The organism is Microbacterium cucumeris (assembly GCF_058349845.2).
Window position 1 is genome coordinate 1 of sequence record NZ_JBYRIZ020000004.1, and the last position, 191,234, is coordinate 191,234.

The following is a 191,234-nucleotide window of genomic DNA, read 5'->3' on the forward strand; positions in this document are numbered from 1 at the left end:
ATGCCGTCGATGGTGCCGTATCCGGTGCCGGTGGTGAGGTCGTCGAGGTTGACGCGGACGATGACGGTGGCTCCGGCGAGGGCCGGAGCGTCATTGTCGCAACCGAGAGCGTGCGAACAGATCAGCGCGAGGCCCTCCGCGCGGATCTGCGCGATCGTGCGACGGTCGGCGTCGGGGGCATCCGGATCGATCGCGTTCGCACGGGAGGCGAACACGGCAGTGGTGTGCCCTTCCAGCGCCGCCTTGATCGTGGCGCCGGTCGGCAGGTCGAAGTCGGCCTCGAGATGGAGGCGTCCGCGTCGTTCGGAGAACACCAGTGAGTTCTGGGCGCGGGCATTCTCTTCCCGCGGTGCGATGCCGTCCGGATCCAGATGTGCTTCGGCGCGAGCGATCAATTTGCGGACCTCGTCCAGGGACAGCGCCGTGGCCTTGTCCACGAGCAGTCGTTCGGCATCCTGCAGGTCGTCTGCAGCGACACGGAACTGCACGCGATCGAGCAGCTCCACGATCAGCGCCGCTGCGGGCGCGCCGAGCGACCCGGTGTTCAGTGCCTCGCGCACCGCCGGATGCTTCGCCGGCAGTGGTGCGCCCAGCAGATCGCTGCGCGTCGCGGTGGCCTCGCCGACCGTGACCAGCCGGCTCGCGTCCGTGGAGGACGCTCCGGTGGTCGCGGCGATCAGCTTCGCCGCCGTACGGAACCCGTGCTGCTTCGCCAGGGACTCGGCACCCAGTTCTGTGCGCGACTCATGCGCGATCCCGGCCGCAACCTCCGCCTGAAGGCCGTCCGTCACGCGACGCAACCGCCCCAGGACCTCATTGGCCGCGATCAGCGCCGCCCGGTCGAGGTGCGCGGCGTCCTCGGCATCCGCCCACACAGCGTCGAGGCGGGAAACCGCCTCGTGCAGGGCATCCAGATGCGTCATCGTCATGCATCCAGATTAGCCGATCTGGGCCAAGAATGGAAGATAACTACGAAAGAAATGTTCGAAACCATCGACGGGAGCGCGAGCGCGATGCTGGCGTCGGCGGGCGATCCGACGGTCTGTCGACACGTCCAGTCTGAACGCCCTAGTCTGAACGCGTGACCACCACTGACGCCCCGGCGAGGATGAACACCCTGGCGCTGGTCGGGTTCATCGCAGCTTTCGTCAGCCCGCTGGCCGGGGCCATCCTTTCCGTGTTCGCGCGCCGCCAACTCGATGCCCCGGGGAACGTCGAGCAGGGCCGTGGACTCGCTCGATGGGCCATGGTGATCGGGATCCTCGGCACCCTCGGTCAGATCGCGTTCTTCGCGCTGTGGTTCTCGCTGTTCTTCCAGGCGATCAGTTGACGTGCGGCGGCACCTTGCTCTACGCAGTCGCAGAGTCTCAGCGCATCTCAGATGTCCGGAGGCACCTTCACGATCAGCAATCTCGGCATGTACGAGGTGGAGCAGTTCACGGCGATCATCAACCCGCCCGAGGGCGCGATCCTCGCGGTCGGCAGCGCGTCACCGGAGGCTGTCGTGCGCGACGGGGTCGTCGAGGCGCGGCATCGGATGCGACTGACGCTGTCCGCTGACCATCGCATCATCGACGGAGCCCTCGCCGCGCAGTTCCTGCGATCGCTCAGAGCCCTGATCGAGCAGCCGATGAACATCCTCGTCTGAGCGGAGCGATGATGAAGGGACGCGTGACGCGTGGCTACGGTCAGCCCTGGGTGGGGCGGAGTGCCGGCTCGTGTAGTAGCTCACCTCGCCGGTGGCATTCTCCACACCGTAGATCCATTTGCCCGATGGCGTGGCTCTCACGTCGATGATGCTGCCTCGTCCGCCGGGCGCGTCGACGTCATCGCCGAGCTTGGGATTGATGTCGGTCATGCCTTCGACGATACGAGAGACACCCGTCCACCGCGTCCCCCGTACGGCGGACCCCATCGCATCCGGCCATGCCGGATCGTGTCCAGTCCTGTCGCCGTCCGCGCGTCCATCACCGAAAGCGAACCCAGCGGACGGTGACTTCGCGGTGCGGATTACCGGATTACGCGGTAGCGCAGGTGAGTCTCGCTTGCGAAGGCTGATGTCTCGAGGCGTTCCAGCTCGATACGGTTCTCGAGGCCTGCGAACAGCGGGATGCCGTTGCCGAGGAGCACCGGCGCGATGTCGAGATGGAGTTCGTCGACGAGTCCGAGCTGGAGGCACTGGCGGGAGATGCTGCCGCCCAGCAGGCTCACCCATTTGTCTCCCGCTGCTCGTCGGGCAGACTCGACGGCGTCCGCGACGTCGTCGACGATGAAGGTGTATGTGACGCCGTCCCGCTCGATGGGGGCGTGAGGCGTGTGCGTCATGAGGTACACGGGCACCTTGATCATCCCACCGTAGGGGATCTCTCCTTCGTCGATGGTCTGCGTCTTGTTCGCTCCGCCGACGACGGCGCCGATCCGTTCGACGACCTTCATGACGACGTCGTCGTCCTCGGGCGCGGACGGTCGTCCGAACATCCAGTCGACTCCGCCCTCGGTGTCGGCGATGAATCCGTCGACCGTCATCGTCGCGTGCACGATTACTCGACTCATGAATCTCTCCCTCGTGATGGTGAGTCAGATGACTCACCATCAATCTAAGGGCCGATCAGACATGAGTCAAGCAACTCACCTCCGTGTCATACTGGGACCATGTCGCGCCCACTGTCCGCATATCACCGCGGTGTCGCGGCGACGAACCGTGAGAAGATCCTCGACGCCGCTGTTCGCCTGTTCCTCGATTCCGGATACGACCGCACGTCGTTGGCGCGAGTCGCCGAAGGGGCAGGTGTGTCGAAGGCGACCTTGTTCAAGCAGTTCCCCACGAAGGCCGCGCTGTTCGAGGCGACGGTGCTCGCGGCGGGTGGAAGCTCCGATTCGGAGCCGGTCGCCATGCCGACGGGGGACTTCCGTCGTGGCCTGGTCGCGCTCGGGCGTGCCTACGCGGAGCTACTGTCCCGTCCCCACATGGTCGCGCTGATGCGGATCGTGATCGCTGAGTCGCCGAGATTCCCCGAGCTGAGGGAGCGCACCTTCGATTTCGGTACGCTGCCTGTGCTTTCGTCCCTCCGCGGCTATCTGCAGGCGCAGCGCGCGGCGGGGAGCGTCGACATCGACGACCTGGACATCGCCTCCGCGCAGTTCCTGGGCATGATCGCGTCCGCGATCTTCTGGCCGCGTCTCGTGCACGGCACGTGGACGATCACGGATGAGGAACAACTCCGGGTGATCGACGAAGCCGCGCTCACCATGGCCAGGCGCTACGGCAAGCCAGTCGAGAACCGAACGCCGGCTCGCGACGGGTAGGGGCAAATGCGACAGGTGGTGGAGGGGCTGACGGGAATCGAACCCGCGCTGTCTGCTTGGGAAGCTGTCCAGACCACCCTCAAAGTGTTGCGTCATCTCGCGGAAATTCGTGATCAGGCGCGAAATCACCATAACATCCGTTTACCGCTGAGAACCGCGACTTACCGGGGTGGAGTCCACGCGAGTCCACGAGATTGGCCTCGTCGCTCCACCGGCTATGCCGGCGCGGTTGATAGTTCTATGACGTCCTCGTTCCCCAGGCGGAGTCTCCGCGCGGCGATCGGGATGTATTGACGGCCGGCGAGCTCAATAGTCGGAAGATCAGAATCGAGCGTCCGCGCAAAGCGAGGACCGTCTAAGAAATCGTCGCGCGCTGTCGTGCTCGCGTTAAGGCCGGACAGAGCAAGTTCGAGAACCGAGTTCCCCTCGGCGGCCTTGCTCCTCAAGAACTCCACGCCCTCGGGGCCCGATTCGGACATCCGTATCGCGAACGATCGCGGGCTCGAGTTCGATCCCTCAACATAGACGGAAGCCACGACGGCGGCGCCGGAAAGCTCACGGATAAGCGGTGAATCTTTGAGATCGGCTACGGCTGCCGCCAGACGGCAGGAAACGTATTCCTTCACCGCATGCTGGCCGTCATAGGTCGCCCCGACCTGAAGCCCCACAGCGTCCGCGCGTCCGATGGGACTGTCCGGGTCGGCGACAGATCCCGTGGCGTAGTTGACAATGTCAGCGATGGCACCGCTAGGCAGATTCCGGACAAGGTCGGCGGCAACGCGGTCTCCCTTGGGCATCGAGTATCCGACGATGGTGAGGCTGCGGGCTGAGACGACGGACTCGTATGCTTCCCGCCAAAGCATGTGAATGAGGTTTACGTTGTAATAGCTGTCCTTGGCAAGCACAGGTGGCACGAGGAATCGATCCAGGAAGCGAATGCCGCTGAATTCGGCCGCGCGATGATCCGGTTCTTCGCTGAACCCCTCTATGTACGGGGTGCGAACCAGCGTGTTGCCGTCGCCAACTGACCAGTACCAGTTCAGGGAACCATGCAACTTCAGCAGGCGGAATGAACCAGTGGTGGGGCCGTGCTGGTCGCGGAACGTGATCGTCGCAGCGGGTGGAGGCGCCGGAAATACAACGCGTGAGCCGTGCACGTAGTCCATCGAACGCCCTTCGATGGTGACTGGACGCAGGGTGGTGACTGCGTGCTCGACAAGGGTGTCGTAGTTGAAGGTAAGAACGGTGGCATTCTCCGCATGCCAAAGTGCGACCAGCTGTAGCAGCCAAAGGGGGGCTTTGTCGCTGGTTACAAGGGCGGCGCGATGCTCTAGCTCTTTTGCGAGTTGCGCGGTTATCCGTTCAGCTAGGGCGCGCCGGGCGGTGTTTTCGTAGCCTTCAAGGAACGGCAGTGCTGTTGACAGAACAGTCAGCTGCTCCTCAAAGGAAGAGCCGTCGTACCCACTTGGCCAGTCATGCCGCAGCTCGGCGCGGATCGCTTCACCAAGCTCGTCGGTGAGCGGCATCCTTTCATGGACTGCGCGCGAGAAGCCCGCTCCGAGGACGTAAACGGGGCGGCCGTCGCGCAGAGAGCTCATCGCAGAAGAATGCATGGATCGCATGGCTGTCTGCAACCTCGCGGGCGTGAGTGTCTGTCAGGTTCGCATCTCGAGGACCAGCATGTGGAGTGCGGCCAGCCAGTCGGAGCCCGTCGTGTCCGGATCCCCGTGTTCGGGTTGGGACTTTATGGGGATGACCGCCTCAAGAGTCATGTACAGGTAGCCACTAGTCAGTGTCGCCACGTAATTGAAGCTGAACTCCGAATCTTGCTCGACGGCCTCGTGCCAGCCCTCCGAGCTTGCATGAACGTGTCGGCTTCCCAGGCTGTTCGAACTCGCCAGATTGATTTCGACCAGCTCGGAGAGCTTGCCGAATGTCAGCTTGGTCCTCGGGGGAAGCAGGCATGCCGCCCAACCCCAAAGCGTCTTGTACTCCTTTCCATACGCAGCGACCAGCCTGTCCCGTTGTGTTTCGAGGCCGCGGAGGGTTTCTTCGTCAAGCGCGTGTCCTTGGCCAAGATTCCCGCTGGCCAGCATCTCTTCCGCGAGGCTTCGAGCAAAGACTTTGTGGTGCTCGCGGTACCGCTGAACTAGATCGGGGTGGTCGCCGTCCGGCTGGCCGTGAACGGCGAGGATTGCCGCAACCAGGAATATCTCTTCCAATGTTCGAAGCCGGCCCTTTGCGCCAGCGATGAGATCGTTGGTAAGGAGTTCGTATATCTCCGTGGCTGTCGTGAGTGCTCGGCGCGAGAGGACGAAGAGGGTCTCGTAGTACAGCGCGAACTGTTTGTCTTCGTCGTCGTCACCCAGCGAACCGTTGATGTGCCCGACCGTCCAATCGACGGCGTCCCCAGCAACGGCGAGTAGGAGAAGGAACGAGTCGAGTTGTCGACCGCGGCTCTCGCGGAATGATGCGACGTGGGCATCCCTTCGTGCTCGGACTTCGCGAATGATGGCGTCGCGTTCTCCACTGATTAGCCGCGCCGTCCCGAACGCCAGCGGGTCTTCGGGGGTCCATCCGATTTCGAAATCCAGGTCGAGGTTCACGGGGCTATTCTCTGGCGTGCAAGGGCGCGGGTGGAGTATTTCGGCTCGTGATCGGTGAGAATGCCGACTGGGGCGGGGTGGTCTGGGGGTGCCTCTCAGAAAAACGGCCCCTTGCGGGCGAGAGTGAGAGTGACTGCCACGCACGCCGCACCGCCACACCGAGACCGGAAATAATGTCTGACCTGGGATTTAGTGGCGATTGATGGCCGCCACACTGGCCGCCACACACCCGCCACACCGGATCGCCACACGACGATGCGCCCCGCATCGTCGCTGTCTGCCAGCGGATGCGGGGCGCATCATCTCGGATCTCGGCTCGGTCGGGCGGGTGTGCGGGGGAGAATGCTCACCTACCTGCGGTGATCTAACGCCTGTAGATACACCACCCCCCTGGCCCCCCTATAAGGCCCCCAAGGTCTGACGACCATAACACGCGATCTCACCACGGGACAAACTGCGCCCCGTGCAGTAGCTCGGTGAGCCTGTCGCCCTGCGCTCTCGACAGCTTGCGCCGCGCCTCATGGAACGGGAGTCCCTGCGCCTGCATGTCGGCCAGGCGATCGCGTAGACGTTGCTCGACGCGCTGCGCCCGCACCTGCTCTGCATCGTCCGGCTCAGCCAGCACGTCGGCCACCGCGTCGAGCGTGGCGAGCGAGTGAGCAAGCACCGCCCCTGCCAGGTGCCAGTCATCATCGATGAGCGCCGAGCGCCCTGCCATGTTCGCCAGGGCAATGGCGATGATCGCCCGATTCAGCAGCACGCGGCTATTGATCGGTTCCCGCTCGCCTCGGTGCGCCGCTCGCGTATCCGCCTCATGCGCCGCGTCCATCTCGGGCAGGGCGTCCACGTATTGCACCCGATCCCACTGCGCGAGGGGCACCTGCACGGGCGGATGCTCGACGGTCGGGCGAGGGGCATCCGCTGCCTCGGGATCCTCGGCCACCAGCCAGACGAACCGAGCCGACAGACCGCCCGCCACGGCACCGTCACTCAGCAGCGGGCCGGCCCGGCCCGGTTGTACGGCCACGGTCAGCACAGCGCGATAGCTGCCGCCCGGAATGGTCACGCCGTCACCCTTGGCGTTCTGCCCGCCGATGCTCTCGCCCGAGGTCACAGACTTGATCGATTCCATCACGGTCGAGCCGGTACGCGCGCCCTGCTCGCCGAGCTGGCCGACCTCATCCCAGTGCAGCCAGACGGCGTGATCCGGGCGCGCCCAGACCAGCTCGGGCGGCTCATCTTTCGCCGTGTGCATCCTGCCCAGCATCGTGGCGATGCCCTCACCGCTGCGCGCGGCGGCAGGGGAGGGCACGTCCTCCCCGGCGAACGTGACGGCGCAGGCTGCGCCCCGGATCGCCGTGGACTTGCCCGCCCCCGAGCGCCCGACCAGCGCCACGGCCAGATTCAGCGGAGTGCCCTCGGGGTGCAGTGCCGACCGATACCGGACGGCATACGGAATCGTGAGCAAGGATCTGATGATCGCCGCCCCGAGCACCGCCCACGGTGAGGCGATGCGGCGTCGCGCCTCATAACGAATCGCGGCCAGCTCGGGGCGGTCACACGCCCACACCGCCCCCGGCTCGGGCAGATCCCCGAACGCAGACCGTGCCTGCACCGTGCGCGGCGACGGCTCGACAGACACGGGCACGACCGGCACCGCCTCGCTCACGACGCCTGGCCCATCGTGCGGCGGGCGCTTGTGATCGTGCGGCGCGCCTCGGTCTCGCTCAGGCCTGCGACCATCGCCGCGCCCTCGAGCAGATCGAACGTCATAGCGTCGTGACCATCGCGGATCGCCTGGCAGGCGGCCCAGTAGAGCCGCCCGTTACGGGTGCCCTCCGGCGCATCCTGAACGAACTTAGCCAGGTGCGCGGCGCGCTCGCTCAGCCTGCTTGATCCGCTCGTGCGGGGCGCAGGGACGACGGGCGCGGGTCGAGCGACTGCGGGGCGCAGTAGCTCGCGCAGAGCAGTGGGCAGGTGCGCGGGCGGCGCAGATTCCCACCTGTACGGCTGCCCCGTGGCAGGGTGCAAGCTCGGCGGCATCACCAGATAGCCAGTCTCGGTTTTCACATCGATCCCCGCAGGCAAGCGAGTCGATGACAGCGGCCCGCCCGGATTCAGGAAGTACAAGTGTCGCCCGCCCGTACCCCGGCCAGAATGCACGGTCAGAGTGCGCGGCAGGTGCACGCCTGCGGCCTCGGTGAGCGCCGCGAGGCTCCCGCCGTTCTGCGGGTCGATATCGAGCACCACGAGCGAGCGGGGCACGCGCGCCCCGATGTTGTGTTGCGCTCGACCCGGCCACCAGCGCGTGATCTGCTCGGGATCGGTCGTGGCATCTTTCACCCCGTGTGCGGTCGTCGGGATCTTGCCCCGAAGCGGGATGATCGGCCAGCCAGCGGCGGCGAGCCGTAGCGCATCGTCACGAGTGGGCATCGGTTGCCACCCCCTGACGGCAACGGGTCGAGCACCCGTGCGAGCATGACGCGAGCGCAGTTGACCGGTCGCGCTTGCGCACGCGAGCGCTGCGCACGGTTCGGGCGCGGGCATCGGCGTGCTCGGCCTCGCGCTCAAGCTCGGCGCGCTGGGGATCCGATTGCAGGCAGAGCTGCGGCACGCGCTCGCAGGTGCTCGGCGCGCTGGCGGTGGGCATCTTGTGCGGCGCGGCTGACGCTCACGACAGCACCCCGCCTCGGCTCGCCTCGAGTTTCACCAGGTATGCGATTCCCTGGCCCCGCTCGCGGCGCGACAGACGCAAGGGCACCAGTGCGCGGGCGTCGATCTGATCGAACGCAATCCCCACGGCGCGCGAGTTGTGACCGGCGCGGATAGCGGCGCGGATCTCGGGGGTCACCGCGTAATAGACGCCGTGCACGAGTCGGGCGCTGAGCGGCGCAGACGCGGGCAGGGGCGGCGGTGTCTCGTGGTCGGCGGCGCGGAGCACGTACCAACGCTGCGGGGCGCTCATCGTGCCGCCTCCACCGTGTTGGCCGCGACGTAGGCGTCAAGGTCGGCGCGGTGCACGCGCACCAGTGCGCCGATCTTGACGACCGGCACGCGCCGATCGGACACGATGCGGCGAGCGGTGCGCGGCGCGACGTTCAGATAGTCGGCGATGCCCTGAACGTCGAGCAGTTCGAGCGTCGGGGCGGTGCTGGGAGTGTTGCGAATAGCCATGTTGGGCATTCCCTTTCGGGTCACATGACCGGCGCAGGGCGCAGGATGCGGGGATGCCTGTAGGCGTGAGCTGTGACAGCTCTAAGGGCGCGTACCGGCGCAGAGCGTCGGTCTAGATCGATAAGGGTGTGTTCGGTGCGCGCCTACGCCAGGCGGACTGGCGCTGGGGCGCGAGGGGCGCGAGTGACGCGCTGAATGACAGCGGCGCGCAGGGCGGCGATTGCGGCTCCCGTGTGCGCCTCGCGGAGCGCGAGGGGCACGGATGCCGTGATGAGTGCGGTCTGCTCGCGGGCGGCGTGCTCGCGCTCGGCGCGGAGCGAGGCGGCGCGCTCGCGCAGGGGCACGTACTCGAGCGGTACGCCCGTGCGAGCGGCGAGGGCGCGCACGGCGGCCCGGCGAGGGTGATCAGTCGGGAGTTGCTGCGCGGCCCACTCGATATCGGCGGCGCGGCGGCGGAGGCCCCGTGCGATCTCGGCGGCGTCGCGGTCGAGCGCCTGGCGTGCGCGATCGCGCAGGGCACGGCGGTGCAGCTCCCCGAGGTCGTCAGGGTGAGCATCATCCGCCCATGCCCATGCCAGGAAATCGCCCGCGTGTAGCTCGGCCATGCTGTTACCGGCTTGGGCGTCGGTATCGAATCGAGGGGCAGTGTCCGCGGGGTGTGCGGTGCGAGGCCAAAGGGCGCGCAGAACGGCGCTTATCGCGCCGCTCAGCTTGCCCATTTGTTTACCTCTCACGTTGTGTGTCGCCAGACAGTTACGCACATGCCGCCGACGTTCCCGAAATGAAGACACGCGCTATGTGAGGAGGTTTGTGTAGGTATGTGCGGTCAGAAATTCTGACGTTAGAGTTCAGATTGCTCGTAACCGCGGCATGCTCTCCGAGTCGCCGTAGAGAGCGTTCAAGCGCTCGGCCAGCACGCGGTCAGAGTCGTCGGCGGCGTGTGCGTAGATCTGCGCGGCGCGCATTGTCGTGTGCCCGAGGCGTGCCTGAACCTCGGGCAGGGATGCCCCGGCGCGGTAGGCGAGCATCGCGCCCGTGTGCCGCAGGTCGTGCCAGTGCAGATCCTCGCGCCCGATGACGGCGCGAGCCTGGCGGAATGCGAGCGAGATCCGCACGTTCGGCGTTGGGGATCCATCCGGCATCGGGAACAGCAGCGCATCGGCGTGCTCCGCCACGTGCTCAGCCATGTGCGCTGCGAGGGCGTCCACGACGAACGCGGGCAGGTGCACGACGCGGCGGCTCTTGTCGGTCTTGGTCTTGCCGAATCCGATCGGTTGGCCGGGCACTTGCTCGAGCGCGCGCTCGACGCGTACCGTGCCCGCGTCGAGATCGACATGACGGCGAGCGAGCGCGAACAGCTCGCCGTAGCGCAGGCCAGACCATGCGGCCAGCGTCACGGCGGCGGCATAGCGGGGCGGCATGAGTGCGGCGAGCTGCGCGACCTCGGCGGGCGAGGCGGTGCCCCGCTCGCGGTGGGCAACTTGCCCCGCACCCTTGATCTGGCACGGGTTAGCGGTCAGCAGTCCATCGGTCACGGCGGTTGTTAGGATCGCGCGCAGTACGCGATACGCCTGCGCGGCAGTCGTCGCCCCGGCCTGATCGAGCGGCACGACCGTGCGCAGGTTCGCGCGCTGCGGCTGCGGCTCCCCGGCCTCGCGCCACGCCTGCATCACGGCGGTGGGCATCTTCCCCGTGGCGGCGACCTGCATCCCCTGCGCCCGCGCCCAGACGCGAGCGGGATGCTCGGAGCGCTCCCGATCGCGTGCGAGCTGGCGCGCGGCGGCATCCCGCGCGGTCTTGATGATCGCCGCATACCAGGCACGTACGACAGCGGGCGTGATATCGCCGACGTGCATCGTGCCCAGCTCGACGCCTCGGGATCCGCTACCGGCCCCGATGCGCGGCGAGATCCATCGGCGCACGTTGCGCGCGTAGGTGTCGAGCGTGCGGGGTGCGAGATCCGGGCGCGAGGCGAGCCAGTCGGCGGTGTAGGCGTCGAGCGTGATCCGGCTCGCCTCGGGATCGCGCCAGGTGCCGCGCGTGCGGTCGGCGAACTCGGATGCCAGCCAGGCGGTGCCCTCCGCCCGCGTCGAGAACGTGTGCGGCGCGGCGAACTTGCGCCCATCGCGCCGGTAGAACGCGCGCCAGCGGCCCGAGGGCAATTGCTCGACCGTGCCGAGCTGGCCCGGCGTGCGGCGCGTCGGCGTCGCGGTGCGGCGGGTCACAGCGCGGCCCTCGCCACAGCGGTCACGCACGCGGAGTGTGCGTCTATTGAGTCGAGCAGGTGAGCAGAACCAGTAGCCATGTCGGCCCCTCATTTCGGCCCGTGAGTCCACGGGAGTCCACGAGAGGGTCTGAACTCGCTCCCAAATCCGACCACCAGCGAATCCTAGAAATCATTGATGACTAGGTGTTTCTCTAGTGGAGGGGCTGACGGGAATCGAACCCGCGCTGTCTGCTTGGGAAGCAGAAGTTCTGCCATTGAACTACAGCCCCGTACCGGCATCCGAAGAAGCAGGTAACGGAAAGCCTACCTGCACGCCGCCCGTAGGCCAAAGACGGGACCGGCGGGCCACCCTCGGAGTACTCTGCCGGAAGAGCCGTGCGCATCGAAGGAGAGCGACGAGATGAGACCACTGCGCTACGCGATCAACGTCACGCTCGACGGCTGCTGCCATCACGAGGCGGGACTCGCGCCCGACGAGGAGTCGATGCAGTACTGGACGACGGAGATGGCGCGCGCCGATGCGCTGCTCTTCGGCCGCGTGACCTACGAGATGATGGAGTCCGCCTGGCGGCGCCCGGCCGCGGGCGTCTGGCCGGACTGGATGAGCGGCTGGGAGGTCCCGTTCGCCGAGGCCATCGACCGGGCCGAGAAGCACGTCGTGTCGAGAACACTCCGGAGCGTCGACTGGAACGCGGAGCTCGTGCGCGGCGACCTGGAGCAGGAGGTCCGTCGTCTCAAGCAGGAGCCGGGGCAAGGCCTGTTCGTCGGGGGCGTGACGCTTCCGGCCACACTGGCAGATCTGGGGCTCATCGACGAGTACATCTTCCTCGTGCATCCCGTTCTCGCGGGGCACGGTCCGACGCTGCTGTCGGGGCTGCGCGAGCGCATCCGCCTCGATCTCGTGGATCGGCAGGAGCTCCGGTCGGGTGTCGTCGCTCAGCGCTACCGGCCGGCGCCGGTCACGACTGCGGTGTGAGGCTGCGCCCCGACTAGGCTGTTCCCGTGCTTCTCAGCGATCGCGACATCACCGCAGAACTCGCCTCCGGCCGGATCGGTCTCGCGCCGCACGATCCGGCGATGGTGCAGCCGTCCAGCGTCGACGTGCGGCTCGACCGCTACTTCCGGCTGTTCGACAACCACAAGTACCCGTTCATCGATCCGTCCGAGGATCAGCCCGAGCTCACGCGCCTCATCGAGGTCGCGCCGGACGAGCCGTTCATCCTGCACCCCGGCGAGTTCGCGCTCGGTGCGACCTTCGAACAGGTCACGCTGCCGGACGACGTCGCCGCGCGCCTGGAGGGGAAGTCCTCGCTCGGCCGCCTCGGCCTCATCACCCACTCCACGGCCGGCTTCATCGACCCCGGCTTCACCGGACACGTCACGCTCGAGCTCGCGAACGTCGCCACGCTGCCGATCAAGCTCTGGCCCGGCATGAAGATCGGCCAGCTCTGCTTCTTCCGTCTGACGTCTCCGGCCGAGAACCCGTACGGTTCCGGCCCGTACGGCAACCGCTACCAGGGGCAGCGCGGCCCGACGGCATCCCGGTCCTTCCAGAACTTCCACCGCACCGACGTCGGCGTCACGGACGTCGGCTCCCTGGGCGGCTGAGCACCGCGCGTCCGGCAGACTCAACCGATCGCGAGGTCGGCCGGCCTGTCGACCGTGTCCGCCGGGAGGCCGCCGGTGACCGCCTCGACCACGGCGTCCAGCACATCGTCGTCGGACAGGATGCGGTTATGACCGAGCCCGACCGGCCGCAACATCCGGGACCGGTCCGCGTGCGCACGGTGCAGGCGCAGCGAGTCCTCGTCCGGCAGCCCGCGATCATCGCGACCGTGGACGACGAGCAGGCTCGTGCCGTCCGGCAGCGGGTCGTCGGCCGCGTCGAAGAGCTCTCGGACGGATGCCGGCGACTCGCCGATCCTCGCTGCGAACCGGCGTTCCAGCTCCGCGCGTGCCCCGGGGCTCAGGCCGATCATCCCGGCGAACTGGTCGACCATCGCGATCGGACTCGCGGCGCCCGAGATCGTGACGACCATGGGTGTCGGGGCGAACGTGCGCGCCGCGGTCAGCGCGGCGACCGCCCCGACCGAGTGCCCGACGATCGCGGCGAACGGTCCGTGCCGGCGCTGCAGCTCGTCGATGGCGGCGAGCCAGTCGCGGATGTCCGTGCGACGTCCGGGTGAAGCGCCGTGCGCCGGAGCGTCGAACGACACGACGCTCCGTCCGCGCGCCCGCAGTTCGCGCACGAGCGGGGCGAACTGCGTCGCTCGTCCCTTCCAGCCGTGCACGACGAGCACGGGGCGGTCCTCGGTTCCCCACTGGTAGGCGACGACGGAGCGTCCGCGCACGCGCAGCTCCGCGCGTCGGGCCGCGAGGTCGGTGGCGGCGTCGCGGTCGCGCAACGGCATCCGCGGGCGCGTGCGGAAGAACAGCTGGTACGCGATCCCGCCGGCGAGGGCGGGAGAGATCGCATCGGCGAGGCGGATGCTGCGGACGACGGTTGACATGCTTCCTCGATTCGGCCAACAATACGAACGATCGTACGTAGACTATACGAACGATCGTTCGTACACTAGAGGCATGTCCGAAACGCCTGTCGTCGACGGCCGCCGAGCCCGCGGAGACGCCTCCCGGCGCAGCGTGCTGTCGCGGGCCACGCACCTTGCCTCGGTCGAGGGGCTCGACGGCCTCACCATCGGGCGGCTCGCCGAGACGTCGGGACACAGCAAGAGCAGCATCGCCACTCTCTTCGGCAGCAAGCAGTCGCTGCAGGTGGCCACGGTCGCCGCCGCGCGGGAGGTCTTCGTCGCGACGATCATCGAGCCGTCGCGCGCCGAGCCCCGGGGGCTGAGTCGCCTGGTCGCGCTGATGCGCCGCGCCCTCGACTACTCACGTGAGCGCACCTTCGAGGGCGGATGCTTCTTCGCGGCGACCTCGGCCGACATCGACTCCAAGCCCGGTCCTGTGCGCGACGCCCTGCGCGAAGCGCTCTCGGAGTGGTACGGATACGTCGCGGCCCAGATCCGATACGCGGCGGATGCCGGTGAGCTCGCGCTCGCCGCTTCGGATGCCGAGGCGCTCGCCTTCCACCTCATCGCGCTCGATCAGGAGGCGAACAACCGGTCCCTCCTCTTCGGGGACGATGCGCCCTACGCGCTCGCCGCTGCGGGGATGCACGAGCGCCTGCTCGCCGCGGGAGCGGATGCTCGGATGCTGTCGCCCCTCACGGCACCAGATGCCGGGAGTCGCTGAGCGGGTTCGACTCTGCTCCGCGGATACCCGGGACACCGCGGCATGCGCGACGTAGGATCGGAGCGTGAGCGGCGACGAGGAGGACCCGACCAGACCCGGCCACGAGCAGGCGCGCGACTTTCCGCCGCCGCCGCCATCGCCGTCCGTCGATGCCGAGGTGCCAGGAGCCGTGGTCTCGGACGCGTCGGGCGAGACGGAGGATGCTGCTCGGCACGCGTCGGATTCCGATCCGTCCGCCGTCGCCGTCCCGGAGGATGCCGCCCCCGCGGCTGTCGCGGAATCCGAGGTCGCCGACTTCGCCGTTCCCGCACCGCCGGCGATCCCGCCGCTGGACGAGGAGGCGCTGGGAATCGCGGACGACGCGGACCCGGACGGACCGCCGGTGAGCGACACGGCCGCGGCTCTCCTCGCGGAGACGGGCGCCGCCGTCCCGCCCGTGCCGCCGACCCGTGGCGCCCTGCGTGCTCAGGAAGCCGCGGGAGCGGATGTACCGGGTCCTCGTCCCGCCGCACCGGTGCGGGCCGCCGCGGCGGTTCCTCCGCCCGCGGCATCCGACCCGGTGCCCGGCGATGCGGCGTTCGCCGCTCCGGAGGGGCCGGCCGGTTCCGGATATCGCGCACTGCCGCTCATCGTGTTCGCCGCGCTGCTGGTGCTTCTCGTGGCGGCGATCGTCGCGGTCGTGGTGCTGATCAATGCCGCTCCGCCGCCGTGGCCGTCGTCGATGAGCGGAGAGGTTCCGGCGCTTCTCTCGGCGACCTGGCCGTAGACGCGGCGAGGCGTGCTCCGCCGTCGGATGCGCGATGATTCACGCATCCCGGAGAGAGCACGCCTCGGGATGGGGTCAGTACGCGCCGCGTCCGCGATGGAAGCCGGCGTCGAAGCCGCGCTCGTACGCGTGCTGCGCGAAGCGCGCGAACCGGCGGTGCGGGTGGTCGTGACCGCTGCTCGGGGCGAACTCGTCGTTCTCGACGCGCTCGCGGTGTACGAACTCGTGGCCGCGGCGACCGTGGCGCGGGAAGAACTCGCCGTCGCCGTGTCCGGGGTGGCCGTCGCGGTGCGGGCCGAACCCGCGGTGTCCGCGGCATCCGTGCTCGGAGCCGTTCCGGGGATCCGGCTCGAAGCCGTGCCCGGAGAAGCCGTGCGCACGGTGGGGGCCGAAGCCGCGTCCGCCGAAGCGATGGCGTCCGTGGTGGCCGTGGGCCCGGGGCTTGCGCGGGAGCGGGGTGTGCTCGTCCCAGCCGAGTGCGCGTGAGATCTGCTCGAGCGTCGCGATGGTGGTCGCGTAGTCCTCGGGGGCGACGGCGTCGCTGATCGTGGCGCGGATGCCGTCGACGACGGTGCCGAGGCGCTCCTTGGCGGCGCGTCCGTCCTCGGTGAGGGTCCAGCCCTCGTCCGAGGGAGCGATCCAGCCGAGCTCGATGAGGCGGCCGGGCTTGCGCTCGTCGAGAGCGCGCTGAGCAGGCGCGGAGCCGTCGACGACATTGAGCAGTCGCCATTCGCGGCGCGTGATGCCCTCGGCCTCGAAGGCGCGCGCGAACTCGGCGGCCAGGAGGCGGTCGGTGGCCTTGAGCCAGTATCCGATCGGGCGTTCGTGGTTCTGTTCGTTCTGCGTTTCCATGGGGAGAATCCTTTGCTTGTAACTGTGCATGTACATGTAGTGTGACATGCAAGCAAGAAGCATGTCAAGTCGCATGTAAAATCGAACCGTGAGCACACCGGATCCCGCCGACGACATCGCGGAGGCCCTCGCGCGCCTCCGCGGGCGCCGCCCGCACGGACGAGGCCACGGCGGACCGCACGGAGGGCACGGGCATCCGGGGCCGCCCTGGATGGCCGGTACCGGCGGGCGGTTCGGTGCGCCGGCCTGGATGCGGATGCTGGAGGCTCTGGCCGCGGCATCCGCGCCGCTGAGCGTCAGCGAACTCGGCGAGGTCGTCGGCGTCGATCAGCCGCGGGCGTCACGCCTCGTGCAGCAGGGGGTCGAGCGCGGCTTCGTACGTCGCGAGGCCGACCCCGAGGATGCTCGGCGCACGCGCATCGCGCTGACGGATGCCGGGTCCCGCATCGCCCGCGGGGCGAAAGGTGAACGGCGCGAGACGCTGTCCCGCGCGCTCGAATCCTTCACCGCCGACGAGCGGAACGAACTGGCGCGGCTGCTGAACAAGCTCGCGGATCACTGGCGGGTGTGAGTTCAGCTCCGGTCGCCCCGCTGACGCACGAGCCCGACGATGAGCGTGACCGCGAAGAGCGCGATGCCGATCACCGCCAGAACACGAGGAGTCCCGCGTTCGGGATCGGATATCGTGGTGAGATGTCCTGTCGCCCCCACGACGAGCCCGTGCATGGTTGAGGGAGTTCGGGAGCGCCCGAAGCGCTTCCTGCTCCTAGACGGTCTCCGGCTCAGCGCCGCCATGATGGTCGTCGCGTATCACTACATCGGACGCAATCACGATAGTTGGGGTAAGCCCCCGTCCGAAGTATTCTCTTTCGCCTCCGACTTCGCCGCCTACGGCGGGCTCGGAGTGCAGCTCTTCTTCATCATCAGCGGCTTCGTGATACTGATGTCCGTCGAGGGGCGTGGTCTCGGCGCGTTTGTCGCATCCCGGGTTTCTCGGCTCTTCCCAGCGTACTGGGTAGCGGTGCTCTCGACGGCGTTCATGATGTCTTGGCTCGCGAGGCCGGGGGAGTTCCGCGAGTTCTCCGTCTCGGAGATCTTGATCAACCTCACCATGACCCAAAGCGCGTTCGGCGTGCCCTCGATCGACGGTGTCTATTGGACACTGTGGGTTGAGTTGCTCTTCTACATCCTCGTCGCCATCATGATCTGGCGAGGTGTCACAGAACGCCGGATCCTGGTCGTGGCATTCCTCTGGCCACTCATCGGAGCTATTTCGATGAAGGACGACGGGTTCCTCGACGACGTGCTCGTGCCGAAGTACTCGCCGTTCTTCGCTGCCGGGATGGTCATCTATCTCATCTACCGGCATGGTCACAATCTTTTGCGATGGCTGGTGCTTGCTTTCGCTATCGCGGCTGGCACCACACAGGGCGTTCAACACTGGGTTCTCGCGAACATGTCCAAGGACACAGGGCGTGACCTCTCCCCGACGATCGGGGCACTCATCCTGCTGAGCTTCTTCGCCGTGGTGATCATAGTCACGCTCACACCGATCGCGCACAGGGGCCCGTCATGGCTCGTCTATGCCGGTGCGCTCACGTACCCCGTGTACCTCATCCATGAGAACTGGGGGTGGTGGCTTATCGACCGCTTGTACCCCTCGCTGGGAAAGTGGCCAACGGTGTTGTTGACGACGTTGCTCGTCCTCATCGCCGCAGCACTGATAGAGCGATTCGTAGAGCGTCCTCTTCGGCCGATACTGAGCCGCCGGATCGCCTCCACGTTGTCGGAGCCGGAGCGGAGCAGTGCGCGGTGAGCGCCCGACCTATGCGCGACGACGGCGTCGATATCAGCCTGGTCATACCGATCTACAACGTCGCTCCTTACCTACCTGACTTGCTCCGCTCGCTCAGCACCCAACGTCCAGCGCCCGTTCGCGTCGAAGTGATCTTCGTCGACGACGGCAGTAACGACGGTGGTCACGAGTTGATCGAAGAGTGGCTCGCGAATCGCCCGGATGGTCGGGACCGCCTCATTCGGCAGCAGAACCGCGGTGTCAGTGCGGCAAGAAACACCGGGATCAATGCGGCGCGAGGCCGCTGGATAAGCTTCCCGGACGGAGACGACGTCCTCGACGAGGCTTACATTGCAGAGGCTTGGCGGTTCCTCGACTCCGGTAGAGCCGACCGCGCGAGCATGGTCGCGTCACGGGTGCTGCGGCTCGACGACGCCACGAGTCGCGTGGTCGACGACCATCCGCTCAAGTTCCGGTTCGAGAACGGCGCTCGGGTGATCGACATGGAGCGTCACCCCGACTACTTCCAGCTGCACGCTGCCTCCACGTTCTTCCGGCTCGACAGCCTTCTCCGAAGCGGCGTGCGCTTCCCGGAAGGTGTGCACGCCTCTGAGGACGCGCTGTTCATCGCACGTCACCTGCTCGCTTTGCGTGATGCTGTTCTCGGCGTCAATCCCCGGGCCCGCTACCTCTATCGGCGGCGCTCCACCGGTGAGTCCGCCACCGACGGTTATGTGCAGAACCCGGAGTCTGCCTATTTGATCCGGTTCCGCGACCATTACGCAGAAGTCTTGCGCGACGCAACCGCACAGGGCGGTGTTCCGAGGTGGCTGCAGTCGATGCTGCTCTACGAGTTCCATTGGGCGCTCGGTCCATGGCAGCGCCGCGGGGCGCGACGGCCGGCTTGCGATGCCGCTTTGGGGCGACGCATCCTCGCCGGGTTCGCAGAGTGTGCGCGCCATCTCACCCCCGAACGGATCATGTCCTACGACGCGACGGCGCTGTCGGTTGAAGCCCGAATTGTTCTCCTGGCGCTTCGGGATCACGACATACCGGCCTGGGTGCCGGAGCACATCGACGCCGTGGATACTGCGTCGAACCGCACGCGGTGGCGGCGATGGACATTGGACCGGGCCGCCGCTTCCCTCGCGGCTTCGCCCAGTGGCGGCGAGAACTGGGCGCGCAACATCGCGTACTTTGGTCCGACGCCTCTCTGGGAGGTCTACGAATGGCGGGACGGCATCGTTGACCGCCCGCTTACCTCGCGCACCGCCGCGGCGGACAGGGCGCGGCGAGCGGCGTACGGTCAACGTGTGTTCGCGCTCTCCTCGCGCCTCAGTGACATTCGAGTCCGCCGCGTCCGCTGGGGAGGCACGGGGGTGCCACTGCTTGCGCTCGCGCACTGGATCAGGGAGGCACTGCGCCGCACGGTGCTGTCGCAGTCGATGCTCATGCGGACATTGTCGACCTTCGTCGCGCGCACCGGCCGCACCACAGTCGTCATCTCAGGCGGAGCCCACGCCGAGCGCAAAGGCGACGTGACGTCCGCCGTGGTGCGTGTGGGAGCGTCGAAAGGCCTGGACAACCCCAGATCCCCTCGATCGCTGGCCGCGGCAGTGGCAATCCGCCGGTCGATCGCGATCTTCGCGGACGATCCGGCTGCTGCGATGGAGCTGCTCGGGCGTGTTCGGCCGCGGGCCAGCCAGTGGCGGCTGACGCTGGTGTCTCACGCAATGCGCACATACGACGATGACCTCGCCGTCGCCGAGGCCTCCGTGTACTGGCTCGTAGAGGAGTAGCCGTGCTTAGAGGGCATCGATAGCGAGCATCGATTCGAAGACACGTTGGCAGCACCGGCCATCGCGGTATTCGAAGAAGGCCTCGGCGCGATCGCGGTACACGATCGTGTCGGGGCTTTCCGATAGAGCCGATCTTGTGGCCGACACGGCAGCTTCGACCGTCGTTGTGACCGGGCCGAATCCGTGCTCGACATAGGAGAAGTAGCCGGGGCGGTGCGGATGGCTGGAGAAGAACTCCTGCCGATCGAACTGGAAGTACACGCTAGTCGATCGGATGTATGCCGCGTCGAAGGCGATGGATGAATAGTCGGTTACCAGAACCGCCGCATCGGCGATGATCTCCTGCACATTCGAATCAGCGTAGAGGCGAACGTCGATAGATGGCGGCAGGGCCATGGCATCGATGTGAGGTTCGAGATTGGGGTGGGGTAGAAAGACGATTCTCTTGCCGAGCGCTCGGGCGGTGCTGTGCAACTCGGGCGACGAGAGGAAGTTGCGCCACGAAATGACGTACTCGGACTCGGAGAAACCCTGGGTCAGAGGCCTGAAGTTACCCTTGCCGTTGGTCGGGCCCAGCAGGTACTCGCGCCAGGTGGGCGCCACGAGAATCGACCCACGGTCCTTCGGAGAGGATCCCTGGGCGAGACGCAACAGCTCGTCGTGGCGTGGAAACCCCGTGAGAACACTCTCCCGGTCAGTGAAACCGTAGGAGGTTCCGTCAGCGACGAATCCGCTCTGCTCTGCCTGGCCCGTTGAGATGATCCGTCGGATCGGCTTCGGGTTGAGCCATCGCGAGATATCGTCCTTGGTCACGCCGTGCTGCAAGAACGTGTACCGCCAGGGCCGTTTGGGGAAACGCTTCGGGTGGAGTGGCTGGACGACGTAATGGTCGACGTGGGAAGACGCCAGGTGAACCGTGTTGAGGAGGAGCAACTTATGCTGCCACGACCCGTGGGCAACGAGCCGGAAGCCCTCGTTTCGCAGCCGCGGCCAGTCCGGCGAGCGTCGTGACAACACGAACCATGAATTTATCTCAGGGTGTTCTCTTGACACCCAGCGGTAGAGGTGCTCCGCATTGTCCTGCGCCTGGGCATCGCGGTCCATGAATACCCACGCGTTCGCGTACCGTCGGGTTGCTTTGGCCACCGCGGAGGTAAACCGGTCGAGAGGGCGCAGGAATCTAGGACTTCGCCCCTCGAGAATGCGGGTGATCTGAGCCGAACGGCTCGCCACTTGGCGGCTGATCCACCCGGTACTGCGGTTAGGTTCCGAGGGAATCCAGGATGACCTGGTTGGCGGTCCTGGTCGCCAGCCGGCGCGACGGGCGATTGACGGCGAGAGAGAAATACCCGGCTGACTGCCCGACGCGATATGGACGGTCCTATGCGCGCCATTGAGAGTGATGCGGAGATCGGGGACGTATGCGATCCAGACAATGCGTTCGTACAGGGGCGTCCTGCCGAAGTAAGTGACGGCGCGGTCCTTGGCATGACGGGGACGCACGTCGATCCCCCGTGCGCTGAACACCTCGGCAGGGCGCTCGCGAGTGAAGTAGTACTTCAGCTGGACAAGACCCTTGGTGTTGTCCGCTCGCCAAACGGTGACTGGTAGCCAATCGAGCTCGACGCCCTTGATTGCCAGGAGGAGCATGCGTATCTCGTACGACAGCTGCGTGATCTCGTAGTCGAGGACTACCTCCGCCGAGATGTAGGTCATCACTTCGGCCACGAGCTCCATGAATCGGGACTTCGTCGCGTCGTTGAGGCGCTTCGTCGGCGTATGGATTCGGCTGTCGTGTTTGAAGTACCAGCTCATGTCGTAGAGCACGATGTTCTGCGCCCACGTCGGGACGGAACCTAGCGACGACTCGAGATCTTTGAGCAGCCGCAACCAGCCGGTCTCGGGAAGCACGGTGTACTTGGCGGGGTTCGTCCAGCTCGAAGCCACGAGGGAGCTCGCGTCGGCGCGAGTGCGGTAGCGGTACTCGGCAGAGGGTACGGCTGCGATCGAGGGCTTGTCGAAACCCGCTAGATAGCGCGCGATGAGAGCTGTGTCCTCGAAGTTCGGGCGCACCTCGGAGTCGAACGCGAGACCCATTCTGTTGATCGCGTCCCTGCGGAGGAAGCTGGTGTTGGCGTGGATCTTGATCGCCGACGGATTCTGCTCGAGTCGGTAGATCCCCGCGCCGCGGGCGAAGAGACCAGACAGCGGATGGTCGTCGCGGATCTTCCCCGTTTCCTCAACGAAGGTGATCAGAGGTGCGGCCACCATGCTCACGGTTTCGTCAACGGACGCGATCATCCGACGGACGTCGGTGAGGTAGGTGTCTCCGAGGATGTCGTCTGGGTCGGGGAACGAGATCCAGGTGCCAGTCGCTCGCGCGAGCCCCGTGTTACGCGCGCCACTGAGGCCGCGGTTCTCCTGGCTGACGAGATGCGCATCCGCGTGGGGATGCCCCGTGATCCACGCGGCGATCACTGCTGCGGAATCGTCAGGGGAGCCGTCATCGACGAAGATGATCTCCGTGTCGTCCAGCGGTTGAGCGGAAAGGCTCTTCAGGAAGTCCGGTAGATACTTCTGCACGTTGTATGCGGGTACGACGAGACTTAGGAGAGCAGTAGATGGACGGGTCTCATTCATGGTCGGCACTCTTCGAATCGGCGGAGCCCGAGCGACGCCAGAGACGGCGCGGGATCCGGATGAGGCGGCTAAGACGATTTGCAATCCTCGCGGCCCGCCTGTTCCGGGCCGCGTGAAGCGAGCGTTCGAGCTCCGCGGCAGCTGCCTTCAGACGGCGGATCGAGTCCTCACCGTCTTGCTGCGCGGTCCGCGCCGCGTCGAGCTGGATCTCGGCTGCTTCTCGTCGCTCCTCGGCGTACGCAAGGGCGTTGCGGAGTTCGTCCATTACGGTCCTGTCGGCCTCGAGGGCAGCCGCGAACGCGGCACGGGCGGTCTCCTCCTGAACGCGTGAGGTCCAGAGCAAGCGGGATGCCGCGAGGCCGGTCGTCACGAGCTTGGTCCACAGGGGGCCGGCAACGTCGAGAGAGGGGAAGCTCGTCGCCCGCACGGGCGTGCCCGTCCGGATCGCGTCCACGATCGCATCCCAAACTTGCTCCTGTCCGCTGGAGCGTTGTCTCATGGCCTTGCGGAGGTCATCGGCCTGGAAGCCACCCTCGCGGATGAGGTCGCCGATCAGCTCCGCGATGGCGCCGTCGCGGAGAGCGAGCGCGGGAAGCACGTAGCCGGTGAGCCCCGCGTTTTCATACGCGCCTGCCATGCGTACGACGTCGTAGTCGCTGCGGGCGAGCGTTAACGACGGAATCCCCGCCATCATGCTGAACACCGCTTGGTGATATCGGGTTGACACCGAGGCCAGAGCTCCCTCGGTAAGTGCAAGGGCATCGCGCGCCGTGCAAGTGCCCACAGCGACGATCCGGGCTGATGACGACTCAGCCACGATCCGCTGGTTCAGCGCATCGTCGGCTTTGATCACGCCCTCCTCCAGTGACCCGACGTGTGGGAGCAGCACCACCGTCACGTCATTACGTACGGCAACGGCATCCAGTACCTGCGCGAGCGCCTGCGGGTAGGCGACCTTGCCAAGCTCCTGAGCAGGCTGCTCGTCGGCGAAACTAGCGACGACGTAGCGTGTGCCAGCGACGGGGAACGCCGCCGACGAGCGGCGGAGCAGGACAGCGTCGTCCATCGTGCGCCGGATGACGTTGGAGCCGGGCCGGAGGTCCGAGAGCAGTGCTGCCGTCGCGGCATCCCTGGCGCCGAAGAAAGCTGCACCGTCAAGGATCTCGCCGACGAGCTCTTCGTCCGCCGGCTCCAGCCAGGGGCCGACTGTCTGGCTCACCACGAACAGCGGGACCTCGAGGTGCCGCGCGATGCGCGCAAAGCTCCAGCGTTCGTAGAGGTGGTAGGCGTGGGCGGAGTTGAGGTTGCCCCCACCCGCAATCACAGCGGCGTCCGCGCCGCGGATCGCCGCGATCAGCGCACGCATCCGCTCCGACCCCATCGCACCGCCGGTCAGGGCGTGCTCCAGATCGGAGCGGACGGACTCCAGCCGTTCGCGGCTCCACGGCCGGTGATAGCCGATCCTCAGCTCGGCCGCGCAGTCGTACATCGCCGCAGCCACCTCGGTCTCTCCCGCAACCACGGTGAGATCGTTGAAGCCCCGGGCGCGGAGTTGATCCAGGGCCACCTCAGTCATCGCCTCGTCGCCGACGTGGTACTGGGAGCGCCAGCCGACATCGCCGAGGACGACGGCCTTCATCGACCTTCTCCAGCGGGGAGCGTTGCGTCTGTGCCTCGAGTCACGCCGAAACCCCTGCCTGTTCGACCCGCACGGTCACGACCTGGCCGGTCATGTTCGCATCCAGCACGCGCAGGCTCACGGTGGCGACGTCGCTCGCGTCCAGCAGCGTGCCCGACGGCTCGTCGCCGAACGCCGCCGTGCGCATGGGCGTCCTGGTGCGCTGCGGGTTGATGCAGTTGATGCGCACGCCCTGGTCGGCCCATTCCTCGGCCAGCGCCTGCGTGAGGTTCACGACGGCTGCCTTGCTCGCCGAGTACACGCCATAGTTCGCCCGGCCCCGCGTGTAGGAGCTCGAGGTGAACAGCAGAACCTGTCCACGCGACTCGCGCAGGTATCTGAACGCGGCGCGGGACACGATCACGGGCGCCAGGAAGTTCGTCTCGATGCTGTTCTCGATGTCACGGACCTTCGTCGTGGCCAGCGGCCCGACGCGCAGTACTCCGGCGGACATGACGACCGCGTCGATCACACCGGTCTTCTCGTAGACGGACTTCAGAGCCTTCTTCACCTTGGCGCGCGAGCGCACGTCCGTGCCCGTGCTGGTCCGGCTGAACTCGTGGACCTCCGCCCCGGCAGCCCGGGCCAGCTCGACGACGCTGGCACCGATGCCGTAGCTGCCGCCGAACACGACGATCGTCCTGCCCGACAGGTCGGGGATGTCCGCGGACGACGACAGGCTTTCGGACTGCAGCTGGAACAGCTTGTCGGCGATGTGCACGTCGATCGGCTCGGTCACCTTCATGTTCTCCGGCGTGCCGTCGACGACGTAGATCGGCACCTCGGGGAGATACGTGAAGACGACGCCGCAGTCATCGGTGGCGTGGAACGACTTGTCCTGAGCCGCGAGCTCGTAGGCGCGGCGGATCGTGCCCAGCCGGAACGCCTGGGGAGTCTGTCCGCGCCGCAGCTGCGAGCGGTCGGGGATCCTCGTGATGTGGGACGCGGCGTCCACCTGGATGATCGTGTCCGCCGAGGGGATCGCGGTGTCGACGGCGTCGTAGTGGTCCAGCGCCTCGACGCACTCGCCGAGGATGCGGTCGTCGACGAACGGCCGCACGGCGTCGTGGAACAGCACCTTGGTCTGCGGGTCGTCTCCGAGCGCGGCCAGCGCGGCGAGCGTCGAGTCGTTGCGCGTGTCGCCACCAGGGATGATCTGAGTGAGCTTGGGGAATCGCTGCGGGTCGCGCAGCGCATCCAGCTCGCTGAGCGAGCCGGCGTTCATCACGATGAGGATCTCGTCGATGTGCGCACTGGCGTTGAGGACCTCGAGGGTGTGCTCGACGATCGCCTTGCCGGCGATCTTGATGAGCTGCTTCGGGATGCCGAGCCCCACGCGGACGCCGATGCCGCCGGCGAGGATCACCGCGACCGTGCGGGAACGCTGATGCGTGATCATCGTCGAGCCCCTTCCTCGTCGTGCGCGGCCTGTGCGACGTCGCGCCCCAGCACGACTCGTGCGAGCCTATCGGCCGCGGAGCGGTCGTCCGTCGGCATCACCCATTCATCCCGCACACGGCGCGCGTCCTCCGCGGTCGCCGCGCCAGCCCGCACCTGCTCCTCGATCTCCTCGATCGAGCGCGCGAGCGGCAGCCCCAGATCCTCGGGATACTTCGCGTAGAAGTCGCGCCGCACCGAGTACTGGTCGAGGTCCGGAGCCAGCAGATACGAGGGCACTCCCGCGACCGCTGCCTCGAACACCGCCGACGAATAGTCGGTGATGAAGATGTCCGCGACGAGCAGCATCTCCTGGGTCGACATTCCCGGCGCGGTCAGCAGATCCGGATGCTGCGGGGTCGGCACGAGCGGATGGAGCTTGGTGACCGTGACGTACCCGGCATCCTTCAGCGCGGCCGTCAGCTCCACCGGATCGGTCGTCGGCAGCGCGCCCTCGGTGCGGAAGGTCGGCGCGAACAGCGCGATCCGGCGACCCGTCAGGTGCGGGTACAGGAAATCGAAAGCGGCCCGCGCCCTGGCCTTCTCTGCGGGATCGCGCAGGCGGTCGACCCGGGGCAGCGGAGCCACGACGACCTTCGAAACGTCGACTCCGAATGCTTCGGCGAACGGCGCCCGGCACCGCTCGGCGCTCGCGATCACGACGTCGTATCCGGCGTGCATGCGCATGGCCCTCGCGAGCCGCGGATCGCGCCCGCCCGCCTGACCCAGGATGCTGAGGCCGAACTTCTTCAGGGCACCGAGCGCATGCCACACCTGGACGATCCTGAGGCCGTCCGAGTGCCGGGTCGCCGACGCGATGATCGAGTAACCGTCGACGATGAGCACGCGGGACGTCTCCGCGTGGTACATCTCCGTGATCAGGTGCAGTGCGTATCCGAACTTGCGCAGGATGCCGGGCGGCACCATCCGAGCCACGAGCACGACCTCGGTCGACGGGTCCTCCCGGAGGATCGCCTGCTTGAGCAGCACGAAGTCGGACGGCGGACGCGCGCTCTGCCGCGTCAGCATCGTGACCTTGTTCCGGCGCGGGAGCGGCCACATCACGAGACTCACGAGGGTCAGGGCGAGGCGCGCGGCGTAGGCGGCGACGATGTCGAGTCGGAGCACCCGGACGAGGCGAGCGATCATGCCGCGACCTTCGCCGTGCCTGCCGTGCGAGCCGGAACATCGGCGAGCTGATCGGCGATGCGCGCACTGGAGCGGCCGTCGAGCGCGCCGCAGAACTCCGCGAGGAAGGCGTCCAGACGAGCCGGCGGGACCTCGGCGCCCGAGATCGCGTCCGCCAGGTCTGCGGCGTCGGTCACGACAGGACCGACGGCGTACTCCTCGAAGGGGCGGTAGAACGAGCGCGCGGCGGTGTACTCGGCGAGATCGGGCACGTAGAACACGATGGGCCGGCGCAGCAGCGCGTACTCGAAGATCGCGGAGGAGTAGTCGGTGACCAGGACGTCCGCAGCCATGAGCACGTCGTTCATGTCCGCGACGGCCGCGGCGTCCACGATCCCGGCCGGCAGGGCGCCCCGTGCCACGAACGGGTGCTGACGGACGCCGATCCGCCAACCTTCGCCCAGAGCGGCGGCGATGCCGGCCCAGTCGGCCTCGGGGGCGGCCTCGGCGCTGCGCTGCCCATTGCCGCGGAACGTCGGGGCGTACACGACGAAGCGCTCCCCGTCCGCGACACCCAGGGCCGCGCGCGTGCGCGCACGTGCGGCGCTGGCCGCGTCGTCGTCGAAGAACACGTCCGACCGCGGCATCCCCCAGGCATGGACCCGCTCACGAGGGATGCCGAACGCCTCGGCGTACTCGCCGATGATGCCCTCGCTGCTGACGATGGCGTCGGTGTAGTTGCGGTGGATCTCGCTGCCGGGCGTGGGACCGCCGGGGAGGCCCGCCCGGCTGTGCCCGACCTGCTTGAAAGCGCCGGCGGCATGCCAGATCTGCACGAGCCGCGCCCCGCGGCGGATCCGGAAGCGGTAGATCAGCGGATAGAAGTCGTCCAGCACGATGACGCTGCTCGTGGCGATCAGGTACGGCAGACGCACGGCATCCCGGATCGATCGTCGCGACGCCAGGCTCGGCTTGAAGACGCCGATGATCTCGGCATCCGGATGCCGGGACGCGAGCGCGTCCCGCAGGTACGCCATGTTGCCCGTGAAGCCGACGTGCGAATCGGACAGGAACAGGAAGCGGCCCGCCGTGATCGGCCGCAGGAGTCGCCAGATCGCGTAGGGGATCAGATAGGGAAGGAACCGGAGTGCGCGCAGCGTCCGGCTCCCTCGCAGCCGCTGTCGCACGAAGAATTCACCTGTTGTTCAACACGATCGGAGGTCGGATCGAGTATATGGCGTGCGAGTGGGAACCCGAGCCGCTCTCAGCCTGCGCGGGCGACCCGGCGCTCCTGCACCGGAAGCAGCAGCAGGAAGCCCAGCAGGAGGACGAGTACGATCCCGAGGATGCCGAACTTCGTCTGCGCGGTCAGGACGATCAGTCCGGTCCATGCCGCCGACGCCATCCAGCTCGCAGCGCGTCCGGTCGTGGCGTACAGGCCGAAGATCTCGCCCTCGCGCCCGGCGGGCGTCACGCGGGCGAGGAACGAACGCGACGCCGACTGCGCCGGACCCACGAACGCGCAGAGCACGAGGCCGCCGATCCAGAAGACGGTGGCACCGGCCTCCACGAGGAAGAAGACCGCGAGACCGGCGACGACCATCGCCCCCAGCGCGAACAGGATGATCCGCTTGGCGCCGAAGCGGTCGTCGAGGCGCCCGGCGAGGATCGTCGAGACGCCGGCGATGAGGTTCGCCGCGATGCCGAAGATCACGAGCTGCAGGAAATCGAACCCGAACACCTGGCCGGCGATCACGGCCCCGAACGCGAACACGCCGCCCAGCCCGTCGCGGAACACCGCGCTCGCCAGCAGGAACCAGAACGTCGGTCGCGTCTCGCTGCTGCGGTAGAGCCCCGCGACATCCTTCACGAGCAGGGCGTAGGAACGGAAGAACCCGACCTGGCGCTCGGGCCGCCCGAGCGACGGCTCCGGCACGTTCAGGAAGATCGGGATGCTGAAGACGATCGCCCACACCGCGCACCCGACAGCGATGATCCGGAACGGAAGACCGCCGTCCTCGGACAGCCCGAACCAGTCGGCCAGGAAGAAGACGACGACGAGCACGAGCGCCACGATCCCGCCGAGGTACCCGAATCCCCACCCGAGTCCCGAGATGCGCCCTATCGTCTTCGGGTTCGCGATGCCGATGAGCATCGCGTTGGAGTTCACCGCCGCGATCTCGCCGAATACGCTGCCCGCGGAGATCAGCGCGACCCCGAGCCAGAACAGCGTCGGCGTCGGCTCGACGAACCACAGGCCGAACATGCACGCGACGAGCGCACCGGTGCCGATCCCGAGCCACAGCTTCTGGCGTCCGGCCGCATCCGCGCGCTGGCCGAGCACGGGGGCGAGCAGGAGGATCGCGAGCCCGGCGATGGTCGACCCGAGCCCCAGCCCGCTGGCCAGCTCCGCCTCGGCGGCGAGCCTTACCGGATCCTCCTCCCCGAGCGCCGCGACGTCGGCCGGCAGGAACTGCTCGGTGGTCAGGTACAGCGCCGTGAAGATAAACGTCAGGATGACGGTGTTGAACGGCTGGGTCGCCCAGTCCCACAGCGCCCACGAGTACACCTGCTTCTTCGGCGCCGGGGTGTCGCCGCGCAGCTCCAACCCGATCACGCCGACCGCTCCGCTGTTCGCGGTGGGCGGCGGGGGCGGAGCGTCATCCGGCGTGGTCATGACTCGAAGTCTGGCCGTGTCCGGTGAACGAGAGGTAGCGACGCGCCGCGCATCATCCGCAGGTCGCCGCGACGAGATCGGCGAACAGCGCCTCGGCGTCGGCATCCACCCGATGCCGGGCGAACCAGCCGCACACGTTGACGCAGTCCCGGTGCAGCAGGTCGAAGCCCTGCGGATTCGCGATCACCTCCACGATCTGGGGCAGATCGATCACGCGCACGCGTCCGGAGTGGACGAGCAGGTTGTACGGCGAGAGGTCGCCGTGCGCGAAACCGGCCCCGGCGAACACGTGCATGAGGTCGACCACCTGGCGGAACAGGTCGGTGAGCTCGTCCCGATCGCCGCGGACCTGGGCAAGCCGGGGCGCAGCCGCACCGCCCGTGCCGATGAACTCCATGAGCAGTTCGGTGCCGCTGACCTGCACCGGATACGGGACGGGAGCGCCGAGCGTCCACATGCGGCAGAGCGCTTCGAACTCCGCGAACGACCACTGCGCCGCCGCCACCTCGCGACCGAAGCCGGTCTTCTTGGCGAGGGCACGGCCGTCGCGGGAGTTCCGGGTGCGCCGGCCTTCGGTGTAGATGCTCGATCGGTGGAAGCTGCTGTGCTCGCTTCCGCGGTACCGCTTGGCCGCCAGCAGCGTGCGTTGCGACGGGTCGTCCGGGACGGCCCGCTCGATGAGGAAGACATCCGCTTCCTTGCCGGTCTTGAGGATGCCGAGCTCGGTGTCGACGGCGCCGGCGCTCGTGACGACCCAGGACGGCCAGGGCTCGGGCCCGCGCTCGGACGGGGTGACGGCCGGCCAAGTGGTCCAGCGCTGGTTCTCGCCGGGCTCGACATCGGCGAAGGACAGGGATGCGTCGAAGGACGCGAAGGGATCGGTCACGGTGGTGCTCCGGGATGGGAGGCCACGCGCGGATCTAGGAGCGGGCGGCCTCGAGGGGAAGGTGGTCGGCGGCAGAGGGCGCGACAACGACGGCGTTCATGTCTCGCTCCTCTCGCTGAGTCCTCCCGGGGATGTCCCGGCGCGCGTCGAGCCTAGCCGCGCCCGCGCTCGCCGTCCACCCCCGGACGAACGGTCGGATGCCTCGGACGTCCGGTCGGGTGCGCGGATCGGCATCCTGCGACCGTAGAAGCATGACCACGACCGCCCCTGTGCCTGTGACCCGCGCCGCCACCCCGACCGTCGAGCGGATGCGCTACGGCGGTCCCGTCGTGCTCATGCTGATGAGCTTCCTGCTCGTCACCGCGGAGTTCTTGCCGAACGGGATGCTCACCGAGATGGCGACCGGCCTCGGCGTCACGCCCGGCCAGGCCGGTCAGACGGTCACGGTGACCGCGCTGGTCGGACTGCTCGTCGCGCCGACCGTCGGTCTGATCTTCCCGCGGCTGGACCGGCGGAGCCTGCTCGTCTGGATGGCCCTCGCCGCCGGCGTCTCGAACCTCGTCGTCGCGATCGCGCCCAACCTCGTGCTCGTGCTGCTCGCGCGCTTCCTGCTGGGAGCGGCGATCAGCGCCTTCTGGTCGATGTCCATCACGGTCGCGGCGCGCATCGCCGGGCCCGAGCGCATCGGTCGGGCGGTGATGTTCACGACGGCGGGGACGTCTCTCGCCACGGTCGCCGGCGTGCCGCTGGGCGTGATGCTGAGCGAGCTGCTGGACTGGCGCGCCGTGTTCGCGCTCGCCGGGATCGTCACGCTGGTTCTCGCGATCGGCCTCCGGACGCTCCTGCCTGCGGTCCCGGCGGCCCAGGCGTCCAGTCTCCGCATCCTCGTCGACACCGTTCGGCGCCCCGGCGTCGGCCTCGGCCTCGCCGGCCACGTGCTCGTCGTGCTCGGACACTTCCTCGCGTATACCTACATCCGTCTCGCTCTGGAGCGGATGCCCGAGGTGGATGCCGGCACCATCGTCCTGCTGCTCGCACTCTTCGGAGCCGGCGGTCTCGTCGGGAACCTCGTGATCGGGTTGGTCGTGGACCGGACCTTCGCCCTCTTCGCCGTGATAGGATCCATCGCGATCGCGGCATCGGTGCTCGGCACGATCCTGTTCCCCGGGTCGATCCTCGCCATCTCGGCCGCCGTGCTCGTGTGGGGCTTCTTCTTCGCCTCCTGGCTCATCGTCGTGAACACCTGGGTCGGGCACCGGATGCCGGATCGGCTGGAGGCCGGCGGCAGCCTGGTGGTCGTCGGCTTCCAGGCCGCGATCATGATCGCGGCCGGTGTCGGCGGCCTCCTCGTCGATGGACTCGGCGTCGAGCTCAACTATCTCGTCGGGGCGGCGCTCCTGGTACTCGGTGCCGTGCTGTTCGGCGCATCCAACCGCGTGCGCGGCTGAGCGGCGGCATCACGGAACCGGGCGGAGCACACGGACGAGCGCGCCGCCGTCCTCGCCGCCGAGCGCGACGACCCAGCCGTCGCCGACCCAGGCGGCCGCGTTCACACCGCAGAGGAACGACAGAGGCTGTCCGCGGAGGTCGGCCGTCGATTCCGTGAACAGCGGACTGTCCGTGAAGAACGGCTCCTGGCAGTGCTCGTGCCGTACGATGACCTCCCGCGCATCGCCCGACCCGGCGACGACGTCGGCCCGGGCGCCGCGCGGATCCTCTTCGGCGCCCCACCACAGCGCCGCGCCGTCCGGATCGGCGGCGACGTGCGGTCGTTCGGCATCCTGGCCCGTACGAGCGAGCTCTGCGCCGTCGGCGTCCAGGACGATGCGGTGGACCGGCGTGGCCAGGAAGATCCGGTCCGCGGTCACGTCGAGGGCGACCGGCGGCAACCCCGGGGCGCTCTCCGGAGAGTCGGCGAAGTGCAGCGGTTCGATGTGCACGACGGTCGTCCGCCCGTCCGCGGGATGGATGCGGAGGACCTCGGCCTCCAGATCCGCGGTCTCCGCAAGCCGGTAGCGCACCAGGTGGACGAGCCCCGCGCGGGCGGCCACGGCGCCGAACGCGAGCCGCACATCGTCGGGACCTGAGACGGTCTCGATCGGAACATCGGTCAGCGTGAGGTCACGGGTGTCGACGATCGACAGCGTCGGATCGCCCGTGCCGCCGCGCACGACGACGAGTCGATCCGCGGACAGCCCTGCCATCGCGGTGACGCCGAAGAGCGGTTCACCCGGATCGAAGGAGTGCTCGGCGACCGTCTCGCCCTCGGCGTCCACGTGCACCCAGGAAGACGCGTTGGCGCTCCAGAATCCGCCTTCGCCGTCGGCGGCCACCATCGTCGTCCCGACGACGATGTCGTCGGGATGCGGGGACCCGACCCCGATGGCCTCGAGCGACCAGCGGTCTTCGGCACTGGTGCAGCCGGAGAGCGCCAGCACGGCGGCGAACGCCAGCGCCACGGTCGCGGACCCGCGTCGACGTCGCACAGCGGAGGGCATGGTCCCAGTCTGTCGGCGACTCTCGTGCGGCGGAAGCCGTCGCCCCGATGGGCACCCCGGTGCCGACGGCGCCTGCGCGTCCGCACTCACCCGTCTCGTAGGCTGGGATCGACCCCCACCCGAGGAGACCCGTGTTCCGTGCGCCTGCCCGCCTCTTCCGCACTCTCGCGATCGCTGAGGCGATCACGTGGACGATCCTGATCGGCGCACTGATCGCCCGCGCGCTGGGCGCACCCGGGATCGTCGTCACGATCGGCGGCGGCATCCACGGCTTCGTGTTCCTCGCCTACGGGGCGACCGCGATCCTCGTCGCCCTCAATCAGCGCTGGCACGTCGGGGTGGCCGTCCTCGCCGTCGTGAGCGCCGTGATCCCCTACGCCACGATCCCCACCGAGATCTGGCTGCACCGGTCGGGACGCCTGCGCGGCGACTGGCGGCTCGAGGCCACGGAGGACCCGCGCGATCGACGCTGGTACGACCGTCTGATGCGCTGGTTCCTGCGCCGTCCGTGGGTGCTGGCGCTGCTGCTCGTGGCGGCGATCGTCGTCCTGTACGTGGTCCTGCTGCTCATCGGCCCGCCCGGAGGCCGTTGACCGGCCGCCGCACGTCAGGCCGGGATGGCCGAGCGCCGGCTCGCGCGCCACATCGACGGGGTCACCCCGGTGTGACGGCGGAACGCCCGGCTGAACCCCTCGTCCGATGAGTAGCCGAGCTCGCGCGAGGTCTCGGACACGCTGCGCCCGGCATCCAGCATCTGCTTCGCCTGACGCATCCGCACTTCCGTGACATAGCTGGCGGGCGACTGGCCGACGGCGGCGCGGAAGCGCTCGGCGAACACCGACCGCGACATCGCGCCCACGGTCGCGAGCAGGTCGACCGTCCAGTCGCGACCCGGCTCCGAGTGGATCGCCTCGACGACGCGATCCAGGAACGGATCCCCCGCCCGCGCTGGCCAGCCCTGCGGCGCGCACCCCGCCTGCGCCCACGCCCGGATGAGGCTCAGCAGCACCGTGGTGACCATCATGCGGCAGATCAACGGGTCGCCCGAGCGCAGTCCGTGCGCGTCCGGATCGACCGGACCCAGGTTCGCGGCGAGTGCCGCCGCGGCCGGCTCGAGCTCGGCGAAACCGGTCACGAAGACGAAGCCGGGGATCCCGTCCACAGCCGCCGAGTCGAGTTCGAGGTCAGCCGTCATCAGCCTCGCGCCGGAGGTCGACTGCAACGCGATCGCCCGGTGACCCATGCTGAGGAAGGCGTCCCCCGCAAGCAGCGTGCGCGGCCCCCGGGCAGGCCCCGCCGATCCGCCGGGGACATCGAGCGTGCATCCCCGGTCGAAGACGACGTCGCCGGTTATCTCGCCCTCGACGACGTACGCCAAGGTGACCTGACCCGCCGGCAACGGGAGGATCCCGTCCTGAGCGAGAGTCGTACGGCGGGCGAAGCCGAGCCGGACATCGAAGGAGGAGAGCACCTCCGCCAGGCGAGCAGGATCGACAGTCGTCATATCCCTCCCAACGACGGCTCGGGGTCCGCTATTCCGGTTCGGCACCGGATGGCCTCGGCCCCGATCCCGGCACCGAACCCGGATCAGGCCGCCGGCAGCCGCGGGATCGCCGAGACGAGCGTCTGCGCGTACTCGGTCCGCGGTGCGTCCAGGATGCCGCGGGTCGTGCCCTCTTCGACGATCCGACCGTCGCGCAGGACGACGGTTCTCTCGCACAGCGCGGCGACGGCGCTGAGGTCGTGCGACACCATGACGAGCGCCAGCCCCGTCTCGCGCCGCAGGCTCCGCAGCAGCTCGATCACCTGGATGCGCGTCGTGACGTCCAGCGCAGAGACCGGCTCGTCCGCCAGCAGCACGCGCGGCTTCGACACCACGGCGCGGGCGATCGCGATGCGCTGCCGCTGCCCGCCGGAGAACTCGTGCGGGTATCGGCCCAGCACATCCTCGTCCAACCCGACCGCGCGCACGGCGTCCGCCACCATCCCCGCGGCAGCCGTGCCGCGCGCGATCCCGAGGGAGCGCAGCGGCTCGCCCACGATCCGGTCGATGCGCTGGCGCGGATCCAGCGACGAGTACGGATCCTGGAACACGGTCTGCACGTCCGTGCGGAATCGGCGCAGGAGCGCTCGGTCCCGCCGGTTCAGCGGCTGCCCGTCGAACAGGACGGCGCCTTCGTCGGGCGCCGCCAGGCCGAGCAGAAGCGAGAAGATCGTCGACTTCCCGGCTCCGGATTCGCCCACGAGCCCCATGGCCTCGCCGGCGGAGACGCCGAAGGTCACGCCGTCGACGACCCGGCGCGCGCCGTAGGAGAATCCGGCGTCCTGCAGCTCGAGGATCATGGGGCCTCCCCTGCCGGAGCGTCGATCGCGGAGTCCAGGGCACGGGCGCTCGCGACCAGGTCCGCGGTGTACGGATGCTGCGGCGCTCCGATCACCTGTGCGACCGCCCCCTGCTCCACCGCCCGGCCCGAGCGCATCACGATCACGCGGTCGGTCATGCGGGCGACGACGGCCAGGTCGTGGCTGATGAACAGCAGCGCCATGTCGCGCTCGGCGACCAGTCGGTCCAGCAGCGTGAGGATCTCGTCCTGCACCGTCACGTCGAGTGCCGTGGTCGGCTCGTCCGCGATCAGCAGCTGGGGCCGCGCGGCCAGCGCGATCGCGGTGGCGACCCGCTGCCTCTGGCCGCCGGACAGCTCGTGCGGGAACGCGCGCGCGATGCGCTCGTCGGGCAGCGACACATCCGCGAGGGCGGTGCGCACGGCATCCTGCAGCGCCTCTCCGCGCAGGCCGAGGTGCCGGCGCATCGGCTCCGCGATCTGCCGGCCGACGCGCATGAGCGGGTCCAGCGCGGTCAGCGGTTCCTGGAACAGCAGCGCCGCGACCGGACCACGCAGCGGACGCAGGGCCCGATCGGCGGCGCCGACGACCTCCCGGCCGCCCAGCAGCACCGAACCGGAGGCCGCGAGAGACGGGCTGAGGAGACCCGTCGCGGCCAGCGACGTGACGGACTTCCCGGATCCGGACTCGCCGATGACGCCCACTCGTTCCCCCGCGGAGACGTCGAAGGACACGTCGTCGACGAGACGGCGGCCGCCGGCTGCGACGGTGAGACCCATCACCTCGAGCAGGCTCATCGCGACCTCCTGCGTGTCGGGTCGGCGAAGTCGCGCAGACCGTCGGCGACGAAGTTGACGCCGAGGACGAGCACGACGAGCGCGACGCCGGGGGCGATCGCGCCGACCGGAGCGGTCAGGACGGTCCCCTGCGCCTCCTGCAGCAGGCGGCCCCAGGACGCGTTGGGCGGCGGGGCGCCCAGGCCGAGGTACGACAGGCTCGCCTCGGCGAGCACGGCGGCGCCGAACTGCAGCGCCAGGTTCACGCTCAGGGTGGGCCAGATGTTCGGCAGCACGTGGAAGGCGATGATGCCGGGCCACCGCGTGCCGCTCGTGCGCGCGGCCGTGATGAACTGCTCGCGCAGGACGCGGTGCGCGAGGATGCGGGTGAGCCGTGCGACGACGGCCGACATCGCGAGCCCGATGGCGAGGATCGCCGACCACAGCGAGGCGCCCTGCACGGCCACGACGAGCATCGCCAGCAGCAGCACGGGGAACGCGATGATGACGTCCAGCGCCGCCGACATCGAGTCGTCCACCCATGGTCGCGCGAACGCCGCGATCAGTCCGATGGTCACGCCGATCACGGCCGCGAGGACGACGGAGCCGAGTCCCACGACGAGGGCGATGCGTGCACCGATCATGAGCTGCGTGAACAGATCGCGTCCGAGCTTGTCGGTGCCCAGCAGATGGGTGCCGCTCGGCCCCTCGAGCCGCCCGCCGCTCACGTCGCCCGGTGCGAACGGCAGCCAGAACAGCGACACCAGCGCGATGAGAACGATGGCGCCCGTGAAGCACAGGCCGATGACGAGGGTCGGGTGGCCGCCGCGACGGCGCTGCGGCGCGGCATCCTCGATCTGCTCCACGACTCCGGTCATCGCGCACCCGCCACTCGGCCGCGCAGCCGCGGGTCGATGATCCGCTGCACGATGTCGGCCAGGAAGCCGACGATCAGGACGAACAGGGTCGACACGACGAGCACGCCCTGGATGTTGGCGAAGTCGTGCTGCTCGATGCCGGTGAGCAGCATGCTGCCGAGCCCGGGCAGCGTGAACACGCTCTCGACGACGACCGCTCCCAGCAGCGTCGTCGACAGTTCGATGCCGAGCACCGCGATCACGGGGACGGCGCCGTTGCGCACGCCGTGACGCACGAGCGCCTCGGCGAGGCCGGAGCCGCCCGCCCGAGCGGTGCGCAGGTAGTCGCTGCCCAGCACGTCGAGCGTGGCGGCGCGGACGTAGCGCGCCAGCGATGCGCTCATGACGATCGCGACCGTGAGGACCGGCAGCGTCAGCGAGCGCAGCGCATCGCCCGGATCCTCCCAGTCGTCGCGCGGGAAGCCACCGGACGGCAGGACGCCGAGACCGAGCGCGAACACCCAGACCAGCAGCATCCCGACCCAGAACACGGGCACGGCGATCCCGAGCTGCGCGAATCCGGAGAGCACAGCGCCGTACCAGGTGTCCGTCTTCACCGCGGCCGTGATGCCGATCACCAGGGAGAGCACCAGCGCGAGAGCGAAGGCGAGCAGCGTCAGGGGGAGCGTGACCTGCAGGCGAGCGGCGATCTCCGGACCGACCGGGAGCGTGCTGATGTAGGACTCGCCCAGATCGAACCGCACCATCTGCCCCGCCCAGAGCAGGAACTGCTCGATGAGCGGGCGGTCCGAACCCACCTGGGCCCGCGCGGCGGCGATCTGCTCCGGTGTGGCGTCCACCGAAAGCAGCGCGTTCGCCGGGTCGCCCGGAAGCAGGCGCAGCAGCACGAAGATCACCATCATGGCGACGACGAGCGACACCACGAGGAACGCGGAGCGGCGGAGCAGATACGTGAGCATGGGGGACAGGAGGATCGCGGGGCGGATGCTCCAGCATCCCACCCCGCGATCCGAATGTTCAGGACTTGGTGATGTCGTACGCGAAGAACTGCGAGTTCAGGCCGTTGACCGGGTACCCGCTGAGATCGCTCGAGGCGACCACGATCTGCGGGTAGAGGTACAACCATACGCTCGCCGCGTCCTCGGCGATCTTCTCGTTCACCTGCGTGAGCAGTGCGGTCTGCTCCTCGGTCGTCGCGGCCTGCTCGGCCTCGGCCACCCACTGCTGCACCTGGGCGTCGTCGTAGCCCCAGTAGAAGTCGGGGTTGCCGTACCAGACGACGTCGCGGTCGTTGACGTGCTCCTGCAGCGTCGCCTCGAAGTCGCGCTCCTGGAAGACCTTCGTGTACCACTCGTCGGCGCTGATGGTGTTGATGTTCACCGTGATGCCGACCTCCGCGAGCTGCGACTGCAGGAACTCGGCCACGGCCGGGTGCGGGTCGTAGCTCGGGGTGTCGAGCGTGAACTCGAACCCGTCCGGGTAGCCCGCCTCGGCGAGCTGCTGCTTCGCGAGGTCCACGTCGTACGGGTTCACGTCGGTGAGGTCCTCATACCACGGATCGGTCGGAGGGACCATCGAGCCGATGAGGGTGCCGTAGTCGCCCCAGATCGAGGTGAGCAGCTTCTCGGTGTCGATCGCGGAGTAGATCGCCTTGCGCACCAGGGCGTCGTCGAACGGGGCGACGCGGTCGTTGAAGGCGAGCAGCTCCTTCGTCGTCGAGGTGCCCTCGCTGATCGTGTAGTCGTCGTTCGAGGCGAACTGCTCGAGGGCGTCCGGGCTCTGGATGCTCGTGATCACGTCGATCTCGCCGGTGAGCAGCGCGTTGTTCTGCGCCGTCGCATCCGTGAAGTACGTGAAGACGACCTCGGCGTTCGCGGCCGGCTCGCCCCAGTAGTCGTCCCAGCGGGTGAGGGTGAGGGTGCTGCCCTGCTTCCACTCGTCGAGCGTGTAGGGGCCGGTGCCGTCCTCGGTCGTGGTGAGGTCGGTGGCGTCGGCGTTCACGATCCAGATGTACGCGAGGTTGTAGAGGAACGAGATCGAGCGCTGCGAGAGGGTGAACACGACCGTGTGGTCGTCCGGGGTCTCGATGCCCGAGATCACGGAGAACGCCGACTTGCGGGCGGACTGCGAGTCCTCGGCCGTGACGGCTTCGACGCTGGCCTTGACGTCGGCCGACGTGAGCGCCTTGCCCGAGTGGAAGGTCACGTCGTCGCGCAGCGTGATCGTGTAGGTCAGGCCGTCCTCGCTGACCTCCTCGCTCTCGGCCAGCAGCGGCTCGACCTCGCCGTCGTCGGTGAGCCGGTACAGCCCCTCGTAGACGTTGCCGTTGAAGGCCTCGGTCACTCCCTGGCCGCCACCCTGGGTGTTGCTGAGGTTCTGCGGTTCGTACAGCGATCCGATGGCGATGGTGGCGTCGGCGGGGTCCTCCGAGGATGTGCTCGACGAGCAGCCGGCGAGGACGAGGGCCGTGGCGACGACGGTCGCCGCGAGCGCGAGGGGCTTTCTCACAGGGGGTCTCCTGCTTTCGGTTCGGGTGTTCGGGTGTTGGGATGCCGGGTCAGGCCGCGGTGTAGATGTCGAAGCCGCCCGTGAAGACGACGTTCTTCTCGCCGGCGCGCACAGGCTGGGTGAAGCGGTTCTGCGCGGGCGGCAGCGGGCAGTTGTACTGCGCCGAGAACCCGCAGGGCGGGACGAAGGCGCGGTTGAAGTCGAGGATCACGGATCCGGCATCGCCGAATCCGGCGCCGTCGTCGCGGCGCACGAACAGGAAGCGTCCGGAGCCGTAGGTCTCGGGGCCGTTGGTCGGATCGCCGAACACGAGCAGCAGCACGCCGCCGTCGTCGAAGGCGGCGAGGCGGTGCTCGGTGCCATCGAGGGTGAAGGTGATGTCACCGGGCACGACGAGATCACGCGTTCCACCGTTGTCGCGGATGTGCTCGAAGGGAACGGTGCGCCCGGCATCCACCGGGGTGAACCGGGCCTCGATGACCCAGGCCGGGTCGTAGTCGTAGGCGTCGATGCGGTCGTACGCGCGGATCGCCGGGGAATCGGCGTCCCAGAACCGCAGGCCGTATTCGGCCTCGCCCGTGGCGATGTCGGTGCGCTGGATCGGTGTCACCGTGACCGAGGCCGGGGCCGCCGCCTGAGCGGCCTCGAGGTCGGGACGCTCGGGACCGACCCAGCGGGTCTCGACGAGAGCGAGGTTGCCGGTGGGGCCGGCGACGGCGGCGTGGCGCTCGTTGCGCCAGCGGGCGTGGTCTTCTTCGGGTGCAGACATGACCGTTCCAGGGTAAGGAGTGCGCGGGAGAAGCGCCGCGATGCGGCGTCATCAGGAGCAACACACATCCACCCGAATGCATTCCGTGCGCCCTGAACGAGGAAAGCTGCTCAGTGAGCGGTCGCGACGCCGATCGCGTCGTGCACGATGACCGCGGCCACCCGCGCGCCTGCCCCGGCGGCGACGATGAGCTGCTGCGGGCCGGGAGCCGCGGCATCCCCGGCGGCGTACAGGCCCGCGACGTCCGTGCGACCCGACCGATCCGTCACGAGATGACCGGAGTCGTCGAGAGCAGGGGAGATCCCGTTGAGGAACGACAGCTCGGTCTCCCACTCCGGGCGGACGAATCCGCCGTCGACCGCTGTGCGGCTGCCGTCCGCGAGTACCACGGCCTCGAGACGTCCGCGCTCGCCGACGAGTTCGACGATCGGATGCCGGGCCACGCCGATCCCGACCGAGGCGAGCTCCGCCTCCTCGGTCGTGGAGACGACGTCCGCGCCGTTCGTGAAGACGGTGAGCCGGGGACTCCACCGGGCGATCAGTCGGGCGCGGTCGGCGAGGTCCTCGGACTCGCCGATGAGCGCCAGCGGGCGGCCCTGCAGATCCCATGCGTCGCAGGCGGCACAGCTGAACAGGCTCATGCCGTAGAAGCCGCGAAGGTTCGGGACCTCGGGCAGCGTCTCGCGCAGACCCGTCGCGAGCAGCACGGTGCGCGCCCTGACCGTCTCGGTCTCCTCGCGCCGGCCGATCCCCGCGACGAATTCCTCGCCGTCGTGGGACAGGCGGGCCACGCGCACACGCGAGCGCACCTCGACGTTCGGGTAGGCGGCCAGCTCCTCGCGGGCGAGGCGGCGCAGCTCGTGCGGCGGGATGCCGTCGCGGGTGAGGAATCCGTGCGAGTTCAGCGTCGCCGCGTTGCGCGGACGGTCGGCGTCGATCACGAGCACGCGCATGAGCGCCCGCCCGAGGTTCAGCGCCGCGGAGAGACCGGCCGGTCCGCCGCCGACCACCAGCACGTCGTACTCAGTCATGCCCGTCCCCCTGCGGCGGGAGCTCTGCCACCAGCGGATGGTCGAAGTCATAGGCGCCAGCCTTGGCGGCGCCGCCGGGGGAGCCGATCTCGTCGAAGAACTCGACGTTGGCCTTGTAGTAGTCCGCCCATTCCTCGGGCAGGTCGTCCTCGTAGTAGACCGCCTCCACCGGGCACACCGGCTCGCAGGCCCCGCAGTCCACGCACTCGTCCGGGTGGATGTACAGAGACCGCTCGCCCTCGTAGATGCAGTCCACCGGACACTCATCGATGCACGCCCGATCCTTCACATCCACGCACGGCAACGCGATCACATACGTCATCGGACCAGCGCTCCGTCGCGCGACACCGCCAGCTGCTCCTCGCGAGGGACGACCTTGACGCGCTCGCGGGTGTGCTCGTGCGTCTCGCCGAGGTGGCGCTCATGCGCGTCGAGGGCGAGCCAGCCGTCCCACGTCGTGTAGACGGTGCCGCGCTCTTCGAGGAGCTCGAGGACATCGGTCCCGGCATCCGCGGCCGACAGCAGTCCCGCTTCGGCATCCGACAGGAGGTGCGTGATCGTCTCGAGCGCGTCCGACTTCGTGTGGCCGATGAGACCCACGGGGCCGCGCTTGATCCAGCCGGTGGCGTACAGGCCCGGCTCCGCGTCCACGCGTCCGGCCTCGTTGGGGACGACCCCGCGAACCTCGTCGAACGGGGCGCCATTCACGCGCGTGCCGTAGTAGCCGACCGCGCGGTACACCGCCTGGACCGGGTACTCGCGGACCTCGTCGGTGATCACGAGAGCCCCGTCGGCATCCGTCCTGGTGCGGGCGAATCGGATGCTCTCGACGCGCCCGTCTCCCTCGATCGAGACCGGGGCATGCCAGAAGTGCAGGTGCAGACGCCGCGAGGCCGTGCCCGCCGGACGGTCGCGCCAGCTGTTGAGAGTGCGCAGCATGACCTTGAGCTGGTTGCTGGACGCCGAAGCCGGATCGACCCCGTCGAAGTCCTCGTCGTGCAGCACGATGTCGACGTCGCGCACCTCGCCGAGCTCGCGGAGCTCGATCGGGGTGAACTTGATGTCGGCGGGTCCGCGGCGGCCGAACACGTGGACGTCGGTGACGGCGGATGCCTCCAGGCCCGAGAGCACGGTGTCGGGCACCTCGGTGGAGCGCAGGTCCACGGCGTGCTTCGCGAGGACGCGGGCCACGTCGAGGGCGACGTTGCCGTTTCCGATCACCGCGACCTCGCGCGCGTCCAGCGGCCACGTGCGGGCGACGTCCGGATGCCCGTCGAACCAGGCCACGAAGTCGGCGGCGCCGTAGGAGCCGGCGAGGTCCACGCCGGGGATGTCGAGAGCGGCGTCCCGGATCGCTCCGGTCGCGAGGATGACCGCGTGGTAGCGCTCGCGCAGCTCGGCCAGCGCGATGTCGCGGCCCACCTCGACGTTGCCGAGGAAACGGATCGTGCGGCGCTCGGCCTCCCCGTCGTCGCCGGCGTCGGGGAACGCGTCGAGCATCTCGTGCAGCGAGTTCACGATGCCCTTGATCCGGGGGTGGTCGGGCGCGACGCCGTAGCGGATCAGGCCGTACGGCGCGGGCAGCGACTCGAACAGGTCGATCTCGACGCGTCCGCCGCGCTCGGCGACGGCATTCGCGAGCAGATTGCCGGCGTAGATCCCGGCGGGGCCGGCGCCGACGATCGCGACGCGCAGGGCGAGGGGAGAGGAGGACATGGGCATGGCCTTTCGGGTGCCGCTCCGCAGAGCGGGCGAACGGGTATCAGATCACGTAGTCGAGGGAGCGGTCGATGGCCCGGCTGAGCCCGGTGTCGACCGCGAGCCCGGCGTCGATCGCCTCGAACCAGCGGGCTCGTGGGGCCGGTTCCTGGACCGATCCGGATGCCGGGAGGGATGCCGCGTCGGGGCTCAGGCGCACGACATCGCCGACGACGATGACCGCCGGCGAGCGGACCTGTCGGGACGCCGCGAGATGCGCGATCGTGCCGAGCGTGCCGATCGTGACGCGCTGGTTCTCGCCGTAGCCGTCCTCGACGACCGCGACGGGGCAGTCGGCTCCGCGCACGCCGGAGGCGAGCACGTGCGCCGAGTGGCCGAGCGTGTTCACGCCCATCAGCAGCACGACCGTGTGCTCGGCGCCGCCGGGCAGCCGCTCGATCTGGTCGTGGGCGCTGACGACGGTGAACGAGGTCGACACCCCGCGGTGGGTGAGCGGGATCCCGGCGACGGCCGGGACCGAGACGGCGCTGGTCACGCCCGGCACGACCTCGACGGCGACGCCGGCCTGTTCGCAGTGCAGCTGCTCCTCGCGTCCGCGTCCGAACACGAACGGGTCGCCGCCCTTGAGGCGGACCACGCGGCGTCCTTCGGAGGCGAGCTGCACGAGCAGGGCGTTGATGCCGTCCTGCGGCACCTTGTGGTGGCCGGGGAGCTTCCCGACGTCCACGATCTCGGCCGTCAGCTCCCCCCCCTCGGCGGCCAGCTGATCCAGGACGGCGCGGGCGCCGAGCCGGTCGGCGACGATGACGTCGGCGTCCTGCAGCGCGCGCAGCCCGCGCAGCGTCAGGAGGCCGGCATCCCCGGGGCCCGCGCCCACGAGCGTGACGAGACCGGTCATCGGGAGCCTCCCTGGGCGAGTCCGCGGCTGCGCAGCAGGCGCCGCTCGAGCGGTCCGAAGATCACGAGCTCGATCAGGATGCCGATCGCGAGGATCAGCAGGATCGTGCCCAGGACGCCGGCGAGGTCGGCGAGTTCGCGGGACTGCTGCAGCATCGAGCCGAGTCCGAAGCCCATCGAGCCGCCGAACGCGATGATCTCGGCCGCCATCAGCGACCGCCACGAGAACGCCCAGCCCTGCTTGAGCCCCGCGACGTAGCCGGGGAGGGCGGCCGGCAGCACGACCGAGGTCGCCAGCTGCCAGCGGCTCGCGCCCAGAACGATGCCCGCACGGCGCAGCTGCGGCGGCACCTGGTCGATGCCGGAGAGCAGCCCGTTGACGATCGAGGGGATCGCGCCCATCAGGATCACGAAGTACACGGTGGCGTCGCTGAGGCCGAACCAGATGATCGCGGCGGGCACCCAGGCCACCGAGGGCAGCACCTGCAGCCCCGAGATGAGCGGGCCGGCAGCACGGCGGAGCGCCTTCCACTCCGCCAGCAGCATCCCGAGCGGGGTGCCGACGGCGATCGCGATGAGGAAGCCGAGGACGCCGCGTTCGAGACTCGTCGCGACCGCCTCCTGCAGGCGGCCGGACTCCCAGGCGTCGCCGAGGGCGGCCGCGACCTGCAGCGGGCCGGGGGAGAGATCCGGGCGGGGCTGGGCGATCACGACGTACAGCTGCCAGGCGGCGAGCAGCACGACGAGCAGGATGACGGGTGGCAGGACCTTGGCCAGCACCCCTCTGCCGCCTGACGAGCGCCGGCCCTCGTCGTTCTGCAGCCGGTCGAGGCCGGTGGAGAGGGTGCTCAGCTCGTCGAAGGTGTCGAGGGGGTTGGTCTTGGCGGTCTCAAGCGGCATTGCGGCGGATCTCCTCACGCAGCTCAGAGGTGATCTCGGCGGCCAGCGCCGACACCTCGGGAGGTTCGATGCGCCGCGCCGTGCTGCCGGAGATCCGCCACTCCCGCGAGATCCGGCCCGGCCGGCTGGAGAGCAGGATCACGCGCTGACCCAGCCGGGCGGCCTCGCGCACGTTGTGGGTGACGAAGACGATCGTGCGACCCGTCGCACGCCACACGCGCTCCAGCTCCTCGTGCAGCAGGTCGCGGGTGATGGCGTCGAGAGCGGCGAACGGCTCGTCCATGAGTAGGACCGGACGGTCCTGCGCCAGGGCGCGCGCCAGTGCCACGCGCTGACGCATGCCGCCGGAGAGCTCGTGCGGGCGCTTGTCCCCGGCATCCGCCAGGTTCACGGTCGCCAGCAGTCGTTGCGCCTCGTCCCTGCGCGCGGCGCGCGCCACCCCGCGCAGCCGCAGGGCGAGCTCGACGTTGCGCCGTGCCGTCAGCCACGGCATGAGGGCGGACTCCTGGAACATGACGGCGGTGCCGGCATCCGGCGTGGTGATCTCGCCCGAGGTGACCGGCTCGAGCCCGGCGACGAGGTTCAGGAGCGTCGACTTCCCGCAGCCCGAAGCGCCGAGCAGGCACACGAACTCCCCCGGCGCGATGTCGAGGGAGACGTCGTCGAGGACGACGGGGCCGGATCCGAACCGCTTGGTCACGTGCGAGATGCGCACGATCGGCTCCGCCGGAGCGGATGCCGGGGCCACCGGGGCGACTCCGTCGAAGCTGGGCGCCAGCGAGGAGGCGCCCGCACTCGCGCGCGCGATGTCGTCGGGCAGGGTCCTCCCCGCGGGCGCCGCCATCATTCCTCCCCGAGGCCGCCGGCGGAGACGGGCTCCTGGCCGTCCGCCTCGAGCAGCGCGTTCAGGGCGGTCAGATCGAACAGCCCGTCGATCGAGCCCTCCTTCTGGGTGCCGGCGGCGAGGCCGCTCTCGACGAGCGTCGTGAAGGTCTCCGCGTGCGGGTCGACCGTGAAGGTCACGTTCTCGAGCGCCCGGGCCAGCACCTCGTCGGAGAGGCCTTTGCCGGTGGCGTCCGTCAGCGCCGCGTTGATGACGTCGGGAGCCTCGGCGGCGTTCTCGTCCAGCCAGGCGACCGAGGCGATGTGTCCCTCGAGCAGCTGCTCGACGACGTCCGGGTGCTCCTCGGCGAACTCGGCGCGCACGAGCAGGACGGTCGTCGGGAAGGCGCCGTCCTCCCACAGCTCGGCTTCGTCGACGAGGACGTGCGCCCCGGCATCCACCACGAGGCGCGAGACCCACGGCTCGGGCAGCCACGCGCCGTCGAGCTCGCCCTTCTGGAACAGGGTGAGCGTCTGGGCGTTCTCGGTCGGGGTGATCGTGACGTCGCCGCCGCCGGAGGTCGAGGTCTCGAAGCCCTCGTCGGCCAGCCAGCTGCGCAGCGCGACGTCCTGCGTGTTGCCCAGCTGCGGGCTGGCGAGATTCGTGCCCTCGAGGTCGGCGACCGACTCGATGCCGTCGCGCACGACGAGAGCGGCCCCGCCGCTCGTCGCACCCGCGATGATGCGCGCCGACTGCCCGCCGGACTGGATGAAGGTGTTGATCGACGGGTTCGGCCCGATGTACGTGGCATCGATCGCCCCGGCGGACAATGCCTCGATCGCGGCCGGCCCGGCATTGAAGATCTCGGTCGACAGGTTCACGTCCTCGCCGAGGGCGTCCTCGAACAGGCCCTGCTCCACGCCCACGAGCGCCGGGGCGTGGGTCACGTTGGCGAAGTATCCGAGGCGGACCTCGTCGACGGATCCTTCCTGCGTGCCGGACCCTTCGGCGGCGGAGGCGCAGCCGGCGAGCATCATGGCACCGAGTCCTAGAGCGGTGAGTGTCGTGGTCCTGCGGGTGATCTTCACGGTTTCGCCTCCTTAGACGTGTTCGGGTGGTGCGGGTTCAGTCGACGACGGTCGCTGCGGCGAGCGTCGCTCCGTCGACGGGGTGGATGAGCAGCAGCGATCCGGCGGCGCGGTTCACGGCGTACGGTTCGAGCGGCAGCTCGGCGGCGAAGCGCAGCCGGACGCGGCCGATCTCGTTCACGGCGAGCCGGTCGGCGTCCTCGTGCGCGAGCGTCTCCAGGTCGCGACGGTCGATGATCTCCGCGATCAGCGCCTGCACGGTCGCGGTGCCGTGCTTGACGAGCACTTTGGCGCCCGGAGCGACGTCTCGAGGGTCCAGCTGGAACAGTTCGACGACCGCCTCGCGACGCGGGGTCGGGGCGGTGCCGGTCGCGACGATGACGGCGCCGCGTGCGGCATCCACCTCGTCGGCGAGCGTCACCGAGATCGACTGCGCGGCCGTGGCGGAGTCCGCTTCGCGGCCGGCGACGCGGAGGCCGGTGATGACGGTCTCGTGGCCGCCGGGGAGCACCTCGACGCGGTCGCCGACGCGGACCGAGCCCGAGGCCACGCGTCCGGCGAAGCCGCGGAAGTCGCGGTACCGCTCGGCCTCGTCCTCGGGGATGCGGGGGTCGAGCCCGCCCTGCGGGCGCAGCACGATCTGCACGGGGAGGCGGAAGGCGGCATCGGCGGACTCGGTCTCGTCCTGCGCGGGCAGCGTCTCGAGCAGCTGGATCAGCGTCGGGCCGGTGTACCAGGGCGTCTGCGGCGACCGGTCGACGACGTTGTCGCCCTCGAGGGCCGAGACGGGCAGCACATGGATGCCCGAAAGACCGAGCTGCTCGGCCACGCGCTCCGTCTCGAGCTCGATCTCGATGAAGCGGTCCTCGTCGTAACCGGTGAGGTCGATCTTGTTGACCGCGACGATCACGTGGGCGACCCGCAGGAGCGACACGACCGCGAGATGACGACGCGTCTGCTCCACGACGCCCTTGCGCGCGTCGACCAGTACGATCACGGCGTCCGCGGTGGCCGAGCCCGTGACCATGTTCCGGGTGTACTGCACGTGGCCGGGGCAGTCGGCCAGGACGAAGCTGCGCTGATCCGTGGCGAAGTAGCGGTAGGCCACGTCGATCGTGATGCCCTGCTCGCGCTCGGCCCTGAGGCCGTCGGTCAGAAGGGCGAAGTCGAACTCGCCGTGCGCGAAGCCGCGGGCGCGCGAGGTCGAGGCGACCTGCTCGAGCTGGTCGGCGAGGATCGCCTTGGCGTCGTGCAGCAGCCGGCCGACGAGGGTGGACTTGCCGTCGTCGACCGACCCCGCCGTCGCGAACCGGAACAGCGTCTGCTCCCCCGCCCCTTCGTTCGTCGGGCGGTCTTCCCCTTCGTTCGTCGGGCGGGCGTCCGTCCCCTCGTTCGTCGGGCGGCCGTCCTCCCCCTCGTTCGTTGAGCGAGCCGAAGGCGAGTCGAAACGCGGTGCCGAAACGCTCGTGATGTCGATGCTCATCAGAAGTACCCGTCCTTCTTGCGGTCCTCCATGGCGGCCTCGCTGATGCGATCGTCCGCCCGCGTGGCGCCGCGTTCGGTGAGCGTCGACCGCGCGACCTCGGCGACGACCGAGGCGGTGTCTGCGGCATCCGACTCCACGGCGCCCGTGCAGCTCATGTCGCCGACCGTCCGGTAGCGCACGACGCGCTTCTCGACTTGCTCGTCGGGACGCGGAGCGGAGAACTCGCCCACGGCCCACCACATGCCGTCCCGGCGGAAGACCTCGCGCTCGGCGGCGTAGTACAGCGGAGGGAGCGCGATGCCCTCGCGTTCGATGTAGCGCCAGACGTCGAGCTCGGTCCAGTTCGAGATCGGGAAGGCGCGCACGTGCTGCCCGGGCAGATGCCGCCCGTTGTACAGGCTCCACAGCTCGGGGCGCTGGTTGCGCGGGTCCCACTGGCCGAACTCGTCGCGGAGGGAGATGATGCGCTCCTTGGCGCGCGCCTTGTCCTCGTCGCGACGGGCGCCGCCGAAGACGGCGTCGTGCTTGCCCGCGGCGATCGCGTCCAGCAGCGGCTGGGTCTGCAGGGTGTTGCGCGTGCCATCGGGGCGCTCGGTCAGGCGGCCGTCGTCGAGGTAGTCCTGCACGCGGGCGACCTCGAGGGTCAGCCCGAGTTGCGCCACGGTCTCGTCGCGGAACGCGATGACCTCGGGGAAGTTGTGCCCGGTGTCGACGTGCAGCACGGGGAACGGCACGCGGCCGGGCGCGAACGCCTTGGTGGCCAGGTGCAGCACGAGCACCGAGTCCTTGCCGCCGGAGAAGAGCAGCACCGGTCGCTCGAACTCGGCGACGACCTCGCGGATGATGTGGATGGCCTCGGCCTCGAGCACGTCCAGGGCGCTCAGGCGGCCGGCCGCGATCGGGGCTTCCTCCTCGTTCGTTGAGCGAGCCTCCCTCTCCTCGTTCGTTGAGCGAGCCTCCCTCTCCTCGTTCGTTGAGCGAGCGGAGCGAGTCGAAACGCGCCCACTGTCGCGCGGCGGTGACTGCGTTTCGACTCGGTCGGCTGCGCCTTCCTCGCTCGACGAGCGGGGGGAGGGAGCTGGAGTGGTGTTCGTCATCATACGTGCAGCCCGCATTCTGTCTTCGCCTGCCCGGCCCAGCGGCCGGAGCGGGGGTCTTCGCCGGGAGCGACCGGCTTGGTGCACGGCTCGCACCCGATCGACGGATAGCCGAAGTCCACCAGCAGGTTCACCGGTGCGCGGTGGTCCGCGGCGTAGCTCAGGACGTCGTCGAAGCTCCAGGCGGCGACCGGGTTGACCTTGACCAGCCCGTTGCGCTCGTCCCACGTGACCAGCGGAGTGTTGGTCCGGGTGGGGGCCTCGTCGCGGCGCACCCCGGTGAACCACACCTCGTAGCCGCCGAGCGCATCCTGCAGGGGCGCGACCTTGCGGCGGGCGCAGCACAGCGCGGCATCCCGTTCGAACAGCTTCGCGCCGTACTCGGCATCCTGCTCGGCGACGGTCTGGTCCGGTGTGATGTCGACGATGCGGACGTCCAGCGCGCGGGCGACCTCGTCGCGCGTCGCGTAGGTCTCGGTGAAGTGGTATCCCGTGTCGAGGAACAGCACGTCCACGCCCGGCAGCTGCTCGGCGACGAGGTGCGGCAGAGCGGCGTCCGCCATCGAGCAGGCGACGGCCGCGGCATCCGCACCGAAGTGACGGGCGACCCAGGCGACGACCTCGGCGGCCGACGCCTCGTGGTCGGTCAGTCTGCCGAGCTCGATGTTGCCCTGCTCGGCGAGCGCCGCGAGCTCGTCGCGGCTGCGCTTGGTCCGGATGCGCGGGGCGAGGCTCACGGTCATTGCAGCGCCTCCTCGTCCGCGCGGTGCGCCCAGTGCGCGAACGTCTCGTCCTGCTCGCGATCCGTCAGGTAGCGGCGGATCACGCGTTCGGCGTAGTCGGCGATCCCGTCGGCGGGGACCTTCAGGCCGCGCACGGTCCGGCCCAGGCCGGCGTCCTCCCGGTCGGGGCCGGCCAGGCCTCCGCCGAGGTGCACCTGGTAGCCGGGCACCTGCTCGCCGTCGATCGAGACGAGCTGGCCCTTGAGTCCGATGTCGGCGGTCTGGATGCGTGCGCAGGAGTTAGGGCATCCGTTCACATGCAGGGTGATCGGGCGGCCGATCTCGGGCTCGAGCGCCCCCAGGCGCTCCTCGAGCTGCTGGATCGCGCGTGCGGCGTTCGCCTTGGTCTCGACGATCGCGAGCTTGCAGTACTCGATGCCCGTGCACGCGATGGTGCCGCGGCGGAACAGACTGGGCCGCGCCGACAGGCCGAGCGCGTCGAGACCCGCGACGAGACCGTCGACCTCCGATTCCGGCAAGTCGAGCACGAGGAGCTTCTGATACGGCGTGGTGCGCACGCGGTGCGAGCCGTGCACCTCGGCGAGGTCGGCGAGCGCCGTGAGAGTGCTCCCCGAGACCCTGCCGACGAGAGGCGCGGCACCGACGTAGAAGCGGCCGTCCTTCTGTGCGTGCACCCCGACGTGGTCACCGAGGCTCGTGGGCTTCGGCGCGGCCGGTCCGTCGGGCAGCGGGCTGTCGAGGTACTCGGTCTCGAGCACCTCGCGGAACTTCTCGGTTCCCCAGTCGGCGAGCAGGAACTTCAGACGTGCCTTGTTGCGCAGGCGCCGGTACCCGTAGTCGCGGAAGATCTGCGTGACACCGTGCCACACCTCGGCGACGCGGTCGGGGGAGACGAAGGCGCCGAGGCGCTCGCCGAGACGGGGGACGACGGAGAGGGCCCCACCGACCCAGAGGTCGTATCCGATGCCGAGCTCCGGATGCTCGACCGCGACGAAGGCGCAGTCGTTGATCTCGTGCACGACGTCCTGGCTGGGATGCCCCGTGATCGCCGTCTTGTACTTGCGGGGCAGGTTCGCGAGCGTCGGGTCCCCGATGAAGCGGGCAGCGATCTCCTCGATCTGCGGCGTCGGGTCGATGAGCTCGTCCGCGGCGATGCCCGCGACGGGGGAACCCAGGATGACGCGGGGCACGTCTCCGCAGGCCTCGGTGGTGCTCAGCCCCACCTCTTCGAGACGGCGCCAGATCTCCGGGACATCCTCGACGCGGATCCAGTGCAGCTGCACGTTCTGCCGGTCGGTGAGGTCGGCGGAGTCGCGGGCGAAGGTGGTGGAGATCTCGCCGATAACCCGCAGCTGGTGCGTCGTGAGCTGGCCGCCGTCGATGCGGACGCGCAGCATGAAGTACTCGTCCTCGAGTTCGTGCGGCTCGAGCTGGGCGGTGCGCCCGCCGTCGATCCCGGGCTTGCGCTGGGTGTACAGGCCCCACCAGCGGAAGCGGCCGTGGAGGTCCGTCGGATCGATGCTCTGGAAGCCTCCGGCCGCGTAGACGGTCTCGATGCGCTCACGGACGTTGAGGCCGTTGTCCGCCAGCTTGAACTCCTCGTTGCCGTTGAGCGGCTCGGTGCCGTCGACGAGCCACTGGCCGTGCGGTTTCGTCGGGGTGCGGCCGGTGCGGGTGCGTGCACCGCGGATCGGGGTCTGCTGAGGGGTGGTCATGACGATGCTCTCTCGGATTGGCGTTGGACCACTGTGACGAAACCGGGCTCTCGCGTCACGGGTCCGCGACACACGACGTCAGCAGACGAAACATGGCGTCATGTGGGTGACGGGGCGGGAGGAATGCGTTCTAATGCGGTCCCCTCGGATTCGAACGCTCTCGAAGAGAAATGCGAATGAAGCCTGAAGCTGTCTGCGGGATTCCGTTTCGATGTCCTGATTTCTCGTATCCAGATCGAAGAAATGTTCGACAAATGGTCCGATCGGGAGTACGATAGGGACATGGCCACCCACCTGAATCCGCTGCACGAGGCGCTCGCCGTGCTGGATCGAGTGTGGGGCGAGGCGGGGGATGCGACCGAGCTCTCGCGGGATCAGCTGGTCGCGGTGAACGACGCGCTCGGGGTGCTGGAGCGCCGGACGAGTGCCGTGCATGCGGAGGTCGCGGCCGGCATCTCGCACGAGTCGCGTGCCGAGCTGGGGCCGGACTCCCTGGCCAAGCAGCAGGGCTTCCGCACGCCGGCGAAGCTGATCGCCGCGTCGACCGGTGGTTCCACTGGAGACGCGACCCGGCTGGTCAGGGTCGGCGAGGCGACAGCGCCGCGGAGGAGCTTCGTCGGGGAGCGCTTGCCGTCGAGATGCCCGGCGGTCCAGGCGGCACTCGCGGAGGGGGTCATCGGCGACCAGGTCGCGGGGCTGATCATCTCGATTCTCGACAGAGTGCGCGTGACGGCGGGGGCGCAGCGCGTCGCCGAGGCGGAGCGACTGCTCGTGGCGCAGGTTCCCGGGCTCGCGATGGACGACGTGCGCCGGCTGATGACGCGTGTGCAGGCGTGGCTCGATCCCGATGGTGTCCAGCCTCGCGAGGAAGAGATCCGCGCCCGGCGCTCGCTGCGGATGTGGGAGCGCGACGGCGAGTTCCACGCCGAATACGTCACGGATGCCGCGTCCGCCGCCGCGGTGAAGGCCGCGCTGCGCGGGTATGTGTCCGCCGCGTTCGCGGCCCGCAGGGAGGCGCTCCACGCGGACTCGCCGGACGCCGATCGCCGCACGATCGAGCAGCTGCAGGCCGATGCGCTCACCATGATCTGCCAGCACGCCCTGGACTGCGATCGCAAGGACGTCCCGCTGGGCGGCGCGAAAGTCGTCGTCCGCGTCGCCCTCGAAGACTTGCAGTCCGGTACCGGGGTCGGACGCATCGACGGGACCGACCAGCCCGTCAGTATCGCCGCGGTCCGGCGGATGGCCGCCGACGGCGAGATCATCCCGTGGGTGCTCGGGGGCGACGGCGAGATCCTCGACTGGGGTCGTGGTCGACGGCTGTTCACGCGGGCGCAGAAGCTCGCGCTCGCCGAACGCGACGGCGGATGCGCGATGTGCGCGCTCCCGGTCGAGATGACGAAGGTGCACCACATCGACTGGTGGGAGCGGGATCGCGGCCGGACCGACCTCTCGAACGGCATCCTGCTCTGCGAGACCTGTCATCACCGCATCCATGACAACGGGTGGGAGATCCGCATCGACGGGATCGGCGTCGCCGCGCGCGTGTGGTTCATCCCGCCGCCATACGTCGATCCGGCCTGCACGCCCCGCCTGGGCGGCCGCGCCCGCTTCGACCTGCTCGCCGCGGCCTGATCCGGCCGGATGGCGTGCTCGGTAAAACTTGAGTGAACTCGTATCAAGTTTGTTTGACAGCGACCGATCCCCGATGTACAGTTGAGTCATCGCGACTCAGGTTTCCCTGATCGCCGCAGATTTCCCACCAGGCTTCAGCAACAGAAGGAGAAACACATGGCACGTGCTGTTGGAATCGACCTCGGTACGACGAACTCCGTCGTCAGCGTCCTCGAAGGTGGCGAGCCGAAGGTCATCGCCAACGCCGAGGGCTTCCGCACGACCCCCTCGGTCGTCGCGTTCACGAAGGACGGCGAGGTGCTCGTCGGCGAGACCGCCAAGCGCCAGGCCGTCACGAACGTCGACCGCACTGTCGCCTCCGTCAAGCGCCACGTCGGCACCGACTGGTCGTTCGACGTCGACGGCAAGAAGTGGACGCCGCAGGAGATCTCCGCGCGCATCCTCCAGAAGCTCAAGCGCGACGCCGAGTCGTACCTGGGCGACACGGTGACGGATGCCGTCATCACCGTCCCGGCGTACTTCAACGACGCCGAGCGCCAGGCCACCAAGGAGGCCGGCGAGATCTCGGGCCTCAACGTCCTGCGCATCATCAACGAGCCCACCGCCGCGGCCCTCGCGTACGGCCTCGACAAGGGCAAGGAGGATGAGCTGATCCTCGTCTTCGACCTCGGTGGCGGAACGTTCGACGTGTCGCTGCTCGAGGTGGGCAAGGACGACGACTTCTCCACCATCCAGGTGCGCGCCACCGCCGGTGACAACCGCCTCGGCGGCGACGACTGGGACCAGCGCCTGGTCGACCACCTGATCAAGCAGTTCAAGGACTCGACCGGCGTCGACGTCTCCGGCGACAAGATCGCCCTGCAGCGCCTCAAGGAGGCCGCGGAGCAGGCGAAGAAGGAGCTCAGCTCCTCGACGTCGACGAGCATCAACCTGCCGTACCTGTCGCTGACCGAGAACGGGCCGGTGTCGCTGAGCGAGACGATCACGCGTGCCAAGTTCGAGGACCTCACGAAGGACCTGCTCGACCGCACCAAGAAGCCGTTCGAGGACGTCATCCGCGAGGCCGGCATCAAGGTCGCCGACATCGACCACATCGTGCTGGTCGGTGGCTCGACCCGCATGCCCGCCGTCGCCGATCTCGTCAAGCGCGAGACCGGCAAGGACGCCAACAAGGGCGTGAACCCGGACGAGGTCGTCGCCGTCGGCGCCGCCCTGCAGGCCGGCGTCCTCAAGGGCGAGCGCAAGGACGTCCTGCTCATCGACGTCACCCCGCTGTCGCTGGGCATCGAGACCAAGGGCGGCCGGATGACCAAGCTCATCGACCGCAACACCGCGATCCCGACCAAGCGCAGCGAGACCTTCACGACGGCCGACGACAACCAGCCGTCCGTCGCGATCCAGGTCTTCCAGGGCGAGCGCGAGTTCACCCGCGACAACAAGCCGCTGGGCACGTTCGAGCTCACCGGCATCGCCCCGGCTCCTCGCGGCATCCCGCAGATCGAGGTCACGTTCGACATCGACGCGAACGGCATCGTGCACGTGTCCGCCAAGGACAAGGGCACGGGCAAGGAGCAGTCGATGACCATCACCGGCGGCTCGTCGCTGTCGAAGGAGGACATCGAGCGCATGGTGCGCGAGGCCGAGGAGAACGCGGCCGAGGACAAGCGCCGCGCCGAGGCCCTCGAGCAGCGCAACCAGGCCGAGACCCTCGCCTACTCGATCGAGAAGCTCATCAAGGAGAACGAGGACAAGCTCCCCGCCGACGTGAAGGACTCGGTCCAGGCCGACGTCGACGCCCTCAAGACGGCTCTCGCCGGCGAGGACGACGACGCCGTGAAGGCCGCGTTCGACAAGCTCAACGAGTCGCAGGGCAAGCTGGGCGAGGCGATCTACGCGCAGAACCAGGCGGATGCCGCGGCCGGCGCCGAGCAGCCCCAGGATGCCTCGGGTGACGCCTCCTCCGACGAGGACGTCATCGACGCCGAGGTCATCGACGAGGATGAAGAGAAGAAGTAACCATGACGGACAAGAACTTCGACGACAACGGCGAGGTTCGGCCTGAGGGCGAGGGGTCGGATGCTGCGGCATCCGGCCCCGCGCCGCAGGAGAACCCGGACTCCGCCGAGGCTGCGGCGGCCGAGGGCTCGGACGCGACCCCCGCGGACGACCTGACGGTCGAGGACATCCTCGGCGCTGAGCAGACCGGTGAGGCCGCGGCGGAGGATGCCGTGCTCGCCGATCTCGAGTCGGCGCTGCTGAACGACCTCAAGCGTCTGCAGGCGGAGTACGCCAACTACCGTCGGCGCACGGAGGAGCAGCGGCAGGTCGAGATCGATCGCGCCAAGGGCGAGGCGGCCAAGGGGCTGCTCCCCGTGCTCGATGACCTCGACCGCGCTCAGCAGCACGGCGACCTCGAGGAGGGCACGCCCTTCGCGGTGATCGCGGAGAAGATCCGCGCCGTCGTGGAGCGCCTGGGCGTCGTCGCGTACGGCGAGAAGGGCGAGGAGTTCGACCCGCAGCGCCACGAGGCGATCTTCCAGCAGCCGACTCCGGGCGCCGAGGCGACCACGGTGCTCGAGGTCGTCGAGGTGGGCTACCGCCTGGGCGATGTGGAGCTGCGACCGGCCAAGGTGGTCGTCGCGGTTCCCGCGGAGTAGGGGTCCGATGGCAAGCCAGGACTGGTTCGACAAGGACTTCTACAAGACGCTGGGCGTCTCGAAGGACGTCAGCGATGCGGAGCTGAAGAAGACGTACCGCAAGCTGGCGCGCAAGTATCACCCGGACTCCAACCCGGGGGATGCCGCGGCCGAGGCCACGTTCAAGGAGATCAGCGAGGCGTACTCGGTGCTCTCCGATGCGGAGCAGCGCAAGGAGTACGACGAGATCCGGGCCATGGGGTCCGGTGCGCGATTCACCGCGGGTGGCTCGGGCGCCGGCGGGTTCGAGGACGTCTTCAGCCGGTTCGGGCAGCGCGGTCAGTCGGCCGACTTCGACGACATCTTCGCGATGTTCAACCAGGGCGGCCAGGGCGGCTCGTTCGGCTCCGGGCGCTTCGGTCAGCCCTCCGGCGGGTTCCGGGGCTTCGGCGGTCCGCAACGGGGTGCCGATGTCACGGCTCGCACGACGCTCGACTTCATCACCGCTGCGCAGGGTGAGACGATCACGCTGCAGGGGGAGGACGGCAAGCCGTTCAAGGTGAAGATCCCGGCCGGGGTCGCGGACGGGCAGAAGATCCGTCTGCGCGGCCGAGGCCGGCCTTCGCCGGACGGCGGAGAGAACGGCGACATCGTCGTGAGCGTCGCGGTGCGGCCGCATCCCGTGTTCACGCGGGACGGGCTGAACCTGCGCGTCACCGTGCCGGTGACGTTCACCGAGGCGACGCTCGGGGCGACGATCGAGGTGCCGACCCTCGGGGGCGACCCCGTGAAGCTCCGCGTGGCCCCCGGCACTCCGTCCGGGCGCGTGCTGCGGGTCAAGGGCCGGGGCATCGCGAGCTCCAAGGGCACCGGCGACCTGCTCGCCGAGCTGCAAGTGGCCGTGCCCTCGCACCTCGACGACGCCGCGCGCGAAGCGCTGGAGGCGTTCGCCGCGGCCGAACCGAAGGAGAATCCGCGGGCCGACCTGATGGCCAAGGCCCGCGGCTGATGAGTCCCCTCTCGCTTCCTTCGCTCGCTGAGCAGGCTCCCCTCTCGCTCGCTGAGCGAGCCCCCCTCTCGCTCGTTGAGCGAGCGGAGCGAGTCGAAACGCAATAACCGACAGGACACACAGGAGGTGATGGCGATGGTTCCCGACGACGAGGACGCTCCGGTGTTCGCGATCGCCGTCGCCGCTGAGCTCGCGGGCATGCACCCGCAGACCCTCCGCCAGTACGACCGGATCGGCCTGGTGGTGCCCGGCCGCACCCGTGGCGGGTCGCGGCGGTACTCGGCGCGCGACGTGCAGCAGTTGCGCGAGGTCGCGCGGCTGTCGTCCGAGGGCATGAGCCTCCCGGCGATCGCGCGGCTCATCCATCTGGAGGATGAGGTGCGGATGCTGCGCCGGCGCGTCCTCGAACTCGAGGGTGCGCTGCGCGCCGAGCGGGAGAACCGTCCGGGCGGGCGCGTCTTCGCGGCGGGAGCGAGCGGCGTGATCCCGGTCGGGCAGGGCCGCCGCATCCGCCGCTCGACCGAGATCGTGCTGTGGCAGCCCGGTGGCCGCCGCGGGGAGGACTGAGCCCGGCAGTGCATCCCCACCCGTCGATCCGGCGCTTGTGTACGGCCGGGACGGCGTGTCGCGGGCGTTCGCGCCACATAGACCGGGAGTGAGCCGCAGCCGCCGGACAGCGCGGGGCGGTAAGGTGGCGACACGATGAGGATGACGCGCCGCACGCTGCTGATCGGCGCCGGTGTCGGCGCCGTGAGCGTGCTTCTCGCGTCCTGCACACCGGAACCCACGCCGTCGCCGACCCCGACCCGCACTCCGACCGGGACGCCGCTCCCGATCGACGGGCCGGTGCCCGCGCAGTGGCTACGCAGTGCCTGGACGACCGATCCGTTCTCCCGCGGAGCGGCGAGCTTCACCCCGGTCGGGGCGCAGCCGAGTCTGCGGGAGGCGCTCACGGAGCCCGTCGAGGGACGCGTGTTCTTCGCCGGCGAGACGACCGACACCGAGGCGCCCGGAACGCTGCGCGGTGCGCTCCGTTCCGGGGAACGGGTGGCGTTCGACCTGCGCGGTCGCGCCATCACGGGAGAGCGGATCGCCGTCGTCGGGGCCGGGCTGTCCGGTGCCGTCGCGGCCGGGCTGCTCGCCGAGGCCGGGGCGGAGGTCACCGTCTTCGAGGCCCGCGATCGGATCGGCGGACGTGTGGACTCCCGGGTCTCTGACGACTGGCCGGTCCCGGTGCAGCTCGGCGGCTGGCTGCTGAGCCCGGACGACGGCGACCTGCGAGAGCGCTTCGAGGGCATCGACACACGCCTGCTGGAGCTGACCGGGGCGCAGTGGCGCTCCTTGGAGGGCGATGTCGATCCGGTCGGCGACGACGTCCTGACCGCGGCGATCACGGCGGCCCAGGCGCAGCCGGCTGACCTCTCGATCGCCGAGGCCCTGACCGCGAACGGCGCGGACATCGAGGACCCCGCGCTCGCAAGCCTGCTGGCGGCGCTGGCCGCAGCATCCGGAGGGGATGCAGACGTCCTGTCGAGCTGGTTCCCTCCGTCCCTGCCTCAGGATGCCTATGCGGCCCCATCGGCCGATCTGTCCGCGTTCGTCGAATCGCTGCTGCAGGACGTCCGCGTCAGCCTGTCGTCCCCCGTCTCCCGGGTCGCCTACGACGACACCGGCGTGAGCCTGCGGATGGGCACGGGGGAATCGCTGTCCTTCGACCGCGTGGTGCTGACCCTTCCCCTGGGCGTGCTCCAGCACGGCGGAGTGGAATTCGCGCCCGCCCTGCCGTTCGCGCATCGCGGCGCCATCGCGGACCTCGGCGTCGGCGCGATCGAGACGATCTGGCTGCGCTTCGACGAACCATTCTGGGAGTCTGAGGCGGCGTTCTGGCACGTCGTCGGCGGGGACGGCGTCATCCGGACCTGGCTCAATCTGCTGCCGACGACGGGCGAGCCCGTTCTCGTCGGTCTGGTGGGCGGAACCGCCGCCGAGGAGTTCGCGACGCTAGGCGATCAGGAGGCGGTGGCCGCGGCGGTCGCCGCACTCGCCCCGTTCATCCCTGCGGACTCGACCGAGCAGTGACGGGCGCGACCCGCGCGCGACGAGCCAGCGGGCTCGGCATCCGGCTCACGCCGACGATCGCCGCCGCGACGAGGGCGAAGATCGCGAGGGCGATGCCGCTGGTGAGCAGGAACTCGGCGGGACCTGAGACCTGGCGCGGGTCCAGGAAGTAGTACGGGTACCAGCCGATCGAGGGACCCCGCCACAGCGTGAGAAGTCCCCACGCGATCGGGAAGGCGAGGGATGTCGGCACGACGCGCCACGGCACCCGGCGATGCCCCGGTGTCAGGCTCCATGCCAGCGCCGTGCACGCCGGCAGCCAGAAGTGCAGCAACTGGTCGGACCAGGGGACGTCGATGCGGATGCCGCGCAGTCCCGCCTGCCAGACGATGAGGGCGAACGCGAGACCCGCAGTTATCGTCCATGTGAGCACGAGGGCGAGCACGACGGTGAACCAGCGCGGATCCGCGTCGCGGCGGAAGGCGAGGACGCCGCCGATCGCCAGCACGGCGACGAGCGCGCAGTTGGACTGCACCGTGAGATAGGCGAAGAAGTTGTCGCCCGCGACCGTGTGGGAGCTCAGACCCCAGAACAGGCGATGGGTCAGCGCGGCCAGGCAGACGGCGGCGGTCAGCAGGCGCAGCACGCCGAAGATGGTCCGCCATCGCACGCTCGCATCGCCTCCTCTCCCGCGCGGTCACGTCATCTGGCGAGTCTACGGAGGCTCGGATGTGCGGCGGATCCGGGCAGGCGGAAGGGCAACGAGTTGACTTCTGAAATCGATTCCAGTTAACTGTCTTTCGTTAACGGTACACAAAGAGGTGAAGTCATGGTCACGATGAGGCCCACCCGAGCACCTGCGCTCGGAGACCAGCTCGCAGCGGTCCTGCGGGACCAGATCGTCCGTCGGCACCTGCAGCCGGGTACTCATCTCGTCGAGGATTCGCTCGCGGCGGAGTACGACGTGAGCCGAGGTCCGGTGCGCGATGCCCTGCGTCAGCTCGAGTCCCAGGGGCTGGTCGAGTCCCGGCGCCGGGGATTCTTCGTCGTGGGCCTCAGCCAGGAGGACATCAACGATCTGTACGAGCTGCGCGAGTCCATCGAGCTCGTCGCGGTCACCCGTGCGATCGGGCGCGTTTCCGACGACCAGCTGCGCATCGGGCGCGAGATCGTCCGGGAGATGGTCGCGTGCGCAGATCGCGCCGCTGCGGCCGATTTCGCCGATGCCGACATGCGCTTCCACGCACTGCTGTATCGCATCGGAGGCAACTCCCGCCTCATCGACGTCTGGGAGGCCTACGAACCGGTCTTCGCGAGCCTCATGCAGCTGACCGTGGAGGAGGATGTCGATCTGCACCCATCCGCGCACGATCACGGCCGCCTGCTCGATCTCCTTGAGGAGGGCGACGCCGACGAGATCAGGGCGGAGCTGCGCGAACACCTCGACGGCGCGCGTTCTCGCATGGCGCACGCGGTTCAGGCGCTCATCGAAGGTGCCGGAGAGGAGCGGGCCTCATGAGCGTGGTCGACATCGAGCGGCCCGTGGAGGCATCGACGGCACAAGGCGGCGCGCCGTCCGGCGTCGGCCGCCGCCGATTCGTCGGGGTAGGACAGTCGAGGGCGCTGCTGGTGCTGGCGATCCCGGCACTGATCTTCTACGGATTCGCGGTCGTGGTCCCGTCGATCCGCGGCGCCGTGCTGGCGTTCACGAACTGGGACGGCCTCTCTCAGAACTACGACTTCATCGGGTTCGACAACTTCGTCCGGATCTTCACGTCTCAGAGCTCGCTCGACGCCCTGAAGATGACCTTGATCTTCGCGCTCGCCGTCACGGTCCTGCAGAACGGCATCGGTCTGCTCCTCGCCCTCGGCGTGAACAGCGGTCTCAAGTCGCAGAACTTCCTTCGTGTGCTGTTCTTCGCTCCCGTCGTGATCACTCCCGTCGTCGTCGCGTACCTCTGGAAGTTCCTGCTCACGCCCGACGGAGCGGTCAACACCCTTCTCGCGGCCGTCGGTCTCGGCGACGTAGCGCCCAGCTGGCTCGGCGATCCGTTCTGGGCCGCGGCATCCGTCGTCATGATGATCGTCTGGCAGCACGCCGGGTACTCCATGGTGATCTACATCGCCGGCCTCCAGTCCATCCCGCATGAGCTCAACGAGGCCGCAGCGGTGGATGGAGCAGGTCCGTGGCGCCGGTTCTGGTCCGTTACGTGGCCGCTGCTCGCACCGGCCACGGCGATCAACGTCATGCTCACGATCATCGGCGGACTGAAGATGTTCACCGAGGTGTTCGTTCTGACCGCCGGCGGTCCCGGTGGCGCGACAGAGACGATGTCGACGCTGCTGTACAAGTCGGCGTTCCAGTTCAACGAGTTCGGCTACGGCATCGCGTTGGCGCTCGTGCTCGCCGTCGTCGTGGTGTTCTTCTCCGTCGCGCAGCAGCGCCTGAGCCGGAAGGGCGGCCACTGATGTTCCGCTACACCAAGGCGACCTTCGCCCGGGAGCTCGTCATGCTCCTGATCGCGCTGGCATTCATCTTCCCGGTCTACGTACTGGTCAACATGTCGTTGCGGCCGGCGAACGACGCCACCTCGGCGCTCGTCCCCTCTGCTCAGCCGACGTTCGACAACTTCATCCAGGCGTGGAACGAGGCGGGGCTCGCGCAGGCTCTGCTGAACAGCGCGATCGTGACCGTGACGAGCGTCGTCCTGATCGTCGCCATCTCGTCCATGGCCGCCTACCCGCTCGCGCGCGTCATGTCGAAGCTGTCGACGACCGTGTTCTGGATCGTGCTCGTCGGCATGATGATCCCGTTCCAGGTCGCGCTCATCCCGCTCTACCAGACCATGCGCGATCTGGGTCTGCTCGGATCCCTCGCCTCGCTCATCCTCTTCTACACGGGCAGCCAGGTTCCGTTCTCGGTGTTCCTCTACACCGGATTCCTGCGGACACTGGAGCGCGACTACGAAGAGGCGGCGGCGCTGGACGGTGCGGGCACGTTCCGCACGTTCACGAGCATCGTCTTCCCGCTGCTGCGCCCCATCACCGGAACCGTGATCATCCTCAACGCCATCACGGTGTGGAACGACTTCCTCGTGCCGCTGCTGTACCTCAGCGGCACTCCCCAGCAGACGGTCACCGTGGCGCTCTATGCGTTCGTCGGTCAGTTCGTCTCCGACTGGCCCGTGGTGTTCGCGGGCCTGGTCATCAGTGTGGTGCCGGTGCTGCTGGTGTACTTCCTCATGCAGAAGCAGATCATCAAGGGCTTCGCCGGAGGGCTGAAGGGATGAGCCTGGAGCCGTATGCGCTGCGCGTGGACGGGCAGCGCGAACCCCAGGGCGTCGTCACGGCGCCCGCGTTCTCCTGGCGACTGCGCTCCGCCGAACCGGGTGCGCGGCAGAGCGCGTACCGGATCACGGTGGCGCAGGTCCTTCCCGGTGGTGGGTCGGCACCGGTCTGGGATTCCGGGAACGTGCCGTCGGATCTGACCGTCGGCGCTCGCTACGCCGGCGCTCCGCTGGTTACCTCGGCGCGGTACCGCTGGGTGCTCTCCGTCGAGGATGCGAACGGTGCGATCGTGACCCGCACGGCGGAGTTCGCGACGGGGATCGTGCATCCGGACGAATGGCGCGCGGCCTGGATCGGGCGCAATCCGGTCTACCGTCACACGGCCCTTCCCCCGCAGGACACCGACATCAGCTTCACGGTGAACAAGCTCCAGCCGGTGCGCCGCTTCGTGCGGCACTTCGATCTCGATCGTGTTCCCGCGATCGCGCGCGTGCACGCATCCGCGAAGGGCGTCTACCGGTTGTACGTGAACGGTCGGAAGGTCGGCGCGGACGAGCTGGCTCCGGGGTGGACGGAGTACCGAGACCGCATCACGTACCAGTCCTGGGACATCGCGCCGCTCCTGCGACCCGGCCGCAACAGCGTCGCCGCGCTGCTCGGGGACGGGTGGTACGTCGGCTTCATCGGAACCGATCGCCGGCAGCAGGCGCAGCACTACGGCAAGGAGCCCGCGTTCCTGGCGCAGCTCGTGCTCGACGACGCCGACGGCGGTCGTCGGATCGTGGCCACGGACGGGGACTGGAAGGAGGACGCGTCCGACATCCTCTACGCCGACCTGCTCATGGGCCAGTACGAGGACTCCCGGCGCTCCGTGCCCGACTGGCACATGCCGGACCACGACATCGAGCACTGGTCGGATGCCGTCGTGAAGGACACCGCCGTCGACCTGCTGACGCCCGAGGTGGATCCGGGCGTGCGTGCGACCGTGCGTCTGCCCGCGGTGTCGGTGTCGTCTCGCGGAGAAGGCCGCTTCATCGTCGATTTCGGGCAGAACCTCGTCGGTCGTGTGCGCCTGACGCTGCGCGATCAGCCGTCTGATCGGCGCATCCAGCTGAATCATGCGGAGGTCCTCGACGCCGGCGAGTTGTACACGGCCAATCTCCGCACCGCCGAGCCGGTCGACGTGTTCTGGACGAACGGGGATGCGGAACAGGTCTTCGAGCCGCGGTTCACGCTGCACGGGTTCCGCTTCGCAGAAGTGCAGGGCCTGCAGGGAGAACTCTCACCGGACGACGTCGAGGCTGTCGTGCTGCACAACGACGCCGAGTTCGTCGGCGACTTCTCCTCGTCGGATCCCGCCCTCGACAGACTGTTCCAGAACATCCAATGGGGGCTGCGGGGCAACTTCGTCTCGATCCCGACCGACTGCCCGCAGCGGGACGAGCGACTCGGCTGGCTCGCCGATGCGCAGGTCTTCGCGCCGACCGCCCTGGCGCTCGCGGATCTCGGCCCGCTCCTGAAACGCTGGATGCGCGACGTGCGCAGCGCGCAGAACGGCGACGGCGCGTTCCCCGACATCGCACCGCACCTGATCCATCTGCGAGAGGGGGCACCGGCGTGGGGAGACGGTGGAGTGACCATCCCGTGGAACGTCTACCGCGCCACCGGTGATGTCGAAGTGCTCGCGGAGGCCGCCGACTCCATGATCGCCTGGGTGCGTCACATCGAGCGGCACAATCCGGACCTGATCTGGCGCACGCAGGTCGGCAACGACTACGGCGACTGGCTGCAGATCGGCGAGGAGACGCGCAAGGACGTCCTCGCGACGGCCTACTTCGCGCGCAGCGCCGACCTCACCGCGCGCGCCTTGCGGGAGATCGGTCGCGCCGAGGATGCCGAGGCGATCGAGCGGCTTCGCGAGCGGATCGGGGTGGCCTTCCGCGATCGGTTCCTGTCAGAGGACGGGACGGTCGCCGGTGACACGCAGGGCGGCTATCTCCTCACCCTCGCCTTCGACCTCTGCGCGGATGACGCACAGCGAGACCGCGTCGCGCAACGCCTGGTCGCAGCCGTCGAACGCAGGGATGTCTCGCTCACGACGGGTTTCGTCACCGTCGGGCTGCTGTGTCCGACGCTGGCGGAGATCGGACGCGAGGACCTCGCGTTCCGCCTGCTGCACAACGACCGCTACCCGTCGTGGCTCTTCTCGGTACGCAACGGGGCCACCACGATCTGGGAGCGGTGGGACGGGTGGACCCCCGAGCGCGGCTTCCAGTCTGCGCGGATGAACAGCTTCAACCACTACTCGCTGGGATCGGTCGGGGAATGGTTCCTCTCCGGCATCCTCGGCATCCGACAGGCGGAGGCATCGGCGGGATTCGCGGACATCGAGCTCGCACCTCGGTTCGACCCGCATCTGGATCACGCTGCCGGCTCTCTGGAGACGCCGCGAGGGCGCATCGAGAGCCGCTGGCGACGCGAGGGCGGACGCATCACGTGGAGCGTGATGGTTCCGCCCGGCCGCCCGTCGGTCGCCGTCCTCCCCGCCGCGCCCGAGGTCACGGAAGGAGGCGAGAACGCGACGCACTCGCACGGCGTCACCCTGATGGAACGAAGCCAGCGGGGCACTCGATGGCGGCTGGAACCCGGAACCTACGAATTCCGGTTCCCGGCCGAGTGAACCACTGAACCCGAACACCTGTACCCGGGGGCTCGCGCCCCCTTCCTGCATTGGAGTCTAGCCACCATGAAATCGCGTTACATCGCCGTCGTCGCCGGTGTCGCCGTCGCGGGCCTCAGCCTGTCGGCGTGCTCGTCGTCGGAGCCGACGTCGTCCACGGAACCCACGGATTCGCTCACGATCGCGACCACGTCGAACAACCAGGGCCCGATGGAGGCCGTCGTCGCAGCCTACGAGGAGAAGACCGGCCTCGACGTCAACCTGACCGTCGCCGACACCTCGCAGTTCCAGACGACCATCCGCACCCAGCTGTCGAGCGGCACCGGCCCCGACGTGTTCACGGTCTGGGCCGGCGGCGGGAATCCCGGCGCCATCGACGTCCTGCAGGGGGCGGGCTATCTCGCGGACCTCTCTGATCGGGAGTGGGTCGACACCGTGGATCCCGGTACCGCCGAGACCCTGCAGATCGACGGCAAGACCTATGGGCTGCCGTCGAAGCTCGACGCGGTCGGCACGATCTACAACACGGCCACGCTCAGCGAGCTGGGACTGGAGGTCCCGACGACCTACAGCGACCTGCTCGCGTACTGCGCGGATGTGAAGGACGCCGGAAAGGTCGCCTTCGCGCTCGGCATCCAGACCGACTGGGTCACGCAGCTCATCCCCTACGCGCTGGTCGCGTCCACCGTGTACGCGGACGACCCCGATTTCGATGCGCAGCTCGCCGACGGCTCGGCGACGTTCGAGGGCTCGGGCTGGGCCGACGCCTTCGACAAGTACCTCGAGATGAACGAGGCGGGGTGCTTCAACGACGATCCGCTCGGCACCGACGTCACCGCGTCCTACAACCTCGTGAACAGCGGCGAGGCGGTCGGTGTCGTCCAGGTCCTCGCGTCCTACCCGCAGATCGCCTCCACGGCGCCCGAGGGAACCGAGTTCGGGTTCTTCCCCCTGCCCGGCGACGATTCGGGTGAGACCTCGGTCCCGCGTGGCATCGGCGTGAGCTTCGCTGTCAACGAGAGCGCGAAGAACATGGTGAACGCGCTCGACTTCGTCGACTGGCTGGCCACGCCCGAGGCGACCGGCATCTGGTTCGAGGCCGCCCCGGGGATCCCGGCGCTCACGTCGGCGGAGGTCGAGCTCGACCCCGTGATGCAGACCGCGGCGGACGTCATCGCGGAAGGGCTGACCGCGCCCATGCCCGATCAGGGCTGGCCGAACGCGAAGGCGCAGTCCGCGCTGTTCGTCGGCGTGCAGCAGTTGTTCTCCGGCCAAGCGGGCGTCGATGACGTCCTGGCCTCGATGGACACGGCCTTCTCCGGCTGACCCATCCGGCTCCGGGATGCCGACGCTGGCGTCCCGGAGCCGCCCCTCCCGCACGACTTCCGGAAAGACCGCATACGCATGCCCACGCACGACATCATCACCGCCGTCCCGCTCGCCTTCGACGATCATGGAGCGCTCGACCTCGACGGATGCCGGGAGATTCTCGCCTACGTCGCCGCCTCCGGCGTCCAGGGTGCGCTGATCCTCGGCACCACGGGGGAGTTCCCCGCGCTGTCGATCGACGAGCGCAATGCCATCACGAGACTCTCCCTGGAAAGCCTCACCAGTATGCGGGTGATCGTGCACGTCGGGGCTGCGAGCCGGTTCGAGGTGTCGCAGCTGATCGCGGGCGCTCGGGGTGCCGGCGCGAAGGAGATCGCGATCCTCACGCCGTACTATCTCCCCGCACCTCCGGATGAGGTCTACGACTTCTTCCGGGAAGCGGTCGCGGAAGCCGCGGGATTCGATGTCTACGTGTACATGTTCGAGGCGCGGACGGGCATTCCCGTCGACGAGGAGCTCATCGTGCGGCTCGCGGGGCTGCCGGGAGTCGTCGGCGTGAAGGTGAGCGGCGAATCTCTCGATCTCATCTCCTCATTCCGCGCGCGCCTCCCCGAAGGCTTCCGGATCTACACCGGCTCGGACGGGGACTTCGCGAGGGCAGGGCTGGCGGGAGCGGACGGGGTCATCTCCGGCGTCGCGTCGGCGTTCGCGCGACCGTTCGTCGCGATGCGTCGAGCGCTGATCGACGCCGACGCCGGTCGCGTCGACGAACTGCAGAAGGACATCGACGAAGTCGTCGAGGCCGTGGACGGATCCCCCGCGCGGATGCGCGCCGTCCATCGCCTCGCCGGGCGTCCCGTCGGCGGTCGGCGCATGCCGATCCCCGAACCGGACGCAGCGGAACTCGCGCGACTCGAGCGCGCGGTCCCGCGTTTCCACTAGAAGCGGCATCCGATCGGATGCCGCGAGATGAAGGAGTAGCAATGTCGCCCTCACCCGTCTCGTTCCGCCGGCGGATCCTCGCCGGCGGGGCACTGCTCTCGGCCGCCGCGCTGACAGCCGCCCTCGCAGGGGGCCCGGCCGTCGCCGATGTCGAGAGCCCGCCCGTCGCCGTGGCCGACGGCCTCATCGACACGGCCGATCTCAACGCCCTGGGGCTGCCCCAGGCCGAGAACGCCGAGACCGTCACGATCTTCTCGCCCGGCGACGATGATCTGAAGTTCAACCACGGAACCGTTCTGACCTCGTTCCAAGGGCGGCTCTACGCGCAGTGGCAGAGTTCCGAACGCGACGAGGACGCGCCCGAGACGATCGTGCGCTACAGCGTGAGTGATGAGCACGGCGAGAACTGGTCCGATCCGATCGACCTGACCGCGCCGCGCACCGACGGCTACACGTCGAACGGAGGCTGGTGGACCGATGGCGAGACGCTCATCGCGTATCTCAACGTCTGGCCGTCCGCGCTGTCTCCCCGCGGCGGGTACACGTTGTACGTGTCCAGCACGGACGGCGTCACCTGGAGCGATCCTGCCCCCGTCACGGATACCCAGGGGCAGCCGGTGCTCGGCATCATCGAGCAGGACGTGAAGGCCCTCGACTCCGGGCGCATCCTCACGGCGTTCCACGTGCAGCCCGGCTTGCAGGTGAAGCCGTACTACACCGACGATCCGCTCGGCGTCAGCGGGTGGACGCAGGGTGAGTTCGAGAACCAGCCCTATCTGCCGGACGAGATGTCGCGAGAGCTCGAACCCAGCTGGTACACGCAGGAGGACGGCGACGTCGTGATGACGTTCCGCGATCAGGGCGGCAGCAGCATGTTCAAGTTGGCGGCCGTCAGCGAGGACGACGGCGAGACCTGGTCGGAGTCCGTGGTCACGAACATTCCCGATTCGCGCACGAAGCAGAGCGCCGGCAACCTCCCGGACGGCACCGCGTATCTCGCCGGCAGCCTCACGGGGACCAAGACCCGGCACCCGCTCGTGCTCGTGCTGAGCGCCGACGGCGAGACCTTCACCGAGGGCGTCGTGCTCAGGGACTCGGCGGATCTGCAGCCCCTGCGGTACACCGGCAAGTCCAAGAACCTCGGCTACAGCTATCAGAAGAGCTTCGTCTGGGGCGAGCACCTGTACGTGTCCTACGGCACCAACAAGGAGGACGTGGAGTACACCCGGGTGCCGTTGGGCGACATCTCGCTGCGCGAGGTCCCCGCGCAGATCGAGCGGCCCGATGCCACGGGCGGCGGGCGCGAGATCGCGGTGCAGTGGTCGTCACCGGGCGCCGGGGACTCCCTGATCACCCGTTACGTGGTCGAAGCCGAATCGCGGTCGGGTGTCATCGTCACGACCACCGTCTCCGGTGACGACGTCGACGCCGTCCTCACCGGATTGCGGCCCGGTCGCTACCGGGTCGCGGTGACCGCCGTGAACGCGTTCGGCGAGGGTGAGACCTCGCCCTGGTCGCCGTGGGTGACCGTCACCGGAAAGCGCGACTGAGGCAACGGGGGCCCGGCCCGGCGGCCGAGCCGGGCCGGGCCCCGCACCTCTCACCCGCCCAACCCCTCCACCCGGAACCGGTAGGCGGCGCCGGGTCGGAACGGTTCGAAGATCTCGAAGTTCTCGTAGGCGGGGCCGCCGGGAATCGGCGAGGAGCTGGCCCAGTACGACCAACGGGCGTTGACGAGGACCTCGAGATCGGGATGCGGGTCGTCCACGATCCATGTCTGCCGCGCCAGCTGCCCGACGAGATGCCAGTGCTCGGCGGTGTCCGGCGCGTACGTGACCGACCAGGGATCCTCTTCGTCGCCCACTGCGCTGACGACCGCGGCCGATCCGTCTCGTTGCAGTTCGGACAGCGGGAACCGCGCATGCGCGGCGAAGCCTGTTCCCGAGAAGCCCGGCCACAGGTCGGCGGTCGAGACGGACCGGTCGCCGAGCTCCAGCACCCGCAGCCTCGCCCAGTTGCCCATCGTGGCGGTGAGGACCAGGTGGCTGAGCGGCGCGGAGTCGGCCGTCGCGAATCCCGCCACCTCCACCTCGTGCGGCCGATCGGCCCGGAACCTCACGCGCACCTCCACCTCGGCGCCGTCGTCGAACCGCTCGACGCCGATCCAGACCGTGAGGGTCTCGATCCCGTCGATCTCCGCCACGACGCCCCGAGGCTCGCCAGCGTCCCTGTGTTCCCCGGCGCCCGGGGCATCCATCGCCCACAGCCGCTTGCCGCGCTCACCCGGGTCGAGCGAGCTCGGCTCGAGCTCCGAGTAGCCGCGCGTCGTCGATCCCGAGACGATCGGCTCGATCGCGATGAAGTTCACCAGTCGGTCCGGCGGGTGTCCGAGATACGGGGTGTACACGCGCAGCAGACCACGAGGGCCCGGAAGGGGCGGGAGCCCGATCTGCAGCCCGTCCCGGTGACCCCAGCGGGGGATCGAAGGACCGGTGTCGGCAGGGCGCAGCCATTGTGTTCGCATGTCCGACACCGTAGCTTTATGAAATCGATTTCGCTAGAGTGGCGCCTGATCGAGGAGGATCATGCGCCCCGCAAACCGCCGCATGCGCCGGGCCGCCGGCGTCTCAGCATCCGCCGTCCTGCTGCTCGCCATGACGGCCTGCACAGGCGACGGCGTCGTGACGGTCGACCCGGACCGGGACAAGCCGTTCCGGCTCGCCGGTGTCTCGGACGTGACCGAGATCGCTCAGCTGACCGGGCCCGATGCGATCAACGACACCGCCGCCGTGTCGGTCGCCGGAACGGACCTCGGGTCGATGGTCAACGTCGGCGACCGGACCCTGTTCCTGTTCGGCGACACGTTCGGTGAACGCGATCCGGAGTCGATCGGAGGGCAGGGTGGGTTCTGGAGATCGAACGTCGCGGCCTGGTCCACCGACGAGGACCCGACGGACGGGATCACGTTCGACGGCTGGGTCGAGGACGAGCTGGGTCTGGCCGCAGCGCTCGTCGAGGGTGACCACGACGCGAACGGCGCCGGCGGCGAGGTCACGAAGATCCCGACCCACGGCTTCGCGGTAGGCGACAGCATCTACGTCGCCTACATGTCCGTCAGGCACTGGGGAGAGCCCGGCGCCTGGGAGACCAATCACTCGGCGCTGATCGTCTCGCGGGACGGCGGCGTCTCCTGGTCTCCGGTGCCGGACGTGCAGTGGTCGGGGGACTCCGGCTTCATCCAGTTCTCGGCCGTCGCCGTGCGCGACGGAGGTCGGGACTATGTCTACATCTGGGCGATACCGGCGGGCCGGTTCGGAGGAGTGAGCCTGATGAGGGTTCCGGCGGTCGAGGCCGACGTCGAGGATCCCGGCGCCTACGAGTACTTCGCCGGACTAGACAGGCAGGCGCCGCGGTGGTCGTCCGAGCTCGCCGACGCGCAGCAGGTGGTCGAAGGGACGATCGGCGAGCACTCCGTGATGTGGTCGACGTATCTCGAGCGGTGGATCATGACCTACTCGGATGCCGGCTCGGCGTACATCCGCGAGGGTGCCACGCCCTGGGGGCCCTGGGGTGAGCCGATCGAGCTCGTCTCGCGGGACGACTATCCGGGGTTGTACTCGCCGTACCTGAATCCGAGATACGTCAGCGACGACGGTCGGACGATCCACTTCACGCTGTCGCTGTGGGGACCGTACAACGTGTTCTGGTTCTCCGCGGAGCTCGATCGCATGCCATGAAGGGTGTTGCGCTTGAAATCGATTTCGCTTACTCTGACGCTACCCGGTCGCCGCTGATCGATGTGTGCGCGGCCGTCACCCTCGGCTACCGCCGAACACAGCAAACGACTCGAGGACGAGTCGAGTTCCTGAGGAGGAACCCATGTTGAGAACGACACGCACTCGCCGGTTCGTCATCACCACTCTGGGGGCGGTGTCCGCCGTGGCGCTGCTGGCCGGTTGCGGCTCCAGCACGCCGGGCGAGTCCGCGGACGGGGGAGAGGAGGAGGGCGTCACGACGATCCAGTTCTGGCATCGCACCTTCACCCCCGTCGAGAACGAGTGGTACGAGAACATCGTCAAGCAGTTCAACGAGTCCCAGGACGAGGTGAAGGTCGTCGACACCGAGGTGCCGGCGGACGCCTGGGACCAGAAGATGAAGGCGGCCCAGGCTGCGGGCAAGGCTCCGGACATCTACACGCACCCCGGAAGCATCCAGGATGCCGTCAACGCCGGTCAGCTGCACGACCTGGATTCGGTGGTGTCGGAGGAGGCTCTCGGTGAGATCATCGACGCCGCGAAGCCGGTGTCCGAGATCGACGGCACCTTCTACGCGTATCCGCTGCTGCTCGAGCCCCAGGCCGTCCTGTTCTGGAACAAGGACATGCTGGATGCCGCGGGAGTCGACTCCGAGAAGGGTCCCGAGACGTGGGACGACCTGCTGGCGGCCTGCGAGAAGATCCAGCCGACGCTCGCCGACGGCCAGTACTGCATCTCGCCCGCCCAGGACGCCGCGACCTTCGCATGGTCGACCGTCGGCCAGCAGTACAACTTCGCCGGGCACACGGCGCTCACCGACGACTGGACCGCGCCGAACATCGACGATGACGGCTACCGCGAGCTGATGGCCAGCTACAAGAACCTCTGGGACGAGGGCTACATGCCCAAGCAGGCCCTCGCCGCGTACGTCGAGGGCAAGGACTTCGGCGAGGAGAAGGCGGCGTTCAAGGTGTCCGGCTCCTGGATGATGTCCGAACTCGGCTCCGACTTCCCCGACGTGCTCGCCAAGACCGGCATCGGGGCGTTCCCGGATGCCTCGGGCGGCGAGCGCACCGCGACCACGCTCGGCAACTTCAAGTGGGTCATCGACGCGAAGAGCTCGAAGGCCGAGGCCGCCGGCGCCTTCCTGGAGTGGGCGATCGCGGGAGACCCGGAGAACCTCGTGCCGTTCTTCGTCGACACGCAGTTCACCAAGGTGCCCGTGCGTCAGTCCGTGCAGGACGCCGTCGCCGAGAGCGACGAGGCCGCCGACGCACCGTGGTCGAGCATCATCGTCGACGAGATCGCGCCGGACGCCATCCCCGAGCCGACCTACCCGTGGGACGTCTCCCTCGCGGTCGGCACCGCCATGGAATCCGTCATGAAGGGCTCCGCCTCGGTGGACGACGCGATCGCGACCGCGCAGTCCGCGATCCAGACCGTCATCGAGCGCGACGGCCTTCCGGACAAGGCGCCCGCCAACTGAGGTCGCACCCGTGCGGAGACCGGCCGAGCGTCGGTCTCCGCACGGGTGAGCGCCCTCGGCCACGAGAGAACGGTTGGACATGGCCACAGCAGCAGTCGATCGCAGGGCGATCAAGAAGCGTCAGGACGCCTACAGGTACCGGGACGGGAAGGTCGCGTACCTCTTCCTGCTCCCCGTGATCGTCCTGCTCGGGATCTTCGTCATCTGGCCGGCGATCTACGCCGGATTCCTCTCCTTCCAGGACTGGAGCTTCTACAAGGAGCCGGAGTTCGTGGGATGGAAGAACTTCACGGACGTCCTGAGCGACCGCCTGTTCTGGGCGTCGGTCGGCCGCGGATTCGTGTTCGTCGCGATGACGGTCCCGCCGATGCTCGTGCTCGCGTTCCTCTTCGCGAGTCTCGTGGTCAGCGTCTCGCGGCGATTCGCCAGCATCCTGAAGGTGAGCATCTACGTCCCGACGATCATCTCCACGGTCATCACCTCGATCATCTTCGTCCTGATCTACGACTACTCCGGAGGCCTGCTCAACTGGCTGCTCGGCCGATTCGGGATCGATCCGATCGCGTGGATCGGCGACCCGGCCTGGGCTCTGCTGGCGATCGCGATCCCCGCCATCTGGTTGGGGATGGGGCTCACCTCGCTGATCATGGTCGCCGCCATGGTCGACATCCCGCAGGAGTTCTACGAGGCCGCCGCGATGGAGGGCGCGAACTGGTGGCAGAAGACGGCCTACATCACGCTGCCGCAGATGAAGAACATCCTCCTCTACCTGCTGATCACCGGCTTCGTGGCCGCCATCCAGCAGTTCGAGCTGCCGCTGGTGATGACGAGCGGCGGTCCGTTGGACTCCACCACCCTGCCGAACCTGTTCATCTTCAACCACTTCCGCAACGACATCAACGTCGGGTACTCGATCGCCGCCGCACTGGTGATGTTCGTCGTGCTGGGGACCGTGTCCGCCATCGTGTTCAAGTTCGTCAACTCCGAAAGGCTGGTGGACTGACATGGCCGTCATGCAGGAGACCACGCGCATCGTCCTCGAAGGACGCGAACCCCGACGCGACCGGATGCCGCGCACGCCGGGGTCCTGGCTCACACTGGTCGCCAAGCTCATCGCCGGAGCGGTGTTCATCGTGGCGGCGCTCTTCCCGCTCGCCTGGATGGTGATCGCCGGCTTCAAATCGAAGACCGAGGTCATCCAGACGCCGTTCCAGTTCTTCCCCGAAGTGTGGCTGTGGGAGAACTACGTCCAGATCCTCGCCGATCCCACGTTCACGCTGACGATGGGGTGGACGTTCCTCGGAGCGATCCTGTTCACGCTGCTGAGCCTGACGGTGAACTCGCTGGCCGCCTACGCGTTCGCCCGCCTCGACTTCCGGTTCAAGAGAACGCTGTGGGTCGCGGTCATCACGACCATGTTCATCCCCGGGATGACGATCCTGCTCACCAGCTTCATCGTCGTCACACGGCTGTCGATGCTCGACACGCTCGCCGTGCTCGTGATCCCCGGGGCCGCGAGCGCGGCCACCGTGTTCTTCATCCGCCAGTTCTATCTGAACATCCCGGCGAGCCTCGAGGAGGCCGCCATGCTCGACGGCTGCGGGCGGGTGCAGATCTTCTTCCGGATCTTCCTGCCGCTGTCCAAGCCGCCCTTCGTGGTGATGGGGATCACGGCGTTCCTGGCCTACTGGAACTCGTACGTGTGGCCGATCATGACGATCACGACACCCGAGCGCTTCGTCGTGCAGCAGTACCTGGCGACGTTCCGCTCGGAACGCAGCACCGAGCTGGGGCTCCTCATGGCCGGGTCCGTGCTCGCCGCGGCTCCGGTGATCATCCTGTTCCTGATCTTCCAGCGGCAGATCATCGGCAACATCAAGATGGCGGGGCTGAAGTAGGAGGTTCGGATGCTGCTGTCCGTGAGCGGCGCGAGCGGCGTGGGGAAGTCCACCGTGCTCGCCGCGCTGCGGGAACGCGACTTCGGCGCGCCGGTCGTGGCCGTCGAGTTCGATTCGATCGGCGTTCCGGCCGACGCGGACACGTCCTGGCGGCACGGTGCGGTCGAGCACTGGGTGCGGGTCGCGATCGATGCACAGGCCGAAGGGAAGCACGTGCTGCTGTGCGGTCAGGTGCCTCCGGGTGAGCTGCTGGCGGCGCCGTCCGCGCCGCTCCTCGACGGCATCGCCGTGTGCGTGCTCACCGCATCGGCGGAGACGCAGCGGTCGCGTCTGATCGCCCGAGGCGAGGATGCAGAAGGGCTCGTCCACCATCTGCGGTTCGGAGCGTGGTTCGCGGCGCACGCGGCGGATCCGGCCCACCTGCCGGAGGTCATCCGCGTGCCGAGCGCCGTGCCGATGGTGTGGGAGCGGTGGGAGGGATGGGAGGCCGGAGACGAGCGCTGGCCGGTGACGATCCTCGACACGGATGCGCTCGGCGCCGAAGAGGTCGCGAACCGAGTGGAGATCTGGGCACGCGACGCGCTCGTCGGTGCGGCTCGCGCGATCGATCGTCGCGGACGGGCTGGCCATCCTTCGTGAGCCGTGCTCAGACGGGGGGAGACCATCCTCGTCGTACGATCGCGCGATCGATCTCCTCGGGGGAGAGGACCTCGTCGATGACGCGGAGGGCGGCGCCGCGGGAGCCTGCGAGCGACCCGAGCGACGTCCCCACGAGCACGAGGTCCTGTGCGGACGCCGGGAGGGCATTGGCGTGCAGGCCTTCGCGGATCCCGGCGAACAGCACGGCACTCTCCGCCAGATACCCCCAGGCGGTGATCGCCGTCGGGTTGAGCAGGTTCACCACCGAAGCGAGCGTCTGACCGATGCGCATTCCTGCACTGCGCAGCGCATGAACCGCGTCAGGGTCGCCGTCGTCGGCCAGTCGGATCACGTCCCGCACATGTTCGACAGTTCGTCCGGCGGCCCGCAGATCGCGGACCAGCGCCTGGCCGCTCGCGACCGAATCCAGGCACCCGATACGACCGCAACTGCACGGCTGTACGGAGCCGTCGACCTTCATATGGCCGAGTTCCCCGGCAAGGCCCTTCGCGCCCCGCACGGGCTCACCGTTCACGACGATCGACGCGTTGATCAAGGTGCCGAGCTTCAGGCACACGAGCACTTCGGCATCGGGCCAGGAGAGTCGGTGCTCGGCGATCCCCAGCATGTTCACGTCCAGCTCGAGGAAGACCCGTACCCCGAATCGGCGCTGAAGGACCTCCTTCAGGTGCTCGGCATCCCACGGCTCTCTGGATTCGCGATCCGTCATTCCGGAGAGGTCGAGATCGCTCGGCATGCCGAGTCCGATCCCTGCCAGGTCGTCCGCCGAAGCTCCGTGGTCCTCGAGAAGAGCGAGGAACGACAGCATGAGCGCGTCCTGAACCCGCCGCGAGCCCAAAGCGACTCCGGTCTCGACGAACTGTTCGCGCAGAACGGTTCCGTCCAGCGATGTGAGCGCTGCACGGAACCCGGTCGCACCGATCTGTGCGGCGAGGACTACGCCGCCCGAGGGGTCGAAAGCGCTCGTCGCGGCGGGGCGGCCGCGCTGACCGGGCAGGGGCTCGATCCGCCGGATCAGACCCCACTGCTCCAGATACTCGAGCCTCTGAATGATGGTGGACCGAGCGACGTCCATGGCCTGCGCGAGTTGGGAGACGGTCTGCGTCCCCTGGCGGATCATCGACAGGACCTGGCCCGTGCCGTCGACTTGCGCAGCTGTGGCAGACGGGCGCACCGGTCGACCCTTCGTCATCGTTGTCCATCCCTTCGGTGTCCCGATCGTACTCACAGCACGAAGACGATGAGCTCCCAGCTTAACGAAGTTGCCCAACATAAATATGTTGACGATCAACATAATGTGACATAGCCTGATCGCGGGCGATCCGGCCCGACGTAACGGTCACATCCCGATGCAAGGGGGCATCATGTTTTCCTCACGCAGACTCACTCGAACCGTGGCAGTCGCCGCGATCGCCGGCCTGGCCGTCGTCGCCAGCGGTTGCGCGATCCAAGAGGGCGGCGGTGGCGGCGAGACCACGTTGACCTTCTGGAACTACTACAGCGGTACCCAGCTCGACTGGCTCAAGGAGCAGGCGGCCACTTTCGAAGATGAGCATCCCGGCGTGACCGTCAACCTCGTCCAGACCGTCGGCAGTCAGCACGATCAGAAGCTGCTCGCCAGCGTCGCCACCGGCTCGACGCCGGACCTGTTCATCAACAACATCGTCGTCGACTTCCCCACGCTCGTGGCAGGCGGCGTGATGCTCGACCTCACGGATTACTGGGACGACTTCGACGCGGCATCCGAGTTCCCGGACAACGCCGCCTGGCGCAGTGACGACAAGGTCTACAACCTCATGTCGTACACCAACCTGCTCGGGATGTACTACAACAAGGACATCCTCGACGAGTACGGGATCGCCGTCCCCGAGACGCTCGACGAACTCACCGCAGCAATGGAGACGGTGGCAGCAGGCGGCGAGTACCAGGGGGTGGCGCTCTCGGGTGCGGCATCGGTCGAAGGCGCGTGGCTGTTCGCTCCGCAGTTCCTCGGTCTCGGCGTGGACTACTGCAACCTTGCCGACAACGCCGACATCGTCGGCGGCGCCTTCGACCGCGTGGCCCAGTGGCGTGAGGAGGGCCTGCTTCCGCAGGCGGCGGCGACCTGGGACCAGAACGCCTCGTGGCAGCAGTTCATGACAGGCAAGTACGCGTTCGGGCTGAATGGCAACTGGCAGCTCGGCAACGTCAAGGATGCCGCGTTCGAGTACGGCACCACCCAGTTCCCGGCTCCCGAGGGCGGCGTCAGCCAGGTGTTTCCGGGCGGCGAGGGATTCGCCATCGGATCGAAGAGCAAGAATCCCGATCTGGCTTGGGAGTTCGTCGAGCAGATGATCATGTCGCAGCAGGGCGGCGAGAGCGTCTTCGAGTTCGCCGGCTCCATCCCGCTGAACTCGGGCGCTGCCGGGTCCGAGGCCGTCACCGCGGACCCGTTCGTGCAGCCGTTCGTCACCGCGGCGCAGGCGACCGCGAACTGGCCCAACAACCCCGAGACCTCCGCGATGCAGAAGGCGCTCGGTACGGCGGTCAGCTCGGTGATCTCGGGTCAGAGCACGGCCGCCGAGGCGACGGATGCCGCGATCGACGACATCTCGGCCGCGATGGAGAAGGGTGGTGGCACCTGCTCATGAGCGGTGACACGACTGCGGCGGTGGTCCTGGGTCAGCAGGGCCGCCGTGGCTACCACGGACGATCGCGTGGACGGTTCGGGGCGCTCGGGTTCGGGCTCCCCGCGGCCGTCCTGCTCGTCGCCCTCGCGCTCTACCCGATGGTCGTGCTGTTCCGGATGTCGTTCAGCGACGTCGGGCCCAGCAACATCATCGGGGAGTGGGACTGGGTGGGCGGCGCGAACTTCGCGGCAACGCTGCAGGACCCCTCCTTCTGGGACGCCCTGTGGCGCACCCTCCTGCTGAGCGCGATCCTTCTGGTCTCGAACCTGCTGCTCGGGTTCATCGCGGCGACGATCCTGGCCTCATCCGGTCGGCTGACCGCCATAACCCTCAGCATCATGGTCTTCGTCTGGGCGCTGCCCGCCCTGGTCAGCGGCAGCGTCTGGAAGTTCATGCTGGACGACTCCGGCTCCGTCAACGCGGTCCTGGGGGCGCTCGGGCTCGGCGCCGTGCCGTGGCTCAGCTCGCCGACGCTCGCCCTGTGGTCGGTCGCGGGGGTGATCGCCTGGTCCGCCCTGCCGTTCTCCGCGCTGATCCTGCGCGGCGGACTGCTCGCCATCTCGGCCGACGTCCTCGAAGCCGCCGCGATCGACGGCGCGGGCTTCTGGCGCACGCAGGCACGCATCGTCATGCCGTTGCTGCGCCCCACGATGTGGATCCTTGGGATCCTCACCCTGATCAACTCCTTCAAGACCTTCGACTTCTTCTACGTCATGACATCCGGCGGCCCGGGCACCGCCACCAACACCCTGCCGGTCATGGCCTACCTGCAGGCGTTCAGCGCCTTCGACATGAGCACGGGCGCGACCGTCGCCGTGCTGTCGATGATCATCGTTGTGGCCTTCGCCGTCCCCTACGTCCGCGGAATCCAAAAGGAGGAAGACGAATGATCATCAGCCGGACCCAGCGTGTGAGCTTCGCCATCCTCAAAGTCGTGCTCATCCTGCTCTACCTGATCCCTTTGCTCTGGATCGTCCTGACGTCCCTGAAGGACAACGCGGCCATCCTGCAGGACCCGAACGGGCTGCTGTTCATCCCGACGTTCGACGCGTACACGGAGCTGTTCTCGACGAGCCTGGGCGCCATCGTGACGTCCGTGCAGATCGCGGTCCTGGTCACGGCGGCCGTGGTCATCCTGGCCGTTCCCGCCGCGTACGCCCTCGCGAAGCGCGCGAACATCTGGGTGGCGCGCACGATCGCGATCGTCCTGGCCGTGCTGTTGATCCTGCAGATGATCCCGCAGCCGATGACGGTGATCCCGCTGTACAGCGTCCTGGCGAACTGGGGACTGCTGGGATCCCTCGGCGGACTCATCCTCGCCGACATCGCGATGATGCTGCCGTTCGCGATCATGATTCTGCGCCCGTTCGCGCAGTCCGTCCCGCGTGCCATCTACGAGGCGGCCGAGATCGACGGCGCCGGCACGTGGCGCACCTTCCGGTCGATCACGGTGCCGATGATGGGCAACGGCATCTTCACGCTGATGAGCGTGGTGTTCATCGGGGCATGGGGAGAGTTCGTCTACGCGATCAATTTCCTTCCGCAGGGCACTGTCCTGCCGGTGAGCGGTCTGCTCGCGTCGCAGAACACCACCTACGCCGCCAATTGGAACAGCCTGATGGCATTGGCCGTGATCACGTCCCTGCCGCTGCTGATCGTGTTCATCGTCTCGCAGAAGCAGTTGATCAACGGCCTGACGCTCGGGGCAGTGAAATGACCGCCCCCGCCGTCCACCTCGTCGGCGCGCTGGACACGAAGGGCGTCGAGTACGGTTTCCTGCGCGACCGCCTGCGAGCGGCAGGGCTGCCGGTCATCCTCGTGGACACTGGGGTGCTCGATCGCCCGCAGCTCGAGGCGGAGGTCGACAGAACCGCGGTCGCGGATGCCGGCGGGGAGCTGCTTGGCGACCTGCAGGATCGCCCGGATCGCAACCACGCCATGCAAGTGATGGCTGCCGGCGCCGCTCGGATCGTCTCCGATCGCCACGCGCGGGGCCTGGTCTCCGCGGTGCTCGCGATCGGCGGGTCGAACGCCGGCTTCGTGATGAGTCGCGTCGCCGGCGCCCTGCCGATCGGAGTGCCTAAGCTCCTGGTGTCGACGATCGTCGCCGGTGACACGCGTCCGTACGTCGGTACCTCGGATCTGATGATGATGTACCCCGTCGTCGACATCGCCGGTCTCAACTCCGTGAGCATCCCGGTCCTGGCACGTGCGGCGGACGCGCTCATCGGCATCCTGCAGGCAGTCCCCGTGCCGCCGCGCGACGGCCGAATCCCCGTGATCGGCGCCACGATGTTCGGCGTCACGACCGGCTGCGTCAACGCTGTGCAGGAGAAGCTCGAAGCGGACGGCGCCGAAGTGCAGGTGTTCCATGCCACCGGCACTGGCGGCCGCAGCTTCGAGGCGCTGATCCGCGCCGGGGCCTTCGACGCCGTCGCCGACCTCACCACCACCGAGCTCGCCGACGAGCTGCTCGGCGGCGTCTGCTCGGCGGGACCTGATCGGCTCACGGCAGCCGCGCTCGTCGGCATCCCGCAGATCGTGAGCCCCGGCGCCATGGACATGGCAAACTTCGGCGCGCGCGGCACAGTGCCGGCGTGGTTCGCTGATCGCCTGCTGCTCGAGCACAATCCATCCGTGACGCTGATGCGCACGAGCGCGGAGGAGAACGCCGTCCTCGGCAGGACCATGGCGGAGCGCCTGAACGCCGCCGCGGGGCCGGTCGAGGTGCACATCCCCGCCCTGGGCTTCTCGCAGATCGCCGTCGAGGGGGCGCCGTTTCATGACCCCGTGGCGGACGCTGCTTTCATCGACGGCCTGCGGGGCGCTCTCTCGCCCACCATCCCCGTGGTCATCCACGACCTCGACATCAACGCCCCGGCCTTCGCCGCAGCGGTGCATTCGGCACTGCAGGGCATCCGCACACCCCACAAGAAAGGCTGACGCCATGCCTGCACGTACACAGATCCTCGCCTCGATGCGCCAGAAGATCCAGGAGGGCCGCCCGATCATCGGCGGCGGGGCCGGAACAGGGCTCTCTGCGAAGTGCTCGCAGGAGGCGGGACTCGACTTCATCGTCGTCTACAACTCGGGCCGCTACCGGATGGCCGGGCGCAGCTCGATGGCGGGGCTGATGCCCTACGGCGACGCCAACGCGATCGTCATGGAAATGGGCGCCGAAGTCCTCCCCGTCGCGACTGAGATCCCCGTCGTCGCGGGCGTTTGCGGCACGGACCCGTTCCGCCTGATGCCGCAGTTCCTCGACCAGGTGAAGGCCGCCGGATTCTCCGGTGTTCAGAACTATCCGACGGTCTGCCTGTTCGACGGCATCATCCGTGCCAATCTCGAGGAGACCGGTCTCGGGTTCTACAAGGAGGTCGAGCTGATCCGCCTCGCGCACGAGCGTGAGCTCTTCACGGCCAGCTACGTGGCCAATCCCGAGGAGGCCGCGGCGATGGCGGCGGCCGGAGCGGACGTCGTCGTCCCCCACATGGGCCTGACGACGGCCGGAATGATCGGCGCGCAGACGGCGCTGACGATGGACGAGTGCAAGGAGAAGATCGCGATCCTGCGCGACGCCGCCAGGGCCGAGAACCCCGACGTCATCGTGGTCGCGCACGGCGGCCCGATCTACGGCCCGGACGAGGCCGCCGAGATCATCCGCACCGTTCCCGGCGTCCAGGGCTTCCTGGGGGCGTCCAGCATGGAGCGCATGCCCACCGAGGTCGCCATGGTCGATCACATGCGTTCGTACACCCGCATCCCGCTGTCGGCCTGACAAGCGGCCGAAAGGAGTCAGCACATGTACCGCATGACCATCGTCTACAGCCGCCCCGACGACGTCGCGGAGTTCCGTCGCTACTACGACGAGGTGCATATCCCCCTGGCGCGGAGGATGCAGGGACTCGCCGGCTGGAACCTGGTCTGGATCGACGATCCGGCCAGCGACGCCTGCCTGATCGCCGAGCTGTACACCGGGGACAAGGCCACCATGGACGCCATGCTCGCCTCGCCGGAGGGGCAGGCCGCGAACCAGGACCTGGAGAACTTCGTGACCGCCCCGGTCGCGTTCCTCACCGGATACGAAGAGCAGGTGGAGCTGTCATGACGACGCAGCTCACAGTCGCCGTGGTCGGTCTCGGGTTCGGTTCCGACTTCGTCCCGATCTATCTCAGCCACCCCGGAGTCGGCCGAGTCGTGCTGGTGGACTCGGCCGCGGACCGCCGCCGTTCCCTGGCGGCCGCCTACGGACTCGACGAGGGATACGACTCGCTCGACGAGGCGCTCCTCGATCCCGACGTGGACGCCGTGCATATCCTCACGCCGGTGTTCCTGCACACCGACATGGTCGTGGCCGCTCTGGGTGCCGGCAAGCATGTGGGCTGCGCCGTGCCGATGGCGACGAGCCTGGACGACCTGGAGCGCATCATCGCGGCGAAGGAGCGCTCTGGCCGCACCTACATGATGATGGAGACCACGGTCTTCGCCCGCGAGTACTTCGCCGTGCAGGGCATGATCGGGCGCGGCGAGTTCGGTGCGCTCACGCTCTATCGCGGATTCCACATCCAGAACCTCGACGGCTTCCCCTCCTACTGGCAGGGTTACCCGCCGATGCTCTACCTCACGCATGCGCTGGCGCCGATCCTCGCCCTCGAGCAGACCTCGGTCGCCTCGGTCTCCGCCCGCGGCGCCGGTACGCTCGCGGAGCATCGGCGCACCGGCGGGTTCGACAACCCGTTTCCCGCAGAGGTCGGCCTGTTCACGCTGCGCGACAGCGACGTCCTCGTGGACATCACGATGGCGTTCTTCCAGACGGCGCGCAGTTATGTCGAGGGGTTCAGCCTGTACGGCGAGCATCGCGGTGTGGAATGGCCCATCGACAACGAGGGCCCCCTGACGGTGTTCGACATGACGAGCCCTGACGAAGGCGGACGCGGCAATCGCGTCGCGGCGAGCGAGTTCGAGGCTCCCGAGGAGACGGAGCGGCTGCCCGTGCCGCTGCGCGGCTTCGTGCGGCCGAGTACGGTGCAGTTCGAGGGGATGCCCGAACCGGTCGCGGTGGGTGCGCATCACGGCGGCTCTCATCCCCATCTCGTGCACGAGTTCGTGACCAGCATCCTGGAGCAACGACCGCCGACCGTCGATGTGTACCGCGCCGCGGCATGGACCGCCCCCGGCATCTGCGCGCATGAGTCGGCTATGAACAGAGGGAAGCCGATCGACGTCCCCGATTACGAGTCGCGGCGAGGACGGTGACGGTCGTCACCAGACCGTGTACCCGCCGTCCGCGATCACGTCGGAACCCGTCATGAGGCTGGAGGCGTCGGAGGCGAGGAACAGGATCACCGACGCCACCTCGTCCGGCGTGCCCAGCCGCCCCATCGGCGTCCGCTCGCGCCAGATGACGCCGAGCTCGGGCTCGCGCTCGAGCAGCGCGGCGGTGAGATCCGTGGCGATGTATCCCGGCGACACGGAGTTCACGCGCACGCCGCGGTCGGCCCATTCCCCGGCGAGCGTCTTCGTCAGGTGCACGACACCGGCCTTGGCCGCGTTGTAGCTCACCTGCTTCTGCGGGAAGTTGCTCACGGTGCCGCTCATCGAGGCGATGTTCACGATGGCGCCGCGGCCGGCCTCCAGCATCCGCCGGCCGAAGGCCTGGCAGACGAAGAAGGTGCCCGACAGGTCGATGTCCACGACCTGCCGCCAGTCGGCGGCGGACATGTCCTCGGCGCTCGCCGAGCGCACGATCCCCGCCGCGTTGAGCACGACGTCGGGGGTGCCGAATCGGGCGGCGACATCGGATGCCGCGGACTCCACGGCCCCGGCATCCGTCACATCGACCCGGAGGAAGACGGCGTCGAGGTCGGTATCCGTCATATCCAGGTCGAGCACGACGACACGGCAGCCCTGCTCGAGGAAGCGGCGGGCCGTCGCCAGGCCGATTCCGCGTCCTCCGCCCGTGATGACGACGAGTTTGCCGGCAAGGTCGCGATAGTTGGCGGACGTCATGCGGGTCTCCTCACTCCTGCGGCGCACGCGGCGGCGTCGCGCCGATGTCCGGAACCGGGGCGGTCCCCAGGTGCACCTCCAGGTCGTCGGCGCTCGGCGTCTTCGGTCGCCGGGCTGTCGGCCGGTCGAGATAGAACATGGCTGTGGAGGCGATGTCGTCGCGCAGCGGCAGGTAGCGCCATCCGCTGCGCCACCCGAGTGCCTGGATGTCCACCTTCGGGATGCCGGTGGAGAAGTGGATCGGATCCAGCAGGTGCCAGCGGTACATCCCGAAACGCTGCTGCGACACGTACAACCCGTCAGGGCGGATCACCTGCGGCATCCCGAGGTAGGGCGTCGAATACGCGGTGTATCCCTGTCCGGGGATGTCGAAGTTCCAGGCGCCGCCGAAGTAGTCCTCGGTGCCCGTGCCGCAGATGGTGGGGTAGTCGGTGTCGTCGTCCAGATAGAACTTGATCTCGCCCTCGCCCCACCAGCCGTTCGCGTTCACGCCCCACGCGAGGTAGGTGCCGACGTACTGCCCCTGCCCCTCGATGCCCTCGAGGATGACGTGGGGTGTGCGATCCTCCAACGGGTTCGATCGCCGCCACTGCGCGTGGAAGTACGCCTGGTCCGAGTAGTCCCCGCCGATCTCGTAGGTCACTTGGTAGTACACCCGCACGTCGGCAACCGAGGTGTTCTCGAGCGTGAGGCGCGCCCCCTCTCGGAACGGCATCGGCCAGTACGAGTTGAACCCGCCGTGCGGGTTCGCCGCGATCGCCTGCGAGTCGACCTGGGCGAACACGCCCCAGCCGTTGCAGAAGAAGTCTCCGTACGGCACTTCGACGGCCGGCTCCTCGGCCCCGTCCCAGTATGCGCGCAGCAGCAGTGTCCGCCAGTTGTCGGTGTGCGTGGTGATCCAGATATGCGTGATCTTCCCGGCGCCCGGGATGTTCGCGAGCTCGAAGGTCTCGCCGGCCTTGACGTCCACGCTGGGCGAGATCTTCCACCCCGGTCCGAGATCGCGGGCGCAGGACGCTCCCGTCCCCTCGGTCGCGCGTCCGCCGCCACCCGGCGAGCCGTCGAAGTTCTCGGGGGAGATGGATCGCGTCTGCACGGTGCGCAGAGCCGAAACCGAGGAGAGGTCGCTGGCGTTGGCCATGGCTGATTCACGTCCTTGTGTGTCATGTCGAGGCGTTCCGATCAATGTAATCGATTTCAGAAACTCTCGCCACCGTGCCGGCATCGCGATAGTGTGTCCCTGCCGGTTCGGGGGAAGGTGCAGATGGCCACGATCTACGATGTCGCGCAGCTCGCGGGGGTGTCCCCGGCGACGGTGTCGCGCGTCTTCAACGGCACGAGCGTGTCCGCTCCCAAGGCCGACGCCGTGCGCAAGGCGGCGAGGCAGCTGAAGTTCACGCCGAACCGCACGGCGCGGACCCTGCGGCGGCAGAGCAGCGAGGTCATCGGTCTGATCATCCCCGACATCGAGAACCCGTACTTCACCGAGATGGCGAGGGGCGTCGAGGACGTCGCCTCGGAGGCCGGGTATTCGGTGGTCCTGTGCAACTCGGACGCCCAGCTCGACAAGGAATCCACCTATCTGCAGATCGCGATCGCCGAGCACATGTCCGGTGTCATCATCGCGACGGCCTCCGAGCAGAGCAGCCTCGACGAGATCCTCGGGACAGGGCGACCCGTCGTCGCGGTCGACCGCAGCACCTCCTATGACATCGACGGCGTCGTGATGGCCAACCGCGCGGCCGGTGCCTCGGCGACCGAGGCGCTGCTCTCGGCCGGATATCGTCGCATCGCCTACATCGGCGGCCCCGAGCACATCGACACGGCCGCGGAACGGGCGGCGGGATGGCGCGACGCGCTGTCGACGGCGCAGCCGGACGCTTCGATCGACGAGCTCCTGCGCTTCGCCACCTTCCGCGTCGACGGCGGGCGCGCGGCGATGGAGGAGCTCCTGGCGCTCCCCGAGCCCCCGGATGCGGTCGTAGCCGGCAACAACCTCATCGGCGTGGGCGCCATCCAGGTGCTCACCGAGCATGGTCTGACCCCGCCGAAGCTCGGCGTCGCGGTGATCGGCTCCCTTCCCTTCACGACCCTGTCCCCCACCGCGGTCACGGTCGTGCGGCTCCCGGCCAGGCACATGGGCGTGACCGCTGCCAAGATGCTGCTGGAGCGCATCCATGGCGACGAGCAGCCGGCGCGCACCGTGGTGCTGCGCAACGAGCTCCAGGCCGCCAGCGCCGTCCGCTGAGCGGTCACGGCGCACCCCTCAGCCGCATCGCTTGCGGCTTGAAATCGATTTCGCGTACAGTGGCGGGGTACCCGGGATCGAGGAGGAGTGGGCATGGCCAGACGGGCACGCGGCATCCCGCACACGTCCGAGAGCACGGCCTTCCCGCTGGGCGGGATCGGCACAGGCAACGTCTCGCTCGGCGCCCGTGGCGAACTCCGGGACTGGGAGTTCGAGAACCTCCCCGACAAGGGGCGCCACAACCCGTACTCCTTCTTCGCGATCCATGCGCGCCTCGAGGGCGGGACATCGGTCACCCGGGTGCTGGAGGCGCGCGCGACGGGCCGGCACGACGCGGATGCCGGATATCCCTTCGACCGCCTCGCCGGTCTTCCCCGGCTGGCCTCTGCGACGCTGCACGGGGAGTACCCGATCGTCGACATCGACTTCGCCGACGACGATCTGCCGGTCGACGTCTCGCTGCGGGCGTTCACCCCGCTCGTGCCGCTGGACCCCGACTCCTCCGGCATCCCCGCCGCGGTCCTGCGCTACCGCGTCACCAACACCCAGGACGTCCCCGTCGCCGTCACGGTGGTCGGGAGTGTCTCGCACACCGCCGGCCGCGGCGACGGCCCCTGGGGCATGCGCGCCATGCAGACCGTGCGAGAGCGCGAGGAGGGCGAGATCCGGGGCCTCGACTTCGGGATCGACCTGCCCGAAGACGACCCGGGCTACGGCACGCTGAGTCTCACGACCACGGATGCCTCGGTCACCGTCAAGCCGCAGTGGGTGACGAGCTACTGGCCGGACGGCGCGCGTCTGTTCTGGAACGATCTCGTGGACGACGGGCTGCTGAGCCCGGAACCGCGGCTGACCCTCGAGGACCGCCCGCGCGGGCTGTTCGCCGAACTCGATGGGGAGGGGCAGGGGACGCTGACCGAGGAGCAGATGCTCGAGAAGCTCCCGCGGGTGCGCACCGGCTCGCTCGGCATCGTGCACGCGCTCGAGCCCGGCGAGAGCCGCGACTTCGCCTTCGTGCTGTCCTGGAGCTTCCCGAACCGGGTGCGCGGCTGGAAGGGGCACATCGTCTTCCAGGATCCGCACGCCGACGAAGTCGTGAAGAACCACTACGCGACCCTTTGGCCGGATGCCTGGACGGCCGCCACGCACCTGCACCGCGAGCTGCCGCGTCTCGAAGCCGCGACGGATGCCTTCGTCGAGGCCCTCTACGGCGGCACCCTCGACCCGGTGCTCGCGGACGCGGTCGGAGCGAACATCGCCGCCGCCCGGTCGACGACGTGCTTCATCGCGGAGTCGCCGACGCCGGAACTCGGCGAGGGCCCCGTGTTCGCGGCCTGGGAGGGCTCCTTCGATCACGCGGGGTCGTGCGAGGGGACCTGCACCCACGTGTGGTCGTACGCGCAGACCGTCGCCTGGCTCTTCCCGTCACTTGAACGCAGCGCCCGGCGCGCGGAGTTCCTGCTCGAGACCGGTGAGGACGGGGCGCAGAAGTTCCGCGGGAACCGGATCTTCGGCGGCCCCGCCTGGTTCATGGGTCCCGCCGTCGACGGCCAGCTCGGAACCTTCCTGCGGCTGCATCGGGAATGGCGTTTCAGCGGGGACGACGCGTTCCTGCGCGAGCTGTGGCCGGCTGCGGCCCGATCGCTGGACTACGCCGCGCGGGTCTGGGATCGTGACGGCGACGGTCTCCTGGACGGTGAACTGCACAACACCTACGACATCGAGTTCCACGGCACCGAGCCCCTCGCCAACGGCATGCTCCTGGCCGCGCTGCGCGCGGGCGTGCGAATGGCCGAGCATCTCGGGGACCCCGATCGTGCGACGGCATGGTCCGCGCGAGCCGACCGCGTCGCCGCGGCCATGGATGCGAAGCTCTGGAACGGCGAGTACTACCGCCAGGTCATCGCCGACCCGGACGAGCATCGCTATCAGTACGGCGACGGCGTGCTCTCCGACCAGCTGCTCGGTCAGTTCCACGCCTTCGTCAACGGGCTGGGGCATCTGCTCCCGCCCGAGCGCGTCGGATCGGCGCTCGCCGCGATCGTCGCGCACAACCATCGCGCCGACCTCACCCGGCACGAGAGCACGCAGCGCGTCTACGCGCTGAACGACGAGGGCGGTCTGCTGCTCGCCTCCTGGCCGCACGGCGGGCGCCCCGCCATCCCCTTCGTCTATTCGGACGAGGTGTGGACGGGCGTCGAGCATCAGGTCGCGGCATCCCTGCTCTTCGCCGGACGCGAAGCCGACGCGCTGACGATCGAACGATCCCTGCGCGCGCGGTACGACGGTGCGCACCGCAGTCCCTGGAACGAGATCGAATGCGGCAATCACTACGCGCGATCACTGGCGTCCTGGGCGCTCCTGCTCGGCGCCTCCGGCGCGCAGTGGGATGCACCGTCGAAGGCCCTGGGCTTCGCTCCGGTCGGACCCGGCCCTTTCCGATCCCTGTTCACGACGGGCACCGGATGGGGAACGGTCGAGGTCGACGACCGCGAGATCACCCTGCGCGTGCTCGGCGGCGGACTCGACCTCGATCGCCTCGAGCTCCGCGGAGAGCCCGTCGCCCGCGGCATCCGCCTGGCGGCCGGCGATCCGCGCACCGCTTCACTGACCATCACCCACAACGGAGAACCATCATGAGCTATACCCTTCCGGCCCCGGCGACCCGCCCGGCATCCGCCCCGCAGACCGCCTACCTCATCACCTCGGGCGATCTGCGCGAGTCCGCGAACGTCGCCGGCTGGCCCGTGCAGGAGGCGACCGAGGCCGCCGTGACCCGCGCCTTCGAGGACCTGGGCTGGACCGTCATCCGCCCGTTCGGAGTCGACCCCGCCACCGGCCACGGCTACATCTCCAGCCAGCGGATGGGCATGGAGGTCTTCAAGAACATCCCCGTCGACGCACCGCTCGTCGTCGCCACCGCCAACTGGCAGTACTCGCACCACGTGCTCGCGGGCCTGCGCACGCACCAGGGCCCCATCCTCACGACGGCGAACTTCGCGCCGGACTGGCCGGGCCTCGTGGGGCTCCTCGGCCTCAACGCGGGCCTGACGAAGATGGGCAAGCCCTACTCGACGATCTGGTCGGTCGACTTCGCCGATGACTGGTTCACGCAGGGCCTGCGCGAATGGACCGAGACCGGCACCATCACGCATGACGCCTCCCACGTGCGCGCGTTGCCCGCGCTGCCCGACTCCCCGGAGAAGGAGCTCGGCGAGGCGCTGGCCGCCGAGCTCCTGGCCGACAAGGCGATCATCGGCGTGTTCGACGAAGGCTGCATGGGCATGTACAACGCGATCTTCGATGACGAGCTGCTCAACCGTACCGGCATCTACAAGGAGCGCCTGTCGCAGTCGGCGCTCTACGCCGAGATGCTGAACGTCACGGATGCCGAGGCCGACGCCGCCTACGACTGGCTCATCGACCGCGGCATGACCTTCCGATACGGGACGGACGCCGCGACCGAGCTCACCCGCGACCAGGTGCAATGGCAGCTGAAGATGTACATCGCGGCGCTGCGCATCGCGGACGACTTCGGCCTGGACGCCGTGGGCATCCAGTACCAGCAGGGGCTGAAGGACCTCGTCCCGGCATCCGACCTCGCCGAAGGCATCCTGAACTCGACCGAGCGTCCTCCGGTGACCTCGCGCGACGGCTCCCGCGTGCTGCACGACGGGCGCGCGTTTCCGCACTTCAACGAGGCGGACGAGGGCGTCGCGGTCGACGCACTGGTCACCGACCGGGTGTGGCGCGCCATGGGCCTCGTGCCGGACAACACGCTGCACGACGTGCGGTGGGGCGAGGAGTACGACGGGCGGTTCGTCTGGGTCTACGAGATCTCCGGCTCGGTGCCGGCCTCGCATCTCGGCGGATGGGACAAGGCCGAGGGATGGCGTCAGGGGCACGTGTTCTTCCCCGCCGGCGGAGCCACGATCAACGGGGTGTCGAAGCCGGGTGAGGTCGTGCTGTCGCGCGTCTTCATCGCCGACGGCGTGCTGCAGGCCGACGTGTTCCGCGGCTCGGTGATCGAGCTGCCGGAGGAGGAGACGCAGCGCCGCAAGGACGCCACGAACCCGGAGTGGCCCATCGCGCACGTCGTGCTGCACGGTCAGAGCCGCGATCAGTTCATGGCCCGCCACAAGGCCAACCACGCGCAGCTCGTCTACGCTCCGGATGCCGCCACCGCCGACAAGGCGCTCATCGCGAAGGCGGCGATGTTCGCCGGCATGGGGATCCGGGTCAACCTCGTGGGAGACGTCGCGATCTGACATCCGACGCGACCGGCAGCAGGCCGTCCACCAGGGCGTCGACGATGTCGTCCGTCGAGGTGCCCGGATCGATCGACGAGGTGAGGCGGTCGAGCAGCAGCCCGTCGATCGCGTAATGGAACAGGGCGATCTCGCGTGCACCGCCGGGAAGGCCGGCCGCCTCGTTGAACGCGACGTCGGCGGCGAAGCCCGTGCGCAGCCACGCCGACATGGTGTCGGCGAGCTCGGGGCGGCGCGCCGACTCCAGACGCAGTTCGAACAGAGCCAGCGTGACCTCGCGCTGCGTCGACAGGCGCCGCACGATGTCGCGGAGGTACTCGCCGAACAGCTCGCGGCCGGGCTCCTGCGCGGCCCGGAGCTCGAGGTCCTCCGGCGTCGGCGCGAGGCGGGAGCCGATGCGCTCGAACAGCCCGGCGATCAGCGCCTCGCGGCTTCGGAAGTAGTTGGACGCCGTCCCGATCGGCACACCCGCCCGCTCGTCGATCGCGCGATGCGTGAGCCCGCGCGATCCCTCGCTCGCCAGGACGGCGATGCCGGCATCCGCCAGCGCCGCGCGCCGTGCCTCGTTCTTCGCCATGACAGCACACTAGCGCAACCACTGCACCTGTTGTAGTCTCTAACCACTGCACCTGTTGTGATTGGAGATCTTATGCGCGAACTGACCTACTACGTGGCGGTGACCCTCGACGGCTTCATCGCCGGACCCGCCGGCGAGTTCGACTTCCTCCTCGCCGAAGGAGATCATCGGGACCTCATCAACGATCGGTTCCACCAGACGATCCCGACGTCGTTCAGCGAGGCCCTCGGCATCCCCACCGACGGCGACCTGTTCGACACCGTCCTGATGGGATGGAACACCTACGCCGTCGGCCTCCCGCAGATGCCGAGCCCGTACCGGCATCTGCGCCAGGTGGTCTTCACGAGCCGCGGGCCGGAGCCCGTGGACGGCGTCGAGTTCACCGACCGCGACCCCGTCGAGACGGTGCGCGAGCTCAAGGCCGAGGAGGGCGCCGCGATCTGGCTCTGCGGAGGCGGTGCGCTCGCCGCGACGCTGGCCGACGAGATCGACCGGCTCGTGCTGAAGATCAACCCGGTGCTGGTGGGCGACGGCATCCCCCTGTTCGGGAAGCGCGCCTACGCTCCGGCTGCGCTCGAGCGCACCGCGACGACCGCCTTCGAATCCGGAGTGGTGCTGGCCGAGTACGCGAGGCCCCGGACCGCGCGCTGAGCAGGCGCTCCGACGGACGCGAAGCGGGGCGGGAAGGCCGAAACCTCCCCGCCCCGCTTCTCGCGTCGACGGCCTACTCGCGGGCGAGCGCCGCCTGGGCCTCCAGCTCGAGGTCGAGGTACTGCTCTTCGCTCACGTCGATGCCGACGCCGAGCAGCTTCCCTCCCGTGAACGGGAAGCCATCGGAGTACTGTCCACTGACCGCGTCGCCGCTGTCATACCCGATGCACAGGCCGTCACCGGCCAGCGTGAACTTGCCGACCTGAGCGCGCATCGGCCCCTCCGCGACCACCTGATCGTCCACATAGAGCTTCGCGGTGCCCAGGGACTCGCCGTGCTCGCCGGCGCCGTCGCGGATGAACTCCACCCCGAGCGCGTGCTTGCCCGGTGTCAGCTCGCCCGAGGTGAACGTCTGCTCCGGCGGGATGCCGAGGAAGTTGTACACATAGGTCAGCCGGTTGTCCTTGATGAACAGCGAATGGCCGCCGAACCGCGATCCGTGCGCGAAGAGCACGCCTTCGGCGCCGTCCTCGATGTCGACGTCGGCGATGATCTTGTACGAGCGGCCGCGGACGTTGACGGCGATGCTCTCGGCGACAGCCGTCGTGTCCGGGTAATAGATGTACCTCGTGCGCGGAGCCTCGTCCTGCGGGCGATCGATCGTGAGCTGGTCCCGCGCCGAACGGTCGTCCAGGGGCAGAACGTGATTCTTCTCCGCCTCCTCGAACCAGGCGTCGATGAGCTCCTGCAGCTTCTCCGGATGCTCGGCCGCGAGATCCTTCGACTCCGAACGGTCGGTCTCGACGTGGTACAGCTCCCAGCGGTCCTCGTCGAAACGTCCATGTCCGGTCAACGGCGCGTGGATGGCGGCGGCCTTCCAGCCGTCCTTCCAGATGCCGCGGGTGCCGAGCATGGCGTAGTACTGCACGGTCTTGTGGGTGGGGCCGTCCGGCGCCGCGTCGAAGGAGTACTTCATCGACACGCCGTCGAGCGGTCGCTGCTCGACCCCGCGGAACGTCGACGGCATCTCGATGCCGATGACGTCGAGGATCGTCGCGACGATGTCCGTCGAGTGATGGTACTGGTGACGCACCTCGCCCTTGGCCGAGATCCCGGCCGGCCAATGGACGATCATCGGATCGCACGTACCGCCGGAGAACTGCGAGTAGCGCTTGAACATCTGGAACGGGGTCGAGAACGCCGCCGCCCATCCGGTGGGGTAGTGGTTGTACGTCTCCGGTCCGCCGAGGACCCCGATCTTGTCCAGGTTCTCCTTCAGATCGTCCGGGAAGCCGTTGAAGAACTTGTTCTCGTTGACGGACCCGTCCGGAGACCCTTCGCCGGAAGCGCCGTTGTCCGCGCAGTAGAAGATGAGCGTGTTCTCGAGCTGCCCGGTCTCCTCGAGGTAGTCGATGATCCGGCCGATCTGCGCGTCGGTGTACTCGCTGAACCCGGCGAACACCTCGGCCATCCGGCTGAACAGGCGCTTCTCGTCATCCGACAGCGAGTCCCATGGCTTGACGTAGTCGGCGTCATTGGCCTGGTCCTCGGGCATCGGATTGAACGGCGTGAGCGCCGTCCCTTCCGGGACGATGCCGCGCTCGATCATGCGCTCCAGCACCCAGGTGCGGTAGGCGTCGTAGCCGTCGTCGAACGCGCCCTTGTACTTGTCGATGTACTCCTTCGGCGCATGGTGCGGAGCGTGATTCGCCCCGGGGCAGAACCACGTGTACCAGGGCTTCGACGGGTTCGAGGCGTTCTGATCGCGCAGCATCCGGATGGTCTGGTCGGCGAGGTCCTTCGAGAGGTGGTAGCCGTCCTCCGGTGAGTACGGGGGCTCGATGAAGTGATTGTCCTCGACGAGGTCGGGGTACCAGTTGTTCGTCTCGCCACCGAGGAAGCCGTAGAAGCGGTCGAAGCCCTGCGAGAGAGGCCAGTACTGCTTGCTGCCGCCTGTGGAGATGTCCTGCTCGGGCACGTTGTGGTTCTTGCCGATCCAGAACGTCGAGTACCCGTTCTTCTGGAGGATCTGGCCGATCGTGGCGCATTCCTCGGGGATCTGACCGGAGAAGCCGGGGAACCCGTTGGTGCCCTCCATGATGTTCCCCATCCCGTTCGCGTGATGGTTACGGCCCGTGAGGAACGTCGAGCGCGTGGGCGAGCACAGGGCTGTCGTGTGCCATTGGGTGTAGGTGAGCCCGTTCTCGGCGAGCCGGTCGAGAGTCGGCATGTTGATGCGACCGCCGTAGGGCGACCACGATGCCATGCCCGTGTCGTCGTAGAGGATCACCAGGATGTTGGGCGCGCCCTCCGGCGCGTGCGGCGTCTCGTACGGCGCCCAGTCCGCGACCGAGTCGCGAACATCGAGTGCGATCCTTCCAGCGAATTCCTTGGCCATCAGCTGCCCTCCGATCTCCGGCGCGCAGAACCGCGCACGTGCGTCTCACGCTAACTGCGAGGCCTTCGAGGGCACCAGGGGTTCACCCGGATCGGGTTAGGGAGAAATCACTGCAGGGCCCCGGACCTGCGGCGAGGCTACGGTGGGACCGTGACGACACACGACCAGGTCCTGATCGACGGCGGCACGTTCCTCATGGGATCGGACGAGTTCTACCCGGACGAGCGCCCCGTGCACGAGCGTGAGGTCGCGCCGTTCCTCATCGATCGGTACGAGGTGACCAACGTGCAGTACGCCGCGTTCGTCGACGCCACCGGCTACGTCACGGTCGCCGAGCGCGAGCTCGACCCGGCGGCCTTCCCGGGGGCCGATGCCGCCGACCTCGTTCCCGGGTCGATGGTATTCACTCCGACGTCCGGCCCCGTCGATCTGCGCAACTGGCGCAACTGGTGGCGCTGGCAGCCCGGAGCGTCCTGGCGCCGGCCGTTCGGGCCGGACTCGTCCGTCGACGATCGCCTGCAGCATCCCGTCGTGCACATCGCCTTCGAAGACGCCGTGGCCTACGCCGAGTGGGCGGGACTGCGCCTGCCCACCGAGGCAGAGCACGAGTTCGCCGCCCGCGGTGGGCTGGAGGGGGCGAGGTTCGCCTGGGGCGACGAGCCCTATCCGAACGGCGTCGCCCAGGCCAACTCGTGGCTGGGGCGCTTCCCCTACGACAACCAGGGCGTGGGGGATGCCGCGCCCGTCGGTTCCTATCCGGCCAACGGATACGGACTGTACGACATGATCGGCAACGTCTGGGAGTGGACGAGCGACTACTACACGCCGCGGCACCTGCGTCTGTCGGACAAGCCCGTGGACGCCGGCAAGCGCGCGAACCTTCTCGCGGCGGCCAGTGCCCAGGAGGGGTTCCCGGCGATTCCTCGGCGCGTGCTCAAGGGTGGATCGCAGCTGTGCTCGCCGGACTACTGCCTGCGTTTCCGGCCTGCGGCGCGCTCGCCGCAGGCGGAGGACACCGGGATGAGCCACATCGGCTTCCGCTGCGCGCGCGACGCTCCCGTTCGTTGAGCGAGGACGGCGCAGCCGGCGCCCCCGTTCGTTGAGCGAGGACGGCGCAGCCGACCGAGTCGAAACGGGTGAGCGCCCGGGGTTCTTCGGTGAGACCGCGTTTCGACTCGCTGCGCCCGCTCAACGAGCGGGGGGGGTGTGCTGGACGAGCGGGTGGGGGGACTTTCCCTCGTTCGTTGAGCGAGGACGGCGCAGCCGACCGAGTCGAAACGGGTGAGGGGCTGAGGTTCTTCGGTGAGACCGCGTTTCGACTCGTTGCGCCCGCTCAACGAGCGGGGAGGGAGGTGCGCTGGACGAGCGGGGTGACATCTTCTCGTTCGTTGAGCGAGGACGGCGCAGCCGACCGAGTCGAAACGGGCTGAATGCTGAGGCTCGTCGGTGAGGGTGCGTTTCGACTCGCTTCGCTCGCTCAACGAGCGGGGGATGCGGGGGGAGCGGGGAACACCTGGGACCAGTCGTCGCGCACGCTGATGACCGTCAGCCCCTCGGCGGCCAGCGCCTGCTCGGCGCCCTTGTCGTAGGGGGCGTCGCCGCGTTCCGTGTCGTCGTCGTGGTGCACGAGCAGCGCCAGGCTCCGGGGGCTCCCCTGCGCGAACCGCAGCATCGGCAGATCGCCGTTCGAGTTCCCCGCGGCGAGGATCGGCCGCCGGCCGGTCCTCATCCAGATGCGCACCGGCTTCTCCGGCCCATCGTCGAAGTAGGCGAGCTTCGGGGCGTAGCGGATCACGTTCGCCTCCTCGTCGTAGGTGAGCCCGAGTCCCGTCCCGACGACCCGCTCGGCGGGGATGCCGTAGTTCGCGACCGTCATCGGGCGCATGAAGTCGCGCTCGCCGCCGGAGACGATGTACGTCGTGAAGCCGTTCTCCTCGAGGTAGCGGACGAGTTCCACCATCGGCTGGTAGACCGTCAGCGCATACGGGGTGCCGAGCGTGAGATGGCGGGCGTCGCGGAAGAACTCCTCGACCGACGCGGCGTACTCCTCGACGCTGAGTCCCGCCGAGCTGCCCGCGACGGCCGCGATGAGCACGCCCAGGTCGGCGTCGTCCCCCGCATAGTGCTTGTCCACTGCTTCCGCGAGCCACGCCAGGTCCCCGGACACCGCGGCCTGGTACGGCTGCTTGTCGGCGAGAGACGGATCCGCCTCCGCAGCCTTCTTCCACTGGCCGAGCAGATAGTGCAGCTGGGTGATCATCGGCTTCTCGGTCCACAGGGTCCCGTCGTTGTCGAAGACCGCGACGCGATCCTCGGGGACGACGTGGTCGGGGCCGGATTCGTCGGTCACGGCGGCCACGAAGTCGGTGATCGCGGTGCGCGTAGCGGTGTCGCGCCACGAGGGCAGGATCTCGGACATGTCTCTCCTTCGGCGCGGGCCATCGGACGCGCACAGACTAGCGGGAGAACCGATCCGTGACGATCCCTACCATTCCCGGGCGGTGAGCCCTAATGTCACTCCCAAGGGGGACCAAGGGCCGTGCGCGGCCCGAAAAGGAGGAGTGTGCAATGCCGCGAGAATTCCAGGGGAAGATCGAACTCGATGTCCGTGATTCGGTTGCGGACTGGGATGCGTTCCTGCCGAGCAAGCCGCCCGAGGGCGCGCCGAACGTGCTGGTCGTGCTGTACGACGACACGGGCATGGCGGCCTGGTCGCCCTACGGCGGGCGGATCAACATGCCGACCATGGACCGCCTCGCCGAGAACGGCTTGACCTATACGCAGTGGCACACCACCGCGCTGTGCTCGCCGACGCGCTCCACGTTCTTGACCGGTCGGAACCACCATCTCAACGGCTTCGCGACCATCTCGGAGTCCTCGACCGGCTTCCCCGGATACAACTCGCACATCCCGCCGTCGAACGCGACCATGGCCAACGTCCTGCGGGACGCCGGCTGGTCGACGTTCTGGGTCGGCAAGAACCACAACGTCCCCATCGACGAGTGGACGGCCGGCGCGAGCAAGAAGAACTGGCCGCTCGCGCAGGGCTATGACCGGTTCTACGGCTTCATCGGTGGCGAGACCAACAACTGGTATCCGTCTCTCGCCGTGGACAACCACTACATCGATCAGCCCTATCTGCCCGAGGACGGCTACCACCTGTCGAAGGATCTCGCCGACCAGGCGCTGAAGATGATCCGCGATGTCAAGCAGACCGAACCGGACAAGCCCTGGTACCTGTGGTTCTGCCCCGGCGCCAACCATGCTCCGCACCATGCGCCGCAGGAGTACATCGATCGGTACAAGGGGGCCTTCGACGACGGCTACGAGGCCTACCGCGAATGGGTGCTCGCGCGCATGATCGAGAAGGGCATCCTCCCCGAAGGCACGGAGCTCACCGCACTCAACCCGATGTCGGACGGCACTTACACACAGGCTGACGCCGTGCTGCCGTGGGACACGCTCTCGGACGAGCAGAAGGCGATGTTCTGTCGTATGGCCGAGGTGTACGCGGGCTTCAGCGAGTACACGGATGCGCAGGTCGGCCGTATCGTCGACTACCTGGAGGAGTCGGGCCAGCTCGACAACACGCTGATCATCTACTGCGCCGACAACGGCGCATCCGCCGAAGGCAGTCCGAACGGATCCGTCAACGAGGGCAAGGTCTTCGGCGGGTATCCGGACAGCCTCGAGGAGAACCTTCGTCTGGTCGACAGGCTCGGCACCGCCGACACCTACGGGCACTACCCGACCGGCTGGGCTGCGGCATTCTCGACGCCCTACAAGATGTTCAAGCGTTACACCTATCAGGGCGGGGTGTGCGATCCGCTCGTCATCCACTGGCCCGCGGGATTCACGGCCAAAGGCGAGATCCGGCACCAGTATCACCACTCGACCGACATCGTCCCGACGATCCTCGAGGCATGCGGGGTGACCTTTCCCGACGTCTACGACGGGGTCGAGCAGACACCGTTGTCCGGCGTGTCGATGGTGTACTCGTTCGACGCGGCCCCGGACGGGCCCACGGCGAAGACGACGCAGTACTACGAGATGCTCGGCAGCCGCGGGATCTGGCACAACGGCTGGAAAGCCGTGGCCGAGCACGGTCCGACGAGCGGCATGAGCGGATTCGACTCGGACGTGTGGCAACTGTTCCACACCGATGTCGATCGGTCCGAATCCCGCGATCTCGCCGCCGAACACCCGGAGAGAGTCGACGAGCTGAAGGCGCTGTGGATGGCGGAGGCGAAAGCCAACAAGGTCCTGCCGCTGAACGACCTGCAGATCATCGGCAGTCCCAAGGACTACGAGACTTTCATCCAGATGGAATTCCATCAGCCGGCGCCGCCTTCGGGACGCTTCGTCTACTATCCCGGGACGACCGAGATCCCGGAGCGATCGGCGGCGAACGTCCACGGCGGTTCGTACAAGATCGCAGCCGAGATCGAGTTCACACCCGAGACCGAGGGTGTCATCTTCGCCCACGGCTCCCGCTTCGGCGGTCACGCGCTCGTCGTCAAGGACGGTCAGGTGCACTACGTGTACAACTTCCTCGGCATCCCTCCGGAGGACCGGGTCTCGGCACCTGCTCCGACCGCGGGCCGGCACATCATCGGCGTCGAGTTCGTCAAGGAGGGCATGGGCGACTATCGCGAGCCGACGGGTCCGGTGAAGCTGTACATCGACGAGGAGCAGGTCGACGAGAAGCAGATCCGCACGGTGCTCGGACACTTCTCGCTGTGCGGTGAAGGGCTGACGATCGGCCGCGACAGCGCCGACCCCGTCTCATCGCTGTACGGCTATGGGTTCGACTTCACCGGCGGCGAGATCGCGAAGGTCGTGTTCGACATCGCGGACGACACCTACGTCGATCTCGAGGCGCATCTCGCGGCGGCGATGGCGCGCGACTGACTGGCGGGAGCGACGGGGCGACGGGTGTCACTCGGCATCCGTCGCCCCCGTCGTCTCAGGCGGAGGCCGAGGCCAGCGCCTCCTCGACCGAGTCGTGGGCGCGGCCGGTGGCTTCGAGGCCCGCGTACCAGGGCAGGCGCCGAGCGACCGCGGCGGCGCGCTCAGGCAGCCGCGCGAGGTGCAGCACGATGCCCAGTTGCGCCAGTTCGCGGTCGAGATCCTCGAGCGCATCCAGCACCGTGACCGTGACGATCTCCAGCCGCTCGACGTCCAGCACGACGGCCGACACAGGATCCTCCTGCGCCGTGGCCAGCGCGATGATCGCGCGCTCGTTCTCGAGGGCGTTCGCAGTGTAGAGGCCGCGTCCGAGGTGGATGCCCAGTGCGCTCCCGCGGCGACCGATGACGTCGAGCTTGGGGATGTTGATCTCGCGGAGCACGATGATCAGGGTCACCACGACGCCGACCGCGACCGCCGGAAGCAGGCCCGCGGACAATCCGATCAGTGCCACGACCAGCGCGATCCAGAAATCCTGCGGGCTCACCCGAGCCCAGCGGACCAGTTCCGGGACATTGATGAGTCCTGCGACGGCGACGAACACCATGGCTGCCAGCGTCGCTTGGGGCAGAAGACTCAGGACGGGACCGAGGAAGAGCGCGACCAGGATCGCGAGCGCGACCGTGACGATCGTCGAGACCTGCGTCTTGGCGCCGGCATTCTGATTCACTGCGCTCTGCGAGAATCCTCCCGCGGCCGGCATGGTCGTGAAGAACGAGCCGACGACGTTGGCCGCTCCGGTCGCGAAGAGCTCCTGGTTGCTGTCGACCTGCGGATCCGTCGCCTTCCGGATGCCGCGGGCCACGGCAGCGGATTCCAGAAACGCCATCACGGCGATCGCGAGCGCGCCCGGGACCAGGTCGACCACCTGAGAGAGGTCCGGAAGGCGGGGGACGGGGAAGCCGGAGGGAACCGGGTCGATGAGAGCGACTCCCGCGTTCGCGAGGCCCGTGAACGCGGACAGCAGGATGCCGCCGAGCACGACGATCAGCGTGGCGGGAACGCGCGGCGCGAACCTCTGCAACAGGATCAGGACGAGGATCGAACCGATCGACAGCGCGATGGTGGCGCCGTTCGCGCTCTCGAGTGCCTGACCGACCGCGAGGAGCGAGCGGAGGAAGCCATGGCCCGACACGTTCTCCGTCTCGCCCAGCAGCTTCGGCAACTGGCCGACGGCGACAGTCGCGCCGACACCGATCTTGAGCCCCAGCACGGTGGCGCCGGAGATGTTCTCGACGAGCGAGCCGAGCCGGAGAACCCGGGCCACCACGAGGACGATCCCGACGAGCAGCGTCAGCGTCACGAGGGAGCCGAGCGCGGCGTCCGGATCGTCCGCGCTCGCCGCGACACCGGCGGTGACCAGCGTCGTGGCCGTCAGCGTCGCGATCGTCGACGTCGTCGAGACGCTCATCGCCCGGCTTCCGCCGAGCAGGGCGTACACGAGCATCGGGACGATGCAGGTGTACAGGCCGACCTGCACGGGCAGGTTCGCTATCGTCGCGTACGCCATCGCCTGCGGAATGACGACGGCTCCGGCGGAGAGACCGCCGACGAGGTCCGCGCGGAGCCACGCGCGACGATACCCGGCGAGGCTCGGCAACAGCCAGGCGGGGCGGCGCGAGGCCGAGGTCGTCGAGGTCACATGCGCGAATCTACCGGCTGTGCCGCGGAATGCGGGAGACTGCACACGTGAACTCGCTTCTTCTCGCCAACCTGGGATGGGTGGCCAGCGCTCTCGTGGTGCTCGCGATCAACATCACCGCGCTCATCGTGATCCCGCGCGGCCGCAAGCCCACCGCCGCGATGGCCTGGCTGCTGCTGATCTTCCTGCTGCCGATCGTCGGGCTCGTGCTGTTCCTGCTGATCGGCAACGTCAAGCTGCCCAGGAAGCGGCGCGCGGAGCAGGCGCGCATCGACGGCATCATCCGCGATCGGGTGGCCGCGGGCGACTTCGCCGTCGACACGTCGGACTGGCCGACCTGGTTCACCCGCGTCACCGCCCAGAACGAGCGCCTCACCAGCTTCCCGGCCGTCGGGGGCAACACCGCCGAGCTGATCGACGACTACGAGGCATCCATCGCGGCCATGGCCGCCGCGATCGACGAAGCCGAGTCCTACGTGCACGTCGAGTTCTACATCGTCAGCCGGGACGAGACCACCGAGGTCTTCTTCACGGCCATGGAGAACGCCGTCGCCCGCGGTGTCGCCGTGCGACTGCTCGCCGACCACATCGCCTCGCGGAAGGTCGCGAACGCCGACCGGACCTTCGCCGAACTCGACCGCATCGGAGTGCTGTGGTCGTGGATGCTGCCCGTGCAGCCGCTGAAGGGCCGGTATCAGCGCCCCGACCTGCGCAATCACCGCAAGATCGTCGTGGTGGACGGTCGCGTCGCCTTCGTGGGGTCGCAGAACCTCATCGACCGCACCTACAACGCGCCGAAGAACATCAGCCGCGGCCTGAAATGGCAGGAGCTCGTCGCCCGGGTGGCGGGTCCGGCCGTCACCGAGATCGACGCAGTCTTCCTCTCCGACTGGCTGATCGAGACCGGAGAGCAGCTGGACGAGATCGTCCCGGCGTCCGAGGTCCCGGCAGACGAGGGCGCCGATGCACTGGTCTGCCAGCTCGTGCCCAGCGGGCCCGGCTACGAGACCGAGAACAACCTGCGGCTGTTCCTCTCGCTCATCCACGGCGCGACCGAGCGCGTCATCCTCACGAGTCCGTACTTCGTGCCGGACGAAGCGATGGTCTACGCCATCACCACCGCCCGGCAGCGCGGCCTCGAGGTTCAGCTGTTCGTGTCGGAGCTCGGGGACCAGGGCATGGTGTATCACGCGCAGCGGTCGTACTACGAGGCGCTGCTCGAGGCGGGAGTGCGGATCTTCCTGTACCCGGCGCCGTTCATCCTGCACTCGAAGCACTTCTCGATCGACGACGACATCGCGGTGATCGGCTCGAGCAACATGGACATCCGCTCGTTCACCCTGAACATGGAGATCTCGATGTTGGTCCGAGGGGCATCGTTCGTCGCGCAGATGCGCGAGGTCGAGCAGGCCTACCGGGATGCCGGACGCGAACTGACGCTCGAGGAGTGGCGACGCGAGCCGGCGACCTCGACCTTCCTGGACGGCGTGTTCCGGCTCACGTCCGCACTGAACTGACCGGCGTATCAGGCGGGCGGGAGGCGCAGGACATCGCCGGACTCGCCGGTCGTCAGGTCGTCGGAGATGCGGATGCTGCGGGCGAGGTCGTCCAGCGCCGGAAGCAGCGTTCCGAACCGCTCCCGGTCGCTGCACAGCACGTTCAACGTCACGAGATGACTTCCGGTGTCCCATGTGTACGTCGCGAAGGGCGGTGTCCCGGGCTGCGGCGGGATCGGCATCACGAGCTTCTCGCCGACGCCCAGTGCGGTCGGGAACGACTCGGTGTCGTCGTACTCCATCGGCATCATCGCCCGGGCGGTGCGCACCTGCGGGGTGAGCTCCTGGGTCGTCGCGAGGGCGACGACGAGTTCGGGATCGGCCTTCCACGTCCAGGCGAGCACCCGTCCGTCCGCCTTGCGCATCGCGAACGGCGCGGCCTGGCTCATCAGCCACGCACCGACCCGTGAGCCAGGGCGCTCCGCGGCGCCGACGGCCTGGTTCGCCTGCCCCAGCAGCATCCGCAGTGCGGCCTTGCGATGCCGACGGCCCTTCCAGCCGAGCGATTCGGTCACGGGGATCCACAGGTCAGGATCGGCGGATGCTGAAAGGCGCATGTCTCCACGCTAGGCGACTCCGCGCCGTGCCGGCGTCGTCCTGCACGGGTTCTGCGCCACTTCTCGGCGATGGCGCCAGGAAGGTTCTGCCGCAATTGCCGAAAGGTGTCGCACAACCCCCGGGGTTGCGGTGGATGCGGCGACGGAGAACCATGGGCGCCATGGCGACCGTGACGGATGTGCGGCGCATCGCGACGTCGCTTCCCGGCGTCCTGGAACGCATCGGCGGGCACACCGGCGAGCAGGAATGGCGCTTGCGCAGCGGCGCCATCCTGTGGGTGCGCGGGCCCACGCAGTCCGACCTGCGCGCGCTGGCGGAACTCGATCGCTCGTGGCCCGACGGCGTCGTGCTCGGACTGCGGGTCGCCGACCTGCAGGAGAAGGAGGCGCTGCTGGCGGCGGAGCCGGATGTCCTGTTCACCATCCCGCACTTCGACGGATATCCGGCACTGCTGCTGCGACTCGACGCGGTCGAGGCGGATCGGCTCGAGGAACTCGTCTGCGACGCCTGGCTCGTGCGAGCACCCGCACGGGAACGGAAGGCCTGGCTCGCCGAGCGCGGGCTGGAGTGAGAAGGCCGCTCGTCAGCCGTCCACGAGGAACGGCCGGGCCGCGTCGAGGAAGGCGCGCGGGTCATCAGCCCACAGGCGGACCTCGACGACGTCGTGCTCACCGCCGCGCGGCGCGATGCCAGGAAGGCGCACCGTGGTCGGACGCTCGAGCTCGATGAGGATGTTCGTCTCGTTCTGCATGCGCTCCGCGTACTCGCGGCCGGACGGGCCCTCCGTGACACGCGGGGTCTTCGGCTCGTCCACCCGCCGCGCGATCGCGACCGAGGCGATCGCGCTCCACGGGATCGCCACGTCGACCTCCAGCCCGTTGCGCACCCGGATGCCGCTCGGTCCGACCGCATGCGGGCGCAGCAGCATGGCGCACAGGAGTCCCAGCATCCAGGTCAGTCCCCAGATGCCCAGGACCAGCACTGCGATGCGCACGACCGGCCAGGGATGCACGATCAGGTCGAGGATCGGGATCTCGATCGCCGAGAGCACGATGAAGATGACGAGCACCGTCAGGACGGGGCGGTGGTACCCGATGCCCGTCCCGCCTGGCTCGACGGCCGGACGCCGCGCGATCGCGCGACCGATGCTGGAGTACACCCGCAGCTCGGCATGGAGGGCGCGCGCGAGCATCGAGAGCGCCCTCCTTCCGCGGGAGGGGGCCGGAGCGACGTCGATCGTCATGATCGGACTCCGGAGGTTCTCTCGTGCGCGGCCTCCGCTTCGGCGAGGAGCGCGGACAGCCGCTCGGCGACCCCGGTCAGGCCTCGATCGACGGCCTCCCTGTCCTCCGGCGCGATCGCGGCCAGGAGAGTGTCGTTCAGCTCGACGTGCTCGCGCTGCATCCGGCGCATCATCTCGTCGGCCTGTTCGGTCAGTTCGACGAGGACGGCTCTGCGGTCGGTGGGATGCGGCGTCCGGCGGACATGACCGGAGTGCTCGAGCCCGTCGACGAGGCCGGTGATGTTCCGCGCGCTCACGTCGCAGGCCCGGGCGAGCGCCTGCTGGGTCGACGGGCCCTCGTGCACGAGCACCCACAGCAGGTGGACGCGGGCCGGGGTGAGACCGCTGCCGTCGAAGGCGCGGGCCATGTCCTTCTGGAACAGGTCGGCGATCTGCAGCAGGCGGTCGATGAGGAGCGTGGTCATGATGATGATGCTACTACATAGTTACCTGCCTTCACGAATGTCGAAGGGCACCGCCTCCCGGGACGGCCCAGGGCCCTCCGGTAGAGTGACGTGCGCCCACAGGCCCCTATTCCTGGCCGCCCGACCGTAAGGCAGCATGTCCGTGACTGAACCCGACGATCCGATCGATCCGTCGAGCATCCCCGCCGATCGAGCCCCGATGAAGGTCCTGATCGGGTGCGACACCTTCGCTCCCGACATCAACGGCGCCGCCCGCTTCGCCGAGCGTCTCGCGGCAGGACTTGTCCAGCGCGGGCACGACGTGCACGTCGTCGCCCCCAACCAGGCGTACCGGCGCACCGAACCGCGCATCGAGGTCGTCGAGGGCGAGCCGATGATGCTGCACCGGTTGCCGTCGGTGCGCTGGCTGCCCCACGACTGGCTGCGATTCGTGTGGCCGTGGCGCGCCAAGCACTACGCCAGAAAGGTCCTCGACGAGGTCCGTCCCGACGTCGTGCACATCCAGTCGCACATCGTGATCGGTCGTGGTCTCGCGCGCATCGCGCGCCGGCGCGGCATCCCCGTGATCGCCACGAACCACGTCATGGCCGAGAACATCCTCGATCACACGACGCTTCCGGATGCGATCAACAAGCCGATCATCCGCCTGGCGTGGAAGGATGCCGAGAGCACGCTGAAGCTCGCCCGCGCGGTCACCACACCCACGCGCCGGGCGGCGGACTTCCTCGAGAACACGATCGATCTGAAGGAGGTCATCCCGGTCAGCTGCGGCATCGACCGCACGCAGTACACGCCAGTCGTCGGCCCGCGGGAGAAGAACCGCATCATCTTCGTCGGGCGCCTCACGGCCGAGAAGCAGATCGAGGTCGTGCTGCAGGCCATGACGAAGCTCGGTCCGGCGCTGGACGTGCACTTCGACATCGTCGGCGGCGGGGACCAGCGCAAGAGCCTCGAGCAGCTCGCGGCGCAGCTGGGCCTGGGCGAGCGCGTGACGTTCCACGGCCGGACCACCGACGCCGAGCTGCGTGCTCTGCTCTCGCGCGCCAGCCTGTTCGTGATCGCCTCGATCGCCGAACTGCAGTCGATCGCGACCATGGAGGCGATGGCCTCCGCACTGCCCGTCGTCGCCGCGGATGCCGTAGCGCTGCCGCACCTGGTCCACCACGGGGAGAACGGGTACCTGTTCGAGCCCGGTGACGCCGACGCGCTCGCCGCGCGCCTCGCCGACGTGCTCACGGCGGATCCTGCCGAGTACGAGCGCATGCAGCGCGCGTCGCTGGACGGCGTTCTCGTGCACGACATCAACCGGACGCTCGACACGTTCGAGGCGCTGTACCGCGACGAGCCCCTGCCCGAGTAGGCCCATGCACATCGTCCTGTTCGGGGATCAGCACCTGGCGTCCCTCGGCGGTGCGCAGGTGTCGATGCGGTTGCAGAAGCGGTTCCTGGAACGCGCAGGACACGCGGTCACGGTCGTCGCTCCGCGGATGCACGCCAGGGCCGTCTTCGGCGGCGACCCGTCGCTCCTGGACACCCCTTCGTTCCCGATCACGCTCGATCGGGAGTATTCGATGACGTGGCCGGGCGCCCGAGTGGATCGGTATCTGGATCGCGCGTTCGCGACGCTCCCGCCGGTGGACCTCGTGCACGTCCAGGCGGACTTCTGGGGGGCGTTCATCGGCCACCGGTTCGCACACCGCCATGGCATCCCGGTCGTGCACACCATGCACAACCGCGTCGACGTCGGCCTCGCGGCGGTGACGCCCCTGCATCGCCCGGTGCTGGCAGTGCTGAACGCGTGGCGCCGCGTCGCGATGCGGGGCATCGGCGACCGGGTTCCTGGTTCGGACGGGTGGGCATATCTGCGCGGGATCGCCCAGGAGTCCGGTGCGGTGACCGCTCCCTCGGGGCACTTCGCTCGACGTCTCGAGGAGAACGGCGTGTTCGAGACGGTCGACGTCGTCTGGAACGGCATCGACGACGACCTGCTCGACGCCGTGCTCGCCGCCCGCTCCGAGCGGGAACCGGGCCGGCCGCGCTTCGTGTGGCTCGGGAGGATGAGTCCGGAGAAGCGGCTGCTGCCCTTCCTCGAGGCGGTGGTGGCCTCGGGCGTGGATGCCGACATCGAGGTGATCGGCGGCGGCGCACAGATGCGCGCGGCGGAGCGCATCGCCGCAGGACACGACGGCGTGCGCTTCGCGGGACGGCTGCCGTACGCCGAGACCCTCGCGCGGATCGCGGCGGCCGACGCCGTCGTGCAGACCTCGATCGGGTTCGAGACGCAGGGCATGACGCCGTTCGAGGCTGCGGCGCTCGGCACTCCGACCATCGTGAGCGATCCGGACATCGGCGCCGAACTGCGCGGCGGGCAGTGGCTGGTGCCGGCATCCGACGCGGCCGAGCCCGAGCGCGTCGCGGCCCTCTCGCGGACGCTGCGGATCGCGGCATCCGACATCGCTGCGGGGACGGCTCCGGTGCCGGATGCCGAGGTCGCCGAGGCGTTCCGCCAGTCCTCCCGCACCGCCGCCATGATCGCCGTGTACGAGCGGGTTCTCGCCGCGGCGGGTGCGGGCCCGGGTACTCTGGCCGGGTGACCAGCCCCGCGCCGTCGTCCGACCGCCTCCTCTCTCCGAGCCTGCGTGTGCTGCTCGCGCTCGCGGCCGCCGTCGTCGTCATCGCGGGGCTGTCGTTCGCGCGCGAGATCGTCGGGCCCATCGCGCTGGCGATCGTCATCGTCGTCATCTGCGAGCCGCTGCGCCGGCCTCTGGAACGGCGCGGCTGGCCGCGGTGGGCGGGTTCCACGGCGGTCATCGCGGTGGCGTACATCGTGCTCGGCGTGATGGGCCTGCTGCTCTGGTTCGCCGGCACCCAGTTCGCCCGCCTCGTCGTCGACCTCGCGACCGACGGCGGCCTCGCCGACCGTCTCGACGAGACCGTCGCCTGGCTCGAGTCGCTGGGCCTCGGTCCGGAGGCGGCGGATGCGGCGGCATCCGCCCTGGACCCTGCCACGCTGCTCAGCGTCGCGTCCAGCATCGGCGGCACCGTGCTCGCGGTGGCCACGGCGCTGTTCTTCGTTTTCGCGTACATCATCTTCATGGCGATCGACGCCGCGCGGTACCGTCAGGCCGGCGTGGTCTTCGGGGCCACGCACGCCCCGGTGATCGCGCGGATCGCGCATCTGAACGCGGGCATCCGCCGGTACTACATCGTCAACGCGTCGTTCGGCGCGATCGTCGCGGTCATCGACGGACTCGCGCTGTGGGCGATGAACGTGCCCGGGGCCGTGGTGTGGGCGGTGCTGGCGTTCGTGACGAACTTCATCCCGAACATCGGCTTCGTGCTCGGCGTCATCCCGCCGGCGATCCTCGCGTTCTTCGTGGGCGACTGGCCGCTGCTGCTCGGCGTCATCGTGGTCTACAGCGTCGTCAACGTGGTCCTGCAGGTGCTCGTGCAGCCCAAGTTCGTCAGCGACGCGGTGGATCTCAGCCTGACGCTGAGCTTCTTCTCGGTGATCTTCTGGACCTTCGTGATCGGCCCGCTGGGTGCGATCCTGTCGATCCCACTGACGCTGCTGACGCGTGCGCTCGTACTCGACGGCAACCCTGACGCGCTGCTGCTGCGGTGGGCGTCCGGGGACCATACGGCGGTGCCGCCGGAGCCGGAACCCGAGCCGGCGCCGGCGCCCGTGCGGCGCCGGCGCCGGCGCTGGTGGCGCTGAGCGGCGGGAATCAGAAGAGGTCGTACACCAGCGGCGTGAGCACGTTGATGAAGAAGTTCACCACGATGCCGCAGGTCACCGCGAGCCCGATGCCGGTGGCGATACCGGCCATGCCGTGCGGGGCGCCCGGGCGGCGCAGACCGACGATCCCGAAGGTGAGCGCGAGGACGGCGGCGATCAGCGCGAGCGGAGTGCCCACCATGTACAGCATGTCGACGATGCGATAGTCGGACGAGAACAGCAGGATTCGGCTGATCACGTTGAACAGCAGCTCCCCGCCGACCGCGATGAGACCCATGATGAGTCCGATGCGCGCGGGCGCATTGCCGGCGCTCGGGCGCGGTGCGGGATAGCCGGGTGCTCCCGGTGCCGAATAGTCCGCTGCCGGGTGGCCCGCCTGCGGCGTGTGGCCGTTCAGGACGTAGCCCTGCGGCTGGGCCGGCTGGGTCCCGTAGCCCGGCTGACCGGCCGGCGGCACCGGCTGCGACGGATACGGCTGGGGTGAGCTCGCGTACGGCGGGACCTGAGGCTGCTGGGGGTCGCTCATGCCGCAGAGCCTAGCCGTGCCGGGCGAATCAGCGATAGGCGACGGAGGATTCGGCCCGCTGGATCGCGTCGTCGCGTCCGGCGACGCGCGACCAGTCCGTGGGGCGCTGACCGTATCCGTCGCGGCGCACGTCGATCACCGACCACACGATGCCCCAGACGGACAGGGCCACGAGAACGATGACGAGGAACATGGCAGAAACGCTACGCTCGCGCATTTAGCGTCACGAGTGGCAGAATGGACATGATCCGCGTGAAAACTGCCAACGCGGCATCCGGAGAGGAACCCCATGAAGACCGTGGCCTGCATCATCCAGGACGGGTTCGCGCCGTTCGAGTTCGGCGTGGCCTGCGAGGCGTTCGGGCTGGACCGGTCGGACGACGGCGTGCCGAACTTCGACTTCCGCGTCGTCGCGCCGCGGCCCGGGGCGGTGATGTCCAAACTCGGCTTCTCGGTCAACGTGGAGGACGACCTCTCCTTCGCCTACGAGGCGGATCTCGTCGTCGTCTGCCCGCTGCCGCGAGACCGCTGGGGCGACGTGGACCCGCTCATCCTCGACGCCGTCCGTGCCGCGCATGACCGCGGTGCGTGGGTGCTGAGCGTGTGCAGCGGGTCGTTCATCCTCGCGGCATCCGGGATCCTGGACGGCAGGCGCGCAACGACGCACTGGATGTACGCCGACGTGATGGCCGAGATGTATCCGCGGATCGAAGTCGACCCGGATGTGCTGTTCGTGCAGGACGGGAGGATCATCACGAGCGCGGGAACCGCCGCCGGACTCGACGCCTGCCTGCACCTGCTCCGCCAGGAGATCGGTGCCGAGCTGACGAACCGCGTCGCCCGGCGCATGGTCGTGCCGCCCCAGCGCGACGGCGGCCAGGCGCAGTTCATCGACCGTCCGCTGCCTCTCGTGCAGAGCGATTCCCTCGCCCTCGTCACGGATTGGGCGATGGAGAACCTGCGCGAGGAGCTCTCCGTCGAGCAGCTCGCGCAGCGCGCGCACATGTCCCCGCGGACCTTCGCGCGCCGATTCAAGGCCGAGCACGGTGCGACGCCCGCGGCCTGGCTGGCGCGGCAGCGGATCATCCAGGCGCAGCGGATGCTGGAGCGCACCGATCTCGGTCTGGACCGCATCGCCGCGGAGTGCGGGTTCGGATCGGCGGCCGTGCTGCGGCAGAACTTCGCGCGCGTGCTGGGGACGACGCCGACCGCCTACCGCGCGACGTTCTCGTGCACGCGGGACGAGTCCGCCGCCTGATCCCGCACGGTCTCCCTGGGCGCCAGGGTCGCTGGGTGCTGGGGTCGCGAAATCTGACGCACCCGGGATCAGGTCCAGTGGCCGGGGCGGGGCAGCGCCTCGTCGTGCACCTGCACCCCGGCCTCCGACACCGAGGCCGTGCAGTAGAGCAGCGACTGGGTCGGATAGCCGTGCGGGCGGTTGTCGCGGATGATCGCCCGGTCGTCCTCCGCCGGGAGGGCGGCCGTCTCGGCGAGCAGGTCCACCCAGGCATCCGGTACCGTCGTGCGGAACCGCGGCAGCCAGGCCGCGATGCGCGGGGTCGACGGATCGTCGAGGTCGTCGTGGGCGATCATGTGCACACCGGAGGCGATGGGCGTCTCGCGCAGCTCGACGCCGTCCCAGGAGATGACGCGCGCCGCCTCCGGCGTCGCCTCGAGCAGGTTGAACCCGTGCATGCGCGGAAAGCCGACCGGAGAACGTCCGACGACCGACTCCAGAGCGAGCGACCCGCGCGACGCCGCGTCGGGCAGATCGAGGACGTCGGCGCGATTGAGCAGGACAGCCAGCCGGTGCTCCACCGTGTTCACCGCGAGCCAGGCGCCGCCGGCGCGCCGATCGCGGATCCCGATCACGCCGGGATACGCCTCGGGCCACCAGGCGCCGACGTGATCCCACTCCCGCTGAGGGTCCTCGTCGCGCACCGCGAGCAGGCGCGAGCTGCCGGCATCCGCCACATCGATCACGACCGTGCACACGTGTGCCAGCCTACGGGGCAGAATCGAGGCATGAACATCGTCGTCGGGGTCACGGGCGGCATCGCCGCCTACAAGTCGGTCCAGCTCGTCCGGCTCCTCATCAAGGCCGGCCATGACGTGACCGTCGTGCCCACCGAGGACGCCCTGCGCTTCGTGGGGCTTCCGACGTGGGAGGCCATCAGCCGTCACCCGGTCACGACCAGCGTCCACGAGGACGTCGCCCGCGTGCGTCATGTGGCACTCGGGCAGTCCGCTGAGCTGGTCATCGTCGCGCCGGCCACGGCCAACACGATCGCGAAGATGGCGGCGGGCCTCGCCGACGACCTGCTCGGAACGACCCTTCTCGCGACCACGGCCCCGGTCGCGATCGCCCCGGCGATGCACACGGAGATGTGGCGGCATCCGTCCACCCGGGCGAACATCGCCACCCTCCGCGAACGCGGCGTGCAGATCATCGGCCCCGGCGACGGAGAGCTGACCGGCGGCGACTCGGGCCCTGGTCGGATGCTCGAGCCCGAGGAGATCCTGGATGCCGTCCTCACCCGGGCTCAGGATCTGGCAGGGATCCGCGTCGTCGTCTCGACGGGCGGGACCCGTGAGCCCCTCGACCCGGTCCGCTACCTCGGCAACCGCTCCAGCGGACGGCAGGGGGCGGCCCTCGCCCTCGCCGCGGCGGAGCGCGGAGCAGACGTCGAGCTCGTGGCCGCGCACGTCGACGAGGGCGTGCTGCCGCGGCATCCGCGCGTGCACGTCCGGCGGGCCGGGACGGCCGCCGAGCTGGGCGAGGCGATGCGCGCCGCCGCGGACAGCGCGGACGTCGTCGTGATGGCCGCGGCCGTCGCCGACTACCGTCCCGCCGAGACCGCCGAGCGCAAGCTCACCAAGGAGGCGGGTGTCCTCACCCGGATCGACCTCGTGGAGAACGAGGACATCGTCGCGGGCCTCGCCGCGCGGCGCCGAGCAGGTCAGACGATCGTCGCGTTCGCGGCCGAGACGCCCGAGAGCGAGAGCGAGCTCCTCGACCGAGCGCGACGCAAGCGCGAACGCAAGGGCGTCGATCTGCTCGTGGTGAACGAGGTCGGGTGGGAGCGCGGATTCGAATCCGGTGAGAACGCGGTGCAGATCGTCGGCGAGGCGGGAGTGGTCGGCGCGGCATCCGGTACGAAGCGGCAGGTCGCGGACGCGATCTGGGACGCGGTCGCCGGTTTCCGCTGACGCGGCCCGCGGCCGCGCACGGGAAAGTCGTGCCGCGGTCTTCTGCGCACCGTCCCGTTCCGGCAGAATCACAGGCATGCGGGCGGACGAGACGAAGAAGAGGCGGGACGTCTTCGACGTCATCGCCGTGTTCGTGCTGTCGATCACGGCGGTCCTGACCGCCTGGTGCGGCTTCGAGGCGTCGAAGTGGGGCGGCGACATGTCCATCGCGTTCAGCGAGGCGTCCGGGGCGCGCATCCAGGCCGGCGTGGCCGACGGCACGGCGCGCGACGCCCGGCAGTACGACCTGACGATCTGGACCGAGTGGGTGCTGGCCGACCGGGCCCAGGATGCCGCACTGACGGCGTTCATCGAAGAGCGTTTCAGTCCCGAGTTCGCGGTCGCCTTCGAGGCCTGGGATGCCGGGGGCCGCACCGAGCGCGGTCCGTTCGTCATGCCCGAGTACGTTCCGCCCGGCACAGAGGAGGCCGAGGAGCTGTCCGAGCGCGCGGAGACGCGTTTCGCGGACGCGCTGGAGAGCAACCAGCGCGGCGACAACTACACGCTGCTGACCGTCCTGTTCGCGCTCGTGCTGTTCCTCACCGCGATGTCGCAGCGCGACCTCACGCGCTGGGTGCGGTGGACGCTGCTCGTCCTCGCCATCGCCGTCGGCCTGACCGGCGCGATCATCATGCTGACGTTCCCGATCCTCATCTGAGGGTCGCCGGCTCCGGCATCCGACCTGCTAAACTTGAGTCACCACCACTCAACTTTGTGAAGGAGTCCTCAGGAGGAACGATGACCAACCCCGCCCAGGAAGACCAGCAGCAGTCCGCGCTCGAGCAGTTCGGGATCAACCTCACCGACCGCGCGCGTCAGGGAAAGCTCGATCCCGTGATCGGTCGGGACAGCGAGATCCGCCGCGTCAGCCAGGTGCTCACGCGACGCACCAAGAACAATCCGGTCCTCATCGGCGAGCCCGGCGTCGGCAAGACCGCCGTCGTCGAGGGCCTCGCGCAGCGCATCGTGGCGGGCGACGTCGCGGAGTCGCTCAAGGACAAGGAACTGGTCACGCTCGACATCTCCGCCCTCGTGGCCGGCGCCATGTACCGGGGACAGTTCGAGGAGCGCCTGAAGCAGGTCCTCAAGGAGATCACCGAGTCCGAGGGTCAGGTCATCACCTTCATCGACGAGCTGCACGTGCTGATGGGCGCGGGCGGCGGTGAAGGGTCGGTCGCGGCCTCCAACATGCTCAAGCCCATGCTCGCCCGGGGCGAGCTGCGCCTGATCGGTGCGACCACGCTCAATGAGTACCGCGAGTTCATCGAGAAGGATGCTGCGCTGGAGCGCCGTTTCCAGCAGGTGTACGTCGGGGAGCCCAGCGTCGAGGACACCGTGGCGATCCTGCGCGGGCTCAAGGGCCGGTACGAGGCGCACCACGGGGTGACGATCTCGGACAGCGCGCTGGTCGCGGCGGCGGCCCTGTCGAACCGGTATCTCCCGGCCCGCCAGCTGCCGGACAAGGCGATCGACCTCGTCGACGAGTCGATGTCGCGCCTGAAGATGGAGATCGACTCGTCCCCGGTCGAGATCGACCAGCTCAAGCGGCAGGTCGATCGGCTGAAGCTCGAGGAGCTCGCCCTGAAGAAGGAGAAGGATGCCGCGTCGAAGGAGCGCCTGAGCACACTGCGCGAGCACCTCGTCGAGATGGAGCGCGAGCTCGCAGGTCTCGAGGAGCGCTGGGCCCGCGAGCGCCAGGGGCTCAACCGCGTCGGCGACCTGAAGAAGCAGCTGGACGACGCGATCACGCAGCGCGACCTCGCGATGCGCCAGGCCGACTACACGAAGGCCTCGAAGCTCGAGTACGAGACGATCAAGCGGCTCGAGCGCGACATCGCCGAGGCGGAGTCCGCCGAGGCCGCGGTCTCCGACGAGGGCCGCATGGTCAACGAACAGGTGACCGAGGAGGACATCGCCGCCGTGATCGCGGCGTGGACCGGCATCCCGGTCGGCAAGCTGCTGCAGGGCGAGAGCGAGAAGCTGCTGCACCTGGAGTCCGAGCTCGGCAAGCGCCTGATCGGGCAGAAGGATGCCGTGAAGGCCGTGTCCGACGCGGTGCGGCGCTCCCGCGCCGGAATCAGCGACCCCGGCCGACCCACGGGTTCGTTCCTGTTCCTCGGCCCCACCGGCGTCGGCAAGACCGAGCTGGCCAAGGCGCTCGCCGAGTTCCTGTTCGACGACGAACGCGCCATGGTGCGCATCGACATGTCCGAGTACGGCGAGAAGCACTCGGTGTCCCGGCTCGTCGGCGCCCCTCCCGGGTATGTCGGGTACGAGCAGGGCGGACAGCTCACCGAGTCCGTCCGTCGGCGTCCCTACAGCGTCGTGCTGCTCGACGAGGTCGAGAAGGCGCACCCCGAGGTGTTCGACGTGCTGCTGCAGGTGCTCGACGACGGCCGGCTCACGGACGGTCAGGGACGCACGGTCGACTTCTCGAACGTCATCCTGATCCTGACGAGCAACCTCGGCTCGCCCATCCTCATCGACCCGACGCTGTCGACCGAGGTCAAGCGCGAGCAGGTCATGGCGCTGGTGCGTCAGGCGTTCCGACCCGAGTTCCTCAACCGTCTCGACGACATCGTGATGTTCCAGGCGCTCAGCGAGGACGACCTCGCCCAGATCGTGGAGCTCTCGGTCGACCAGCTGCAGGCGCGACTGCACGAGCGGCGGCTGAGCCTCGCCGTGACGCCGGACGCCCGGTCGTGGCTCGCCGAGCGCGGCTACGACCCGCTGTTCGGTGCGCGTCCGCTGCGCCGGCTCATCCAGACCGAGGTGCAGAACAAGCTGGCCACGGCGCTGCTGTCGGGCGGCGTCCGGGACGGCGACACGGTGCGCGTGGATGTCGCGGCGGACGGCTCGGGACTCGTGCTCACGTCCGCGAGCTGATGCTGCGCTGACTCGTTCCCTTCCTCGTCCGTTGAGCGGGTTCCTCTCCTCGTTCGTTGAGCGGGTTCCTCTCCTCGTTCGTTGAGCGGGTTCCTTTCCTCGTTCGTTGGGCGAACTCCCCTCCTCGTTCGTTGAGCGAGCGGAGCGAGTCGAAACGCGTCTTGCCCGGGGACCGCGTTTCGACTCGGTCGGCTGCGCCGTCCTCGCTCAACGAGCGGGGGAGTCGGCTGCGCCGCCCTCGCTCAACGAGCGGCGGGGGCGGGGTGGGTCACCGCCCCTCGAACCGAGGCTTCCGCTTCTGCTGGAAGGCGGCGAAGCCCTCGCGGTAGTCGGCGGTGTCGCACAGTTCGGCCTGGGCCATGTTCTCCAGAGCCACGCTCTGCCACAGCGACAGACGCTCGTCGCGGATGCGGCCGATCAGGCGCTTCGACGCGAGGAACGCGGCGGTGGCGCCCGACGCGGCGGTGGCCGCGGCATCCGTCGTCGCCTGTTGCACCTCGTCGGCGGGCAGGACCTGGGAGAAGAGCCCCGACTGCACCGCCTCCGTGCCCGACATGAGCCGCCCGGTGTAGATGAGATCCAGCGTCTTGTGTGCGCCGAGGCGCTCCAGGAAGAGGGCGTGCCCGCCGGAGTCCAGCGTCGCGCCGAGCGCCGCGAACGGCGAGCCGATCTTCGCCGTGTCGGCGACGTACACGACATCGGTCGCGATGAGCAGCCCGAGCCCGACGCCGAGGCACGCGCCGTGCGCGGCCGCGAAGGTCGGAGCGGGGAACGCGCTCATCCTCTGCAGCAGCGGCGTCACGAGGCCCGAGAGATAGCCGATCACGTCGTCCTCGCGCGGGTCGACGCCCGAGATGTCCCGCCCGGCGCAGAACCCGGGGCCCTCGCCCCGCAGCACGAGAGCGCGGACCCCGGCATCCTCCGCGCGGTCGTACGCGTCGCCGAGGGCGAGCAGCGCCTGTTCGTCGAGCGCGTTGCGCCGGTCGGGTGCGTTCAGCACCACGTGGGCGACGCCCGCCTCGATGGTCAGCTCGATCATGGATGCTCCTCACACGTCGTAGTCGACGACCACGCGGGGCGTCGTCGGGTGGGATTGGCAGGTCAGTACGTAGCCGCGTTCGAGCTCGTCGGGTTCGAGCGCGAAGTTCTGCGTCATGCGCACTTCGCCCTCGACGAGCCGTGCGCGGCACGTCCCGCACACGCCGCCGGCGCATGCGAACGGCACGTCGCCGCGTACGCGCAGCGCGGCGTCTAGCAGCGGCTCGTCCGCGGCGACCGGGGAATCTACCGTGGACGACAGTCCGTCGAGGGTGAACTCCAGACGATAGGTCTCGTCCTCCTCGCGGACGGCGATCGGTCGGCCCCGGTCGGCGCGCGGCTCGTCGGCGTCGTTCGTGAACAGCTCGAACCGGATGCGGTCCGCGGGGATGCCGCGGGCGGCGAGTCGGTCCCGGCACAGCACCACCAGGTCGAACGGCCCGCACAGGAACCACTCGGTCACGCTGTCGGGCTCCACGAGGCCGTCGAGGATCGCGTCGAGCTTCGCGGCGTCGATGCGTCCGGACAGCAACGGGGCCGCACGCTGCTCGCGCGAGAGGACGTGGTGCAGCGCCAGACGGGCCGGATGGCGGTCCTTGAGGTCGGCGAGATCCTCGAGGAACATCACGTCGCGCGTCGCGCGGTTCGTGTAGATCAGGGAGAAGCGCGCGGTCGGGGACGAGGAGAGCACCGAAGAGGCGAGCGCCATCATCGGCGTGATCCCCGACCCGGCTGCGATTCCGACGAGGTGCGCGCCGGCGAGGTCCGGCAGGCCGGTGGTGAAGCGTCCTTCGGGGCTCATGACCTCGATCCGGATGCCGGGACGCAGATGCTCGTGCGCCCAGACCGAGAACAGCCCGCCACGATCGCGCTTGATCCCGACCGAGATGCCGCCGGGCTTCGGGGCACGGCAGATCGAGTAGCTGCGCCGCACCTCGCGGCCGTCGATGCGCGCGCGCAGGGCGACGTACTGCCCGGGGAGGTAGTCGTACTCGCCGAGCAGCTCTGGCGGGACGCTGAACGTGACCTCGATGCTGTCGGCGGTGAGCGGACGCACCTCGGCCACCTCGAGCTCGTGGAAGCGCGCGCGTCTGCGCGTGACGGCGCTCATAGCGGCTTGAAGTGGTCGAACGGCTCGAGGCAGGCTCGGCACTCGTACAGCGCCTTGCACGCCGTGGATCCGAACCGGGTGATCTCGCGGGTGTCGAGCGATCCGCATCGCGGGCATCGGATGCTCAGACGCACGGCGACGGGGCCCGCCGCGCGCCGCCCGGTCGGTGGGGCGATGCCGAAGTCGAGGAGCTTCCGCTTTCCGGCGTCCGTGATCCAGTCCGTCGTCCAGGCGGGGGCGAGCGTCGTGCGCACGACGACCTCCGCGAAGCCGGCGGCCGTGAGGGCGAGGACCAGGTCATCGCGGATCGCGTCGACGGCGGGGCATCCGCTGTAGGTCGGGGTGATGGTCGCCGTCACGCGGTCGCCGTCGACCTCGACGGAGCGCAGGATTCCGAGATCGGCGATCGTCAGCACCGGGATCTCCGGATCGGCGACGGCCGCCGCGACCGAGTGCGCCCGCTTCTCTCGTTCCGTGACCGAGGGCGCCGCAGGCGACTTCCCCCCTCGTTCGTTGAGCGAGGGCGCTGCACGCGACTTCCCCCCTCGTTCGTTGAGCGAGGGCGCCGCAGGCGACCGAGTCGAAACGCGTGATGTGACGGGACTGCGTTTCGACTCGCTTCGCTCGCTCAACGAGCGATGGGGGGTGGTGTCGCTCAACGTTCGGGTGGGGGTGGGTTTCTCTCCGCGCTCGGGTTCCTCTTTTCGTTCGTTGAGCGAGGGCGCCGCAGGCGACTTCCCCCCTCGTTCGTTGAGCGAGGGCGCCGCAGGCGACCGAGTCGAAACGTGTGATGTGACGGGACTGCGTTTCGACTCGCATCGCTCGCTCAACGAGCGATGGGGGGCAGGGATCACCATGTCGCCCCCCGATGCTGTCGGGCGAGCACCTGCATCTCGGCGAGGATGCGGCCGAGCTCGGGGAAGTGACTCCCGCGGCGTCCACCGCCCGCCGCAGCGGGACCGGCCGGCCGCTCCAGGCCGGCGGCTGTGAGCACTCCGTCGAGGCGGGCGTCGAACGGCGTGCGCAGGCTCGATGGCCGGACGGCGATCCCGTCCAGCTCGTCCATCAGCGGCTCGTCGCGGAACAGCTCCTCGACATAGGGCCACACGTCGCCGAGGCCGCGGATCATGCGACGCCGCGACTCCTCCGTCCCTCCGGCGAGCCGCAGCGTCCACTGCTCGGCGTGGTCGCGGTGATACTCGACCTCCTTGACCGCCTTGGCGGCCACCGCCGAGAGGGTGGGATCCGCCGAACCGCGCAGCTGCGTGTACAGCTCGAACAGGTACGTCGAGGCGAGCAGCTGCCGCGCGATCGTGCGGGCGAAGTCGCCGTTGGGTTGCTCGAACAGCCAGGCCGAGCGGAACTGCGCCTCGTCGCGGAAGTAGGCGAGCTCGTCCTCCGTGCGCCCGTCGGCCGTTCCCGCGTAGTGCAGCAGGGAACGGGCATGGCCCAGCAGATCGAGCGCGATGTTGGCGAGGGCGACATCCTCCTCGAGCTCGGGGGCGTGCGCGATCCAGCCTCCCAGCTGCTGCGACAGGATGAGGGCGTCGTCGCCCAGCCAGAGCGCGTACTCGGTCGCAGCGGGGGTGGCCGCGGCATCCGACCCGGCGAGCTCGGCGGCGAGCTCGAGCTCGTCGACCGTGACCGTGCCGTGCGGCAGGGGCCGCGCCCCGTCGTGCGTTCCGGCGTTCACAGGTGAGGCACCCCCTCGGATGCCGTGTAGTACACGGCGTGACGGTAGTTCTTGCCCGCGGGGCTCTCGAAATAGGCCCCCTTGGCGTCGGGATCGCTCGCGGTGATGGCCTCCGCCGGCACCACCCAGATCGACACGCCCTCGCCGCGACGCGTGTACAGGTCGCGGGCGTTGCGCACGGCGAGGTCGGCGTCCGGGGCGAGGAGCGAGCCCACGTGCACGTGGCTGAGGCCGCGGTTCGCGCGGACGAACACCTCCCACAGCGGCCAGGTCTGCTCGGTCATGCCGCCCCCTCGTACGCGGGCGCGGACTGCTTGCGGGCGTACGCCGCGGCGGCCTCGCGCACCCACGCGCCCTCCTCGTGCGCTTCGCGCCGGGCACGGATCCGCTCGGCGTTCATCGGGCCGTTGCCGGCGAGGACCGCGGCGAACTCGTCCCAGTCGATCTCCCCCATCTCGTATTCGCCGGTCTCCTCGTCCAGGCGCAGGTCCGGGTCCGGCAGCGTGACACCCAGGATCTCGGCCTGCGGCACGAGCATCCCGACGAAGCGGCGGCGCAGTTCGTCGTTCGAGAAGCGCTTGATGTTCCAGGCCATCGACTGCGCCGAGTTCGGCGATTCGTCGTCGGGCGGCCCGAACATCGCCAGGCTCGGCCAGTACCAGCGGTTCACGGCGTCCTGCGCCATCTCGCGCTGCGCGTCCGAGCCCTGCATGAGGGTCAGGAGGATCTCGAACCCCTGGCGCTGGTGGAAGGACTCCTCCTTGCAGATGCGCACCATCGCCCGTGCGTACGGGCCATAGGAGGCACGGCACAGCGGCACCTGGTTGCAGATCGCGGCGCCGTCGACCAGCCAGCCGATCGCTCCCATGTCCGCCCAGGTGGGGGTCGGGTAGTTGAAGATCGACGAGTAGCGTGCGCGGCCGTCGATGAGCTGATCGGTCATCTCGTCGCGACTGATGCCGAGGGTCTGCGCGGCCGAGTACAGGTACAGTCCGTGCCCGGCCTCGTCCTGCACCTTCGCCATGAGGATCGCCTTGCGCTTGAGGCTCGGAGCGCGGGTGATCCAATTGCCCTCCGGCTGCATGCCGATGATCTCCGAGTGGGCGTGCTGGCTGATCTGGCGGATGAGCGTGCGGCGGTACGCGTCCGGCATCCAGTCCCGCGGCTCGACCCGGGAGTCGGCCGCGATGATCTCGTCGAACCGCCGCTGCTCGGCGGACCGCTCCTCCATGTCGACTCCTTCGTCGCGCTTTACTGACCGATCGTTCATTTATTCTCGCACGAGGATGCCGGGGGCGGCAACGCCCGGGGAGGGAGCTACTGCTTGGCGACGAGGGTGAGGACGTCGTACGTGGCGACGGTCTCCTCGTTCTGGTTGCGGATCACGGCGTCCCAGCGCACCTCGCCGTAGTCGTCCGTCTCGCGCGGCGTGATCTGCTTGGCCGTCAGCTCGACGCGGATGCTGTCGCCCGGTGAGGCCGGAGTGAGGAAGCGGAGGTCCTCGAGCCCGTAGTTCGCCAGCACCGGACCCGGACCGGGATCGACGAACAGGCCGGCCGCCCAGGACACGAGCAGATAGCCGTGCGCGACCCGACCGGGAAAGAACGGGTTCGCAGCCGCCGCCTCCTCGTCCATGTGCGCGTAGAACGTGTCGCCCGTGAAGTGCGCGAAGGTCTCGATGTCCGCCAGCGTCACCTCACGGGATTCCGAGGCGATCCGGTCGCCGATCCGGAGCTCGGCCAGCGACTTGCGGAACGGGTGGATGCCGCCGGCCTGCGCCGACGCGCCCGCGTGCCAGACGCCGGTGATCGCGGTGAGCATGTCGGGCGAGCCCTGGATCGCGGTCCGCTGCATGTGGTGCAGCACGGCGCGGATGCCGCCGAGCTCCTCGCCGCCGCCGGCTCGGCCAGGACCGCCGTGCACGAGCCCGGGGAGCGGGGATCCGTGTCCCGTCGACGATCGCGCGTCGTCGCGGTCGAGGATCAGGATGCGGCCGTTGTGGGCGGACGCCGCCGCTGCGAAGTCGGCCGCGAAGGACGGATCGTGGGTCGCGACGCTGGTCACGAGCGATCCGCCGCCCCGGGCGACGAGCGCTGCGGCCTCGGAGACCGTGCCGTACGTGATCAGCGACGACACCGGCCCGAAGGCCTCCACCGTGTGCACCGCGTCCGCCTCGGCGTCGTCGAAGCGCACGAGGATCGGGTTCAGGAAAGCGCCCTCGGGAGAGGGAGATGCGCTGCCGTCGCCGCCCACCACGTCGGGAGCGTCGAGAGAGCCGAGCACGATCCGCCCGCCGCCGTCGAGGAGTCTCCGCACCTGTCGCACGACCTCGTCGCGCTGCTCGAGCGAGGCAAGCGGTCCCATCGTGACGCCTTCGGCACGGGGATCCCCGAGGACCGTCTTGGCGGCGAGCCGGTCACGCACGGCCTCGATCACGGCATCCGCCGCCCCGGCAGGCACGACGGCGCGTCGGATGGCGGTGCACTTCTGACCGGCCTTGGCCGTCATCTCGGTGACGAGCTGCCGCACATACGCATCGAACTCGGCGGAACCCGGTGCAGCGTCCGGGCCGAGGACCGATGCGTTGATCGAGTCGGTCTCGGCGGTGAAGCGCACACCGCCGGTCTGCACCACGGGATGCGACCGCAGCTTCTCGGCGGTCGTGGCGCTGCCCGTGAACGCGACGAGATCGCCCAGGCGCAGCTGCTCGAACAGATCCGGGACGCCGCCGCTGACCAGTTGGAGAGCACCGTCCGGGAGCAGACCCGATTCGACGAGGATCCGCACCATCGCCTCTGTGAGGTAGGCGGTGGGGGTGGCGGGCTTGATGACTGTCGGCATCCCGGCGAGAAAGGCGGGAGCGAACTTCTCCAGAGGTCCCCAGACCGGGAAGTTGAACGCGTTGATCTGCACGGCGACACCGGTGAGGCGCGTGCAGATGTGCCGGCCGAGGAAGGACCCGTCCTTCGACAGCTGCTCCACGGGGCCGTCGAGGTACGTGTGCGCGTTCGGAAGCTCCCGGCGTCCCTTCCCGGAGTAGGAGAACAGCACGCCGATGCCCCCGTCCACGTCCACCCACGAGTCGGTCTGCGTCGCCCCGGTGCGAGCCGACAGTGCGTACAGCTCCTCCTTCCGGGCGGTGAGGGCGAGTGCGAACTGCTTGAGCAGCAGGGCGCGCTGATGGAAGGTCAGGGCGCCGAGGCTGCGCTGGCCGACGGTGCGGGCGTGCGCGAGGGCGCCGCCGAGGTCGAGGCCGCTCGTGCTGACGCGGGTGATCTCCTCTCCGGTCGACGCATCGCGTACGACGGTCGCGTGCTCGGCGGCGTCGGGGGCGGGTGTCCACCACGCGTCCCGGATGAAGCTCGGCAGGATGCCGGTCATGGTGCGTCCCATCTGTAGAAGCCTTCTCCGCTCTTCCGGCCGAGCCGCCCCTCCTCGACCATGCGGCGCAGGAGGGCAGGGGGTGCGAAGCGGTCGCCGAGGGCGGCATGCAGCTCCTCGGCGATCCCGAGGCGCACATCGAGGCCGACGATGTCGGTGGTCCGCAGCGGTCCCGTCGGATGCCGGTACCCGAGCTCCATCGCCCGATCGATGTCGGCGGCATCCGCGACGCCCTCCTCGAGCATCCGGATCGCCTCGAGGCCGAGCAGCACGCCGAGCCGGCTCGAGGCGAAACCCGGCGAGTCGCGCACCAGGATCGGCGTCTTGCCGATCTTCTCGACGCACTCCCGTGCCCGCGCGATCGCGGACGGCGACGAGTCGGATCCGCCGACGATCTCCACCAGCGAGGAGGCCGGAACGGGGTTGAAGAAGTGCAGTCCGAGGAAGCGCTCGGGCCGTGACAGCGCGACGGCCAGCGCATCGATCGAGATCGAGGACGTGTTCGTGGCCAGGACGGCTTCCGGGCCCAGGACCGCCTCGACCCGCTTCAGCGCGTCGGTCTTGAGGTCGCGGTCCTCGGGGACGGCCTCGACGACGAGTTCGCAGTCCCGGAAGACGGTGAGGTCGGTGGCCGTTCTCAGCGCGGCGGACGCAGGTGCCGGTGCTCCGCGGCTCGCAGAGCGGGCGAGGGCGTCTGCGACCCGTGCGGCCGCGGCATCCGCGCTCGGCGCGTCGCGCTCGACGACCGTGACATCGCAGCCCGCCATCAGGAAGGCATGGGCGATCCCGGCGCCCATCCGGCCCCCGCCCAGCACCCCGATCCGGGCGGTCATCGTGCCCGCCTCTCGAGGAACGCCGTCATCCGGCGCGTCTTCTCGGGGCTCTCGAACAGTTCGGCCTGCAGTTCGCCGTCGATGCGCGGATGCTCCGACCGCGGCGCGCGCAGCGCGCGTTTGGTGTGCTGCGTGGCCAGCGCGTCGTTCGCCGCGATCTTGTCGGCCAGCGCGTGCGCGGCGTGCAGGAGCTCGTCGGCGGGATGGATCGCGGAGATCAGCCCGGCGTGCAGCGCCTCCTCGGCGGTCAGCCGTCGACCGGTGAAGAGCATCTCGGCGGCCAGCGCCTCGCCCACGATCTCCGGCAGACGCCAGGTCGCTCCGGCCGCGGCGAGGATCCCGAGTCCGGTCTCGGGGTTGCCGATCCGCAGCGCCGGGGTGGCGATCCGGAGGTCGGCGGCGTACGCGAGCTCCGCGCCACCGCCCAGAGCGTAGCCGTCCATCGCGGCGATCACGGGCATCGGCAGCTCGCGGATGCGGACGAACACCGTCGCGTTGATGTTCCGGAGGGCATCCTCGGCGCGCCGTTCGCGGAGCTCGGCGATGTCCGCGCCGGCCGCGAACACGCCCCCCGAACCGGTGAGGATCAGCGTCCGCGGGTGCTCTTCGAGCTCGTCGCACAGCGCGTGCAGAGCCTGAATCGTCGCCAGATCGATCGCGTTGCGCTTGTCGGGGCGGTGCAGGGATGCGACGACGCAGTCGTCGCGTTCCTCGACGAGCAGTGGTCCGTCCATCACACCCGCTCCAGGATCATGGCCGTGCCCTGCCCGACGCCGACGCACATGGTCGCCAGTCCTCGTGACGCGCGCTCCCGCTCCATGCGGCCGAGCAGCGTCACGACGATGCGGCATCCGCTCGCGCCGAGCGGATGCCCCAGCGCGATGGCTCCTCCGTCGGCGTTGACCCGATCGTCCTCGATGCCGAGGTGCCGCATCACCGCGATGGCCTGCGCCGCGAACGCCTCGTTGAGCTCGATCGTCTCGATGTCGTCGAGGGCGAGCCCGGCGCGCGTCAGCGCCTTCCGCGTCGCCGGAACCGGACCGAGCCCCATGACCTCGGGAGCCACACCGGCCGAGGACGCCGCGAGCACGCGGGCGCGCGGCGTGAGCCCGTGGCGGCGGATCGCGTCCTCGCTCGCGACGAGGACGGCGGACGCCCCGTCGTTCAGCCCGCTCGCGTTGCCCGCAGTGACGACCGAGCCTCCGGCGACGACCGGATGCAGCCCGGCCAGCGCGTCGGCGGTGGTGTCGCGGCGCGGTCCCTCGTCGATCCGGACGGGAGCGCGCTCCGTCGCGACCTCGACGATCTCGTCGTCGTACCGGCCGCCGTCGATCGCGGCGATCGCGCGACGGTGGCTGCGCAGCGCGAAGGCGTCGGCCTCCTCACGGGTGATGCCGTCCCGGCGTGCGACCTCCTCCGCCGTCTCGGGCATCGTGAACGTGGCCTTGTCGCGGGCCGCGAGCCGCGGGTTCGTGAACCGCCAGCCGATCGACGTGTCGAAGCTCTCCCCGGGCTTCGCCCAGGCGCGGGCAGGCTTGGCCTGCACCCACGGGGCCCGGGTCATCGATTCGACGCCGCCCGCGACGATGAGGTCGGCGTCGCCCGCGCGGATCGCCTGCGCGGCCATCGCGATCGCCGACATGCCCGAGGCGCACAGGCGGTTGACGGTGACGGCGGGCACGGCATCCGGCAGTCCCGCCAGCAGCACCGCCATGCGGGCGACGTTGCGGTTGTCCTCGCCCGCCTGGTTCGCGGCGCCCAGGATGACCTCGTCGATTTCGGATGCCGGGGCGCCGGCGCGTTCGACGGCTGCTCGGACGACCAGAGCGGCGAGGTCGTCGGGGCGGATCGCGGAGAGCGCACCGCCGTAGCGGCCGATGGGCGTGCGCACACCGCCGACGAGGTAGGCCTCGGCCATCTGCGCTCCTTGACGTCGTCGTCGCGGGTAATTACCAACCGATCGGTCGGTAATTCAGTATGGCAGGCGGAGCGAGGGTCGGCAATCGGGTGCAAGACTGGGAGCTGTGTCCGACACTCCAGCGCGCCGAGGCCGACCCGGTTACGACCAGGGGCAGGTCCTCGACGTCGCGGTGCAGGTGTTCATCGAGCACGGCTATGACGCGACCTCGGTCTCCTCGCTGGCCCAGCGCCTCGGTCTGTCGAAGTCCGCGCTGTACCACCACTACGCGTCGAAGGAGCAGCTGCTCGAGGTCGCTCTCGAGGAGGCGCTCGGCGGACTGGAGGGCGTGCTGCGCTCGGCCGGGTCGTCGACGGACGACGCCGGCGCCCGGCTCGAACGCGTGCTGCGCGGCGCGGTCGCCGTGCTCGTGGACAAGCTGCCCTACGTGACGCTGCTGCTGCGGGTGCGCGGCAACAGCGAGGTCGAGCGGGCGGCGCTCGAACGTCGTCGCCGTTTCGACCGCGACGTGACGGCTCTGGTCCGCGCCGCACAGGAGGAGGGGACGGTCCGCGCCGACGTCGACGCCGGACTCGCCACCCGCCTGCTGTTCGGGATGGTCAACTCGATCGTGGAGTGGTACCGCCCCACCGGCGCCGAGGGGGCCGCCGAGCTCGCCGACGACGTGCTGCGCGTCGCGCTCGACGGGCTCCGCACGGCGCGATAGCCTGCCGCGCTCAGCCGTCGACGCGCCTCACGCGCTGGCGAGGACCGTGTCGGCGAGGTTGCGACGAACGCGCGGGGCGACCTCGCGCTCCTGCAGGACCTCGGGCAGGGAATCGACGTCGCCGAACTGGCCGAGCGCGATCACGGTCGTCGGCGCGAAGCGCGGCTCGACGCCCGGCAACTGCTCGAGTGCCGCGCGCTCGAATCCGCTCATCTGGTGCACCACCAGGCCGTCGGCGTGCGCCTGGACCGAGAGGTGCGCGACGGCCTGGCCGAGGTCGTACTGCGCGTGGCTGAGCGGGGCGCCGTCGGCCGTCGTCTCCTCGGCGAGGGCCACGATGAGGACGGCGGCATTGCCGGCCCAGGCCTGGTTGAAGCCGAGCAGGCCGTCGAGGATGCGGGCGTGCAGGTCGGAGCCGCGGCGGGCGACGATGAAGCGCCACGGCTGCGTGTTGTTCGCGGACGGCGCCCAGCGCGCGGCCTCGAGGGCCGCGGCGAGCTTCGCCTCATCGATCGGGGTCGTGCTGTCGAAGGCGCGCGGGCTCCAGCGCTCGGCCAGGATGTCGAGAACCGGGACGGTGGTGTTCGCGGCGCGATCGAGGACAGGAGTGGACATGGTGGACCTTTCGAAGTCGGGTTCTGCTGCCGACTCCGTCGTCCGCTCTTCCATCCATTCTGAACCATTCCATGCACACGCATATTCCTGAGGGGGATCGCTAGCTCGACATCGACGCCAGCCGGGCCTCCCGGCGGCGTCGCTGGACGTCGGGGTCGGGGACCGGTGCCGCGTCCAGGAGTCGCCGGGTGTACTCGTGGTCCGGGCGCTGGAGCACCTGCTCCCGCGGGCCGGACTCGATCACCTTGCCGCCGCGAAGGACGATGACGCGATCGCACAGCTCGTCGATGACAGCCAGGTCGTGGCTGATGAACAGGCATGCGAAGGACAAGCGCTGCTGCAGCTCGCGGAAGACGTCCAGCACCTGCGACTGGACCGACACGTCGAGTGCGCTCGTGGGCTCGTCGGCGATGAGGAGCGCGGGGTCCAATGCGACGGCTCGCGCGATCGCGACACGCTGCTTCTGGCCCCCCGAGAGCTCATGCGGGTAGCGGTCCGCCTGCTCCGCCAGCCCGACCGATTCCAGGATCTCCTCGACACGATCGGTCAGCGCGCGCCCGCGCCGGCCGAGGATGCTGTGCAGCGGCTCGGCGATGCTCTGTCTCGCTGTGTATCGCGGATTCAAGGACATCGCAGGGTTCTGGAACACCACGCCGACGCGTCGGAGTGCGAGCCGGCGCTCCGACCGATTGGCGGTGCGCATGTCGACTCCTTCCACGGTGATGCCGCCGCCGGAGATCGGGGCAGCGCCGATGACGGCTCTGCCGATCGTCGACTTGCCGCTGCCCGATTCGCCGACCAGTCCGACGATCTCGCCGCGCCGCACGTGCAGGCTCACGCCGTCGACGGCCTGGAAGACGCCGCGAAGGCGGTTCCCGTATGTCACCTCCAGGTCGGCGACGTCCAAGACGAGGGCGGCGGCGTCCACCGGCGGCGTCGCGCCGCGGCGACCGATGCGCGGCACCGATTCCAGGAGCCGGCGGGTGTATCCCGCCGCGGGAGCGAGAAGCACCGTCCGCGCGTCGCCGTGTTCGACGACCGCGCCGTCGCGCATCACGACCACGCGGTCGGCGAGCTCGGCGACGACTCCCATGTCGTGCGTGATGAACAGGACGGCTCGTCCGTCGCGGCGCCCCACCCGGGCGAGGACATCCAGGACCTCGGCCTGCACCGTCACATCCAGCGCCGTGGTCGGTTCGTCGGCGATGAGCAGCTGCGGGTCGGAAGCCAATGCCATCGCGATGCCGACGCGCTGACACTGCCCACCGGACAGCTCGTGCGGATACTGCTTCATCCGACGCGCAGGATCGGGGATGTCCACCAGTTCGAGGAGCTGGAGCGCTCGGGAGTGCGCAGCTCGTCGTCCGAGCGTGCGGTCGTGCGCACGGACGGCCTCGACGACCTGGAAACCGATCGTGAAGACCGGATTGAGCGACGCGACCGGATCCTGCGAGACGAGGGCGATCCTGGCACCTCGGATGCGGCGCATCGCGGAGGCCGGGAGACCGATCAGCTCCTCCCCGTCAAGCATCACCGATCCGGTCGCGTCGGCGCCTTCCGGGAGCAGCCCGATGACGGACATGGCGGTCACGGTCTTGCCGGAGCCGGATTCGCCGACGACGGCGACCACTTCGCCGGGCGCGACGTCGAGGTCGATGCCGTGCACGACCTCGACCGGTGCGCGCGTGCCGAAGCGGACGCGCAGGTCGCGGATGCTCAGGACTGCTTCGGGCCGGGTCATGTGTCAGCCTCACGTTCGCGCTCGTCACGCGCGCGCTTGTGCTCTTCCCAGTCGCCCAGCATCTTGTGGTGGTAGTCCTGCACCCATTCCAGGTAGTCGCGGCCGTTGCGCAACCGGACCCTGGCATCCTTCTCGGCGGGATCCAGCCACCGCAGGGCGGTGTCGATCGATCGGATATGGCGGTCGAAGTAGCGGCGCTCGTTGGCGAGGAACGAGCCCCACGGATCCTCCTCGGCCTTGAAGTAGTGGCTCCGGTCGCCGGGAACCGAGTGACGGCGGATGTAATTGGTGTCGATCAACCGCCGTGTCGCCATGGACACGGCACCCGTGCTGGCGCTGAGCGCCTTGGCCAGGTCCGCGGAGGAGATGTACGGCCGGTCCATGATCATGAGATAGCCGAGCACGCGCCCGTCCATACGAGATGTTCCGGTCATCTCCCAGATGAGGCTGATCTCCTCGGCGAACTCGCGTCGGTACTGCTCGCGCTCGTCCACGGTGTCGGACTGATCGGTGTCGTCGCTCATGCGTCCATCCCTTCGGGCCTGCTCATGATCAGCATCCCACCCTGGTCGTCGCTCCCGCGGGTCCTCATCGTCGCTCCCGGGGGTCGAAGACGCTGCGCAGTTCCTCGCCGAGGGCGACGATCGCCAGCACCGTGAGCGCCAGCAGGACGCTGGGAAGCACCAGGACATGCGGGGAGGTCTGGAAGACGCGAGACCCTGCCGCGATCTGCAGTCCCCAGGAGATCGCCGGGGATGACAGCCCGATGCCGAGATAGGTCAGGGTGCTCTCGGCCACGATCACTCCGCCGACGGTGAGGGTGGCCATGAGGAGCACCGGCTGAACCGCATTCGGGAGCACATAGCGAGTGATCACCCGCGTGGGCCCGAGGCCCATCGTCCGTGCGGCGAGGACGTGGTCGGCGCGGGCCACGGAGCGCACGGAACCGCGCATGAGCCGCGCCATCATCGGCCAGCCGAAGATCCCCAGAACGATGCCGACCGTCAGCACGTTGCGCGTGCCGAGCATGTTCAGCACGACGATCGCCGCGAGGAGGAAGGGAAAGCCGAGGAAGACCTCTGTGAGCCGGGACACCGTCCAGTCGGCGATCGACCCTCCCATGCCGGCGACCGTTCCCAACGCCAGAGCGATCGCCAGGGAGATCGCCGTGGCGAGGAATCCGACGGCGATCGAGCTCTGCGCACCGTAGACCGCGCCGGCCCAGATGTCGCATCCCTGGAGGTCGAAGCCGAACGGGTGGCCTGGCGCCCACGCCACCGCGCTGTCCGCGAGATCGCAGGCGCGAGGATCGCCGTTGCCGAAGATCGCCGCGAACGGAGCAGGTGCGAGCGCAAAGGCCAGCACGATCAGCAGGATCGGCGCGGCGAGCCAGAAGAGTGGTCGGCGCAGCAGCGTCCGCCACGGCGACTCGCGGGTCGGGGGCACCGCGATCCTCGCGGTCTTCGGGGCGGGGATCTTCGCGGTCTGGGGGCGGATGCTCTCAGGCACGGCGGATCCTCGGGTCGAGTGCCGCGTGGAGGCCGTCCACGAGGAGCGAGGTGATCAGGAAGATCAGAATGAGTGCCGTGGAGATGCCGACCACCATCGCCGCCTCATGGTCGCGGATGGCGGTGAAGAGGAGGTTTCCCACGCCGGGAAGGTTGAAGATGCCCTCGATCACCACGGTTCCTCCGAGCAGGAATCCCAGATCGGTGGCTAAGAACGTCGCCGTCGGAATGAGCGAATTGCGCATCACGTGCAACCCGACCACCCTTCCCTCGCCGATCCCCTTGGCTCGGGCGGTGCGCACGTAGTCGGCCTCGAGATTCTCGATCATCGAACCCCGGACGAGGCGCGACACCGATGCGAGCCCGATCGCGGCGATGACGAGTGAGGGCAGCAGGTACGACAGCGGCCAGCCGTCGCGGATGCCGGCGACGGGCAGCCATCCCAGGCGCACACCGAACAGCAGCTGAGCGGTGATCCCGAGGACGAAGACCGGAATGCAGCTGAGCCCGATCGTCAGCACCAGAAGACCCTTGTCGATCACCGTTCCGCGCTTGAGCGCGGAAGTCATGCCGACCGCGAGACCGAGGATCACCTGAAGGGTCCACGCGGTCAGGGCGAGCGTGATGGTGACGGGCCATCGCGCCGCGAGCTTGTCCGACACGGCACGCCCGGTCAGGTCCAGGCCGAGGTCACCGGTGAGCAGGTTGCCGAGATAATTGGTGTACTGGGTCCACAGCGGCTGGTCGAGCAGATACTTGGCGTTGATGGCGTCGATCACGGACTGCGGGAGCTGCCGATCGCCGGCCAGCGCGCGGATCGGGTCGCCGGGAAGACTGAAGACGGCGAAGTAGATGATGAACGTGACACCGAGGAAGACGATCACGAAGCCGACCAGTCGCTGCGCGATCCCCCAGACGAGTCTCATCAGCGGTGCTCCAGCTGAGCATGGGCGGCCAGGATCGCGCCGTACTGGACCCCGACGATGCGACCGAGCGGCAAGGTCCGCCCGTCCAGGCGCGCCTGCGCCTCGCGGAGCCATTCGTCGAAGAGGACCCGCAGTTCGTCCGCGGTGCGTCGCACCTCGAGTGCGGCGACGCCCGCGTCGACCTCGGCCTGGAGAGCGCGCAGCAGCATGCCTCCCCACCGCAGGCGGTGCAGATCGACGCCGCCGTCGAGGCTGGAGAGTTCGGCGACTGTGGCTGGCCGATCGGGTTCGACCTCCGCACGGGCGAGGTCGCTCTGGCCGCTCGAGAGCGCCATCGGGGCGAAAGCGCGGGCGGCTCGCAGGAGCGGGGAGTCGATGCGCAGATGCGGCTCGACCCGCTCGATCAGCGAGACCAGAGTGCTTCCGGCGTGGACCAGCCGCTCGCCGCACAGGCGCAGTGCGTCGCGGTGGGATGTGCCGGTGGGCTGGGTGTCATCGGCCCGAGGATCACTGAACTGGGGCAGTTCGGCGATGAGGGAGAGCGTGCCGTAGCGACGGGCGTAGGACGTCGACGCATCTCCGGCCGAACCGGGCGGATAGGGGTCGAGCCCGTGCTCCTCCGTCCAGTCGTAGGCGTCCTGGAGCGTCCCCATCTCGTAGATCGCGACGTCGAGCGCGGTGAAATGCGGACCCTCGGCCTCGCCCGTGTGCAGCGGCACGCCCTGCGACGCGGTGACCTCGTGCAACAGGGGGTACAGCTGCGGAAGAGGTCGCGACAGGTAGAAGTACGCGCCGCCGCCTTCCGAGTTGTGCAGCGGCACATACAGGTCGGGCCGGGTCTCGTCTATCGCGCGTGCCAGGGCCTGGGTCTCCGGCATCATCGCGTCGAAGTACGCGGCTTTGTATGCGAACGGGAAGGTCCACTCGACCTGCTCGTCCGGTGCCGGACGGAAGAACTCCCTGGCGTATCGCTCGCGGTCGTGCGGCTGAGCGAACCAGCCCTCGTTGAGCCGCATCCCGTCCGGATCCGCACAGGGCACGATGTGCCAGCGCGTGTCGGAGCCCACCCGGAACGCCTGATCGGAGATCAGCTCGTCCATCAGGTGCAGGATCGTGAGCGAACCGATCGGCTCGTTCGGGTGGACGCCGCCGACGATCAGCGCGGAGCGGCTGCCCTCGCCCACGTGGTACATCGGGATCGGCTCGCCGAGGCGGGTCGTGCCGATGCGTTCGACGGCGATGAGGTCGGGGTGTGCGCGGCGCAGGTCTTCGAGGCGGTGGTTCAGCTCATCGACGGACGGGATGCGTTCGAAGCGGGGGACCGCACCGGCACGGCGGAGGATGTCCTCCACCGTGCCGAGGGCGGGTGCGGGGTCGAGCACGGGGCGTTCTCCGATCAGGACGTGACGACGATCTCGGCGACGTTCACGGCGCCGGCATTGGTGTGCAGCTCCGCGATGCGGTCCGAGGTCACGTAGATGTAGCGGTTGCCGAACAGCGGAACGGTCGGGAAGTCCTCGAGGATGCGCTCCTGCACGGCCGCGTAACCCGCGTAGGAGTCCTCGAGCGTCTCCGCCGCGTTGGCCGCACGGAGCAGCTCGTCGACGTCGGGACTGCTGTAGCCGCCCGCTCCGAAGTTGCCCTCACCCGTCGCGGTGAACACGGCAGTCAGCGTGTTCTGCTGGCTCGGATACAGTGCCCCCCACCGTGCGCGGAACGGACCCGCAGCCTGACCGTTCGCGACCATGTCGGTGAAGGCGGCGAAATCGGCGGACGGCGTGGCGACGACGCTCTCGATCCCGAGGTTCTGACGCAACTGGTTCGCGATCGCCTCGAACAGGTCCTCCTGGCCCCAGTTGGCGATGAAGTGCACCTGCAGTTCGCCGTCGAGACCGCCCGCTTCGGCGAGCAGTTCCTGTGCGGCCTCCGGATCGAATTCGCAGTAGTCGCCGCAGACACCGGCGGGGTCGCCGGGCATCGTGGGCGACGTGAGCGAGGTCGCGGGGATCTGTGAGCCGCCGAACACGGCGTCGTTGATGGCCTCCCGGTCGATCGCCATCGAGATCGCCTGGCGCACGCGGATGTCGGAGAAGCGCGGGTCCGTCAGGTCGAAGCCGAGGAAATCGACGCCCGGAGCGTCGAGTTCGTGGACGTGATCGCCGAAGTCGTTGCGCGCCTGAACCACCTGCGAACCGGCGATGGCGACGATGTCGATCTCGCCGGCCAGGGCATCGGTGTAGGCCGTCGCGGTGTCGAGGTACGGCACGAACGTGACCGCGTCGATGGTCGGATCCGCCCCGGCGTAGTCGTCGTACGCCACCGCTTCGATGGGTTCTGTCTCCGACCAGCCGTCGACGAGGCGGAACGGACCGTTGCCCACGGGGTCGGCCTCCCATGCTTCGAGATTCGCCAACGCGTCCGCGGGGAGGGGATAGAGGCCGGTCTGCCCGATCGTGAGCTGGAGCGGGTACTGGCGGTCGGGGGCGACGAGCTGGACCGTGAACGTGAGCTCATCGACCACCGTGAGACCGCTCATCTCGGTCGCCGTCGGTTCGCCGTCTGCGGGATTGAGGTCGCTGTAGCCGACGACATTCGCCAACTGGGCGCCGTTCACCCACGCATTGGGGCCGTAAGCGGCGTGGTTCCAAGTGTCGACGTAGTCCTGCGCGGTCACCGGCTCGCCGTCGTGGAAGGTCCAGCCGTCGCGGAGCGTGATGGTCCAGGTCTTCGCGTCCGCGGACTCCACGGACTCCGCAGCGACGTAGGAGATCTCACCGTCGTCGTCGATCGCCGTCAGGGGCGCGAACAGCGCCTCGAGGATCGCGTAGGAGCCGAACTGGTTGCCGGGGACCATCGAATCAGGTTCCTCGACCGCGAAGCGGATCGGGTCCTCCTCGGTCGTGTCGGGTGTCGTCGCTGCGCATCCCGTGAGTGTCAGAGCGGCCACCGCTGTCACGGCGGCCAGTCGAGCCTTGCTGTGCATAACTCCTCCTTGAGCCACACCAGAGGGAGATCCCTGAGCGTGCGGCGGCGGTGGGACCACGGGGTTCGCGGTCTTGTTCCCAGAACGCTAGGAGGATTCCGATTCAGGCGTCAATGAACTTTCAGTAATCACTGAAAGTTGTAATAGGAGTGAAACAGCGACGATTCGCGGACGCAACACCCGGGAGCCGCTGTTACACAACCGTGACGAAAGGGCGGATGCCCTGCCGACCGGCACGACATCCGCCCTTTCGCTGGCGTTGACGTCTCAGACGCGCAGCGCCTCGCCCAGCTTGACCCTGGCGCCCATCTTCAGCAGCGAGTTCTCGTAGATCTTCGCCGACAGCAGGGTGACGACCGCGCACGTGGCGACGAGCAGGGCGAGCGCGACGAGCGGCTCCCACCAGGCGGCCTCGCCGAAGAAGAGGCGGATCGGCATCGCCACGGGCGCCGAGAACGGCACGTACGACAGGATCGTCATCACTGTCTGGTTCTCGCCCAGGAACAGCACGAGGTAGAACGGCGCCATCACCAGCAGCATCATGGGCGTGTAGACCGAGCCCACGTCCTCCTGCCGCGACACGAGGGATCCCGCCGCCGCGAACATCGTCGCGATCAGCACGAAGCCGAACAGGAAGAACACCGCGAACCAGATCAGCGGCGCGCCGAAGCCCTGCAGCAGCTCGGTCTGCCCTGTCACGATCAGCCCCACCGCGGCCGCCACGACCAGCAGCAGGATCTGCGTGATCGCGAGCAGCGTGTTGCCGATGACCTTCCCCGCCAGCAGCACCCGTGCCGGGATCGCCGACAGCAGGATCTCGATGATGCGGGTCTGCTTCTCCTCCACGACGCTGGTCGCGATGGGCGAGCCGAAGCTCAGCGCGGCCATCATGAACACGATCCCGAAGATCATCCCCAGGGCGTAGCGCATGCCGAAGCTGGGCGCGTCCGGGTCCAGCAGCTCGACGGTCGGCGCGAGCGAGAACGCGGCCACGAGGGCGTCCGGCGGCGACTGGTTCGCGATGATCACCACGCCGGTCGGCGCACTCGAGTCCGCGATGACGGCGGCATCCACCTCGCCGTCCTCGACGAGTGCTGTCGCGGCCTCGCGTCCGCCGACCTCCGTGACCTCGAACGCGTGGCCGTCGGGGAGCATCGCCGCCGCCTCGCTCGTCGCGGCGATGGGGGTCGAGCTCGTCGAGTTCGACGCGATCCCCATCCAGATCACCCCGGCGAGGGCGACCAGGAGCAGGATGCCCGTGGAGATGAGGAACGCCTTGCTGCGCAGGCGCGTGGACAGCTCGCGCTCCGCGACGAGCCAGATGCCCTGCGCGGGCGACAGGGAGGGGTGTCCGTCCGTCGAACGGCGGATGTCGGTGGTGGTCATCGGACGGCCTCCTCGAGCTCGTCGGCGGCAGGCGCCGGCTGGATGACTTCCTTGAAGATCTGCGCGAGCGTGGGCTGCTGGGGCGCGAAGCGGTGGACGGCGCCGCCGTCGAGCGCACGCCGCAGCACGCGCTGAGCCGTCTCCGGAGCATCGACGTCGAACACCGCGCTGCCGCCGTCGAAGTCGATGACCGTCACGCCCGGCTCGCCCCGCAGCCATCCGGCGTCCCCGGAGGTCTCCAGTTCCCATCGTGGCGCGGAATGCTGACGGCGCAGCTCGTCGCGCGCACCCGACGCGCGGATCACGCCTCCGGCGATGATGACGAGGTCGTCGCAGAGGCGCTCGACGACGTCGAGCTGGTGAGAGGAGAACAGCACCGAGACGCCGCGCGCGGCGCGCTCGTGCAGCACGCCGGCCACCGTGTCGACCGCCAGCGGGTCCAGCCCCGAGAAGGGCTCGTCGAGGATGAGCACGTCCGGGTCGTGCACGAGGGATGCCGCGATCTGCGCCCGCTGCTGGTTGCCGAGCGACAGCGCCTCGATGTTGTCGCCCAGGCGCTCGCCGAGCCCGAGCTCCTCCAGCAGCGCGGTGGAGCGGTCCACGGCATCCGTCTTGGAGAAGCCGTGCAGACGCGCGAAGTACGCGACCTGCTCGAGCACCTTCATCTTCGGGTAGAGCCCGCGTTCCTCGGGCATGTAGCCGAAGTTGCGACGGATCTCGGGAGTCAGCTCGGCCCCGCCGAGTGTGACCGAGCCGCCGTCCGAGGCGAGCAGGCCCAGGATGATCCGCATCGTGGTGGTCTTGCCGGCGCCGTTTCCTCCCACGAAACCGGTGAGATGTCCGCCGGCCACGGGGAAGGTGATGTCGTCGAGCACGCGGCGGGTGCCGTAGCTCTTGGTGATGCCTGTCAGCTGCAGGGTTCCGGTTCGCATGCGACCACGTTACGAACCGTCGGGATGCCACGGCATCCCCCCTGCGGCGGACCCCGGTCCGCTGCGCGGCGGAATCCCGGCTCAGGCCGAGGTGCGACGGCGGTACGTGAGCACGAGGCGCACCACGAGGCCGGCGATCAGCGCCCAGAACGCCGCGCTGATCCCGGCGAGCGACAGTCCGGACGCGGCGATGAGGAACGTCACCACCGCGGGCATCCGCTCCGCCGGCTCGGCGACCGCCTGCTGCACGGCCGAGCCGAACGCGGCGAACAGCGCGAGCCCGGCCACCGCGGGGATCACGGCCGCCGGGGCCAGCAGCACCAGCGCGGCGAAGGCGGCCGAGCACGCGCCCAGGACGAGGTAGGCGCCGCCCGTCGAGACTCCCGCGACCCAGCGTCGGCGAGGGTCAGGATCGGCTTCCGGAGCTGCGGCCAGAGCCGCGCTGATCGCCGCGAGGTTGATGGCATGGCCGCCGGCGGGAGCACCGAGCGCGGTGCCGATGCCGGTGACGAACATCGCCGGTCGCCAGGGGACCTCGTAGCCGTAGCTGCGCATGATCGCGACGCCGGGCACGTTCTGCGACGCCATCGTCACGACGAACAGCGGAAGCGCGACCCCGATCAGTCCGCCGACCGTGAAGGTCGGGGCGGTGAGCTCGAGACTCGGGATCAGCAGCGCCGGAGCGACCGACGCGCCGGTGCGGAACAGGTCGACCGCGACGACGATCGCCGCCGCCGCGAAGGCCAGCGGCACGGCCCAGCGCGAAGCGAACCGCGCGCACACGAGCCAGGTCAGCACGACGGGCAGGACGCCCCACGGATTCTCGGCGATCCCCGTGATCGGCGCCAGGCACAGGGGCAGCAGGACGCCGGCCAGCATCGCCTGGGCGATGGATGACGGGATCCGTGCGATCAGCCGCCCGAATCCCGGCCAGAGCCCCGCGACGAGGATGAGGACCGCGACGACGAGGAAGGCGCCGACCGCGGTCGGCCAGCCTCCTTCGACGGCGCCCGTGGCGGCCAGCAGCGCGGCACCCGGGGTCGACCAGGCGGAGGTGATCGGCATCCGATACCGCCATGCCAGGACGATGCAGGCCAGTCCCATCGTGATGTTCAGCGCCAGCAATCCGCTCGCCGCCTGGGCGGTGGAGGCGCCGACGGCCGAGAGGCCGGTGAGCACGACCGCGAACGAACTCGTGAAGCCGACGAGAGCCGTCACGATCCCGGCCGTGATCGGACGCGAGATCGGCGCGGCGGGATCGGTCATGGATGCGAGGCTATCGCGGGCGTCCATCGTGCGTGCGCTCTACGCCAGCCCTCCGCGCAGCGCCAGCACGACGGCCTGCACGCGGTCGCGCGCGCCGAGCTTCTGCAGGATGCGCGACACGTGCGTCTTCACCGTCGCCTCGCCGATGTACAGGCGCGCGCCGATCTCGGCATTGCTCAGGGCATCGGCCATGAGCGCGAGCACCTCGGCCTCGCGGTCGGTGAACGGTTCGGCCGGCGTGATGCCCGCGACCGGAGGCGCGGCATCCGTGCGCTCGGCGGCGAATCGCGCCAGCACGCGGCGGGTGACCTCCGGGGCGAGCATCCCGTCGCCGGCGGCGAGGGCGCGTACGGCCGCGACGAGATCCTCGGGACCCGCGTTCTTCAGAAGGAACCCGCCGGCTCCGGCATCCAGTGCGGCGAAGAGGTAGTCGTCGCGATCGAACGTCGTGACGATCGCGATGGCGGCCTGCACGCCCGGGTCGGCCACGATGAGGCGCGTCGCCTCGATGCCGTCCATGTCCGGCATCTGCACGTCCATGCAGATCACGTCCGGACGCAGGGCGGATGCCGCGGCCACCGCCTCCGTGCCGGTCGCCGCTTCGCCCACGACCGTGATGTCGGGCTGCGCGTCCAGGATGGTCCGGAAGCCGGCGCGCAGCAGGGCGTGATCGTCGACGAGGAGGACGCGGATCGAGGCGCTCATACGACCGCTCCGGCCGCCGCCGGAACGAGCGGAACGGTGACCCGGACCCGCCATCCGCCGCGCTCCCGCGGCCCGGACTCGATGGTCCCTCCCGATGCGGCCGCGCGTTCGCGCATCCCGAGCTGCCCGAGACCGCCGCGCGTCGTCAGCACGCGATGACCGGTGTTGACGACCTCCAGCTCGACCGCGGTGTCCTCGTACCGCAGCCGCACGTCGGCGCGCGCGCCGGGGCCGGCGTGGCGCCGCACGTTCGTCAGCGACTCCTGAGCGATGCGGTAGAGGTTGACCGCCACGACGGACGGCACCGGCCGCGGATCCCCGACGACCTCGTAGACGGCGGGCACGCCGGCGTCCGTCGTGGCCGCGACGAGGTCGGCGATGTCAGACAGCTCCACGGTGGAGGCGGTGTCCGCGGCGTCCTCGTCCGAGGAGCGCAGCGTCTCGAGCAGGTTGCGCAGCTCGCTGATCGCTTCGCGCGCCGATTCCTCGATGCCGGCGAGCATCAGCTTCGCCTGTACGGGGTCGGCATCGATCACGGTGCGCGCCGCTCCCGCCTGCACACCCATGACGGAGACGTGGTGGGCGACGACGTCGTGCAGCTCGCGCGCGATGCGCACCCGGTCGAGCGCGACGGCCTGCGCCGCGGTCACCTCTCGCTCGCGTTCGAGGTCGGCCGTACGCTGCTCGAGCGTCGCGCGCTGCCTGGCCGCGTTCCATGCGCGCTCCCCGAAGTAGTACGCGCCGGCGAAGTAGAGCACGTTCAGGAGGATCTGCAGCATCATGAACGCGACGTACGGCGACATGGCGCCGGCGATGACCTCCTCCTCGCGTGCCGTGTCGATCGCGTCGCGGTACATCGTGATGAGGAGCCAGAGGAACATGCCGGCGATGATCGCCGCACGTACGACGAGCGCCGCTCGGCGGTTCGCCATCCAGGCGCCGACCGTGTAGAGCGCGATGAACATCGCGACGTTCCCGGCGTACAGCTCGGGGATGCGGAACGTGACGGCGAAGAAGTAGGCGATCGACACGATGACGGCGACGGGCGCGGGCCAGACGCGGCGGACGGCCAGGGGCGCGGCGATCACGAAGAGGTACAGGACCGCGTAGCCGAGCGGCGCCTGGTCGTCGCCGTAGATCTCGGAGATCGACGACAGCACGGCGCTGATGATGCCGGCGACGAAGACGACCCCGGCCATGACGAGGTCGGACCTGCGCTGCTGCAAGGTCAGAGGACGGGTGGGGGCGGGCATGCCTCCACGGTACGCAAGGGCGGATGCCGCGGCATCCGCCCTGGGGCGGACCGCCCGCGTGCTTGCTATTGACAAGCACAGTTGTTATTTGCAAGTATCGGTCTCGTCCGCATCGGACGACCTCATCAGACAAGGGAGTCAGCATGTCCACGAAGATCTTCGTCAACCTGCCCACCACCGACCTCGAGCGCAGCAAGGCGTTCTACACGGCCCTCGGATGCGACATCAATCCGCTGTTCACCGACGAGAACGCCGCCTGCATCGTGTGGAGCGACGACGTGTACTTCATGGTGCTCACGCGCGAGTACTTCGGCACGTTCACCGACAAGCAGGTCGTCGATCCGAAGAGTGCCGCTCAGGCGCTCGTCGCACTCAGCCGCGACTCCCGCGAGGCCGTCGACGGAGTGCTCACCGCCGGTCTCGCTGCCGGGGGGACCGAGCCGCGCGAGGCCCAGGACTACGGCTTCATGTACTCGCGCGATCTCGAGGACCCGGACGGCAACATCCTCGAGTTCCTGTACATGAGCGAAGAGGCCGCCGAGCAGGGGCCCGAGGCGTACATGGCGGAACAGGGCGCCGAGCCGGCCTGACATGGCGGCACGAAGCTACGGCCAGTACTGCGGTGTGACGACGGCCGTCGAGCTGATCGGGGAGAGGTGGGCTCTGCTCATCGTCCGCGATCTGCTCGTCGGCCCCCGTCGGTACACCGATCTCAAGCAGGGCCTGCCGCGCATCCCGACCAACATCCTCTCCACGCGGCTCAAAGAGCTGCAGGAGGGCGGCGTCGTGCGGCGCGTGCCGCTGATGAACTGCGGACTCGTCTACGAGCTGACGGCCTACGGGCGCTCGCTCGAGCCGATCCTGCTCGCCCTCGGGCGCTGGGGGTTCCAGGCCATGGGAGACCCCGATCCCGGTGACGTCGTCACGGGGGATTCGCTGACGATGGCGCTGCGCACGTCGTTCCAGCCGGAGACCGCCGTCGACACCGATTTCGAGCTGCACGTCGGCGACGTCGCCCTGCGGGTCGTCGTCACCGGCGGCGCGCTGTCCGTGAGCCGTCTGGCCCCGCCTGCCCCTCCCGTCGGCGGGCGCCTTCCGGAGGGAGATCCGGAGGCCGTCATCGTGGCCGGGCCGAGCATCCGCCGGCTGATCGCCGGAGACGTGACCCCGGCTGAAGCCCTCGCGCAGGATCTCGTCGCCGTGGTGCGCGGCGACGAGAGCGCCCTGGACGCGTTCGCCGCGACCTTCCACATCGCACCGCTCGTCATGTCCGATTCGCAGAGGAGCGCATCATGACCGGACGCATCATCATCGATCTGTTCACCACCCTGGACGGCGTCGCCCAGGCACCCGGCGGGCCGGAGGAGGACCCCTCCGACGGTTTCCCGTTCGGCGGCTGGCAGGCGCCGCTGCCGAGCGAAGCCGTCGGGCGCGGCGTCGAGGAGGGCATGCGCACGCTCGACGCGCTGCTGCTCGGTCGGCGCACCTACGACATCTTCGCCGGCTACTGGCCGCAACACACCACCGGCGAGGAGGGATGGATCGGGCAGCTCTTCGACCGGGTGCCGAAGTACGTCGCGTCGCGGGATGCCGGAATCCGGCTGGACTGGCCCGGGAGCACACGCATCGGGGACGACCTCGCCGCCGAGATCGCGGAGCTGCGCGAGCGGCATCGGGACGTGCACGTGATCGGCAGTGTCGACCTCGTGCAGACCCTGCTCGCCGAGAGGCTGTACGACGAACTGCAGCTGTGGGTGTACCCGGTGGTGCTCGGTCAGGGCAAGAAGGTGTTCCCCGACGGAGCAGCGCCGGCGAATCTGAGACTGCTGCACGCCGAGTCCGGCGACGGCGGGACGCTGCTGCTGCGCTACGCGCCGGTGCCGGGCGAGGTGCGCACCGGGACGATGGGGGAATAGTCCGAGATCTGCCTCTTTCCACGGCCGGCTGCTCGCCGCTACATTCAGATCACACGTTGCCGCGTGATCGGCACAGTGAGTCTGTCGGTCGGAATGCGGTGGCCGGAGAAGGACCGGATGCCGACACCATCGACCTCGCCGCCGGCGAGGTCGTCGAAGGGGTGGACATCCCGCTCGCGACGGACTGCGAACCGCCGGCTGTCACGCCGCGCCTCCAGGTGTCCGTCACCTCGGCGCGCCCAGGCGAGGTCATCGACGTGACCGGCGAGAACTTCCAGCCCGGCGAGACCGTGCGGCTGGAGTTGCACTCGACCCCGATGCCGCTCGGTCAGCTCACTGCGGACGCCGCGGGACGCATCGCCGGCTCTGTCACCATCCCGACGAACGTCCCTGCGGGAGCGCATCACGTCGTCGCGATCGGCGCCTCGTCCGCGTTCGAGGCGAGCGTAGCGCTGACCGTGATTCCCCTCCAGGGCGGCGCGGCACCGAACGGTGAGAGCGGCGACGCCGAGGCCGGCGCGGCGCTCGCGGCGACCGGCGCAGCGGCACCGACGATTCTGGTCGCGGTCGCTCTGGGTCTTCTGGTCCTCGGCGGATTCCTCACCCGACGGAGCGTGTTCTCCCGGCGCTGAGCACGCGCGCGGTGAGGCTCAGGCGAGCAGCCGGTCGATCACCTGCGCGACGCCGTCGGCGTCGTTGGATGCCGGGGCGACCTCGTCCGCGGCATCCCGGACCGCGGGCTCGGCGTGAGGCATCGCGACACCGCGGCCCGCCCAGCGCAGGAGCTCCAGGTCGTTGAGCGCGTCGCCGAAGGCGATCACCTCCGAGCTGTCGATGTCCAGGCGGGCGCACAGCTGAGCGACACCCGTCGCCTTCGTCACGCCCTCGGCCATGACCTCGACGAACGGAGCACCCGACAGAGTCGCCTCGAACCCGGTCAGCCCGAGGGCCTGCAGTGCCGCGAAGATCTCCGGGATGGGGACGGACGGATGCCGGATCACGAGCTTCAGGCTGGGAGCCGCGAGCACATCGGCCAACGGGACGCCGCCCATCGTGGCCGGATCGCGCTTGTGGTCGCTGAGCTGCGCGAGCGCGGCGTAGCCGTCCTGCGCGATGAAACCCTCCCCGCCGTCGCGCACGCTCGCGAACACGAGGTCGGGGATGACCGCGCCCAGGGCCTCGGCCAGCTCCTGCTGCACGGCAGCGGGGATCTCCTGCGCGAACAACTGCTCACCGGTCGTGAGATGCACGCCGTAGGCGCCGTTGCCGCACAGCGCCCAGTCGTCGAAACCCGCCCCGGCCGCGATCTGGCGCAACCCGATCGGCTGGCGCGCCGTCACAGGGACGGTCCGGATGCCGGCAGCGCGCGCGGTATCGAGAGCGGCGCGCGTCCGGGCCGAGACGGCGCCGTCCCCGGTCAGCAGCGTGCCGTCGAGATCGGTCGCGATGAGCCGGATCGCCACGTCGCTCACGCGAAGATCATCGGCAGATCGTCGTCCTCCGCGCCCGACCCGAAATCGAGGTCGACCACGACGGGAACGTGGTCACTGGGCTGCTCGCCCTTGCGCTCGTTGCGGTGGATCGACGCTCCGGTCACGGCGTCGGCCAGCGCGGGAGAACCGAGGACGAAGTCGATGCGGATGCCCTCGTTGCGCGGGAACTTCAGGCGCTGGTAGTCCCAGTAGGTGTACCCCTCGGGGATGAGGGGGCGCACGACGTCGGTCACGCCAGCCTCGGCCAGGGCGAAGAACGCCTGACGCTCCGGGGGAGACACGTGCGTCGAGACGCCCTCGACGATCGCGGGGTCACCGTTGTCGGCATCGAAGGGGATGATGTTGAAATCTCCGACGAGGGCGAGCGGGAGGCCCGGGTTCGCGGAGAGCTCTGCGGCGGTGGCGTTCTTGAGCTGCTCCAGCCAGTGCAACTTGTACAGGTAGTGGGGGTCGTTCAGACTGCGACCGTTCGGCACGTACAGACTCCACACCCGCACACCGTCGACCATCACGCCCAGCGCGCGAGCCTCCAGCGGGGCATCCGGTCCCTCGTGCCCCTTCGCGAATCCGGGCTGACCGGCGAACGACGTGCGCACATCGGACATCGGAAGACGGCTCGCGATCGCGACGCCGTTCCACTGATTGAAGCCGTGAACCTCGACCTGGTAGCCCGCCTCCTCGAACGGCGCGTACGGGAACTGCTCGGGCTTGCACTTGATCTCCTGCAGGGCGAGGACGTCGATGTCCTCCCGGACGGCGAACTCGACGGCGCGGGTGATTCGCGTGCGAATGGAGTTGATGTTCCATGTGGCCAAGCGCATGGGTCAAGCCTACGGGGCGGGTCGGACAGCGGGGGTGCTGGGGGCGGGGCGAGGGGCGGGGTCGAGGGTCGAGAGTCGAGGGCCGAGGGGCTCGTCTGCGGCATCGCGGGGTGGTGGCGGGCTGCGGGATGCTCGGGTCGTTCGCGGAGGGTCCCTCCCGGCTTCGCCGGGGCCCTCCCGATGCTCTCGACCCGAGCATCCCTCCGCCCTCCCGAGGAGGGAAGGCCACCTGCAACAACGAGGGAAGAGAGGGAGGAGAGGCAGCGTCGGCTACGCCGACGACTGCACCGGGGGAGGAGACGGGGTGTGGGCAGCGTCGGCTACGCCGACGACTGCGCTGGGGAAGGAGGCGCGGGGTGGGCAGCGTCGGCTACGCCGACGACTGCGGCGGGAAGGGGGAAGACATGGGGAAGGAAGGGAGGGGCAGCTTGGGCTACGGTGACGACTGCGCGGGGTCGGGGACGGGAGTGCGGGTCAGGGGACGGCGTTCCAGCGGGGGCGGGGAGGGGAGGCGTCGAACTCGACGAGGAGGGCTGCGGGGTCGGTGACGGGGAACATCGTGATGAGGCGTCGGCCGTCCGCGGGATGCTCCAGCGCGTAGGCCAGCGCGGAGGGCATCGGATGCCGATCCGCGATCGCGACGACCGCCACCGCGTCGCCGAGCGGCTGACTCCGCACGGGTGACTGCGTGAACAGCGTCTCGGCCGCGTCGGTCACCCGCGCGAGCAGCGTGCGGTCATCGGCCCAGGGGACGAACGCGTCCGGAGCCAGTCCGCAGGCCCGCGCGAGCGCGCCGTCGAGCCAGCGCTCGCGCTTCAGTCCGTACGGCGTGGGCGTGGTGGAGAGCAGATAGCCGTAGACATGCAGCACGCCGGCGTTGCCGACCGGCCAGCGCGCGTCCTGTCGCGCACGCTCGTGCAGCGCCTCGAAGAACGCGCGCGGCAGGACGGGTGCGCCGACGTTCTCGTCCACGACGGTCGAGCGTCCCCAGCGCGAGAAGCGTCCCGCCGCGGCATCCGCATCGATCGCGGGACCCAGCCAGTCGAACATCGAGAGCACGGCGGGAGCATCGTGCGCGGCGGCTGCGGCATCCAGGCGGTCGATCACGTCGACGAGCGTAGCGGCAGCCCGCGGCGCTCAGCACACGGCGCCGGACGGAGCGGCGATGCCGGAGTTCACGCGATGTTCACGCAGGATGGTCGTATCGTCCACAAACCGATGCAAGTATGGACGCATCGTCCGCAGCGGCGATGCGATCAGATCAGGAGACCCGTGACTGCCACCCTCATCCTCGACTTCGACGGAACCATCGCGCTGGGCGCCGGTCCGCTCGAGGCCTTCGCCCGCGCCGTGGCGAGCGCCGCCGACGATGACGCCTTCGCGGACCACGCGATGCTCGCGCTGGCCGCCTTCGAGCGGGGCGAGGGCGACGCCCGCGACGGATACGACGTGATCAGCTCGCTCGCCGGCGCCCAGGGCGTCACGGCGGAGACCCTCGAGTCGGCCTATCAGTCCTCGCGCGCCCTGCTCGGCTCCGAGCACGCGGCGATAGCGCCTCCGGCCGGGCTCGCCGACTTCCTGGCCCGCGTCCACCGTCATGCCCGCATCGTCCTGGCGACGAACGCGCCCGGTGCCGGCATCCGACCGGTGCTCGAAGGCTGGGGCGTTGCCGACCTCTTCGACGACCTGCACTTCACGGTCGGCAAGCCCGCAGGCCTCACCCCCATCCTCCGCGCGGCGATCGCCGACGGGCCGGTCCTGTCGGTCGGCGACATCTTCGAGTTCGATCTCGCTCCGGCCGCCGCGCTCGGTGCCGAGACGGCTCTCGTCGGCGCGACCGCCGAACGCTCCCCCGCCGCCGTCACGTTCCGCGCGCGCACTCTCGCCGACCTCTACAGCGACATCGAAGCCTGGGCCGCTCACGCGGCATCCGCCACCCCCGCACGCACCACCCACACCGAAAGGCACGACCCCCATGCGTAAGTCCCTGCTCACGACGGGCATCGCCGCAGTCGCCGTTCTCACTCTCGCCGGCTGCAGCAGCAGCTCGGCCGACGGCACGGCGGACGAGGCGGCCGAGTGGCCGTCGTCCATCACCCTGTCGCTGGTCCCGTCGGTCGAGGGTGAAGACCTCGCCCAGGCGCTGGACCCGCTCACCACGTATCTGTCCGACAACCTCGGCATCGAGGTCAAGGGCGTCGTCGCCTCCGACTACGCGGCGACGGTCGAGGCGCTGGGCACCGACCAGGCGCAGGTGATCATCACCGACGCCGGATCCCTCTACAACGCGACCGAGCGCTACGACGCCGAGCTGATCCTGCGCGACGTCCGCTTCGGCGCGACCTCTTACGCCTCCGTGGCCTACACGAACAACCCCGACAAGTACTGCGAGGACGAGCCCGTCCTGTCGACGTACGCCGCCAGCGGCATCGAACTGTCCTACTGCAACGGCATCGAGGAGGCCGCAGCGGACGCGACCGGATCCGGACCCGCCGGCATCGAGGCGCTCGCGGAGATCTCGGACGGCACGAAGGTGGCCCTCCAGGCCGCCACGTCCCCGGCCGGCTACCAGTATCCGGTCGTCGCGATGCGCGATCAGGGCGTCGACACGGATGCCGGCATCACGCAGGTCCCCGTCGAGGGGAACAACAACGCGGTCCTCGCCGTCTACAACGGTGACGCCGAGGTCAGCTTCGCGTACTGGGACGCCCGCACGACGGTGACCGAAGAGGCCCCCGACATCGCGGACAAGGTCGTCGCCTTCGCCTACACAGAGATGATCCCCAACGGCGGTGTCGCGGTCACCTCGACGCTTCCCGACGACCTCGTCGCCGAGCTCACCGAGCTCCTGGACGGCTACGCCGAGTCCTCGGATGCCGCGGCATCCGTCATGTTCGACCTCGTGGGCCTCTCCGACTGGACGAGCGAGACCGCCGAGGACGAGATCACCCGCTACGGCGAGATCCTCGCCGAATTCTCCAACTGACCCTTCTCACCTGAGAGATCCGGTGCATGCACACTGATCCGCAGCGCGCGGAGGCCGGGGCCCTGCTCCCGGCCTCCGCGTCGTGGTCGGTCCGTCTCGACGACGTCTCGGTCACCTATCCCAACGGCACCCGCGCCCTCAGCGGGGTCTCCCTCGACATCCCCGCAGGCGAGATGGTCTCGATCGTCGGGCTGTCCGGCTCGGGCAAGTCGACGCTCATCCGGACGATCAACGGCCTCGTGCCGGCGACCACGGGCACCGTGACCGTCGGCCCGCACACCGTCACGGGCATGCGCGGCCGGACCCTGCGCGAGATGCGCGGTCACATCGGCATGATCTTCCAGGGGTTCAACCTGGCCGATCGCGCGAACGTGTACCGCAACGTCCTCGTCGGGCGGTTCGCGCACACCCCGACCTGGCGGACGCTGCTCGGGCTGACCACGATCCAGGACCGTGAGCTCGCGCTGCGCGCCCTCGACTCGGTCGGCATGCTCGAGAAGGTCTGGAACCGCGCCGGGCAGCTCTCCGGCGGGCAGAAGCAGCGCGTGGCGATCGCGCGCGCCCTCACCCAGCAGCCCAGCGTCATGCTCGCCGACGAGCCGGTCGCGAGCCTCGACCCGCCGACGGCCCATGCGGTCATGCACGATCTCCGGCGCGTCAACGTCGAGGAGCATCTCACGGTGCTCGTCAACATCCACCTGATGGATCTCGCGCGGCAGTACACGACCCGCATGATCGGGCTGCGCGCCGGCGAGGTCGTCTACGACGGTCCGGCCGCGGCCGCCACGGACCACGACTTCGAGCAGATCTACGGCCGCCCCATCCAGCCGCGGGACGTGCTCGGCGCATGACGAACGCATCGCGGCCGCTCGCCGTTCCCCCGAAACCCACCTCCCGGCTGCGGACGACGCTCGTCGCCCTGGCTTTCGCGGCGTTCACGGTCGCCACCTGCATCCCGGCGATCGGCGGGATCGACCTGGACCTCGGCGCGCTCATCCGCAATTGGAGCAACGGCTCGGGGCTGCTGGCGCAGTTCCTCCAGCCGGACTTCTCGTTCCTGCCGCGCACGATCGGGCCCATGCTCGAGACGCTGCAGATGGCCGTGGTCGGGGCCGCCCTGGCCGCGGTGATCTCGGTTCCGCTGACGCTGTGGGCGGCCTCGCCGACGAACCCGAACACTCCGACGCGTGTGCTGGTGCGCACGATCATCAACGTGGTGCGCTCCGTTCCGGATCTCGTGTACGCCACGGTGCTCGTCGCGATGGTCGGCGTCGGCGCCCTCCCGGGTCTCATCACCCTGTTCCTGTTCGACCTCGGCATCATCGTCAAACTCGTCTCCGAGGCGATCGATTCGACGGACCTGCCCGTCATCGAGGCCGGGCGGGCCGCCGGCGGCTCTCAGACGCAGATCAATCGCAGAGGCGTGCTGCCGCAGACCTGGCCGCTCTTCGCCAACCAGTGGCTGTACACGCTCGAGCTCAACGTGCGCATCTCGGCGATCCTCGGCATCGTCGGCGCCGGTGGCATCGGTCGCCTTCTCGACGAACGGCGGGCCTTCTACGCCTATGACGACGTCGCCGTGATCGTCCTGGAGATCCTCGTCGTCGTCGTGCTCATCGAGATCTTCTCCAACTTCCTGCGGAGGCGGCTGGTATGACCATCGCGACCACGGCGCGCAGCATCGGACTCGATCTCCCGCGCCATCCCTCCCGCCTCGTCCCCACGGTCGTCGCCGTCCTCGTCGGAGCCGTCGTGCTGGTGGCGGCCGCCGGCCTCCCGATCCCGTGGGGAGATCTGGGGGCGCTCCCGGGACAGATCTGGCACTACCTCGTGCTCATGTTCGCCGACCCGAACTGGGACATGCTTCCGCAGGCGCTGTTCGAGACCTGGCGCTCGATCTCCATGGCGTGGATCGGGGCGATCGGATGCGTGATCGTGTCCATTCCGCTCGGCATGCTCGCGGCGCGCAACGTCGGGCCGGTCTGGCTGCGCCTGCCGCTGCGCGGGGTCTTCGCGGTGATCCGCGCGGTTCCCGAGGTGATCATCGCCCTGCTGCTGCTCACCGTCACCGGGCTCACGCCGTTCACCGGTGCGCTGGCGCTCGCGATCGCGGGAATCGGCACCCAGGCCAAGTGGGTGTACGAGACGGTGGAGTCGGTCCAGGAAGGGGCGTCCGAGGCCGTCCGCGCCGCGGGCGGCAGCACCGCCGAGGTGACCCGTTGGGCGCTCTGGCCCGCGGCCGCGCCCAGCCTGCTGTCGTTCGCCCTGTACCGCTTCGAGATCAACATCCGCACCTCGGCCGTCCTCGGCCTCGTGGGTGCGGGCGGCATCGGCAGCATGCTCGCGAACTACACGAACTTCCGGGAGTGGGATACGGTCGGGATGCTGCTCATCGTGGTGGTTCTCGCGACGATGCTCATGGATGCGGTCTCGGGCGCGATCCGCCGACGCATCATGCGCGGCCCCCGAGCGAGGGCGACCGCGACGAGACAGGAGCGCATCCATGTGGCCGGGACCCGCTGACGCACCCCCGACGACGCGCATCGCGATGCTCGCACCGTCGATGCAGCCCAGTGAGCGGCGCGTCGCGGAGGCGATCGCCACGGATGTCGACCTCGCGGTCGAGCGGACCGCCCAGGAGATCGCGGACGCGGTCGGGGTGGGACGCGCCACCGTGATCCGGACGGCGCAGACGCTCGGCTACGACGGATACCCGCAGCTGCGCGTCGCGCTTGCCAGGGAGCGGGCGACCGTCGCGCCGGCGCCGGACGACACAGCGGACGCCACGATGCTCGGGGCGCTGCGGGGAGCCGTGGACCGGTTCTCGGCGCGGCTCGCGCAGACCGTGTCCGCGATCACCGAGGAGGACCTGACGGCGTTCGTGGACGAGCTGGACGCGTCGACGCGGCTGCTCGTCGCGGCGAACGGGCTGTCGGCTCCGGTGGGCGCGGATCTCGCGATGCGCCTGACATCGGCGGGTCGGCCGGCCGAATATGTCGCGGACACGCTCGGACAGCAGATCACCGCTTCCCTGCTGGGGCCCGGCTCGGCCTGCCTCGTCGTGTCGGGATCGGGCGTGAACCGCGCCTCGATCGACGTCATGACGGCCGCACGGGAGAGCGGGGCTCGTGTCCTCGCCATCACGTCGTTCCCCCGTTCGCCGGTCGCCGAGATCGCGGACGTCGCCCTCGTCGTCGCGCCGATCAACGACTCGTTCCGCGACGAGCTGCTGCACACCTCCCGGGCCGCGCTGATGCTCGTCACGGAGTCGGTCGTCGGCCTCCTCGTCCGCAGGCGCGGAGACAGCGCCACCGCCGCGCAGGCCGCGACGCTCTCGGTGCTCGGGCACTCCCTGTCGGAGTAGCCCTCAGCGCTCGGCGGGGTCGGCGGTGCCGATCAGGATGCCGCGGGCGAGGGTGTGGAAGTGGCGGTTGAAGCCGAGGACCGCCGGTGTCGATCCGTCGGCGATGTCGAGTGTCGGCACATCCAGGGCGTCCACGACGAAGAAGTAGCGGTGCACGCCCGTTCCGGGCGGCGGTGCCGCACCGATGTAGCGCTCGCTGCGCTGCTCGTTGGGCAGGACGCGCGCCGTGCCGGGGAGGGAGGCGGCGGTGCCGTCCCCCGCAGGGAGCGACGTCGTGTCCGCAGGCAGGTCGAACGCCGCCCAGTGCCAGAAGCCCGAGCCGGTCGGGGCATCCGGATCGAAGCAACTGATCGCGATGCTGCGCGCGCCGGCCGGCGGCTGCGACCACTCCAGCGCGGGAGCGCGGTCCTCGCCGCCGCGGGCCGCGGACCACGCGAACAGCGGCAGGGGGCCGCCGGCGGTGAAATCGGGGCTGGTCAGCTCCAGCGGCGCGACCGGGCGCAGCTCGGCCAGTTCGGCATAGGGATCGAACGAGAACATGGGGCCTCCGGCATCCTTCGCTTCCTCCGTCACGATAGGCGACCAGGGCGGTCACGGCCAGGGGCCGCGCCCTACACTGGATGCCGTGACCCTCGATGCAGACCGCCAGTCCCTGCTCGCCCTCATCACGGATGAGGCGGTGTTCCACGGCGACTTCACCCTCTCCAGCGGCAAGAAGGCGACGTACTACGTCGACATGCGCAAGCTGACCCTCGATCACCGCGCCGCTCCCGCCATCGGACGCATCATGCTGGACCTCATCGCGGACCTCGACGTGACGGCCGTGGGCGGACTGACGCTCGGCGCCGACCCGATCGCGAACTCCGTCATGCACGCGTCCGTAGCGACGGACCGCCCCCTGGACGCCTTCGTCGTGCGCAAGGAGCCCAAGGACCACGGCCGCGGTCGTCAGATCGAGGGCGCGGATGTCTCGGGCAAGCGCGTCGTCGTCCTGGAGGACACCTCCACCACCGGACAGTCCGCGCTCAAGGCTGTGGAGGCGCTGCGCCGGGAGGGCGCGGAGGTCGTCGCCGTCGCCGTGATCGTCGACCGCAAGACCGGTGCGCAGGCCGCGATCGAGGAGGCGGGCCTCGAGTGGCGCGCCGCGTTCGATCTCGACGACCTCGGACTCGACCCGCAGTGACCCGGTACGCGCTGGCCGTCGACGTCGGCGGCACGAAGATGGAGGCCGCGCTCGTCGCCGACGACGGCGCCCTCGTGCGGGGAAGCCGCAGCCGCCGCGCGACGGGCCGCGATGCGACGCCCGCGTCGCTCGACGACGCGATCGCAACGGTGATCGCCCACGCGATCTCCCGCCTCCCCGACGGCGCGGAGCTCGTCGGAGCCGGCATCGGCAGCGCCGGCCCGATCGACCGCAACGCCGGGCAGATCCTCCCCGTGAACATGCCGCAGGTGCGCGGCTACGGTCTCGCCGCGGCCGTGAAGAACACGGCATCCCGCCTCCTGGGACGCGACGTTTCCACGGTGTTCGGTCACGACGGCGGGGCGCTGGCGCTCGCCGAATCCTGGCTCGGAGCGACCCGCGACGCGCGGGCGTCGCTCTCGATCGTCGTGTCGACAGGGGTCGGCGGAGGGTTCGTCGTGAACGGCGCGTACATCCCCGGTGCCACGGGCAACGCCGGACACCTCGGGCAGGTCCGCCGCGAGGGCGGGCTCACGCTGGAGGAGATCGCCTCCGGGCCGGCCAGTGCGGCGTGGGCGCAGACCCAGGGCTGGACTGGAGCGACGGGAGAGGACCTCGCCCGCGACGCCGCAGCCGGAGACGCCACCGCACGGGCCGCGATCGAGCGGTCGGCGACGGCGGTCGGCCAGGCGCTCGCGGATGCCGCGACGCTCGTCGACCTCGACATCGTCGCGATCGGCGGCGGGTTCTCCCGCGTCTCCGACGACTACATCGACCTCGTCCAGGCCGCCCTCACCGGCAGCGCCGCGCACGAGTACTCCCGCCGTACGCGCGTCGTGCGCTCGGGGCTCGGCGACGAGGGGCCGCTCATCGGCGCCGCCGCATTCGTGCTGCGTTAGTCAGCGCGCGGGAGCGTAGGAACGGCGCTGTGCAGAGCGTCTCAGCCGCCGACCGGGGTCCAGGCGCTTCCGGCCGCGGAACTGCGCTCCACGGCATCCAGAACGCGCTGCACGTGCAGCGCGTCGGCGAACGACGGCCGGGGCTGGGTCCCGTCGGAGACGGCCTGGACGAAGTCGACCACCTGGTGACTGAAGCCGTGCTCATAGCCGAGCATGTGGCCGGTCGGCCACCAGGACCCGGTGTACGGGTGCTCGTGCTCGGTGACGAGGATGCGCCGGAATCCCTGTTCGAGTTCCGGTGACGTGGCGTCGTAGAACTCGAGCTCGTTCATGCGCTCCATGTCGAAGGACAGTGCGCCGAGGGAACCGGAGATCTCGAACCGGAAAGCGTTCTTGCGGCCGGTGCGGAAGCGCGTCGCCTCGAACGATCCGAGCGCGCCGTTCTCGAAGCGGCCGTGGAACAGGGCGACGTCGTCCACCGTGACCGGGCCGCGTTCGGCCGAAGCCGTCCCGCTGAGCCCGACTCCCTCGCCGAGCAGCGGGCGCTCGGGGACGATCGTCTCGAGCACGCCCGACACGCTCGAGAGCCGGATGCCTGTGACGTACTCGACCATGTCGATCGCGTGCGCGCCGATGTCGCCGAGCGAGCCCGATCCGGCACGCTCCTTCTGCAGGCGCCAGGTCAGCGGAGCCTCGGCGTCCGTCAGCCAGTCCTGCAGGTACTCGGCCCTGATCTGGCGGATCTCGCCCAGGCGCCCGTCGGCGACCAGCCGGCGAGCGAACACGGCGGCCGGGACGCGGCGGTACGTGAAGCCGACCATCGACCGGATGCCGCTTGCGGCCGCGTCCTCGGCGGCGGCGGTCATCTCCTCGGCCTCGGCGACGCTGTTGGCGAGCGGCTTCTCGCAGATCACGTGCTTGCCGGCGCGCAGCGCCGCCAGGGCGATCTCGGCGTGCGTGTCACCCGGGGTGACGATGTCGACGACGTCCACGTCCTCGCGCTGCACGGCGTCCTGCCAGTCGGTCGACGTCTGCGACCAGCCCCATTGCGCCGCGGCGGCTTCGGTCTTCGCGGCATCCCTGCCCACGAGCAGATGCATCTCGGGGCGGAGAGGCAGATCGAAGAATCGCGGAGCCGTCCGCCATCCCTGAGAATGGGCTGCTCCCATGAATCCGTGACCGATCATCGCGACGCGCATGACTCATTGTCTCCTTCGACGGGTTCCCCTTAAAAGTTGTTTCTGGCAACATATATCGTGGACGACGCGATGTCCAGATCGGCGTCGATCGGCAGAAGGAGAACTGTGAGCAGCACGCGTTCAGCCCTCATCGTGCGCGGAGGATGGGACGGGCATCATCCCGTCGAGGCGACGGACCTGTTCGTCCCGTTCCTGAAGGACAGCGGATACGACGTCAGGATCGAGGACGGCCCGGCCGTGTACGCGGATGCCGGGGTGATGGCGGGCGTGGACCTCATCGTGCAGAGCAACACCATGAGCACGATCGAGCACGACCAGCTGGTCGGCCTGCGCTCCGCGATCGAGGCCGGCACCGGTATGGCGGGATGGCACGGCGGCATCGCCGACTCGTACCGCAGCAGCTCGGACTACCTGCAGCTCATCGGCGGCCAGTTCGCGACGCATCCGGGACGGCATCCCGACGAGCGCCCCGGGGGCGAGCGCGACAACTACCTGCGCTACACCGTGGAGGTGACCGACCTCGGCCGATCCCACGAGATCATGGCCGGCATCGAGGACTTCGAACTGGAGACCGAGCAGTACTGGGTGCTGCACGACGACCTCATCGACGTTCTGGCCACGACGACGCACCCCGTGCAGCCGTACCATCCGTGGCACCGTCCGATCGTCTCGCCGGCCGTGTGGACGCGGCTGTGGGGCGAGGGGCGCATCTTCGTCGCGACCCCCGGGCACTCGGTCGACATCCTGCAGGACCCGAACGTCCGGACGATCATCGAGCGGGGGATGCTGTGGGCGAGCCGGTGACGTCGCTGAAGGTCGGGATCATCGGATGCGGAAACATCGCCGCTCAGTACCTCGACACCTTCTCCCGGCTGAGCAGCGTCGAGCTCGTCGCGGTCGCTGACCTCGTTCCCGAGCGCGCCGCCGAGGTCGCGGCGCGCGTGCCCGGCGTGCGTGCGCTCGGTATCGACGAACTGCTCGCGGATCCCGACGTCCAGCTCGTCGTGAACCTGACGATCCCCGCCGCGCACGCGGAGGTCGCCCAGCGCGTGATCGCGGCCGGCAAGGACGTCTACACCGAGAAGCCGCTGACCGCGGACATCCCGTCGGCCGTCGCCCTGCTCGACGCGGCCGCCGCCGCGGGGGTCTGGGTCGGGAGCGCGCCGGACACGGTTCTCGGCACCGGCGTCCAGACCGCGCGCAAGGCGATCGACGACGGGCTCGTGGGCCGGCCGATCTCCGCGACCGCCACCATGATGACGCCGGGTCATGAGCGCTGGCATCCCCATCCGGACTTCTACTACCTGCCCGGCGGAGGGCCGCTGCTGGACATGGGACCGTACTACGTGTCGGCGCTGATCCAGCTGCTGGGGCCGGTCGTGAGCGTGCTCGGGGCGGCGAGCCGTACGCGGAACACGCGCATGATCGGTTCGGGGGCGCGATCCGGTGAGAGCATCCCCGTCGAGGTCGCGACGCACGTCACCGGGGTGCTCACGCATGCCTCCGGCGCCCTGTCGACGCTGGTGATGTCGTTCGACGCCGTCGCCACGAAGGCCTCGAGCATCGAGGTGCACGGCGAGCAGGGGTCGCTCGTCGTCCCCGACCCGAACAACTTCGCCGGAGACGTGCAGCTGAAGGCGCTGGGTGATGAGGGGTGGACGACGCTCCCGGTCTCGGCCGGCTACGCGGACGCCGGTCGCGGCGTCGGAATCCACGACCGCGCCGTGACGGGGGCGGACGGAGCGCGCGCGTCGGGCGCGGTGGGATTCCACTCGCTGGAGGTCATGCTGTCGGTGCTGCGCTCGGCGGAGGAAGGCCGGTCGGTGGCCATCGAGAGCACGTGCGACCGGCCGGCTCCCGTGCCGCTGTCGGAGATCTGACGCGGGCGGCGGAGATCCTGTCCGGGCGGCGTCAGTCGCCCGGACGAACCCGCACCAGCGTCGCCCCCGGCTGCATCTCGCAGGCGAGCAGGACGGCCGGCGGCTCAGCGCCCGCGTTCTCGATGCGCTCGATGATCGCGTCGACTCCCAGTCTCCCGAGCTCTTCGCCCGGGGTGCGCATGAAGCTCAGCGGCGGGTCCGCCATCCCGGCCATGTTGGCCGACGAGCCGATCGAGATGATCGACACGTCGTCGGGGACGCGGCGGCCGGCATCCCGCAGGCCCATCACGATGCCCGGAGCGGCATGCTCGTTCATGACGACGAGCGCCGTCAGCTCCGGGTGCTCGGTGATCAGCGTCCGCCCGAGTCGTCGTCCGTCCAGCGAGTTCTCCGCGCACGGCACGATCAGGGGCTTTCTGACACCGCGCCGGGCCATCTCGGTGCGGAAGCAGGCGCGTGAGCGCTCGGCCGCACCGTGGTCCTCGAGGTGCAGGTCTCCCCAGTTGCCGGTGACGAAGGCGATCCGCCGGTGTCCGAGCCCGTCGAGCGCTGCGACCGCCTCCGACATGGAGGCCTCGAAATCGACGTCGACGAACGTGAGTCCTGCGGTGTCCCTGGTGCGGCCGATGAGGGCGAACGGCGTGGTCCCCGGCCGCAGCGCCTCGACGCGGGCGTCCTCCAGTTGGACCTCCATGAGCAGCACGCCGTCGACGAGACCCGTGTTCGCCAGTGCGGCGGCCTCGCCCGCGTCATTGCTGATCGGCCACAGCACGAGGTTGCGCCCCAGCTCCTGGGCGCGGGCGGCCGCGCTGGTGAAGAAGCCCATCACGGAGCCCGTCGCCGGCCGCTGCAGCGCCGGATACAGCAGCGCGATGATGTTCGTCCGCCCGCGTGCGAGCGCGGCGCCCACCGGATTTCGCCGGTAGCCGAGCTCTCGCATGGCGGTCTCGACGCGCTCGCGGGTGGCCGCCGAGATGGGCTTCGCGCCGCTCAGCACGAAGGACACCGTCGCGATCGAGACGCCCGCGCGCTTCGCGACGTCGTTCATGGTGACCATCGGGCTCCCCTTCGGCCGAACTTGTTGACAACAACAACTTATCGATCCATACTCGTTCCCACCGAGAGTTTAAACGCTTTAACGATGGCCGTCCGAGGGCGCACCGAAGCCCCGCACGGTTCCATCCGCTGTACCCGCATCTCATACGAAGGAGTCAATGATGCGCACTCGACGCAAGCTGCTCACGGCCGCCGCCGCTCTCACCGTCGTCCCGCTCGCCCTCGCCGGCTGCAGCGGCAGCGGCGCGGGAGGATCGTCAGGTGGGGACCCGAAGACCATCACGATCCTCGACTACTACAACAACGAACCCGACAAGGGACTGGTCCAGGAGCTCCTCGACCAGTGCGCCGCCGACCTCGGTCTCACCATCGAACGAGAGTCGGTGCCGGGCAAGGACCTCATCCAGAAGGTTCTGCAGCGTGCGTCCTCCAAGACGCTGCCCGACGTGCTCATGCTCGACAACCCCGACGTCCAGGAGATCGCGGCCAGCGGGGCCCTCGCACCGCTGAGCGACTTCGACGTGGACACGTCCGGGTACATCGACGGCATCATCGAGGCGGCGACCTACGAGGGCGAGGTGTACGGCCTCGCGCCGGCCGTGAACACGCTGGGTCTGTTCTACAACGTCGACATCCTCGAGGCTGCGGGCATCGAGCCGCCGACGACGTGGGCGGAGCTGAAGGAGGCCGCGGCCGCCCTGACCGTCGGAGACCAGTACGGGATGGCCTTCTCCGCCATCGCGACCTACGAGGGGACCTGGCAGTTCCTGCCGTTCATGTGGACGAACGGCGGGGAGGAGACCGACCTGCAGACTCCTGAGAACGCCGAAGCCCTGCAGCTGTGGGTCGACCTCGTGAACGACGGCTCCGCGTCTCAGAGCGTCGTCAACTGGAGCCAGGGCGACGTCAAGGACCAGTTCGCCGCAGGCAAGGCGGCGATGATGATCAACGGCCCGTGGAACATTCCCGCCCTCAACGAGACCGACGTGAACTGGGCGACCGTGCAGGTGCCCGTGAACGAGGAAGGCCAGACGCCCGTCGCGCCGCTGGGAGGCGAGGTGTGGACGGTTCCCCAGACGGGGGATGCCGAGAAGCAGGCGAACGCGGCGGAGTTCGTGCAGTGCATGGGCAGCGACGAGATCGCCCTCCAGGCGGCGGAGACGCGCTTCACGGTCCCGACCCGCGCCGACGTGATCCCGGAGTTCACGGAGAAGGTGCCGACGATGGCGGCGTTCGCCGAACAGGTCGTCAATGCGCGCTCGCGCACGGGCCAGCTCGGCGAGGAATGGCCGACGCAGGCGACCGTCATCTACAACGCCATCCAGCTCGCGCTGACCGGCAAGGCGACGCCCGACGAGGCGTTCGAGCAGGCCGCCGAGGGCTGAGCCCGAATCCGACGCCCCGCGGCGGCGCTCCTGCGTCGCCGCGGGCATCCGGAAGGGAGATCGAGATGACGACCACAGCCACCGCGGAACCCCGAGCCGCCACCGCCGCACCGCCGTCGACGCCGCGTCGGCGCCGCATCCGCCGCGAGAGCCTCGTCAAGGCGCTGTTCGTGGTGCCCGCCGCCCTCTACATCGTGCTGTTCTTCGGCTACCCGGTCGTGAAGAACCTCACGATGAGCTTCCAGGAGTACACGACCAGGACCTTCTTCACCGGCGAGGCCCCGTGGGTGGGCCTGCAGAACTACATCACGGTCGTCAGCAGCAACCTGTTCTGGCCCGCGATGACGAACACGGCGCTGTTCACGATCGGCTCGATCGCCGGGCAGTTCGTGATCGGGCTCGCGCTCGCAGTCTTCTTCCACCGTCGCTTCCCGCTCAGCGGGTTCCTTCGGGCGATGCTGCTGCTGCCCTGGCTGCTCCCCCTGATCGTCGCCAGCGCCACATGGCGTTCGATCCTGGATCAGGACAGCGGGATCCTGAACGCGTTCCTCGCCCAACTGGGCATCGGCGCCGTTCCCTGGCTGACCAGCCCGGATGTCGCGCTGCTGAGCGTCATCCTGGTGAACATCTGGATCGGCATACCGTTCAACGTGACCATCCTGTACGGCGGCCTGCAGGACATCCCCGAAGAGCTGTACGAGGCGGCGTCCCTGGACGGGGCGACCGGCTGGAAGGCGTTCTGGCACATCACGCTGCCCAACCTGCGTCCGGTCATCAACGTCGTGCTCGTGCTCGGGGTCGTCTACACCCTGAAGGTCATCGACATCATCCTCGGCCTCACCGGCGGCGGTCCGGCCAACGCGACCCAGACCGTCGCCATCCGGTCGTACCAGACCTCGTTCATCGACTTCGAGTTCGGGGTCGGGGCCGCCTTCAGCAACATCCTGATCCTGATCTCCCTGGTCTTCGCCGTGGTGTATCTCCGCGGCAACCGCAAGGCCGTGGACGAGTAGAAGGGAATCGCACATGACCACCATGGCCATCGTCACCGGCGACGCCGCTGCCGCGCGTCGTGCGCAGCGCCGCTCCGGGAAGAACCTCGTCTACACGGTGCTGGGGATCGTCTTCCTCGCGATCATGCTCTTCCCCGTCTACTGGATGATCAACGCGTCCCTGCAGCCGTCGGGGAACACGCTCACCGCGACGCTCTTCCCGCTGAATCCCAGCTTCGCCGGGTACGAGAAGGCGATCGCGGATCAGGGCGCCAATCTGATCACGAGCCTGATCATCTCGATCGGCACGGTCATCCTGAGCCTCGCGATCGCGGCGCCCGCCGCATACGCTCTCGCGCAGTTCCGGTACCGCTGGATCAACGTCGCGCTGCTCGCCGTGCTGATCGCGCAGATGATCCCCGGCATCGTGATCGCGAACGCCCTGTACGCCGCGTACAACGACCTCGGCATCCTCAACACCATCCCCGGGCTCATCCTCGCCGACGCCACCTCGGCGATCCCGTTCTCGATCATGATCCTGCGCGCCTTCATGATGAGCGTGCCCGCATCGATCATCGAGGCGGCCCGCGTGGACGGCGCAGGCCACTTCCGGGCCTTCTGGTCGATCGTGCTGCCGGTCGCCAGGAACTCCCTCATCACGGCCGGTCTGTTCGCGTTCCTGTTCTCCTGGAGCGACTTCCTGTTCGCTCTCACCCTCACCACCACTGAGGACATCACTCCCGTGACGCTCGGCATCTACCAATACCTCGGCACGCAGGTGGCCAACTGGAGCGCCGTCATGGCCACCGCGGTGCTGTCGTCGATCCCGGCGATCCTGCTGCTCGTGCTCGCGCAGCGTTACATCGCGGCCGGAGCGACCGGAGGCGCCGTCAAATGACAGAAGAAACCACAGCAAGGAGCATCCATGACTGAGACAGCCACCCCCATCCGCGTCGTCGTGTGGGGCGAGAACCGCCACGAGCAGGTCGAGCAGAAGGTGCGCGACATCTACCCCGACGGCATGCACGCCACGATCAAGGAGGGCATCGAGGAGAACCTCGGCGCGCGGGCCGTCGTCACCACAGTGACGCTCGACGACCCCGAGCACGGTCTCACCGAGGAGCTGCTCGCGGGCACCGACGTGCTGGTCTGGTGGGGGCATGCCGCGCACTCCGAGGTCGCAGACGAGATCGTCGAGCGCGTGCACCGGCACGTGCTCGAGGGCATGGGACTGCTCGTCCTGCATTCCGGACACTGGTCGAAGATCTTCGGCAAGCTCATGGGCACCACCTGCACGCTGCGCTGGCGGTCCAAGGACGACCGCGAGATCGTGTGGACGGTGGATCCGACGCATCCGATCGCGCAGGGCATCCCGCACCCGTTCATCATCCCGGCGCAGGAGATGTACGGCGAGTTCTTCGACGTGCCCGCACCTGATGAGCTCGTGTTCCTGTCGACCTTCACGGGGGGCGAGGTGTTCCGCAGCGGCATGACGTACCGCCGCGGATTCGGCAGGATCTTCTACTTCAGCCCGGGGGACCAGGACTATCCCGTCTACCACCAGGCCGAGGTGCGCAAGGTCATCTCCAACGGCGTGGAGTGGGCCAGGACGCTGCGACCGGAGCGCACGATCCCCGTGCTCCTGCGCTACGAGCGCGAGGACTTCTACAACGGCCAGGGATATCAGGGGGCGATGCAGCGATGAGCTTCCGTGCCGTCGGCGGCGATCGGCCGCTGCGCCTCGTGCAGGTCGGCGCCGGAGGCATGGGCAGAGCATGGCTGCGCACGATCGCCGCCGACCCGGATGTCGAGCTGGTCGGCCTCGTGGACCTCGATCTGGACGCCGCCCGCGCGGCGCTCGACGATGCGCGCCTCTCCGGTGTCGAGATCGGACGCAGCACGGCGGAGGTCGCGAGGGCCGCGGCGGCGGACGCCGTCGTGAACGTCACGGTGCCGGAGGCGCATCTGGTGGTGAACACCGAGGCGCTGGATGCCGGGTTGCCCGTGCTGTGCGAGAAACCGGCCGCACCCACGGTCGCCACGGCCATGGTGCAGGCCGCGATCGCCGAGGCATCCGGAGAACTCCTCATGATCAGCCAGTCGCGACGCTATTTCCCCGCTCTTCACGCACTGCGCAGGGAGGTGAAGGGGCTCGGGGCGATCGGCACCGTGCGCACGGACTTCTTCAAGGCTCCGCACTTCGGCGGCTTCCGCGAGCGGATGCCGCACGTGCTGCTGGTGGACATGGCGATCCACGCGTTCGACGCCGCCCGCTTCCTCATCGACGCGGAGCCGGTGTCGGTGTACTGCGAGGAGTTCAATCCGGAGTGGAGCTGGTACGAGGGCGCGGCGAACGCGGCGGCGGTGTTCGAGTTCGACGGCGGCATCCGCTACGTGTACAACGGCAGCTGGTGCGCACCGGGGCTCGAGACGTCCTGGAACGGGTCATGGCGCGTCAGCGCAGCCCACGGGTCGGCGGAATGGGACGGCGACGGGCCGCCGGTCGTCCACCGGCCCGAGGCTGGGGGAGCCGTGCCGGTTCCGCTGGAGACGGGAGCCCAGGAGATCGCGGGGTCGCTCGCGGCCTTCGTCGCCGCACTGCGCACGGGCCGGCGTCCCGACGGTGCGGCGTCCGAGAACCTGCGCAGCCTCGCCATGGTGCAGGCGGCCGTGCAGTCGGCCGAGACCGGGCAGCGGGTGCGGATCGACGGCGTGATCGAGAAGGCGCGGCAGGAAGCGCTCGAGGCGACCGACCGCGACGATGTGCGGTCGGCGCTGCGCGCACGGGGCTGAAGGCTCGGAACGCGCCCGTCCGGCCCTCGGGCCGGGCGCCCGTTCTGTCAGGGGTCCTGACAAATCCGTCGTACGCTCGTAGGAGACGACGGAAGGACGGCGGATGCGCGTACTCGGACTGCTCTCGGGAACCTCGCACGATGGGATCGACGTCGCCGTGGTCGACTTCGCGGAGTCCGGGGGACGCCTTCAGGGCCGCGTGCTGCACGAGGACAGCATTCCCTACGCGCCGGAGCTGCGTGCGCGGCTGGTCGCGGCCCTCCCGCCCGCGCCGACCACGCTCGCTGAGGTCTGCGAACTGGACACCTTGATCGGTCAGGCCTTCGCCGAGGTCGCCGCGTCCGCCGCCGCGGCCGTCGGAGGAGTGGACGCGATCTGCAGCCACGGACAGACCGTGTTCCACTGGGTCGACGGCGACCACGCGCGCGGGACGCTGCAGATCGGCCAGCCGGCGTGGATCGCCGAGCGCGTCGGGGCCCCGGTCGTCTCGGACGTGCGCATCCGCGACATCACAGCGGGAGGACACGGTGCACCGCTGGTCTCGTTCCTCGACGAACTGCTGCTGAGGGGGCGGTCGGGTGTCTCGGCGGCGCTGAACCTCGGCGGGATCGCCAACATCACGGTCGTCGGAGACGGCGCGGTGTCGGCCTATGACATCGGCCCCGCGAACGCGCTGGTGGACGCCGTCGTGACGGCCGAGAGACTGAACGATCTCGGCTACGACGAGAACGCCGCCATCGCCCGGTCCGGCCGCGTCGATCGGGCGCTGCTCGATGCGCTGCTGGCCGACCCGTACTACGCGCTCGCCGCGCCCAAGAGCACAGGCAAGGAGCACTTCCACCTCGCCTACGTGCGTGAGGCCGTCGACGGTCAGGGGCGCGACATCCCGGTCGAGGACGTGGTGCGCACGCTCACGGAGCTGACGGTGCGCACCGTCGCTCAGGACGTTCGGCGAGCCGGCATCGGCTTCCTCGCCGTCTCGGGAGGCGGATGCCGGAACCCGCTCATCCTTGAGGGGCTGCGCGAGGCGCTCCCGGAGGTCGAGGTCGTCCTCGCGGATGAGCTGGGCGCGTCCGCCGACGCCAAGGAGGCGATCCTGTTCGCGCTCATCGGCTGGTGCACGATGCACGGCGTCCCCGCCGTCGTCCCCGGCGGGACGGGAGCGCGGGAGCCGCGCATCCTCGGGACCATCACGCCGGGCAGCGGGCCGCTGCGCATGCCGGAGCCGGTCGCGACGCTTCGCGGCCTGACCCTGGCCTGAGCCGCTCAGTCATCCGCCCTGTGGACGCGCGGTCGCCTCAGCGTCGGGGCTTGTCGTCGTCGTCCCAGGGGCCCTCGTACCACTCTCCGCGATCGTCGCGCTTGGGTCGGCGCAGCAGCTGCACCGCCAGGAGCGCGAGCGACGAGATCCCGATGAGGATCAGCACGAGGAAGAGCATGTCGCTCTGGTTCACGGCCGTCTCCCTTCCGCGGCATCCGCCACGATCTTCGCGATGCGGGCCGAGCGGGTCTCCGGCCGCTTCGCCATCGCGATGTGCGTCAGCCCGAGCTTCTTCACCGACTTCGGGAACGCGTCCCAGTGCTCGCGCGCGGCGGGGACGGCATCCAGTGCGGCCGCGAGCTCATCCGGCTCGATCCCGGCCTCCGGTCCGTCCAGCACGGTCCACGCGCCGTTCGCCTTCGCGACCTCGATCGCCCGGATGCCGGCGGGTGCCAGCATCCCCGCCTCATCGAGCTCGGCGATGCGGGCCTTGTTGGTCGCGGCCCAGCCGCTCGACGGCCGCCGTGGCGAGAACCACTGGCCGACCGTGTCGTCGTCGAAGGTGCGCACCGGGCCGTCGATCCAGCCGAAGCACAGCGCCTGCCGAACGGCGTCCTCGTAGCCGACGCCGTCGGTGCGCGTGCCCCGGACGCTCAGCAGCCACACGCCGTCCGGGCGGCCATGATGCTCCTCGAGCCAGGAGCGCCAGGCCGCGGCATCCGAAGCGCGGATGCGTTCCCCGTCGTCGAGGGCGCCCACGTCAGCCCTCGGGGAGCAGGTCCGCGACCGAGTTCACGACCTCGTCCGGGCGGAACGGGTACTTCTCGATCTCGGCCGTGTCGCTGATACCGGTGAGCACGAGGACGGTGTGCAGGCCCGCCTCGATGCCGGCGACGACGTCGGTGTCCATCCGGTCGCCGATCATGCCGGTGCGCTTGGAGTGGGCGCCGATCTTGTTCAGCGCCGAACGGAACATCATCGGGTTGGGCTTGCCGACGACGTAGGGCTCCTTGCCCGTCGCTTTCGTGATGAGGGCCGCGATCGCGCCGGTCGCCGGCAGCGGGCCGTCGGCGCTCGGCCCGGTCGCGTCGGGGTTCGTGACGATGAACCGCGCCCCGCCGTTGATGAGACGGATGGCCTTCGTGATGGCCTCGAACGAGTAGTTGCGGGTCTCGCCGACGACGACGAAATCCGGGGAGGTCTCGGTCATGACGAATCCGGCCTCGTGCAGGGCCGTGAGGATGCCGGCCTCGCCGATGACGAAGGCCGAGCCGCCGGGGACCTGCTGCTGGAGGAAGGATGCCGTGGCCAGCGCCGAGGTCCAGATGCGGTCCTCGGGCACGGTCAGACCGCTCGCGCGCAGGCGCGCGGAGAGGTCGCGGGCCGTGAAGATCGAGTTGTTGGTCAGCACGAGGTACGGGGTGCCGGAGGCCTCCCAGCCTGCGAGCAGCTCAGCGGCGCCCGGGATGGCGTCGTTCTCGTGGACGAGCACGCCGTCCATGTCGGTGAGCCAGCATTCGATCTCGGAGCGTTCTGCCATGAGGCCAGCCTAGACGTGCGAGCCGGCGCGAACGTCCGGGGAACGGGCCGCCGCCCGCCCCGGGTGACCCGGGGACGAGCGGCGGTCCTGCGGGCTATGTCAACCGCGCGGTGCCTTGCACACGTTGCCGTTGCCGTGCCCGTGTCCTGCGCCGTTGCCCTTGTCGTGTCCCTTGGCCTTCCCGTTCCCGCCACCGGGGTGGGTCGACGGCTCGGCCGCTTCCACGGCGTCGCTCTGCACGGATGCCGCGTCGAGCGCGGTGACGACCCAGGTCGCATCCGGGTCGGCATCCGCCGGGATCGTGTACTCGAACCTGCTCTCGCCTCCCGCCCAGATGCGGTCGACGAGCGTACCCGGCGCCGCCACGACCTCTTCCGCGGAGCCCGTTCCCGAGTACACCGCGAAGAAGCGCGCCTCGCCGCACTGGGCCCACGAAAGCGTGGAGCCGTCCGCGATGACGCTGCCCGGCGCCGCGACGTCGCCGTCCGACAGCCAGGGCTTGGCGGGTGTCAGCGTCGGGTACGAGAACGCCTCGTCCTTGAGCAGCTCGATCGCCTCGTTCTTGGCCTGGTGGCGCGGCTGGAGTGCCGGTGCGACCGTCGACAGGTCCGTCGGGCGCATGTCGTTGTAGCTGAACAGGACGCTGCCGTCGATGCCGTCGAGCTTCTGGTTGAAGCGGATCTGGTTCGGCACCTCCTGCGGGTTCATCCACGCCGCCTCGAACCCGCCGTTGTTCACGTGCTTGTAGAGGGCGTGGCCGGTGTAGATCTGCGTACGGCTGTCGGCGGTCGTGCCGCTCCACCACTCGGCGAGCTCGCCGTAGGGGGCGGCTCCCTGATCGAAGCTCCAGTAGATCTGCGGCGTCAGATAGTCGACCAGCTCGTCCTGGACCCATCCTCGGGTATCGGCGAAGATCGAGGAGCTGTAGCTCTGCGAGGACGTGATCGGCGTGTGCGATCCGGCCGGGTCGAGCTCGATGTGCTCCCAGATCCCGAACGGGCTCACTCCGAACTGGACCGCGGTGTCCGCGGCCTCGTTGTGCGCCGTGATCGCGTCGCCGACCTCGGTGATCAGGCCGGTCACGTTGTCGCGACGCCACTGCTCGATGCCGGCCTTCGAGTCCTCGTATCCCGCGGAGAGGCCGTACTGCTCGAACGTGGCGCGGTCCTCGCCGGCCTCGCCGAAGAAGACGTTCACGCCGTTGACGCTGATCCGGTACGGGTAGAAGTAGTCGTCGAAGTGGATCGCGTCGACGTCGTAGTTCTCGACGATCTCAGCTACGGATGCCGCGACGTAGTCCCGCACCTCCGGACGGCCGGGGTCGAGGAACAGCTTCTCGTCGAACGACAGCACCAGTTCCGGATGCTGCACGGCGAAGTTCTCGTCGGCGAGGATGCCCGCGGTGTTGAGCGCCGCGATGTACTCCGGCGTGCTCAGCGCCCGCACCTGGTCGGCGGTCATTCCCAGCGCCGAGAGGATCGTGGATGCCGTCATCTTGGTGTTGGTCACGCGGTACGGGTTGAGCCAGGCGTGGTACTCCATGCCGCGTTCGTGCGTCGCCTCCACCATGTGCGCGAGCGGGTCGTATCCGGGGTCGGTGCCCTGCGGACCGCCGAGGAACTCCGACCACGGATTGATCTCCGAGGGGTAGTACGCGTCGAGCAGCGGGCGCACCTGGAAGATCACGGAGTTCATGTTCCACATCTCGAAGTCGTCGAGCACCGCGTCGTACTTCGCGGCGAAGTCGGCCTCGCCGGTCGGCTTCCCGAAGTTCAGGTTGCCGATCGTCGCCACCCACGCGCTGGAGAATCGACGGGGCTGTTCGACGAGGTCGCTGGGGATCGAGACCTGCGTTCCCGAACCAGGGTAGGTCTCGACCGGGGTCGTGCCGTAGCCGTACGTGCCATCGGCGTTCTTGACGTACTTGTAGAGCGGATCCTCCGTCGCATCGGCCGTCGCGGCGGCAGCCGTCGGTGCGGCGATCATCAGCAGGGCGGCTGCGGCCGCAGCCAGGGGGCGTCTCTTCATCGAGTCCTCACTCCATCGATTGTGACAAGGATTTTCACAGTCTTGCACATCGGTGGAAACGATTGTCGGGCACGCCGACGCGTGTGTCGCGCAGTCGCTGCGTGTTGACTATCGGCTGAGCCAGATGGCGTGCGCTGCGTCGTCGAGTTCGAGTTCCGTGGTGCCGACCGTCAGGCTCGCGTCGCCGACCCGGACCTCCGCCCCGACATCGAGGCCGGCGGCTTCCAGCGATCGCAGCAGCTCGGGATCGCGATCGTCGACGCGGAGCACCCGACCGACATGTCCGACCGGTGCATCCGCCAGCAGGACGAAGGGCACCCGCTCGACGACGCCCTCGGCATCCGGGATCGCATCGCCGTGCGGGTCGAATCGCGGCCGGCCGAGCCGCTCGTCGATGCCCTCCAGCAGGCGATCGCTGATGGTGTGCTCGAGCACCTCGGCCTCGTCGTGCACTTCGTCCCACGCGTAGCCGAACTCCTGCACGAGCCAGGTCTCGATCAGCCGGTGGCGGCGCACCATCGACAGGGCGCGGGCGAGTCCCGCATCCGTCAGACGCACGGCGCCGTAGGGCACGTGCGAGACGAGGCCGGCTGCTGCGAGCTTCTTGACCATCTCGGTCACGCTCGAGGGCGCGATGCCCAGCTTCGCCGCCAGCTGCGACGGGGTGATCGGGGCGTCCTGCCACTCGGTGTGCGCGTACACCGTCTTCAGGTAATCGTCTGCCGCGGGGGATGCCACGCCTCCAGACTACGCTGGCGGGGTGAGCGAGACCCCCGAGCGCAGCACCCATGGCGTCGGCCCCTGGAAGGGCGAGTGGCCCGACTCGGACCAATACGACCCGGAGCTGCTCGAGCACGGAGACACGCGCAACGTCATCGACCGGTATCGCTACTGGCGCATGGAGGCGATCGTCGCCGACCTCGACACGAAGCGGCACTCGTTCCACGTGGCGATCGAGAACTGGCAGCACGACATGAACATCGGCTCCATCGTCCGCAGCGCCAACGCGTTCCTCGCCGACACCGTGCACATCATCGGGCGCAGGCGCTGGAACAAGCGCGGCGCCATGGTCACCGACCGCTACCAGCACGTCGTGCATCATGAGGACGTCGCCTCGTTCGCGGCCTGGGCCACGGATGCCGGGCTGCCGATCATCGCGGTGGACAACGTCGGCGAGGCGGTCCCGGTGGATCGCGCCGACCTGCCGGAGCGGTGCGTGTTCCTGTTCGGTCAGGAGGGGCCGGGGCTCACCGACGAGGCGCTCGCTGCGGCATCCGCGCATATCGAGATCACCCAGTACGGCTCGACCCGATCGATCAACGCGTCGGCCGCAGGCGCCGTGGTCATGTACGAGTGGTGCCGGCGGTACGCCGGGGGATGAGCGGGTCATGACGGACCAGCGGGCCAGACGAGACGCGCCGCGTGCGTGGCAGCGACTCGACGTGATCACGACCGCGGTGCTCGCCGCGGTCCTGCTGCCGGCGACCGTCGCCGCGCTCGCGCAGCCGCCTGGGCTCACCGGGCTGCTGCTGGGCACGGCCATCGCCCTGTTCGCCCTGCTGCACGTGCTGTCCTTCGTCGCGATACGCCATCCGCTCGCGGCCTTCATCGTCGCCAGCGCGCTGATGCTCGCTCTGGCGCTCATCCCCGTCGGCGGCGTGAATACGGCCGTGATGTACCCGTCGGGGATCGCCTACCTGCTCGTGCTCGGTCAGGTGTCGCTGCAGTGCGATCGTCGGCACAGCGTCGCGGCGCTCGCGGTGGGCGTCGTCGGCGCCATCGTCATCGTGCTGACGACCCCAGGGCTGGAGAATCCGCTGTGGCAGCTGGGCGGATTCATCGGGCTGGCGGCGGCGGTCTCGGCGGCGTGGGCGCTGGGCCTGCTGCAACGGCTGCGCAGAGCGCGCGCGGAGGACGAGCTCCGAACGCGCACGCAGCGAGCGGTGTCGGAGGAGCGGGAGCGGATCAACCGGGATCTCCATGATCTCGTCGCCCACGCGACGACGGTGATGATCGCCCAGGCCGAGGTCGCCAGGGCATTCCTGCGGGAGGCCCCCGAGACGAGCGAGCGGGCGCTCGGCGTCGTCGTCGACACGGGGCGGGAGGCTCTGCGCGGCATGCGCGTGATCGTCGCCGACGATCCCGGTCGCGATCCCGCTCGGGATCTCGACGCGGTGCGCGCGCTGGTCGAGAGCGCACGTAGCCCGCGGGCGCTCGTCGACCTCGAGGAGAGCGGGGCGGTCGGAGAGCTCGAACCGGTGGTCGTGCTCGCGCTGCACCACGTGGTGCGCGAGGCTCTGACGAACGCCCTACGGCACACCGAGCCGCCGGTGCGGGTGACGGTCGTGCTGGACTGGCGCGCGACGACGCTGGTCGCGACCATCCGCGACGACGGCGGCGCCGGACGCCGGCCGAACGATCTGGGCACCGGTGTCGGGCTGATCGGCCTCGCCGAACGGGTGCGTCTGGCCGGCGGCGCACTGTCGGCCGATGCCGAAGCGGAGGGCTGGAAGGTCAGGGCCGAGCTGCCCCGCGCTGACGACGCAGCACCGACGGGGAAGGACAGGTCATGACGATCCGAGTGCTCCTGGCCGACGACCAGGACCTGCTGCGCGAGGCGCTCGCGATGATGCTCGGCCGCGACGAGCGGCTGGAGATCGTCGGCTCGGTGCGTTCGGGCGACGAGGCGATCGCGTTCGTACGCGCCCAGGCCGTCGACGTCGTCCTGATGGACGTGCGGATGCCGGGGACCGATGGCATTGCGGCCACGGCCGAGGTGCTGCGTCTGCGACCGCAGACGCGCGTGCTGGTGCTGACGACGTTCGATCTCGACGAGTACGTGTTCGCGGCGGTGCGCGCAGGAGCCAGCGGGTTCCTCACGAAGGACGCCGCACCGCAGCAGGTGGCGGACGCGGTGGTGGCCGTCGCGCAGGGCGAACCGGTGCTGGGCGAGCGGGCGTTGCAGGCCATGATCGGCTTCGTGCGGGACGGGTCTCCGGCTCCGGATGCCCAGGAAGCGCTGTCCGTGCTCAGTCCGCGCGAACAGGAGGTCGTGCATCTGCTCGCCGGCGGAGCGTCCAACGACGACATCGCGCGGGCGCTGTTCCTGTCGGCGAACACCGTCAAGACCCATGTCAAGGCCGTGCTCGCGAAGCTCGGTCTGCCCGACCGGGTCCACGTCGTGATCTGGGCGTACGAGAACGGAGTGCTCCGGCCGGGGGACTGAGCCGGAGAAGTCACCCGCACGGGTGACCGCGGTCGCCTCCGCGGGCGATGCGGGTGAACCGCGCGCGTTCTTAGCGTGAGGGCATGTCGAATCGAATCCGCTCTCTGCTCCTGGCCGCCGCCGTCCTCGGCGGAGCTGCGATCGCCGCCGTGACGCTGCTCCGGCTGCTCGCCCCCGATTCCGTCTCCTGGACGGACGATCTCGCTCCCACCTCCCTCGTACGTCTCGGCGGAACGACCGTCGAGAGCGTCATGGTCCTGTGCGGGGCGCTCGGTGCCGTCGCGGTCGCCGTGCTCGCCGCCACGACTCCGCGCGCGACGACATCGGGCGCCCTGCGCGTCGTCGGTCTGCTCGCCGCGGCGATCGTCGCCTTCGGCACACCGGGTGGCGTGATCCCCGCCGCCGGGTACACGTTCGCGCTGCTCGTGCCCGTCGGCATCGTCGTGACGGTCGCGCTGCTCGCCGTCCGGCGCCCGTGGGTCGGCGTGCCTGTGGCGCTTCTGGTGATCGCGGCCGCCGTGCACGCCGCGGCGAACCTCGAAGGGACATCGCTCGTGCCGAGCATCCTGGCCGCCATGGTGGGCATCCTTCCGTCGATGCTCATGTCGTTGGCGCACGCGCTGACGGCGGCGGCGCTGCTGGCCTGGGTCATCGGCGCCAACGTCGATGCCAGGGGAGCCTTCGCACGCGGGGTGCTGCGGCACCGCGCGGCGATCACCGTCGTGGCCGCGCTGTGCGCCGTCCCCTACACGTTCGCCCGTGTGACGTGGCTCACTCCGTGGCCGATGTTCGGCGGCAGCGCCGAGATGTTCGACGAGTCGCCCGGCACGCAGTTGACCGGGCTGATGCTCGGATCCGCGATCCTCTTCGGGGGAGTGCTGACGCTGGGCCTCATCCGTCCCTGGGGTGAGCGGTTCCCCCGCTGGATGGCCGGTCTCGGCGGGCGCGTCGTCCCGCCAGCGCTGGCGATCCTCCCGGCGAGCTTCGTCAGCGTGCTGTTCACCGCCGGCGGCGTCGAGTTCGCGGCCGAAGGACTCGGATCTCCGTCTGGCACCGTCGACACGCTCTACGTGATGGCGATGTTCCCGTTCTGGCTCTGGGGTCCGCTGCTCGGGCTGGCGGCTTGGGCCTACGCGATGCACCGCTCCGCCCCGGTCGCTGCGGAGGCGGATGCCGCGGCGCACGCCCGCGCGATGGCTCACCTGGCCGAGATGGAGAGCCGGGAGGCGTGATCAGGACGAGGCCCGCCCCAGCCGGGCGCGCAGCCGGACGTCCGCACCGGCGGTGACCTGAACGCCGTGGATGCGGACACCGCGCAGGCCGGCCTCCTCCGCGTTGAGATCGAACGTCTTCCCGGTCGCATCGCGGAGGTGCCTGCGGGCGAAGAGCAGGCCGAAGGCCATGACCGGGTTGCCGCTGCTGACCCGCAGATCGCGCAGAGTGAGGACGCCATCGCTCGAGATGCCGACCCGAGCCGTCGCGTGAGCCGATGCGGACAGGAGCTTCCAGCGGGCCGCCCCGCGAGCCCGCAGCCGGATGCCGTCGGCACCGTCCTGCCGGACGTCCAGGTCCAGACGCCTGAGACGCATGCCGGCGGACGCCAGTCCGGGCTCGAGCACCGATCGGATCAACGGCGTGATGTCGGCGGTGCGGATCGACAGGTCCACGCTGCCGCGCATGCCGGTGCCGTCCTCGGCGACCTGCAGGTCGTGACGGCTCCGCTCGATCCCGGGGAGAGTGGGACTCGCGTACACCAGCCAGGTGATCGGCGCGTCGGAGAGCCGGACATCGATGAGGAGCGGGATATCGGAGATGCGCATCGGCTGCGCGGTCACCCGGATCGAGCGGGCGACGCCGCTGCTGCTGTGCACGACGACGGGCTCCGTGGTGGGTGCCGGAACCGGTGCATGATCGGCGAAGCGCAGATCCACCGCCGTGTCGGTCGCATCGATGACGAGCGATTCCAGATCGTTGCCGAGGAGCGCGGCCGTGACACGGATGCGCTCGAGCCCGGCGGCGACGACTTCGCCGCCCGGGGTCAGCGCGACCGCGCGGATCCAGTCGACGACGGCATCCGCATCTCGTGGCCATTCCGGCGAGGGGTTCATGCCGCCATCCTCGCGCACCCAGCGCCGAGGGGGCGACTCGTCACACGGCCGCGGTGAGCCAGCGTCCTGTCCGCACGCGCCAGCCGAGGGTGGCGAGACGCGCGAGCAGGTACACGCCGAAGAAGGCGACGGCCAGCCATGTCACGCCCGCCGTGTCATCGACGCCGGTGGCGGCGATGATCCACAGGGCGGGAAGGAACGGCACGAGGTTGAGGCCGCCGGCGATCGCGAGATAGCGGGCATCGCCGGCGCCCATCAGCACGCCGTCGAGCACGAAGACGATGCCCGCCACGGGCTGCGCGATCGCCAGGACGATGAGTGCGGGCTGGATGAGCGCGGCGACGTCGGCGTCTCCCGTGAAGGCGAGTCCGATGACGCCCGACAGTGCGGCGATCACGCCTCCCACGATCACGCCGAACCAGGCACCCCACGCCACGGTCCTCGCCAGCACGCGCTTGACCGTGCGTTCGTCGCCGGCTCCGAGTCCCTTCCCGATGAGCGCCTGCGCTGCGATGGCCAGGGCGTCCAGGGCGAAGGCGGCCGCCGAGAAGATCGTGAACACGACCTGCCAGCCGGCGAGCTCGGTCGTGCCGATGCCGGTCGCGACGCCCACGGTCGCCAACAGCGCGACGCGCAGGCTCACGGTGCGCAGGAACAGCCACCCGCCCGAGCGCGCCGAACCCCGCACGCCGTCGCGCTGCGGCCGGACGGACGCCTCGTGGCGCTTCGCGAGGCGCCCGACGACCAGGACGTAGGCCGCCACCATGCCCCACTGCGCGGTCACGGTGCCGGCGGCGGATCCGGCGATGCCCCAGCCCCAGCCGTAGATGAACAGCCAGTTCAGCAGGGCGTTGGCGGCGAAGCCCAGTCCGGCGATCCACAGCGGGGTCATGGTGTCCTGCATGCCGCGCAGGAGCCCTGTCGCGGCGAAGACGATGAGCATCGCGGGCAGGCCCCACATCGAGATGGCGAGGTAGGTGTCCGCCTGCTCGGCCACGGCGTCGGACGCGCCGAACAGCGACACCAGCCATGGGGAGGACATGGCGCCGGCAGCCGCGAGCACGGCCCCGAGGCCGAGCGCCAGCCACATCCCGTCGATCCCGACCGACACCGCGTTCTTCGGGTCTCCGGCGCCGAACCGTCGCGCCACGGCGGGCGTCGTGGAGTACGCGAGGAAGACCATCAGGCCCACGATCGTCTGCAGCACGGCGCTCGCGATCCCGAGGCCGGCCAGCGGAGTGGTGCCCAGATGCCCGACGAGCGCGGCATCCACCATGAGGAAGGCCGGTTCGGCGACGAGAGCCCCCAGCGCCGGCACGGCGAGGCGCAGGATCTCCCGGTTGAGGGAGGCGGCGCGGGCGTTCACCCCTCGAGCCTATGGGGTGAGCTGCGCTGCGCGGGTCCTGCGGCTGCGTCGTAGGCTGGGAGAGGCAGCATCCGGAGGTGGACGATGAACGATCCCCGTGGAGACGCGGCCCGGTACCGGGCCGCGCAGACCGACAAGCCCGATGCCGAGGCCGCCCCGGCTCCGACACGGCTCACCGCCGAGAACAAGCATCAGTTCGTCGAGACCGCGATCCAGGTCGCCATCCGCCGCGGCGAGTTCGACGACCTTCCTGGGGCGGGGAAGCCGATCGAGGGACTCGGCACGCACCACGATCCGGACTGGTGGATCCGGCGCAAGATCGAGACCGAGAACCTCACCGGACTCGGTCCTCCCGCCCTCATGCTGCGCGTCGAGGACCGCGAGCTCGACGACCGGCTGGATGCGCTCGGCCGTGAGAGCGACGTCCGCGACGTGCTGGAGGACTTCAACCGGCGCGTGATCGACGCGCGCCGACAGCTCTCCGGAGGGCCTCCGGTCGTCACCCGCACGCGGGACGTGGATGCCGAGATCGCGGCCTGGCGGGAGCGACGCGAGACGATCCGCCGTGAGACCGAGGCTGAGGCCCCCGTCTCGGCCGCGCGCGAGCGGCGCCGCTGGTTCCGGCGGCGCTGAGCGCGAAGGCTCTCACGCGATCTGCGCGCGCACCGTCCTGCCGGCCAGCAGAGCGTAGAGGCCGATGGAGACGAGCAGGCCGACGGGAACGGACAGATCGAGTCCGCCGATGCCCGCACCCCACGGACCGACCCAGACCGTGGTCGACAGGAACATCGCGGTGGCGAAGCCGCCCGCCAACACCGAGACGAGTCCTGCGACGCCGAACCCGCCGAGGTACCAGAACATGCCGCCCGGCCGCTCATCGAACAGGTCGTCCCCGTCGTAGCGGTTGCGGCGCAGCACGATGTCGGCGACGTAGACGCCCATCGTCGGCACCGAGATGATCAGCAGGAACTGCAGCATCAGGTTGACGGCGCTGATCAGGTCGGATGCGAGCACGAGCACGATCGTGAACGCGCAGCCGAGCGCCCCGATGAGGATCGCCGAGGGGATGCGCCGGATCGGGACCCCGATCGACTGCAGCGCCATGCTCGCCGTGTAGGTGGTCATGCCGTTCAGCGAGATGCAGTTCACCAGGACGCCGAGCACGAACAGCGGGGCGAGCCAGACCGGCAGGTTCTCGAGCAGCGAGTACTCGATGCCGTTCGCGAGACTCTCCGGTCCGACCGTGCCTCCCAGCACGACGCCGAAGGCGGTGATCAGCACGGCGGGGAAGAGCTGTCCCAGCGAGGTCGCGCCGATGATGCCGGATGCCCTCGTGTCACGCGGCAGGTAGCGGGCCATATCGGCGCTGTTGCTGAACGACAGCGGCGACGACGCCATCAGCGCGAACGCGATCGTGACGCTCGCCCACAGCGGCAGGCCGCTGAGCGGCTCGGGCTGCGTGAAGCCCCAGTCCAGGGCCGGGGCGATGAAGCCGATGACGAGCGCGAAGATCACGAACAGCCCGATCGAGATGCCCATGTACGCCTTCAGGATCAGCGCGTGCCCGTACACGGCGACGAGCACGGTGATCGCCGAGACCACGACGGCCACCAGGATCGAGGCCAGGACCGGGTCGGGGAACCCCCAGCGCACCAGCAGCTCGCCCCCGATGAACGAGGCGGCCACCCAGTTCAGGGCGAGGAACACCCCGGAGATGAACCAGCCGTAGAACGCGATGACGATCTTGTTGCCGTGGATGCCGTAGATCGCGCGCTGGATCACCGAGCCGGACGTCCCGGCGGCGGGCCCGGAGATCGCGACGATCCCCGGCAGCAGCGCCAGCGTGCTCGAGGCGAGGATGACGAGCAGCGCCTGCCAGATCTCGAGGCCTAGCACCAGCGTCATCGACGCGCCGACGGTGATGTTCAGCACGCTGACGCCGGGCGCGGACCAGACGAAGAACAGATCACGGGCTCTGCCGTGACGCTCGCCGTCTTGAATGAGCTCGATGCCCCGGGTCTCCGGGGTGTCCGGCGCGTCGACGAACTCGGGCTCTGATTCCGGGGCGGCACCGATGCGGAGGGAGGGGAGGGCGGATGCTTCGGACATGGCGGTCCTTCCAGAGGGGGCACCCCCCTGCGTCGCTGCAGGGGGCGTTCGGGTTTCAGAGGGGATGAGGTCAGTCCCGCCGGTGGGCGACCTCGCCGTGCACGAGCGTGCACAGCACGGCGCCGGTGAGCAGGTCGTCGGTCGGGGCGGCCAGCGGGTCGACGTCCAGCACGGCGACGTTCGCGTAGAAGCCGGGAGCGATGCGCCCGTACTCCTCGTCGATCCCGCCGACGAACGCCGCGCCGGACGTCGCCGCGGCGAGCGCCTGCGCGGCGCTGAACGCGCGCTCCGGGTGGTACGCGGGCAGGCGGCGGTCGATCGTGGACCGGCCGGACATCGCGATGAACAGGTTGTGCAGAGCCTCGTGGGGTGCGGTGGGGGCGTCGGTGCCGAGCGCGACCGGGACGTCGACGTCGCGGAACCAGTTCCACGGGAAGCCGTCCTCGGCACGCCGGTCGCCGAGCACCGCCATCCAGTTGTCCAGGATGGCGGGGTCGCAGTGCACTGGCTGCATGGACGCGGCGATGCCGTGCTGCCGCATTCGGGCGACCGTCTCGGGGGTGACCGATTCGAGGTGCTCGATGCGGGGGCGCCGGCCGGTGCCGGCGCCGTTCGCCTGCTCGCAGGCGACGACGAGGTCGACGGCCAGCGCGCTCGCGGCGTCGCCGATCGCGTGCATGGCGAGCTGCAGACCGGCCCGGTCGGCAGCGATCGCGACGGGTGTCGCCGCCTCGCGGCTCCAGATCGGGTCGGCGTTGGATCCGTCGGCATAGGGACGCGCCATCGCGGCGGTGCAGGCGTCGATGACGCCGTCCAGGATGAACTTCACCCCGACCACCTTGAGCCAGGGCGTCCCCGTGGCGGCCAGCTCGTCGCGCAGTTGCACGGCTCGATCCACCTGGGCGAGGTCGGCGTCCGGGTCGCCGGTGGAGCTCAGCCACCAGTGCGCGGTGACCGGGAAGGGCAGCCGCCCGTCGCGGTCCAGACGGCGCCGCAGTGCCGCCATCGACTGCTCGGTCATGCCCATGTCGGCGGCGCCGGTGACTCCGGCGGCCAGGTACGCGTCGAAGGCGAGGTCGAGGTGGGCGTCGATCTCCTCGTCGGTGCGGATGCTCTCGAGGTAGTCGGCGAGCAGGTCCATCGCCGCGGTCTCGAGCAGGAAGCCGGTGGCATCGCCGTTCTCGTCGCGGACGACCTCGCCGCCGATCGGGTCGACGGTGTCGCGGTCGATGCCGGCGGCGCGCAGCGCCGCGGAGTTCACCCAGGTGCTGTGCAGGTCGTTCGCGTCGAGGAAGACCGGGATGTCGTCGATGACCTCGTCGATCATCGCCGCGGTCGGCCGGGACACGCCTTCGGGCAGGGAGTCGAACAGCCAGCTGACGCCCTCGATGATCGTGGCGTCCGGATTCGCCGCACGCGCCTCCCGCAGTCGCTGCTGGATCTGCTCCAGCGACGCGCAGTCGCGCAACTGCACCTTGCCCTGAGCGTGGCCGAACTTGGCGAGGTGCGCGTGAGCCTCGATGACGCCGGGCATCGCGAACGCCCCGCCCAGGTCGACGACCTCGGCATCGGGTCCCGCGGCATCGCGCACCTCCTGCTCCGTCCCGACGGCGAGGATGCGGTCACCACGCACCGCGAAGGCCGAGTGCAGGGGAGCGTCCGCCAGTCCGTCGAAGACGACGGCGTCACGGTAGACGGTGGTGTTCTCGGTCATGGACGGATCTCCTTCGATCAGGTCGGGATGCGATCGGGTCAGAGGGCGAGCTCGATGTGCGGGCGCGTGGTGTTCTCAGCGGGGGTGCCGTCGAGGATGTCGGCGCGGCGGCCGGCGGGGTCGAGCACGACGGTCGCGAGGCTCGCCCAGCGCTGTCCCATCGGCAGCGCGAGGTCGGACACGCACGTCACGGGCGGTTCGCCGTCGCCGGTGACGAGGGCCGCGCGCAGCTGCTCGGCATCCGTCGGATCGGTCCCGTTCACCAGTCGGTCGCGCAGGAAGTCCCAGCGCTGGCCGGAGTCGGGCTGGTACAGCCAGGTCTTCTCGGCGGCGGCGGGCTGCGCGGTGAGGAAGTGGTTGGTGCGCAGCCAGGTGCCCTCGGTGATCGCCGGCGCCTCGAACACGCCCTCCGGGCTGATGTCGAGCAGCACGGCCTCGCCCTGCTCGTCGAAGAGCGCGAACGATCCCGAGCTCGTGACGGGTGCGTCGCGCACCAGTTCGACGGCGTGCGCCGCGCTGGTCGCCTCTTCGAGCACGAGGGCGGCGAGCACGTGCATCGGGATGCCCTCCGGGCGGTCGGCCCGGTGCCCGAGGATGTTGAAGTGCAGCGCCACTCCGGCGCTGTTCACGCCGATCTTGCCGAGGATGCCGCACTCGGTGAGACCCGCGTAGTCGTGAACGCCGCCGCGCGAGACGATCGTGTGCCAGTACGGCGCGATCTCCATGTGCCAGTCCCAGGTCTGCACGCCGAGCGTGCGCGCGCGGCCCTCGGCGTCGCGGATCGAGCGCACGATGGTCGAGCATTCGCCGGGCGGGACGGCGACGCTGCGCGACAGGATCTCGGTGCGGCCGTTCAGCGCCGCGACCCGCCACAGCTCGGCATCCGCGCCTGCCGCGATGCCCTCGATCTGGGCGCGCAGCGCCGGACGGTGCGCGCCGATCGCGTCGAGCAGCCGGTCGGCGTCGTCGCGCACGGCGCTCTCGTCGATGCCGCCGAGGCGGAACAGCCGGTCGTAGGCCTCGACGGTCCCGGGCAGCGTTCTGCGCAGCTGCCGTCCGCGGTCGACGCCGCGCTCGAACGGGTCCGCGGCATCCGCGGTGATCTGCAGGCGCTGGTCGGGGCGGGGGAACGGCGAAGTCATGAGAGTTCCTCTCCGGGAAGAGCCGGAGTGCGCGGCGGCGGGGTGCGGCGATCGCCGGTGGCCTCGAAGGCGGCGGCGAGGCGGAGCAGTGCGGTGTCGTCCCAGCCGCGGCCGGCGAAGGTCAGGCCCACCGGCATCCCGATGTCGGCCATCGTCCCCATCGGCACCGTGACGGTGGGAACGCCCAGGTGGCGGACGGCGAGATTGCCGTTCGCGACCCAGACCCCGTTGCGCCAGCCGGCGTCGGCGGATGCCGGGTTCACGTCCATGTCGGCCGGGCCGACGCCGGCGACGGCCGGGAAGACGACGGCGTCCAACTCCAGCCCGTCCATCCAGTCCTCGAGGTCGACGCGCCGGGTCTGCTCGAGGCCGCGCACGCCCTCCTCGAGGTACGGGATGTCGGTGAACGCGGCGTGAGGCCGCGTCTTCACGAAGCCGGGGTACTCGGCGATGTCGTCGTCGAAGCCGGTGTAGCGGTCCGGCAGCGCGCCTTCAGGATGCGGGAAGATGCGGGCGCCGTCCACGAGCTCGAGCCGGTCGAGCGCGGGATCGCCGTTCGCGCGCAGGAAGTCGTCCCACGCCCACGCGGAGAGATCCTCGATCTCGGAACGGAGGAATCGTTCGCTGACCAGACCCCGCGTCTTCAGCGTCGGGGCACCGGCTCGATCGCCCTCGTAGTTCGTGATCATCGGGAAGTCGACCTCGACGACCTCGGCGCCGGCCGCCTCCAGATCGCGTCGCGCCTGCTCCCAGAGGGCGAGGACGGATGCCCTGGTCTGGATGCGCTGACCCGTGGGGCCCCCGATGGTGGTGCCCGTGCCCGCCTCCGGATCAGCGTCGATGTACATGCGCGGCACGCCGAGTCGGCGGCCCGCGAGCGCCGCGCGGGGGTCGACGGCGGCGAGCGCCGTGTAGGAATCGGGACGTACCGCGCTCGCCGTGGGGATGCGCACCCACGGCTGCGCCCGCCAGAAGTCGCCGCGGACCTCCGCATCGTCGGCCACGACGACGTCGAGCACCTCGAACAGATCCGCCATGCTGCGCGCGTGGGGCACGACGACGTCCATGGTGGGCACGAGGGGCCAATTGCCGCGCACCGAGATGACCCCGCGCGACGGGGTGTACGCGCACAGGGCGTTGTTGGACGCCGGCGCCCGTCCGCTCGACCAGGTCTCCTCGCCGAGACCGAAGGCGCAGAAGCTCGCCGCCGTCGCTGTTCCGGAGCCGTTCGAGGACCCGGAGCCGAAGGCGCTGGTCAGCCACTCCCCGTTGTACGGGCTCTCCGCGCGGCCGTACACGCCGCGCTGCATGCCGCCGTTCGCCATCGGCGGCATGTTCGTCAGGCCCAGGCAGATCGCTCCCCCGGCACGGAGACGCTCGATCGTGAACGCGTCGCGCTGGGCGACGAGGTCGGCGAAGGCCGGGGATCCGGATGCCGCGGTGAGGCCGGCGACGAGGTAGCTGTCCTTGGCCGTATAGGGGATGCCGTCGAGCGGCCCGAGCACGGCGCCGGCGGCACGACGCGCGTCGGATGCCTCGGCCTCGGCGAGAGCACGGGGGTTGCGCACGACCACCGAGTTCAGCGCCGTCGGGGTGTCCGGAGCATCGTATGCGTCGATGCGGGCGAGGTAGGCGTGCACGAGGTCGACGCTGGTGGCCGCTCCGCTCTCGAGCGCGCTGCGCAGCTCGGCGATGGATGCCTCCACGACGTCGATCACGATCGGGCTCCCGCCTGCGCCGGTGTCTTCGGCTGCTGCTGCGTGATGCAGTGGATGCCGCCGCCCCGGGCGAAGATCGCCCTGGCGTCGACGGTCACGACCTCGCGGCCGGGGTAGGCGCCCGCGAGGATCTCGCGGGCACGCGCGTCCGCAGCCTCCTCGCCGAAGCCGCACGCGATCACGCCGTCGTCGACGACGAGGTGGTTGATGTAGCTCCAGTCCACATATCCCTCGTCGTCGCGCAGGGTGGTCGGTGCCGGCACATCGATGATCTCGAGCGGCCGCCCCGCGGCATCCGTCTTGTCGCGCAGCAGCGCCTTCAGGTCGCGCGTGACGGCGAAGTCGGGGTGGGCCGGGTCGTCCTGGCTGTGCAGCAGGAGCGTGCCGGGAGAGGAGAACGCCGCCACGATGTCGACGTGCCCGCGGGTGCCGAACTCGTCGTAGTCGCGCGTGAGGCCGCGGGGCAGCCAGATGGCCTTCTCGGCGCCGAGCGTCCGCGCCATCTCGGCCTCGACGCGGTCCCTGTCCGCAAAGGGGTTGCGGTTCGGGTCGAGCTGAACGGTCTCGGTCAGCAGCACCGTGCCCTCGCCGTCGACGTGGATGCCGCCGCCCTCGTTGACGAGGACGGAGCTGATCCGCTCCGCGCCGATCTCGGCGGCGACCGAGCGGGCGACCAGCGCGGAGGCCTCCCATTGCGCCCAGGCGGGGGCGCCCCACCCGTTGAAGATCCAGTCCACGGCGCCGAGGACATCCGGGCGCTCGTCATCGATCACGAAGGTCGGGCCGACGTCGCGCATCCAGAACTCGTCCAGCGGGGTCTCGACGATCTCGACGGCCGAGCCGAGCAGGCCGCGGGCCCGCGCGGTCTCGGTCGGATCCACGAGCATGGTGACCGGTTCGAACCGCGCGATCGCGAGCGCGACGTCGGACCACGCCCGGTACGCGGTCTCCTGCCAGGCCTCGCCCTCGCCGAGGGTGAGGCCCGCGCGCGGGAAGGCCATCCAGGTGCGTTCGTGCGGTGCACCCTCGTGCGGCATCCTCCAGGTCACGTCGCCTCCTTCGCTCGACTGACGCCATCGTATATTGACCATGCGATCAATACAAGGATTTCCTACACTGGAGGCACCATGGCGACCTCCCCGGCCAGAACCCGTACCCGCAAGAGCCCCGCGCAGCGCTCCGGCGAGATCCACGACGCGGCCCTCGGACTCGCCCGCGAGCAGGGGCTGTCCGCATTGACCCTGCGTTCCGTCGCCGCCAGGGCCGGCGTCGCATCCGGGCTGGTGGCGCACTACGCGACGAGCATGGACGATCTGATCGCCCGCACGTTCCGCGAGCTCACCGCCGGCGAACTCGACGACGTGCGCAGACAGGCGGATGCCTCCGATGACGCGGCAGGCCGCATGGCCGTCCTGATCGCGACCGTGCTCGGCCGCGACCACGACGACATCACCCTGGTCTGGGTGGATGCCTGGTCGCTTGGTCGAGGCAGCGCCGCACTCTCGGCCGCGATCGACGAGCAGATGCAGGCGTGGCAGTCGTACATCGCCGGGATCATCCGGGACGGCCGCATCGCAGGGATGTTCGCCGTCGACGACGAGGAGGCCGTGGCGTGGCAGATCCTGGCCATGATCGACGGCCTCTCCGCGCACGCCCTGACCAGGGGCACGGATGCGGCGCTCTTCGCCGCTCGCCTCGCTCAGGCCTGCGAGACGCTCGTCGGGGCGGCCGCCGGCACGATCGTCTCGCGGCTGCCCTCGGCGACGTGAGCCCGGTCCTCCGCTGCGACCTCCGGTCACGGCCGTAGGCTGTCCCTCATGACTGATGCTCTTCCCGCAGGCCTGGCCACCGCCGAGTTCAGCTCCGACATCCGCCCGCAGGACGATCTGTACCGGCACGTCAACGGTGCCTGGATCGAGAACACCGAGATCCCGGGCGACAAGGCCCGCTGGGGATCGTTCCACCTGCTCGCCGAACAGGCGGAGAAGGACGTCCGCGCGATCATCGAGGAATCCCGGACCGCGGAACCCGGGTCCGCGGCGCGCAAGATCGGCGACCTGTACGCGAGCTTCATGGACACCGACCGCATCGCCGCGGCCGGAGTGACGCCCCTCGCGGACACGCTCGCCGAGATCGACGCCATCGACGGCATCCCCGCCTTCCTGCGGACGGTCGGCGCATACGACCGCGACGGGCGCGCGTCCGTCATCGGCGTGTACGTCGACGGCGACCCCGGCGACCCGGAACGCTACCTGCCGGTGCTCGTGCAGGGCGGTCTGTCGCTGCCCGACGAGAGCTACTTCCGTCTCGACACCTTCGTCGACACCCGCGCGGCGTATCGCGCGCACCTCGAGCGCCTGCTCGCGCTCGCCGGGATCGCGGACGCCGCGGCCGACACCGACCGGGCGATCACGCTCGAGACCGAGCTCGCGGGGCATCACTGGGACAACGTGCGCAGTCGCGACGCGGTCGCCACCTACAACCCCAAGACCTGGGACGAGCTGCAGGTGCTCGTCGGGGTCGATCTCACGCCGTGGCGCGAGGCGGTCACGCCGTCGAACCCCGCTGCGTTCGACGAGGTCGTCGTCTCGCAGCCGAGCTTCTTCGAAGGCCTCGGCTCCCTGCTCGTCGCCGAGCGCCTCGACGACTGGAAGGCCTGGCTGCGCGCCAAGGTCGTGCACGCCGCGGCCCCGTACCTCACCGACGACCTGGTGCAGGAGAACTTCTCGTTCTACGGCACGGAGCTCACCGGAGTGCCGACCATCCGCGAGCGCTGGAAGCGCGGCGTCTCGCTCACCGAGGGCGCCCTCGGCGAAGCGATCGGCAAGGTCTACGTCGAGCGGCACTATCCGCCGACGGCGAAGGCCGCCATGGACGAGCTCGTCGCGAACCTCATCGAGGCGTACCGGCAGAGCATCACCACCCTCGAGTGGATGAGCCCGGAGACCCGCGAGCGCGCGCTCGCCAAGCTCGACGCGTTCACCCCCAAGATCGGGCACCCCGAGGTGTGGCGCGATTACTCCTCGCTCGAGATCGACGAGGCGGACCTGTTCGGCAACGTCCGGCGCGCGAACGTCTTCGAGCACGACCGCAACATCGACAAGGTCGGCGGACCCATCGACCGCATGGAGTGGCACATGCCCCCGCAGATGGTCAACGCGTACTACAACCCGTCGATGAACGAGATCGTCTTCCCGGCGGCGATCCTGCAGTACCCGTTCTTCGACGCGGGCCGGGACGCGGCGGCGAACTACGGCGGCATCGGTGCCGTGATCGGCCACGAGATCGGTCACGGATTCGACGACCAGGGCAGCCGGTACGACGGGACCGGGAAGCTCGAGGACTGGTGGACCGACGCCGACCGCACGGCGTTCGAGGAGCGCACCAGGGCGCTCATCGCGCAGTACGACGCCCTGGTCCCGCTCGGACTGGCGGAGGAGCACCACGTCAACGGCGCCCTCACCATTGGTGAGAACATCGGCGACCTCGGCGGCCTCGGCATCGCGCTGAAGGCCTACGAGCTGTCGCTCGGCGGCCAGGAGGCGCCGGTCATCGACGGCTACACGGGCGTGCAGCGTCTGTTCCTGTCGTGGGCCCAGGCCTGGCAGCAGAAGAGCCGGGATGCCGAGACGATCCGCCTGCTGACGATCGATCCGCATTCGCCGAACGAGTTCCGGTGCAATCAGATCGTGCGCAACATCGACGCGTTCTACGAGGCGTTCGGCGTCACCGAGGAGGATGCGCTGCACCTGCCGGCTGACGCGCGTGTGACGATCTGGTGACTTTTCACGGACGCGGGGGACCGGAGCGTCGGCGGGCGGGGTTACGATAGCCGTGCTGCTGGGGAGCATGCTCCCCGGAAGACCCCCCTTCCACCTCCTGCCGTGAAGGACCACGCGTGGGCTCCTCCCTCCCCCCGTTCCCCGAGCCCGTCGACGGTGCGCCGTCGGCGACCGTACGCCGTTCGCAGCGCAGTGGCCGTCGGCTGCCGCGTCGGGCCGCGATCGGACGGCGCTCGTTCGTCGCGACGCTGAAGGCGCTCGAGGAGCTGGCGGATGCCGGGGCGCAGGTCTCGGTGCACGTCGTCGACCTCGACACGCACCACCACGTGCTGTCCGGGGACGACCATGTCACGCTGCCGATCGCGGGGCTGGGGATCGTGCCGCTGCTCATCGAGGTCGCGGCCGGGTTCGAGGACGGATCGCTGGATCCGCTGGAGATCGTCGAGCGCTCGACGATCGATCAGGTCGCGACCGCGGGGATCTGGCGGCACCTGCGCGCGCCGGCGCTTCCGCTCACAGACCTGGCGGTCCTCGCGGCCACCGCCGGCGACCCCATCGCGGTGAACGCTCTGCTGCAGCGCGTGGGCCACGACCGCGTGCGCGCGCGGATCGAGGATCTCGGGCTCGCCAGGACCGCGATCCTGGACCGGTTCCGCGACGACCGCGGCCCGGACGACGCCCCGCACGTCGCGGTCGGCACGAGCCGCGAGCTCGCGGGCCTCTTCTCGGCGCTGGTCAACTCCGCCGTCGTGGATGCCGCGGTCAGTGCGCAGGTCTCGGAATGGCTCAGCCTGAACCAGGACCTGAGCCTTGTCGCCGCTCCGACCGGGCTGGACCCGTTCGCGCACGATCACGATCAGCACGGCCTGCTGTTCATCAACAAGACCGGACGCGACCGGGGCGTGCGCGCTGAGGCCGGCGTCCTGGCGGGCCCCCGTTCCGGGGTCGCCTATGCGATGATCGTGTGCTTCGACGATCTCTCCATCGCGCACCGCCTGCGCGCGCACGACGTGTTCCGCCTGCTGGGCGTGGAGCTCATGGAGTACACGCACTGATCACGGTGCCGCTCGTCCGGCGAGCGGCACCGCACGTCAGCGGGTCACGCCGACGCGCGACGCGCGCCCTCGCCGAGCGACTCCAGCTTCGCCCACGCGATGTCGGCGTGCACGCGGCCGCCCAGGCCGCAGTCGGTCGAGGCGATGACGCGGTCGGCGCCGACGATGTCCGTGAAGCGGCGGATGCGCTGCGCCACGAGGTCGGGGTGCTCGACGACGTTCGTGGCGTGGCTCACGACGCCGGGGACCAGCACGAGATCGTCCGGCACCGCGGCATCCGCCCACGCGCCGAACTCGTGCTCGTGGCGGACGTTGCCGGCTTCGAACGAGATCGAGCCGACGTTCGCCTTGAGCACCTCGGGGAGGATCTTCGCGATCTCGATGTCGGTGACGTGCGGGCCGTGCCAGGACCCCCAGCACAGGTGCAGGCGCACGAGCTCCTTCGGCAGTCCCTGGATCGCGTAGTTCAGGGCCTCGATGCTCTTGGCAGTGAAGGCGAGATAGTCCTCGACGCTCGGCTCGGGGTTGATCTGGTCCCAGTTCTCGGCGAGCGAGGGGTCGTCGAGCTGCACGATGAGACCGGCATCCGTGATCGCCTCGTACTCCTCGCGCAGCGCCTCGGCCCACGCCCACAGGTGCTCGTCGTGCGTGGCGTAGTGCTCGTTCCAGACCCGGGCGGCCGAGCCGGGTGCGATCGCCGTGATGAACCCCTGCTCGCCGTCGCCGAGGGCGGCCTGGAGATGGCGGATGTCGGCGGCGACGGCATCCTGACCGCGGTAGGAGATCGGGCCGGTCGTCGTCGGGAACTCCGTGGCGGGCTTGCCCTCGAACGCGCCGGAATGCGGGTCGCTGTACACCGCGGGGAACAGGTGCCGGTCGCGCCGATCGACGAAGCTCGTCAGCTCGATGTTCCCCGGCGTCGAGACGGCCGTCGGCTGGGTGAAGAGGTTGTTGTCGGTGAGGGAGAGCCCGTTCACGCGCTGGAAGGAGTATCCCCACCAGGCGCCGTAGTCGAGCGGGTTCGACATCGCCTTGCCGAACTCGCCGTCCCCGACCAGGGTGATGCCCGCCTCGCGCTGGCGGCGCACGACGTCGGCCACGGCATCCGCCACCAGCGCCTCGAACTCGGGCGTGGTCTCGAGGGTGAAGCCGTCGTCCGCGAGGGCTCGCGCCGCATTCGCGGCGATGAGGGCCTCTGTGCGGGGCAGGCTTCCGGAGGTCGTGGTGGCGATCGTGCTCATGCCTCGACGCTATCGGGGATGCCGGGACCCGCCGATTCGCGTGACGAACCGTGACCCGTAGGCTCGAGGGATGACCGCTGCCGACTGGACCCCGCATCGCCGTGACGACGGCGAGCTGCTGGGGTGGATCCGTCCCGAAGGCTCCGACTGGGTGGCCGTCGATGTGCTGGGCCGCCCGGCCTCCGGCGCCGTCGACTGGCTCGACGCCGAGGCCGCCCTCGAGGAGCACGGGCTCGCCTGGCTCGCGGACGCCTGGATGCTGGAGGGCGAGTCCGAGCGTCCGCTGCGGGTGCGCATCGTCGAGGTCACCCCGACGGATGCCGGCCGCTCCGGCCGCATCGTGGTGAAGCGGGACGACTTCGGCGACATGAGCCGACCGGCGAGCGAGCCGTACGTGCTGCCGTGGCCGATCCCGTCGCGGTTGCGTCCGCCGCACGAGGGCGACCCCGACCCGCGCGTGTTCTGATCCGGTCCGCGCTGCACAGCGTCGGCGGTCGCGCCGGCGCCGCGGCTCAGGGCAGCGAGGGATGCTGTTCGACGGCGCGCTGGCGCGGGATGAACAGCGACAGCAGGACCGCGATGATCCCCGCCGCGATGGCGAGCCAGAAGCACACCTGGAAGGCGTCGCGGGTCGGCACGGCGACCCCGCCGATGTCGATGCTCATGGCGGCGAGCACTCCGCCCATCACCGCGGACGCGCTCGAGGTCCCCACCGAGCGGAACAGGGCGTTCAGACCGTTGGACGCGCCCGTCTCGTTCGCCGGCACCGAGCGCATGATGATCATCGGCATCGCGGCGAACGTGAAGCCGATCCCGACGCCGATGAAGAGGTTCGCCACGAAGATGTGCCACACCTCGCTCGACCACAGCAGCACGAACACATAGGCGAAGACGATGGCGGCCGCGCCGCCGGTGAACAGGGGCCGAGGGCCGATCGTGCGCTCCAGCCAGCCGGACAGCGGGGAGATGATCATCATGACCAGGCCCGCCGGCATCACGATGAACGCCGCCGAGAGCATGTCGAGGCCGAACCCCGCGCCGGTCTCCGCGGGCAGTTCCAGCATCTGCGGGAAGGTGACGTTCGACGCGAACAGGGCGAATCCCATGCCGATCGCCGCGATGTTGGTGAAGAGAACGGCGGGGCGAGCGGCCACGCGCAGGTCGAGCAACGGCTCGCGTGTGCGCAGCTGGTACCAGCCCCACACCAGCAGCACGAGGAGGCCGCCGACGATGCACGTCAGGGTCAACGGCGCCGTCCAGCCCCACTCCGCCCCGCGGGAGACGAACAGCAGGATGCCGGTGAGCCCGATCGCCAGGCCGACGGCGCCGATGTAGTCGAGACGTCCCGGCGAGCGCAGCACGTCTTCAGGGACGAACAGGAACACCAGCACGAGTCCCGCCACGCCCAGTCCCGCGGCCAGCCAGAACAGGGCGTGCCAGTCGGCGTTGAGTGCGAGGTAGGCGGCCAGGGGCATCCCGATCGCCCCGCCGACTCCCATGGTGGCGCTCATGAGGGCGACGGCCGTCCCCAGGCGCTGCGGAGGAAGGACGTCCCGCATGATCGCGATGCCGAGCGGGACGACGCCGGTGACCGCCCCCTGGAGGGCACGCCCGATGATCACGCCGACGATCGATCCGGACAGCGCGGCGATGAGGGATCCGACGACGAGCAGCGCGAGCAGCGCCACCACGACGCGACGCTTGCCGTACATGTCGCCAAGGCGTCCGGAGATCGGCGTGGCGACAGCGGCGACGAGCAGCGTGATCGTGACGACCCAGGTGGTGTCCTCGCGCGAGGCGTTCAGCAGGTTCGGCAGCTCCGCCTGAAGCGGCACGACGAGCGTGAACATGAAGGACGAGCAGAGGCCGGCGAAGGCCAGCACGGCCACGATCGCCCAGCGAGGCGGGGTCCGGGAGAGGCGTCTGCGCGCCTTCTCGTCTTCCGTACCCACCAGACAAGGCTATCGGCGCCGGAGACGCCGAGGCCCTCGGACAGATGATTCAGTGGCCTCGTCGCTCGAGCCAGCGCGTGAGCGCGGCCGCGAGTGCCGCGGGGGCGTCGAGCTGGATGAGGTGCCCGGCGTCGGGGAGCACCGTGAGCGACGCGTGCGGGATCGCCGCCTGCAGCCGATGTGCCCGGTCGACGGGGATCCAGGTGTCCTCCGCGCCCCAGATGATGTGCACGGGTTCGTCGATCGTGCCGTAGAGCGGTTCGACCTCGGCCGTGTACCGCTCGTCGGCCTCTGAGATCTGCCGGTAGAACGCCGCCTGCCCCGGTGCGTCCGTCCAGGGCCCGACGAGCATTGCGAGATCGTCGGCGTGGATGCCGCGATGACTCGCTCCCGCGATATAGGCCTCGATCGCGCCGCGGTGCACGGCAGGCGGGAGTTGCGCGAACACCTCGGCATGGTCCTTGACGAGCGAGAAGAAGGGCGACCCCCACGGGCGCAGGGCGACCGCGTCCACCAGGCACAGCGACGCGAACCGTGCGCCGTGGAGCAGGCGGGCGCGCAGCGCCACGGCCCCGCCGAAATCGTGCGCGACGACGTGAGGGGCGTCGAGCTCCCAATGATCGAGGAGGTCCGCGAAGAGCTCGCCCTGCACGCCCAGGTCCACGGCGTGCTCGGCGGACTTCGACGAAGCGCCGTAGCCCGGCATGTCCCACAGATGCACGGTGAACTCGGCGGACAACGCTCGGGCGATGGGCTGCCACAGGGCGGACGACCACGGGGTGCCGTGCATCAGCACCAGCGCCGGCCCGGAGCCGAATCGGTCCCACGCGACCGTCCGGCCTCGCCAATCGAACGTCCTGGCCAGAGAGTTCATGCTCACAGCGACAACACTTGCATCGACGTCGGACATCGTCGGGGCGGTCGCCGACGGCGGATCAGTCTTGCGTCGGGAGCACGAACGACCCCGTGTCGCCGGGGTTGACGGCGACCTCCCACCGGTATCCGTCGGGATCCGCGAAGTAGCCGGAGTAGCCGCCCCACTCCCGCCGCGACGCGGGCCAGACCCGGGCTCCGAGGCCGCCGGCTTCGGCGAGGACGGCGTCGACCTCGGCTTCGGCGGACACGTTGTGCGCCAGCGTGATCGGGGCGAGGCCGGATGCCGGGGGCTCACCGATCTCGGCCGTGAAACCGTCGATGCTCCACAGCGACAGGATGACCCTGTCGGCGACGGGGAGCATGAGCACGTCGTCGGCTTCGAACATGGGCTGCCATCCCAGCCCGTCCACGAAGAAGGCGCGGCTGCGAGCGACGTCGGCGACCGCGAGGGTGATGAAGCTCACGCGCTGTTCCATGCGCCCAGAGTGGCACGGGCGGCCGACATCGCTCCAGAGGGACCGGCGCGCGGGCGCGGATAGGATGAAGGTGCCCGTGTTCACGGGCATCCCACCCGCAGCATCCGACCATTGGAGCCACCGTGGCCGAACAGTCCCGTCTTGACAAGGTCATCAGCCTCGCCCGCCACCGAGGGTTCGTGTTCCAAGCGGGTGAGATCTACGGCGGTTCCCGGTCGGCCTGGGACTACGGACCCCTCGGCACCGAGCTCAAGGAGAACATCCGCCGACAGTGGTGGCAGACGTTCGTGCGCGGTCGGGGCGACATGGTGGGCCTCGACTCGTCGATCATCCTCCCCAAGCGCGTGTGGGAGGCATCCGGGCACGTGGCGACCTTCACCGACCCGCTCGTGGAGTGCCTGCAGTGCCACAAGCGCTTCCGTGCGGACAATCTCGTCGAGGACTTCGAGGCCCGCAAGGGACGCAAGGCGGAGAACGGCCTGGCCGATGTGCCCTGCCCGAACTGCGGGACCAAGGGACAGTACACCGAGCCGAAGGCCTTCTCGGGCCTCGTCAAGACCTACCTCGGCGTCGTCGACGATGAGTCCGGGCTGTACTTCCTGCGCCCCGAGACGGCCCAGGGCATCTTCGTCAACTTCACGAACGTGCTCACCGCGAGCCGCAAGAAGCCGCCGTTCGGCATCGGACAGGTCGGCAAGGCCTTCCGCAACGAGATCACGCCCGGCAACTTCATCTTCCGCACCCGCGAGTTCGAGCAGATGGAGATCGAGTTCTTCACGCCGCCGGCCGAAGCGCAGCAGTGGTTCGAGCACTGGGTCGAGGCGTGCTGGGCGTGGTTCATCGACCTCGGGATCGACCCCGAGAACATGAGGCAGTTCGACGTCCCCGAAGACGAGCGCGCGCACTACTCCGCCGGCACGATCGACTTCGAGTACCGGTTCGGGTTCCCCGGCAAGGAGTGGGGTGAGCTGATGGGCGTCGCCAACCGCACCGATTTCGACCTCTCCAGCCACACCGAGGCATCCGGCCAGAGCCTGACGTACTTCGACCAGGCATCCGGCGAGCGGTACACGCCCTACGTGATCGAGCCCTCCTTCGGCCTCACGCGGTCGATGATGGCGTTCCTCGTCGACGCGTACGTCGAGGAGGAGGTGCCGAACGCCAAGGGCGGCACCGACGTCCGCACCGTGCTCAAGCTCGACCCGCGCCTGGCGCCGGTGAAGGTCGCCGTCCTGCCGCTGTCGCGCAACGAGAACCTGTCGCCGCTCGCGCGCGAGGTCGCCGACGGCCTCCGCGGACGCTGGGCCGTCGACTTCGACGACGCCGGCGCGATCGGGCGGCGCTACCGCCGTCAGGACGAGATCGGAACGCCGTTCTGCGTCACGGTCGACTTCGACTCGCTCGACGACCGCGCCGTCACGGTCCGCGACCGCGACACCATGGCGCAGGAGCGCGTGGCGATCGAGAACCTGCACGCCTACCTGTCGGAGCGTCTCAAGGGCGCCTGACCGCACGCCGTACGCGGCGGAACAGGGGGTTCCCGTCTTCCCGGGAGGCCGCGACCGGATGTTGCGCGTCGAGACCCCGTCCTGTTCACGAAACCTCCCCGAATTCACGTGATCGACGAGAGGTCTCGGCAACAAGACGGGGTCAGTCGGCGCTCACGCGTCCCGTCCGCATGAAACGATGGTTCCGTGGAGACGACGACCTTCGCCGCGACCGACGGCTTCCCGCACACCGCTCTCGTGGGCGTCACCGGCCCGGACGGGACCCTCGCCGTGCAGGGCGATCCGCGGGCGGTGCTGCCCCTGGCATCCGTGACCAAGCCGCTGACCGCCTGGGGCGTCTTCGTCGCGATCGAGCGGGGACTCGTGGACCTGGACGAGCCGGCCGAGCCCGGCGGGGCGAGCGTGCTGGAGCTGCTCGACCACACCAGCGGGCTGCCGATGGAAGGCGTCGAACCCCGACGTGCCTCGGGAGAACGCCGGATCTACTCGAACGCCGGATTCGACGCCGTCGCCGCGCACGTCGCCGACAAGGCCGGCATGGCGTTCGCGGACTGGATGCGGCGCGAGGTCGTCCTCCCGCTCGGGATGACGCAGACCGATGTCACCGGGCGGCCCTCTGCCGGGGCCCGCGCCTCGATCGACGATCTCCTGATCTTCGCTCGGGAGGTGCTGCGGCCCACACTGATCTCCGCCGGACTGCGCGACCTCGCGCTCATGGACTCCCACCCCGGCCTGCGCGGGGTCGTGCCGGGTTACGGGTCGTTCTCGGACAACACCTGGGGACTCGGTTTCGAGCGCAAGGGCACCAAGAGTCCGCACTGGCTGAGCGACGCGTTCCCTCCCGAGACCGCCGGTCATTTCGGTGCGCAGGGCAGCTTCCTGTTCATCGACCGGTCACGCGACCTCGCCGCGGCCTTCCTCTCCGGTGTCCCCTTCGGTGAGGACCACAAGCGGATCTGGCCCCCGCTCACGGACGAGATCGTCGCGCGATACGGTCGATGAGGGGATCCGAACTCGCACTCATCCCGTGACGGTCAGCTGCATCTGGTCGGTGCCGCCCGCCTCGGCCCAGGCCAGCGAGCGCTCGAGGATGCCGCGGAGCACGTCGAGGTCGACCTTCTCGAGGTCCTTGATGTACACGCACGCGACGCTCGAGGTGTGCGGTCCGAGTCCGGACAGCGCCTCGCGGTGGGCGTCCACGCCGTCGACGAGGTAGATCGTCGACGCGGCCTTGCGCGGGGCGAACCCCAGCAGGCCCATGTCGCCTTCGGTGCCCGTCGGGTAGCGGTAGTGACACGCACCGAACCCGATGATCGTGCCCCACAGCACCGGCTCCCGCCCCGAGACCTCCTGCATGAGGGCGGTCAGCGTCTCGGCATCTCGTCGTCGGCGCTCCGGCGTGACGGCCGCGATGAAGGCGCCCACGCTGCCCCCGGTCTGCTGCATCACTTCCCTGCCTTCGTGGGTTTCGGCTCGCTGCGCTCGCTCGACCCTGCCGCGTCACGCATCAACGCTCCTTCGTCGCATTGATCCGTGCTTTCGTGGGTTTCGGCTCGCTGCGCTCGCTCAACCCTGCCGCGTCACGCATCAACGCTCCTTCGTCGCATTGATCCGTGCTTTCGTGGGTTTCGGCTCGCTGCGCTCGC

At 69.3% G+C, this 191,234-nt stretch carries 179 protein-coding genes, 1 tRNA gene and 3 pseudogenes; 84 read left to right on the plus strand and 99 right to left on the minus strand.

The window, feature by feature from the left end; genetic code table 11:
• The coding region (locus AC3RXZ_RS11650; RefSeq protein ID WP_491494123.1) for a DUF222 domain-containing protein at positions 1–929 on the minus strand (929 nt) is incomplete at its 3' end.
• Between the two features lie 152 nt (positions 930–1,081).
• Here AC3RXZ_RS11650 and AC3RXZ_RS11655 point away from each other — a divergent pair.
• Both AC3RXZ_RS11655 and AC3RXZ_RS11660 read left to right on the plus strand, forming a co-directional pair.
• Positions 1,082–1,330, plus strand: coding sequence for a DUF4190 domain-containing protein (locus AC3RXZ_RS11655; protein ID WP_491494124.1), 249 nt, complete (start codon positions 1,082–1,084; stop codon positions 1,328–1,330).
• Between the two features lie 33 nt (positions 1,331–1,363).
• Positions 1,364–1,648: pseudogene (locus AC3RXZ_RS11660) on the plus strand (2-oxo acid dehydrogenase subunit E2); the annotation flags it as partial.
• A gap of 362 nt (positions 1,649–2,010) precedes the next feature.
• On the opposite strand, the gene AC3RXZ_RS11665 reads toward AC3RXZ_RS11660, so the two are convergent.
• Positions 2,011–2,553 (minus strand): dihydrofolate reductase family protein, encoded by a 543-nt coding sequence (locus AC3RXZ_RS11665; protein ID WP_491494125.1) that lies wholly within the window; start codon positions 2,551–2,553, stop codon positions 2,011–2,013.
• Positions 2,554–2,652: 99 nt separating this feature from the next.
• Between AC3RXZ_RS11665 and AC3RXZ_RS11670 the strand changes: the two genes are divergently transcribed.
• On the plus strand, positions 2,653–3,306 hold the full coding sequence (locus AC3RXZ_RS11670) for a TetR/AcrR family transcriptional regulator (protein ID WP_491494126.1): 654 nt from the start codon (positions 2,653–2,655) through the stop codon (positions 3,304–3,306).
• 215 nt (positions 3,307–3,521) lie between these two features.
• On the opposite strand, the gene AC3RXZ_RS11675 is transcribed toward AC3RXZ_RS11670, so the two are convergent.
• The 9 genes from AC3RXZ_RS11675 to AC3RXZ_RS11715 all read right to left on the minus strand — a co-directional run bounded on the left by AC3RXZ_RS11675 (position 3,522) and on the right by AC3RXZ_RS11715 (position 11,582).
• Entirely contained in the window at positions 3,522–4,904 is a 1,383-nt protein-coding gene (locus AC3RXZ_RS11675) for a hypothetical protein (RefSeq protein WP_491494127.1), read from the minus strand.
• 57 nt (positions 4,905–4,961) lie between these two features.
• Positions 4,962–5,912: a DUF5677 domain-containing protein gene (locus AC3RXZ_RS11680; RefSeq protein WP_491494128.1), complete on the minus strand. Its 951-nt coding sequence runs from the start codon at positions 5,910–5,912 to the stop codon at positions 4,962–4,964.
• A gap of 439 nt (positions 5,913–6,351) precedes the next feature.
• Entirely contained in the window at positions 6,352–7,581 is a 1,230-nt protein-coding gene (locus tag AC3RXZ_RS11685; RefSeq protein ID WP_491494129.1) for a hypothetical protein, read from the minus strand.
• Positions 7,578–8,345 carry a bifunctional DNA primase/polymerase gene (locus AC3RXZ_RS11690; RefSeq protein ID WP_491494130.1) on the minus strand — a complete coding sequence of 256 codons (768 nt, stop codon included), beginning with the start codon at positions 8,343–8,345 and terminating at the stop codon, positions 7,578–7,580. Before AC3RXZ_RS11690 ends, AC3RXZ_RS11685 begins: the two co-directional genes overlap by 4 nt.
• A 238-nt stretch (positions 8,346–8,583) precedes the next feature.
• Positions 8,584–8,877 carry a hypothetical protein gene (locus AC3RXZ_RS11695; RefSeq protein ID WP_491494131.1) on the minus strand — a complete coding sequence of 98 codons (294 nt, stop codon included), beginning with the start codon at positions 8,875–8,877 and terminating at the stop codon, positions 8,584–8,586.
• Entirely contained in the window at positions 8,874–9,086 is a 213-nt protein-coding gene (locus tag AC3RXZ_RS11700; protein ID WP_491494132.1) for a helix-turn-helix domain-containing protein, read from the minus strand. The genes AC3RXZ_RS11695 and AC3RXZ_RS11700 overlap by 4 nt, the downstream gene beginning before the upstream one ends.
• Before the next feature lie 143 nt (positions 9,087–9,229).
• A complete protein-coding gene (locus AC3RXZ_RS11705) occupies positions 9,230–9,691 on the minus strand; it encodes a hypothetical protein (protein ID WP_491494133.1) in 462 nt (153 codons plus the stop codon).
• A gap of 243 nt (positions 9,692–9,934) precedes the next feature.
• On the minus strand, positions 9,935–11,311 hold the full coding sequence (locus tag AC3RXZ_RS11710) for a tyrosine-type recombinase/integrase (protein ID WP_491494134.1): 1,377 nt from the start codon (positions 11,309–11,311) through the stop codon (positions 9,935–9,937).
• A gap of 197 nt (positions 11,312–11,508) precedes the next feature.
• Positions 11,509–11,582 (minus strand) — tRNA-Gly (locus AC3RXZ_RS11715).
• A gap of 131 nt (positions 11,583–11,713) precedes the next feature.
• Between AC3RXZ_RS11715 and AC3RXZ_RS11720 the strand changes: the two genes are divergently transcribed.
• Both AC3RXZ_RS11720 and dcd read left to right on the plus strand, forming a co-directional pair.
• Entirely contained in the window at positions 11,714–12,289 is a 576-nt protein-coding gene (locus tag AC3RXZ_RS11720; RefSeq protein WP_491494135.1) for a dihydrofolate reductase family protein, read from the plus strand.
• A 26-nt stretch (positions 12,290–12,315) separates the two neighbouring features.
• Positions 12,316–12,921, plus strand: coding sequence for a dCTP deaminase (dcd, locus tag AC3RXZ_RS11725; RefSeq protein ID WP_491494136.1), 606 nt, complete (start codon positions 12,316–12,318; stop codon positions 12,919–12,921).
• 20 nt (positions 12,922–12,941) lie between these two features.
• Here dcd and AC3RXZ_RS11730 read toward each other — a convergent pair whose 3' ends face one another.
• Entirely contained in the window at positions 12,942–13,823 is an 882-nt protein-coding gene (locus tag AC3RXZ_RS11730; RefSeq protein ID WP_491494137.1) for an alpha/beta hydrolase, read from the minus strand.
• 73 nt (positions 13,824–13,896) lie between these two features.
• On the opposite strand from AC3RXZ_RS11730, the gene AC3RXZ_RS11735 reads away from it, so the two are divergent.
• Positions 13,897–14,568 (plus strand): TetR family transcriptional regulator C-terminal domain-containing protein, encoded by a 672-nt coding sequence (locus AC3RXZ_RS11735; RefSeq protein WP_491494138.1) that lies wholly within the window; start codon positions 13,897–13,899, stop codon positions 14,566–14,568.
• 64 nt (positions 14,569–14,632) lie between these two features.
• Positions 14,633–15,334 carry a hypothetical protein gene (locus AC3RXZ_RS11740; protein WP_491494139.1) on the plus strand — a complete coding sequence of 234 codons (702 nt, stop codon included), beginning with the start codon at positions 14,633–14,635 and terminating at the stop codon, positions 15,332–15,334.
• A 75-nt stretch (positions 15,335–15,409) separates the two neighbouring features.
• Here the strand turns inward: AC3RXZ_RS11740 and AC3RXZ_RS11745 are convergent, their stop codons facing one another.
• On the minus strand, positions 15,410–16,186 hold the full coding sequence (locus AC3RXZ_RS11745; protein ID WP_491494140.1) for a winged helix DNA-binding protein: 777 nt from the start codon (positions 16,184–16,186) through the stop codon (positions 15,410–15,412).
• Positions 16,187–16,274: 88 nt separating this feature from the next.
• Between AC3RXZ_RS11745 and AC3RXZ_RS11750 the strand changes: the two genes are divergently transcribed.
• The 3 genes from AC3RXZ_RS11750 to AC3RXZ_RS11760 are packed head-to-tail and all read left to right on the plus strand — an operon-like array spanning position 16,275 to position 19,780.
• Positions 16,275–16,757: a MarR family winged helix-turn-helix transcriptional regulator gene (locus tag AC3RXZ_RS11750; protein WP_491494141.1), complete on the plus strand. Its 483-nt coding sequence runs from the start codon at positions 16,275–16,277 to the stop codon at positions 16,755–16,757.
• A 45-nt stretch (positions 16,758–16,802) separates the two neighbouring features.
• Positions 16,803–18,002: an acyltransferase family protein gene (locus AC3RXZ_RS11755; protein ID WP_491494142.1), complete on the plus strand. Its 1,200-nt coding sequence runs from the start codon at positions 16,803–16,805 to the stop codon at positions 18,000–18,002.
• A complete protein-coding gene (locus AC3RXZ_RS11760) occupies positions 17,999–19,780 on the plus strand; it encodes a glycosyltransferase family 2 protein (protein WP_491494143.1) in 1,782 nt (593 codons plus the stop codon). The genes AC3RXZ_RS11755 and AC3RXZ_RS11760 overlap by 4 nt, the downstream gene beginning before the upstream one ends.
• Positions 19,781–19,786: 6 nt before the next feature.
• Here AC3RXZ_RS11760 and AC3RXZ_RS11765 read toward each other — a convergent pair whose 3' ends face one another.
• The 7 genes from AC3RXZ_RS11765 to AC3RXZ_RS11795 form a co-directional block, all read right to left on the minus strand.
• A complete protein-coding gene (locus AC3RXZ_RS11765; protein ID WP_491494144.1) occupies positions 19,787–22,420 on the minus strand; it encodes a bifunctional glycosyltransferase/CDP-glycerol:glycerophosphate glycerophosphotransferase in 2,634 nt (877 codons plus the stop codon).
• Positions 22,413–24,059, minus strand: a complete 1,647-nt coding sequence (locus AC3RXZ_RS11770; protein WP_491494145.1) for a polysaccharide pyruvyl transferase family protein — start codon at positions 24,057–24,059, stop codon at positions 22,413–22,415. Before AC3RXZ_RS11770 ends, AC3RXZ_RS11765 begins: the two co-directional genes overlap by 8 nt.
• A 40-nt stretch (positions 24,060–24,099) precedes the next feature.
• On the minus strand, positions 24,100–25,497 hold the full coding sequence (locus tag AC3RXZ_RS11775) for an SDR family NAD(P)-dependent oxidoreductase (protein ID WP_491494146.1): 1,398 nt from the start codon (positions 25,495–25,497) through the stop codon (positions 24,100–24,102).
• Positions 25,494–26,684 carry a CDP-glycerol glycerophosphotransferase family protein gene (locus AC3RXZ_RS11780; protein WP_491494147.1) on the minus strand — a complete coding sequence of 397 codons (1,191 nt, stop codon included), beginning with the start codon at positions 26,682–26,684 and terminating at the stop codon, positions 25,494–25,496. The genes AC3RXZ_RS11775 and AC3RXZ_RS11780 overlap by 4 nt, the downstream gene beginning before the upstream one ends.
• Positions 26,681–27,850 carry a CDP-glycerol glycerophosphotransferase family protein gene (locus tag AC3RXZ_RS11785; protein WP_491494148.1) on the minus strand — a complete coding sequence of 390 codons (1,170 nt, stop codon included), beginning with the start codon at positions 27,848–27,850 and terminating at the stop codon, positions 26,681–26,683. Before AC3RXZ_RS11785 ends, AC3RXZ_RS11780 begins: the two co-directional genes overlap by 4 nt.
• A 77-nt stretch (positions 27,851–27,927) precedes the next feature.
• Positions 27,928–29,340, minus strand: a complete 1,413-nt coding sequence (locus tag AC3RXZ_RS11790; protein WP_491494149.1) for an MFS transporter — start codon at positions 29,338–29,340, stop codon at positions 27,928–27,930.
• 52 nt (positions 29,341–29,392) lie between these two features.
• On the minus strand, positions 29,393–30,226 hold the full coding sequence (locus tag AC3RXZ_RS11795) for a serine protein kinase RIO (protein WP_491494150.1): 834 nt from the start codon (positions 30,224–30,226) through the stop codon (positions 29,393–29,395).
• 251 nt (positions 30,227–30,477) lie between these two features.
• Between AC3RXZ_RS11795 and AC3RXZ_RS11800 the strand changes: the two genes are divergently transcribed.
• A complete protein-coding gene (locus AC3RXZ_RS11800; protein WP_491494151.1) occupies positions 30,478–31,674 on the plus strand; it encodes an MFS transporter in 1,197 nt (398 codons plus the stop codon).
• 9 nt (positions 31,675–31,683) lie between these two features.
• On the opposite strand, the gene AC3RXZ_RS11805 is transcribed toward AC3RXZ_RS11800, so the two are convergent.
• Entirely contained in the window at positions 31,684–32,724 is a 1,041-nt protein-coding gene (locus AC3RXZ_RS11805; RefSeq protein WP_491494152.1) for a hypothetical protein, read from the minus strand.
• 131 nt (positions 32,725–32,855) lie between these two features.
• Between AC3RXZ_RS11805 and AC3RXZ_RS11810 the strand changes: the two genes are divergently transcribed.
• On the plus strand, positions 32,856–33,317 hold the full coding sequence (locus tag AC3RXZ_RS11810; protein WP_491494153.1) for a DUF3817 domain-containing protein: 462 nt from the start codon (positions 32,856–32,858) through the stop codon (positions 33,315–33,317).
• Positions 33,318–33,331: 14 nt separating this feature from the next.
• Here the strand turns inward: AC3RXZ_RS11810 and AC3RXZ_RS11815 are convergent, their stop codons facing one another.
• From AC3RXZ_RS11815 to AC3RXZ_RS11900, 18 genes and pseudogenes are all read right to left on the minus strand, one after another.
• A complete protein-coding gene (locus AC3RXZ_RS11815) occupies positions 33,332–34,228 on the minus strand; it encodes a helix-turn-helix domain-containing protein (protein WP_491494154.1) in 897 nt (298 codons plus the stop codon).
• Between the two features lie 83 nt (positions 34,229–34,311).
• Positions 34,312–35,067 carry an ABC transporter ATP-binding protein gene (locus AC3RXZ_RS11820; protein ID WP_491494155.1) on the minus strand — a complete coding sequence of 252 codons (756 nt, stop codon included), beginning with the start codon at positions 35,065–35,067 and terminating at the stop codon, positions 34,312–34,314.
• Positions 35,064–35,864 carry an ABC transporter ATP-binding protein gene (locus tag AC3RXZ_RS11825; protein WP_491494156.1) on the minus strand — a complete coding sequence of 267 codons (801 nt, stop codon included), beginning with the start codon at positions 35,862–35,864 and terminating at the stop codon, positions 35,064–35,066. The genes AC3RXZ_RS11820 and AC3RXZ_RS11825 overlap by 4 nt, the downstream gene beginning before the upstream one ends.
• Positions 35,861–36,721 carry an ABC transporter permease gene (locus AC3RXZ_RS11830; protein ID WP_491494157.1) on the minus strand — a complete coding sequence of 287 codons (861 nt, stop codon included), beginning with the start codon at positions 36,719–36,721 and terminating at the stop codon, positions 35,861–35,863. The genes AC3RXZ_RS11825 and AC3RXZ_RS11830 overlap by 4 nt, the downstream gene beginning before the upstream one ends.
• Positions 36,718–37,680 (minus strand): ABC transporter permease, encoded by a 963-nt coding sequence (locus AC3RXZ_RS11835; protein WP_491494361.1) that lies wholly within the window; start codon positions 37,678–37,680, stop codon positions 36,718–36,720. Before AC3RXZ_RS11835 ends, AC3RXZ_RS11830 begins: the two co-directional genes overlap by 4 nt.
• A gap of 58 nt (positions 37,681–37,738) precedes the next feature.
• Positions 37,739–39,229: an ABC transporter substrate-binding protein gene (locus AC3RXZ_RS11840; protein ID WP_491494158.1), complete on the minus strand. Its 1,491-nt coding sequence runs from the start codon at positions 39,227–39,229 to the stop codon at positions 37,739–37,741.
• A 49-nt stretch (positions 39,230–39,278) separates the two neighbouring features.
• Positions 39,279–39,998, minus strand: a complete 720-nt coding sequence (locus AC3RXZ_RS11845) for a DUF1684 domain-containing protein (RefSeq protein WP_491494159.1) — start codon at positions 39,996–39,998, stop codon at positions 39,279–39,281.
• 110 nt (positions 39,999–40,108) lie between these two features.
• Positions 40,109–41,029, minus strand: a complete 921-nt coding sequence (locus AC3RXZ_RS11850) for an NAD(P)/FAD-dependent oxidoreductase (protein ID WP_491494160.1) — start codon at positions 41,027–41,029, stop codon at positions 40,109–40,111.
• Complete coding sequence (fdxA, locus tag AC3RXZ_RS11855) at positions 41,022–41,351, minus strand: ferredoxin (RefSeq protein WP_491494161.1); 330 nt, start codon at positions 41,349–41,351, stop codon at positions 41,022–41,024. Before fdxA ends, AC3RXZ_RS11850 begins: the two co-directional genes overlap by 8 nt.
• Complete coding sequence (locus AC3RXZ_RS11860; protein WP_491494162.1) at positions 41,348–42,751, minus strand: FAD-dependent oxidoreductase; 1,404 nt, start codon at positions 42,749–42,751, stop codon at positions 41,348–41,350. The genes fdxA and AC3RXZ_RS11860 overlap by 4 nt, the downstream gene beginning before the upstream one ends.
• A 40-nt stretch (positions 42,752–42,791) precedes the next feature.
• Positions 42,792–43,646, minus strand: coding sequence for a uroporphyrinogen-III C-methyltransferase (gene cobA, locus AC3RXZ_RS11865; protein ID WP_491494163.1), 855 nt, complete (start codon positions 43,644–43,646; stop codon positions 42,792–42,794).
• Positions 43,643–44,545 (minus strand): ABC transporter permease, encoded by a 903-nt coding sequence (locus AC3RXZ_RS11870; RefSeq protein ID WP_491494164.1) that lies wholly within the window; start codon positions 44,543–44,545, stop codon positions 43,643–43,645. Before AC3RXZ_RS11870 ends, cobA begins: the two co-directional genes overlap by 4 nt.
• A complete protein-coding gene (locus AC3RXZ_RS11875; RefSeq protein ID WP_491494165.1) occupies positions 44,535–45,392 on the minus strand; it encodes an ABC transporter ATP-binding protein in 858 nt (285 codons plus the stop codon). The genes AC3RXZ_RS11870 and AC3RXZ_RS11875 overlap by 11 nt, the downstream gene beginning before the upstream one ends.
• Complete coding sequence (locus AC3RXZ_RS11880) at positions 45,389–46,405, minus strand: ABC transporter substrate-binding protein (protein ID WP_491494362.1); 1,017 nt, start codon at positions 46,403–46,405, stop codon at positions 45,389–45,391. The genes AC3RXZ_RS11875 and AC3RXZ_RS11880 overlap by 4 nt, the downstream gene beginning before the upstream one ends.
• A gap of 88 nt (positions 46,406–46,493) precedes the next feature.
• On the minus strand, positions 46,494–47,939 hold the full coding sequence (locus AC3RXZ_RS11885) for a sulfate adenylyltransferase subunit 1 (RefSeq protein WP_491494166.1): 1,446 nt from the start codon (positions 47,937–47,939) through the stop codon (positions 46,494–46,496).
• Positions 47,939–48,847 (minus strand): annotated as a pseudogene (gene cysD, locus AC3RXZ_RS11890) (sulfate adenylyltransferase subunit CysD); the annotation flags it as partial. The pseudogene cysD and the gene AC3RXZ_RS11885, both read right to left, overlap by 1 nt.
• 191 nt (positions 48,848–49,038) lie before the next feature.
• Positions 49,039–49,782, minus strand: a complete 744-nt coding sequence (locus tag AC3RXZ_RS11895) for a phosphoadenylyl-sulfate reductase (RefSeq protein ID WP_491494167.1) — start codon at positions 49,780–49,782, stop codon at positions 49,039–49,041.
• The gene (locus tag AC3RXZ_RS11900) at positions 49,779–51,497 is read right to left on the minus strand and encodes a nitrite/sulfite reductase (protein ID WP_243228263.1); all 1,719 of its coding nucleotides are present in this window, start codon (positions 51,495–51,497) and stop codon (positions 49,779–49,781) included. Before AC3RXZ_RS11900 ends, AC3RXZ_RS11895 begins: the two co-directional genes overlap by 4 nt.
• A gap of 282 nt (positions 51,498–51,779) precedes the next feature.
• Between AC3RXZ_RS11900 and AC3RXZ_RS11905 the strand changes: the two genes are divergently transcribed.
• The 6 genes from AC3RXZ_RS11905 to AC3RXZ_RS11930 all read left to right on the plus strand — a co-directional run bounded on the left by AC3RXZ_RS11905 (position 51,780) and on the right by AC3RXZ_RS11930 (position 58,856).
• On the plus strand, positions 51,780–53,132 hold the full coding sequence (locus AC3RXZ_RS11905; protein ID WP_491494168.1) for an HNH endonuclease: 1,353 nt from the start codon (positions 51,780–51,782) through the stop codon (positions 53,130–53,132).
• A 156-nt stretch (positions 53,133–53,288) separates the two neighbouring features.
• Positions 53,289–55,148 (plus strand): molecular chaperone DnaK, encoded by a 1,860-nt coding sequence (dnaK, locus tag AC3RXZ_RS11910; protein WP_491494169.1) that lies wholly within the window; start codon positions 53,289–53,291, stop codon positions 55,146–55,148.
• A 2-nt stretch (positions 55,149–55,150) separates the two neighbouring features.
• On the plus strand, positions 55,151–55,789 hold the full coding sequence (locus AC3RXZ_RS11915; RefSeq protein ID WP_491494170.1) for a nucleotide exchange factor GrpE: 639 nt from the start codon (positions 55,151–55,153) through the stop codon (positions 55,787–55,789).
• A gap of 7 nt (positions 55,790–55,796) precedes the next feature.
• On the plus strand, positions 55,797–56,777 hold the full coding sequence (locus AC3RXZ_RS11920; RefSeq protein WP_243228259.1) for a DnaJ C-terminal domain-containing protein: 981 nt from the start codon (positions 55,797–55,799) through the stop codon (positions 56,775–56,777).
• 129 nt (positions 56,778–56,906) lie between these two features.
• Positions 56,907–57,344 (plus strand): heat shock protein transcriptional repressor HspR, encoded by a 438-nt coding sequence (locus AC3RXZ_RS11925; RefSeq protein WP_374208966.1) that lies wholly within the window; start codon positions 56,907–56,909, stop codon positions 57,342–57,344.
• Between the two features lie 141 nt (positions 57,345–57,485).
• Positions 57,486–58,856, plus strand: a complete 1,371-nt coding sequence (locus tag AC3RXZ_RS11930; protein WP_491494171.1) for a flavin monoamine oxidase family protein — start codon at positions 57,486–57,488, stop codon at positions 58,854–58,856.
• Here the strand turns inward: AC3RXZ_RS11930 and AC3RXZ_RS11935 are convergent.
• Positions 58,828–59,505: a Pr6Pr family membrane protein gene (locus AC3RXZ_RS11935; protein ID WP_491494172.1), complete on the minus strand. Its 678-nt coding sequence runs from the start codon at positions 59,503–59,505 to the stop codon at positions 58,828–58,830. The two genes, AC3RXZ_RS11930 and AC3RXZ_RS11935, sit on opposite strands and share 29 nt — an antisense overlap.
• A 159-nt stretch (positions 59,506–59,664) precedes the next feature.
• On the opposite strand from AC3RXZ_RS11935, the gene AC3RXZ_RS11940 reads away from it, so the two are divergent.
• The 7 genes from AC3RXZ_RS11940 to AC3RXZ_RS11970 all read left to right on the plus strand — a co-directional run bounded on the left by AC3RXZ_RS11940 (position 59,665) and on the right by AC3RXZ_RS11970 (position 68,624).
• Positions 59,665–60,354 (plus strand): GntR family transcriptional regulator, encoded by a 690-nt coding sequence (locus tag AC3RXZ_RS11940; protein ID WP_488317485.1) that lies wholly within the window; start codon positions 59,665–59,667, stop codon positions 60,352–60,354.
• Positions 60,351–61,304 carry a carbohydrate ABC transporter permease gene (locus tag AC3RXZ_RS11945; protein ID WP_491494173.1) on the plus strand — a complete coding sequence of 318 codons (954 nt, stop codon included), beginning with the start codon at positions 60,351–60,353 and terminating at the stop codon, positions 61,302–61,304. The genes AC3RXZ_RS11940 and AC3RXZ_RS11945 overlap by 4 nt, the downstream gene beginning before the upstream one ends.
• Positions 61,304–62,125, plus strand: a complete 822-nt coding sequence (locus AC3RXZ_RS11950; RefSeq protein WP_243228253.1) for a carbohydrate ABC transporter permease — start codon at positions 61,304–61,306, stop codon at positions 62,123–62,125. The genes AC3RXZ_RS11945 and AC3RXZ_RS11950 overlap by 1 nt, the downstream gene beginning before the upstream one ends.
• Complete coding sequence (locus tag AC3RXZ_RS11955; RefSeq protein ID WP_491494174.1) at positions 62,122–64,803, plus strand: family 78 glycoside hydrolase catalytic domain; 2,682 nt, start codon at positions 62,122–62,124, stop codon at positions 64,801–64,803. The genes AC3RXZ_RS11950 and AC3RXZ_RS11955 overlap by 4 nt, the downstream gene beginning before the upstream one ends.
• Positions 64,804–64,869: 66 nt before the next feature.
• The gene (locus tag AC3RXZ_RS11960; RefSeq protein ID WP_488317482.1) at positions 64,870–66,129 is read left to right on the plus strand and encodes an ABC transporter substrate-binding protein; all 1,260 of its coding nucleotides are present in this window, start codon (positions 64,870–64,872) and stop codon (positions 66,127–66,129) included.
• A 78-nt stretch (positions 66,130–66,207) separates the two neighbouring features.
• Positions 66,208–67,074 carry a dihydrodipicolinate synthase family protein gene (locus AC3RXZ_RS11965; RefSeq protein ID WP_243228250.1) on the plus strand — a complete coding sequence of 289 codons (867 nt, stop codon included), beginning with the start codon at positions 66,208–66,210 and terminating at the stop codon, positions 67,072–67,074.
• Between the two features lie 41 nt (positions 67,075–67,115).
• Positions 67,116–68,624, plus strand: coding sequence for an exo-alpha-sialidase (locus AC3RXZ_RS11970; protein ID WP_491494175.1), 1,509 nt, complete (start codon positions 67,116–67,118; stop codon positions 68,622–68,624).
• A gap of 50 nt (positions 68,625–68,674) precedes the next feature.
• Here the strand turns inward: AC3RXZ_RS11970 and AC3RXZ_RS11975 are convergent, their stop codons facing one another.
• Positions 68,675–69,598, minus strand: coding sequence for a hypothetical protein (locus AC3RXZ_RS11975; RefSeq protein WP_491494176.1), 924 nt, complete (start codon positions 69,596–69,598; stop codon positions 68,675–68,677).
• Positions 69,599–69,659: 61 nt separating this feature from the next.
• On the opposite strand from AC3RXZ_RS11975, the gene AC3RXZ_RS11980 reads away from it, so the two are divergent.
• From AC3RXZ_RS11980 to AC3RXZ_RS12000, 5 genes are all read left to right on the plus strand, one after another.
• Positions 69,660–70,811 carry a glycoside hydrolase family 183 protein gene (locus tag AC3RXZ_RS11980; RefSeq protein WP_491494177.1) on the plus strand — a complete coding sequence of 384 codons (1,152 nt, stop codon included), beginning with the start codon at positions 69,660–69,662 and terminating at the stop codon, positions 70,809–70,811.
• 142 nt (positions 70,812–70,953) lie between these two features.
• Complete coding sequence (locus AC3RXZ_RS11985) at positions 70,954–72,315, plus strand: ABC transporter substrate-binding protein (RefSeq protein ID WP_491494178.1); 1,362 nt, start codon at positions 70,954–70,956, stop codon at positions 72,313–72,315.
• Positions 72,316–72,394: 79 nt separating this feature from the next.
• Positions 72,395–73,318, plus strand: a complete 924-nt coding sequence (locus AC3RXZ_RS11990) for a carbohydrate ABC transporter permease (protein ID WP_243228245.1) — start codon at positions 72,395–72,397, stop codon at positions 73,316–73,318.
• A 1-nt stretch (position 73,319) separates the two neighbouring features.
• Positions 73,320–74,213 (plus strand): carbohydrate ABC transporter permease, encoded by an 894-nt coding sequence (locus AC3RXZ_RS11995; protein WP_243228244.1) that lies wholly within the window; start codon positions 73,320–73,322, stop codon positions 74,211–74,213.
• 9 nt (positions 74,214–74,222) lie between these two features.
• The gene (locus AC3RXZ_RS12000) at positions 74,223–74,852 is read left to right on the plus strand and encodes a DEAD/DEAH box helicase family protein (protein WP_491494179.1); all 630 of its coding nucleotides are present in this window, start codon (positions 74,223–74,225) and stop codon (positions 74,850–74,852) included.
• Between the two features lie 7 nt (positions 74,853–74,859).
• On the opposite strand, the gene AC3RXZ_RS12005 is transcribed toward AC3RXZ_RS12000, so the two are convergent.
• Positions 74,860–76,047, minus strand: coding sequence for an ROK family transcriptional regulator (locus AC3RXZ_RS12005; RefSeq protein WP_491494180.1), 1,188 nt, complete (start codon positions 76,045–76,047; stop codon positions 74,860–74,862).
• 220 nt (positions 76,048–76,267) lie between these two features.
• On the opposite strand from AC3RXZ_RS12005, the gene AC3RXZ_RS12010 reads away from it, so the two are divergent.
• Genes AC3RXZ_RS12010 through AC3RXZ_RS12040 form a run of 7 tightly spaced genes read left to right on the plus strand, consistent with a single transcriptional unit; the run spans position 76,268 to position 82,798 of the window.
• On the plus strand, positions 76,268–77,503 hold the full coding sequence (locus tag AC3RXZ_RS12010; protein ID WP_491494181.1) for a sugar ABC transporter substrate-binding protein: 1,236 nt from the start codon (positions 76,268–76,270) through the stop codon (positions 77,501–77,503).
• Positions 77,500–78,432, plus strand: a complete 933-nt coding sequence (locus tag AC3RXZ_RS12015; RefSeq protein ID WP_243228240.1) for a carbohydrate ABC transporter permease — start codon at positions 77,500–77,502, stop codon at positions 78,430–78,432. Before AC3RXZ_RS12010 ends, AC3RXZ_RS12015 begins: the two co-directional genes overlap by 4 nt.
• Positions 78,429–79,259, plus strand: a complete 831-nt coding sequence (locus AC3RXZ_RS12020) for a carbohydrate ABC transporter permease (RefSeq protein ID WP_243228239.1) — start codon at positions 78,429–78,431, stop codon at positions 79,257–79,259. Before AC3RXZ_RS12015 ends, AC3RXZ_RS12020 begins: the two co-directional genes overlap by 4 nt.
• The gene (locus AC3RXZ_RS12025; RefSeq protein ID WP_243228238.1) at positions 79,256–80,485 is read left to right on the plus strand and encodes a Tm-1-like ATP-binding domain-containing protein; all 1,230 of its coding nucleotides are present in this window, start codon (positions 79,256–79,258) and stop codon (positions 80,483–80,485) included. Before AC3RXZ_RS12020 ends, AC3RXZ_RS12025 begins: the two co-directional genes overlap by 4 nt.
• A 4-nt stretch (positions 80,486–80,489) precedes the next feature.
• Positions 80,490–81,320 (plus strand): phosphoenolpyruvate hydrolase family protein, encoded by an 831-nt coding sequence (locus AC3RXZ_RS12030; RefSeq protein WP_243228237.1) that lies wholly within the window; start codon positions 80,490–80,492, stop codon positions 81,318–81,320.
• Positions 81,321–81,344: 24 nt separating this feature from the next.
• Positions 81,345–81,650: an EthD family reductase gene (locus tag AC3RXZ_RS12035; protein WP_243228236.1), complete on the plus strand. Its 306-nt coding sequence runs from the start codon at positions 81,345–81,347 to the stop codon at positions 81,648–81,650.
• On the plus strand, positions 81,647–82,798 hold the full coding sequence (locus tag AC3RXZ_RS12040) for a Gfo/Idh/MocA family protein (RefSeq protein WP_491494182.1): 1,152 nt from the start codon (positions 81,647–81,649) through the stop codon (positions 82,796–82,798). The genes AC3RXZ_RS12035 and AC3RXZ_RS12040 overlap by 4 nt, the downstream gene beginning before the upstream one ends.
• Before the next feature lie 6 nt (positions 82,799–82,804).
• Here the strand turns inward: AC3RXZ_RS12040 and AC3RXZ_RS12045 are convergent, their stop codons facing one another.
• Positions 82,805–83,551 (minus strand): SDR family NAD(P)-dependent oxidoreductase, encoded by a 747-nt coding sequence (locus AC3RXZ_RS12045; RefSeq protein ID WP_491494183.1) that lies wholly within the window; start codon positions 83,549–83,551, stop codon positions 82,805–82,807.
• 10 nt (positions 83,552–83,561) lie between these two features.
• A complete protein-coding gene (locus AC3RXZ_RS12050) occupies positions 83,562–84,692 on the minus strand; it encodes a glycoside hydrolase family 172 protein (protein WP_491494184.1) in 1,131 nt (376 codons plus the stop codon).
• Positions 84,693–84,815: 123 nt separating this feature from the next.
• On the opposite strand from AC3RXZ_RS12050, the gene AC3RXZ_RS12055 reads away from it, so the two are divergent.
• The 3 genes from AC3RXZ_RS12055 (at position 84,816) to AC3RXZ_RS12065 (ending at position 90,067) form a co-directional block, all read left to right on the plus strand.
• Positions 84,816–85,799, plus strand: a complete 984-nt coding sequence (locus AC3RXZ_RS12055) for a LacI family DNA-binding transcriptional regulator (protein WP_491494185.1) — start codon at positions 84,816–84,818, stop codon at positions 85,797–85,799.
• 93 nt (positions 85,800–85,892) lie between these two features.
• A complete protein-coding gene (locus tag AC3RXZ_RS12060; RefSeq protein WP_491494186.1) occupies positions 85,893–88,439 on the plus strand; it encodes a GH116 family glycosyl-hydrolase in 2,547 nt (848 codons plus the stop codon).
• Complete coding sequence (locus AC3RXZ_RS12065) at positions 88,436–90,067, plus strand: fucose isomerase (RefSeq protein WP_491494187.1); 1,632 nt, start codon at positions 88,436–88,438, stop codon at positions 90,065–90,067. Before AC3RXZ_RS12060 ends, AC3RXZ_RS12065 begins: the two co-directional genes overlap by 4 nt.
• Here the strand turns inward: AC3RXZ_RS12065 and AC3RXZ_RS12070 are convergent.
• Positions 90,039–90,644 (minus strand): TetR/AcrR family transcriptional regulator, encoded by a 606-nt coding sequence (locus tag AC3RXZ_RS12070; RefSeq protein ID WP_491494188.1) that lies wholly within the window; start codon positions 90,642–90,644, stop codon positions 90,039–90,041. The genes AC3RXZ_RS12065 and AC3RXZ_RS12070 overlap by 29 nt on opposite strands.
• Before the next feature lie 72 nt (positions 90,645–90,716).
• Here AC3RXZ_RS12070 and AC3RXZ_RS12075 point away from each other — a divergent pair, with 72 nt between their 5' ends.
• Positions 90,717–91,295, plus strand: coding sequence for a dihydrofolate reductase family protein (locus AC3RXZ_RS12075; protein ID WP_491494189.1), 579 nt, complete (start codon positions 90,717–90,719; stop codon positions 91,293–91,295).
• A gap of 73 nt (positions 91,296–91,368) precedes the next feature.
• Here the strand turns inward: AC3RXZ_RS12075 and AC3RXZ_RS12080 are convergent, their stop codons facing one another.
• Positions 91,369–93,693 carry an arylsulfatase gene (locus AC3RXZ_RS12080; RefSeq protein ID WP_243228227.1) on the minus strand — a complete coding sequence of 775 codons (2,325 nt, stop codon included), beginning with the start codon at positions 93,691–93,693 and terminating at the stop codon, positions 91,369–91,371.
• 150 nt (positions 93,694–93,843) lie between these two features.
• Between AC3RXZ_RS12080 and AC3RXZ_RS12085 the strand changes: the two genes are divergently transcribed.
• A complete protein-coding gene (locus AC3RXZ_RS12085) occupies positions 93,844–94,761 on the plus strand; it encodes a formylglycine-generating enzyme family protein (RefSeq protein ID WP_491494190.1) in 918 nt (305 codons plus the stop codon).
• A 409-nt stretch (positions 94,762–95,170) separates the two neighbouring features.
• Here AC3RXZ_RS12085 and AC3RXZ_RS12090 read toward each other — a convergent pair whose 3' ends face one another.
• Positions 95,171–96,112, minus strand: a complete 942-nt coding sequence (locus tag AC3RXZ_RS12090) for an HAD family hydrolase (RefSeq protein ID WP_491494191.1) — start codon at positions 96,110–96,112, stop codon at positions 95,171–95,173.
• A 149-nt stretch (positions 96,113–96,261) separates the two neighbouring features.
• Here AC3RXZ_RS12090 and AC3RXZ_RS12095 point away from each other — a divergent pair, with 149 nt between their 5' ends.
• Positions 96,262–98,604, plus strand: coding sequence for an arylsulfatase (locus AC3RXZ_RS12095; protein ID WP_491494192.1), 2,343 nt, complete (start codon positions 96,262–96,264; stop codon positions 98,602–98,604).
• Between the two features lie 55 nt (positions 98,605–98,659).
• Here the strand turns inward: AC3RXZ_RS12095 and AC3RXZ_RS12100 are convergent, their stop codons facing one another.
• The gene (locus AC3RXZ_RS12100; RefSeq protein WP_491494193.1) at positions 98,660–100,303 is read right to left on the minus strand and encodes a SulP family inorganic anion transporter; all 1,644 of its coding nucleotides are present in this window, start codon (positions 100,301–100,303) and stop codon (positions 98,660–98,662) included.
• A gap of 47 nt (positions 100,304–100,350) precedes the next feature.
• Here AC3RXZ_RS12100 and cls point away from each other — a divergent pair, with 47 nt between their 5' ends.
• Positions 100,351–101,820, plus strand: coding sequence for a cardiolipin synthase (cls, locus tag AC3RXZ_RS12105; RefSeq protein ID WP_491494194.1), 1,470 nt, complete (start codon positions 100,351–100,353; stop codon positions 101,818–101,820).
• A gap of 8 nt (positions 101,821–101,828) precedes the next feature.
• On the opposite strand, the gene AC3RXZ_RS12110 is transcribed toward cls, so the two are convergent.
• On the minus strand, positions 101,829–102,416 hold the full coding sequence (locus AC3RXZ_RS12110) for a hypothetical protein (protein ID WP_243229238.1): 588 nt from the start codon (positions 102,414–102,416) through the stop codon (positions 101,829–101,831).
• A 161-nt stretch (positions 102,417–102,577) separates the two neighbouring features.
• On the opposite strand from AC3RXZ_RS12110, the gene AC3RXZ_RS12115 reads away from it, so the two are divergent.
• Positions 102,578–102,988 carry an MmcQ/YjbR family DNA-binding protein gene (locus tag AC3RXZ_RS12115; RefSeq protein ID WP_491494195.1) on the plus strand — a complete coding sequence of 137 codons (411 nt, stop codon included), beginning with the start codon at positions 102,578–102,580 and terminating at the stop codon, positions 102,986–102,988.
• Between the two features lie 12 nt (positions 102,989–103,000).
• On the opposite strand, the gene AC3RXZ_RS12120 is transcribed toward AC3RXZ_RS12115, so the two are convergent.
• The gene (locus tag AC3RXZ_RS12120) at positions 103,001–103,660 is read right to left on the minus strand and encodes a hypothetical protein (RefSeq protein ID WP_491494196.1); all 660 of its coding nucleotides are present in this window, start codon (positions 103,658–103,660) and stop codon (positions 103,001–103,003) included.
• Complete coding sequence (locus tag AC3RXZ_RS12125) at positions 103,657–104,124, minus strand: MarR family winged helix-turn-helix transcriptional regulator (RefSeq protein WP_491494197.1); 468 nt, start codon at positions 104,122–104,124, stop codon at positions 103,657–103,659. The genes AC3RXZ_RS12120 and AC3RXZ_RS12125 overlap by 4 nt, the downstream gene beginning before the upstream one ends.
• Positions 104,125–104,260: 136 nt before the next feature.
• Here AC3RXZ_RS12125 and AC3RXZ_RS12130 point away from each other — a divergent pair, with 136 nt between their 5' ends.
• Genes AC3RXZ_RS12130 through AC3RXZ_RS12140 form a run of 3 tightly spaced genes read left to right on the plus strand, consistent with a single transcriptional unit; the run spans position 104,261 to position 107,842 of the window.
• Positions 104,261–105,484, plus strand: coding sequence for a glycosyltransferase (locus AC3RXZ_RS12130; protein ID WP_491494198.1), 1,224 nt, complete (start codon positions 104,261–104,263; stop codon positions 105,482–105,484).
• A gap of 4 nt (positions 105,485–105,488) precedes the next feature.
• On the plus strand, positions 105,489–106,718 hold the full coding sequence (locus tag AC3RXZ_RS12135; RefSeq protein ID WP_491494199.1) for a glycosyltransferase family 4 protein: 1,230 nt from the start codon (positions 105,489–105,491) through the stop codon (positions 106,716–106,718).
• On the plus strand, positions 106,715–107,842 hold the full coding sequence (locus AC3RXZ_RS12140; protein ID WP_491494200.1) for an AI-2E family transporter: 1,128 nt from the start codon (positions 106,715–106,717) through the stop codon (positions 107,840–107,842). The genes AC3RXZ_RS12135 and AC3RXZ_RS12140 overlap by 4 nt, the downstream gene beginning before the upstream one ends.
• Before the next feature lie 10 nt (positions 107,843–107,852).
• On the opposite strand, the gene AC3RXZ_RS12145 is transcribed toward AC3RXZ_RS12140, so the two are convergent.
• Together AC3RXZ_RS12145 and AC3RXZ_RS12150 are read right to left on the minus strand one after the other, a co-directional pair.
• Positions 107,853–108,389, minus strand: a complete 537-nt coding sequence (locus AC3RXZ_RS12145) for a hypothetical protein (RefSeq protein WP_491494201.1) — start codon at positions 108,387–108,389, stop codon at positions 107,853–107,855.
• Positions 108,390–108,417: 28 nt separating this feature from the next.
• Positions 108,418–108,582, minus strand: coding sequence for a hypothetical protein (locus AC3RXZ_RS12150; protein WP_243229253.1), 165 nt, complete (start codon positions 108,580–108,582; stop codon positions 108,418–108,420).
• A gap of 96 nt (positions 108,583–108,678) precedes the next feature.
• Between AC3RXZ_RS12150 and AC3RXZ_RS12155 the strand changes: the two genes are divergently transcribed.
• A complete protein-coding gene (locus tag AC3RXZ_RS12155) occupies positions 108,679–109,647 on the plus strand; it encodes a GlxA family transcriptional regulator (RefSeq protein ID WP_491494202.1) in 969 nt (322 codons plus the stop codon).
• Between the two features lie 68 nt (positions 109,648–109,715).
• On the opposite strand, the gene AC3RXZ_RS12160 is transcribed toward AC3RXZ_RS12155, so the two are convergent.
• Positions 109,716–110,384 (minus strand): NRDE family protein, encoded by a 669-nt coding sequence (locus tag AC3RXZ_RS12160; RefSeq protein ID WP_243229256.1) that lies wholly within the window; start codon positions 110,382–110,384, stop codon positions 109,716–109,718.
• Between AC3RXZ_RS12160 and coaBC the strand changes: the two genes are divergently transcribed.
• The 3 genes from coaBC (at position 110,385) to AC3RXZ_RS12175 (ending at position 114,524) form a co-directional block, all read left to right on the plus strand.
• The gene (gene coaBC, locus AC3RXZ_RS12165) at positions 110,385–111,599 is read left to right on the plus strand and encodes a bifunctional phosphopantothenoylcysteine decarboxylase/phosphopantothenate--cysteine ligase CoaBC (RefSeq protein WP_491494203.1); all 1,215 of its coding nucleotides are present in this window, start codon (positions 110,385–110,387) and stop codon (positions 111,597–111,599) included.
• Between the two features lie 76 nt (positions 111,600–111,675).
• Complete coding sequence (locus AC3RXZ_RS12170) at positions 111,676–112,296, plus strand: hypothetical protein (protein WP_491494204.1); 621 nt, start codon at positions 111,676–111,678, stop codon at positions 112,294–112,296.
• Positions 112,297–112,376: 80 nt separating this feature from the next.
• A complete protein-coding gene (locus tag AC3RXZ_RS12175; protein ID WP_243229261.1) occupies positions 112,377–114,524 on the plus strand; it encodes an ATP-dependent Clp protease ATP-binding subunit in 2,148 nt (715 codons plus the stop codon).
• A 268-nt stretch (positions 114,525–114,792) separates the two neighbouring features.
• Here AC3RXZ_RS12175 and AC3RXZ_RS12180 read toward each other — a convergent pair whose 3' ends face one another.
• The 10 genes and pseudogenes from AC3RXZ_RS12180 to AC3RXZ_RS12225 form a co-directional block, all read right to left on the minus strand.
• Positions 114,793–115,563, minus strand: coding sequence for an enoyl-CoA hydratase/isomerase family protein (locus AC3RXZ_RS12180; RefSeq protein ID WP_491494205.1), 771 nt, complete (start codon positions 115,561–115,563; stop codon positions 114,793–114,795).
• 9 nt (positions 115,564–115,572) lie between these two features.
• Positions 115,573–116,673, minus strand: coding sequence for a 1,2-phenylacetyl-CoA epoxidase subunit PaaE (gene paaE, locus AC3RXZ_RS12185; protein WP_491494206.1), 1,101 nt, complete (start codon positions 116,671–116,673; stop codon positions 115,573–115,575).
• A pseudogene (gene paaD, locus AC3RXZ_RS12190) lies at positions 116,670–117,134 on the minus strand (1,2-phenylacetyl-CoA epoxidase subunit PaaD); the annotation flags it as partial. The pseudogene paaD and the gene paaE, both read right to left, overlap by 4 nt.
• Positions 117,135–117,523: 389 nt before the next feature.
• Positions 117,524–118,366 (minus strand): 1,2-phenylacetyl-CoA epoxidase subunit PaaC, encoded by an 843-nt coding sequence (gene paaC / locus AC3RXZ_RS12195; protein ID WP_491494207.1) that lies wholly within the window; start codon positions 118,364–118,366, stop codon positions 117,524–117,526.
• Entirely contained in the window at positions 118,363–118,650 is a 288-nt protein-coding gene (gene paaB, locus AC3RXZ_RS12200) for a 1,2-phenylacetyl-CoA epoxidase subunit PaaB (RefSeq protein ID WP_243229269.1), read from the minus strand. The genes paaC and paaB overlap by 4 nt, the downstream gene beginning before the upstream one ends.
• Positions 118,647–119,597, minus strand: a complete 951-nt coding sequence (gene paaA / locus AC3RXZ_RS12205; protein WP_243229271.1) for a 1,2-phenylacetyl-CoA epoxidase subunit PaaA — start codon at positions 119,595–119,597, stop codon at positions 118,647–118,649. The genes paaB and paaA overlap by 4 nt, the downstream gene beginning before the upstream one ends.
• Before the next feature lie 86 nt (positions 119,598–119,683).
• Positions 119,684–121,759, minus strand: a complete 2,076-nt coding sequence (gene paaZ / locus AC3RXZ_RS12210; RefSeq protein WP_491494208.1) for a phenylacetic acid degradation bifunctional protein PaaZ — start codon at positions 121,757–121,759, stop codon at positions 119,684–119,686.
• Positions 121,744–122,580 (minus strand): 3-hydroxyacyl-CoA dehydrogenase family protein, encoded by an 837-nt coding sequence (locus AC3RXZ_RS12215; protein ID WP_491494209.1) that lies wholly within the window; start codon positions 122,578–122,580, stop codon positions 121,744–121,746. Before AC3RXZ_RS12215 ends, paaZ begins: the two co-directional genes overlap by 16 nt.
• A complete protein-coding gene (locus tag AC3RXZ_RS12220; protein ID WP_491494210.1) occupies positions 122,577–123,314 on the minus strand; it encodes an enoyl-CoA hydratase/isomerase family protein in 738 nt (245 codons plus the stop codon). Before AC3RXZ_RS12220 ends, AC3RXZ_RS12215 begins: the two co-directional genes overlap by 4 nt.
• Positions 123,314–124,498, minus strand: a complete 1,185-nt coding sequence (locus AC3RXZ_RS12225; protein ID WP_491494211.1) for a thiolase family protein — start codon at positions 124,496–124,498, stop codon at positions 123,314–123,316. The genes AC3RXZ_RS12220 and AC3RXZ_RS12225 overlap by 1 nt, the downstream gene beginning before the upstream one ends.
• Positions 124,499–124,604: 106 nt before the next feature.
• Here AC3RXZ_RS12225 and AC3RXZ_RS12230 point away from each other — a divergent pair, with 106 nt between their 5' ends.
• Complete coding sequence (locus tag AC3RXZ_RS12230) at positions 124,605–125,204, plus strand: TetR/AcrR family transcriptional regulator (protein ID WP_491494212.1); 600 nt, start codon at positions 124,605–124,607, stop codon at positions 125,202–125,204.
• 27 nt (positions 125,205–125,231) lie between these two features.
• Here the strand turns inward: AC3RXZ_RS12230 and AC3RXZ_RS12235 are convergent, their stop codons facing one another.
• The 12 genes from AC3RXZ_RS12235 to AC3RXZ_RS12290 all read right to left on the minus strand — a co-directional run bounded on the left by AC3RXZ_RS12235 (position 125,232) and on the right by AC3RXZ_RS12290 (position 138,519).
• Positions 125,232–125,819 (minus strand): nitroreductase family protein, encoded by a 588-nt coding sequence (locus AC3RXZ_RS12235; protein WP_491494213.1) that lies wholly within the window; start codon positions 125,817–125,819, stop codon positions 125,232–125,234.
• A 100-nt stretch (positions 125,820–125,919) separates the two neighbouring features.
• Entirely contained in the window at positions 125,920–127,560 is a 1,641-nt protein-coding gene (locus tag AC3RXZ_RS12240; protein WP_243229281.1) for a dipeptide ABC transporter ATP-binding protein, read from the minus strand.
• Positions 127,557–128,084, minus strand: coding sequence for a GbsR/MarR family transcriptional regulator (locus AC3RXZ_RS12245; protein ID WP_243229283.1), 528 nt, complete (start codon positions 128,082–128,084; stop codon positions 127,557–127,559). Before AC3RXZ_RS12245 ends, AC3RXZ_RS12240 begins: the two co-directional genes overlap by 4 nt.
• Before the next feature lie 64 nt (positions 128,085–128,148).
• Positions 128,149–129,069, minus strand: a complete 921-nt coding sequence (locus tag AC3RXZ_RS12250) for an ABC transporter permease (RefSeq protein ID WP_491494214.1) — start codon at positions 129,067–129,069, stop codon at positions 128,149–128,151.
• Complete coding sequence (locus tag AC3RXZ_RS12255; RefSeq protein WP_243229285.1) at positions 129,062–129,994, minus strand: ABC transporter permease; 933 nt, start codon at positions 129,992–129,994, stop codon at positions 129,062–129,064. The genes AC3RXZ_RS12250 and AC3RXZ_RS12255 overlap by 8 nt, the downstream gene beginning before the upstream one ends.
• Complete coding sequence (locus AC3RXZ_RS12260) at positions 129,994–131,376, minus strand: M14 family zinc carboxypeptidase (RefSeq protein ID WP_491494215.1); 1,383 nt, start codon at positions 131,374–131,376, stop codon at positions 129,994–129,996. Before AC3RXZ_RS12260 ends, AC3RXZ_RS12255 begins: the two co-directional genes overlap by 1 nt.
• Before the next feature lie 14 nt (positions 131,377–131,390).
• Positions 131,391–132,977 carry a peptide ABC transporter substrate-binding protein gene (locus AC3RXZ_RS12265; protein ID WP_491494216.1) on the minus strand — a complete coding sequence of 529 codons (1,587 nt, stop codon included), beginning with the start codon at positions 132,975–132,977 and terminating at the stop codon, positions 131,391–131,393.
• Between the two features lie 267 nt (positions 132,978–133,244).
• On the minus strand, positions 133,245–134,363 hold the full coding sequence (locus AC3RXZ_RS12270) for an ABC transporter permease (RefSeq protein ID WP_491494217.1): 1,119 nt from the start codon (positions 134,361–134,363) through the stop codon (positions 133,245–133,247).
• On the minus strand, positions 134,360–135,295 hold the full coding sequence (locus AC3RXZ_RS12275) for an ABC transporter ATP-binding protein (protein ID WP_491494218.1): 936 nt from the start codon (positions 135,293–135,295) through the stop codon (positions 134,360–134,362). Before AC3RXZ_RS12275 ends, AC3RXZ_RS12270 begins: the two co-directional genes overlap by 4 nt.
• 81 nt (positions 135,296–135,376) lie before the next feature.
• Positions 135,377–136,561 carry a benzoate/H(+) symporter BenE family transporter gene (locus tag AC3RXZ_RS12280; protein WP_491494219.1) on the minus strand — a complete coding sequence of 395 codons (1,185 nt, stop codon included), beginning with the start codon at positions 136,559–136,561 and terminating at the stop codon, positions 135,377–135,379.
• A gap of 39 nt (positions 136,562–136,600) precedes the next feature.
• Positions 136,601–137,266 (minus strand): response regulator, encoded by a 666-nt coding sequence (locus AC3RXZ_RS12285; protein WP_491494220.1) that lies wholly within the window; start codon positions 137,264–137,266, stop codon positions 136,601–136,603.
• Positions 137,263–138,519 (minus strand): sensor histidine kinase, encoded by a 1,257-nt coding sequence (locus AC3RXZ_RS12290; RefSeq protein ID WP_491494221.1) that lies wholly within the window; start codon positions 138,517–138,519, stop codon positions 137,263–137,265. Before AC3RXZ_RS12290 ends, AC3RXZ_RS12285 begins: the two co-directional genes overlap by 4 nt.
• Before the next feature lie 143 nt (positions 138,520–138,662).
• Between AC3RXZ_RS12290 and AC3RXZ_RS12295 the strand changes: the two genes are divergently transcribed.
• From AC3RXZ_RS12295 to AC3RXZ_RS12310, 4 genes are all read left to right on the plus strand, one after another.
• On the plus strand, positions 138,663–139,109 hold the full coding sequence (locus tag AC3RXZ_RS12295; protein WP_491494222.1) for a VOC family protein: 447 nt from the start codon (positions 138,663–138,665) through the stop codon (positions 139,107–139,109).
• A 1-nt stretch (position 139,110) separates the two neighbouring features.
• Complete coding sequence (locus tag AC3RXZ_RS12300; RefSeq protein ID WP_491494223.1) at positions 139,111–139,815, plus strand: winged helix-turn-helix transcriptional regulator; 705 nt, start codon at positions 139,111–139,113, stop codon at positions 139,813–139,815.
• Positions 139,812–140,435 (plus strand): dihydrofolate reductase family protein, encoded by a 624-nt coding sequence (locus tag AC3RXZ_RS12305; RefSeq protein ID WP_491494224.1) that lies wholly within the window; start codon positions 139,812–139,814, stop codon positions 140,433–140,435. The genes AC3RXZ_RS12300 and AC3RXZ_RS12305 overlap by 4 nt, the downstream gene beginning before the upstream one ends.
• Positions 140,436–140,533: 98 nt before the next feature.
• Entirely contained in the window at positions 140,534–141,067 is a 534-nt protein-coding gene (locus AC3RXZ_RS12310; RefSeq protein WP_491494225.1) for a hypothetical protein, read from the plus strand.
• Positions 141,068–141,085: 18 nt separating this feature from the next.
• Here the strand turns inward: AC3RXZ_RS12310 and AC3RXZ_RS12315 are convergent, their stop codons facing one another.
• The 3 genes from AC3RXZ_RS12315 to AC3RXZ_RS12325 all read right to left on the minus strand — a co-directional run bounded on the left by AC3RXZ_RS12315 (position 141,086) and on the right by AC3RXZ_RS12325 (position 143,856).
• Positions 141,086–141,907: an HAD family hydrolase gene (locus tag AC3RXZ_RS12315; protein WP_491494226.1), complete on the minus strand. Its 822-nt coding sequence runs from the start codon at positions 141,905–141,907 to the stop codon at positions 141,086–141,088.
• Positions 141,904–142,749: an exodeoxyribonuclease III gene (locus AC3RXZ_RS12320; protein ID WP_491494227.1), complete on the minus strand. Its 846-nt coding sequence runs from the start codon at positions 142,747–142,749 to the stop codon at positions 141,904–141,906. The genes AC3RXZ_RS12315 and AC3RXZ_RS12320 overlap by 4 nt, the downstream gene beginning before the upstream one ends.
• A 474-nt stretch (positions 142,750–143,223) precedes the next feature.
• Positions 143,224–143,856 (minus strand): amino acid deaminase, encoded by a 633-nt coding sequence (locus tag AC3RXZ_RS12325; protein ID WP_243229309.1) that lies wholly within the window; start codon positions 143,854–143,856, stop codon positions 143,224–143,226.
• Positions 143,857–144,021: 165 nt separating this feature from the next.
• On the opposite strand from AC3RXZ_RS12325, the gene AC3RXZ_RS12330 reads away from it, so the two are divergent.
• The 6 genes from AC3RXZ_RS12330 to AC3RXZ_RS12355 are packed head-to-tail and all read left to right on the plus strand — an operon-like array spanning position 144,022 to position 149,099.
• A complete protein-coding gene (locus AC3RXZ_RS12330) occupies positions 144,022–144,732 on the plus strand; it encodes an HAD family hydrolase (RefSeq protein WP_491494228.1) in 711 nt (236 codons plus the stop codon).
• Positions 144,725–145,735 (plus strand): phosphate/phosphite/phosphonate ABC transporter substrate-binding protein, encoded by a 1,011-nt coding sequence (phnD, locus tag AC3RXZ_RS12335; RefSeq protein ID WP_491494229.1) that lies wholly within the window; start codon positions 144,725–144,727, stop codon positions 145,733–145,735. Before AC3RXZ_RS12330 ends, phnD begins: the two co-directional genes overlap by 8 nt.
• A 26-nt stretch (positions 145,736–145,761) precedes the next feature.
• Positions 145,762–146,586, plus strand: coding sequence for a phosphonate ABC transporter ATP-binding protein (gene phnC, locus AC3RXZ_RS12340; RefSeq protein WP_491494230.1), 825 nt, complete (start codon positions 145,762–145,764; stop codon positions 146,584–146,586).
• Entirely contained in the window at positions 146,583–147,392 is an 810-nt protein-coding gene (gene phnE, locus AC3RXZ_RS12345) for a phosphonate ABC transporter, permease protein PhnE (protein ID WP_243229317.1), read from the plus strand. The genes phnC and phnE (AC3RXZ_RS12345) overlap by 4 nt, the downstream gene beginning before the upstream one ends.
• A complete protein-coding gene (phnE, locus tag AC3RXZ_RS12350) occupies positions 147,389–148,258 on the plus strand; it encodes a phosphonate ABC transporter, permease protein PhnE (protein ID WP_243229319.1) in 870 nt (289 codons plus the stop codon). Before phnE (AC3RXZ_RS12345) ends, phnE (AC3RXZ_RS12350) begins: the two co-directional genes overlap by 4 nt.
• Positions 148,239–149,099, plus strand: a complete 861-nt coding sequence (locus tag AC3RXZ_RS12355; protein WP_243229320.1) for a MurR/RpiR family transcriptional regulator — start codon at positions 148,239–148,241, stop codon at positions 149,097–149,099. The genes phnE (AC3RXZ_RS12350) and AC3RXZ_RS12355 overlap by 20 nt, the downstream gene beginning before the upstream one ends.
• 3 nt (positions 149,100–149,102) lie before the next feature.
• Here AC3RXZ_RS12355 and AC3RXZ_RS12360 read toward each other — a convergent pair whose 3' ends face one another.
• The gene (locus AC3RXZ_RS12360; protein WP_243229323.1) at positions 149,103–149,672 is read right to left on the minus strand and encodes a YbhB/YbcL family Raf kinase inhibitor-like protein; all 570 of its coding nucleotides are present in this window, start codon (positions 149,670–149,672) and stop codon (positions 149,103–149,105) included.
• Positions 149,673–149,724: 52 nt separating this feature from the next.
• Between AC3RXZ_RS12360 and pyrE the strand changes: the two genes are divergently transcribed.
• Together pyrE and AC3RXZ_RS12370 are read left to right on the plus strand one after the other, a co-directional pair.
• Positions 149,725–150,282: an orotate phosphoribosyltransferase gene (gene pyrE, locus AC3RXZ_RS12365; protein ID WP_243229325.1), complete on the plus strand. Its 558-nt coding sequence runs from the start codon at positions 149,725–149,727 to the stop codon at positions 150,280–150,282.
• Complete coding sequence (locus AC3RXZ_RS12370; RefSeq protein ID WP_243229327.1) at positions 150,279–151,181, plus strand: ROK family protein; 903 nt, start codon at positions 150,279–150,281, stop codon at positions 151,179–151,181. The genes pyrE and AC3RXZ_RS12370 overlap by 4 nt, the downstream gene beginning before the upstream one ends.
• Before the next feature lie 41 nt (positions 151,182–151,222).
• Here AC3RXZ_RS12370 and AC3RXZ_RS12375 read toward each other — a convergent pair whose 3' ends face one another.
• Complete coding sequence (locus AC3RXZ_RS12375; protein WP_491494363.1) at positions 151,223–152,368, minus strand: Gfo/Idh/MocA family protein; 1,146 nt, start codon at positions 152,366–152,368, stop codon at positions 151,223–151,225.
• A gap of 117 nt (positions 152,369–152,485) precedes the next feature.
• On the opposite strand from AC3RXZ_RS12375, the gene AC3RXZ_RS12380 reads away from it, so the two are divergent.
• The gene (locus AC3RXZ_RS12380) at positions 152,486–153,184 is read left to right on the plus strand and encodes a ThuA domain-containing protein (RefSeq protein WP_374208979.1); all 699 of its coding nucleotides are present in this window, start codon (positions 152,486–152,488) and stop codon (positions 153,182–153,184) included.
• Positions 153,181–154,260: a Gfo/Idh/MocA family protein gene (locus AC3RXZ_RS12385; RefSeq protein ID WP_491494231.1), complete on the plus strand. Its 1,080-nt coding sequence runs from the start codon at positions 153,181–153,183 to the stop codon at positions 154,258–154,260. Before AC3RXZ_RS12380 ends, AC3RXZ_RS12385 begins: the two co-directional genes overlap by 4 nt.
• 31 nt (positions 154,261–154,291) lie before the next feature.
• Here AC3RXZ_RS12385 and AC3RXZ_RS12390 read toward each other — a convergent pair whose 3' ends face one another.
• Positions 154,292–155,317, minus strand: a complete 1,026-nt coding sequence (locus tag AC3RXZ_RS12390) for a LacI family DNA-binding transcriptional regulator (RefSeq protein WP_243229333.1) — start codon at positions 155,315–155,317, stop codon at positions 154,292–154,294.
• Between the two features lie 160 nt (positions 155,318–155,477).
• Here AC3RXZ_RS12390 and AC3RXZ_RS12395 point away from each other — a divergent pair, with 160 nt between their 5' ends.
• The 6 genes from AC3RXZ_RS12395 (at position 155,478) to AC3RXZ_RS12420 (ending at position 161,747) form a co-directional block, all read left to right on the plus strand.
• Positions 155,478–156,701: a sugar ABC transporter substrate-binding protein gene (locus AC3RXZ_RS12395; protein ID WP_491494232.1), complete on the plus strand. Its 1,224-nt coding sequence runs from the start codon at positions 155,478–155,480 to the stop codon at positions 156,699–156,701.
• A gap of 65 nt (positions 156,702–156,766) precedes the next feature.
• Positions 156,767–157,714: a carbohydrate ABC transporter permease gene (locus AC3RXZ_RS12400; RefSeq protein ID WP_243229336.1), complete on the plus strand. Its 948-nt coding sequence runs from the start codon at positions 156,767–156,769 to the stop codon at positions 157,712–157,714.
• Between the two features lie 13 nt (positions 157,715–157,727).
• Entirely contained in the window at positions 157,728–158,591 is an 864-nt protein-coding gene (locus AC3RXZ_RS12405) for a carbohydrate ABC transporter permease (RefSeq protein WP_374208980.1), read from the plus strand.
• 27 nt (positions 158,592–158,618) lie between these two features.
• A complete protein-coding gene (locus tag AC3RXZ_RS12410) occupies positions 158,619–159,398 on the plus strand; it encodes a ThuA domain-containing protein (protein ID WP_243229337.1) in 780 nt (259 codons plus the stop codon).
• Positions 159,395–160,486: a Gfo/Idh/MocA family protein gene (locus tag AC3RXZ_RS12415; RefSeq protein ID WP_491494233.1), complete on the plus strand. Its 1,092-nt coding sequence runs from the start codon at positions 159,395–159,397 to the stop codon at positions 160,484–160,486. The genes AC3RXZ_RS12410 and AC3RXZ_RS12415 overlap by 4 nt, the downstream gene beginning before the upstream one ends.
• 103 nt (positions 160,487–160,589) lie before the next feature.
• Positions 160,590–161,747: an anhydro-N-acetylmuramic acid kinase gene (locus tag AC3RXZ_RS12420; protein WP_491494234.1), complete on the plus strand. Its 1,158-nt coding sequence runs from the start codon at positions 160,590–160,592 to the stop codon at positions 161,745–161,747.
• A gap of 37 nt (positions 161,748–161,784) precedes the next feature.
• Here the strand turns inward: AC3RXZ_RS12420 and AC3RXZ_RS12425 are convergent, their stop codons facing one another.
• From AC3RXZ_RS12425 to AC3RXZ_RS12445, 5 genes are all read right to left on the minus strand, one after another.
• Positions 161,785–161,940, minus strand: coding sequence for a hypothetical protein (locus tag AC3RXZ_RS12425; RefSeq protein WP_243229341.1), 156 nt, complete (start codon positions 161,938–161,940; stop codon positions 161,785–161,787).
• Positions 161,937–162,506 (minus strand): YdeI/OmpD-associated family protein, encoded by a 570-nt coding sequence (locus AC3RXZ_RS12430; protein ID WP_491494235.1) that lies wholly within the window; start codon positions 162,504–162,506, stop codon positions 161,937–161,939. Before AC3RXZ_RS12430 ends, AC3RXZ_RS12425 begins: the two co-directional genes overlap by 4 nt.
• A gap of 1 nt (position 162,507) precedes the next feature.
• On the minus strand, positions 162,508–163,287 hold the full coding sequence (locus tag AC3RXZ_RS12435; RefSeq protein ID WP_243229344.1) for an HAD-IIA family hydrolase: 780 nt from the start codon (positions 163,285–163,287) through the stop codon (positions 162,508–162,510).
• A gap of 99 nt (positions 163,288–163,386) precedes the next feature.
• On the minus strand, positions 163,387–165,315 hold the full coding sequence (locus tag AC3RXZ_RS12440; protein WP_491494236.1) for a glycoside hydrolase family 10-like protein: 1,929 nt from the start codon (positions 165,313–165,315) through the stop codon (positions 163,387–163,389).
• Between the two features lie 108 nt (positions 165,316–165,423).
• A complete protein-coding gene (locus tag AC3RXZ_RS12445) occupies positions 165,424–166,053 on the minus strand; it encodes a metal-dependent transcriptional regulator (RefSeq protein ID WP_491494237.1) in 630 nt (209 codons plus the stop codon).
• A 22-nt stretch (positions 166,054–166,075) separates the two neighbouring features.
• Here AC3RXZ_RS12445 and AC3RXZ_RS12450 point away from each other — a divergent pair, with 22 nt between their 5' ends.
• The 4 genes from AC3RXZ_RS12450 to AC3RXZ_RS12465 all read left to right on the plus strand — a co-directional run bounded on the left by AC3RXZ_RS12450 (position 166,076) and on the right by AC3RXZ_RS12465 (position 169,773).
• Complete coding sequence (locus AC3RXZ_RS12450; RefSeq protein WP_243229351.1) at positions 166,076–166,696, plus strand: TrmH family RNA methyltransferase; 621 nt, start codon at positions 166,076–166,078, stop codon at positions 166,694–166,696.
• Between the two features lie 7 nt (positions 166,697–166,703).
• Complete coding sequence (locus AC3RXZ_RS12455; RefSeq protein ID WP_491494238.1) at positions 166,704–167,888, plus strand: sensor histidine kinase; 1,185 nt, start codon at positions 166,704–166,706, stop codon at positions 167,886–167,888.
• Positions 167,885–168,541, plus strand: coding sequence for a response regulator transcription factor (locus AC3RXZ_RS12460; RefSeq protein WP_243229354.1), 657 nt, complete (start codon positions 167,885–167,887; stop codon positions 168,539–168,541). Before AC3RXZ_RS12455 ends, AC3RXZ_RS12460 begins: the two co-directional genes overlap by 4 nt.
• A gap of 83 nt (positions 168,542–168,624) precedes the next feature.
• Positions 168,625–169,773, plus strand: coding sequence for a hypothetical protein (locus AC3RXZ_RS12465; protein WP_243229356.1), 1,149 nt, complete (start codon positions 168,625–168,627; stop codon positions 169,771–169,773).
• On the opposite strand, the gene AC3RXZ_RS12470 is transcribed toward AC3RXZ_RS12465, so the two are convergent.
• Both AC3RXZ_RS12470 and AC3RXZ_RS12475 read right to left on the minus strand, forming a co-directional pair.
• Positions 169,774–170,649 (minus strand): hypothetical protein, encoded by an 876-nt coding sequence (locus AC3RXZ_RS12470; RefSeq protein WP_491494239.1) that lies wholly within the window; start codon positions 170,647–170,649, stop codon positions 169,774–169,776. It abuts the gene before it with no gap.
• 40 nt (positions 170,650–170,689) lie between these two features.
• The gene (locus tag AC3RXZ_RS12475) at positions 170,690–172,015 is read right to left on the minus strand and encodes an MATE family efflux transporter (protein WP_243229359.1); all 1,326 of its coding nucleotides are present in this window, start codon (positions 172,013–172,015) and stop codon (positions 170,690–170,692) included.
• 84 nt (positions 172,016–172,099) lie between these two features.
• Between AC3RXZ_RS12475 and AC3RXZ_RS12480 the strand changes: the two genes are divergently transcribed.
• Complete coding sequence (locus tag AC3RXZ_RS12480) at positions 172,100–172,648, plus strand: DnaJ family domain-containing protein (protein ID WP_491494240.1); 549 nt, start codon at positions 172,100–172,102, stop codon at positions 172,646–172,648.
• Between the two features lie 12 nt (positions 172,649–172,660).
• Here AC3RXZ_RS12480 and AC3RXZ_RS12485 read toward each other — a convergent pair whose 3' ends face one another.
• The 5 genes from AC3RXZ_RS12485 to AC3RXZ_RS12505 form a co-directional block, all read right to left on the minus strand.
• Positions 172,661–174,124, minus strand: coding sequence for a purine-cytosine permease family protein (locus AC3RXZ_RS12485; protein ID WP_491494241.1), 1,464 nt, complete (start codon positions 174,122–174,124; stop codon positions 172,661–172,663).
• A gap of 70 nt (positions 174,125–174,194) precedes the next feature.
• Entirely contained in the window at positions 174,195–175,838 is a 1,644-nt protein-coding gene (locus tag AC3RXZ_RS12490; RefSeq protein ID WP_491494242.1) for an amidohydrolase, read from the minus strand.
• A 38-nt stretch (positions 175,839–175,876) separates the two neighbouring features.
• A complete protein-coding gene (locus AC3RXZ_RS12495; RefSeq protein WP_491494243.1) occupies positions 175,877–176,980 on the minus strand; it encodes a C45 family autoproteolytic acyltransferase/hydrolase in 1,104 nt (367 codons plus the stop codon).
• Positions 176,977–178,698 carry an amidase gene (locus tag AC3RXZ_RS12500; protein WP_491494244.1) on the minus strand — a complete coding sequence of 574 codons (1,722 nt, stop codon included), beginning with the start codon at positions 178,696–178,698 and terminating at the stop codon, positions 176,977–176,979. The genes AC3RXZ_RS12495 and AC3RXZ_RS12500 overlap by 4 nt, the downstream gene beginning before the upstream one ends.
• On the minus strand, positions 178,695–179,747 hold the full coding sequence (locus AC3RXZ_RS12505; protein ID WP_243229370.1) for an agmatine deiminase family protein: 1,053 nt from the start codon (positions 179,745–179,747) through the stop codon (positions 178,695–178,697). The genes AC3RXZ_RS12500 and AC3RXZ_RS12505 overlap by 4 nt, the downstream gene beginning before the upstream one ends.
• A 78-nt stretch (positions 179,748–179,825) precedes the next feature.
• Here AC3RXZ_RS12505 and AC3RXZ_RS12510 point away from each other — a divergent pair, with 78 nt between their 5' ends.
• The 3 genes from AC3RXZ_RS12510 to AC3RXZ_RS12520 all read left to right on the plus strand — a co-directional run bounded on the left by AC3RXZ_RS12510 (position 179,826) and on the right by AC3RXZ_RS12520 (position 183,535).
• Complete coding sequence (locus tag AC3RXZ_RS12510; protein WP_243229372.1) at positions 179,826–180,467, plus strand: TetR/AcrR family transcriptional regulator; 642 nt, start codon at positions 179,826–179,828, stop codon at positions 180,465–180,467.
• Positions 180,468–180,515: 48 nt separating this feature from the next.
• Positions 180,516–182,480, plus strand: coding sequence for a M13 family metallopeptidase (locus AC3RXZ_RS12515; RefSeq protein ID WP_491494245.1), 1,965 nt, complete (start codon positions 180,516–180,518; stop codon positions 182,478–182,480).
• 116 nt (positions 182,481–182,596) lie between these two features.
• Complete coding sequence (locus tag AC3RXZ_RS12520) at positions 182,597–183,535, plus strand: serine hydrolase (protein WP_491494246.1); 939 nt, start codon at positions 182,597–182,599, stop codon at positions 183,533–183,535.
• A gap of 44 nt (positions 183,536–183,579) precedes the next feature.
• On the opposite strand, the gene AC3RXZ_RS12525 is transcribed toward AC3RXZ_RS12520, so the two are convergent.
• Entirely contained in the window at positions 183,580–184,776 is a 1,197-nt protein-coding gene (locus AC3RXZ_RS12525) for a cobalamin-independent methionine synthase II family protein (protein WP_491494247.1), read from the minus strand.
• A gap of 70 nt (positions 184,777–184,846) precedes the next feature.
• Here AC3RXZ_RS12525 and AC3RXZ_RS12530 point away from each other — a divergent pair, with 70 nt between their 5' ends.
• The gene (locus AC3RXZ_RS12530; protein WP_491494248.1) at positions 184,847–185,242 is read left to right on the plus strand and encodes a hypothetical protein; all 396 of its coding nucleotides are present in this window, start codon (positions 184,847–184,849) and stop codon (positions 185,240–185,242) included.
• A 46-nt stretch (positions 185,243–185,288) separates the two neighbouring features.
• Here the strand turns inward: AC3RXZ_RS12530 and AC3RXZ_RS12535 are convergent, their stop codons facing one another.
• The 3 genes from AC3RXZ_RS12535 to AC3RXZ_RS12545 form a co-directional block, all read right to left on the minus strand.
• Positions 185,289–186,728: an MFS transporter gene (locus AC3RXZ_RS12535; protein ID WP_491494249.1), complete on the minus strand. Its 1,440-nt coding sequence runs from the start codon at positions 186,726–186,728 to the stop codon at positions 185,289–185,291.
• 49 nt (positions 186,729–186,777) lie between these two features.
• Positions 186,778–187,602: an alpha/beta fold hydrolase gene (locus AC3RXZ_RS12540; RefSeq protein ID WP_491494364.1), complete on the minus strand. Its 825-nt coding sequence runs from the start codon at positions 187,600–187,602 to the stop codon at positions 186,778–186,780.
• 61 nt (positions 187,603–187,663) lie between these two features.
• A complete protein-coding gene (locus tag AC3RXZ_RS12545) occupies positions 187,664–188,080 on the minus strand; it encodes a VOC family protein (RefSeq protein WP_491494250.1) in 417 nt (138 codons plus the stop codon).
• 122 nt (positions 188,081–188,202) lie between these two features.
• On the opposite strand from AC3RXZ_RS12545, the gene AC3RXZ_RS12550 reads away from it, so the two are divergent.
• Both AC3RXZ_RS12550 and AC3RXZ_RS12555 read left to right on the plus strand, forming a co-directional pair.
• Positions 188,203–189,588: a glycine--tRNA ligase gene (locus AC3RXZ_RS12550; protein ID WP_243229383.1), complete on the plus strand. Its 1,386-nt coding sequence runs from the start codon at positions 188,203–188,205 to the stop codon at positions 189,586–189,588.
• 186 nt (positions 189,589–189,774) lie between these two features.
• Positions 189,775–190,590, plus strand: coding sequence for a serine hydrolase domain-containing protein (locus tag AC3RXZ_RS12555; RefSeq protein WP_491494251.1), 816 nt, complete (start codon positions 189,775–189,777; stop codon positions 190,588–190,590).
• Between the two features lie 18 nt (positions 190,591–190,608).
• Here AC3RXZ_RS12555 and AC3RXZ_RS12560 read toward each other — a convergent pair whose 3' ends face one another.
• Positions 190,609–191,034 carry a DUF1801 domain-containing protein gene (locus AC3RXZ_RS12560; RefSeq protein ID WP_491494365.1) on the minus strand — a complete coding sequence of 142 codons (426 nt, stop codon included), beginning with the start codon at positions 191,032–191,034 and terminating at the stop codon, positions 190,609–190,611.
• Positions 191,035–191,234: the final 200 nt, after the last annotated feature.

Bases quoted from the DNA above. Each gene is read 5' to 3' on its own strand.
- AC3RXZ_RS11665 (WP_491494125.1), bottom strand. From the start codon at position 2,553: ATGAGTCGAGTAATCGTGCACGCGACGATGACGGTCGACGGATTCATC.
- AC3RXZ_RS11670 (WP_491494126.1), top strand. From the start codon at position 2,653: ATGTCGCGCCCACTGTCCGCATATCACCGCGGTGTCGCGGCGACGAAC.
- AC3RXZ_RS11675 (WP_491494127.1), bottom strand. From the start codon at position 4,904: ATGAGCTCTCTGCGCGACGGCCGCCCCGTTTACGTCCTCGGAGCGGGC.
- AC3RXZ_RS11690 (WP_491494130.1), bottom strand. From the start codon at position 8,345: ATGCCCACTCGTGACGATGCGCTACGGCTCGCCGCCGCTGGCTGGCCG.
- AC3RXZ_RS11695 (WP_491494131.1), bottom strand. From the start codon at position 8,877: ATGAGCGCCCCGCAGCGTTGGTACGTGCTCCGCGCCGCCGACCACGAG.
- AC3RXZ_RS11700 (WP_491494132.1), bottom strand. From the start codon at position 9,086: ATGGCTATTCGCAACACTCCCAGCACCGCCCCGACGCTCGAACTGCTC.
- AC3RXZ_RS11705 (WP_491494133.1), bottom strand. From the start codon at position 9,691: ATGGCCGAGCTACACGCGGGCGATTTCCTGGCATGGGCATGGGCGGAT.
- AC3RXZ_RS11720 (WP_491494135.1), top strand. From the start codon at position 11,714: ATGAGACCACTGCGCTACGCGATCAACGTCACGCTCGACGGCTGCTGC.
- AC3RXZ_RS11730 (WP_491494137.1), bottom strand. From the start codon at position 13,823: ATGTCAACCGTCGTCCGCAGCATCCGCCTCGCCGATGCGATCTCTCCC.
- AC3RXZ_RS11735 (WP_491494138.1), top strand. From the start codon at position 13,897: ATGTCCGAAACGCCTGTCGTCGACGGCCGCCGAGCCCGCGGAGACGCC.
- AC3RXZ_RS11745 (WP_491494140.1), bottom strand. From the start codon at position 16,186: ATGGAAACGCAGAACGAACAGAACCACGAACGCCCGATCGGATACTGG.
- AC3RXZ_RS11765 (WP_491494144.1), bottom strand. From the start codon at position 22,420: ATGAATGAGACCCGTCCATCTACTGCTCTCCTAAGTCTCGTCGTACCC.
- AC3RXZ_RS11770 (WP_491494145.1), bottom strand. From the start codon at position 24,059: ATGAAGGCCGTCGTCCTCGGCGATGTCGGCTGGCGCTCCCAGTACCAC.
- AC3RXZ_RS11775 (WP_491494146.1), bottom strand. From the start codon at position 25,497: ATGATCACGCATCAGCGTTCCCGCACGGTCGCGGTGATCCTCGCCGGC.
- AC3RXZ_RS11780 (WP_491494147.1), bottom strand. From the start codon at position 26,684: ATGATCGCTCGCCTCGTCCGGGTGCTCCGACTCGACATCGTCGCCGCC.
- AC3RXZ_RS11790 (WP_491494149.1), bottom strand. From the start codon at position 29,340: ATGACCACGCCGGATGACGCTCCGCCCCCGCCGCCCACCGCGAACAGC.
- AC3RXZ_RS11800 (WP_491494151.1), top strand. From the start codon at position 30,478: ATGACCACGACCGCCCCTGTGCCTGTGACCCGCGCCGCCACCCCGACC.
- AC3RXZ_RS11805 (WP_491494152.1), bottom strand. From the start codon at position 32,724: ATGCCCTCCGCTGTGCGACGTCGACGCGGGTCCGCGACCGTGGCGCTG.
- AC3RXZ_RS11815 (WP_491494154.1), bottom strand. From the start codon at position 34,228: ATGACGACTGTCGATCCTGCTCGCCTGGCGGAGGTGCTCTCCTCCTTC.
- AC3RXZ_RS11820 (WP_491494155.1), bottom strand. From the start codon at position 35,067: ATGATCCTCGAGCTGCAGGACGCCGGATTCTCCTACGGCGCGCGCCGG.
- AC3RXZ_RS11825 (WP_491494156.1), bottom strand. From the start codon at position 35,864: ATGAGCCTGCTCGAGGTGATGGGTCTCACCGTCGCAGCCGGCGGCCGC.
- AC3RXZ_RS11830 (WP_491494157.1), bottom strand. From the start codon at position 36,721: ATGACCGGAGTCGTGGAGCAGATCGAGGATGCCGCGCCGCAGCGCCGT.
- AC3RXZ_RS11835 (WP_491494361.1), bottom strand. From the start codon at position 37,680: ATGCTCACGTATCTGCTCCGCCGCTCCGCGTTCCTCGTGGTGTCGCTC.
- AC3RXZ_RS11845 (WP_491494159.1), bottom strand. From the start codon at position 39,998: ATGTCTGCACCCGAAGAAGACCACGCCCGCTGGCGCAACGAGCGCCAC.
- AC3RXZ_RS11850 (WP_491494160.1), bottom strand. From the start codon at position 41,029: ATGACTGAGTACGACGTGCTGGTGGTCGGCGGCGGACCGGCCGGTCTC.
- fdxA (WP_491494161.1), bottom strand. From the start codon at position 41,351: ATGACGTATGTGATCGCGTTGCCGTGCGTGGATGTGAAGGATCGGGCG.
- AC3RXZ_RS11860 (WP_491494162.1), bottom strand. From the start codon at position 42,751: ATGCCCATGTCCTCCTCTCCCCTCGCCCTGCGCGTCGCGATCGTCGGC.
- cobA (WP_491494163.1), bottom strand. From the start codon at position 43,646: ATGACCGGTCTCGTCACGCTCGTGGGCGCGGGCCCCGGGGATGCCGGC.
- AC3RXZ_RS11870 (WP_491494164.1), bottom strand. From the start codon at position 44,545: ATGCCGCTTGAGACCGCCAAGACCAACCCCCTCGACACCTTCGACGAG.
- AC3RXZ_RS11875 (WP_491494165.1), bottom strand. From the start codon at position 45,392: ATGATGGCGGCGCCCGCGGGGAGGACCCTGCCCGACGACATCGCGCGC.
- AC3RXZ_RS11880 (WP_491494362.1), bottom strand. From the start codon at position 46,405: ATGATGCTCGCCGGCTGCGCCTCCGCCGCCGAAGGGTCCGGCACGCAG.
- AC3RXZ_RS11885 (WP_491494166.1), bottom strand. From the start codon at position 47,939: ATGAGCATCGACATCACGAGCGTTTCGGCACCGCGTTTCGACTCGCCT.
- AC3RXZ_RS11895 (WP_491494167.1), bottom strand. From the start codon at position 49,782: ATGACCGTGAGCCTCGCCCCGCGCATCCGGACCAAGCGCAGCCGCGAC.
- AC3RXZ_RS11900 (WP_243228263.1), bottom strand. From the start codon at position 51,497: ATGACCACCCCTCAGCAGACCCCGATCCGCGGTGCACGCACCCGCACC.
- AC3RXZ_RS11905 (WP_491494168.1), top strand. From the start codon at position 51,780: ATGGCCACCCACCTGAATCCGCTGCACGAGGCGCTCGCCGTGCTGGAT.
- dnaK (WP_491494169.1), top strand. From the start codon at position 53,289: ATGGCACGTGCTGTTGGAATCGACCTCGGTACGACGAACTCCGTCGTC.
- AC3RXZ_RS11915 (WP_491494170.1), top strand. From the start codon at position 55,151: ATGACGGACAAGAACTTCGACGACAACGGCGAGGTTCGGCCTGAGGGC.
- AC3RXZ_RS11920 (WP_243228259.1), top strand. From the start codon at position 55,797: ATGGCAAGCCAGGACTGGTTCGACAAGGACTTCTACAAGACGCTGGGC.
- AC3RXZ_RS11925 (WP_374208966.1), top strand. From the start codon at position 56,907: ATGGCGATGGTTCCCGACGACGAGGACGCTCCGGTGTTCGCGATCGCC.
- AC3RXZ_RS11930 (WP_491494171.1), top strand. From the start codon at position 57,486: ATGACGCGCCGCACGCTGCTGATCGGCGCCGGTGTCGGCGCCGTGAGC.
- AC3RXZ_RS11940 (WP_488317485.1), top strand. From the start codon at position 59,665: ATGGTCACGATGAGGCCCACCCGAGCACCTGCGCTCGGAGACCAGCTC.
- AC3RXZ_RS11945 (WP_491494173.1), top strand. From the start codon at position 60,351: ATGAGCGTGGTCGACATCGAGCGGCCCGTGGAGGCATCGACGGCACAA.
- AC3RXZ_RS11950 (WP_243228253.1), top strand. From the start codon at position 61,304: ATGTTCCGCTACACCAAGGCGACCTTCGCCCGGGAGCTCGTCATGCTC.
- AC3RXZ_RS11955 (WP_491494174.1), top strand. From the start codon at position 62,122: ATGAGCCTGGAGCCGTATGCGCTGCGCGTGGACGGGCAGCGCGAACCC.
- AC3RXZ_RS11960 (WP_488317482.1), top strand. From the start codon at position 64,870: ATGAAATCGCGTTACATCGCCGTCGTCGCCGGTGTCGCCGTCGCGGGC.
- AC3RXZ_RS11965 (WP_243228250.1), top strand. From the start codon at position 66,208: ATGCCCACGCACGACATCATCACCGCCGTCCCGCTCGCCTTCGACGAT.
- AC3RXZ_RS11970 (WP_491494175.1), top strand. From the start codon at position 67,116: ATGTCGCCCTCACCCGTCTCGTTCCGCCGGCGGATCCTCGCCGGCGGG.
- AC3RXZ_RS11975 (WP_491494176.1), bottom strand. From the start codon at position 69,598: ATGCGAACACAATGGCTGCGCCCTGCCGACACCGGTCCTTCGATCCCC.
- AC3RXZ_RS11980 (WP_491494177.1), top strand. From the start codon at position 69,660: ATGCGCCCCGCAAACCGCCGCATGCGCCGGGCCGCCGGCGTCTCAGCA.
- AC3RXZ_RS11985 (WP_491494178.1), top strand. From the start codon at position 70,954: ATGTTGAGAACGACACGCACTCGCCGGTTCGTCATCACCACTCTGGGG.
- AC3RXZ_RS11990 (WP_243228245.1), top strand. From the start codon at position 72,395: ATGGCCACAGCAGCAGTCGATCGCAGGGCGATCAAGAAGCGTCAGGAC.
- AC3RXZ_RS11995 (WP_243228244.1), top strand. From the start codon at position 73,320: ATGGCCGTCATGCAGGAGACCACGCGCATCGTCCTCGAAGGACGCGAA.
- AC3RXZ_RS12000 (WP_491494179.1), top strand. From the start codon at position 74,223: ATGCTGCTGTCCGTGAGCGGCGCGAGCGGCGTGGGGAAGTCCACCGTG.
- AC3RXZ_RS12015 (WP_243228240.1), top strand. From the start codon at position 77,500: ATGAGCGGTGACACGACTGCGGCGGTGGTCCTGGGTCAGCAGGGCCGC.
- AC3RXZ_RS12020 (WP_243228239.1), top strand. From the start codon at position 78,429: ATGATCATCAGCCGGACCCAGCGTGTGAGCTTCGCCATCCTCAAAGTC.
- AC3RXZ_RS12025 (WP_243228238.1), top strand. From the start codon at position 79,256: ATGACCGCCCCCGCCGTCCACCTCGTCGGCGCGCTGGACACGAAGGGC.
- AC3RXZ_RS12030 (WP_243228237.1), top strand. From the start codon at position 80,490: ATGCCTGCACGTACACAGATCCTCGCCTCGATGCGCCAGAAGATCCAG.
- AC3RXZ_RS12035 (WP_243228236.1), top strand. From the start codon at position 81,345: ATGTACCGCATGACCATCGTCTACAGCCGCCCCGACGACGTCGCGGAG.
- AC3RXZ_RS12040 (WP_491494182.1), top strand. From the start codon at position 81,647: ATGACGACGCAGCTCACAGTCGCCGTGGTCGGTCTCGGGTTCGGTTCC.
- AC3RXZ_RS12045 (WP_491494183.1), bottom strand. From the start codon at position 83,551: ATGACGTCCGCCAACTATCGCGACCTTGCCGGCAAACTCGTCGTCATC.
- AC3RXZ_RS12050 (WP_491494184.1), bottom strand. From the start codon at position 84,692: ATGGCCAACGCCAGCGACCTCTCCTCGGTTTCGGCTCTGCGCACCGTG.
- AC3RXZ_RS12055 (WP_491494185.1), top strand. From the start codon at position 84,816: ATGGCCACGATCTACGATGTCGCGCAGCTCGCGGGGGTGTCCCCGGCG.
- AC3RXZ_RS12060 (WP_491494186.1), top strand. From the start codon at position 85,893: ATGGCCAGACGGGCACGCGGCATCCCGCACACGTCCGAGAGCACGGCC.
- AC3RXZ_RS12065 (WP_491494187.1), top strand. From the start codon at position 88,436: ATGAGCTATACCCTTCCGGCCCCGGCGACCCGCCCGGCATCCGCCCCG.
- AC3RXZ_RS12070 (WP_491494188.1), bottom strand. From the start codon at position 90,644: ATGGCGAAGAACGAGGCACGGCGCGCGGCGCTGGCGGATGCCGGCATC.
- AC3RXZ_RS12075 (WP_491494189.1), top strand. From the start codon at position 90,717: ATGCGCGAACTGACCTACTACGTGGCGGTGACCCTCGACGGCTTCATC.
- AC3RXZ_RS12080 (WP_243228227.1), bottom strand. From the start codon at position 93,693: ATGGCCAAGGAATTCGCTGGAAGGATCGCACTCGATGTTCGCGACTCG.
- AC3RXZ_RS12090 (WP_491494191.1), bottom strand. From the start codon at position 96,112: ATGTCCGAGATCCTGCCCTCGTGGCGCGACACCGCTACGCGCACCGCG.
- AC3RXZ_RS12095 (WP_491494192.1), top strand. From the start codon at position 96,262: ATGCCGCGAGAATTCCAGGGGAAGATCGAACTCGATGTCCGTGATTCG.
- AC3RXZ_RS12110 (WP_243229238.1), bottom strand. From the start codon at position 102,416: ATGCGCCTTTCAGCATCCGCCGATCCTGACCTGTGGATCCCCGTGACC.
- AC3RXZ_RS12115 (WP_491494195.1), top strand. From the start codon at position 102,578: ATGGCGACCGTGACGGATGTGCGGCGCATCGCGACGTCGCTTCCCGGC.
- AC3RXZ_RS12120 (WP_491494196.1), bottom strand. From the start codon at position 103,660: ATGACGATCGACGTCGCTCCGGCCCCCTCCCGCGGAAGGAGGGCGCTC.
- AC3RXZ_RS12125 (WP_491494197.1), bottom strand. From the start codon at position 104,124: ATGACCACGCTCCTCATCGACCGCCTGCTGCAGATCGCCGACCTGTTC.
- AC3RXZ_RS12130 (WP_491494198.1), top strand. From the start codon at position 104,261: ATGTCCGTGACTGAACCCGACGATCCGATCGATCCGTCGAGCATCCCC.
- AC3RXZ_RS12135 (WP_491494199.1), top strand. From the start codon at position 105,489: ATGCACATCGTCCTGTTCGGGGATCAGCACCTGGCGTCCCTCGGCGGT.
- AC3RXZ_RS12145 (WP_491494201.1), bottom strand. From the start codon at position 108,389: ATGAGCGACCCCCAGCAGCCTCAGGTCCCGCCGTACGCGAGCTCACCC.
- AC3RXZ_RS12150 (WP_243229253.1), bottom strand. From the start codon at position 108,582: ATGTTCCTCGTCATCGTTCTCGTGGCCCTGTCCGTCTGGGGCATCGTG.
- AC3RXZ_RS12155 (WP_491494202.1), top strand. From the start codon at position 108,679: ATGAAGACCGTGGCCTGCATCATCCAGGACGGGTTCGCGCCGTTCGAG.
- AC3RXZ_RS12170 (WP_491494204.1), top strand. From the start codon at position 111,676: ATGCGGGCGGACGAGACGAAGAAGAGGCGGGACGTCTTCGACGTCATC.
- AC3RXZ_RS12175 (WP_243229261.1), top strand. From the start codon at position 112,377: ATGACCAACCCCGCCCAGGAAGACCAGCAGCAGTCCGCGCTCGAGCAG.
- AC3RXZ_RS12180 (WP_491494205.1), bottom strand. From the start codon at position 115,563: ATGATCGAGCTGACCATCGAGGCGGGCGTCGCCCACGTGGTGCTGAAC.
- paaE (WP_491494206.1), bottom strand. From the start codon at position 116,673: ATGAGCGCCGTCACGCGCAGACGCGCGCGCTTCCACGAGCTCGAGGTG.
- paaB (WP_243229269.1), bottom strand. From the start codon at position 118,650: ATGACCGAGCAGACCTGGCCGCTGTGGGAGGTGTTCGTCCGCGCGAAC.
- paaA (WP_243229271.1), bottom strand. From the start codon at position 119,597: ATGGAGGAGCGGTCCGCCGAGCAGCGGCGGTTCGACGAGATCATCGCG.
- paaZ (WP_491494208.1), bottom strand. From the start codon at position 121,759: ATGGGACGCACCATGACCGGCATCCTGCCGAGCTTCATCCGGGACGCG.
- AC3RXZ_RS12215 (WP_491494209.1), bottom strand. From the start codon at position 122,580: ATGACCGCCCGGATCGGGGTGCTGGGCGGGGGCCGGATGGGCGCCGGG.
- AC3RXZ_RS12220 (WP_491494210.1), bottom strand. From the start codon at position 123,314: ATGGACGGACCACTGCTCGTCGAGGAACGCGACGACTGCGTCGTCGCA.
- AC3RXZ_RS12225 (WP_491494211.1), bottom strand. From the start codon at position 124,498: ATGGCCGAGGCCTACCTCGTCGGCGGTGTGCGCACGCCCATCGGCCGC.
- AC3RXZ_RS12235 (WP_491494213.1), bottom strand. From the start codon at position 125,819: ATGTCCACTCCTGTCCTCGATCGCGCCGCGAACACCACCGTCCCGGTT.
- AC3RXZ_RS12240 (WP_243229281.1), bottom strand. From the start codon at position 127,560: ATGACCCGGCCCGAAGCAGTCCTGAGCATCCGCGACCTGCGCGTCCGC.
- AC3RXZ_RS12245 (WP_243229283.1), bottom strand. From the start codon at position 128,084: ATGAGCGACGACACCGATCAGTCCGACACCGTGGACGAGCGCGAGCAG.
- AC3RXZ_RS12255 (WP_243229285.1), bottom strand. From the start codon at position 129,994: ATGAGACTCGTCTGGGGGATCGCGCAGCGACTGGTCGGCTTCGTGATC.
- AC3RXZ_RS12265 (WP_491494216.1), bottom strand. From the start codon at position 132,977: ATGCACAGCAAGGCTCGACTGGCCGCCGTGACAGCGGTGGCCGCTCTG.
- AC3RXZ_RS12270 (WP_491494217.1), bottom strand. From the start codon at position 134,363: ATGACCACCACCGACATCCGCCGTTCGACGGACGGACACCCCTCCCTG.
- AC3RXZ_RS12275 (WP_491494218.1), bottom strand. From the start codon at position 135,295: ATGCGAACCGGAACCCTGCAGCTGACAGGCATCACCAAGAGCTACGGC.
- AC3RXZ_RS12280 (WP_491494219.1), bottom strand. From the start codon at position 136,561: ATGACCGATCCCGCCGCGCCGATCTCGCGTCCGATCACGGCCGGGATC.
- AC3RXZ_RS12285 (WP_491494220.1), bottom strand. From the start codon at position 137,266: ATGAGCGCCTCGATCCGCGTCCTCCTCGTCGACGATCACGCCCTGCTG.
- AC3RXZ_RS12290 (WP_491494221.1), bottom strand. From the start codon at position 138,519: ATGCCCGCCCCCACCCGTCCTCTGACCTTGCAGCAGCGCAGGTCCGAC.
- AC3RXZ_RS12295 (WP_491494222.1), top strand. From the start codon at position 138,663: ATGTCCACGAAGATCTTCGTCAACCTGCCCACCACCGACCTCGAGCGC.
- AC3RXZ_RS12300 (WP_491494223.1), top strand. From the start codon at position 139,111: ATGGCGGCACGAAGCTACGGCCAGTACTGCGGTGTGACGACGGCCGTC.
- AC3RXZ_RS12305 (WP_491494224.1), top strand. From the start codon at position 139,812: ATGACCGGACGCATCATCATCGATCTGTTCACCACCCTGGACGGCGTC.
- AC3RXZ_RS12320 (WP_491494227.1), bottom strand. From the start codon at position 142,749: ATGCGCTTGGCCACATGGAACATCAACTCCATTCGCACGCGAATCACC.
- phnD (WP_491494229.1), top strand. From the start codon at position 144,725: ATGCGTAAGTCCCTGCTCACGACGGGCATCGCCGCAGTCGCCGTTCTC.
- phnC (WP_491494230.1), top strand. From the start codon at position 145,762: ATGCACACTGATCCGCAGCGCGCGGAGGCCGGGGCCCTGCTCCCGGCC.
- phnE (WP_243229317.1), top strand. From the start codon at position 146,583: ATGACGAACGCATCGCGGCCGCTCGCCGTTCCCCCGAAACCCACCTCC.
- phnE (WP_243229319.1), top strand. From the start codon at position 147,389: ATGACCATCGCGACCACGGCGCGCAGCATCGGACTCGATCTCCCGCGC.
- AC3RXZ_RS12355 (WP_243229320.1), top strand. From the start codon at position 148,239: ATGTGGCCGGGACCCGCTGACGCACCCCCGACGACGCGCATCGCGATG.
- AC3RXZ_RS12375 (WP_491494363.1), bottom strand. From the start codon at position 152,368: ATGATCGGTCACGGATTCATGGGAGCAGCCCATTCTCAGGGATGGCGG.
- AC3RXZ_RS12390 (WP_243229333.1), bottom strand. From the start codon at position 155,317: ATGGTCACCATGAACGACGTCGCGAAGCGCGCGGGCGTCTCGATCGCG.
- AC3RXZ_RS12395 (WP_491494232.1), top strand. From the start codon at position 155,478: ATGCGCACTCGACGCAAGCTGCTCACGGCCGCCGCCGCTCTCACCGTC.
- AC3RXZ_RS12400 (WP_243229336.1), top strand. From the start codon at position 156,767: ATGACGACCACAGCCACCGCGGAACCCCGAGCCGCCACCGCCGCACCG.
- AC3RXZ_RS12405 (WP_374208980.1), top strand. From the start codon at position 157,728: ATGACCACCATGGCCATCGTCACCGGCGACGCCGCTGCCGCGCGTCGT.
- AC3RXZ_RS12410 (WP_243229337.1), top strand. From the start codon at position 158,619: ATGACTGAGACAGCCACCCCCATCCGCGTCGTCGTGTGGGGCGAGAAC.
- AC3RXZ_RS12415 (WP_491494233.1), top strand. From the start codon at position 159,395: ATGAGCTTCCGTGCCGTCGGCGGCGATCGGCCGCTGCGCCTCGTGCAG.
- AC3RXZ_RS12420 (WP_491494234.1), top strand. From the start codon at position 160,590: ATGCGCGTACTCGGACTGCTCTCGGGAACCTCGCACGATGGGATCGAC.
- AC3RXZ_RS12435 (WP_243229344.1), bottom strand. From the start codon at position 163,287: ATGGCAGAACGCTCCGAGATCGAATGCTGGCTCACCGACATGGACGGC.
- AC3RXZ_RS12440 (WP_491494236.1), bottom strand. From the start codon at position 165,315: ATGAAGAGACGCCCCCTGGCTGCGGCCGCAGCCGCCCTGCTGATGATC.
- AC3RXZ_RS12455 (WP_491494238.1), top strand. From the start codon at position 166,704: ATGACGGACCAGCGGGCCAGACGAGACGCGCCGCGTGCGTGGCAGCGA.
- AC3RXZ_RS12460 (WP_243229354.1), top strand. From the start codon at position 167,885: ATGACGATCCGAGTGCTCCTGGCCGACGACCAGGACCTGCTGCGCGAG.
- AC3RXZ_RS12465 (WP_243229356.1), top strand. From the start codon at position 168,625: ATGTCGAATCGAATCCGCTCTCTGCTCCTGGCCGCCGCCGTCCTCGGC.
- AC3RXZ_RS12470 (WP_491494239.1), bottom strand. From the start codon at position 170,649: ATGAACCCCTCGCCGGAATGGCCACGAGATGCGGATGCCGTCGTCGAC.
- AC3RXZ_RS12480 (WP_491494240.1), top strand. From the start codon at position 172,100: ATGAACGATCCCCGTGGAGACGCGGCCCGGTACCGGGCCGCGCAGACC.
- AC3RXZ_RS12485 (WP_491494241.1), bottom strand. From the start codon at position 174,124: ATGTCCGAAGCATCCGCCCTCCCCTCCCTCCGCATCGGTGCCGCCCCG.
- AC3RXZ_RS12490 (WP_491494242.1), bottom strand. From the start codon at position 175,838: ATGACCGAGAACACCACCGTCTACCGTGACGCCGTCGTCTTCGACGGA.
- AC3RXZ_RS12495 (WP_491494243.1), bottom strand. From the start codon at position 176,980: ATGACTTCGCCGTTCCCCCGCCCCGACCAGCGCCTGCAGATCACCGCG.
- AC3RXZ_RS12510 (WP_243229372.1), top strand. From the start codon at position 179,826: ATGGCGACCTCCCCGGCCAGAACCCGTACCCGCAAGAGCCCCGCGCAG.
- AC3RXZ_RS12515 (WP_491494245.1), top strand. From the start codon at position 180,516: ATGACTGATGCTCTTCCCGCAGGCCTGGCCACCGCCGAGTTCAGCTCC.
- AC3RXZ_RS12525 (WP_491494247.1), bottom strand. From the start codon at position 184,776: ATGAGCACGATCGCCACCACGACCTCCGGAAGCCTGCCCCGCACAGAG.
- AC3RXZ_RS12530 (WP_491494248.1), top strand. From the start codon at position 184,847: ATGACCGCTGCCGACTGGACCCCGCATCGCCGTGACGACGGCGAGCTG.
- AC3RXZ_RS12540 (WP_491494364.1), bottom strand. From the start codon at position 187,602: ATGAACTCTCTGGCCAGGACGTTCGATTGGCGAGGCCGGACGGTCGCG.
- AC3RXZ_RS12545 (WP_491494250.1), bottom strand. From the start codon at position 188,080: ATGGAACAGCGCGTGAGCTTCATCACCCTCGCGGTCGCCGACGTCGCT.
- AC3RXZ_RS12560 (WP_491494365.1), bottom strand. From the start codon at position 191,034: ATGCAGCAGACCGGGGGCAGCGTGGGCGCCTTCATCGCGGCCGTCACG.